The 230,686-nt window shown below is 61.9% G+C and carries 175 protein-coding genes (2 of these 175 running past the window's edge); 74 read left to right on the top strand and 101 right to left on the bottom strand.

What is annotated here, in order from left to right:
* Both DM813_RS21545 and DM813_RS21550 read left to right on the top strand, forming a co-directional pair.
* Positions 1-304, top strand: the final stretch of a protein-coding gene (locus tag DM813_RS21545) for an SDR family NAD(P)-dependent oxidoreductase (RefSeq protein ID WP_128325428.1). 617 nt of this gene lie to the left of the window's left edge; only the last 304 of its 921 coding nucleotides appear in the window; its start codon lies beyond the left edge, outside the window; it ends in the stop codon at positions 302-304.
* 92 nt (positions 305-396) lie between these two features.
* Positions 397-1,959, top strand: coding sequence for an AMP-binding protein (locus DM813_RS21550; protein ID WP_128325429.1), 1,563 nt, complete (start codon positions 397-399; stop codon positions 1,957-1,959).
* 129 nt (positions 1,960-2,088) lie between these two features.
* Here the strand turns inward: DM813_RS21550 and DM813_RS21555 are convergent, their stop codons facing one another.
* The 12 genes from DM813_RS21555 to DM813_RS21610 all read right to left on the bottom strand — a co-directional run bounded on the left by DM813_RS21555 (position 2,089) and on the right by DM813_RS21610 (position 18,988).
* A complete protein-coding gene (locus tag DM813_RS21555) occupies positions 2,089-3,126 on the bottom strand; it encodes a DUF1254 domain-containing protein (RefSeq protein ID WP_128325430.1) in 1,038 nt (345 codons plus the stop codon).
* Positions 3,127-3,155: 29 nt separating this feature from the next.
* Positions 3,156-4,508, bottom strand: coding sequence for a DUF1214 domain-containing protein (locus DM813_RS21560; RefSeq protein ID WP_128325431.1), 1,353 nt, complete (start codon positions 4,506-4,508; stop codon positions 3,156-3,158).
* A 123-nt stretch (positions 4,509-4,631) separates the two neighbouring features.
* Positions 4,632-5,693: an NAD(P)-dependent alcohol dehydrogenase gene (locus tag DM813_RS21565; RefSeq protein WP_128325432.1), complete on the bottom strand. Its 1,062-nt coding sequence runs from the start codon at positions 5,691-5,693 to the stop codon at positions 4,632-4,634.
* Between the two features lie 72 nt (positions 5,694-5,765).
* The gene (locus DM813_RS21570; RefSeq protein WP_128325433.1) at positions 5,766-7,223 is read right to left on the bottom strand and encodes an acyl-CoA reductase; all 1,458 of its coding nucleotides are present in this window, start codon (positions 7,221-7,223) and stop codon (positions 5,766-5,768) included.
* 3 nt (positions 7,224-7,226) lie between these two features.
* On the bottom strand, positions 7,227-8,657 hold the full coding sequence (locus tag DM813_RS21575; RefSeq protein WP_128325434.1) for a hypothetical protein: 1,431 nt from the start codon (positions 8,655-8,657) through the stop codon (positions 7,227-7,229).
* A gap of 180 nt (positions 8,658-8,837) precedes the next feature.
* Positions 8,838-9,551 (bottom strand): TetR/AcrR family transcriptional regulator, encoded by a 714-nt coding sequence (locus tag DM813_RS21580; RefSeq protein ID WP_128325435.1) that lies wholly within the window; start codon positions 9,549-9,551, stop codon positions 8,838-8,840.
* Between the two features lie 3 nt (positions 9,552-9,554).
* Positions 9,555-11,534 carry an alkyl/aryl-sulfatase gene (locus DM813_RS21585; RefSeq protein WP_128325436.1) on the bottom strand — a complete coding sequence of 660 codons (1,980 nt, stop codon included), beginning with the start codon at positions 11,532-11,534 and terminating at the stop codon, positions 9,555-9,557.
* 89 nt (positions 11,535-11,623) lie between these two features.
* Positions 11,624-12,313, bottom strand: coding sequence for an acyl-CoA dehydrogenase family protein (locus tag DM813_RS21590; RefSeq protein WP_128325437.1), 690 nt, complete (start codon positions 12,311-12,313; stop codon positions 11,624-11,626).
* Positions 12,314-12,439: 126 nt separating this feature from the next.
* Positions 12,440-13,588, bottom strand: a complete 1,149-nt coding sequence (locus DM813_RS21595) for an acyl-CoA dehydrogenase family protein (RefSeq protein ID WP_128325438.1) — start codon at positions 13,586-13,588, stop codon at positions 12,440-12,442.
* A gap of 47 nt (positions 13,589-13,635) precedes the next feature.
* A complete protein-coding gene (locus tag DM813_RS21600; RefSeq protein ID WP_206617417.1) occupies positions 13,636-16,107 on the bottom strand; it encodes an efflux RND transporter permease subunit in 2,472 nt (823 codons plus the stop codon).
* Positions 16,107-17,096 (bottom strand): WD40/YVTN/BNR-like repeat-containing protein, encoded by a 990-nt coding sequence (locus DM813_RS21605; protein WP_241653234.1) that lies wholly within the window; start codon positions 17,094-17,096, stop codon positions 16,107-16,109. Before DM813_RS21605 ends, DM813_RS21600 begins: the two co-directional genes overlap by 1 nt.
* A 197-nt stretch (positions 17,097-17,293) precedes the next feature.
* On the bottom strand, positions 17,294-18,988 hold the full coding sequence (locus DM813_RS21610) for a DUF1302 domain-containing protein (protein ID WP_128325440.1): 1,695 nt from the start codon (positions 18,986-18,988) through the stop codon (positions 17,294-17,296).
* A 224-nt stretch (positions 18,989-19,212) separates the two neighbouring features.
* On the opposite strand from DM813_RS21610, the gene DM813_RS21615 reads away from it, so the two are divergent.
* Positions 19,213-20,274 (top strand): MBL fold metallo-hydrolase, encoded by a 1,062-nt coding sequence (locus DM813_RS21615; RefSeq protein ID WP_206617418.1) that lies wholly within the window; start codon positions 19,213-19,215, stop codon positions 20,272-20,274.
* Positions 20,275-20,466: 192 nt separating this feature from the next.
* On the opposite strand, the gene DM813_RS21620 is transcribed toward DM813_RS21615, so the two are convergent.
* A complete protein-coding gene (locus DM813_RS21620) occupies positions 20,467-21,210 on the bottom strand; it encodes an SDR family NAD(P)-dependent oxidoreductase (protein ID WP_128325441.1) in 744 nt (247 codons plus the stop codon).
* Positions 21,211-21,484: 274 nt separating this feature from the next.
* Between DM813_RS21620 and DM813_RS21625 the strand changes: the two genes are divergently transcribed.
* From DM813_RS21625 to DM813_RS21635, 3 genes are all read left to right on the top strand, one after another.
* Complete coding sequence (locus DM813_RS21625; protein WP_241653218.1) at positions 21,485-24,076, top strand: LuxR C-terminal-related transcriptional regulator; 2,592 nt, start codon at positions 21,485-21,487, stop codon at positions 24,074-24,076.
* Between the two features lie 106 nt (positions 24,077-24,182).
* The gene (locus tag DM813_RS21630; RefSeq protein ID WP_128325443.1) at positions 24,183-25,337 is read left to right on the top strand and encodes an iron-containing alcohol dehydrogenase; all 1,155 of its coding nucleotides are present in this window, start codon (positions 24,183-24,185) and stop codon (positions 25,335-25,337) included.
* Positions 25,338-25,537: 200 nt separating this feature from the next.
* Positions 25,538-26,872 (top strand): MFS transporter, encoded by a 1,335-nt coding sequence (locus tag DM813_RS21635; protein WP_128325444.1) that lies wholly within the window; start codon positions 25,538-25,540, stop codon positions 26,870-26,872.
* A gap of 60 nt (positions 26,873-26,932) precedes the next feature.
* Here the strand turns inward: DM813_RS21635 and DM813_RS21640 are convergent, their stop codons facing one another.
* From DM813_RS21640 to DM813_RS21650, 3 genes are read right to left on the bottom strand one after another with little or no spacing between them, the layout of a single operon-like run.
* Positions 26,933-27,874, bottom strand: a complete 942-nt coding sequence (locus tag DM813_RS21640; protein WP_128325445.1) for an electron transfer flavoprotein subunit alpha/FixB family protein — start codon at positions 27,872-27,874, stop codon at positions 26,933-26,935.
* A complete protein-coding gene (locus DM813_RS21645) occupies positions 27,874-28,623 on the bottom strand; it encodes an electron transfer flavoprotein subunit beta/FixA family protein (protein WP_128325446.1) in 750 nt (249 codons plus the stop codon). The genes DM813_RS21640 and DM813_RS21645 overlap by 1 nt, the downstream gene beginning before the upstream one ends.
* Positions 28,624-28,649: 26 nt before the next feature.
* The gene (locus tag DM813_RS21650) at positions 28,650-29,513 is read right to left on the bottom strand and encodes an MBL fold metallo-hydrolase (protein WP_241653219.1); all 864 of its coding nucleotides are present in this window, start codon (positions 29,511-29,513) and stop codon (positions 28,650-28,652) included.
* A 239-nt stretch (positions 29,514-29,752) separates the two neighbouring features.
* Between DM813_RS21650 and DM813_RS21655 the strand changes: the two genes are divergently transcribed.
* From DM813_RS21655 to DM813_RS21695, 9 genes are all read left to right on the top strand, one after another.
* On the top strand, positions 29,753-30,760 hold the full coding sequence (locus tag DM813_RS21655) for a LacI family DNA-binding transcriptional regulator (protein WP_128325447.1): 1,008 nt from the start codon (positions 29,753-29,755) through the stop codon (positions 30,758-30,760).
* Between the two features lie 47 nt (positions 30,761-30,807).
* Positions 30,808-32,112, top strand: a complete 1,305-nt coding sequence (locus DM813_RS21660; protein WP_128325448.1) for an MFS transporter — start codon at positions 30,808-30,810, stop codon at positions 32,110-32,112.
* 34 nt (positions 32,113-32,146) lie between these two features.
* Positions 32,147-33,433, top strand: coding sequence for a histidinol dehydrogenase (gene hisD, locus DM813_RS21665; protein WP_128325449.1), 1,287 nt, complete (start codon positions 32,147-32,149; stop codon positions 33,431-33,433).
* Between the two features lie 4 nt (positions 33,434-33,437).
* Complete coding sequence (locus tag DM813_RS21670; protein WP_128325450.1) at positions 33,438-33,884, top strand: acyl-CoA thioesterase; 447 nt, start codon at positions 33,438-33,440, stop codon at positions 33,882-33,884.
* Between the two features lie 83 nt (positions 33,885-33,967).
* A complete protein-coding gene (locus tag DM813_RS21675; protein ID WP_128325451.1) occupies positions 33,968-35,557 on the top strand; it encodes an arylsulfatase in 1,590 nt (529 codons plus the stop codon).
* Between the two features lie 129 nt (positions 35,558-35,686).
* Positions 35,687-37,483, top strand: coding sequence for an acyl-CoA dehydrogenase (locus tag DM813_RS21680; RefSeq protein ID WP_128325452.1), 1,797 nt, complete (start codon positions 35,687-35,689; stop codon positions 37,481-37,483).
* Between the two features lie 133 nt (positions 37,484-37,616).
* Positions 37,617-39,419: an acyl-CoA dehydrogenase gene (locus DM813_RS21685; RefSeq protein ID WP_128325803.1), complete on the top strand. Its 1,803-nt coding sequence runs from the start codon at positions 37,617-37,619 to the stop codon at positions 39,417-39,419.
* A 34-nt stretch (positions 39,420-39,453) separates the two neighbouring features.
* Positions 39,454-41,565: a 3-hydroxyacyl-CoA dehydrogenase NAD-binding domain-containing protein gene (locus DM813_RS21690; RefSeq protein ID WP_128325453.1), complete on the top strand. Its 2,112-nt coding sequence runs from the start codon at positions 39,454-39,456 to the stop codon at positions 41,563-41,565.
* A gap of 60 nt (positions 41,566-41,625) precedes the next feature.
* Positions 41,626-42,414 (top strand): SDR family NAD(P)-dependent oxidoreductase, encoded by a 789-nt coding sequence (locus DM813_RS21695; RefSeq protein ID WP_128325454.1) that lies wholly within the window; start codon positions 41,626-41,628, stop codon positions 42,412-42,414.
* A 53-nt stretch (positions 42,415-42,467) separates the two neighbouring features.
* Here DM813_RS21695 and DM813_RS21700 read toward each other — a convergent pair whose 3' ends face one another.
* From DM813_RS21700 to DM813_RS21720, 5 genes are all read right to left on the bottom strand, one after another.
* Positions 42,468-43,931 carry a DUF1254 domain-containing protein gene (locus DM813_RS21700; protein ID WP_128325455.1) on the bottom strand — a complete coding sequence of 488 codons (1,464 nt, stop codon included), beginning with the start codon at positions 43,929-43,931 and terminating at the stop codon, positions 42,468-42,470.
* 116 nt (positions 43,932-44,047) lie between these two features.
* Entirely contained in the window at positions 44,048-46,444 is a 2,397-nt protein-coding gene (locus DM813_RS21705; protein WP_128325456.1) for an efflux RND transporter permease subunit, read from the bottom strand.
* 3 nt (positions 46,445-46,447) lie between these two features.
* Positions 46,448-47,398: a YCF48-related protein gene (locus DM813_RS21710; RefSeq protein WP_128325457.1), complete on the bottom strand. Its 951-nt coding sequence runs from the start codon at positions 47,396-47,398 to the stop codon at positions 46,448-46,450.
* A gap of 71 nt (positions 47,399-47,469) precedes the next feature.
* Positions 47,470-48,822, bottom strand: coding sequence for a DUF1329 domain-containing protein (locus tag DM813_RS21715; RefSeq protein ID WP_128325458.1), 1,353 nt, complete (start codon positions 48,820-48,822; stop codon positions 47,470-47,472).
* 23 nt (positions 48,823-48,845) lie between these two features.
* Entirely contained in the window at positions 48,846-50,720 is a 1,875-nt protein-coding gene (locus tag DM813_RS21720; protein WP_128325459.1) for a DUF1302 domain-containing protein, read from the bottom strand.
* Between the two features lie 218 nt (positions 50,721-50,938).
* Here DM813_RS21720 and DM813_RS21725 point away from each other — a divergent pair, with 218 nt between their 5' ends.
* Positions 50,939-51,970 (top strand): AraC family transcriptional regulator, encoded by a 1,032-nt coding sequence (locus DM813_RS21725; protein WP_128325460.1) that lies wholly within the window; start codon positions 50,939-50,941, stop codon positions 51,968-51,970.
* Here the strand turns inward: DM813_RS21725 and DM813_RS21730 are convergent.
* From DM813_RS21730 to DM813_RS28505, 5 genes are all read right to left on the bottom strand, one after another.
* Positions 51,961-53,040: a zinc-binding dehydrogenase gene (locus tag DM813_RS21730; RefSeq protein WP_128325461.1), complete on the bottom strand. Its 1,080-nt coding sequence runs from the start codon at positions 53,038-53,040 to the stop codon at positions 51,961-51,963. The two genes, DM813_RS21725 and DM813_RS21730, sit on opposite strands and share 10 nt — an antisense overlap.
* Positions 53,041-53,092: 52 nt before the next feature.
* Positions 53,093-54,115, bottom strand: coding sequence for an NAD-dependent epimerase/dehydratase family protein (locus tag DM813_RS21735; protein ID WP_206617419.1), 1,023 nt, complete (start codon positions 54,113-54,115; stop codon positions 53,093-53,095).
* A 58-nt stretch (positions 54,116-54,173) separates the two neighbouring features.
* Complete coding sequence (locus DM813_RS21740) at positions 54,174-54,692, bottom strand: 2,4'-dihydroxyacetophenone dioxygenase family protein (protein ID WP_128325462.1); 519 nt, start codon at positions 54,690-54,692, stop codon at positions 54,174-54,176.
* Positions 54,693-54,889: 197 nt separating this feature from the next.
* Entirely contained in the window at positions 54,890-56,449 is a 1,560-nt protein-coding gene (locus DM813_RS21745; RefSeq protein ID WP_128325463.1) for an arylsulfatase, read from the bottom strand.
* A gap of 52 nt (positions 56,450-56,501) precedes the next feature.
* Positions 56,502-56,645 (bottom strand): hypothetical protein, encoded by a 144-nt coding sequence (locus tag DM813_RS28505; RefSeq protein WP_164897279.1) that lies wholly within the window; start codon positions 56,643-56,645, stop codon positions 56,502-56,504.
* Positions 56,646-56,864: 219 nt separating this feature from the next.
* Here DM813_RS28505 and DM813_RS21750 point away from each other — a divergent pair, with 219 nt between their 5' ends.
* Both DM813_RS21750 and DM813_RS21755 read left to right on the top strand, forming a co-directional pair.
* Positions 56,865-58,160 (top strand): DUF1254 domain-containing protein, encoded by a 1,296-nt coding sequence (locus DM813_RS21750; RefSeq protein WP_128325464.1) that lies wholly within the window; start codon positions 56,865-56,867, stop codon positions 58,158-58,160.
* Positions 58,161-58,353: 193 nt separating this feature from the next.
* A complete protein-coding gene (locus tag DM813_RS21755; RefSeq protein ID WP_128325805.1) occupies positions 58,354-59,139 on the top strand; it encodes a transporter in 786 nt (261 codons plus the stop codon).
* 5 nt (positions 59,140-59,144) lie between these two features.
* Here the strand turns inward: DM813_RS21755 and DM813_RS21760 are convergent, their stop codons facing one another.
* The 3 genes from DM813_RS21760 to DM813_RS21770 all read right to left on the bottom strand — a co-directional run bounded on the left by DM813_RS21760 (position 59,145) and on the right by DM813_RS21770 (position 62,100).
* Positions 59,145-60,443, bottom strand: a complete 1,299-nt coding sequence (locus DM813_RS21760; RefSeq protein WP_128325465.1) for an NAD(P)/FAD-dependent oxidoreductase — start codon at positions 60,441-60,443, stop codon at positions 59,145-59,147.
* A gap of 62 nt (positions 60,444-60,505) precedes the next feature.
* Positions 60,506-60,928, bottom strand: coding sequence for a RidA family protein (locus tag DM813_RS21765; protein WP_128325466.1), 423 nt, complete (start codon positions 60,926-60,928; stop codon positions 60,506-60,508).
* Positions 60,929-60,960: 32 nt separating this feature from the next.
* The gene (locus DM813_RS21770; RefSeq protein ID WP_128325806.1) at positions 60,961-62,100 is read right to left on the bottom strand and encodes a tyramine oxidase subunit B; all 1,140 of its coding nucleotides are present in this window, start codon (positions 62,098-62,100) and stop codon (positions 60,961-60,963) included.
* A 214-nt stretch (positions 62,101-62,314) separates the two neighbouring features.
* On the opposite strand from DM813_RS21770, the gene DM813_RS21775 reads away from it, so the two are divergent.
* Entirely contained in the window at positions 62,315-63,154 is an 840-nt protein-coding gene (locus tag DM813_RS21775) for an AraC family transcriptional regulator (RefSeq protein WP_128325467.1), read from the top strand.
* On the opposite strand, the gene DM813_RS21780 is transcribed toward DM813_RS21775, so the two are convergent.
* The 6 genes from DM813_RS21780 to DM813_RS21805 form a co-directional block, all read right to left on the bottom strand.
* Positions 63,151-64,086 (bottom strand): helix-turn-helix domain-containing protein, encoded by a 936-nt coding sequence (locus DM813_RS21780; RefSeq protein WP_241653220.1) that lies wholly within the window; start codon positions 64,084-64,086, stop codon positions 63,151-63,153. The genes DM813_RS21775 and DM813_RS21780 overlap by 4 nt on opposite strands.
* Before the next feature lie 94 nt (positions 64,087-64,180).
* The gene (locus tag DM813_RS21785; RefSeq protein ID WP_128325468.1) at positions 64,181-65,497 is read right to left on the bottom strand and encodes a hypothetical protein; all 1,317 of its coding nucleotides are present in this window, start codon (positions 65,495-65,497) and stop codon (positions 64,181-64,183) included.
* Positions 65,498-65,590: 93 nt separating this feature from the next.
* Complete coding sequence (locus tag DM813_RS21790; protein ID WP_128325469.1) at positions 65,591-67,039, bottom strand: APC family permease; 1,449 nt, start codon at positions 67,037-67,039, stop codon at positions 65,591-65,593.
* Between the two features lie 276 nt (positions 67,040-67,315).
* Positions 67,316-68,803 carry an aldehyde dehydrogenase family protein gene (locus DM813_RS21795; protein ID WP_128325470.1) on the bottom strand — a complete coding sequence of 496 codons (1,488 nt, stop codon included), beginning with the start codon at positions 68,801-68,803 and terminating at the stop codon, positions 67,316-67,318.
* Positions 68,800-69,342, bottom strand: a complete 543-nt coding sequence (locus DM813_RS21800; protein ID WP_128325471.1) for a nuclear transport factor 2 family protein — start codon at positions 69,340-69,342, stop codon at positions 68,800-68,802. The genes DM813_RS21795 and DM813_RS21800 overlap by 4 nt, the downstream gene beginning before the upstream one ends.
* Positions 69,339-70,481, bottom strand: coding sequence for an amidase (locus tag DM813_RS21805; RefSeq protein ID WP_128325472.1), 1,143 nt, complete (start codon positions 70,479-70,481; stop codon positions 69,339-69,341). The genes DM813_RS21800 and DM813_RS21805 overlap by 4 nt, the downstream gene beginning before the upstream one ends.
* 233 nt (positions 70,482-70,714) lie before the next feature.
* On the opposite strand from DM813_RS21805, the gene DM813_RS21810 reads away from it, so the two are divergent.
* Complete coding sequence (locus tag DM813_RS21810) at positions 70,715-71,191, top strand: MarR family winged helix-turn-helix transcriptional regulator (RefSeq protein WP_128325473.1); 477 nt, start codon at positions 70,715-70,717, stop codon at positions 71,189-71,191.
* A gap of 34 nt (positions 71,192-71,225) precedes the next feature.
* On the opposite strand, the gene DM813_RS21815 is transcribed toward DM813_RS21810, so the two are convergent.
* The 7 genes from DM813_RS21815 to iacA all read right to left on the bottom strand — a co-directional run bounded on the left by DM813_RS21815 (position 71,226) and on the right by iacA (position 76,939).
* Positions 71,226-71,723, bottom strand: a complete 498-nt coding sequence (locus DM813_RS21815) for a flavin reductase (protein ID WP_128325474.1) — start codon at positions 71,721-71,723, stop codon at positions 71,226-71,228.
* 11 nt (positions 71,724-71,734) lie between these two features.
* The gene (locus DM813_RS21820) at positions 71,735-72,694 is read right to left on the bottom strand and encodes a PDR/VanB family oxidoreductase (RefSeq protein WP_128325475.1); all 960 of its coding nucleotides are present in this window, start codon (positions 72,692-72,694) and stop codon (positions 71,735-71,737) included.
* A gap of 51 nt (positions 72,695-72,745) precedes the next feature.
* Complete coding sequence (locus DM813_RS21825; RefSeq protein WP_128325476.1) at positions 72,746-73,486, bottom strand: SDR family NAD(P)-dependent oxidoreductase; 741 nt, start codon at positions 73,484-73,486, stop codon at positions 72,746-72,748.
* Positions 73,487-73,498: 12 nt separating this feature from the next.
* Complete coding sequence (locus DM813_RS21830) at positions 73,499-73,975, bottom strand: aromatic-ring-hydroxylating dioxygenase subunit beta (protein ID WP_128325477.1); 477 nt, start codon at positions 73,973-73,975, stop codon at positions 73,499-73,501.
* Between the two features lie 14 nt (positions 73,976-73,989).
* Positions 73,990-75,264: an aromatic ring-hydroxylating oxygenase subunit alpha gene (locus DM813_RS21835; RefSeq protein WP_128325478.1), complete on the bottom strand. Its 1,275-nt coding sequence runs from the start codon at positions 75,262-75,264 to the stop codon at positions 73,990-73,992.
* 123 nt (positions 75,265-75,387) lie between these two features.
* Positions 75,388-75,750 carry an IacB protein gene (locus DM813_RS21840; RefSeq protein ID WP_128325479.1) on the bottom strand — a complete coding sequence of 121 codons (363 nt, stop codon included), beginning with the start codon at positions 75,748-75,750 and terminating at the stop codon, positions 75,388-75,390.
* 16 nt (positions 75,751-75,766) lie between these two features.
* Positions 75,767-76,939 carry an indole-3-acetate monooxygenase gene (gene iacA / locus DM813_RS21845; RefSeq protein ID WP_128325480.1) on the bottom strand — a complete coding sequence of 391 codons (1,173 nt, stop codon included), beginning with the start codon at positions 76,937-76,939 and terminating at the stop codon, positions 75,767-75,769.
* Positions 76,940-77,398: 459 nt separating this feature from the next.
* Here iacA and DM813_RS21850 point away from each other — a divergent pair, with 459 nt between their 5' ends.
* Positions 77,399-78,028 (top strand): NIPSNAP family protein, encoded by a 630-nt coding sequence (locus tag DM813_RS21850; RefSeq protein WP_128325481.1) that lies wholly within the window; start codon positions 77,399-77,401, stop codon positions 78,026-78,028.
* Between the two features lie 58 nt (positions 78,029-78,086).
* Here DM813_RS21850 and DM813_RS21855 read toward each other — a convergent pair whose 3' ends face one another.
* The 4 genes from DM813_RS21855 to DM813_RS21870 form a co-directional block, all read right to left on the bottom strand.
* A complete protein-coding gene (locus DM813_RS21855; RefSeq protein WP_128325482.1) occupies positions 78,087-79,442 on the bottom strand; it encodes a spinster family MFS transporter in 1,356 nt (451 codons plus the stop codon).
* A 206-nt stretch (positions 79,443-79,648) separates the two neighbouring features.
* On the bottom strand, positions 79,649-80,581 hold the full coding sequence (gene catA, locus DM813_RS21860) for a catechol 1,2-dioxygenase (RefSeq protein WP_128325483.1): 933 nt from the start codon (positions 80,579-80,581) through the stop codon (positions 79,649-79,651).
* 33 nt (positions 80,582-80,614) lie between these two features.
* Entirely contained in the window at positions 80,615-80,905 is a 291-nt protein-coding gene (catC, locus tag DM813_RS21865; protein WP_128325484.1) for a muconolactone Delta-isomerase, read from the bottom strand.
* A 14-nt stretch (positions 80,906-80,919) separates the two neighbouring features.
* The gene (locus tag DM813_RS21870) at positions 80,920-82,041 is read right to left on the bottom strand and encodes a muconate cycloisomerase family protein (protein ID WP_128325485.1); all 1,122 of its coding nucleotides are present in this window, start codon (positions 82,039-82,041) and stop codon (positions 80,920-80,922) included.
* Positions 82,042-82,324: 283 nt separating this feature from the next.
* Between DM813_RS21870 and DM813_RS21875 the strand changes: the two genes are divergently transcribed.
* Entirely contained in the window at positions 82,325-83,158 is an 834-nt protein-coding gene (locus DM813_RS21875; RefSeq protein WP_128325486.1) for an alpha/beta fold hydrolase, read from the top strand.
* 56 nt (positions 83,159-83,214) lie between these two features.
* Here the strand turns inward: DM813_RS21875 and DM813_RS21880 are convergent, their stop codons facing one another.
* Genes DM813_RS21880 through DM813_RS21900 form a run of 5 tightly spaced genes read right to left on the bottom strand, consistent with a single transcriptional unit; the run spans position 83,215 to position 87,318 of the window.
* Complete coding sequence (locus tag DM813_RS21880; RefSeq protein ID WP_128325487.1) at positions 83,215-83,973, bottom strand: SDR family NAD(P)-dependent oxidoreductase; 759 nt, start codon at positions 83,971-83,973, stop codon at positions 83,215-83,217.
* Positions 83,970-85,145, bottom strand: a complete 1,176-nt coding sequence (locus tag DM813_RS21885; protein ID WP_128325488.1) for an acyl-CoA dehydrogenase family protein — start codon at positions 85,143-85,145, stop codon at positions 83,970-83,972. Before DM813_RS21885 ends, DM813_RS21880 begins: the two co-directional genes overlap by 4 nt.
* 28 nt (positions 85,146-85,173) lie before the next feature.
* Entirely contained in the window at positions 85,174-85,893 is a 720-nt protein-coding gene (locus DM813_RS21890; RefSeq protein WP_128325489.1) for a histidine phosphatase family protein, read from the bottom strand.
* Positions 85,886-86,260 carry a DUF6285 domain-containing protein gene (locus DM813_RS21895; RefSeq protein ID WP_128325490.1) on the bottom strand — a complete coding sequence of 125 codons (375 nt, stop codon included), beginning with the start codon at positions 86,258-86,260 and terminating at the stop codon, positions 85,886-85,888. The genes DM813_RS21890 and DM813_RS21895 overlap by 8 nt, the downstream gene beginning before the upstream one ends.
* A complete protein-coding gene (locus DM813_RS21900; protein ID WP_128325491.1) occupies positions 86,257-87,318 on the bottom strand; it encodes a phosphotransferase family protein in 1,062 nt (353 codons plus the stop codon). The genes DM813_RS21895 and DM813_RS21900 overlap by 4 nt, the downstream gene beginning before the upstream one ends.
* Before the next feature lie 322 nt (positions 87,319-87,640).
* On the opposite strand from DM813_RS21900, the gene DM813_RS21905 reads away from it, so the two are divergent.
* The 6 genes from DM813_RS21905 to prpR all read left to right on the top strand — a co-directional run bounded on the left by DM813_RS21905 (position 87,641) and on the right by prpR (position 98,329).
* Positions 87,641-90,292 carry a LuxR C-terminal-related transcriptional regulator gene (locus DM813_RS21905; RefSeq protein WP_128325492.1) on the top strand — a complete coding sequence of 884 codons (2,652 nt, stop codon included), beginning with the start codon at positions 87,641-87,643 and terminating at the stop codon, positions 90,290-90,292.
* A 111-nt stretch (positions 90,293-90,403) separates the two neighbouring features.
* The gene (locus tag DM813_RS21910; RefSeq protein ID WP_128325493.1) at positions 90,404-92,191 is read left to right on the top strand and encodes an acyl-CoA dehydrogenase C-terminal domain-containing protein; all 1,788 of its coding nucleotides are present in this window, start codon (positions 90,404-90,406) and stop codon (positions 92,189-92,191) included.
* Between the two features lie 15 nt (positions 92,192-92,206).
* Positions 92,207-94,324 (top strand): 3-hydroxyacyl-CoA dehydrogenase NAD-binding domain-containing protein, encoded by a 2,118-nt coding sequence (locus DM813_RS21915; RefSeq protein ID WP_128325494.1) that lies wholly within the window; start codon positions 92,207-92,209, stop codon positions 94,322-94,324.
* Between the two features lie 15 nt (positions 94,325-94,339).
* A complete protein-coding gene (locus DM813_RS21920) occupies positions 94,340-95,524 on the top strand; it encodes an acetyl-CoA C-acyltransferase (RefSeq protein WP_128325495.1) in 1,185 nt (394 codons plus the stop codon).
* Positions 95,525-95,539: 15 nt separating this feature from the next.
* Positions 95,540-96,313 (top strand): SDR family NAD(P)-dependent oxidoreductase, encoded by a 774-nt coding sequence (locus DM813_RS21925; RefSeq protein ID WP_128325496.1) that lies wholly within the window; start codon positions 95,540-95,542, stop codon positions 96,311-96,313.
* A gap of 72 nt (positions 96,314-96,385) precedes the next feature.
* Positions 96,386-98,329 carry a propionate catabolism operon regulatory protein PrpR gene (gene prpR, locus DM813_RS21930; protein ID WP_128325497.1) on the top strand — a complete coding sequence of 648 codons (1,944 nt, stop codon included), beginning with the start codon at positions 96,386-96,388 and terminating at the stop codon, positions 98,327-98,329.
* 763 nt (positions 98,330-99,092) lie between these two features.
* On the opposite strand, the gene DM813_RS21935 is transcribed toward prpR, so the two are convergent.
* Positions 99,093-100,739 carry a fatty acid--CoA ligase gene (locus tag DM813_RS21935; protein ID WP_128325498.1) on the bottom strand — a complete coding sequence of 549 codons (1,647 nt, stop codon included), beginning with the start codon at positions 100,737-100,739 and terminating at the stop codon, positions 99,093-99,095.
* A gap of 184 nt (positions 100,740-100,923) precedes the next feature.
* Between DM813_RS21935 and DM813_RS21940 the strand changes: the two genes are divergently transcribed.
* The 4 genes from DM813_RS21940 (at position 100,924) to DM813_RS21955 (ending at position 106,085) form a co-directional block, all read left to right on the top strand.
* On the top strand, positions 100,924-101,946 hold the full coding sequence (locus DM813_RS21940) for an AraC family transcriptional regulator (RefSeq protein ID WP_128325499.1): 1,023 nt from the start codon (positions 100,924-100,926) through the stop codon (positions 101,944-101,946).
* Positions 101,947-102,183: 237 nt separating this feature from the next.
* The gene (locus DM813_RS21945; RefSeq protein WP_128325500.1) at positions 102,184-103,488 is read left to right on the top strand and encodes an aromatic ring-hydroxylating dioxygenase subunit alpha; all 1,305 of its coding nucleotides are present in this window, start codon (positions 102,184-102,186) and stop codon (positions 103,486-103,488) included.
* A 146-nt stretch (positions 103,489-103,634) separates the two neighbouring features.
* A complete protein-coding gene (locus tag DM813_RS21950) occupies positions 103,635-104,645 on the top strand; it encodes an ABC transporter substrate-binding protein (RefSeq protein ID WP_128325501.1) in 1,011 nt (336 codons plus the stop codon).
* A 150-nt stretch (positions 104,646-104,795) separates the two neighbouring features.
* The gene (locus DM813_RS21955) at positions 104,796-106,085 is read left to right on the top strand and encodes an OprD family porin (RefSeq protein WP_241653221.1); all 1,290 of its coding nucleotides are present in this window, start codon (positions 104,796-104,798) and stop codon (positions 106,083-106,085) included.
* A 59-nt stretch (positions 106,086-106,144) separates the two neighbouring features.
* Here DM813_RS21955 and ppk2 read toward each other — a convergent pair whose 3' ends face one another.
* On the bottom strand, positions 106,145-106,966 hold the full coding sequence (ppk2, locus tag DM813_RS21960) for a polyphosphate kinase 2 (RefSeq protein ID WP_128325502.1): 822 nt from the start codon (positions 106,964-106,966) through the stop codon (positions 106,145-106,147).
* A gap of 162 nt (positions 106,967-107,128) precedes the next feature.
* Between ppk2 and DM813_RS21965 the strand changes: the two genes are divergently transcribed.
* A complete protein-coding gene (locus DM813_RS21965; RefSeq protein WP_128325503.1) occupies positions 107,129-108,130 on the top strand; it encodes an AraC family transcriptional regulator in 1,002 nt (333 codons plus the stop codon).
* A 3-nt stretch (positions 108,131-108,133) separates the two neighbouring features.
* Here the strand turns inward: DM813_RS21965 and DM813_RS21970 are convergent, their stop codons facing one another.
* The 3 genes from DM813_RS21970 to DM813_RS21980 all read right to left on the bottom strand — a co-directional run bounded on the left by DM813_RS21970 (position 108,134) and on the right by DM813_RS21980 (position 111,356).
* On the bottom strand, positions 108,134-110,044 hold the full coding sequence (locus DM813_RS21970; RefSeq protein ID WP_128325504.1) for a tyrosine-protein phosphatase: 1,911 nt from the start codon (positions 110,042-110,044) through the stop codon (positions 108,134-108,136).
* 143 nt (positions 110,045-110,187) lie between these two features.
* A complete protein-coding gene (locus DM813_RS21975) occupies positions 110,188-111,042 on the bottom strand; it encodes a type 1 glutamine amidotransferase domain-containing protein (protein ID WP_128325505.1) in 855 nt (284 codons plus the stop codon).
* Positions 111,039-111,356, bottom strand: a complete 318-nt coding sequence (locus tag DM813_RS21980; protein ID WP_128325506.1) for a putative quinol monooxygenase — start codon at positions 111,354-111,356, stop codon at positions 111,039-111,041. Before DM813_RS21980 ends, DM813_RS21975 begins: the two co-directional genes overlap by 4 nt.
* A 96-nt stretch (positions 111,357-111,452) precedes the next feature.
* Here DM813_RS21980 and DM813_RS21985 point away from each other — a divergent pair, with 96 nt between their 5' ends.
* On the top strand, positions 111,453-112,370 hold the full coding sequence (locus DM813_RS21985; RefSeq protein ID WP_128325507.1) for a LysR family transcriptional regulator: 918 nt from the start codon (positions 111,453-111,455) through the stop codon (positions 112,368-112,370).
* Positions 112,371-112,379: 9 nt separating this feature from the next.
* Here DM813_RS21985 and DM813_RS21990 read toward each other — a convergent pair whose 3' ends face one another.
* On the bottom strand, positions 112,380-114,353 hold the full coding sequence (locus DM813_RS21990; protein WP_128325508.1) for a BCCT family transporter: 1,974 nt from the start codon (positions 114,351-114,353) through the stop codon (positions 112,380-112,382).
* Between the two features lie 84 nt (positions 114,354-114,437).
* A complete protein-coding gene (locus DM813_RS21995) occupies positions 114,438-115,238 on the bottom strand; it encodes an SDR family NAD(P)-dependent oxidoreductase (RefSeq protein ID WP_128325509.1) in 801 nt (266 codons plus the stop codon).
* A 156-nt stretch (positions 115,239-115,394) separates the two neighbouring features.
* Here DM813_RS21995 and DM813_RS22000 point away from each other — a divergent pair, with 156 nt between their 5' ends.
* Positions 115,395-115,970 (top strand): TetR/AcrR family transcriptional regulator, encoded by a 576-nt coding sequence (locus DM813_RS22000; protein ID WP_128325510.1) that lies wholly within the window; start codon positions 115,395-115,397, stop codon positions 115,968-115,970.
* Between the two features lie 3 nt (positions 115,971-115,973).
* Here the strand turns inward: DM813_RS22000 and DM813_RS22005 are convergent, their stop codons facing one another.
* The 13 genes from DM813_RS22005 to DM813_RS22065 all read right to left on the bottom strand — a co-directional run bounded on the left by DM813_RS22005 (position 115,974) and on the right by DM813_RS22065 (position 134,206).
* On the bottom strand, positions 115,974-118,502 hold the full coding sequence (locus DM813_RS22005) for a fused MFS/spermidine synthase (protein ID WP_128325511.1): 2,529 nt from the start codon (positions 118,500-118,502) through the stop codon (positions 115,974-115,976).
* 82 nt (positions 118,503-118,584) lie between these two features.
* Positions 118,585-120,150 carry an arylsulfatase gene (locus DM813_RS22010; RefSeq protein ID WP_128325512.1) on the bottom strand — a complete coding sequence of 522 codons (1,566 nt, stop codon included), beginning with the start codon at positions 120,148-120,150 and terminating at the stop codon, positions 118,585-118,587.
* Between the two features lie 101 nt (positions 120,151-120,251).
* Positions 120,252-121,253, bottom strand: coding sequence for an HAD family hydrolase (locus DM813_RS22015; RefSeq protein WP_128325513.1), 1,002 nt, complete (start codon positions 121,251-121,253; stop codon positions 120,252-120,254).
* Between the two features lie 27 nt (positions 121,254-121,280).
* Positions 121,281-122,588: a BatD family protein gene (locus DM813_RS22020; protein WP_128325514.1), complete on the bottom strand. Its 1,308-nt coding sequence runs from the start codon at positions 122,586-122,588 to the stop codon at positions 121,281-121,283.
* Positions 122,585-124,186 (bottom strand): VWA domain-containing protein, encoded by a 1,602-nt coding sequence (locus DM813_RS22025; protein WP_128325515.1) that lies wholly within the window; start codon positions 124,184-124,186, stop codon positions 122,585-122,587. The genes DM813_RS22020 and DM813_RS22025 overlap by 4 nt, the downstream gene beginning before the upstream one ends.
* A gap of 1 nt (position 124,187) precedes the next feature.
* Positions 124,188-125,189 carry a vWA domain-containing protein gene (locus DM813_RS22030; RefSeq protein WP_128325516.1) on the bottom strand — a complete coding sequence of 334 codons (1,002 nt, stop codon included), beginning with the start codon at positions 125,187-125,189 and terminating at the stop codon, positions 124,188-124,190.
* Complete coding sequence (locus tag DM813_RS22035) at positions 125,176-125,682, bottom strand: DUF4381 domain-containing protein (RefSeq protein WP_128325517.1); 507 nt, start codon at positions 125,680-125,682, stop codon at positions 125,176-125,178. The genes DM813_RS22030 and DM813_RS22035 overlap by 14 nt, the downstream gene beginning before the upstream one ends.
* Positions 125,679-126,638 (bottom strand): DUF58 domain-containing protein, encoded by a 960-nt coding sequence (locus tag DM813_RS22040; RefSeq protein WP_128325518.1) that lies wholly within the window; start codon positions 126,636-126,638, stop codon positions 125,679-125,681. The genes DM813_RS22035 and DM813_RS22040 overlap by 4 nt, the downstream gene beginning before the upstream one ends.
* A 4-nt stretch (positions 126,639-126,642) precedes the next feature.
* Positions 126,643-127,617 carry an AAA family ATPase gene (locus tag DM813_RS22045; RefSeq protein WP_128325519.1) on the bottom strand — a complete coding sequence of 325 codons (975 nt, stop codon included), beginning with the start codon at positions 127,615-127,617 and terminating at the stop codon, positions 126,643-126,645.
* A 123-nt stretch (positions 127,618-127,740) separates the two neighbouring features.
* Entirely contained in the window at positions 127,741-128,247 is a 507-nt protein-coding gene (locus DM813_RS22050; RefSeq protein ID WP_128325520.1) for a DUF3015 domain-containing protein, read from the bottom strand.
* Positions 128,248-128,386: 139 nt separating this feature from the next.
* Positions 128,387-130,732 (bottom strand): tetratricopeptide repeat protein, encoded by a 2,346-nt coding sequence (locus tag DM813_RS22055; RefSeq protein ID WP_128325521.1) that lies wholly within the window; start codon positions 130,730-130,732, stop codon positions 128,387-128,389.
* Positions 130,733-130,883: 151 nt separating this feature from the next.
* Complete coding sequence (aspT, locus tag DM813_RS22060) at positions 130,884-132,569, bottom strand: aspartate-alanine antiporter (RefSeq protein ID WP_128325522.1); 1,686 nt, start codon at positions 132,567-132,569, stop codon at positions 130,884-130,886.
* Positions 132,566-134,206: a mechanosensitive ion channel family protein gene (locus DM813_RS22065; RefSeq protein ID WP_128325523.1), complete on the bottom strand. Its 1,641-nt coding sequence runs from the start codon at positions 134,204-134,206 to the stop codon at positions 132,566-132,568. The genes aspT and DM813_RS22065 overlap by 4 nt, the downstream gene beginning before the upstream one ends.
* 352 nt (positions 134,207-134,558) lie before the next feature.
* On the opposite strand from DM813_RS22065, the gene DM813_RS22070 reads away from it, so the two are divergent.
* Genes DM813_RS22070 through DM813_RS22090 form a run of 5 tightly spaced genes read left to right on the top strand, consistent with a single transcriptional unit; the run spans position 134,559 to position 151,778 of the window.
* The gene (locus tag DM813_RS22070; protein ID WP_128325524.1) at positions 134,559-146,042 is read left to right on the top strand and encodes a VCBS domain-containing protein; all 11,484 of its coding nucleotides are present in this window, start codon (positions 134,559-134,561) and stop codon (positions 146,040-146,042) included.
* Positions 146,043-146,062: 20 nt separating this feature from the next.
* Positions 146,063-147,595, top strand: coding sequence for a TolC family protein (locus tag DM813_RS22075; protein WP_128325525.1), 1,533 nt, complete (start codon positions 146,063-146,065; stop codon positions 147,593-147,595).
* Positions 147,579-148,346, top strand: coding sequence for an efflux RND transporter periplasmic adaptor subunit (locus tag DM813_RS22080; protein ID WP_128325526.1), 768 nt, complete (start codon positions 147,579-147,581; stop codon positions 148,344-148,346). Before DM813_RS22075 ends, DM813_RS22080 begins: the two co-directional genes overlap by 17 nt.
* Positions 148,339-149,679 (top strand): efflux RND transporter periplasmic adaptor subunit, encoded by a 1,341-nt coding sequence (locus tag DM813_RS22085; RefSeq protein WP_128325527.1) that lies wholly within the window; start codon positions 148,339-148,341, stop codon positions 149,677-149,679. Before DM813_RS22080 ends, DM813_RS22085 begins: the two co-directional genes overlap by 8 nt.
* Positions 149,679-151,778 (top strand): HlyD family efflux transporter periplasmic adaptor subunit, encoded by a 2,100-nt coding sequence (locus DM813_RS22090; protein ID WP_164897286.1) that lies wholly within the window; start codon positions 149,679-149,681, stop codon positions 151,776-151,778. Before DM813_RS22085 ends, DM813_RS22090 begins: the two co-directional genes overlap by 1 nt.
* 28 nt (positions 151,779-151,806) lie before the next feature.
* On the opposite strand, the gene DM813_RS22095 is transcribed toward DM813_RS22090, so the two are convergent.
* On the bottom strand, positions 151,807-153,483 hold the full coding sequence (locus DM813_RS22095) for a LuxR C-terminal-related transcriptional regulator (RefSeq protein WP_128325528.1): 1,677 nt from the start codon (positions 153,481-153,483) through the stop codon (positions 151,807-151,809).
* A 153-nt stretch (positions 153,484-153,636) separates the two neighbouring features.
* On the opposite strand from DM813_RS22095, the gene DM813_RS22100 reads away from it, so the two are divergent.
* The 7 genes from DM813_RS22100 (at position 153,637) to DM813_RS22130 (ending at position 162,405) form a co-directional block, all read left to right on the top strand.
* Positions 153,637-157,818 (top strand): autotransporter outer membrane beta-barrel domain-containing protein, encoded by a 4,182-nt coding sequence (locus DM813_RS22100; protein WP_128325529.1) that lies wholly within the window; start codon positions 153,637-153,639, stop codon positions 157,816-157,818.
* A 155-nt stretch (positions 157,819-157,973) separates the two neighbouring features.
* Positions 157,974-158,168, top strand: coding sequence for a hypothetical protein (locus tag DM813_RS22105; protein WP_128325530.1), 195 nt, complete (start codon positions 157,974-157,976; stop codon positions 158,166-158,168).
* Between the two features lie 171 nt (positions 158,169-158,339).
* Complete coding sequence (gene napE / locus DM813_RS22110; protein ID WP_128325531.1) at positions 158,340-158,507, top strand: periplasmic nitrate reductase, NapE protein; 168 nt, start codon at positions 158,340-158,342, stop codon at positions 158,505-158,507.
* Positions 158,508-158,540: 33 nt separating this feature from the next.
* A complete protein-coding gene (locus tag DM813_RS22115; protein ID WP_128325532.1) occupies positions 158,541-158,801 on the top strand; it encodes a chaperone NapD in 261 nt (86 codons plus the stop codon).
* The gene (gene napA / locus DM813_RS22120) at positions 158,798-161,302 is read left to right on the top strand and encodes a nitrate reductase catalytic subunit NapA (protein ID WP_128325533.1); all 2,505 of its coding nucleotides are present in this window, start codon (positions 158,798-158,800) and stop codon (positions 161,300-161,302) included. The genes DM813_RS22115 and napA overlap by 4 nt, the downstream gene beginning before the upstream one ends.
* A gap of 11 nt (positions 161,303-161,313) precedes the next feature.
* Positions 161,314-161,799, top strand: coding sequence for a nitrate reductase cytochrome c-type subunit (locus DM813_RS22125; protein ID WP_128325534.1), 486 nt, complete (start codon positions 161,314-161,316; stop codon positions 161,797-161,799).
* Positions 161,800-161,808: 9 nt separating this feature from the next.
* Positions 161,809-162,405: a cytochrome c3 family protein gene (locus tag DM813_RS22130; RefSeq protein WP_128325535.1), complete on the top strand. Its 597-nt coding sequence runs from the start codon at positions 161,809-161,811 to the stop codon at positions 162,403-162,405.
* Positions 162,406-162,415: 10 nt separating this feature from the next.
* On the opposite strand, the gene DM813_RS22135 is transcribed toward DM813_RS22130, so the two are convergent.
* Both DM813_RS22135 and DM813_RS22140 read right to left on the bottom strand, forming a co-directional pair.
* Complete coding sequence (locus DM813_RS22135; RefSeq protein ID WP_128325536.1) at positions 162,416-162,868, bottom strand: YMGG-like glycine zipper-containing protein; 453 nt, start codon at positions 162,866-162,868, stop codon at positions 162,416-162,418.
* 118 nt (positions 162,869-162,986) lie between these two features.
* Entirely contained in the window at positions 162,987-163,304 is a 318-nt protein-coding gene (locus DM813_RS22140; protein WP_128325537.1) for a DUF2388 domain-containing protein, read from the bottom strand.
* 160 nt (positions 163,305-163,464) lie between these two features.
* On the opposite strand from DM813_RS22140, the gene potE reads away from it, so the two are divergent.
* Together potE and DM813_RS22150 are read left to right on the top strand one after the other, a co-directional pair.
* Complete coding sequence (gene potE / locus DM813_RS22145) at positions 163,465-164,802, top strand: putrescine-ornithine antiporter (protein ID WP_128325538.1); 1,338 nt, start codon at positions 163,465-163,467, stop codon at positions 164,800-164,802.
* Positions 164,803-164,816: 14 nt separating this feature from the next.
* Positions 164,817-165,707 (top strand): amino acid ABC transporter substrate-binding protein, encoded by an 891-nt coding sequence (locus DM813_RS22150; protein WP_128325539.1) that lies wholly within the window; start codon positions 164,817-164,819, stop codon positions 165,705-165,707.
* 18 nt (positions 165,708-165,725) lie between these two features.
* Here the strand turns inward: DM813_RS22150 and DM813_RS22155 are convergent, their stop codons facing one another.
* The gene (locus tag DM813_RS22155; RefSeq protein ID WP_128325540.1) at positions 165,726-167,018 is read right to left on the bottom strand and encodes an NTP/NDP exchange transporter; all 1,293 of its coding nucleotides are present in this window, start codon (positions 167,016-167,018) and stop codon (positions 165,726-165,728) included.
* A 6-nt stretch (positions 167,019-167,024) separates the two neighbouring features.
* Complete coding sequence (locus DM813_RS22160) at positions 167,025-167,945, bottom strand: aldo/keto reductase (protein WP_128325541.1); 921 nt, start codon at positions 167,943-167,945, stop codon at positions 167,025-167,027.
* A gap of 205 nt (positions 167,946-168,150) precedes the next feature.
* Between DM813_RS22160 and DM813_RS22165 the strand changes: the two genes are divergently transcribed.
* From DM813_RS22165 to DM813_RS22185, 5 genes are read left to right on the top strand one after another with little or no spacing between them, the layout of a single operon-like run.
* Positions 168,151-168,750, top strand: coding sequence for a paraquat-inducible protein A (locus DM813_RS22165; protein ID WP_128325542.1), 600 nt, complete (start codon positions 168,151-168,153; stop codon positions 168,748-168,750).
* Complete coding sequence (locus tag DM813_RS22170; protein WP_128325543.1) at positions 168,747-169,391, top strand: paraquat-inducible protein A; 645 nt, start codon at positions 168,747-168,749, stop codon at positions 169,389-169,391. The genes DM813_RS22165 and DM813_RS22170 overlap by 4 nt, the downstream gene beginning before the upstream one ends.
* Positions 169,372-171,024, top strand: a complete 1,653-nt coding sequence (locus tag DM813_RS22175) for an intermembrane transport protein PqiB (RefSeq protein ID WP_128325544.1) — start codon at positions 169,372-169,374, stop codon at positions 171,022-171,024. The genes DM813_RS22170 and DM813_RS22175 overlap by 20 nt, the downstream gene beginning before the upstream one ends.
* A gap of 17 nt (positions 171,025-171,041) precedes the next feature.
* Positions 171,042-171,593, top strand: a complete 552-nt coding sequence (locus DM813_RS22180; RefSeq protein ID WP_128325545.1) for a PqiC family protein — start codon at positions 171,042-171,044, stop codon at positions 171,591-171,593.
* A gap of 28 nt (positions 171,594-171,621) precedes the next feature.
* Positions 171,622-172,713, top strand: a complete 1,092-nt coding sequence (locus tag DM813_RS22185) for an AI-2E family transporter (RefSeq protein ID WP_128325546.1) — start codon at positions 171,622-171,624, stop codon at positions 172,711-172,713.
* A gap of 50 nt (positions 172,714-172,763) precedes the next feature.
* On the opposite strand, the gene nfuA is transcribed toward DM813_RS22185, so the two are convergent.
* The 3 genes from nfuA to DM813_RS22200 all read right to left on the bottom strand — a co-directional run bounded on the left by nfuA (position 172,764) and on the right by DM813_RS22200 (position 176,851).
* On the bottom strand, positions 172,764-173,348 hold the full coding sequence (nfuA, locus tag DM813_RS22190) for a Fe-S biogenesis protein NfuA (protein WP_028941949.1): 585 nt from the start codon (positions 173,346-173,348) through the stop codon (positions 172,764-172,766).
* A 57-nt stretch (positions 173,349-173,405) separates the two neighbouring features.
* Complete coding sequence (locus DM813_RS22195; protein WP_128325547.1) at positions 173,406-174,440, bottom strand: acyltransferase family protein; 1,035 nt, start codon at positions 174,438-174,440, stop codon at positions 173,406-173,408.
* A gap of 110 nt (positions 174,441-174,550) precedes the next feature.
* The gene (locus DM813_RS22200) at positions 174,551-176,851 is read right to left on the bottom strand and encodes a fatty acid cis/trans isomerase (protein WP_128325548.1); all 2,301 of its coding nucleotides are present in this window, start codon (positions 176,849-176,851) and stop codon (positions 174,551-174,553) included.
* A 156-nt stretch (positions 176,852-177,007) separates the two neighbouring features.
* On the opposite strand from DM813_RS22200, the gene metH reads away from it, so the two are divergent.
* Together metH and DM813_RS22210 are read left to right on the top strand one after the other, a co-directional pair.
* Positions 177,008-180,715 carry a methionine synthase gene (metH, locus tag DM813_RS22205; RefSeq protein WP_128325549.1) on the top strand — a complete coding sequence of 1,236 codons (3,708 nt, stop codon included), beginning with the start codon at positions 177,008-177,010 and terminating at the stop codon, positions 180,713-180,715.
* 98 nt (positions 180,716-180,813) lie between these two features.
* The gene (locus DM813_RS22210) at positions 180,814-181,032 is read left to right on the top strand and encodes a DUF2970 domain-containing protein (protein ID WP_128325550.1); all 219 of its coding nucleotides are present in this window, start codon (positions 180,814-180,816) and stop codon (positions 181,030-181,032) included.
* A gap of 13 nt (positions 181,033-181,045) precedes the next feature.
* On the opposite strand, the gene DM813_RS22215 is transcribed toward DM813_RS22210, so the two are convergent.
* The gene (locus tag DM813_RS22215) at positions 181,046-186,508 is read right to left on the bottom strand and encodes a hypothetical protein (RefSeq protein ID WP_128325551.1); all 5,463 of its coding nucleotides are present in this window, start codon (positions 186,506-186,508) and stop codon (positions 181,046-181,048) included.
* Positions 186,509-186,870: 362 nt separating this feature from the next.
* Positions 186,871-187,953, bottom strand: coding sequence for an ABC transporter substrate-binding protein (locus tag DM813_RS22220; RefSeq protein ID WP_128325552.1), 1,083 nt, complete (start codon positions 187,951-187,953; stop codon positions 186,871-186,873).
* Between the two features lie 218 nt (positions 187,954-188,171).
* Between DM813_RS22220 and DM813_RS22225 the strand changes: the two genes are divergently transcribed.
* Together DM813_RS22225 and DM813_RS22230 are read left to right on the top strand one after the other, a co-directional pair.
* Positions 188,172-189,824: a nitrite/sulfite reductase gene (locus DM813_RS22225; protein WP_128325553.1), complete on the top strand. Its 1,653-nt coding sequence runs from the start codon at positions 188,172-188,174 to the stop codon at positions 189,822-189,824.
* Entirely contained in the window at positions 189,808-190,302 is a 495-nt protein-coding gene (locus DM813_RS22230; RefSeq protein WP_128325554.1) for a DUF934 domain-containing protein, read from the top strand. The genes DM813_RS22225 and DM813_RS22230 overlap by 17 nt, the downstream gene beginning before the upstream one ends.
* Before the next feature lie 44 nt (positions 190,303-190,346).
* On the opposite strand, the gene DM813_RS22235 is transcribed toward DM813_RS22230, so the two are convergent.
* Together DM813_RS22235 and sohB are read right to left on the bottom strand one after the other, a co-directional pair.
* Entirely contained in the window at positions 190,347-195,548 is a 5,202-nt protein-coding gene (locus DM813_RS22235; RefSeq protein ID WP_128325555.1) for a dermonecrotic toxin domain-containing protein, read from the bottom strand.
* Between the two features lie 71 nt (positions 195,549-195,619).
* Positions 195,620-196,636 carry a protease SohB gene (gene sohB, locus DM813_RS22240; protein WP_128325556.1) on the bottom strand — a complete coding sequence of 339 codons (1,017 nt, stop codon included), beginning with the start codon at positions 196,634-196,636 and terminating at the stop codon, positions 195,620-195,622.
* Between the two features lie 197 nt (positions 196,637-196,833).
* On the opposite strand from sohB, the gene DM813_RS22245 reads away from it, so the two are divergent.
* The 4 genes from DM813_RS22245 (at position 196,834) to DM813_RS22260 (ending at position 199,972) form a co-directional block, all read left to right on the top strand.
* Positions 196,834-197,544: a histidine phosphatase family protein gene (locus DM813_RS22245; RefSeq protein ID WP_128325557.1), complete on the top strand. Its 711-nt coding sequence runs from the start codon at positions 196,834-196,836 to the stop codon at positions 197,542-197,544.
* A gap of 56 nt (positions 197,545-197,600) precedes the next feature.
* Positions 197,601-197,918: an SCP2 sterol-binding domain-containing protein gene (locus tag DM813_RS22250; protein WP_128325558.1), complete on the top strand. Its 318-nt coding sequence runs from the start codon at positions 197,601-197,603 to the stop codon at positions 197,916-197,918.
* Between the two features lie 196 nt (positions 197,919-198,114).
* Complete coding sequence (locus DM813_RS22255; RefSeq protein ID WP_128325559.1) at positions 198,115-199,182, top strand: phosphotransferase family protein; 1,068 nt, start codon at positions 198,115-198,117, stop codon at positions 199,180-199,182.
* 22 nt (positions 199,183-199,204) lie between these two features.
* Complete coding sequence (locus DM813_RS22260; protein ID WP_128325560.1) at positions 199,205-199,972, top strand: SDR family oxidoreductase; 768 nt, start codon at positions 199,205-199,207, stop codon at positions 199,970-199,972.
* A 13-nt stretch (positions 199,973-199,985) separates the two neighbouring features.
* On the opposite strand, the gene DM813_RS22265 is transcribed toward DM813_RS22260, so the two are convergent.
* Positions 199,986-200,585 (bottom strand): thioredoxin family protein, encoded by a 600-nt coding sequence (locus tag DM813_RS22265; RefSeq protein ID WP_128325561.1) that lies wholly within the window; start codon positions 200,583-200,585, stop codon positions 199,986-199,988.
* A gap of 24 nt (positions 200,586-200,609) precedes the next feature.
* A complete protein-coding gene (locus tag DM813_RS22270; RefSeq protein WP_128325562.1) occupies positions 200,610-200,876 on the bottom strand; it encodes a DUF2790 domain-containing protein in 267 nt (88 codons plus the stop codon).
* 223 nt (positions 200,877-201,099) lie between these two features.
* On the opposite strand from DM813_RS22270, the gene DM813_RS22275 reads away from it, so the two are divergent.
* Both DM813_RS22275 and DM813_RS22280 read left to right on the top strand, forming a co-directional pair.
* Positions 201,100-201,840, top strand: coding sequence for a response regulator (locus DM813_RS22275; protein ID WP_128325563.1), 741 nt, complete (start codon positions 201,100-201,102; stop codon positions 201,838-201,840).
* Entirely contained in the window at positions 201,837-203,165 is a 1,329-nt protein-coding gene (locus tag DM813_RS22280; protein WP_128325564.1) for a sensor histidine kinase, read from the top strand. Before DM813_RS22275 ends, DM813_RS22280 begins: the two co-directional genes overlap by 4 nt.
* Positions 203,166-203,170: 5 nt before the next feature.
* On the opposite strand, the gene DM813_RS22285 is transcribed toward DM813_RS22280, so the two are convergent.
* The 5 genes from DM813_RS22285 to yghX form a co-directional block, all read right to left on the bottom strand.
* Positions 203,171-203,890, bottom strand: a complete 720-nt coding sequence (locus DM813_RS22285) for an SDR family NAD(P)-dependent oxidoreductase (protein WP_128325565.1) — start codon at positions 203,888-203,890, stop codon at positions 203,171-203,173.
* A 156-nt stretch (positions 203,891-204,046) separates the two neighbouring features.
* Positions 204,047-204,946 (bottom strand): LysR family transcriptional regulator, encoded by a 900-nt coding sequence (locus DM813_RS22290; RefSeq protein WP_128325566.1) that lies wholly within the window; start codon positions 204,944-204,946, stop codon positions 204,047-204,049.
* A gap of 46 nt (positions 204,947-204,992) precedes the next feature.
* Complete coding sequence (locus tag DM813_RS22295) at positions 204,993-207,020, bottom strand: pyridoxamine 5'-phosphate oxidase family protein (protein ID WP_128325567.1); 2,028 nt, start codon at positions 207,018-207,020, stop codon at positions 204,993-204,995.
* 18 nt (positions 207,021-207,038) lie between these two features.
* On the bottom strand, positions 207,039-207,668 hold the full coding sequence (locus DM813_RS22300; protein ID WP_128325568.1) for a glutathione S-transferase family protein: 630 nt from the start codon (positions 207,666-207,668) through the stop codon (positions 207,039-207,041).
* 124 nt (positions 207,669-207,792) lie between these two features.
* Positions 207,793-208,677, bottom strand: a complete 885-nt coding sequence (gene yghX, locus DM813_RS22305; protein ID WP_128325569.1) for a YghX family hydrolase — start codon at positions 208,675-208,677, stop codon at positions 207,793-207,795.
* A gap of 209 nt (positions 208,678-208,886) precedes the next feature.
* Here yghX and mexE point away from each other — a divergent pair, with 209 nt between their 5' ends.
* Genes mexE through DM813_RS22320 form a run of 3 tightly spaced genes read left to right on the top strand, consistent with a single transcriptional unit; the run spans position 208,887 to position 214,744 of the window.
* A complete protein-coding gene (mexE, locus tag DM813_RS22310) occupies positions 208,887-210,128 on the top strand; it encodes a multidrug efflux RND transporter periplasmic adaptor subunit MexE (protein WP_128325570.1) in 1,242 nt (413 codons plus the stop codon).
* A 12-nt stretch (positions 210,129-210,140) separates the two neighbouring features.
* A complete protein-coding gene (locus tag DM813_RS22315; RefSeq protein WP_128325571.1) occupies positions 210,141-213,320 on the top strand; it encodes an efflux RND transporter permease subunit in 3,180 nt (1,059 codons plus the stop codon).
* Complete coding sequence (locus tag DM813_RS22320; RefSeq protein ID WP_128325572.1) at positions 213,317-214,744, top strand: efflux transporter outer membrane subunit; 1,428 nt, start codon at positions 213,317-213,319, stop codon at positions 214,742-214,744. The genes DM813_RS22315 and DM813_RS22320 overlap by 4 nt, the downstream gene beginning before the upstream one ends.
* Before the next feature lie 77 nt (positions 214,745-214,821).
* Here the strand turns inward: DM813_RS22320 and DM813_RS22325 are convergent, their stop codons facing one another.
* Positions 214,822-215,010: a hypothetical protein gene (locus DM813_RS22325; protein ID WP_128325573.1), complete on the bottom strand. Its 189-nt coding sequence runs from the start codon at positions 215,008-215,010 to the stop codon at positions 214,822-214,824.
* 117 nt (positions 215,011-215,127) lie between these two features.
* Between DM813_RS22325 and DM813_RS22330 the strand changes: the two genes are divergently transcribed.
* Entirely contained in the window at positions 215,128-215,994 is an 867-nt protein-coding gene (locus tag DM813_RS22330) for a LysR family transcriptional regulator (protein ID WP_128325574.1), read from the top strand.
* Here DM813_RS22330 and DM813_RS22335 read toward each other — a convergent pair.
* From DM813_RS22335 to DM813_RS22355, 5 genes are all read right to left on the bottom strand, one after another.
* Positions 215,968-217,125: an HPP family protein gene (locus tag DM813_RS22335; RefSeq protein WP_128325575.1), complete on the bottom strand. Its 1,158-nt coding sequence runs from the start codon at positions 217,123-217,125 to the stop codon at positions 215,968-215,970. The two genes, DM813_RS22330 and DM813_RS22335, sit on opposite strands and share 27 nt — an antisense overlap.
* A gap of 218 nt (positions 217,126-217,343) precedes the next feature.
* Complete coding sequence (locus DM813_RS22340) at positions 217,344-217,538, bottom strand: hypothetical protein (protein ID WP_128325576.1); 195 nt, start codon at positions 217,536-217,538, stop codon at positions 217,344-217,346.
* The gene (locus DM813_RS22345; RefSeq protein WP_128325577.1) at positions 217,535-218,344 is read right to left on the bottom strand and encodes a DUF2092 domain-containing protein; all 810 of its coding nucleotides are present in this window, start codon (positions 218,342-218,344) and stop codon (positions 217,535-217,537) included. Before DM813_RS22345 ends, DM813_RS22340 begins: the two co-directional genes overlap by 4 nt.
* 110 nt (positions 218,345-218,454) lie before the next feature.
* A complete protein-coding gene (locus DM813_RS22350; protein WP_128325578.1) occupies positions 218,455-219,048 on the bottom strand; it encodes a hypothetical protein in 594 nt (197 codons plus the stop codon).
* A gap of 118 nt (positions 219,049-219,166) precedes the next feature.
* The gene (locus DM813_RS22355; protein WP_128325579.1) at positions 219,167-219,958 is read right to left on the bottom strand and encodes an aldolase; all 792 of its coding nucleotides are present in this window, start codon (positions 219,956-219,958) and stop codon (positions 219,167-219,169) included.
* Between the two features lie 209 nt (positions 219,959-220,167).
* On the opposite strand from DM813_RS22355, the gene DM813_RS22360 reads away from it, so the two are divergent.
* On the top strand, positions 220,168-221,490 hold the full coding sequence (locus DM813_RS22360) for an aspartate aminotransferase family protein (protein ID WP_128325580.1): 1,323 nt from the start codon (positions 220,168-220,170) through the stop codon (positions 221,488-221,490).
* Positions 221,491-221,561: 71 nt separating this feature from the next.
* Here DM813_RS22360 and DM813_RS22365 read toward each other — a convergent pair whose 3' ends face one another.
* Positions 221,562-223,058, bottom strand: a complete 1,497-nt coding sequence (locus DM813_RS22365) for a PLP-dependent aminotransferase family protein (protein WP_128325581.1) — start codon at positions 223,056-223,058, stop codon at positions 221,562-221,564.
* Between the two features lie 199 nt (positions 223,059-223,257).
* Here DM813_RS22365 and DM813_RS22370 point away from each other — a divergent pair, with 199 nt between their 5' ends.
* The 5 genes from DM813_RS22370 (at position 223,258) to DM813_RS22390 (ending at position 227,152) form a co-directional block, all read left to right on the top strand.
* Positions 223,258-224,151 (top strand): transporter substrate-binding domain-containing protein, encoded by an 894-nt coding sequence (locus DM813_RS22370; protein ID WP_128325582.1) that lies wholly within the window; start codon positions 223,258-223,260, stop codon positions 224,149-224,151.
* A gap of 78 nt (positions 224,152-224,229) precedes the next feature.
* Positions 224,230-224,871, top strand: a complete 642-nt coding sequence (locus DM813_RS22375; protein WP_128325583.1) for an amino acid ABC transporter permease — start codon at positions 224,230-224,232, stop codon at positions 224,869-224,871.
* A 12-nt stretch (positions 224,872-224,883) separates the two neighbouring features.
* A complete protein-coding gene (locus DM813_RS22380) occupies positions 224,884-225,546 on the top strand; it encodes an amino acid ABC transporter permease (RefSeq protein ID WP_128325584.1) in 663 nt (220 codons plus the stop codon).
* A complete protein-coding gene (locus DM813_RS22385) occupies positions 225,539-226,318 on the top strand; it encodes an amino acid ABC transporter ATP-binding protein (RefSeq protein ID WP_128325585.1) in 780 nt (259 codons plus the stop codon). Before DM813_RS22380 ends, DM813_RS22385 begins: the two co-directional genes overlap by 8 nt.
* A 72-nt stretch (positions 226,319-226,390) precedes the next feature.
* Positions 226,391-227,152: an SDR family NAD(P)-dependent oxidoreductase gene (locus tag DM813_RS22390; RefSeq protein ID WP_128325586.1), complete on the top strand. Its 762-nt coding sequence runs from the start codon at positions 226,391-226,393 to the stop codon at positions 227,150-227,152.
* A 62-nt stretch (positions 227,153-227,214) separates the two neighbouring features.
* Here DM813_RS22390 and DM813_RS22395 read toward each other — a convergent pair whose 3' ends face one another.
* The 4 genes from DM813_RS22395 to tssM form a co-directional block, all read right to left on the bottom strand.
* Complete coding sequence (locus DM813_RS22395; RefSeq protein WP_128325587.1) at positions 227,215-227,937, bottom strand: sulfite exporter TauE/SafE family protein; 723 nt, start codon at positions 227,935-227,937, stop codon at positions 227,215-227,217.
* A gap of 97 nt (positions 227,938-228,034) precedes the next feature.
* Entirely contained in the window at positions 228,035-228,406 is a 372-nt protein-coding gene (locus DM813_RS22400) for an NEL-type E3 ubiquitin ligase domain-containing protein (RefSeq protein ID WP_164897281.1), read from the bottom strand.
* A 138-nt stretch (positions 228,407-228,544) separates the two neighbouring features.
* A complete protein-coding gene (locus DM813_RS22405; protein ID WP_128325589.1) occupies positions 228,545-228,970 on the bottom strand; it encodes a hypothetical protein in 426 nt (141 codons plus the stop codon).
* Positions 228,971-229,007: 37 nt separating this feature from the next.
* Positions 229,008-230,686, bottom strand: the final stretch of a protein-coding gene (gene tssM / locus DM813_RS22410; RefSeq protein WP_128325590.1) for a type VI secretion system membrane subunit TssM. Its footprint extends 1,930 nt past the window's final position; 1,679 of the gene's 3,609 nt are visible here — the last part of the coding sequence; its start codon lies beyond the right edge, outside the window — the gene reads right to left on this strand; the stop codon is at positions 229,008-229,010.

Consider the following 230,686-nt stretch of genomic DNA (forward strand, 5'->3'; position numbering starts at 1 on the left):
GCCGGCCGAGTTGCTGGCGGCCAGCCGTCCTGAGCAGGTTACTCCGGGCGCGTTGTTCCTGGTCAGCGAAAATGCGCCAACCAAACTGATCCTGGGCGCTGGCGCCGGGGTGTTCACCGCCCTGCGCGTGGAAGAGACCGCGCCGGTGTACATCGGCAGCGATGAACTGTCACCGGAAGCCATCGAAGCCCATCTGGCGCAGATCACCGACTGGAGCACCGCCGTTACCCGCGACGACGCCAACCAGCAGGTCAAGGTTTTCATCGACACCGCCCTGCAGGCCATCAAGGCTCAACAGGCCTGAGCATTCGCAGGATAGGGCCGGTGATAATCGTGCGATGATGATTGCAACGGGCGTGCAGCGACACGCCCGGACGGAGAATAACGATGACAATAATGAACTTCGCACACACGGTCGGTAACCTGGCCGTGCGTTTCGGCGACCGGGAAGCCCTGGTCAACATCGAGCGCAATCGACGCTACACCTTCAAAGAGCTGCACGCGCTGACCAATCGCATCGTCAACATGCTTCGCGAACGCCTTGAACTGCGCCGCGGCGATGTCTACCTGTGCATTCTGGAAAACGACAACATCGCGCTGTTCCATGCCTGGACAGCGCTCAAGGGCGACGCAGCGGCGGCTTACACCAACTACCGTGACGCCTTCGAGGAACACCGCTGGCAGGTGGAGTTCATTCGCCCGAAAGTGGTGTTCATCGAAAACGCCCTGATCGACCGATACTTCGACCTGCTCCACGATCAGGGCATCACCGTTGTCTGCATGGACCCTCCGGCTACCCCGCGGGAGGGGCTGCTGTATTTCTGGGACCTGCTCGACGGTGTGCCGGATCACAACCCCGGCGTCGACAACGACATGCAACGGGATGCGCTGGTCTACCGCTTCACCGGTGGCACCACCGGCCAGAGCAAGTGCGCCGCCTACACCCTCGACAACTGGATGGCGCTGCGTGACTCGATGTACCTGGAGGCTGAACAGCCTTATCAGCCAGACACCCGCTTCCTGCACATGGCGCCCATCAGCCACGGCTCCGGCCTGGGCCTGTTGCCCACCTTGTTTCGCGGTGGTTGCACCCTGACCCAGAACATTCCGGACCTGGCGCAACTGTGCCGCAACATCGAAGCCGAAAAGGTCACTATGACCTTGCTGGTGCCGACCATGATCTACCGTCTGCTGGAGTTGCCCGAAGCCAGGGACTACGACCTGTCTTCACTGCAGACCATGGCCTACGGCGCCGCTCCCATGAGCCCGGCGAAACTGCGTCAGGCCCAACAGCGCTTCGGCAATATTTTCATGCAGATCTACGGCGCCACCGAAAGCCTGCATGCCGTTGCGCTGTTGAGCAAGGCCGATCACCTCACCGAAAACGAGCAGCAACTGTCGTCGGCCGGGCGCATTGCCGTGGGCGCGGAGATCCTGATTGTCGACGACAACGGCAAGGAGGTACCCCTGGGGACCACCGGCGAGCTGTGGGTGCGCTCGCGCGGCACCATTGCGGGTTACTACAAGAACCCGCAGGGTACGGCCACGGAGTTTCACAACGGCTACTGGAAGTCCGGCGACATGGGCTATATCGACGCGCAGGGCTTTCTGTTCCTGGTCGACCGCAAGAAAGACATGATCATTACCGGTGGCTTCAACGTGTACGCCATTGAGGTGGAAGCGGCGCTCAATGCCCACCCTGCGGTGTCCAACTCGGCGGTGGTTGGCATTCCCCATGAGGAATGGGGCGAGGCGGTGCATGCCGAGGTAGTGCTAAAAGCCGGTGAAAGTCTGTCGGCGCAGGCACTGATCGAACATGTCAAAGGTCGTCTGGGCCGGTTCAAGGTCCCCAAATCCATCGTCTTCGTCGACGCTCTTCCGGTCAGTGTGGTGGGCAAGGTGCTGCGTCGCCAGGTGCGCGAGAAATACTGGAAAGACAAGGCCCGTTGCGTGTCCTGAAGCGTCGCGCATCATCGATACTACCCCTTCGTTTTGTGCCCTGATGTCTCCTTCCGTCCTTGGTCAGGCGGGGGCATCGGGGCTTTTTTTTGGGGTTTGGGTTTGGGCTGGTTACAGCCCATCCCCCGATCAACTGGCAGGCTGCGCCTCAGGCAGCGTCCAACGGCCATCGAGTACCGGCTGCTCCGGCAGATAGAAGCGCACCATATAATTCCAGCCCGGCGTAATCGGCAGGCAATTCACCGTTGCCGCCGTGCAATCGCCAAACTGCACCGAAACCCGCCCACCCTCACCTTTCTTCGCCGTGAGGTTGTTCAGCGTGTAGGCCTCTTGCGGGTTCGGCCGGTAATGGCCATCAGCATCGTAGACACTGATCGACCAGAATCCCTGCACCGGCACTTCACCGATATTCAGCCGATAGGGTGTCACCCCGTCGTTGCGCGCCGGGGTCACGATCTGATAGTAAGCGTCCTGTTGCGGATTGCCGCCCCAGGCCATCGCACTGCCGATCAAATGGCGCACCGGGTCAACCTCACCGGGTTTGCCGAACATCCCCCGCGAATCACTCAGCGACTGCCCCAGGACCGACAACGCACCGCGCATTCTGGCCCTGCTGGTCTCATCCCAGTCTGGTACTTCGAAACGTCCGGGCCCACCGGGCTGGCTGACGGCAATGGCATCCTGCAGTCCGTGCACCTGGCTCAGGTCCGCAGGATCGGCAGGGTCGACCAGAAGCCGCACCCCGAGCATGACGTAGCGTGTACCGATCTGCTCACGGCTGACCGTATGTTCACCGGCACCGTAGTAAACACCGACGACATGATGATCCTCGTTGATCAATGCCAACGACAGGTAACGTTTGCCCGCCTCTGGCAAGGACAGCGTGACCGGCCCGGCATCCAGATCAAAAACGGCAGTGGAATACAGCGTGTCACGGTTTGGCCGCACTACGGTTTTCGCCCCGGCGGGAATCAACGCCCGCCAGTGAAAGAAACGCCCCAGACCGGCCCGTTCGATGGTCAGGGCGAAATAGCGGTCGGTTTCGGCGCGGATGAAGTTGTCGACCGTAACCACTGCCGGTGCGCCTGGCAACGCCTGGCTATGGGCAGTGGGCAAGCAGGCTGCCAGCAAGGCGCCCGCCACCAGCATGACTTTTAATTCGTTCATATCGTTGTCCTCAAGAGGGTTGACGGGGGTTACAGGCGAACCAGTGCAGGCGGAAAGTACTTGCCTTCAGCCACTGGACCTTCAGGCCCGTAGAACCGCAACATCAGACGAAACGACTGGTCCGCCACGGTCGGCAGCCAGTTGCCCTGTGGGGCACCGTGAGGAAGTTTCGGCCCGAAATACAGCGTAAGTGACCCGTCTGCGTTACGTTTCAGGTCCGATTGATTGTTCAGGGTGAAGCGGTCGAGTGCATTGGGCAGCACTTTGAAGGTTTTGCTGTTAACCGCCGTGACCGACCAGAAATAGCGCGCAAAGCCCGAAGGAAGCTGACCACCCGGGAAAGTCAGCGCATAACTTTGCCCGCCTTCCAGCACCTTGCCGTCGACGTCCAGGGCGCTACGGAAGTAATTGACCTCCTGCTGGGTGTTCGCCCAGATTCCCCCGAGATCGACCAGGGTACGGGCAAGATAGTCGCTACCGTAGGCGCCCGAGGCGGCGGGCCGCACCCAGCCATTGCCGATGACGCCACGGCCCAGCGTGGGTGCGGCACGGGCCAGGTCATTGAATGCCTGGGTCTTTATCTGCTGATCGATGCGCGCCCGCTGATCAGGGTGTCTGAGCTGTTCGGCAATCGCCCGTACCTGAGCCTGCTGCGCTTGCATGCCAGGGTTCAGGTCCGGTTCCTGCAGCGCCAGCGAGGCGGCTTCAAACGCTTCCACACCTGGCAGTTTGTTCAATGCGAACACGAGGCCTTTGGGCACAGGCGGCAGTTCGGGTGTGCCCGTGGGACGCAGACTGAATTGAGACTGGAGCTGTTCGGCCTTGTTCCAGTCATCACCGAGCTCGACGCGGGTCAATACCCGGGCCGTACGCACGGGCAGGTCAATGCGCTGGACCGATGCCGGCAGATCGACCTTGGCACCCTGCAGACAGACCGCAAAGTCCCCATCAGGACGTTCCGAGAAGGTGCGCTCATTGATGTTGGCCAGCGTTTCCCCCCAGCCATTGAGAAACTGCACGGTGTAGTAGCGACCGGAAATTTTCGGCACGCTGACTTGCGTGCAACTGCGCTCATCCACCGCCACCCAGGCTTCCGAATAGGCTACATCAAGGTTGGGATTGGGCCAGTCCACCGCACCAGGCTTGCGATGCACTAGCTGGTTCCACTGCATGCCGTCCTGAAAATCCAGTTGCTGCTGGCGCATTACCAGCAGGCGCCCGAGCAGATAGATATAGGCGTCGCTTACCTGCTGGTCGCTGGCAATCGTGGGCGATTCGGCCGTGATCGGGGCTGAGCTGCCACTGGCAGGCTGAATGAGCGCAGCCAGGCAGGCCATAGCAAAGGCGCCTGTACCAAGCGCCCCACGCGATGTTGCTTTCATTGTTGTTCTCCATCGGGGTCCATGTGAACACCCCTTATGCCGTTACCACGCCCATACCGCCCCTCCCGTTTTGGGGTGGCATGGGCTTGCAGGCAACGTAGAGAACATCGCGACGGTGCCACGTCAGGCGATATTGACGTCCTTGAGCGACGCCATGTCGATGACGAAACGGTACTTCACATCGTTTTTGTGCATACGCGCGAACGCCTGGTTGATGTCCTGGATCTGGATCATCTCGCAGCTCGGCAGCACCTGGTGCTCGGCGCAGAAATCCAGCAGTTCCTGAGTCTGTTCCAGGCCACCAATCAAAGACCCGGCAATGGAGCGGTTGTTGACGGCCAGCAAGGCGCCATGGACAGGCTCCAGTGGCTCCAGCGCGCCGACCAGCACCAGTGTGCCGTTGCGGGCCAGCAGCATCAGGTAAGGGTTGACATTGTGTCCGCGCGGGATGGTGTCGAGGACCAGGTCAAAACTGCTGGCGGCCGCCTTCATGGCCTGCGCATCGCTGGACAGCAAGACATGGTGGGCACCCAGCGCACGGGCATCGTCGGCCTTGCCGGGCGAGGTGGTAATCACTGTGACCGTGGCGCCCAGGGCCACGGCCAGTTTCACCGCCATGTGCCCCAACCCACCCAGGCCGATGACCGCCAGGCGCGTACCGGCCCTGACCCCGTGCTCGCGCAGGGGTGTCCACACCGTGATGCCCGCGCACAGCAGCGGCCCGGTAAAACGTGGGTCCAGCGCCTGCGGTACGCGCAGCACGAACTGCTCGCGCACGACGATGTGCTGAGCATAGCCACCGCGGGTCACTTCGCCGCTGATACGGTCCAGGCCGTTGTAGGTCGGGGTCGGACCATGGCTGCAGTGCGGCTCCTGGTGCTGTTCGCAGGCCTCGCAGTGCTGACAGCTGTCGACCAGGCAGCCGACCGCGACCCGATCGCCCGCGCGGTAACTGCTGACGGCGGCACCGACGGCGGTCACCCGGCCGACGATTTCATGGCCAGGGACACAGGGAAAGCGCGTGTTTTTCCAGTCGTTGTGCACGTAGTGCATGTCGGAATGGCAGACGCCACAATAATCAATGTCGATGGCCACATCATCGTCGCGCAGCGCACGGCGATCGAAGCGTACAGGGGCAAGGGGGGCGTTGGCTTCATGGACGCCGTAGCCGATACAAGTGGTCATGAGAACTCTCCGGATTCTGGGTAAGCAAAACCCCGCAGGGCAAACACTGCGGGCTTTTTTCCTTGGCAGGGGTCAGATCGATGGGCGCAGCCAGGGTGCGGCGCTGGTTTCGGGCGCAGCGATCTGGTTGGAGATCCATTTCCCCATGCGACGCATCGGTTCGATGGAGTCCTGTGGAGCGGCAAATTTCATTGCTGCGGCATACCCCAGTGACACGATGCGTTGCGCGCCATACAGCGGCAGCACATCCTTGAGCTGGTCCTTGATGCTTTCCGGATAGACACCGACAGTCTGGGTGTAGGCATCGACCGCATTCATCATCTCGCTCAAGTCGTCGACCGGTACCAGGTTGGCGGTGCGGTCGTCGAGACTGGCGGCGAACGACACCGGCTCAGGCAGTTGCGAACAGATGATCGCGCCCTCGCCGGCCTTGCCGCCGATGACCTTGTACCACTCGTCATCGAGTCGTAGTGCATCGACATGGGCCTTGAGGCCCTGGTCATAGCGCTTGGGCGTGGTACTGAGGGTATTGGGCAAGCCGATCATGGCGTCATAGACGTACTGACCAAAGGTGTTGAGGCGCTCCAGACCTTGCTCATCGGTACCGCTCTGCACGTACACCACCCGTGCGCACACGCAGCCCTTCTGGTTGATCGCACCGATATCGGCCGCCAGGCGCACAGCGGCTTCGCGCATGCTCGCTTCGCTGTCGAAGGTGTCTTTGCCGATGATGCTGGCGCTGCGCTTGGGGTCCAGGGAAATCAGCTCCAGCCCCGGCTGAATGTAGCGCGTTACATGCTTGATCGAGGCAAAACCACCCCAGGCGACGATCTTTTCCAGGTTCTGCGGCTGGTACAGGCGTTGTTCGAACGCTTCGTCGCCGCCCTTCCAGTAAGCGACACTCAGGTGCTTGGTCAGCGGATGGTCCGGGGCCATATCGACCATGGTACGGGCGATGGCCAGCGCGGTGAACGGGTCGTTGGACGGCGCCTTGATGATCGCATCGCTACGCAGGACCATGTTGCGGATGATGGTCCACAACGACAGGGACACCGCATTGCCGGCCACGATGTGCAAGGTCCGCGCGCCAAAGCAACGCACTTCCAGCCGGGTGCCGTCGAGCAGTGTCTGCGGCACCCAGCCCTCCAGGTACTTGATACCGACCGTGGTTTCCGCCATTTCGCGGATGAATTCGCGCGACAGCATGTGCTGCAGGCCCATGTAGGAGCCCTTGACGATGCTCGGGGTGGTCGGTGCGGTCAGGTACGACAGCTCGCAGGCTTCCTGCAGGTAGCGGTTTTTGTCCAGCGCCAGGCGTTCGCCGAGGGCTACGGCATAGTCGAGAATGTCCTCGAAGCTCAAGCTGTACAGGTCCGCCAGGCGGGCCGGGTTGCCCAGGGGCAACTGATCGATGTATTTGTTGGCATCGGGGGTGAGGAAGCTTAGATCGCCACCGCGGCCACCCACTTCAATCAGGTTGTCGGTGATCACTTGACCACGGATGATCATTGGCGCAATTGGGTGGGACATGGCTCAGCCCTCCAGGGTGTTGAGGAAGTCCATCGCCTCGCGATGGGATTGTTCGGAGGCCGCGCAGGTGATCTTGTCGTCGCCGCCGTTCTTTTCGCTGTAGCGCTGGATCGCACCCACCACATAGCGGCTGTGACGTCCGCAGGTGCAAGGCTGATCCCACTCGATGGTGATTTCGTCACCGGTAATGAAACCGCCCCAGTGGATGTCCGCGCCCAGATCAAAAAACGCCGCACGCCCGGTCTGGCGCCCCTGGCGTGGCAACGGCTTGCTGGTTTCAGGATCGAGCAGAAACGGAATCGCGGTGTGCGAGAAGTGGTAGTTGCCCTGCTCGCATTTAAGGTGCGAACCGCTGACCACTTCCGACATCGCATAAGACTCGTGCAGCGTCTTCACCCCGGTAAAGCGCATGACCTCTTCGCGCCAGTTGTCTGGCGGCACCACACCTTTGGCGCCACCGGTGGTGATGATGTAGGAATCGGGATGGAACACTGACTCCAGGCCGCGCTCCAGACCGGCCTTGGCCATGTTGTGCAACAGGTTCCAGGTACCGCCGATGTACACCTGCTTGCCTTTGAGGCGGTTAGCGATGTCATCGAAGAACGTCGCCAGGTGCTGCGGCATCTCTGCTTGCTGCTGGTCGAAGGCCTTTTTCTTGGCCAGCAGCTCCGGGGCCACCACCAGGCGATCCAACGTGCCGTTGTTGTGCGCTGCACGCAGCCTTGCCCCCAGGCGCAGTACGTCGCTGGAGAGCGTCGAGGGATAGGCCGGATGAAAGTGTGATGGGTCGGGCAGCAGCACGCGAGCCAGTGAGCCCATGCCGCGCAGATGACTGAGATAGCCTTTGCTGTAGTACGGGTAGGCCGTGTGCAGGTCCGGGTCCGGGGTGTCTGCGCCGGTCATGTTCCAGGCATACAGCTTGCGCACTTCGGAGGCTTTTTCGAACTCGCGGGTGCTGCAAGGCAGAAACGACAAGGTACCGGAGGTGCCGGAGGTATGACTCAGGCATAGCTCGGGGATTTCCCGGTCGAGGGTTTCGAACCAGTCGTCCAGGCCTTTGCAGGCACTGACGTCGACGGCGGCAATCTGTTCCGCCAGTTCCGGAATCACCAGCTTGCCCAGCCACTTGTTGATCGCCGAATAGTTGTTCTTTTCCAGCAATGAAGGCGGGTATGACTTGAACAGGGTGTGCTCGAACAACAGGGGCACCACGTCGTCCAGCTGTTCGATCTGCTCGATGCCTTCGGCGTCCGCCAGTTTCTTCAGCACCGCAATGCGGTTGCGCATTTCGCCGAAGCGGCGTTTCAGGCCTGCCAGCTGCAATGCATTGATCTGCTCGGCAGGTAATTGCTTCCAGTTCTGCAAGCTATGCTCGACCAGGGCAGCCGGATCGCTCAACAGCAGATCGACCTGTTCTTCTATTGTTTTTTTCAAGGGACAGCCTCCTGGAATTCAGTTGATCTCGCCTTGGCCTTGACGCTGCAACGACCGGTTGGCAGGCCCAGTTTAGGGGGCGCAAAGGCAAAATCATTTCCGGATTCCAGAATCCAGAATACAAACACAAGTAATTGTTTTAATTGGCTTTTTATTGAAAAAACCGCTATCAGAGGGAGATTATTCCGGGTCTTGCGTGGTCAGCAGCGCATGGATCATCCGCGCGAGCATGCGCACCGTAGTGTCCTCGATCAGGTATTCCGGCTTTTCGATCAACAACGCTCGCGGCAAGGCAGTGACGGCCTGGTAGGCAAGAAAGCCGGCCTTCTCACGGTCACGCACCAACACCTGGTCGGAGAAGCGCTTCACCAGCGCCGGAATGACCATCGCGATCCAGAAGCGCTCCGGCTTGACGATTTCCAGGCGCACCAGCTCGCCGTAGTAGGCGGCCTTGATGCTCTGCTCGGAGTCGACCTGCATCCAGCGATGCAAGGCCGAAAGGCCGGTGCGCAAGATGATTTCGATACCGTCATAGAGGGTGGCCGACGCCGGCAACGCCTCAATGCTGGCGATCACTTGTAGGCGGGTATCGGCGCGGTAATCTTCGAATATCGCGCCGATCAGTGACTCAATGGTGGGGAAATACTCGTAGATCGAACTGATGGCCACACCGGAGTAGTCGGAAAGACGGTAGATCGACAGTGCCTCCCGCCCTTCTCCTTCGAGGATCTCACGCCCGGCCGTTTTCAACGCCTCGACCAGCGCGACAGAGCGGGCCTGCTTCGGCCGCTTGCGCGGTTTGGTCGGTACTTCCACGACAATATTGCCATGGCTGCCCTGGCCACGAGCGGCTGCCCCCTCGTGGCTTGGCGAAGCTTCCAGGCGACGCCCCATGGATCAGGGCGTCACGACGTTGAACGTCGGCTGAAAGCTGGCAAGCATGCCGAGCATCGCCTTGAAGCGGTCGACATCGCCCTCGAGCTTGATATCGCCCTGCTTGATCGCCGTCGGGAAATCGAGCTGGCGCAGGCTGATCTGGTCCAGTACGGCTTTAGTCATTTTCACAGTAGCGTCAGCCTGGGCATGGCGTGTGTGCTCGCGATAGGTCAGTACGCCGTTGCGCAAGGTCAGGGCGAAGTGCTGGTCGAGGTCGTCGAAGTCCCAGTTCAGGGTCATATCATGCCCTTGAGCCTTGTCCGAGTCCATGCGTACCGAGAGGATATCCATGAACATCGTCGGTGTCGCCGCGCGCACCAGGTCGGCACTGCCGCGGGCGCCCTGTTGCGGTGCGAGCTGGCGCAGTTCCTGGACTGCGGTCAGGTACATGTTGCGCCAGATCGCCGATTCGCTGCGGTAACCCAGCTGCTCCAGCGCGTCGGCCTGGGCTTCCAGGGCGGCTTTGTTGTCAGGCTCGGCGAAGACCAGGTGATTACCCAGCTGTGCGGCCCAGCGATAGTCGCCCTGTTGCATTGCCGTGCGCATCAGCTCCAGCACCTTTTCGGCGCCGCCCATGGCTTGCACATAGTGCTTGCCGGACTCCACCGGCGGCAACGGATCAAGGTTGGCCGGGTTGCCGTCATAAAAGCCCAGGTAGCGTTGGTACACCGCACGGGTGTTGAAACTCAAGGTGCCGTAGTAGCCCCGGGCATACCATTTATGGTCGAGTTCGCCGGGCAGCTTCTTCACTGCGTCGGCAATCTCCAGCGGTGTCAGGCCCTGGTTGAGCAAGTGCAAGGTACGGTTGTTGATGAAAGCGTACATGTCGCGCTGGTCGGCGAGCATGCTGCGAATGCCCTCGCCGCCCCAGGTCGGCCAGTTGTGCTGGGCAAACATGACCTGGGCCTTGTCGCCATAGCGCACCAGGCTGTCATCGATGAATTTCGACCAGGCCTTGGCGTCACGTACTTCAGCACCACGCGGGGTGAGTACGTTGTGCATCGACATCACCGCGTTTTCGGACATGCTCAGTGCCTTCAGTTGCGGCAAATACACATTCATCTCCGAAGGGGCCTCGGTGCCTGGCGTCAGCTGGAACTCGAACTGCACACCCGCAATGTCATGGCGCTCCAGCGGCTGGACGATCAAATCGGTGGGCGCGATCAGGCTGATGGTGCCGCCTATCGGCGCGCCCTTGCCGATCCCGGTATCGACCTGGCCGCGTTCAGTCCTGGGCACCGCCCCGCCACTCTGGTACATGCCGCGACGAAACATCGCCGTGCCGGCCAGCACGTTCTCCTGGATCGCGTGCTCCATGAAGCCGTCCGGGGCATAGATACGGACCTTGCCGGCTTTGACGTCAGCCTCGTCGACCACGCCGCGCACGCCGCCGAAATGATCGATGTGACTATGGCTGTAGATCACCGCCACCACCGGCTTGCGCGGGCGATGCTGGTAGTACAGGTCGAGACCTGCTTTGGCTGTCTCGGTTACATACAGCGGGTCGATGATGATCAGGCCGTCATCACCTTCGATGATGGTCATGTTCGCCAGATCGATACCGCGAATCTGGTAAACCTTGTCGGTGACCTGGAACAGACCGGCGTTGGCGTTGAGCTGCGCGATACGCCAGAGGCTGGGGTTGACCGTATCCGGTGCTTGCGCTTGCTTGAGAAAATCGTATTGGTGAGTGTCCCACACGGTCTTGCCGTCAGCATTTTTCACCTCGCCCTCAAAGGCGGCGACCAGGCCCTTGCGCGCGGCTTCATAATCAGCGCGATCCTCGAATGGCAACGCCTTGAGCACCGCCTGATTGAGCGCAACCGTAGTCGGGCTGGCAGCCTTGGCCGAATTGCTGGAGGCAACGTCTGCCGCCCAGGAGGGAACAGCGGACAAGGCAATGGCAGTGGCAGTGGCAAGTGCAGCAAGTGAATAGCGCATACGAATTCCTTAAGCGTGGATCGAGTCCACCGTTTTTATTCTGGCTTGCCAGACTGTGGCAGCCTACCTTTAAGCAATACAGCCAACAGTCATCGGCGCTGGGCGCTGATCCCTGCGAGCACGTGAGCAACGGAGCGCTTCTGAGCGTCGCTGAGATCGGCTGACAAGCGCACGTTGCTGAGTGTCATTCGTGGCGGGAATGCAGCGTCGCTCCCTGATACATAGCCATGCTGTTCACGTTCCATCACTACGTAACAGCAGGCACCGTCGTCGGTTGGCAACGGGGTGATGAGGACATCCGCGAACCGACCATTGCAAATCCACTGGTGATTACCGTTGATCACCCAGCCGTCGTCAGTCGGGCAGGCACTGATGCCTTGCGCCTGTTCCACACAGAAACCACCGAAACCGCGCCCCGCCAAAAGGCCCGGCAGGTAGCGCTTGCGCAACGCATCCCGCCCCGGTGGCAAGTGGGCCAGCGCCGATGCGACGAGCAGGTTACCGAGTACACACTCGGCAATCACGCTGGAGACCGCACCGAGTTCTTCAAACAACAGGGCCTCGGTCTCCGCCGACAGTCCCATACCGCCGAGGGCCTGGGCGATACTGGCGCCGGGCAGGCCAAACTCGGCAATGCCCTGGGTGAGTTCGCGCAGTTTTAGCGCAGGCAGGCTACGCCCCTCGAACAGACGGGCAACGGGTGCTACCTCGGACGCGAGAAAAGAACGGAAGCTTTCCACAGCAAGCCGCTGCACATCGGTGGTGATCGGTATCTTCATGGTGCTGGTTCCCTGCCACTCGGCGCGAATCCACCCGAAATTTCAGGTTCGCTATCAACAGCAGGGTATGCCGGTGGAAGTCTGGCTGCCCCCCCTCAATGAGGAGGGGGTAAGCCGAATGTGCCATTAAACCAGAGCGCGGGCGATGATCAGCTTCTGAATATGGCTGGTGCCTTCGTATATCTTCGTGACCCGGACATCCCGGCAGTAACGCTCAACCGGGAAGTCGGTGAGGTAGCCATAGCCACCGTGGATCTGCAGCGCATCGGAACACACCTTTTCCGCCATTTCACTGGCAAAAAGCTTGGCCACCGACGCTTCCTTGGCGCACACCACACCGGCCTCGCACAACCGTGCGGCATGCACCATGTACTGATGGGCAACCTCCACCTGGGCCGCCATATCGGCCAGGTCGAAGGCAACCCCTTGCAGGTTGAGGATCGGCGCCCCATAGGCTTCGCGCTCTTTGGCATAGCCAACAGCAGCATCCAGCGCCGCGCGGGCGGTGCCAGTGGCGACAGCGGCAATCGCCACCCGCCCTTCCGACAGCGAGCCCATGACGTTGCGGTAGCCGGCGCCTTCTTCACCCAGCAGGTTCGATACCGGTACCCGGCATTGATCCAGCTGGATCTGGGCGACATGTGCCGAGCGCTGGCCCATTTTGTGTTCGACACAGGACACCACATAGCCGGGGTTGTCCGTCGGGTCGACCATCAACAGGCTGCTGCCTTTCTTGCCGGCAGCTTTGTCAGTCACCGCCAGCACCAGGCCCAGGCCGGCATGATTGCCGTTGGAGATGAATTGCTTGCTGCCGTTGAGCACGTAGTGGTCGTCTTCGCGGCGCGCCTGGGTACGGAATGCCCCTGTGTCGGAGCCGGCATGCGGTTCGCTGAGCAGAAACGCGCCGATGCGTTTACCACAAGCCAGGTCCGCCAGGTACCTGCGCTTCTGCGCCTCGTCACCCAGGCGGGCCACGGCCATGCCCACCGAGTTGTGCACGTGGATCAGGGTGGCGAAACCGGTATCGGCAGCGGCGAATGCCTCGATGGCCAGGCAATACTCGACGAAACTCAGGCCCGCACCGCCGTACGCTTCGGGTATCAGCATGCCGAGAAAGCCCAGGTCGGCAACGGCCTGCAGTTCGTTGCCGGGCCAGGCGGCACTGCGGTCACGTTCGGCGGCTGTCGGGGCGACTACCTCGGCGGCGACCTTGCGTGCCGAGTCGCGGATCATGATTTCCTGTTCGCTGAGGAAGGTTGCACAGGTGTCGCTCATGGTAATTCCTTATGAATTCAGGGCAAAAAGACAGGTTCAGCTTGGCTTTACACACACTGCACAGTCCGCGCATCAGACTCGCTGGGGGCGCTGTTCTCACCCACCACCGGGGTCATAACCGGCGCACTGCGGGCATGCACGTCTCTGAGCAGGAAATGCGACAGCGCCGGGATTAACGCCAACGCGCCGAGCATGTTCCAGAGGAACATGAAGGTCAGCAGGATGCCCATGTCGGCCTGGAACTTGATGGGCGAGAACGCCCAGGTGATGACCCCGGCAGCCAGCGTCACACCGACCAGCGCCACGACTTTGCCAGTGAAGCGCAAGGCATGCCGGTAGGCGTCAGCCAGGGTGGCGCCGGCACGCTGGCGGGCCAGTTGGATGCTCAGCAGGTACAAGGCGTAGTCGACGCCGATGCCCACACCCAGGGCAATCACCGGCAAGGTCGCGACCTTGACGCCCATGCCCAGCACCACCATCAGCGCTTCGCAGAGAATCGAGGTGATCACCAGCGGTACCACGGCGACCACCACCGCACGCCAGCTGCGGAAGGTGATGAAACACAACACGATCACGGCCGCATACACGTACATGAGCATGGTCAGGTTGGCTTTCTTGACCACGATGTTGGTCGCCGCTTCAATCCCGGCGCTGCCAGCCGCCAGCAGGAACTGCCGCTCCGGCGTACTGTGCGCTGAAGCGAACGCTTCGGCGGCCTGGACGACCTGATCCAGGGTCTGTGCCTTGTGATCGGTCAGGTAAGCAACCACCGGCATCACCGAGCAATCGTTGTTGAACAGCTCCGGGTTACTGGTACTGGCAGTACGCGCGGCGTAGTTCAGCACGTCCTGGTTGGGCGAAATCGACATCCATTTCGGGCTGCCCTCGTAGGACCCGGCAGTGATCTTGCGTACCGCGTCGGCAAGCGACACCGTACTCTGCACGCCCGGCACTTGCTGCAAGGTCCAGCCCAGACGATCGGCATCCACCAGCGTCTGGTATTCAAGACAGCCTTCGGCGCGGGTTTTGACGATGACTGCAAACTGATCGGAAGACAGCGAGTACCTGCTGTTGATGTAGGCATTGTCGAGGTTGTAGCGCGAGTCGGGACGCAACTCCGAGGCCCCGGCGTCAAGGTCACCGATCTGCAGCTGGGTGCTGACGATAAAACCGGCCACCGTGAGCAGCGCCGACACCGTCAGCAGCACCGTTGCCCAACGGCGTTCAGTGAAGCGCTCCAGCAGCAACCAGAGGCCGCTGGCGGGCTTCTGTTCCGCGCGCAGGCTGCGGCCGGCAGCCTTGGCACTGACCCCGGTATAGGAAAGCATGACCGGCAGCAGGATCAGGTTGGTGAATACCAGCAACGCGACGCCGATCGACGCGGTGATGGCCAGGTCCTGGATTACCGGAATATCGATCAGCATCAGTACCCCGAAGCCTACCGCGTCGGCGACCAGCGCCGTGACCCCGGCGAGAAACAGACGGCGAAAGGTGTAACGCGCCGCCACCAGCTTGTGGGTGCCACGGGCCACGTCCTGCATGATGCCGTTCATCTTCTGCGCGCCATGGGAGACGCCGATGGCGAACACCAGAAACGGGACCAGGATCGAATATGGGTCAAGGGCATAACCCAGCCGGGCGATCAGCCCCAGTTGCCAGAGCACTGCGATGCAGGAACAGCCGAGCACCAGCGCGGTACTACGGATACAGCGGGTCCAGGCGAAGATGATCAGCGCCGCGATCAACGCCGCTACTGCGAAGTAGACGACCATTTGCTGCAGGCCATCGAGCAGATCGCCAACCACCTTGGAAAAACCGACGATGCGGATCGCCAGGTCAACACCGCCCTGATCGCCGGAATACTGGCTACGGATAGTTTCCAGACGCTTGGACAGTTCCCAGTAGTCCAGCGGCTCACCGCTATTGCTGTCCTTGTCGAGCAGCGGCAGGAAAATCATGCTCGAGCGAAAATCGGTGCCTACCAGGTTCCCCAGCAGCTGCGCACGGCCGATGTTCTGCCGCAGCGCATCGATACTGGCCTCGGAGCCGGTGTAATTGTCCGGCATCACCGGGCCGCCGGCGAAGCCTTCCTCGGTCACCTCGTTCCAGCGCACCACCGGCATCCATAACGACTTGACGTTGGCGCGGTCAACGCCGGGGGTCAGGAACAACGCGTCATTGATGTGTTTCAGCGCCTGCAGGTAAGCGGGATCGAAAATATCACCGGAGCGATTCTCCACCACCACGCGCACGGCATTGCCCAGGCCCTTGAGTTCATCGCGGTTATCCAGGAAGTTGCGAATGTAGGGCTGGTTTTGCGGAATGGTTTTTTCGAAAGCGGCGTTGAGCGTCAACCGGGTCGAGTCCCAGCCCAGCACTACCGTAGCCACCGCACAGAGGAGGATGACCAGCAAGCGGTTGTTGAAGATCAAGCGCTCCAGGCGGCTGCCAGAGCGATGATTGAAATCTTTCAGGTTGCTGATGGTTTGCAGGGTGTCGCTGGCGTTGTGGGTAGCCATCAGAGCTCTCCGACCTTCTTGTTCTGTTGCAGGCTCTGCACACGCACACCACCAAGCCCGGCCAGGGCGACGGCCCCGTCGGCAACGGCTGCCACTGCAAAGTTGGGTGCCACACTGTCGAGCGCTACGCGGCGGAACGTCGCCCCACGGTCAGTGGAGCGCAGTAACTGACCGCTCTGGCTGGCCAGCAAGAGCGTGCCGTCTGCGGCGACCAGACCGCTGCTGATACCCGCCTCGGTGCCGGTAGTGACCGTGCTCCAGCTGGCACCGCCATCGAGGCTGCGCAAGGCGTTGCCACGCAGGCCGTACACCAGCACCAGCTGGTCATCGCCCAGCACGCCAAACAGGGTGCCCTCATACGGCAACGGCACTTTCACGAACCGCTGGCGGGTCGCATCGAGTTTCAATACCAGGCCCTGCTCGGCCACCATGAACAGCGTCCCGGCAGCCGGATGCAGACCATACAGGTGCATGCTTCGCGGGTTGTCGACACGGTCCTGCCAGGGTGTCCAGCTTTGCCCGCCATCCTCGGTGCGCAAGATCAGATTGAAAGCACCAATGACGAACCCCGTACGCTCGTCGGCGAACCACACGTCCAGCAACGGTTTGTCGGCCCCTTGCTCGGCAAACAGCTCAGCGTCCTGTTTAAGGCGCTGGGCTTGCGGGTCTTCGGGATTGGCAGGGTGGCCGTAGTGCTTGAGCATCAGCGCCGCAATCTGCCGGCCATCGAGCTGCTTGCTCCAGGTTTTACCCGCATCGCTGCTGTGTAAAACCACGCCTTCGTGGCCTACAGCCCAGCCCTGATGGGGAGTGGGAAACATTACGGCAGTGAGGTCGGAACTGACCGGCACCTGGGCTTGGACCCAGGTGGTGCTGTCGTCGGAGTAGAGAATATGACCGCGCTGGCCAGCTGCAATCAGCCGCCCGCCGGCTTGCGCCAAGGCATTGATCGGCGCATGGATCGCTTGGCTACTGGGCACGGCTGGCATGTCCAGGGGCGAGACGAAAACGGGTTGCGCGAGCACGTGGCCCGTCAATAGCACGGCCAGGATCAGCCATGACGGTCGTAAGCGTTGTTTAAACACTGTGTTTACCTCACATCAGTTGCGCACCAGCGCACATTGCACCAACAGTGGTCCCGCCTTGGGACCACCACCGGGAAGCTTGCAGCAGTGGCAAGCGCGACTCAGAGCGTGGTCTTGAAGGTGAAGTACACCGCGCCGCGGTCTTCCAGCATCGCCTGGCTACCGCTCGGGGTCAGGGCCGCGCCGGTGACCGGATTGGTCGAGTAATCGCCGAAATAGTCCACGTACTTGAGGTCGAAGCGGTACCGGCTGTAGACGTCGAGTGCCAGACCGACGGCGTAGCTGCCGGCATCTTCGTTACCGCCGGAGCTGACTGCCGAGTTGCCATTGATACCTTGGGAGAAGCTCAGCGGCATCGACAGGTCGCCACCGGGGAAGACCTGGTACCAGGTCGGCGTGAAGTTGATGGCCAGCCCGTAGGCATCGCGGGTGACCGCGTCAATATTGGTGGGCACGGCTTTGTACGCAGACGATCCCTTGAACAGGTTCAGCGGATCGGAATTGACCGACAGCCAGCGGCTCCAGGTCAGCTCGGCAGACCAGCTGGCGCCGTCGTAGAGCGGCGTCGGGCTGAGCGAGCCAATGGCATTGAGCACACCGTGCAAGGTGTCACCACGGGCACCGAGAATATCGCCGTCATCCGGTAGTTGCGCCGCCGACGTCACCCGTGCCGCCGAGCTGACCAGCGGCATGTTGCGCCGGTAGTTGAGGTCGGCACCGACACTCACGCCGCCGACTTCCTTGGACAGGCTAATGCCGTACATGTCGATCTTGTCGGCATAATTGAGGAAATACTGCGGCCGCGCATTGGCCAGCAACACGACCTGAGGCAGCGTGTCGGAGAACTGGCGCACGTAGAAGCCCAGGGTGCCGTCCAGCCATTGCGGACTCCAGCGCGTCATCACGCCCCAGTCACCGGAATCGCGCGGTTCGATGTCGTCGCCATGCAGGGCACGCAGGCTGGGGCTGAGAATGAACGACTCGCCACCTTGCTGATAGATGTCCGCAAAGCCCAGGTAACTGCCAGACTCCGGCACCCGCGACGGGCGCCATTCGAAAAAGTACTGCGCAGCAAACGACAGTTCGGGATTGACCTGCAACTGGGTCGACAGCTGAGTGCGCGGCAGGTACAGCTCCTTGGCCTCGATCCCCGGTAGTGCCAGGGCCTTGCCCTGGTCCAGCGGTGCCTGGCCATAGGAAATGCCATGAATGGCGCCAGCACCCAGCAACGACTCGCCCCAGTTCACGGTATGCCGACCCAGGCGGGCCTTGAGCGGCATCTCGCCGAGGTTGTATTCGCCAAAGACGAAGGCGTCCATCCATTCGGCAGACGGGCCTTCGTAGTAACGGTTGGTATAGCGGCTCAACCCGGTGGCCGGACGTCCGCCGGAACCCAGGTGGTTGGAAGTGGCAACGTTGTCGTTGTCCAGGTCACCGGCATACGCGGCGTCATACCAGAGTGCCGCACTGACACGTGCGCCGTATTTGCCCTTGTAGATGAGGTCCGACTCGCTGAGGATATCCAGGCGATTGTTGACCAGGCGATGCTTGTCGAAGTTACGGTCGCCGTCATCGTTGTTCGGGTTGGCCAGGATTGCCTTGTCCTGGCCCTCGGTACGCATCCCCAGGTTGTAGCGCAAGGTGTTGTCCCAACGCAGCTGGATATCATCGTTGCCGGTGTCGATCTCGACAGCAACGGCATTGGCGCAGGCCAATGCGCATAACGTCACGACCGTGGCCCGGACTGCAGGGTGATTGGTGGGATGACGTGGACTGGTGTTTTTCTTGTTATTCATCTGGGTGTCTCCTCCCCTGGGTTGAACCTGGACCTCCAGGTTCGCAAGCCGCTCAATCAGTGATCGAGTGCTGCGCAGGGTGCCAGCGTTGTCAGTACGTCCTCCCCCCCCTTTCTGAAAGGGGGGTGTTCCCCCTACCCCCCCTTCGGTAGCGTCTGCACCCATAACGCTGAATTGCGCGCCTGTACCGGCAACATCAGTGGACAATCAGACGGGAGAACACAATGATGGACGGCCTTTCGGTCAGCGCGAATGCACGCCTCACCTACCCCTACGCCCTACCGCCGGTGCCCGGAGTGCCAGCCCAGGTCGTTGCGGGCGTACAGTGGCTCAGGTTGCCCCTGCCGGTTTCGCTGGGGACCATCAACGTGTGGTTGCTCGCTGACGGTGCGGGCACCACGCTGGTCGATACCGGCATCTACGATGAGCAGACCGAGGCGCTTTGGCGTGCCTTGCTGGACGGCGCCTTGCGCGACACGCCACTGACGCGGATCATTGCCACCCACCTGCACCCCGACCATGTCGGCATGGCCGGTTGGCTGAGCCGCCACACCGATTGCCGGTTGTGGATGACACGCCTTGAGTACCTGCACTGTCGGCTGCAAGCCGGCGACAGCAACCGTCCGGCACCCGAAGAGGCACTGGCGTTCTATCGGCGTGCCGGTTGGGACGCGCAGGCGCTGGAGCGTTACCGCACGCGCTTTGGCGGCTTCGGCCGCATGCTCTCGAGCCTGCCTGACAGCTATCGGCGTATCCAGAACGGCGAGCAGCTTGATATCGGCGGGTATGGCTGGGAAGTAGTCGTAGGCGCAGGCCATTCACCGGAGCACGCGTGCCTTTATGATCCGCAGCGAAAGTTGCTGATTTCCGGCGATCAGGTGTTGCCACGGATCTCGTCCAACGTTTCAGTGCATCCCACTGAGCCGGACGCCGATCCGATGAGCGAGTGGCTGGATTCGTTGGCTATGTTGCGACGTCGCGTGCCAGACGATGTACTGGTGCTGCCGTCGCACAACAAGCCCTTCCTTGGTCTGCACACGCGAATCGAGCAACTGCAGGTTGATACCTACAGCGCCCTGACGCGCTTGCGCCAGGGGCTGGAGCAACCCCGTCGTGTGGTCGACCTGTTCGCCCTGCTGTTCAATGCCCCGGTGCGCAGCGACGACAGCTCACGCTTCACCCTGGCGACCGGCGAAGCCCTGGCCTGCCTCAATTATCTGCTACGCCGGGGGGACATTAGCGTGAGCCTGGACGGGCAAGGCGTGGCCTGGTATCAACGCGCCTGACGCGCGCATCGCGGGTAAACCCGCTCCCACAGGGCCTGCAGGGATTTTGAAAACAGTCATGCACCTGTGGGAGCGGGCTTGCCCGCGAAAAGGCCGGTACTGCGGTTGTCCGGACGAGTCCAGGGCTGCTGTGCAGCCCATCGCCGGCGCTGCCGGCTCCCACAATGGTCGCGATATACCCAAGGAGCGGGCTCAGCGGGTCCCGCATTGAATATCAAGTGTCAACGCATTGAGGTAGGCGTTTTCCACCACGTGCTGCACCAATGCCGCAAACTCGTGGCCATAGCCCATACGCCGCGGAAACAGCAACCCGCCGACGATGTTTTCGGATACTTTGGCCGGCATCCCCGCCGACATGCCCGACTCGAACAGCCCCGGCGCCAGGCTCACCACGCGAATACCGTGCTCGGCCAGGTCACGTGCAATGGGCAATGTCATGCCAATCACTGCCGCCTTGCTGGCGCTGTACGCGGCTTGGCCCATCTGCCCTTCACGGGCAGCGCCCGAGGCTGTATTGATAATCACGCCCCGCTCGCCGCTGTCCTCGGGATCGTTGTTCGACATCGCCAGGGCCGCATAACGGATGACATTGAACGTCCCGGTGAGATTCACCGCCAATACCCGGCTCCACAGCTCGGTGGGGAAAACCTGGCCCTTGGACAGCGTCTTGCACGGCCCCAGCACCCCGGCGCAGTTGACCGCCACATGCAGCGCCCCAAACCGCTGTACCACCGCATCGATCCCTCGCTGAACGCTGGCTTCATCAGCAACGTCCACGGCAATACCGGCAATCCCCTCAAGCGCCACATCGAGCCGCTGCTGATCGAGATCGAAACCCACCACCCTTGCCCCCGCCGCAGCCAGTGCCTTGCAGGTAGCCAGGCCCAGCCCCGAGGCCGCGCCCGTGACGATCGCTACTTTATTGTCCAGTTTCATCGTGATTCCTCGGTTAGTCCCCTGACTGGGGATGCGACCGATCTTAAAAAACAACCGGACCAGGTTGTCCCTCCCATTGCGGGCGGTGAGCGGCTGCCCGGTCTAGGCTTGACCTGTCCAGACAGGTTGGCTAGCTTCGCTCCAATCAATAAGAAGCGTGGAAAACACATTGCCGAAAAATCTTGCCCGGCACTTGGTTTCGACCAAGTTCTCGCCTCCGCGCATCGGTACCCGGCATGTCGCCCGGGCCCAGCTGCTGACGCATCTCCAGCGCATGCATCATAGCCTCCTGGCCTTGATCACCGGGGCGGCGGGCTACGGCAAGACAACCCTACTGGCACAGTGGCGCCAGGACCGGCTCAAAGCCGGCGCCGAAGTAGCCTGGGTGTCTCTGGCTGCCGATGACAAGGGTTACAGCGCCTTCTGTACGACCTTCCTGGAAGGTGTGCGGCGCCTGGGCATCGACATCGACATCAATCTGCAGCGTGAAGACAACACCCTATCGGCCATTGATGGCACGGTTGCGATCATTGTCAACGCAGCGGCCATGCTCAACAAAGAGCTGTACCTGATGGTCGATGACTACCACCATGTAGAAGCTCCGCATGCCCACAAGCTGATACAGAAACTGCTGGAGCAAAGCCCCGGCAACCTGCACCTGGTACTTGCCTCGAGGGTTAGCCCGCCGCTGAGCCTGTCACGGCTGCGGATGATGGATCAGGTGGTAGAAATTGAGAGTGCCCAGCTACCATTCGACCTGGCGGAGACCCGTACTTTCGTCGAGGAAAACCTCGGTAGCGACAAGATCAACGCCGATGAGCTCAGCCTGATACATGACCTCACCAGCGGCTGGCCATCCTGCCTGCAGCTGATTGTGATCATGCTGAAGAACCGCAGCGATACCCGTGCGATCCTGGATGATCTGGTGTGGCGCTCCAATGATTTGCAAACCTACCTCAGCGAAGAGGTGGTGGCACACTTACCAGCCGCACTGGTAGAGGTCGCCGAAACACTGTCGCTGTTCCGGCGCTTCAATGCGTCGATGGCAATCACCGTGACCGGCAACCCCGAAGCCGGCGAATTGCTCCAGCGCATGGAAGACGAGAACCTGCTGATTTACCGGGTCGACTCTGATGACCGTGTCATCTGGTACCGCTTTCATCCTTTGTTCGGTGAGTTTCTCAGTACCCGCCTGCAGCGCCGCAATCACGATGTGCGCCCCTTGCACCGCCAGGCTGCCCAGTGGTTTGCCGAGCACAACTGCCTGACCGAAGCGGTGCGCCACGCGAGCCTGGGCGACGACACCGAGTTTGCCATCCAGGTGATTGAACAGACCACGCCAGCGACCTGGAGCCTGGATTATCTGGCACCCACCTTGCGGCTGCTGGAACGTTTACCCGAAGACGTGCTGTTTCGTCATCAGCGCCTGCTGTTTCTGGCGAGCCTCACGGTTTCGCTGACGTCGCGTCCGGGGCGGGCGAAAGCCTGGCTCAATCGCTTGCAGGCGAGCAACCTCGATGCCCACCCCGAACTTGCCAGTGGCCTGCCGCTTATCCATGCCGCGGTAGCCATCCAGGAAGACGACAGCGAACTGACCATCCGCCTGTTGGAGCCGGTGCGCGATGCTCCGATGGACAATCCCTTCCTGCGCTATGTTTTGCTGGCGGCGCTGACGGTCGCTTACGCCACGGCGGGCCGGTACACCGATGCCCGGCGCCTGTTCGACATTCATCCTGTCGCCGCCGAGGATCGCAGCAATGACATGGCACTGGTGGCCGAATCTGCTCGTTTGACCACCTATTTGCTCGCCGGTGACATTGTCGAGGCCGAATCACTGGCTTCCGAGTTGCTGGAGCGCTCGACCCGCGAAGGCGGACAGCGCTCAATCTGCGCCAACCTCTGCGCCAGCCTGCTGGCCGATGCCTTCTATGAGCTGGACCGCATCGATGACGCCCGCGAACTGATCGCCAACCGCTTCGGTTTGCTGCACTCCTCGGTCCCCGATGTCATCGTCCGCACCAACTTGAGCCGTAGCCGCCTTGATCTTTTGCAGAAGGGAGCAGACGCCGCCCTGAGTTTTTTACGTCAGCAAATTGCCCACCTGCGCAGCCTGGGCCAGGTGCGACCGGTCGCCCACCTGTTGGGCGAACAGATTCGCGTATGCCTGCTCAAGGGCCAGCGCAGCCATGCCGTCGAGCTGTTGCAGGCACTGGAAGCACTTGCACGCGAGCATGGCACCGCCTTGGGCGGGCGGGCCGAACTACCGGCCATCGCCGCCCTGGCGCGCGCGCGCGTGCTGGTCAAAGAGGACTCGCACGCCGCCTTGGAGGCACTGGACACAGTCAAGGACTATGCCGAGCGCTTCCATCGCGGGCGCCTGGGCGTGCTGGTCGACCTGTTGTCGGCGGGTGTACTGGAAGACCTCAAACAGCCTGATCAAGCGTTGTTGCGCACTCATCGGGCAGCCGAGGCGGCGCAGCGCCTGGGCCTGGCCCGCACCCTACTGGATGAAGGTGCCCTGAGTGAGAAACTGTTGGGTGCACTTGCCAGCACGGGCTTGCACGACCCGCTGCGCCAGTATGTCGACGACCTTATCGAAAAACTCACCGGCCCCTGTTCAGCCAGCCTGGCAACACCCCGCTCACGCCGCCCCGCTCCACCGGGGCAGCAAGCCCTGCTGACCCCTCGCGAACGCGAGATTCTCAGCCTGGTAGCCCAGGCCATGTCGAGCAAGCGCATTGCCCACACCCTGGATATCACCCTGGAAACCGTGAAATGGAACCTGCGTAACATCTTCGCCAAACTGGGCGTTTCCAGCCGCTACGATGCCATGGTCCAGGCCCGCAACCAGAACCTGATTGACTGACCGCTGTTCGTCTCCCCTCCCGTCTGGAGGGGGGGAAGCGCCGATTGTTGCCCCCTAACCTTGCAGGACGCTGCCGAGCCATCGGCCAATCCACGGGGAAAACCACATGACGCGCCGCCTGCTGTTCAACACCACCCGCTCCATCATTATCGAACGCGGTGCCGCTGCCCGCCTGGCCGAACAAGTCCAGACCATGGGCCATCGTTCGGTACTGCTGGTCACCGATGCCGGCGTTTTGGCCACCGGCCTGCTGTCCCCGGTCGAACGAGGCTTCGCCCAACGTGGTATCGCCCTGCAGGTGTTCAGCAAAGTCCAGGCTGACCCACCGGAGTCGGTGATTCTCGAAGCCGTGCAAGCCGCACGGCAATGCTGCGCCGATTGCATAATCGGTTTTGGCGGCGGCAGCTCCCTGGATGCCGCCAAGCTGACGGCACTGCTGGCGCGCAGCGAAGAGTCGCTGGCCGACATCTACGGCATCGATCGCACCAACGGCCGGCGCTTGCCGCTGATCCTGGTGCCGACAACTGCTGGAACCGGCTCTGAGGTGACCGCCGTGTCGGTGATCACCACCGGAGAGGGCCAGAAAAATGTCGTGATTTCGCCTTCGCTTCTGCCTGACATCGCTGTGCTCGACGCCGACCTCACGCTGGGACTACCCAAGCACGTCAGCGCTGCTACCGGTATCGACTCCATGGTCCACGCCATCGAGTCCTATACCTCCAGGCACCTGAAAAACCCGATTTCCGACTGCCTGGCCCGCGAGGCGCTACGCCTTTTGGGCGACAACCTTGAACGGGTGTGCGACAACGGCGTAGACGCTCAGGCGCGCGAAAACATGCTGCTGGGTGCCTGCCTTGCCGGCATGGCCTTCGCCAATGCCCCGGTGGCCGCCGTACATGCCCTGGCCTATCCGTTGGGCGCACGGTTTCATGTGCCCCACGGGCTGTCCAATGCATTGGTACTGGCGCCGGTGATGCGCTTCAACCTTGAGGCCGCGGCACCCCTTTACGCCGAGCTGGCGGATATTCTGCTGCCGCACAGCCGCGGCGCAATCATTGAGAGGGCCATGGGACTGATCGCCCACCTGCAGGCCTTACCGGCGCGCCTGGGCCTGCCAACCCGGCTACGTGATGTGGGCGTCACCGAGGGCGACCTCGAGGCCTTGGCAAGGGATGCCAGCCAGCAAACGCGCTTGCTGGATAACAACCCACGCGAACTGAGCCTCAAGGACATTCAGGCCATTTACCAGCAAGTGTTCTGAAGCGCGGTATCATCGCCGCGACAAAACGCGGAGCCCGGTTGCGGGCGACCGCGTTACTCAGAATATTTTCTAATTTTTTCAGTCACTTGCCTTAATGTCCAAATCCGGAACATTGCCCTGGCAGCGCCTCCTTATACTCGCCTGAACCGCCCCGTGCGGCGCCACTACAACAATAATCAGGCAACCACAGGAGCGCCTCAATGAGCGACGCCATCCCCTCCTTTCCGGCGACATCTGCCATTTCGGCTGATTTGAAACGCACCTATTCCACAGTGATCTGGCGTCTGATGCCCTATCTGATGCTGGCCTTCATCATCAACGCCATCGATCGCCTGAACCTGTCGTTTGCCAAGTTGCGCATGGCCGACGACATTCTCCTCAGCGATGCAGCGTATGGCATCGGTGCCGGAGTCTTTTACCTGGGGTACATCCTCTTCGAGGTGCCCAGCAACTTGTACATGCAACGTGTCGGCGCGCGTGCAACGCTGACACGAATCATGATCCTCTGGGGCCTGATCACCGTGGCCACGGCCTTTGTTACCAGCCCTACGCAACTGATCGCTGCACGTTTCTTGCTGGGCGTCGCCGAAGCGGGCTTTTTCCCGGGCCTGATCCTTTACCTCACCTTCTGGTTTCCTGCCGCTGTGCGTGGCCGGATCACCGCCTCGTTTTTCATGGCCGGCATGGTTGCCGGGATGATTTGCGGCCCCTTGTCGGGCACCATCATGACCCACCTGCATGGCTGGCTGGGTCTGCGTGACTGGCAGGCTTTGTTTGTCCTGACCGGTCTGCCGGCGGTGCTGCTTGGGGTGATCGGACGCTTCTGGCTGACCGACCGCCCCGAGCAGGCGCGCTGGCTGAACGATGAACAAAAACAGCAGATCCACCAGGCGCTGGCCAATGAATCAGGATCCGGCGCGGCCAGCAGCGGGTTCCTCGGCGCATTGCGCGATCCACTGTTGTATGTGGCGGGATTGGTGTGTTTCTGCATCTACAGCGCCTCCAACACCGTTTCTTACTGGCTGCCGACACTGGTGCAGGGTTTTGGCCTGGAAGACCTGCAGCACATTGGCCTGGCCACCAGCCTGCCGTTCCTGGCGGCCTTGTGCGCCATGTACCTGCTCGGTCGCAGCTCTGACCGCTACATGGAACGCCGCTGGCACCTGAGCCTGACAATGCTGACCGCAGCGGCCAGCTTCTGCTTGCTGGACCTGGCCGCGGGCAACGCGCTGCTGTCGATGACACTGGCCAGCCTGGGGGCGGCGGGCGCCCTGGCGGCGATGCCGTTGTTCTGGACCATTCCGCCTGCGTTGTTAAGCAAAACCGGGGCTGCGGGCGGCATTGCCATCATCAGCAGCCTCGGCAACCTCGCCGGAGTTCTCAGCCAGACCGCCGTCGGTGCGGTAAAAGCCGCCACTGGCAGCCTTTACCTGGCCTTTGACCTGATCGCCGTGCTGCTGGTGCTGGGCACGTTGCTGTTGCTGATCGCCATTCCCGCAAGGCGCCTGGTACCTGCAGGCAACACCCAGGCTTAAGCCTTTACAACGACTAAAAAGCCCGCTCAATGAGCGGGCTTTTGCTTGCCTGGGAGCGTCTCAGAGGTGCTGCTCCAGCTCCGGCACGGCGTCGAACAGGTCGGCCACCAGACCGTAATCGGCCACCTGAAAAATCGGCGCTTCTTCGTCCTTGTTGATCGCAACGATTACTTTCGAGTCTTTCATCCCGGCCAGGTGCTGAATTGCACCGGAGATACCAACAGCAATGTACAGCTGCGGGGCAACAATCTTGCCGGTCTGCCCGACCTGCATGTCGTTGGCGACAAAACCTGCGTCAACGGCTGCCCGTGAGGCGCCGACACCCGCCCCGAGCTTGTCGGCCAGGCTGTACAGGTGCTTGAAGTTGTCACCGTTCTGCATGCCGCGGCCACCGGAAACGACGATCTTCGCCGCGGTCAGTTCCGGGCGGTCAGAGGTGGCCAGTGTTTCGCCAACGAACGCCGACAGGCCCGCGTTAAAGACCGGTCCGACAGCCTCGACAGCAGCCGCCCCGCCCACAGAGGCAACGGCATCGAATCCGGTGGCACGGACAGTGATGACCTTGATTGCGGCATTCGATTGCACCGTAGCAATGGCGTTGCCGGCATAGATCGGACGCTTGAAGGTGTCTGGCGACTCAACCGAGATGATTTCGGAGATCTGGTCGACATCCAGCGCCGCCGCCACCCGTGGCAACAGGTTCTTGCCGTTGGCTGTGGCAGGCGCCAGGACGTGGCTGTAGATCACCGTCTGGTCGATCACCAGACCGGTAACCAATGCAGCGAGATTTTCCGGCAAGTGATGGGCATACGCCGCATTGTCAGCCACCAGCACCTTGGCGACGCCATCGACGCCTCGCGCCGCTGCCACAGCGCCTTCGACACCCAGGCCCGCCACCAGCACATGAATCTCACCACCAATCTGCTGTGCGGCAGCAACAGTGTTGAGGGTCGAACCACCAAGTGCTGCATGAGTGTGTTCCGCAATTACCAGGATAGTCATCAGATTACCTTCGCCTCGTTCTTCAGTTTCTCGACCAGTTCAGCAACCGACTTGACCTTGATACCCGCGCTGCGAGCAGCTGGCGCTTCCACGTTCAGGGTCTTGCTGGTGGAGGCGGTGGAAACGCCCAGCGCGTCTGGAACAACAGTTTCCAGCGGCTTTTTCTTGGCCTTCATGATGTTTGGCAGCGACGCATAGCGTGGCTCGTTCAGACGCAGGTCAGTGGTGACGATCGCTGGCAGGTTCAGCGCTACGGTCTGCAGGCCGCCATCGATTTCACGGGTGACATTGACCTTGTCGCCAGCCACTTCAACCCTGGAGGCGAAAGTGCCCTGGGCGAAGCCGGTCAGCGCGGCCAGCATCTGGCCAGTCTGGTTGTTGTCGCTGTCGATGGCCTGTTTGCCAAGGATCACCAGCTGTGGCTGTTCCTTGTCGACAACAGCCTTGAGCAGCTTGGCCACGGCCAGCGAGCCGAGCTCGTCGGCAGACTCGACCAGAACGGCGCGGTCTGCACCCAGTGCCAGCGCAGTACGCAGTTGTTCCTGGGCGCTGGCCGGACCAACGGTCACCACCACTACTTCAGTGGCTATGCCTTGTTCCTTGAGGCGCACCGCCTCTTCCACGGCTATTTCGCAGAAGGGGTTCAGCGCCATTTTTACGTTGGCGAGGTCGACGCCCGTGCCGTCCGCCTTGACGCGAACCTTGACGTTGTAGTCGACCACGCGCTTTACCGCAGCCATTACTTTCATACAGCACTCCTGTTGAGCGGGTTGATTCAACTGTCCAGCCGATGCAGGACGGCATGGTGGTCGTAGGGTTGATAACGCGATTGCCGGTTGCGGCAGACCTTGATGAGCGCAACCTCAGGATCACGGGGCAGGAACAGCCTGCCACCGCTGGCGACCAGGTGGTCGAGCAGGTGCTCTTTTTCATCGATCAGGCATTCCGGATTCCGGTCAAAGGCGGTGGTCAGGTCGAGGGCGAGCCATTGCATGGCGGGCACCAGGTCACCGGCAAAAATCAGCGGGCCACCGGGCATCTCGATTTCCGGCAACAGCTGTCCCGGGGTGTAGCCGTCGCTGACATGCAACCGCCAGCCTTCACCCAGTACCTCGCTGGCGTTCTCGTCGAGTACCTGCAAACGGCCACTGCTTTGCAGTTGACTGATGATCGGCGCCACGAACAATGCCCGGTCTCGCGGGTGGGGATGGCTGGCCCGTACCCAGTGCTGACGGCCGACCAGATAGCGGGCTGCCGGGAAGAGCAAGCGCGGTGCATCACCTGCGTTGACGGCACGGCGCACCTCCGGCGCGAGCATCGCATGCAGGTGGGTGAGCACCACGGCGTGTATGTCCCCTTCTGCCAGGCCAAGACGCGCCAGGCTGTCGAGCAGGCCAGGGGCCGGCCGCTGACAGCGGCAGGTTGGCGCCAGGGGGGCCAATAAAGCATCGCTACCGGCCATGACCAGTATGTTCTGGCCGTTCTGTTGCACCAGCAGTACGCGCGATGCCAGCTCGACCTGATTGTCGTTGTCCGGGCTCAACCATTCGCTCCAGATGCGCCGCGGTGTCGTGCCGAACAATGTGCCGCCGTCGAGCTTGCGTGCTTTGCCGGTCACTGAAAATAACTTGCGATACACCCCATTTACCTCGCTGAACGCATTTTTGCCCTGTGCTGTTGAGCGCACTGAGAAAGGCCAGCATATGCAAAAGACGGTCAGTGGCACCCCTCCCGTGACGGGTGGTTTGCGCATTTTCGGCAAGGGGTGGGCCATCGTTGCGCAGCCCCCCCTCCATTGGGGAGGGGTTTCTCCGGGGCCGTGCGAATAGGATTGGCGTCACTTGTGCACACGATTGCACTGCCATCGGAGGAACTGCCATGACGCGCGACTGCAGCAGCGGACGGATCACCGCCCGGGACATCGCCCAACGGCTGGGGGTTGCCACCTCGACCGTCACCCGCGCCTTCGATGCCCAGTCGCGCATTTCCGCCACCGTGCGCGCACGCATCCTTGCCATGGCCGAAGAACTGGGCTATCGACCCAATGCCATTGCCCGGTCGCTGAACCGGCGACGCACCGGTATTGTTGCCCTGGTGATGGGCGACATGAGCAATCCGTTCTACCCGGCGGTGCTTGAAGCGTTCTCCCTGCAACTGCGCGAGTCAGGCCGGCAACTGCTGCTGTTCGTAGTTCCCCCCGGAGGCGACGCCGACGCGCTGATGCCGCAACTGCTGCAGTATCAGGTCGATGGCATTGTGGTCACTGCCGCAAAGCTGTCTTCGCACATGTCCGACCTGTGCGCCCGCCAGGGGGTAGCCGTGGTGTTTCTCAACCGCCGCGTCGAAGACCCGACCGTCTGGTCGGTGTGCTGTGACAACCAGCGCATGGCCACCGAAGTTGCCGAGTACCTGGTGGGACAAAATCGCCAGGCTTGCGCTTTCATCGCCGGCGATCCAGACGTCTCCACCACGACAGACCGTCTGCTCGGCTTCGAGCAGGGCCTGGCAGCGTACGGTCAACGTGTGGTTGCACACCTGCACGGCGGATACACCTATGAAGGCGGACGCGCTGCAGCCACCCGCCTGTTCAGCCCCGGGCAGCCGGTCATCGATGCCGTGTTTTGCGCCAACGACGTCATGGCCCTGGGGGTCCTCAGCCATTTGCGCATGAACACCACCCTGCGGGTGCCCGAAGAGGTCGCCGTCATCGGTTTCGATGACATCCGCGCCGCTGCCTATGCAGAACATGGCCTCACCACGGTGCACCAACCGGTTGACCAGATGATTGCGTGTGCCATCCGCTTGCTCGGCGAAGGCCGCCCTGCCAGCGCCACCGCTGCGCTGTACGAAATACCGGGCCATCTGACGATTCGCACCACCGCTTAGCGAAGCGCGACCAAGCCAATAACAACAAAAACCAACAGGAGACAGGCATGACCCTCACCGAGACTCCGGAAGACCGCAGGCTGTATCGAAAAATCAGCTGGCGCATCATGCCGCTGCTGATGGCCGCCTATGTCGTGGCCTTTCTTGACCGTATCAACGTCGGTTATGCGCAGTTGCAAATGAAAGAGACGTTGGCATTCAGCGACGCTGTGTATGCGCTGGGCGCGGGGATCTTCTTCATCGGTTATCTGCTGTTCGAGGTACCCAGCAATCTGATGCTGGAAAAGATCGGTGTGCGCAAGACCCTGCTGCGCATCATGGTCTGCTGGGGCGTGGTCGCCATGGCAATGATGTTCGTACAGACGCCTACTCAGTTCTACGTCCTGCGTTTTCTGCTTGGCGCCTTCGAGGCCGGCTTTGCGCCCGGGGCACTGCTCTACCTGACATTCTGGTACCCGCCTGCGCGGCGCGCGGGAATGATCGCGGTGTTTCTGCTCGGGGCCATTCTTGCCAGCCTGATTGCCGGCCCGTTATCGGGTGCGATCATGAAATTCCTCGACGGTTTCAATGGATGGCACGGTTGGCAGTGGCTGTTTCTGGTACAAGGGCTGCCCGCCCCCCTTCTCGGTCTGGTGGCCTGGCGCGTGCTTGTCGACAGCCCTGAGCAGGCCACATGGCTGAGTGCGGAAGAAAAAGCCCGCCTGCGCCAGCAACTGGATGCCGAGCAACGTTCGGCGCTCAAGGCCCGCCACGGCTCAGTGCGCGATCTTTTCGGGGATACGAAGTTCTGGGCGCTGTCGGTGGTGTACATCCTCATGGTGGCCGGCACCTACGCTATGGCCTTCTGGACACCTACCCTGATTCGCGGTTGGGGGGTCTCCGACCTCCTGGACATCGGTATCTACGCCACCTTGCCGCAGCTGTGCGCGATAGCCGGGGTGCTGTTGCTCAGCCGCAGCTCAGACCGTCACCGCGAGCGCCGCTGGCATTTCTCCAGCGGCGCGCTGGTGGCCGTCTGCGGCCTGGCAATCATGGTGCTGGCCCAAGGACAACTGGGTGCTTCGCTGCTTGGCCTGTGCCTGGCCATGCTGGGCATCGCTTCGGTTCCCCCGGTGTTCTTCGCCCTGGTCTCGGAATACCTGCCGCGCCCTTCGGTCGCCGTTGGCATCGCCCTGGTCAGCAGTATCGGCAATCTGGGGGGCGCGGTCATTCCTTCGCTCACCAGTGCCCTCAATACCGCCAGCGGCGGGACCACCTACAGCCTGTACCTGGTGATGAGCCTGTACCTGCTCGCCAGCGTCATTGTGCTGCGGGTCGCCCGACCGCCGGTTCCGGCCTACCAATCCGCCTGAGGCGGCCATTTCTCACATTCAAAGGAGACTTACCGTGATCCAACACCTCAAGCAGGGTCAACCGCCTCACACCAAAGCCAGCAACCAGGCCCAGGTTCGCGCCACTGTCGAAACCATCCTTGCCGACATCGAGCAGCGCGGCGATGTTGCGGTTCGCGAGTATTCGGAAAAGTTCGACAACTGGACACCGCAGTCCATGCGCCTGAGCCAGGCGCAGATCGATGCCTGCATCGCCAGCCTGCCACGCCAAACCCTCGACGACATCCACTTTGCCCAGGCGCAGATCCGCCGTTTCGCCCAGGTACAGAAAGACTCGATGCACGACGTTGAAGTCGAGACCCTGCCCGGTGTGGTGCTCGGTCACCGCAATATCCCGGTCAACTCGGTGGGTTGCTACATCCCTGGCGGCAAGTACCCGCTGATCGCCAGTGCACACATGAGCGTGCTCACCGCCAAGGTCGCCGGGGTAAAACGTGTGATTGCCTGCGCGCCGCCGTTCGAAGGCCGTCCCTGCCCGGAAATCGTTGCTGCCATGCACCTGGCCGGTGCCGACGAGATCTATTGCCTTGGCGGCGTGCAGGCAGTAGCGGCGATGGCCCTGGGCACCCAGAGCATTGCCGCGGTCGACATGATCGTCGGGCCGGGCAACGCCTATGTTGCCGAAGCCAAGCGCCAGCTCTATGGCCGCGTCGGCATCGACCTGTTTGCCGGCCCCACCGAAACCATGGTGATCTGTGACGATACGGTGGACGCCGAACTGGTGGCCGTCGACCTGCTCGGCCAGGCCGAGCACGGCCCCACCTCCCCGGCCTATTGCGTAACCACCAGCAAAACCATCGCCGAGCAGCTGCCCGCTGCCATCGAGCAGGTGCTCGCACGCCTGGACACCGCGCCGATCGCCAGCGTCGCCTGGCGTGACTTCGGTGAAATCTACCTGTGCGACACCGACGAAGAAGCCCTGGAGGTCGCTGAGCGCCTGTGCTCCGAACATGTGCAGGTGATGACCCGCGACCCGGACTGGTACCACGCGCGCATGACCCGCTACGGCGCGCTGTTCCTCGGCCACCGCACCAATGTCAGCTACGGCGACAAGGTCATCGGCACCAACCACACCCTGCCGACCATGGGCGCCGGCCGCTACACCGGTGGCCTGTGGGTGGGCAAGTTCATCAAGACCCACACCTACCAGCGCGTGCTGACTGACGCCGCCAGCGTGATGATCGGTCAGTACTGTTCACGGCTGTGCAGCTATGAGCATATGTCCGGGCACAAAGAGCAGGCGGATATCCGTGTGCGTCGCCTGCAACACCAGGAGGCCTGAAGCCATGAGCAAACCTGTACCGCAAGAACGCAATGCCTATCCGTACCTGCGCGAGATCACCACGCGCTGGATGGACAACGACGTCTACGGCCACGTCAACAACGTCATCTACTACAGCTGGTTCGACACCGTGGTCAACGGCTGGCTGCTGGACCGACAGCTGCTGGACTTCGAAAGCTGCCCGACCATCGGCCTGGTGGTCGACACCCACTGCAGCTATTTCTCGTCGATCGCCTTCCCTGACCTGGTGCGCGCCGGCCTTCGCGTTGCACACATCGGTACGTCCAGTGTGCGCTATGAGGTGGGGCTGTTCGCCAACGACAGCACCACCGCATCGGCCCAAGGCTACTTCGTGCATGTGTACGTCGACCGTATCAGCCGCAGGCCCGTGCCGCTGCCGCCGGCCTTGCGCGATGCACTGGAGACACTCCAGACAGTGTCACCGACCTGATACATACGCCCTGCCCCCGAGCCCCGGGCGCTTCATGCGTCCAGGGCCGGTTGCCCTGCATAACAATAAAAAGGAGACGGATGATGATCGAACGCCTGAAACGGGCCATGGCCCTCGCCTGCCTGGTGTTTCTCGCCCCCCTTAGCCATGCCCAGACCGCCAGGCCCAATATCCTTGTGATCTGGGGCGACGACATCGGCTGGCAGAATGTCAGCGCCTACGGCATGGGCACCATGGGTTACAGCACGCCGAACATCGACAGCATCGGCATGCAGGGCATCCGCTTTACCGACCACTATGCGCAACCCTCCTGCACTGCAGGCCGGGCTGCGTTCATCACCGGTCAGTACCCGATCCGCTCCGGCATGACCACTGTCGGCCAGCCGGGCGACAAACTCGGCCTGCAAGCCGCTTCGCCAAGCCTTGCCGAGGTGCTCAAAAGCGCCGGCTACAGCACCGGGCAGTTCGGCAAGAACCACCTCGGTGACAACAACCCCAACTTGCCGACGGTGCACGGTTTCGACGAGTTTTTCGGCAACCTGTACCACCTCAACACCGAAGAGCAGCAGGAATACACCGACTACCAGAACTACGCCAAGGACTACCCCGGCGGCCCGCAGGCCTTTGCGAAGAAATTCCAGACCCGCGGCGTGTTGCACACTTACGCGACTGACAAGGACGACACCACGGTCGACCCGCGCTTCGGCCCGGTCGGCAAGCAGACGATTGAAGACACCGGCCCGCTGACGATGAAGCGCATGGAAGACTTCGACGGCGCCGAAGTGATCCCCATGGCCCTGGACTTCATGCGCAAGGCGCACCAGCAGGACAAACCCTTCTTTGTCTGGCTCAACACCAGCCGCATGCACCTCTATACCCACCTCAACGAGCAATGGCGCCACGCCGCCGCGCAATACACCCACGAAGGCGATACCCAGGGCAGCGGCATGCTCCAGCATGACCATGACATCGGCCAGGTGCTGGCCTTCCTCAAGGACCAGGGACTGGATGACAACACCATCGTCTGGTACTCCACCGACAACGGTCCGGAGCACTCGTCGTGGCCGCATGGCGCCACCACGCCGTTTCGAGGCGAGAAAATGACCACTTACGAAGGCGGCGTGCGCGTGCCCTCGATGCTGCGCTGGCCCGGTGTGATCAAGCCGGGGCAGATCCTCAACGGTATCCAGGCGCACCAGGACATGTTCACCGCCCTGGCGGCCGCCGCCGGCGTGCCGGACGTTGCCGAGCGGATGAAAGCAGAAAAGAAACAGTACATCGACGGCATCAACAACCTCGACTACTGGACCGGCAAATCGCCTGCGAGCAAACGCACCAGCATCCTCTACTACATCGAAAGCAAGTTGACCGCCGTGCGCATGGGCCCCTGGAAACTGCACTTCTCGACCAAGGAAGACTACTACGCGCAACTGGTGCCACGCTTTGCACCGCTGATGTTCAACCTGCGCAGCGACCCGTTCGAGAGCTACGACAGCAAGGATTCCTATGGCCAACTGATCCAGAAGTCCTCGTGGATTTCGGCGCCGATGGGCGAACTGATCGGCGCCCACCTCAAGACCCTGGCCGAGTACCCACCCGTGCAGCCGGCCAAGTCGTTCGACCGCTCCAACCTGGTGCAGGACTTTTTGCAGCAGCAGAAGAAAGCCCAGTAACGCGGCCCACCCGACCGGGGTGGGCGTCCGGGCGTGTGCAATCTGTTGAACTCTTGCTCACAGCGTTCCCAGACCAACACCCTTCAGGAGTTTTCATGAGCCACAACAACATCGGGCCAGGATCCAGCCATGAGTGAATACCACGCGCCGCTGCGCGACATGCAGTTCGTGCTCAACGAGTTGGGCCACTTTGATCAGGTCAGGTCACTGCCTGGCTGCACGCACCTGGACGCCGACCTGGTCGACGCCATTCTCGGTGAAGCCGGCAAGTTCGCCCACGGTGTCCTGTCGCCGCTGAACATCCCGGGCGACCGCGAGGGTGCGCGCTGGTGCGACGGCGAAGTGACCACCAGCCCGGGCTGGCGCGAGGCTTACCAGCGTTTTATCGACGGCGGCTGGAATGCGCTGTCCTGCGACCCGGAGTTCGACGGCCAGGGCCTGCCACGGGTGGTCTCGGCACTGGTGGAAGAGATGTGGAACGGCGCCAACCTGGCGTTCGGCCTGTGCCCGATGCTCACCCGCGGTGCCATCGAGGCCATCGAGCTGCGCGGTTCGGCCTATCTCAAAGAAACCTACCTGGCGAAGATGATCAGCGGTCAATGGACCGGCACCATGAACCTCACCGAACCCCAGGCAGGTTCGGACCTGGCCGCGGTGCGCACCCGTGCGGAGCCGGTGGGTGACGGCACTTTCCGTATCAAGGGCCAGAAGATCTTCATCACCTATGGCGAGCATGACCTCACCGAAAACATCGTCCACCTGGTACTGGCCCGCACGCCGGGCGCACCTGCCGGGGTAAAAGGCATCTCGCTGTTCGTCGTGCCGAAGTTCCTGGTGCAGGCCGATGGCAGCCTCGGTACGCGCAACGATGTGCGCTGCGCGTCCATCGAGCACAAGCTGGGCATCCATGGCAGCCCGACGGCGGTGCTGGCCTTTGGTGACCGCGAAGGCGCCGTGGGCTGGTTGGTGGGTGAAGAGAATCGCGGGCTGGAATACATGTTCATCATGATGAACGCCGCCCGTTTCAGCGTCGGCGTTGAAGGCGTGGGGCTGAGCGAGCGCGCCTACCAACGGGCACGCAGCTATGCCCGCGAGCGTATCCAGGGCAGCGAGATCGGCGCAGCAGACCGCAGTAATGTAGCCATCATCCGCCACCCCGATGTGCGGCGCATGCTGCTGTCGATGAAAGCGCGCACCGAGGCCATGCGTGCCCTGGCCTGTGAAGTGGCGGCGGCCATGGACTGTGCCGAGCGCCACCCGGACCCGGCGCAGCGTCAGGCATCACAAGCGCTGGTCGATCTGATGATCCCGGTGGTCAAGGGCTGGAGCACGGAGAACGCCGTGGACATTGCCTCGCTGGGCATCCAGATCCATGGCGGCATGGGCTTTATCGAAGAAACCGGGGCGGCCCAACACCTGCGCGATGCGCGCATCACCACCCTGTACGAAGGCACCACGGGTATCCAGGCCGCGGACCTGATCGGTCGCAAGATTGCCCGTGACGGCGGCGCGGCCATCGGCCAGTTGACCAGGCATATCCACCGGGTGATGGAAGAACTGGCCTGGACCGACGATCCGCAACTGCAGACCAACGCCAGCGCGCTGGCCCAGGCGCTGGTAGCGCTGAACGCCAGCGTCGAATTCATCGTCAGCCAGTTCGCCACGCAACCGGCCCGAGTGGCAGCGGGTGCCGTGCCGTTCCTCGAGTTGCTCGGCATCGTTGCCGGAGGCTGGCAAATGGCCCGCTCGGCACTGGTTGCCCAGCGCCAGCTCAAGGCCGGCAGCAGCGACCAGGACTTCTATCGCGGCAAGTTGCTTACGGCCAGATTCTACGCCGACCAGCTGTTGCCGCAGGTAGAAAGCCTGTCGCGCGTCGTGGTTCAAGGCGCCGATGCCGTGCTGCAAATGGACGACCGGCAGTTCTGACCACCGGGCACGTCCGTCGTGCCTTCTGGCCCCACCCCTAAGGGGTGGCGCGCCAGGCCCGGCAATGGACTCTACTACTGCCGATCACAATCCGCTGGCCACCCGTGCGCCAGACCCTGTGCGAGAGACCACCATGACCGATGCCCTGCTCAATGAACGCGAACTGAGCTTCCAGCTCTATGAACTGCTCGACACCGAAGCGCTGCTGCAACGTCCGCGCTATGCCGAGCACGACCGCGCCGTCTTCGATGCCACCCTGGAAACCGCCCGTGGCATCGCCGCCGAATATTTTGCCCCGCACAACCACAAAGGCGATGCCCAGGAGCCGACCTTCGACGGTGAAAAGGTCAACCTGATCCCCGAGACCAAAGCCGCCTGGGATGCCTTTGCACAAGCCGGCTTCCTCGCCGCGCACCATGATGCCGAGGACGGTGGCCTGCAACTGCCGGAAGTCATCCTGCGTGCCAGCATGGCCTACTTCAATGCCGCCAACATCGCCACGGTGGCCTACTCGTTCCTGACCATCGGCGCCGCCAACCTGGTCAAGAGTTTTGCCAGCGACGCCCTGCGCGAACGCTTTCTACCGCCGATGCTCGATGGCCGTTTCAGCGGCACCATGGCCCTGACCGAGCCCGGCCAGGGCTCGGCCCTGGGCGACCTGCGCACCCTCGCCCGCCCGGCTGACGATGGCAGCTACCGCTTGTTCGGGCAGAAGATGTTCATTTCCGGTGGCGACCATGAACTGACCGACAACATCGTGCACATGGTGCTGGCCCGTATCGAAGGCGCACCTGCCGGTACCCGTGGCATCTCGCTGTTTCTGGTGCCCAAGTTCCTGACTGACAGCGACGGTCGCCGCAGCGCACGCAACGACGTCGCCCTGGCCGGCCTGCTGCACAAGCTCGGCTACCGCAACACCACTTCGACGGTGCTGAACTTCGGTGAGCAGCAAGGCGCTGTCGGCTACCTGGTGGGAGAGGCCAACAAGGGCCTTTCGTACATGTTCCAGATGATGAACGAGGCGCGCATCGGCGTGGCCCTGGGCGCCTCGTCGTTGGCCTACCAGAGTTTCATTCACGCCCTGGACTATGCCCGCGAACGCCCTCAGGGCCGCTTGCCTGGCGCCAAGGACCCGTTGTCGGCGCAAGTGCGCATCGTCGAACACGCCGATGTGCGGCGCATGTTGCTGCAACAGAAAACCTACGCCGAAGGCAGCCTTGCGCTGTGCCTGTATGCCAGCAGCCTCTACGAAGACGCCCATACCGCGCCAGAGCAGCAGGCCCGTACCGATGCCGGCGAACTGCTTGACCTGTTGATCCCGATGGTCAAGTCCTACCCCTCGAAATACGGAGTGATCGCCTCGGACATCGGCGTGCAGGTGCTGGGCGGCTCCGGCTATATCCGCGAATACCCGCTGGAGCAGTATTACCGGGACAACCGCCTGAACCCCATCCATGAGGGTACCGAAGGTATTCACGGCCTGGACCTGCTCGGGCGCAAGCTGCAGCAGAACGGTGGTTCCGGTTACCGTCTGTTCTGCGAGCAGGTGCGCCGCACGCTCAGCCAGGCCGGGCGCGACGACCGCTGCGCCGCCCTGGGCTATCTGCTCGGTGGCGCGCTGGACCGCTTGCAGGATGTCACTGAAAGCCTGCTGGCCCAGGTGGCCGCCGATGCCAACCGCGGCCTGTCCAACGCCACGCCGTACCTGGACCTGTTCGGCCGCGTACTGGTGGGCTGGCTGTGGCTGCGCATGGCACTGGTCGCCAGCCGCGCCCTGAGCAACGGCGCGGCCAACAGCGAGGCCGACTTCTACAACGGCAAGCTGCACGCGGCGCGCTACTACATGGATTGGGAGCTGGCCGGCATCGACGCCCAGGCGCGCCTGCTCGCCAGCGCCAACCGCGCCAGCGCCGACATGCAGGACCAATGGTTCTGAGACCCTCATCATCAGTGCTCTACAAGGAGTCACCATGCATTCCCTGATCACCTATCAGGTGGACGACAGCCTGGCCCTGATTGGCCTCGCCCGCCCACCGGTCAATGCCCTCGGCCAGCCGCTCCGCGCCGCCCTGCTTGAAGCCTGCGAACTCGCCAATGGCGACCCTTCGGTACGTGCCATCGTCATCCATGGCGCCAACGGCCTGTTCTGCGCCGGTGCCGACATCACCGAGTTCGGCAGCCCGGCGTCGTTTGCCGCACCCGACCTGCCCGGCCTGCTGCTACGCCTGACGCGCCTGGACAAGCCGGTGATCGCCGCCATCGGCAAACTGGCGCTGGGCGGTGGCCTGGAACTGGCACTCGCCTGTGGCTACCGCATCGGTGAGACGAACACCCGCGTCGGCCTGCCGGAAATCAACCTCGGTTTGCTCCCTGGTGCCGGCGGCACCCAGCGCCTGCCACGGCTGATCGGTGTGGCCGCTGCCCTGGACATGATGATCAGCGGCGCCCAGGTTGCGGCAGATCGCGCCCTGGCGCTGGGCATTCTCGACCGTCTCGCGGCCAGCCCCGAGCAGTTGCTGGCCAGCGCCTGCGACTATGCCCGCGAGTTGATTGCCAGCGCAGCCCCGGTGCGCCCAGCCGAGCCTTTTGCCGAACCTGCCAAAGACCTGGAAGCCGACTTTTTCGAGCGCTACTGCGTAGAGCAGGAGCCGCGCTGGAAAACCCGCCTGGCGCCACGCCTGGTGTTCTCGGCGGTACAGGCCGCCTGCCTGCTGCCACTGGAGCAAGGCCTGGCCCGCGAGCTGGCGCTGTTCAAGCAGGCGGAAGCCTCGCGCCAGTCCGAAGCCTTGCGCCATGTATTCTTCGCCGAACGTGAAGCCGGCAAGGTGCCCGGTATCGAAGCCAGCACCGCGCTGCGCCCGATCGCCAAGGTCGCCGTCATCGGTGCCGGCACCATGGGTGGCGGTATTGCCATGAACTTTGCCAATGCCGGTATCCCGGTAACCCTGCTGGAGCGCCAGGGCGATGCCCTTGACCGTGGCCTGGTGCACATCCGCCAGACCTACGCCATCAGCGTCAAACGCGGCAAATTGACTGATACCCAGCTGGAACAGCGCATGGCGCTGCTCAGCGGCACCCTCGACTATGCCGACCTGGCCGATGCCGATCTGGTGATCGAAGCGGTGTTCGAGCAGCTGGCGATCAAGCAGGACGTGTTCCGCCAGCTTGACCGGGTGTGCAAGCCGGGCGCGATCCTCGCCACCAACACCTCATCGCTGGATGTCGACCAGATCGCCGCTGTTACCGCGCGCCCGCAGGATGTCATCGGCCTGCACTTCTTCAGCCCGGCCAACGTCATGCGCCTGCTGGAAGTGGTCAACGCCCGGGAAACGGCGCCTGAGGTGTTGGCGACCACACTGAAGATGGGCCGCACCATCGGCAAGATCCCGGTGGTCTCCGGTGTGTGCTTCGGTTTTATCGGCAACCGCATGCTCGAACCCTATGCCCGCGAAGCGCACCGCCTGGTGCTCGAAGGCGCGACTCCGGCACAGGTCGACGACGTGCTCACCGGCCTCGACCTGAACATGGGCGTGTTCACCATGCTCGACCTGGCGGGCGTCGACGTGAACTTCCTCGTACGTGACGCCAACCGCGCCGCCATCGCCCACGATGACAGCTACTGCCGTCTCGGTGACGAGCTGTACAGCCTGGGCCGTTACGGGCAGAAGACCGGCCGCGGCTTCTATCAGTACGAAGGGCGTCAGCGCCATAACGACTATGAAGTCGTTGCCCTGGCCGAGCGCCTGGCCGGCGAGTTGCACATTCCGCGTCGCCCGGTAGACGACAAGGAAATCCACGACCGCTGCCTGTTCATGCTGATCAACGAAGGCATCCAGCTGCTTGATGAAGGCATTGCCCTGCGCGCCAGCGACATCGACCTGGTGTGGATCAACGGCTACGGGTTCCCGGCCCACCTGGGCGGCCCGATGCACTATGCCGAGCAGATTGGCCTGGACCGGGTACTGGCCGGCATCCGCTACTTCCGCCAGACCCTCGGTGACTACGGCCAGATGTGGTTCACCCCGGCGCCGCTGCTCGAGCGCCTGGTGGCCGCGGGCAAGACCACTGTCGAACGTATCTGACGAACCCGGCCTGCAGCGCCCTACAGCGCTGCGGGCCCACTGGACACCAGGAGCAGAACCATGAACACGGCTTCACTTCCTACTTCGCTGTTTTCCCTGAGCGGCCATACCGTGCTGGTCACCGGCGCCTCCAGCGGTATCGGCGCGCACCTGGCCCGCGTGGCCGGCCGCGCCGGTGCCCGGGTGGTGCTGGCAGCACGGCGCGTCGAGCGCCTGCATGATCTGGCCGCAGTCATCCGCAAGGACGGTGGCGAGGCACTGCCGGTGGCGATGGATGTTACCGACCGCGCCAGCGTCGAAGCCGCCTTCGACAGCGCCGAGGCTGCCTTCGGTACGGTCGACGTGGTGCTCAACAATGCCGGCGTGGGCGACAGCCAGCGCGTGCTGGAGCTCAGCGAAGAAGACTGGCGCCACATGATCTCGACCAACCTCGATGGCGTCTGGCGTGTGGCCCAGTGCGCGGCACAACGCCTGGCGCGCGACGAGCGTGGCGGCAGCATCGTCAATATCGCCTCGATGCTCGGCCTGCGCGTGGGCACCGGCTACAGCCATTACTGCGCGGCCAAGGCCGGCGTCGTGCAACTGACCAAATCGCTGGCGCTGGAACTGGCCCGCCACGACATCCGGGTCAATGCCATTGCACCGGGCTACTTCATTACCGAAATGACCGACGGCTATTTCGACAGCGAAAAAGGCCAGGCCTACATCCGCGCGGCCGTCCCGATGCGTCGCCTGGGCAAGCTGGATGAACTTGACGGGCCCTTCCTGTTGCTGGCCAGCGAGGCCGGCGCCTACATGTCCGGCTCGGTGCTCTCGGTCGATGGCGGGCAGTTGGTGGGCAGCCTGTAACCGATACCGGGGCGGCCGCACTGGCCGCCCCGGTATCGCTACGCTTCAGCGCATCAGTTCACCCGTTTGACCGTCGGCGGCAACCACTGGCCGCTGAGGACTTCAGGTTTGGGCCAGTAGGTGCGGATGGTCAGTTCGAAATCGCTGCCGGGGGCTGGCAGCCAGTTGTCCTGCTTGTCCTTGCCAGGGTTGTCATGCTGGACGTACAGGGTCAGCGAACCATCGTCGTTGTAGCGCAGGTGCTTGCTGTTCTTGGTGCCCAGCGAATAGCGGTTCAGGGCGTTGGGTGCGAAGAAATGCAGGGGATCGTACAGGGTCAGCGACCAGAAGCCGTCCACCGGTGGTGTCTGGCCTTTGGCGAAGGTCACCGTGTAGCGGTTTGCGCCATTGAGGCGCCCGCCCTTGTCGTCCACCTCGGCAAAAAAGTAGCGGGTTTCCTCCGGCTGGTTGGTGTACATGTTGGATTTTGCCGTGGCCGTACGCGTCAGGTAGTCATTGCCCCAGCGCGCGACATTGGTCGGGGTGTTCCAGCCGCCAGGCAGGCGTGAGCCATTGGTGCGGAAGGAAAACAGCGGGGCCACCACCTGCGCCTCGGCATCCACCGCCGCCTGGACGATGGCCTTTTTCACCGCCGGGTCCTGGGCAGCCGCCTCCAGCAAGGCCCTGATCATCGCATAGCGACTTTCCTCACCGGCCAGCGGCGGCACCTTGGCGATCACCTGCGGCAACTGGTCGAAGAATTTTTCCGGGTCGACCCAACGGGTCTCGCTGGACGACTTTTGTGCGGCAGGGAAATGCGGGGTTTTGCTCCAGTCCTTGGTGACCGCTTTACCGTTGTACTGGCTCAGCGGGTAGACCACTACCTGGTTGAGGGTCGCCTTGATCGCGTCGCGGTCCTGCTGGCTGTCATCCATGAACACCCGAGGGCCAATAGCGACCAGCTCGGTGGGTGCCTTGATCACCCCGGCAATGCCGTCCGGTACCGTGCCCTTCCAGTTCGGGCCGACGACCAGGTAATTACCCGGTTGCGTACCGTACTGTTTGCCCAATGTGGAGAACTCTTCACTGCGGGCGTCGTACAGCGCGTACACCCAGTAGCGATCGCCGAAATCCGGCACTTGCAGCACTACCGGGTCATCGTCGGTGGCACCGTAGCCGAAGCCGTAGACCACATCCTGATTGGGATGCGCCACCCAGCGCTGTTGCGGCGAGATGTAGTCACTGAGCATGCTGATGTAACCGGTCGGCGCCGCGGGCAGAAAACCGCCCATCAGTCCCGGCTCCGGGGCAGCGGAAAACGCGGTGCGGCGATTGAAAGCGTTGACCAGCGGCCAGCCCCACAGGTAAGTGTCCTGGGCAATTACCCGGGCACTGGACGGCGTGATCACGGTGCCTGCCGGAACGCCAGCCACCTCATTGGCGGGTTTGCTCGCGGAATAACTGGCAGCTTGCACGCCTCCGGCGGTCGCCGCCCCCAGTGCCAGCACCAGCAATGAACGGCAGAATAGTGTGCTCATCGGTATCAAACTCCATGTGTAGTGATCGAGGGCTGCAGAAAAAAAGACCTGGCCCCAGGAAAGGGCCAGGTTGCTCGGCAAAGACTCCGACAAGGTCGATGATCGGTAGCCGATGGTCAGTGCCGCGCGGTTGCCTTGGGCGAACGCAGCAACCACGCCGCCAGCGCCGGCAGCAGCAGGATGGCGCCGAGCAGATTGACCAGGAACATGAAGGCCAGGAGGATGCCCATGTCGGCCTGGAACTTCAGTGAGGAGAAGGCCCAGGTGGCGATCGACAGGGTCATCGTCACTGCGGTGAACACCGATGCCGTACCGCGCTGCTTGAGCGCCTCGACGAAGGCGTCGCGCAGGCTTGAACCGCGTTCATCCATCTCGTGCTTGATCCGCTCGAACAGGTAGATGCCGTAGTCCACCCCTACCCCGACGCCCAGGGCGACGACAGGCAGCGTATTGACCTTCACGCCGATGCCCAGCAGGGCCATCAGGGCGTTGCACAACACCGTGACCAGAGCCAGGGGCAGAATCACGCAGAGGGTGATGCGCAGCGAACGGAACATCCACAGGCACAGCAACGTGACCGAGGCAAACAGTGCACTGTTCACCAGCTTGTCGCCGGCATGCACCACTTCGTTGGTGGCCGCCATCACGCCGACGTTGCCGGAGGCCAGTTCAAAGCTGACCTGATCATTGTCGTAGGCGGCCTTGAACGCCTTGATCTTGTCCATCAGCGTGGTGATGGTGTCCGCCTGGTGGTCGCGGGTGTAAATCGACACCGGGATCGCGTTGCAGGCGCTGTTCATGTACTCGGTGCCCACCCGGGTGGCAAAGCCGACGCCCTGGGCAATCTGTGCCGTGGGTTCGGGCAGCACGCGCCACTTGAGGTCGGTCTCGGCATAGGCCTGGGTGATATTGCCGACAAAACTGGCCAGGCTGCGCACCGACGACACGCCTTCGTCCTGGCGCAGGAACAGCTCCAGTTCGCCAATCGGATCGAGCACCTCACGTTTTACGCAAGGTGTCTCTTCATTACTCTTGGCCCGTGCGATGACCTGCAGCAGATCGACACCAATGGCGAAGTCGCGGGTGATCACCGCCACATCCTGGTTATAGCGTGAGTCGGCGCGCAGTTCGGGTACACCCGCTCCGGTGTCGCCCACATGCAGGTGCCGGGCCTGAAGCAGACCGACGACCAGCAGCACACCGGCAACCCCCAGCACGCCCAGGGCACCACGGCGGGTCGCCAGCACCCCCAGGCGCTCCCAGAGGCCGGCGCCCAGGGTTTCCTTGCCGCGCAGCTTTTGCGCATCGGCCGCACTCAAGCGCATGAACGACAGCAGAATCGGCAACAGCATCTTGTTGGTGACGATCATCACCGACACACCCAAAGTCGCGGTGATGGCGAGCTCGCGGACCATCTCGATGTCCACCAGGGCGATCACCACAAAGCCCAGGGCATTGGCCAGCAACGCAACCGCGCCGGGGATGAACAGCTTCTGGAAGCAGTTGCGCGAGGCGGTTACGCCATCGGCACCGTTGAGGGTTTCAAGCTTCCAGGCGTTGGTCATCTGCACCGCATGGGACACGCCGATCGAGAAGATCAGGAACGGCACCAGAATCGACATCGGGTCCAGGGTCAGCTTCACCAGCGGCAACAGGCCGAGCAACCAGATGACCGGCACCACCGCACAGATCAGCGCCCAGCCGGTGAGCATCAGCGAGCCCGAGTACCAGAACAGCAGCACCGCGGTGATGACAAAAGCGATGATGAAAAACACCAGTACACCGGATGCACCTTCAGCGATGTCGCCAATGGATTTGGCAAAACCGATGATATGGATGCTGATGTCGGCGTTCTGGTTGTCCTGACGGATCTGCTCCAGCTTGCGCGCCACGTCCTGCAGGTCCAGGCGCTGGCCGGTGAGCGGATCGGTTTCCTGCAGGTTGGCCACGACCATGGCTGAAGACAGGTCGCTGGAGACGATCCGCCCGACCCAGTCGGATTTCAGCGTGCGCTCGCGCACCTGGGCGATCTGCTCGGGCGTGCCGGCGTAGCTGGAGTCCACCAGGTTGCCACCGGTAAAGCCGTCCTCAACCACCTCGGTGTAGCGCACATTGGAGGTGAACAGCGACGTCACCGAACTGCGCTCCACGCCACTGATGAAGAACACTTCGTCAGACACCTTGCGCAGTGCCGCCATGGCTTCGGGGGTGAACACCTCGCCCTTGTTGTTTTTCACCGCCACCAACACTTTGTTGGCGCCGCCAAAGTCCTTCTGATACTGCAAGAAGGTTTTCATGTACTCATGGTGCAGCGGGATCATCTTGAAGAACCCCGCCTCCACTTTCAGCTGACTGGCGCTGTAGCCCAGCCCCAGGGTAATCAGGATGAACAACGCCAGCAGCGGTTTGCGCTGGTGGAAAATCCAGTACGACACCCGGCCCACCAGGCCACGGGAAAAATCTTTGCGCGCCAGGTGGTCGTCCTTGTTCAGCAGTTTCTCTTGCATGCTCATGAATCAGTCCTGCCCTGTTGTTGCAAGCGAAGGGAGCGACATCACCCCGTGATCGCCGACCGCCAGCAACTGGCTGTCACCGCGCTCGATGGCCCGCGCCAGGCTGGCGTGCGTCGAAGGCAAGGCAGAGAAGTGCCGACCCTGGTCGTCGCTGGCGAGCATCACGCCACTGTTGCCCAGCAACAGAACGCGGCCTGAACGCAGCTGTATTGCCCCGTTGAAGGCAAACGTGGTGTGGGTGTCGCGCTGTTCCCAGGTCTGTCCGCCATCGGCCGAGTACCAGAGGTTGCCGCGCATGCCGTAGATCAGCAGGCCCCCGTCCTGCAGTTGCAGCGCACCGAACAGGCTCCCGGCATAGGGGCTTTCCAGTGCCTGCCAGGTCTCGCCACGGTCGGCGGAGCTGGCCAGGGTGCCGCTTTCGCCGACCATCAGCCAGCGGCCATCGGCCAGGACAATGATCTGCGCGATATGGCGGTCGAAGTCCTCGTCCAGCACGCTGTGGCGCTGCCAGGTCACGCCGTTGTCCGTCGACAACAGGTACAGGCCAAAGGCCCCCCAGGCGGCCATGCGCCCGTCGGTCAGCGCCGCTACCCCCAACAGCGCATCGTCGTTGGTATCGGCTTCGACCGCTTGCCAGTGGCGCCCACCGTCTGTGGTGCGCAACAGCGTACCGCCGTGGCCGACCGCGACGCCCTGGTTGGCATCGACAAACGCCACACCGGTCAGGGTGCGGGTCGAGGGCGTACGGATGCTTTGCCATTGATCGCCCTGCTTGTCGGCACGCAGGACCACCCCGCGCTCACCGACGGCCACCAGGCTGTCGCCGGGCGCGGTAACATTGAGCAGCAACACCTGCTGCGGTCGAATCGGGTAGTCCAGCGCCGGCGGCTCGGCCTGGACGTGCGTGGCGAGCAGGCACAGGCCTGCAAGCGCCGGGAGATGGCGTAGCAACATGAAGATGACTCCAGCGATCAGATGGACCACCTGCGGTGGTCCATTGCGCAATCAGCGAAGGGGTTGGCGGGTCACTTGCCCATGCGCCGCAGGGCGTCAGGCTGGAAGTCGACAAACCGGCCCTTGGTACCAAAGGTCCACGGCTGCCCCTCTTCGTTGCCAAGGCCTGCGAGGTAGTAGCTGCCGTTGCTCAGGTCATGCCAGATGTTGGCGCGGTACCATGGCACCTGGGCATCGTAGAACTGCACCATCGGGTGCACACCGATACGCCACAAGGTGCCGCGGGTGTCGTAGGCGTCGGTGGCCAGCACGGTCCAGGAGTCTTCGTCGAGGAACATCACGCGTTTGCCATACACGTGCTTGGCGTCTTTGCGCAGCGTCCCTTCGACCACCCAGACGCGGTGCAACTCGTAACGCATGAAATCCGCATTGGGCGTGTTGGCCGTCAGCACGTCCTTGTAAGGGGTTTCCTTCGCGCCAAGTTTGTAGGCGTTGTAGGGCACGTACATTTCCTGCTTGCCGACCAGCTTCCAGTCAAAGCGGTCCGGCGCGCCGTTGTAGCCGTCGAAGTCATCGGTGACGCGCAGGCCTTCGGTGCCGTCGTTGACGTTGTCGTAGGCCAGGTCAGGCGCACGGCGCACGCGGCGCTGGCCGACGTTGTAGATCCATGCCGAACGCACTTCCTTGACCTGGTCGATCGGCTCGTGCACCAGTTGCACCGTACCGGCCAGGGTCGCTGGCGAAATGAAGCGTGCCGAGTAGTTGAGCAGGCGGTTCTCCGACTGCTTGTCCATGTTGGTGTCGAACACCCGGTTTTCCTGGATGCGCACGGTGTAGTAGTCACCGCTGCTGCGCACCGGGAACGATGCGTAGGTACGTTGCAGACCACCGCCCAGATAACGCAGGTTGTGGTTCCAGACCGCTTCCAGGCCGTTGCCCGGGATCGGGAACGGCGTGGTGGTGCCATTCAGGTTGCTGACCCCGAAGCCGTTGAGCTGGGCATTGACTGCCTCCTGGCGAACCTTCTGGGCCACGGCGTCCGGCACGGTCGCGGTACGGTGCGTCGGGTACACCGGCATCTTGAAGTTGGGGTACTTGGCCAACAGCGCCTGCATGCCCGGGGTGACCTTGTCCTTGTACTGGGCAAGGTTCGCTGCGGTGATGGTGAACAACGGCTTTTCGCTGGCGAACGGATCGACATAGCCCTGCGCTGGCGTCCAGCCGGCCGGCGCCTGTTTCAGGCCACCGCTGTACGCGGGGATCGAGCCATCGGCATTGCCGGCCATCTCGCCGCCCAGCGGCGTGAGGTCCTTGCCCAGGCGGGCAGCCTGGTCGGCGGTGATTTGTGCCTGCGCCATGCCGCTCAAGGCAAGCAAGGTGACAGTCAGGCCGGCAACGTGTGCGGCACGGAGGGGCGTTTTCATCGAAGTAACCTCTTGTTGTTCTTTTAGAAGCTGTAGCTGTAGCTGGCGGCGTAGAAATCACGGTCGTGCAGCGGGTCGTACTCGGCGCTGTTGTCGAAACTGACGTAGCTGAAGTCGAGCTTGTGCTGCTTGTTGTAATCGAAGGTCACACCCACGGCCGAGGTGACACGGCCTTCGTTGAACTGGCCATCCATCGACACCCCGTCAACGTCCTGGCCAAGGAAGGCGTAAGGCGATGTGGTCACGCTGGTGCCAAGGAAGTTGTTGTAATCGAGTTGCGCGCGCAGGCGATATCCCCAGGCGAAGTCGGTGACATAGCCATCGTTCTTGCAACCTGCAGGGCTCGAGTTGACCAGGCTGGGCACCGGGCTGCTGCAGGTGTTGCCGCCGGCCGGAATGGTCGATGACGAACCCAGCCCGTAGATGAAGCCACGCCCGTAGCGGCGCTCGCCTTCATCCTGTGGCGTGCTGTTCCACTGAAAGCCGACTTCGGCGACTACCGTCAGGTTGTCGGCCTTGAGCACGTTGGGGAACACATTGACGCCGTTGACCTGCAGTTGGGTCTTCTCGAAGCGATCCCAGCCAGCAGTAAAAGGCGAGCTTTGCAGTCTCACCTGCTGCAGCAGGTTGGCCGCCGGGCCGATGCCGGCCAGTGCGCCGTTGAGCAGGTCGGCGCCGTTGATCTGCGCCGGCTGGTTAGGCGAATAGCTGAGTTCCGAACCGATCGACCAGCCACCAAGCGTCGTGGTAAAGCTCAGGCCGAACAGGCGGATGTCTTCCGGGTACTCCCAGCTCGGGCCGACGAACTGGCCGGCAGCGTTGTGCCCGACCGCGCCCGGCGTGCCGCCGTTGGGGAACTCCGACAAGGCGGCAGAGTCGGTGCTGCGCATGCCCAGGTAAGGGGTGCGCGAGTGGTAGTTCAGGTAGTACAGGCCCAACTCGCCATCCAGCGCATCCACCGGCAAGCGGAAGGCCACGCCCCACTGCCCGCTGTCGTGCGGGTCCTTGCCCTTCACTTCCGGCAGGTACGCACCGGCAGCGATCTTGTCCGGCGACGAGGGGTTGGTGCCGCCCAGGAAGGTGCCCAGCTGGCAATCGCCGAAGTCCTGGCCGATGGCGCTTTCGGTGACCGACCAGTAGTGACCACAGCCTTCGATGGCGGTGCTTTCATACTTGAGCTGGTAGAACGCCTCCATCGAGATGCCCGCTGGCAGGCCGATGTTGAGGTAGCCCATCCACACCGGAATCAGTGCTTCCTTGAGTTCGGTACCGGGCCGGCGCAGCGCTGGCACGTCCAGCGGGTTGATCTGGTTGATGCCCTGGATGAAGATGCTTTCGCCCCAGTTCACCACCTGCCGCCCGAGACGCACCTGAACCGGAGTTTCGTCCATGTAGAAGGTGTTGTAGACATAAGCATCGAGCAGGTAGAGGCCACTGAATTTCTGCAGGTCGGCGTAACCGTCGTCATTGAGCGGTTTTTTCCGGTAGCCGTTGGAGGCGCTGCCGAAATTGACGTCTTCGTCCTTGAGGGCGTAGTCGTACCAGCCCTTGACCCGTACCAGGCCACCCAGGTCGCCATTGCGCAGCGACAGGTCGGTGACGAACTTGCCGATGGTGGAGAAGCGGTCGCCTTTGTCATAGTTGAGGTTGCCCGCGTCGACCGAACCACCGGTCCCGCCCGATTTGCCCAGCAGTGCGCCGTTGGCGCCACTGTAGAGATCATTGTCCTGGCCCTCGGCCCGCCATTGGGAACCGACCGATAGCGTCGTGTTCCACTCGCCTTCCCAACCATTCTCCATCTGGAAAGGCAGCGCGTTGGCTGCCCCGGCGGATGCCAGGGCCATCGCTGCAACCAGGGGTTTGAGGACACAACGAACAGCGTCAGTGTTGTAGTGCATGCACGTCTCCGGCACCGCCCTTGCCACGCAAATCCGGGACTGGTTTGCGGGGTGAGCGTTCTTGTTGGTTTGCGCAAGAATGCCCACAGGCCGCACAGAATCATTTGTCTGCTGCCGTCAGGAATTTGTCATTTGCTGCCAGCTATCGAATTTCCCTGCCAACCTGAGGTAAAACTGCAGGGCGCCATCTGTTGAACAACAATAAAAAAGAATTGCCTATGACTGCCTTGATCAGAACCACGTCGTTAACCGGCTTTCCCGCGTTGGTACGCGACCTGGGCGGCGACCCCGACGCGTTGCTGCGCCAGTTGCAGATCGACCCGAAAACGCTCGACAACAGCGGTGCGGTGATCCCCTACCGGGCGGTGATCAACCTCCTTGAACTGTGCGCCGAGCAATTAAAGTGCGTGGATTTCGGCCTGCGCCTGGCAGAGCGCCAGAGCATCATGATTCTCGGGCCGATTGCGGTGGTTGCGCAGAACGCGCGTGATGTCGGTGAGGCGTTGAACGAGACCGTGCGTTTCCTGCACACCTACAGCCCTGGGGTGCTGGTGTACCTGGACAGCGAGATCGACCCGGGGCGCCACCACCTGATCTATGAGTTGCGCCTGCGCCCTGCCCCTCGCCAGACACAGATCATCGAGCTGTCGCTGGGGGTCATGTTCAAGGTGCTGCAGATGCTCTTCGGGCCGGGCTTTCGCCCGCACTCGGTACATTCGCGCACCGAGGCGCGCTTGCCGCAGGGCCGCTACCAGCGCTTTTTCGGGGCCCGCACCTACTTCGGCCAGGCGCAGAACGCGCTGGTACTGTTGCCCGAACACCTGAGCAAGCCGATCGACCAGCACAACCGGCAACTGCACGACACCATGATGGATTACGTCAGCAGCCTGGACGCGGCGAACGCGATGGGGATTCACAATCAGGTCGAAGACGCCATCCGCCGCCTGCTGCCAACACAGCGCTGCGCCCTGCCGCTGATTGCCGAGCAGTTGGGCATGCGAGAGCGCTCGCTGCAACGGCGCCTGGCTGAACAGGACCAGGTGTATGAGGACATGGTCGAAACGGTGAGGCGCGAACTGGCCGACCTCTACCTGAGCGAAGCGCAGATGCCCATGGCGCAAATCGCCGGCCTGCTCGGTTATGCCGAACAAAGTTCGTTCAACCGTGCCTGCCGGCGCTGGTATGGCACCTCGCCGCGACAGCGACGCAGCCAGTTGCGCGCCGCCGTCGCGATCACCACTCAGGCATAGGTGAGCATGATCTTCGCGTGCTGGTCCGGCTGGGCCAGCGCATCAAAGGCTGCGCTGACCCCGTCCAGGGTTACCCGCCCGGTGATCATCGGCGCGCCATCGAGCGTGCCGTCGGCCAGTGCATACAGGGTTTGCGCGAACTCCTCGCCGGTGTAGCCGAAGGAGAAATGCACGTTCATTTCCTTACCGATGCCGACCATCGGCTCGATACGGTCACTCTCCATGCACACCCCGACCACAATCAACCGTGTGCGCGGTGGCGCACTTTGCAGCACCTGCTGGATCAGCCCCGGTACCCCGACGCACTCGAACACCACACACGGTCGCGGTTGCGGGCCGAGTCCCAGTAGCGCCATCGGCCCATTGATGTCATACCCTTCGGGCGCGGCCACCTGCAGCCACGAGGTGTAAGGTGACTGCTCCGCCGGGTTGACCACCACGTCCGCACCCATTTTCTCGGCCAACGCGCGGCGCCCGGCGCTAAAGTCCGCCGCCACTACCGGGCCGATGCCGCGCGACTTCAGAATGGCGATCATCGCCAGACCGATCGGCCCGCAGCCGATCACCACCGGCACTTCACTGCCATCGAGCCGTGCCCGGTTGACAGCGTGGGCAGCCACGGTCAGTGGCTCGGTCAAGGCTGCGATGTCGGCCGGCAGGTCGCCGGGAACCGGCATCAACATTTGCTCGGCCAGCACCATCTGCTCACCGTAACCGCCGGGGTAACGATTGGAGAAGCCAATGTGGTGGAACTGCTGCGGGGTAATCACAAAAGGCAACGAGCAGACACGGGTGCCGACCTTGAGTTTCTTGTCGCTACCGGGCCCGTGATCGAGGATTTCGGCGCAGTACTCATGACCGAACACCAGGTCCTGGCGGGTATCGAAGGCAATCGGGATGTTGCTGCGTTTGAAGTTGGCCAGCACATGCTCGCAATGGTGAAACATGTGCAGGTCCGAGCCGCAGATACCGCACGCCAGGGTTTTGACCAGCACTTCGCCCTGCCCGGGTTCCGGGCTTGCAATCGAATCAACCTGCAACTGTTGGTCACGCATGACAACGGCTTTCATGGAGTATCTCCGAATTCAAGGGTGGGCCGCCTGAGCCGGCGGCGTGCAACTTTCAGTGCAACTGGCCGACTTCGCGCAGCCAGGCTTCGGAACGGCGCAGCCCTTCCTCCAGGCTGACCTTCGGCGCATAACCCAGCAGGCTGCGCGCCTTCTCGATGGAAATGCCGCCGGTGCGGGAGAACATGTACATGGTGTCCGGCGTGACCTCGTTGGCCCGCCCCAGCTTGCGGTTGAGGTACCAGAGGCCATGAGTAAGCGTGACCGCCAGCCACAACGGCAGGCTGCGCGGCGAACCGGACCGCCCAGCCCAGCGCCAGTGGTTACTGAAAAACTGCTGGCAACTCACCGACTGCGCGGCACTGATGTGGAAGATCTGCCCGCTGGCCTGGGCCAGGCCCGCCGCCAGCATCACACCGTCGAGCAGGTCGTCGATGTACACCGGCGTCCAGCGCCCTTTACCGCCATTGGGCAGAATCAGCGCCCCGGCCTTGGCCATTTTCAGCGGTTCGCTGAGCCAGGCGCGCGAACCGGGACCATAGACATCCCCGGGCCTGACGATGGTGCAGTCGATCTCACCGGCCGCATGCGCTGCCAGCACCATGTGTTCGCTCGCGCCCTTGGCGACGCCATAGCGGTATTGCTCGCCGATCACCACGTCGCAACGCTCGGTGGCCTGCTCCGGGTATTGCCAGCCCAAGGCGGCAATCGAGGAAAACTGCACAAAGCGTTTGGCGCCGCTGCCGATGGCGACATCCAGGCAATTGCGCACGCCACGCACCGACACGTCGCGGTAAAGCTTCCAGGGCGCCGCCAGCGACACCACGGCCGCGGTGTTGATGAACAGCTCACAGCCGCGGGCATGTTCGGCCCACTGTTGTGGCCGGGTGAGGTCGCCGGCAACCACATTGTTGGCCGGGTCGGCGCGCAGGTCCATGCCCCGCACCTCGGCACCCAGCGCGCGGTAGCGGCGCGCCAGGGCCTGGCCAATAAAACCGCTGGCACCGGTAATGAAAACCGAACGCGGCACGTCGGGCGTTTGCCCCTGTGCACCGGTCGGCATAGCGGGATGGCTCATCGAGCACTCTCCAGTCACGGTCATGAAGGACGGGCGCGGTTGCGCCCGTCAACGCAAGTCAGCCGATGGTGTAGCCGGCTTGCCCCGGGCGAATGTAGCGGGCCGGCTCCAGGCCACGCTCTTTCACCAGGCGGTCGATGATCTGGATAATGTCGGTGGCGTCCATGACGTTGACGTAGTTGCCGTCTTGGTCGAAGTTGATGTTCGCGCCGTGAACCACCATGACGGTGTCGGTCGGTTCAGTGTTGTCTGCAGGTACGCTGAAGGTATGGATCGAGCCACCTGGCTCGTACAGGTAGCTACCGGCGGTCTGCGGCTGGTCCGGGTATTCGACGTAGTTCCACTTGCCGGAGAGCGTGAAGAAATGCACCGGGCCGGTGTGGTAGTGGCAAGGCAGGCGCACGCCGGGCTGGAAGATCACCCGCAGGGTCCAGATGCCCAGGTTCGGATCAAGGTACAGCGGCTGCACGTCGACGCCGGGGAAATGCGGCGCCATGGCGTCGCGGTAGATCGGCATCTCGTGGGTGTTGAGGGTCAGCAGTTCTTTATGGTCGAAAACCGGGGTGGGCATAGCCATTATTATTGTCCTCTTACAGGCGGTTTCGGGGTTGTGTGTCAACGCCTCCATACTGCGGTCGGGCTCGCCCGAGAAATTGACATTTGCCGCCACGGCTTTGTCATTTGCCGTCAGCGTATAACAACCACAAAAACGACAACGGCCCGCTGCGGCATAGCCGGCGGGCCGTTTTCAGGTCAAGCGGTCCCTCGCTGGTATCAGCCGCCCTGCTCCTGATAGCGCATGAATTTTTCGAGCATCTGGTCCACGGTAAAACTGGCCGGCCGCTGGCGCGGCGGGAACGCCTTGAACGTGCCGAGGAACTGTTGCACGCGGATCATCGCCGGCAGTGCGACCACTGCCACCTTCTTGTCCCACCAGACGTTGTAACTGTTGGAGTCGGTGTCGGCGCGCTCGTAAGGATCGCGGCGCAGGTTGAACACCTTGGGAATGCGCAGCTGTACGAACGGATCACGCCAGACATCAAAGCGTTGCGCGCGCTGTTCGGCAAACACCACCTTCCAGTCGCCATCGCGCATGCCCAGCAACTGGCCGTCGTCACTGAAGTAGTAGAAATCCTTGCGCGGCCCGCTTGGCGCCTGGCCGGTCAGATACGGCAGGAAGTTGTAGCCGTCCAGGTGCACCTTGAACGACTTGTCACCTGCCTGGTAACCATTGAGCAACCGCTCTTTCACATCAGGTACACCAGCTGCCGCCATCAAGGTAGGTACCCAGTCCTGGCTGGACATGATGTCGTTGGACACCTTCATCGCCTTGAAATGACCGGGCCAGCGCACAATCGCCGGCACGCGGAAGCCGCCTTCCCAGTTGGTGTTCTTCTCACCCCGGAACGGCGTGATGCCGGCGTCCGGCCATTGGTTGAAGTGCACGCCGTTGTCGGTGGTGTACAACACGATCGTGTTGTCAGCGATCCCGAGGTCATCGAGTTGCTTGAGCAGCTGCCCGACATGCCCGTCGTGTTCGACCATGCCGTCGTTGTAGAAGCCCTGCCCGGATTTGCCCACGACCTTGTCACTGAGGTGGGTGTAGTAATGCATGCGGCTCGAGTTGAACCAGACAAAGAACGGCTTGTCGGCCTTGGCCGCCTTGTCGATGAAGTTCATCGAGGCCTGGAGGAACTCTTCATCGATGGTTTCCATGCGCTTGCTGTTCAGTGCACCGAGGTCTTCGATCTTGCCGTCGGCCAGGCTGTGAATAACCCCGCGCGGGCGAATCAGCTTGTCGATGGCCGGGTCACGGGTCCAGTCGGGGTCTTCCGGGCCCTCTTCGGCATTGAGGTGATAGAGGTTGCCGAAGAACTCGTCAAAGCCATGGTTGGTCGGCAGAAACTCGTCGCGATCGCCCAGGTGGTTCTTGCCGAACTGCCCCGTGGCATAGCCCAGCGGCTTGAGCAATTCGGCCAGCGTCGGGTCCTGCTTCTGGATGCCTACCGGGGCACCGGGCACGCCGACCTTGGTCAGGCCGGTACGCACCGGATGCTGGCCGGTGATGAACGCGGCGCGGCCGGCAGTGCAGCTCTGCTCACCGTAGTAGTCGGTGAACATCGTCCCTTCCTGCGCCAGGCGGTCGATGTTGGGGGTCTGGTAGCCCATGATGCCGTGGCTGTAATGACTGATATTGGTGATGCCGATATCGTCACCGAAGATCACCAGGATATTGGGTTTGTCTGCAGCCAGCAGCAGCGTCGGCATGCTGGCCAGGCCCAGTGTCAATGCGGCGGCTGCGCACCTGCGCAGGAGTCGAGTGGCAACGTTCATTATTGTTATTCCTTGATGGACACGAGCGACCTCGGGCATCCGGCGGACGCCCTCAGAAATGCTTGAAGATGTCGCCGTAACTGGCAGGTTTCATCGCCGTGACCAGAGTCGCGCGGGATGCGCCGGACACCGGGACAATGCTGGCGGCGCCCACCAGCATGGCAACGCCCAGCCCGATGATGAGCAGTGCTCGCATGTGAACCTCCCACATTCGGCTAAACGCCGGTTGCAGTGTTGTTATTCGGGTTCACAGTCTTGGCCAGGTACAGCGGAATTTATTGGCTTTTGACGTCATGCTTTTCTCATTTCACGTCAACCGAAAATATGCCTTACCCCTGGCTTTACGGGCCTTTACTTCAAGTGAAATCCGGTGGTAACTAAAAAAAAAGCACTGCGCCTGCCATCAGGAGATTTCATGAAGAAACGTATGTTTGCCTTGTCCTTGCTCACCCTGGCCCTGCCCGCGTTTGCCCAACTGCCCGACACTCTGGCCACCGATGCCTATACCTACGGCTACTCCATCGATGAGGCCTACAAATTCTTCTACGAAACGGCGGTCAAGACCGACACACCGCTCAACCGTTTCCAGAACATCCGTCACCTGGCCGACGACACCTATACCGATCACCCAAGTATCAACAACGACACCCTGCACCTGATGGGCTGGCTCGATGTCGCTGCGGAACCGGTGATCGTCAGTGTGCCGGACATGGACAAGGGCCGTTACTGGATCCTGCACACCATGGACATGGGCCACTACACCACCTCCATGATCGGCTCGCGCACTCGGGGCAACAAAGGCGGGCATTTCATGTTCGCCGCGCAGGACTGGAAAGGTGAAGTACCTGCCAGTGTCGACGAAGTGATCCGCGTCGACTCCAACCTGGTCAAGCTGATGGGTCGGATCATGGCCACCGGGCCTGATGACGAGAAAACTGCGCTGAACTACATGGACGACTGGAACGTGCGCACGCTGTCGGCGTACCTGGGCGTGCCCGGTCCGAAAGCCAGGCAGCGCACCTACCCGGATCCTGCAAAAACCAACTGGCTGCAACGAGTCAACTTCGTCCTGTGTGACGGCAGCATGGGCAAGGCCGACAAGCAATGGCTGGATCAATACACGGCGATGGGCCTGGCGCCGTGCAAACAAGACTTCAGCAAAGACCAGCTCGCCGCTGCGAAAAAAGGCGAAGAGCTGGGCATGAAGCACCTCAAGGAACTGGCACCGACGTTGAAGAATGCCGGCCAGCTGCTCGGTACCCGTGCGCAGCTGGGCGACGGTCCGCGTGATCTGTTCGCCGAAGGAACCTACCTGGGTCAATGGGGCCTGCCACCGGACGAAACCATCTACCTGCAGGCGGTAAAAGGCAGCGATGGCAAAGCCATCAACGGTGCCAACGGCAAGACCTACCGCATGCACTTCAAGGCGCCGGAGGTCAGCGAGTTCTGGTCGTTCACCGTGTACGGCACCGACAACCGCTTCATGGCGCACAACACCCTCAACCGTCACAGCCGCGGTGACCGCACCCTGAAGCCCGATGCCGACGGCAACTACACCATCGAACTGGCCGCCAAAGGCGATGCCAGCAACGCCAACTACCTGCCGATCCCGGAGAAGGACGTGTACATCATCCTGAGGATGTACGGCGCCAGCAAAGACGTGCAGGCCGGTGGTTACGCGTTTCCTGCCGTCGAGGTTGTCTCCCCCTGATGTGCAGCGCAATCCCCTCGCAGGTGCTGCAAAGAGGAACGCCGGCGCGCCGGCCAGTGCACAGGCGACGCAATCTCGTCTGTGCCGCAAACGTCGACTAGTCTTGGTCTGGCTTGAGCGTTGCGCCCGCCCTCATTGTCGCCAAGGAGTCACGCCGTTGAATCTGCACCGACGCCGGCACCCCTTCATCTGGATGGCAACGACAGCCGTTGCCTACAGCAGCATGGCGCCAGCCCAGGACTCAGCGGAACTGGCCAAGCAGGCACTCAACCCGGTGGCGGCCATGTACAGCCTGCCGGTGCAATACAACTGGGACCAGAAAATGGGCCCCAGCCATGAAGGCATGCACAGCGTCACCAATATCCAGCCGGTGCTGCCGTTCACCCTGAATGAAGACTGGAACCTTATTTCCCGCACCATCCTGCCCGTGATCGATCAGCACGGGCTTGCCGCGAGCGGCGCGGCGGACAAGTCCGGTGTCGGTGATATCACCCAGAGTTTCTTCTTTTCGCCACGCAAGCCGACAGACAGCGGCTGGATTCTGGGTGCCGGCCCGGCACTGCTGATACCGACAGGCAGTGATGACCTGCTCAGCAACAAGCAATGGGCCGTGGGCCCGACGATAGTGGCGCTGCAGCAGGAACATGGCTGGACCCACGGCATTCTGGCCAATCACCTGTGGGGCCTGAACGGCAGCCCTCCCGACGACAAGGAGAAAGTCAACCAGACCTTCCTGCAACCCTTTCTGTCGTACACCAACGCCGCCCTTACCACCTATGGCATCAACACTGAAGCCACGTACGACTGGCAGTTAAAGGAGTGGTCGGTTCCGGTCAATCTCACGGTGACTCAGCTGCTCAAGATCAGTGGCCATCCGCTGACCGTGCAGGCGGGCCCGCGCTACTGGCTGGACAGAGCAGCGGACGGGCCACAAGGTTGGGGCTTTCGCGTGGCCGTCACGCTGTTGTTTCCGCGCTGACGCCATCAACCCGCGAAGCGTTCAAACCGGTAAGGTGCCGGATCGATGATCGGCGAGTGACCCGATACCAGGTCGGCCGCCAGTTGCCCGGCCGCAGGCGAGGTACCGAAGCCGTGACCGGAAAAACCGGTGGCAAGGGTAAGCCCCGGCAGTTTCGCGACCGGTCCTATCACTGGAATCGAATCGGGGGTTACGTCGATGGTGCCCGCCCAGGCCTGTTCGATCTGTGCCTGCTCGAATACCGGCCAGGCGGCCTTGAGGTTGGTCATCGCCTCGTTGTTGAGCAAGGCGTTGGCTTGCGGGTCCTGCACCCTCACCCGCTCGAACGGCGACACGTTCGCCGCCTTCCAGCGCCGGGCCAGGGCCAGGTCCTTGAAGAAGGGTTTGCCGAGCGATACCTGGAGAAAATCGCGTTGCGCGCGAAACGCCTGCAGGTACTGGGTGCCCAGCAGCAAATGATCCAGGGTCAGGAAAGCATCGAGCTTGCCGCGCTGGGTGATGATGAAACCGCCATCCTTGTGCTTGCGAAACGAGAAATCCGGCGCGCCGACGGCGATATCGGTTGGCCCCTGCATCGGCTTGGTGCGCAGTACCGAGCACACCAGCGGCAGTGTTGGCAGGGCAATGCCCTGGTTACCGAGAAAACGCCGCGACCACGCGCCACCGGCCAGCAGCACCTGGTCGCAGCGGATCTCGCCTTTTTCGGTGACGACACCGCTGACCTTGCCCGCGGTGGTAACCAGCGTGCGCACGGCGCAGTGTTCAAAAATCAGTGCGCCCTTGGCAATCGCTGCCTTGGCAATGGCACTGGAGGCCAGAGTCGGTTCGGCACGGCCATCGGAAGGCGTGTAGATGCCGCCGGCCCAATCGCCTTTGCCACCGGGCACCAGGCTGTCGATTTCACGCCTGCTGAGCAAGTGCGAATCCAGTGAAAGCGCTTCGACCGATTTCAGCCAGCCTTCATGCATGGCCATCTGTGTTTCGTTACGGCCGACAAACATAATGCCTGCCTGGCGGTAACCGACATCGGCCCCTACCCGCTCCGGCATTTGCGCCCATAGGCGATCAGAAGCCTGCGCCAGAGGAATATCCTCGGCGTGGCGACTGGTTTTACGCACCCAGCCCAGGTTACGCGAAGATTGCTCTCCCGCCAGTCGGCCTTTTTCCAGCACCACCACCGGAATATTGCGCTCAGCCATGGCCAACGCCGCGGTCAAACCAATGATTCCACCGCCTATGATCACAACCGACGTGGACGACGGAAATACGCTTGAAGTTTGCACAGAGGCAATAGTGGGGGCCATGACAAAGACTCGACTTACAAAGTGTTAAAACAGGCGAACGAGAGAGCAGTTCGATCTCGGCGTTACAGTGGCAGGTTGATCTTCACTACATTGGCACGCGAGGCATTGCGGTACGCCGTAACTTCCACTTCGACCTTGTAGATCGTCGAGCCCAATGGCGGACAGGTAATGGTGCTCGCCGGGTCGATGCCGCGAAACTTCTCGCCAATCAGGGTCATGACAGCCGCTACATCGTCCGGATTCTGAATGAATACGCGTGAGCAGATCACGTCGGCGAGGCTGGAATCCACGGCCTTGAGCGCTGCCTCGATGTTGCTGAACACCTGGTGGGTCTGCTCGATGACATCCTCGGAGATCAACTTGGTTTCAGGGTGACGCCCGGCAGTATTGGAGACATAGATCCAGTTATCGACGGCCACCAGACGTGAGTAGCTGCCCATTTCTTCGTACTTGGAACCCGTTTTAAGCTTGATGACTTCGGTCATGTTTTACATTCCTTTATATTAACTAAAACGTATTAGCTGAGTACCGGGGTTTCCCACAGATTGAGCTTCACGCCAATGCCTTTTTCAATTGCATTGCGGTATACGACGGTACCCCAGGCAACATCTTCGACCGGCATCCCACCCACCGACATAATGATGATTTCTTCATCATTTTTACGACCTGGCGCTTCGCCAACAATGATCTTGCCGATGTCTTCAAGTTCGTCTTCGGTCAACTTTCCTTCGGCAAGCATGTCCATGAAACGCACACCGATTACCGGTACGCAGTTATGGGCAGGCTTCGGCAGCTCTTCAAACCAGGCGTGATAAAGACCGGTGTTGTCTAGCACTTTGCGAATGTCGGGTTGTTCCATGCCGTCGTCCAGGCGGCAACTTGCCGGCATTGCCATGAAGGCACCTGGCTTGACCCACTCGCGTTTAACAACCGGATAGGTCAGCGGGTCGCCGGTGGCACCGGAACTGCAGTAAGTGACCAGGTCAGAATCACGTACGACTTCTTCCAGGGTATCGACAACATGAATGTTGACGATTTGCGGGTAGGTTTCTTCCAACCAGGAAATGAAGTCGTCGAGGCTCTTCTGGCCGCGCCCTTTGATCTTGATGGTGTCGATTTGCGGGCACACTGCGACGAACGCGGCAAGGGTGGTTTTACCCATGACGCCTGGGCCCAGAAGGCCTACAACCTTGGAATCCTTGCGCGCCAGGTGACGTGCGCCAACCCCTGGAATGGCGCCAGTGCGGTAGGCGGACAGCAAGTTTGCCGACATGTGGGCAAGCGGTGCACCGGTGTCCGGGTCATTAAGGGTGAACATCAGGATGGAGCGCGGAAGTCCTTTTTCGCGGTTGGCGATGTTCGAGCCATACCATTTAACTCCGGCCGTGCAAAAGTTTCCGCCCAAGTACGCCGGCATGGCCATCAGGCGACGGTCTGCGGTCGGTTTTGGCATCTTTGGAAACGGCGAGCTTTCGGGAAAAGTGACCATCGCGCCATGCGAATCATTATTAGGCCCGGCCATACGGTAGTCGCCTTCGTACAGCAAGCCGAACATCTCTTCCATTGTATCGACACAGCCGGCCATGTCGGTCACGCCGGCACGGATCATGTCTTGCTCAGAAAGGTAGATAAAATCAATTTTTGTATTATTGGACATAATTTTTCTCAGACTGAAATGATACAATCCCGAGAAAGCGCACGGACACGCCCTCCCCTCAGGTTAATCGCCTGGTTGTTCCATCAACATAGGGGTTCAGTATACGGAGCCCACTTTTCGGGTATTGTATATTTCGGACATGAGTGGCCCGCCGATCCAATTTAAGGGTGCGGTCGCTGCCTAATAATAAGAAGTTCAGCGGTAGGTCCAGCTTATGCAAAAAGTGCATAGCAATTCGGCGCTTTTCACCACCTGTGAACAGCCTTGGTTTGTATTGAATTCCTCGCAGTATTCGGTAATAGCATCTGCGCACCCGGCCATTTCGCATTTTTATGCGCTGGATGTTGCGCACACCGCCAATGTCATGTTGGCGATACCCGACGGTTGCGTGGATATTGTCGTCGATTGTGATAGTACGCGACCCACCGCACGGGTATGTGGCACGCCGTTGCAAGCCAGGCAAGTGGAGTTACTGGAGAATCACCATTATTTTGGTGTGCGTTTTACGCCAGGGGTAATTCCTGGGTTTATCAATGCCCTGGCCGAAGAATTGACCGAGCAGGAATTGAATCTGCTTGAAGTGACGCCACTGGCCCAGCAGTTTTTCGACGAGGTCATTAAAACCCCGTTACTCAGTGAGCAGATGAACGTGTTCGAGCGCTGCCTGGTTCCCGACGCCTTGCGTAAAACCACAGACCTGACCGCGTCGGTGATCCGGACCGTGCTTGCACACAAAGGTGATATCCGCATTCAGCAACTGGAAGAACGCAGTGGCTATACCACCCGCACCATTCACCGGCAGTTCACCCAGGATACCGGCATGACACCCAAGGCGTTCTGCCGGATCATCCGCTGCCAGGCGGCGTTGCATTCGATCAACAGTGAACAGGATCTTTCATTTTCGGAGTTGGCGATGGAGCTTGGCTTCACCGATCAATCGCATTTTTTGCGCGATTTCAAAAAGCTTGTGAGTACCACGCCCCACGACTATCAGCAGCGCATCACCCAGGGAGCGTATACACAGCGACTCATGCAATCGCGCGCAGCCGCTTAATGACGGGGCGTTTCCGAGGGGTGCTCACCAAACAGCGCTTTGTAATAACCGGAAAAATGCCCCAGGTGAGTGAAACCGAAGTCACTGGCGATGCGCGCCACGGTGACTTCATTGGCACAGGTCATGCGCAAACGCCTGCGCGCGGCATTGAGCCTGACTGAACGCAGGTATTCCACGGGCCGCAAGCCGGTCACGCTTTGAAAACTGCGTTGCAAGGTGCGCCGGCTGACGTTCAGGCGCTCGCACAATTCCAGTACCGAAATGGGCTCGTCATTATGGGCCAGGGCCAGTTCCTGGCTTTGCTTGACCAGATAGGCACTGACCATGTGGTTGCCTGAACGGCCCTCTTCACCCTCGACCCGGTGATCGAGCAGATCCAGCATGCACTCCAGGGTCAGGTCTTCGAGCAGGTTTTCTGGCATGAACTGGTTTTGCAAAGCGGCGATCACTACATCTTCCAGACGCTTGCGCACGGTGTGCAGTACGTCCTGACGCAATTCCAGACGAGAAACCCGTGCCAGGCGGCGCATTTCGCTGTCTGAAAACTCCCGGGCCGCGAGATTTTCCAGACGGGAGGCTTCTACCGTGATCGCCAGCAGGTCCATGCCCTCTGCCGCTTGCACAAAAAATTCCTGGCCACTGTGAAGAAGCGTGACACTTTCGGTACCCAGACTCTTGCCCTGAAACACTGCCAACTCACCACCACACTTGGGCATTGCCAGGCACAGTCGACCCAAAGGTGCCACGCCGCGCTGGACCACGCGCTTGTTCAGAGACTCTTGAAAAATCTGGAAACGTTCGCCGGTGACGTGTTTCAGCACGGTTTGCACGTGTCCGGTGCTCAATTGATCGTAGGTCTGCTGCCACCCCACGATCGCACCGGCGTGCAAATGTACATCGTCAAAGCTTTTCATCTGGGCAAACATCGCCATCGTTACCACCTGTTATTTACTTGTAACAAGTTGTAAGCAAGCTACAGGCCAAAAGTCCTTCCCCTTACCAACCACTCATCTACTGGGCTGGCGCTCAGAACGGCACCGCTACGGTCAATTGGCTGTACACATTGGTGCCGTTGCCGTTTGACTGATTGCCACCGGTACCCAGCGCACGGTCCGGTTGGTACAGGCCAATCAGCGGCGTGATGATCAGGTTGGGGGAAACCGCCCATTCGGCATACAGGTCAAGTTCGTCGGCGTCCAGGTTCAACTGGCTGCGTGCGCCCAGGGTGTTGAAGTTGAAATACAACACGCCAAGGGTCAGGTTTTCGAGCGGGTTGGCCTTGAGCGCCAGGTGCTTGATTTCGGTGTTGCTGTTGAACGGCCCGGCGTAGTTGGCCGCCACTTCACCCTGGAACCAGGTGCCGTAGCCAGTGCTGTAGCCGGTGAACAGCGGGTCCCAGTTCTGCGAATAGCGGGTGTAGCGCGCGGTAATGCTCGGGGCCCAGACAACATCGGCAAAGCGGTAGCCCGCTTCGGCGTACCAGGCGGTTTCCTGATCGCCCTTGGCGTCTTCCACGGCATATTCGAAGCCAAAGCTGGCGTTTTCGATACCGGCATTGCCCTCACCGCGCAGGCTGTAGACGTCCATGCCGTCGCGGCGCTGCTGAAACTCGCTGGCCCACTGGTCGACCACGTCGATACCGTGGATGTAGGTCAGGCCCAGGGTGCCGACGGGCTGGGTGTACTCCAGGGTACCAACGGCCAGTTCAGTCTCGGCCTGGGCGCGGTTGTCGGACTTGAGCCAGGCCGCACTGCCGTGCAAGCCCTGATCACCGCCCAGGCGAACCACGGCGGTGCGGTCAAAGGCATGCCGTGCCCCCAGATAGTACGCACCGCCACGATTAAGGTCGCCGTCGGCGAGGCCCTTGCCCAGGTTGGGGCCGTCGTCGTTGATCAAAAAGCCCTGGCCGGCCTTGAAAATCTGACGGCCGAACGACAGATCGACACCGTCCTTGCCCAGCGGCGCGAAGGCATCACCGGAGCGCCAGCCAAGGTAGGCATCTTCGATCTTGGTGGTGCGCTCGCTGCCATCGGTGAAGCCTCCCGCGTCGCCGTCACCCCAGGTACCGGAAGACACCATGGCAAAACCACTGTAGGCGGAACCGGCGTTGCCCAGGGCCGTGTCGGCCTTGACCCCGTACTTGATGAAGCCTTCCCGCCAATGCGAACCACCTTCGGTTCCATCGTAGCTTTTGCGGCTGTTGAACAGCCCGTACGCGGCCAACCCCTCGAAACTGACATGCGTATCCGGCGTGTCGACCAGGGGAATTGCCTGGGCGCTTTGAAAAGCACCGGACACAGCAATACTTGCGGCGATGCCGCACAGAGCAAGACGCGAAGACATGGTAAGAAATCCTGACAACGGAATGGTGCGAATAGTGGCTGGCAGTTACTTGAGGCGCGCATCGGTCCACGACGGACCGATGCGCGCGGTGCTTCAGGCGGCGTGATTACCCAGACCGCTGAAACGCAACGGGGCGACACTGCGCAAGCGTGCAGCCAGGACGATGCCCAGCAGTGCGGCCACAGGCACTATCGTGCACAAGGCCAGCGACAAAGTAGTACTCGCCCCTGTCAGTACATCGAAGTGAATGACGGCGGTGATCAACACAGCGAGCAGCGCCACGCCGGAGAGCGCCGGCAGAATGAAGCACTTGAGCCGGCTGTCAGCCAGGTGCGGGTTGGACTTGAAGAAGCCGATGACCGCGAGCGACGTCAGCACCATCAGCAGGATCAGGCACAGGGTAGCCACGTTCGAGAACCAGGAGAACAGTTGCAGTACCGGGTCGGCACCTGCCAGGGCAAATACGGCGAGGATGCTGGCAGCGATCAGCGACTGCAGCCCGGACCCCAGGTGTGGGCTCTGGTGCTTCTGGTGCGTGGTGCCAAGCTTGGCCGGCAGCAGGCCGTCACGGCCAATGGCGAAGAAGTAGCGCGCAGCGGCGTTATGGAACGCCAGCAACCCGGCAAACAGGCTGGCCACGAACAACAGGCGAATGGTATTGGTCAAGCCTGCGCCTACGTATTGGTCAGACAAGGCGTACAGGAAGGTGGTCGGATCTTGCAGCGCCTGCAGTGTGGTGACCAGGTCATCCGCGCCAGCGCCGACGACCATCGCCCACAGCGACAGGGTGTAGAAGCCGCCGATCAGCAGCACCGAAAGGTAGGTGGCCTTGGGAATGGTGCGCTTGGCGTCCTTGGCTTCTTCGCTGTACAGCGTCGAGGCCTCAAAACCGATGAAGGCGGCAAAGCAGAACAGCAGGCCAATGGACGGGTTGCCACTGGTGATGTGCGCCGGCGTGAAGGCATCGGCGTTGATACCGTGCGCGCCCCCACTGCCAAGAATCGCCACGTCCAGCACCAGCACCGCGACGTACTCGGCGATCACGGTGATCGACAACACCCGCGCCGACAGGTCGATGTTGCGGTAACCCAGGCAGGCAATCAGCCCCAGGGCGACGGCGGAACACACCCACCAAGGCAGACTGATGCCGAACACTTCGGCCAGGGTACCGGCGACAATGGCGCCGAACAAACCATACATGCCGGCTTGCAGCACGTTGTAGGCAACCATGGCGAGCATCCCCGCAGCGCCACCGGCCAGGCCGCCCAGGCCACGAGAGATCAGGGCGTAGAAGCCACCGGCATGGGTGATATGGCTGGCCATGCGGGTGTAACCCGCCGCAAAGCACAGCAGCACCACCAGGGTTCCAAGCAGCAAAGCAGGCGTTCCTGCGCCATTACCCAGCATCATGCCAATAGGGAAACCACCCGCCAGTACGCTGAGCGGACTCGCCGCCGACAGCACAAAGAAGATGATCATGGCAACACCAAGGCTGCCACGCCGCAGCTCCGTGGAGGAGCCGTCGCGCAGGAATTCGCTCATGTTTTTATACCTTGTTTTATGAGGCAGTCTTCGCGGGGTTTAAAGCCACTTCGCTCTTGCACACAGAGCGTTGCGGCGAGTTATTGTTATGACCTTCAGGCTAAGTGCGATGCTAGGCTTCGCCCTGCCCTGCGGCTATCCCAAATTGGCCGCATTTGCGCCGTTCGGGGGTGTTTCAGAAGGTGCACGACCAAAGGCAGAGGGCCCGACCGGCGTGGCGTGAGCGGCAATGAGAAGCCTTGCTATCACGCCGCTGCCGGGCGGGTTGAAACGGGATCAGTAACGGATCATCACCGACTTCAATTCGGTGAACGCCTCGATGAAGGCGCTGCCGAATTCACGACCGATCCCGGAAGACTTGCTGCCACCAAACGGCACGGCTGGATCGAGGAAGGTGTGCATGTTGACCCAGACCGTGCCCGATTCGATGCGCGGAATCATCCGCAAGGCCTTGGACAGGTCGTTGGTCCACAGGCTTGCACCCAGGCCATACGGCGTGTCGTTGAGCAGCTCGAGCAACTCTTCGTCGGTGTCGAACGGCATCAGGCAGACGATCGGCCCGAAGGTTTCCTCGGTCAGGAACAGGTCGTCGGGGGTGGTGGTGCGCAGCAAGGTAGGCTGGACGAAATAACCCTTCCCTCCCACCGTTTTCCCGCCCGTCACCACCTGGTTGCCCTCGCCCATGCGCGCGAAGTAACCGACGATCTTGTCGTAATGCGCCTTGTTGGCCAGCGGGCCGAACTGCACGCTTTCATCCAGTGGCGAGCCGATTTTCAGCGAAGCCAGCGCGGCACCGAGCTTTTCCGACAGTTCGTCGATACGCGAACGGTGCACATAGATGCGCTCGGGCGATGCACAAATCTGCCCCTGGTGGGTAAAGGCCGTCATCAGCAAGCCGGGGATGATCTCATCGATATTGACGTCAGCCAGCAGCGCGGCCGGGTTCTTGCCCCCCAGTTCCAGGGTAACGCGGGTCAGCTTGGACTTCATTGCTGCGGCGCCAACGGCAATGCCGGTGGGCACGGAGCCGGTGAACGACACCTTGCGCACCGCCGCGTGCTCGGTCAGTTGCTGGCCCACCTGACCTGCGCCAGTGACGACGTTGATCGCGCCATTGGGCAACCCCACCTCTTTTGCCAGTTCCACCAGCCGCAACAGGCTCAGCGGCGAGAACTCGCTCGGCTTGAGCACAATGGTGCAACCGGTGGCCAGCGCCGAACCCAGTTTCCACACGGCGATCAGCAGCGGGAAGTTCCACGGCACGATACCGGCCACCACGCCCACCGGCTCGCGCCGGGTGAACGCGGTGTAGTGCTCGCCGGCCATTGAGGGCAACGACGGGGTGATGCTTTCGCCATTGATCTTGGTGGTCCAGCCGGCGAAATAACGCAGGAAGATCACCGACTGCGCCACTTCCAGGCCACGAGCGACGTTGATCGCCTTGCCGGAGTTCAAGGCCTCGAGCTGGGCCAGCTCCTCGCCATGGGCTTCGATCGCATCGGCCAGCTTGTTCAGCAACACGCCACGCAGGTACGGCGAAGTTTGCGCCCAGCTGCCCTGAAACGCCCGGGAGGCGGCAGCGACGGCGGCATCGACCTGGCTGGCCGAAGCCTGCTGAACCCGGGCAATCACCTGCTCGGTGGCCGGGTTGATGATGTCGATCGCACCGGCTTGCCCGTCGACAACGGCGGCGCCATCGATAAAGCTGCCCAGCGGTTTGGACAGGAACGTCACCACGCTGTCGAGAAGCGCTACTTCGGTCATTGCAATTCACCTTGTTCTTGTTGAGTCGTTGCAGTGGGCACCGGCAATGGCGCCTCGCTGTTCCAGGCGCTGGTCGGCCGCCCGAACAGGTTTTCGGTCTGGAAATGCGCCATGCGCCACTGGCCCTCTTCGAATGCGAAGCGGACCGTCAAGCGTGCGGCATTGAGGTGTGACGCCTGGTTGGTGAAGGTGCTGGTTTGCAGCATCACCCAGCTGCCGGTTGCCTGCTCGCCTTCCACGTCGATCAGTTCACTGGTCAGGAAGTGCACGTTCAGGGCGAAGTGCGCCGGCGGCTGCATGTAGGTGGCGAACATGGCGCGGATCGCCTCGCGCCCCCGGTAGCCGCCAAAGCTTTTGGCATACTTGGCGCCCTTGCCTTCCCACACCGCATCACGGGTGAACAGCCCCGCCAGTTCGTCCAGCGGCGTGTTGGCATCCAGGGCATCGCACAGCACCATGTAGCGATTCATGCAGGTGCGTACGGCGTGCTCGGACTCAAAGCGCTGCAGGCGTTGTTGCAGTTCCTCAAGGCTGCTCATTGCGCAGCCTCCAGGGGGCGGACCGGGTTTTCTGCGATGCGCTGCAGCAGCAAGGTCGCCGCTGCCAGCAAGGCTTCGTCCGCGCCTTTGGCACCGACCAGCTGCAAACCGACCGGCAGGCCCTGGGCGCTGGTCAACGGCAGGGTCACTGCCGGGTGCCCGGACAGGTTGAACGGCCGCACCAACGACGTCATGCCCAGCACCGCACGGGTGTCGGCGGCGTCTTCGACCCGCAGCGGCACGTCGGGCATGGTCGGCAGCGCGAGGATGTCGCAGTGCTGCAACGCCGCATCGACTTGCGCACTGAAGCGTTGGCGAACGCGCTCGGCGTCGGCCACGGCGGCATCGGTCATGCTGCCGGCCGCCTCCAGGCGCCCGGCGATGTCGGCACCCACATTTCCACCAGCCAGCAAATGGCCGCAGGCGGCATAGGTTTCACGGTTGATAATCACCATGCCTGCACTGTAGGCCGCTTCGAAATCGGCACATTCAACCGTTTCCAGCAGCTGACCGCTGGCGCGCAAGGCAGCCTGTATCGTGGCCTCCACCGCTGCGCTGGCTGGCACCTTGAGCACGCCGATCTTGACGCTGGCCGGGGTGCTGGCCGGGGTGAAGCCCGGGTCGATGATGGTCATCGCGGTGATCAGCATCGGTAGCGTGGCTGCAAACGGGCCTACGCAATCGAGCGTGGTGGCGGCAGGCATGACGCCACGGCGGCTGACCCGTGCGAAGGTCGGCTTGAAGCCGAACACCCCGCAGCAACAGGCCGGTACCCGGACCGAACCACCGGTATCGGTACCCAGGCTGAAATCTGCCAGCCCGGCCGCCACCGCTGCGGCTGAACCGCTGGATGAACCACCGGGAATCAGCGCCGGGAAGCGCGGGTTGACCGGGGTGCCGGTGTAGTGATTGATCCCGGTGGTGCCAAAGGCCAGTTCATGCAGGCTGGTTTTGCCGGTAATCCGGCAGCCGGCATCGAGCAGGCGCTGAACCACGTCGGCGTGCTGCGCGGCGGGCTCGGCCTGCTCCAGGGCACGGCTTGACGCCCGGGTCGGTGATCCGGCGATGTCGATGGTGTCTTTCACCATCACGCTGGGGCCCGCGCCCCCCAAGTTCAACGACTCAACCACGATTGCCATTGCACACCCCTCGTTCGCAGGCGCGCGCAATGCGCGCCAATAGTGCTTAAAGCTGCGTCTGTTTACGTGAATAGTCAACTGAATATTCACGCATTAAATTGACAAGGCATCGACCGAAACACGCACAGCTGCGAGCCAGAGCGATGTGTGCGCTTTGGTCGCAGCCAATTTCGGGGTGCCCTTATTACGGGAAAAGTCTATGATTGGGCACCCCTTACTTCAGTCAGTCATTTATGAGCCCGACCAAGAAGCGCCACAGCCGCTACGACCCCTCCAGCGAAGACTTCCGTAAAGAAGATTTTCCGTTCTACTGGCTCGCCCGCGTACACGGCCAGTACACCCAGAACATGGAGCGGCTGCTCAAGAAGGTGGACCTGGATGTCGCCCGCTGGCGTGTCCTGTGGATCCTCAACCAGAATGGCCAGTCGAGCATTTCCGAGATCTCGACCCACGCCATCGCCAAGCTGTCGACCATCACCAAAATCGTCTACCGGATGAAGGAAGACGGACTGATCGATACCGCCCAGAGCACTGAAGACGGCCGGGTCACCCAGGTGTGCATCACGCCACTGGGGCTGGCGACCATCGAGCGCATGCAAGGGGTTACCAGTGAGCTGTTCAAGCGCAGTTTTGCCGGCCTGACCGAGAGCCAGGTCGAGCGCTTCAACAAGACCCTGGAAACCGTCTTTCACAACCTGGAAAGCTTCTAACCAGTAGGAGCGGATATCCGCTCCTACAGAAGACTCAGCAGGCTTTGGACGCCTGACCCAGCCGATGGTAGGCACGGTTGAAATACACCAGGCCTTCGTCCGCACCACCGTGGCGAATCGCCAGGACTTCGCAGTAGAAAATGCTGTGCGAGCCCACTTCGTGCACCTGGGCGATCCGGCAGTCGAAGTTCACCAGCGCGTCGAGCATCACCGGTGCACCGCTTTCCAGGGTGGTCCAGGAGCTGGTCGCAAAGCGCTCGTTCATGCTCAGCGCCTTGTTGGAAAATGCACCGGAGCGTTCCTGGTGGGTAGCGGCCAGCACGTTCACGCACACCACCGCGTTGGCCTGGAACTGGGCATTGGAAGGTGACGCGCGGTTCATGCACACCAGCAAGGTGGGCGGCGAATCGGTAACGCTGCACACCGCTGACGCCGTGAAACCGAATCGGCCGGCCTCACCGTCGGTGGTAATGACCGAAACGGCACCACCGAGCATCGCCATTGCATTACGAAAGCTGGTCAGGTCTACCATGGTCGTTCTCCTCAAATGTCCAGCACGAGTGTTTTCGACTTGGCGCGCGAGCAGCACACCAGAATCTGGTCGTTGCCGGCTTTTTCTTCGTCGGTCAGGTACACGTCACGGTGATCGGGCTCACCTTCAAGCACATCGCACAGGCAGGTACCGCACACGCCCTGCTCGCAGGATTTTTCAATCTTGATCCCAACCTTGGCCAGGGCATCGAGAATCGACTGGCCCTCGGCAATTTCCACGGTCTTGCCACTGCGCGCAGCAACCACTTCGAAGCTGGCACCACTGGCATCCACTTCGACCTGGAAGTATTCCTTGTGAATGTGGTCCTCGGCATAGCCCTGCGCGCGGGCACCGCCGATCACCCAGTCCATGAAGCCGGACGGGCCGCAGGTGTACATGTGCACACCGGCTGTACCGGCGCCGAGCACCTTGGCCAGGTCGAGTTTCTGCTCGGGTGCTTCGTCATCGAAATGAGTGACCACGTGCTGGGCAAACGGTGCGTCCTGCAGTTCCTGCAAGAAGGCGCTGCTGCGGCGCGAGCGCCCGCAGTAGTGCAGCTCGAACGCTTCGCCGCGTTCATGCAGCGCATAGGCCATGGCGATCATCGGCGTGATGCCGATGCCGCCGCCCAGCAGCACGCTGCGCTGGGCGTTGTCGGCCAGCGGGAACAGGTTGCGGGGCGCACTGATCTGTACTTCACGGCCTTCGACCAGGATGTCATGCACGCTCACCGAACCGCCGCGCGAGGCCGGGTCTTTCAGCACGCCCAGGCGGTAGCAGCTGACATCGCTGGGGTTGCTGCACAACGAGTACTGGCGAACCAGGCCCGGGGCCAGGTGGATATCGACATGGGCGCCGGCCGCAAACGCTGGCAGCAGCGACCCGTCAGCACGGGTCAGGTCGAGAACGACTACGCCGTCCCCTTGCAGTACGCGCTTGCGTACCACGACATTCAAAAGCTCTTCATTCATGGCAATCGCTCCATGTAGTCGGGAGGGCCACCGCAGTGGCCCCGGGTTGGCTCAGCGCATGAACAGGCCGCCGTTCACGTCCCAGGTCGCCCCGGTGGTGAAGTAGGCTTCAGGCCGCGCCAACTGGACAATCAGGTCACCGAGGAAATCCGCATCGCCAAAGCGCTGCACCGGGATGTTGGCGCGCAGTGCGTCGCGCTTGTCGGCCGGCACCGCTGCATGCACCGCAGGCGAATCGATCGGCCCGGGAGCGATGGCGTTGACGGTCACGCCGCGGCTGGCGAATTCCTTGGCAAAAATCTTGGTCAGGGTGAGGATCGCGCCCTTGCTCGCGGCATAGTGCGCACCCGTCGCAGTACCGCCGTTCTGCCCGGCCAGCGACGCCATGTTGATGATCCGCCCGTAACCGGCGTCGGCGAGGTAGGCACCGAGCACCTGGCAGCCGAGGAAAATGCTGCGCAGGTTCAGGCCCACCACCGCATCGAACTCTTCAGGGCTGATCTGCATCAGCGGCGTGGTTTTGGTCACCGCCGCGTTGTTGACCACCACGTGCAGTGCGCCAAAGCGCGCCAGCACCTGGCTCAGCGCCTGCTCGAAATCGGCCTTGCTGCCGACATCCAGCTGCACGGCCAGGGTGCGTTCGCCGGCAGGATCCAGCAGGCGTGCCGACGCTTGCGCGGCGTCCAGGCTGCGGTCGCTGACCACCACCTGGTACCCGGCTTCAAGCAACCGGGCGCAGAACGTCTGGCCCAGGCCCTGGCCGGCGCCGGTCACCAATGCGACTTGGCTCATCGCAGTGCTCCTTTAGAGGATGTAGCCGATACCGGCGAGGGTATCGTCACTGTTGATCAGGCTGATCAGCTTGCGCTGGATCTTGAAACTGCCTTCGTGACGCACCAGTTCATAGGTCAGGTCGGCGGTGTAGTGCTTGAGGCTTTCCTTGCGGAACTCGCGGATGTTCTGCGCGCAACGCACGGTCAGGTTCATGCCGTCATCGATCAGCACGCGAAAACGCGACAGCGAACGCACCGTGCGCGGTTGCGGGCTGGTGGAGATCGACTCGCCGCCGATCAGACGCTGGACCCGCAGCTTGCGCATGTGGTGATCGTCGTATGCGTAGTTCAGGGTGTTCTCGAAATCGGTTTCCTTGGGATTGATCGGGATGATGTACGTCCCCTTGTCAGTCCACAGGTTGAGCCAGGCGTCGTATTCGCCATGGTCGAGCATGTCGCCTTCCTGCCAGATGAAAGCGGTGACTTCTTGCAGCAATTGCAGGTTCATAAGGTTCTCCACTCTCAAGCCGACATCATCTTTTTCCACTGCTGGTAAGCCGCACGCATGCCGGTTTCGGCACTGACGTCGGATACCAGCCCGTCTTCGCTGGGCTTTTCGCCCGGCAGGCCGCGGTTGAGCATGATCCACTGGTCTTCACCGGCGTTGGCGCCCTTCTGCACCCGCTCCCAGGCTTCGGAGTCGTCCGGCGTGCCGAAGCCCATCGGGCCCTGGAAGTGTTCATGCAGGCGCAGGCGGTAGCGGTTGGCCACAGCCGGGCCGCCGTCCATGGTGATCACTGAGTGGTGGATCTCGGTCTCGGTCACCGAGATCGGCTGCAGCACGCGGAAGAACGCCATCGAGCAGGCGACGTTGGGGAACAGGTTGAGGTTGAAGCCCGAACCGCCCACGGCGCGGACGATGCGACGTACCTGCTGCTCTTCGATGCCTTCGTCGCGCAGCTCGGCGGCCAGCGACTCGAAACGCTCGGGGATCGGCTTGTCGAGGTCGGCTTCGAGGTCGACCAGGTCGGGGATCATCACCATCACGCTGTGGCCGTTACCCAGGTCTTCGACGTAGCCCGGGCCTTCGACGAAGTCGAACAGCTCCAGGGTCTGCTCGTCGACCGACGACAGGAAGCTCTTGTGCACCAGCGGGAAGTGGTAGGCATCGGTGGTGTTTTCCAGCTGGATCTTCCAGTTGCCCGGAAAGCGGAAACGGTGCTCGCCCGGCACCTTGATGCCGTAGCCGGCGCCCTGTTTCATGAACAGGTCGATCCATTTCTTCGCCGCGCCGAGGAAGTCGCTCAGCGGCTCGATGTCGTCTTTGAAGGTGGCAAAAATCATCCCGTTGTAGCTTTCCACGCGCAGGCTCACCAGCGGCAGCTCAGCCTTGTCGATGCAGTCGGCGTAGCTTTCCGGGTGCGGAATGCCGCGCAGCGAACCGTCCAGGGCGTAACCCCAGCCGTGGTACGGGCAGACAAAACTGGCAGTCTTGCCCTTCTTGTGTTCGCACACGGTGGCGCCACGGTGACGGCAGCGGTTGAGCAGCACGTTGATGTTCTTCTTGCGGTCGCGCACCACGATCACCGGCTGCTTGCCGACGTAGGTGGTCTTGTAGTTGCCGGCTTCCGGCACTTCGCTTTCGTGGGCGACCCACACCCAGGTGCTGTAGAAGATTTTTTCAAGTTCAGCGTCGAACAGTGCCGGGTCGGTATACAGCGAAGTGTGGACACGGTCAGCCTTTACCAGTTCGGCAGGGTCGACCGCCAGGTTTACGGCGGGAATCAGATTGCTCACGGTATCTCCTTGCCGGACGAATTTCCGGCAACACTTGACCACCTGTTGCAATTAACCATCGCAACAGCGGGACTTTGTTTTTTTAAATGCAGTGGTTCGTAGTTCGCGGCAAGTTGCCGTCAATCACGTACGCTGGATAATCAGCTCACGACCGACACGCGCCTCGACTTTTGCATAGCGCCAGAGTTTGTAAGGGGTCTCGCCCACCGCCGTGGTGCGGAACAGGTTGCACGCGGCGTGCACGGTCTCGATATCCGGGACATCGGCCAGCAGGTACGTGGTCCAGGGGAAGCCGTCAGACGGGCCGACCATGCTTTTGTCGTCATCCATGTTGCCCAGTACTTCAACGCCTGGCAGGTCATGGATACCGTTCCACATTTCACTGAAGGCTGCCCAGACTTGCAGCTGTTCTTCACGCGGGGCGTCGAAGAAGTTCTGGTTGATGCCCATGCAAAACAACACGCGCAATGCTTTTTTATCGCTCATGATCAGTTCTCGGTAATTAGATATAGCCAGGAAGCGGTTGTTTGCCGAAGAAAATCGCTCCGGCATTCTGATAAGTAACGTCGCCCATGAACGCGTGTTGCGTGACCACCTGTGCATCATTGACGCAGCGCGCCAGCGGGCTTTCGTTGTAGACACCGGTCATGCCCGAGAGCATTTGCGCGGTGCGTGCCACCTCGGCCGCAACGCGGGTGGCGTGGGTCGAGGAGAGACGCAGCAAATTGGTCGTCTCGGCCGGCACCGGATTGCCGGCCAGCACGTGCTCCCAGGCCTGCTCGATCGACTCGTAGAAGAATGCGCGTGCCGAGCGCAGGGCGGCTTCGGCCTTGGCAATGTCGACCTGGGCCAGCGGGCGGTCGGCCAGTGCCGGGGCGCCGGTCACCGAGATTCTGCCGCTGGCCATGCCGGCCAGTTCGTCGAGTGCGGCGCGGGCGACGCCCAGGCCCACCACCGACAGCACCTGAGTGGCAAACGACAGCGACGGGTAGCGGAAGAACGGCTCGTCGAGGTTGGCCGCCCCGCCGCGGACAAACGTCCATTCCTCTGGGACGACGACGTCATCGATCACCAGGTCATGGCTGCCAGTACCCAGCAGGCCGACGGTTTCCCAGGTCGGGTCGATGCGCACCTTTGATTGTGGCATCACGGCAATGCGTGGCAGGTCGAACTTGTCGCCGTTTTTCGGCGCGATGCCAACGCCGACGATGTCAGCGCCCATGGAACCGCTGGAGTACTTCCAGCGGCCCTTGACCTGAAAGCCGCCGGGTACCACTTCGGCAGGCTGCGGCGGGAAGATGCCGCCGGCAAACACGACGTCCGGACCGTTGGCATAGACCTGGGCGATGGTCTCCAGCGGCAGCGCCGCGAGGTAGACAGGGCTCATGCCAAAGCTGGCGACCCAGCCGGCAGAACCGTCGGCATGGGAAATGCGTTCGATCATTTCGCAGAATTGCGCCGGCGAGCACTCGTTGCCGCCAAAGCGCCGAGGCACCAGTGCGCGGTACACGCCCTGCGCCTTGAAGGCGTCGATGACATCCCGGGAAATGTGACGCTGGCGATCAAATTCACCCAGCCGGGCACGGGCCCGAACACCGTCAAGCAGCGCTTCAAAGGCAGGACCACTGGATAGCGCAGACACAGGAGCTGCGTCCGGCACGCTAAGCGGATTCATAGGAACACTCCGTCTTCAGTCACGGTTAAGGGCAATGAGCAAGGGGCAAGAGGACGTAAAAGCCCTCGGGGCTGCAGCGTGACTGCACGCCAGTGCTGCGGGTGCCGGCGCCTGTTCACAGGCACCCGGCTGCTTGGGACAAGCGGGATGGGTCGGCATGATCGAGTACCTTTTTTGTTTTGGTGCCGTGGAGCAAATGTGCCTCCATTTACGTGAATAGTCAATGGATTATTCACGCTTATGGCGCAACCAAAAATCGAGGCAAAAATGTAGAAAATGGATGATGAAAATTCTTTATATCTTTGTTTTATATGTTTTTTTAATTTTCAATATTTCAAATTCACATCATTCGAGCGCGAAAAATAATGGAAATTTATTTTATTTTTTTATTGAACCATCTAGTCAGCGACAGGACCTCACGCCATGATGCCTCGCCACTGAAACCCCGAGGAGTTGCACATGAGCCATCAGCTATTCGAGTTGATTCGTCTGACGTTGCGCGTGCGCACCGTCCCCCACGCTCTGCCGCGGTTGCAGGCGGCCCTGTCTGAAGCGCTTGAAGGCGTCGAACTGGTGGGGTGCTGGGTATCCGAGATTGGCCCGCAAAACACCATTGCGGTGATGCGCAGCTTCGCCTCAAGCGAAATCAGGGACGCTGAACGCCAGCGCCTGCTGCTGGCAGCGGATGGCCTGCGCATTGGCGAATACCTGTTGCACCAGCACATCGATGACTACTGCCTGTTCCCGTTTCTACAGCCGCTGCCACCTGGCCCGCACGGCCCCTTTTATGAGCTGCGCGAATACAACCTGGTGCCTTCAGGCCTTGAGCCGACGCTGGAGGGCTGGAAAAAAGCGGTGGGACCGCGTACCGATGAGGCGTACTCGCAGGTTTATGCCGCCTTCTATGCCACCAGCGGGCGGGTGCCGCGCTACCTGCATATCTGGCCCTACGCAAGCCTGGAGCAGCGCCTGGACGTGCGCACGCGTGCGGTAAAGGACGGCGTCTGGCCACCGGAAAACTCAGCACCGCAACTGCAGGAAATGAACTCGGTGGCCTACCTCCCCGCCGCGTTCTCGCCCTTGTCGTAAGACGCGGCCCGGGCAGGCCGTGCTTGGCGCACAGCCTGCCCGGGATCATCCCGGCACGTCAGTGGTTCGCGGACTGTTCGGCCTGCACGCTCTGGCGGAAATGAGTACAGCCTTTGCCCAGCAGGAAGATCGCCAGCAGCGAGGCAACCGCGATGACCAGCGACATCGACATGCCGACGGCTGCAGGCGAGCCGAAATAGCGATCCGTGAGCATCGCCACCAGCGTCGTGCCCAGGCCCAGACCGATCAGGTTACTGACCAGCAGGAACAGCGCCGACACCTGGGCCCGCAGCTGGTTGGGCGCCAGGATCTGCATGGCGGCGGCCGATGTCGGCATCGGGAACGATGCGAAGAACATCGCCGGCACCAGCAAGCCGACCGACAGCAACAAGGTACCGACCTGGGTGAACAGTACCGCCGGCACTACCATGCCGATCGCACCAATCACCCCTGTGCGCATCGCCGCATCCTGGTACCCGCGCTTGGCCAGGTGGTCGGTGAGCCAGCCACCGAAGAACACCCCGGTGGTATTGGCCACCAACAGGACGATACCGAGCATGTAACCGGCGTCCACCGGGCTCATGCCAAAGGTGCGCATGTAATACGCCGGGGTCCAGCTCATCATGCTGTACAGGGCCATGGCGTAGAACGAAAAGCCCACGTAGTGGCAAAAGAAGGTCTGGCGATGGCGGCGCAGAAACCGCAGGCAATCCAGCATCGAGACCCGCGTCGGTGCCCCGTGTTTATCCGCTTTAATGCCCTGGCGCGCCGGGTCGCGCACGGTGAGCCAGATCAGCAAGCCGACCAGCACCCCGGGCAGCCCGACCAGAAAGAACGCCAGCTGCCACGCGCGCATCGCGCCCAGTAACGGCAATTCGATGGCCTGGGTGTTTTTCAGCAGGTCGATGACGTAGCCGCCAACCAGAAAGGCAATGCCCCCGCCCACGAACGAACCAATAGAGTAGATGCCAACCGCACGCCCGAGCTTTTCCTTGGGGAACAGGTCGCTGAACATCGAGTAGGCCGACGGCGACAGCGCCGCCTCCCCCACGCCAACGCCGATGCGCGCGAGAAACATCTGCAGGAAGTTTTTGCTCACGCCGCAGGCGGCCGTGGCGAAACTCCAGAACACCACACCCAGGGCGATGATCTTCGGGCGTGAAAAACGGTCAGCCAGGTAGGCGATGGGCATGCCCATGAACGCGTAGAACAGTGAAAACGCCAGGCCATGCAGCAGGCTGAACTGGGTATCGGTGATCTGCAGGTCGGCTTTGATCGGCTCGATCATCAACGCCAGTATTTGCCGGTCAACAAACGAGAAGATGTACGCGACCATGCACAAGCCGACGACATACCACTCGTACAGGTAGCGTTTCTGTTTAAGCACAACGGGCGTTACGGCTTCTATATTCAAGATCACACTCCCACGGGGTCGATCTGAACGCACGGCCAGGCGCACGCGTGATCAACACCACGCTTTATTGAATTTATTGTTAGGCGTGAGTGCCTGGGGCAGGAGAACAACGAACGTCAAACGGTGCCGGGTGTTTTAGGTGCAGATAAATCCGCGCCTGCCGGTCACCCACCGGCAGGCGCGAATACAACGGCTGCGTTGCAGGCTTACTCCTGCAATGCACGCGGGCGCTGGCTGCGCTCGGTGGCGCCGGCGTCCTTGGCGTCCTGCAACTGGAAGCTGAACTCCAGATCGGCAAACGGCTGGCCTTCCAGGCCGCGCTCGCGGGAGGCCTGGGCATCGCTGTTGAAGTCCAGGCGCCCGACCAGGCCGTCACGCGTGGCGTAGGCGAAGTCGTCCCAGAGGTACTGGTCACCCTCGAAGTTGATTTGCGTGGTCAGGTGACGGTAGCCCGGCGCCGAGATGAAAAAGTGGATGTGCGCCGGGCGCTGGCCATGACGGCCCAGCTGATTGAGGACTTCCTGGGTGGTGCCACTGGGCGGGCAACCGTAGCCGCTCGGCACGATGCTGCGCGCACGGTAGCCGCCCTGCTCGTCGGTGAGGATGCGCCGGCGCAGGTTGTACGGCGACTGGCTGGAGTCGAAGTAGGAGTAGGTGCCCTGGGTGCTGGCGTGCCAGACGTCGACGGTGGCGCCGGCAACCGGGTTGCCCTGGGCATCGAGCACACGGCCCTTGAGGAACATCACCGTACCCGGGTCGGTGCCGTCGTCCATCCGCGCCTCGGTCTGCGACAGCGGCGCACCGGCAACGTACAGGGGCCCTTCGATGGTACGCGGGGTGCCGCCGGTCAGGCCGACCTGGGCATCCTTGGCGTCCTGCAGCAAGTCCAGGAAGTGCTCGATACCCAGCCCGGCGACCAGCAGGCCGGCCTCCTGGTTAGTACCCATGCGGTTGAGGTAGTCCACCGCTTTCCAGAATTCGTCATCGCTGACTTCCAGGTCTTCGATCAGTCGCGCAGCGTCCTGAATGATGCGCAGGACGATCTGCTTGAAGCGCTGGTTACCCTGGTCGTTATTGATACCCGCCACTTCGTTGAAGAAGTTCTGGACGTCGGCAGTCTGAGAAATTTTCACGGTCATGGTTATTACCCGTCTTATTGTTATTGAAGGTGATCAGCGATCGTCAGCATGAATCGAGGACGGATGGCGGCAGAGCCCATCGATCTCGATGTCCATATAAGGGAACAGCGGCAGTTGCATCAGCGTGTCGTGCAGGGCCTCGACGCTGGGCACATCGAACACGCTGTAGTTGGCGTAGTGACCGGCAATGCGCCAGAGGTGACGCCAGGTGCCTTCCTGCTGGAGGCGCTGGGCCAGTTCCTTTTCATCCGCCTTGAGCTTGGCCGCGGCGTCCGGGGCCATATCGGTGGGGAGTTTTACCGTCATCTTTACGTGAAACAGCATGGTGTCTACCTCTATCAACGGCGAACAAAACGTGCCAGGCGCTCTTCGTCCAGCGTCAGTCCCAGGCCTGGAGTACGTGGTACGTGCAGGTGGAAGTCGCGGTATACCGGGGCCTCGGTGACGATCTCTTCGGTCAGCAGCAACGGCCCGAAGAGCTCGGTGCCCCAGGTCAACTGATTCAGGGTGATGAAGGCATGGGCCGAGGCCAGGGTGCCGACGCTGCCTTCGAGCATGGTGCCGCCGTACAGCGCAATGCCTGCCGCCTCGGCAATCTGCGCGGTGCGCAGCACGGCACGTGGCCCGCCATTCTTGGCGATCTTCAGGGCAAAGATGCTGGCAGCGCCGTCGATGGCCAGGCACAGGGCATCCTCGACGCTTTCGATCGATTCATCAGCCATGATCGGCGCCGGGCTGACCTGGTGCAGGTGCACTTGCCCTGCCCGGTTGTTGCGCGAAATCGGTTGCTCGATCAGGTCGATGCCGTTGTCGCCCAGTACCCGGCAGGCCCGCAGGGCCTGGGAAATGTTCCAGTACTGATTGACGTCCACGCGCACGCTGGCCCGGTCACCCAGGGCCTTCTTGATCGCGATGACATGGGCAAGATCCTGGTCGACAGGGTTGGCGCCGATCTTCAACTTGAAAATGCGATGGCGGCGCAGCTCGAGCATCTGCTCGGCCTCGGCGATATCACGGGCGGTGTCGCCGGAGGCCAGGGTCCAGGCCACTTCCAGGCTGTCGCGCACACGGCCGCCGAGCAGTTCGCTGACCGGCAACCCCAGGCGCTTGCCCTGGGCATCGAGGAGTGCCGACTCAAGACCGGACTTGGCGAAGGTATTGCCCTTGGCGATCTTGTCCAGCTTGAGCATCGCCGCGTTGATATTGCCCGCGTCCATGCCGATCAAGGCCGGCGCCAGGTGTGCGTCGATGTTCTGCTTGATGCTTTCCGGGCTTTCGTAGCCATAGGCCAGGCCACCGATGGTGGTGGACTCACCGATGCCTTCGATGCCGTCGGCACAGCGCAGCCTGATGATCACCAGGGTCTGCGATTGCATGGTGTGCATGGCCAGCTTGTGCGGCCTGATGGTCGGCAGGTCGACAATGAGGGTTTCGATGCGTTCGATCACGGCATGGGTCATTGCAAGCTTCCAGAGGCTGGGCGTCCGGACGTCTACTGACGCGTTGGACTGTTGTTTTTATGAGCTTTGCCCAGCTTTGCACATCGCCGTAATTACGTCCAATATCAATTGAATATTCCACTATACTCAGCGGGTATGGTAACCACTTGACTGGTAGGGTCGGCACACCCGGCTACACTCTTACGCGGCTCAAAATGACGGCCCGCAGTCAATTCGCGCGGCCGCTTCGTGCCACCCCCAACCCTTCAGCCACAGCGATCCAGGCGAGCACAGGAGTTAGGCCATGAGTACCTTTACTACCCAAGACGGCACCGAGATCTACTACAAGGACTGGGGCGACAAAGAGGCCCAGCCGATCATGTTCCACCACGGCTGGCCGCTGAGTGCCGACGACTGGGACAGCCAGATGATGTTCTTCCTCGGCAAAGGCTTTCGCGTCATTGCCCATGACCGCCGCGGCCACGGGCGCTCATCGCAGACCTGGCAAGGCAACGAAATGGACACCTATGCCGACGACGTGATTCAGCTCACCGACAAACTGGACCTCATTGGTGCAGTGCATGTCGGGCATTCGACCGGTGGTGGCGAAGTGGCTCGCTATACGGCGCGAGCGAAACCTGGGCGGGTATCCAAGGCAGTGCTGATCGGTGCAGTGCCACCGATCATGGTCAAGTCGGAGAAAAACCCCGGTGGCCTGCCGATCGAAGTGTTCGACGGCTTTCGCGAGGCCTTGCTGGCCAACCGCGCGCAGTTTTTCCTCGATGTGCCGGCGGGCCCGTTCTATGGCTTCAATCGCCCGGGCGCGAAGGTGTCGCAAGGCATCATCGAGAACTGGTGGCGTCAGGGCATGATGGGCGCCACCAAGGCGCACTACGATTGCATCAAGGCGTTTTCCGAAACCGACTTTACCGAAGACCTGAAGCAGATCCAGGTGCCGACCCTGGTGATGCACGGTGAGGACGACCAGATCGTGCCCATCGACGATTCTGCCCGTCTGGCCATCAAGCTGCTCAAGCACGGCTCGCTGAAAACCTATCCGGGGTTGCCTCACGGCATGCCGACTACCCACGCGGACCAGATAAACGCCGATCTGCTGGCCTTTATCCGCGACGAATAATTACCTGGCAGCGGTAAACAAGCCCGCGCTCTGTCGCGGGCTTGTTTCAGGGTCGCTCAATACGCCGACAAACCACCATCCACGGCAATTGCCTGCCCGGTCATGTAACCGTTCTCGCGGGCACAAAGCATCAGCATGACGGCGACCACCTCGTCAGGTTCGGCAAAGCGCTTCATCGGCGAGCCCTGGGCGAGGAAGTCCTGCTTCTCGCCCACTTCGCTGTCGGTCACCATCGGCGTCGCGCTGTAGAACGGGCACACGGCGTTGATGCGGATGTTCTGCCGAGCGTATTCAACCGCCGCCCCTTTGGTCAGCCCGACCACGGCATGCTTGGCAGCGCAATAGGCCGCCAGTTTAGGCGCACCACCAAGCCCGGCAATCGAGGCAACATTGAGGATCACCCCGCTGCCCTGGCTGAGCATCTGGCGGATCTGGTACTTCATGCCGAAGAACACGCCTTTGCCGTTGACTGCAAAGCTCTGGTCCAGCTCGGCCTCGGTGGTGTCGATGAAGGCTTTCATCGGCGTGAGGATACCGGCGTTGTTGACCCCAATATCCAGACGCCCGAAATGCTCCACCGCGGCATCGACCAAAGCGCTGACCTCGCTTTCGCGGCTTACATCACAGGCCTGGGCGACGACACTGGCACCTGCCTCGCGCAACTGCGCGGCAACCCGGGCCAGCCCGGTTTCGTTGCGGTCACCCAGCACCAGCCGCGCGCCCAGGCCTGCCAGACGCCGCGCCAGCAGTTCACCAAAACCACTGGCTGCGCCGGTGATCATCACCACCTGATCCTGAAACGTATCCGGGCTCATTGCTTGCCCTCGGTAAAGCGCGACAGCACTTTTTTCGCCAGGCTCATGCGGTGCACTTCATTAGGGCCGTCATAGATGCGGAAACTGCGGGCATCGCGGAAGATCCGCTCGACAATCGTCTCGCCGGTAACCCCCTGCCCGCCCAGCACCTGCACGCAGCGGTCGATGACCCGCCAGATGCCCTCGGAGCTGATCACCTTGGCCATGCTCGACTCGACGTTGCCGCGCTCGCCCTGGTCCAGCACCCAGGCACAGTGCCAGATGGTCAGCCGGGTGCTGTGCAGGTCCATCTCGTTGTCGGCAAGCATGAAGCCTACCCCCTGATGTTCGCCCAGCGTCTTGCCAAACGACTGGCGACGGCTGGCGTAGCTGCAGGCTACCTCGTGGGCACGTCGGGCCTGGCCGAGCCAGCGCATGCAATGGGTCAGGCGCGCGGGTGCCAGGCGCAGTTGGGCATAGCGAAAGCCCTTGCCGATTTCGCCCAGCACGTCAGCGGCCGGCACCCGCAGGTTGTCTAGGCGCAGCACCGCATGGCCGCCGGCGAAGCAGCTGTCGAGCGAGTCCATCATGCGCTCCAGAATGAACCCCGGGCGGTCGGTGTCGGTGAGAAACATGGTGGCCGTGCCGTCTTCCATGCGCGCCATGATGATCGCGACGCTGGCCCCTTCTGCACCGGTAATGAACCACTTCTGGCCGTTGATGAGGTAGTCGTCACCATCACGGACCGCCGTGGTGGTCATCATCGAAGGGTCGGAACCGGCCCCCGGGCTCGGTTCGGTCATCGCAAAGCAGGAGCGGATGTGGCCCTGCACCATGGGCAGCAACCAGCGCTGCTTCTGAGCAGGCGTTGCGACCAGCTCCAGCAGGTGGATATTGCCTTCGTCGGGCGCATGAATGTTCAGGGCGATCGGCCCCAGCGGCGAATAGGCGGCTTCTTCGAAGATCACCGCCTTTTCCATATGGCTCAGGCCCAGACCACCCATTTCTCTGGACGCATGCGGCGTCAACAGGCCATGGGCCCGAGCCTTTTCAACCAGCGCCTGGCGCAATTCGGCGTTCGGACCGTGGGCGGTCTGGCGCGGGTCGCGCTCCATCGGCACGATTTCTTCGGCGATAAAGCGGCGGACCTTGGCCTGCAAGGCCAGCAGCTCGGCAGGGAGTGCAAAATTCATGGTTATGTTCCTTGGCGTCGAAGTGAAATCAGGCGTGCAGCACGCGCGGGTCAATGGTGCTGTACAGGTGTTCCATGACGGTGTGCCCGATGCCGACCTTGGCCGGGTCATAGGGGGTGAAGTTCTGCGTGCGCACCAGCGCACGCACGACGCGGGGGCCGTCCATGTCGATATCCAGCACATTCAGGCAGGCATGGTCCTGCTCGAAGGCGGCCAAGCCTTGCAAACCTGCGCCCGTGGCCCAGGCCAGAAGGATGCGGTTGACCGCGTCATGGCTGACGACCAGCGCGCTGTGCCAGTCAGGGTCTGCCAGCAGCCGGTTGAACTGCGACAGGATCCGCGCCTGGAACGCGGCCCAGCCTTCGCCTCGCAGAAAACTCCCGCCTTCACAGGCGGCGCGCTGGTAGGCCCCGGCCACCTCGCTGTGCAGCAAATGCGCGGGAATGTCACGCAGGCGCCCGGCGCGAATTTCGCGCAGGCCGCTCAGTTCCTCGACCGCAAGCGTGCGGCCGGTTATCAGCTGATCCAGTGTCTGCCTGGCGCGGGGGTAATCCGAGCACAGCGCACGGTCGAACGGCACATCGCACAGCACATTCCCCAGCGCTTGCGCCTGCTCAAGGCCTTTGGCCGACAACGGTACGCTGCGCGGATCGAGGGGTTTGCCCGCGTCATCGAAATAGTTCACGTGGCCGTGGCGCACCAGATAACAACGGCGACGACGCATCGCGCCTGCTGCAAGGTCATTCATCAGCCAGCACCTTGGGGTTGTTGATGTTCAGCTGTTCACGGTTACTGCGCCGCAAGGCATCCAGCAGGCAGCGCCGGGCATCATCGTCGGCGTCGAAGGCCCCCAGGCGGATGTGCTCGCTGAGCACGGTTTGCGCCTGCTCCAGCGGCAACGGCGGCAGCCCCAGCAGCGCTAGCACCGCGTTCAGAGCACGCGATTCGGCATCGCGGCAGGCGGGCAACTGGTCCACTTCGCGGCCGGCAATTGCCAAGGCGTTGGCAATCATCCGCGCCTCGTAGTGCAACGGAGAGGGCAATGCCGGCAGCAGCTGGCTGAGCAGCAGCTCTCGGGTGCATGCCAGCAAATCGCTCACAGTGCGTTGGCTCATGGCTGCATGCCTCCGGTCAGGGCGAGGATTTCGTGTTCAAGGGTGGGCACCAGACGGCCCGTGAGCAGCAACTCCAGCGAGCGCTGCTGCCCGGACAGATGGCGCTGCTGTTGCTGCAAGGCAATCACCGCCCAGCGCAGGTGGGCCATGACCTGCCAGAACTGCAAGTCCTCGCCCGTCAGGTCCAGGTTGCGAATGCTGCGGTAACCGGCGAGAAAGTCGTTTAACTCGCCTATGCCGCCTGCCGCCAGGTCCGCGCGGGCGAAGCGCCAGCAGCGTGCCGTGAACCAGCCGAGGTCCTCACGCGGATCGCCCCAGCCGGCAAACTCCCAATCCAGCACGCCGGTCAGCACGCCGTTGTCCAGCAGGTAGTTACCGGTGCGGTAATCACGGTGGATCAGGCACGGCGCCAGTGGCGCGGGCTTGTTGAGTTCACACCAGCGCAGGCCCCACTCCAGCGCCGGGTGGCGCTCGGGCAAGGTGTCGAGAAAATGCCGGTAACGGTCGACGCTGTCTTGCACCGGGTCGCTGACCGGCGAGCCGAGAAAGCCGAGACCGGCCTGCGGCGGGGTAACCTGATGCAGCCGCGCCAGGCAGGCGCCGAGCTGGATGCAGATAGCTCGGCGTTGTTCATCGCTGAATGCAGTGGTGGTCAAGCCGAAACCACTGGCATTGCCGGCCAGCGCCTGCATGACGAAAAACACCCGGCCGATCACCTGCAGGTCGTGACAGAGCCACAGGGGTTCGGGCACGTTGACGCCGGCCTGGTAAACCGTGCGCAGTACGGCAAACTCTTGCTCACGGCTCATGCTGGCGGCCACCGCAGAAGCGGCATCGGTGCGCAGCACCCAGCGCTGGCGCAGTGGCCCCTTGGCCTCATGCACCACGGCCTCGATCAGCCAGTTTTCCTGGATGGCGCCCCCCGACAGGCGCTCGCTTCGTTCAATGACCACCGGCCTGCCATCGAGCTGCTCGCTCAGGTAGGCCGCCAACGCTTCATGGGCTTGCGGGATATCTGTCTGGGCGTTGTCACGCCGCAATGGATTACTGCTTGGCATAGTTGCTCGATCTCGCAATTTGAAAGCTGCCCTGCTCGGGAGCAAGATCGATGCCACGCGTAAAAATAGAAATATTTAATGCTCATTAATCAATTATTTGAACGATGTATTTAAATTATTTATCAAGTTTAGGACATCGAACCGATTGCAGAATTGAACACCGCACTTGCATCAGTGAATCCGGGTTTCAAAAGCGCAACGCCGGTCAACCGCCTGCACACAGGCACTCCCACCCTGCTGCCACTCTCGGCTAGGATGGGCGCGCCACCCTATCGTGCGCCGCGGCGCTGAATACGCTTTGCCTGCAAGGAAATACGCCCTGATGCTCCTTCCCGTGCTCAAGCCCAACCAGCTACGTCTTCCGGCCGAGCCGCGCCGCGCGCTCCCCCGTGGGCGCCTGCTCGATCGGCTGGAGCAGGCCGTTGACGCCGGTTGTTTCACCTTGCTGCAGGCGCCGCTGGGCTACGGCAAAAGCACCCTGCTCGGCCAGTTCGCCCGCCGCCACAGCGCCACCTGCGCGTGGCTGCGCCTGAGCGCTGCCGACAACCAGCCCTTGAGCCTGCTGGTCCACCTGCAGGCCGCACTGAATGTACCAGCGAGCGCCCCGGCTGGTGATCCGCAGCGCCTGTGGAGTGACATTCAGCAGCACCTGGAGCGCAGGGACGAACCGCTTACCTTGCTGCTCGACGACCTGCACCTGCTGCATGCCCCTCAGGCTTACCAGTACCTCGACCAGCTGCTGCAGTTCCCGTTGCCCAACCTGCGCCTGCTGGCGGCCAGCGAAGGCCCGCCGCGGCTACCGTTGGCCCATCTGCGCCGCGACGCGCGGCTGACCCTGCTCACCGCCCAGGACCTGGCCCTGGACAGCGAAGAGACCCGGCAACTTGCCGCCCTGCGCAACGTACAGCTCAGTGCCGACGCCATCTACCTACTGCGCGCCGGCAGCGAAGGCTGGATCAGTGGCGTGTTGTTCTGGCTCGAGGCATACGAGCAGGCGGGTTCGAACGGGCCAGGGGCCAGCGACTTGCGCGCAATCAGCCGCCAGGCCTACGCCCATGCCCGCCAGTTCCTGGAGGAAGAACGCCTGCGCCAGCTCAAACCCGAGTTGTTGAGCCTGCTCGAGCGGACCTCGGTGGTGCAGGTCTTTGACCTGCAACTTGCCGGTCAGCTCAACGCCAGCAGCAACGTGCGCGAGCAACTGCGCCAGTTGCAACGCCAGGATCTGTTCATCGAGACCCGCCCGGACGAACTCAACGAGTACCGCTACCACCCGGTGATGCGCAACAGCCTCTACCAGCGCCTTGAGCAGCGTGATCCCCGGCAGTTGCGCCAGCTGCATCAGCAGGCGGCGCAGTGGCTGCTGGACCAGCGCCACTTTACCGAAGCGCTGCACCAGTTCGTGCGCGCCGGGGATGTCGAGGCGGTGCTGTCCATCGTCGACCGCCATGCCTTCGAACTGCTGCGCGAGGGCAAGATCAACACCCTGGTCGACTTCCTCGCCCAGCTGGCCGGGCAAACCGGCGGCGACAGTTTCACCCTGGCCACCACCGAGGCCTCGATCGTCATCGTCACCAATGACGTGGTGCACGCCTGCCAGTGCCTGCGGCGCCTGCAAGGGCTGCTCCGCCAGCAGGCCCCGCACCGCCATCCGCAACGGGTCCAGCAAACCCTGGCGTTTTTGCGCACCCGCCTGGCTTTTCTCGGCGGCAACCTGATGCACAGCCTGCGTATCGCCGACCGCACCTTGCAGCAGCTTCCCCAGCCCAACGCAGCCAGCTCGGTGTTGCACTTCGACCGTGCCAGTTGCCTGTTCGCGCTGGGCAACCTGGATGAGGCCAAGGCTGAAGCCGAACGCGCCCTCAACGAGCTGCAAGCCTTCGGCCTGAGCGGGTACACCAACCTCATGCAGTTGCTGCTCGGCCAGATCGAACTGGCTCAGGGCAAGGGCGAACAGGCCTGGCAGCGCTTCCTGGGGCTGGCCAACCCCAATGGCACCAGTAGTTCGGGCATTTTCTATGCCCTGTTCCACCATTTGGGCAAGGGCCTGGTGCTGCTGCAGGGCAACCAGCTGGAGCCTGCGCGCCAGTGCCTGATCCAGGCGGAAACGCTGGCGCTGGACTTCCCGCATTGCGCTGCGCTGGCGTGGATCTTCCACCATCAGGCCTGCCTGTACTGGGCGCTGGGTGAAACCCGCCAGGCCAAGGCGCGCTGGGACGAAGTGCGGCGCATGGCGCGCCAGTACCAGCTGTTTCTGCTGTACCGGCAAGCCGGCGCCTGGCGTGCCCGGCTGGCCGTGCGCGAGGATGACCAGGCGTTTCTGCTGGGGTGGCTGGATGAGTGGCATGGGTGTTTCCGTCGCTATGGCGAACACCTGCTGCCGGAGGAATGGCTGGCCTATGCCTGGGTGCAGCGCCACCTGGGGCAGCACCGCAAGGCCTGGCAGATTCATGCCGAACTCAAGGACCAGGCGCAGGCGCAGTCGAACCAGCGCCTGCTGCTCGACGTGCTGCTGCTTGAAACGGCCCTGGAGCAGGACCGCAGTGCCCGCGATGCGGCGCTGCGTTGCCTAGAGCAGGCCCTGCAACTGGCCAGCAGCCATGGCTTCGGGCAACTGTTGCAATACGAAGGGCAAGACCAGCTGGAATCGTTGCAGCACCTGCTGGCCCCGCAGATCCGCGAGCAGCTGGCGCTGACCGCGCCGGCGCCATCGCGCGAGCGCCTCAACCCGCTGTTCGCCCGTCTGTTGGCAGGCAGGGAACAGCCCCACCAGGGGTTGATCGTGCCGCTGTCGCGGCGCGAACTGGCAGTGCTCCAGCGCTTGTCACGCGGGCAGACCAACCAGCAGATTGCCGAAGCCCTGTTCATCAGCCTGAGCACGGTCAAGACCCACATCAACAACCTGTTCCGCAAGCTCGATGTCGCCGATCGCGACAGCGCCCGGCAAATGGCCCAGGGGCTCGGCCTGCTGGACTGACCTCCACCTCCACTCAGTGCACTTTCCACCCCTCAATCAACCCGGGGGTGGACGCTGCGCGCCGCGCGTATTGGTACAACGGGGCATCGCCAATCCATCTCGGAGCGCTGCATGCCCACCTACCAGGCCCCTCTACGCGATATCGCCTTCGTCGCCCATGAGCTGCTCGACCTTGCCGGCCACTATCAACAGCTGGTCGATTGCGAAGCCCTCGACCCGACCACCTTCGATGCCATCGTCGAGGAAGGCGCCAAGTTCGCTGCCCATCAACTATCGCCCTTGAACGCCATCGGCGATGAACACGGCTGCCGGTTGCACGAGGGCAAGGTCACCACGCCGCCGGGCTTTGCCGCTGCCTTCCACCAGTTTGCCGGCAACGGCTGGCTGGGCCTGGACAAAGACCCCACCTATGGCGGCCAGGGCCTGCCGCCAACGCTGGGTTTTGTCATTCATGAAATGCTGTGCAGCGCCAACCATGCCTGGACCATGTACGCCAACCTCACCGGCGGTGCGATTAGCACCCTCAGTGCCCATGCCGACCCGGTGATCAAGCAGCGCTACCTGCCGGCGCTGATCGCCGGGCGCTGGACCGGCACCATGTGCCTGACCGAAGCACATTGCGGCTCCGACCTGGGCTTGCTGCGTACCCGCGCCGTGCCTCAGGACGACGGCAGCTACCGGATCAGCGGCAGCAAGATGTTCATTTCGGCCGGTGAACACGACCTCGCCGAGAACATCGTGCACCTGGTGCTGGCCCGTATCGAAGGTGCCCCTGCCGGTATCAAGGGCATCTCGCTGTTCGTGGTTGCCAAGCACCAGGTCAATGCCAACGGGCAAGTGGGCGAGCTCAACGGCGTCAGTTGCGGTGCCATCGAAGAAAAAATGGGCATTCACGGCAATGCCACCTGCGTGCTCAATTTCGACGGCGCCTGCGGTCACCTGTTGGGTGAAGCGAACCGCGGCATCAACGCCATGTTCACCTTCATCAACGAGTCGCGCCTGGCGGTCGCCCAGCAGGCCCAGGCCCACGCCGAGTCAGCCTTTCAAGGCGCCCTGGGGTACGCCCGCGAACGCCTGCAGATGCGCGCCAGCCCGCGCCTGAACCCCGAGCAGCCAGCCGACCCGATCATTGGCCATGCCGATGTACGGCGCATGCTCCTGACCCAGAAGGCCTTCGCCGAAGGCGGGCGCATGCTCGCCTATGCCTGCGCCCAGGATGTCGACCGCCTGCATCACGCAGGCGAACCAGCGCTGCGCGATGCCGCCGCGCGCCGCCTGGCCCTGCTCACACCCATCGCCAAGGGCTTTCTCAGCGAAGCGGGCAATGAAGCCGCGCAACTGGGTATCCAGGTGTTCGGCGGGCATGGTTTTATCCGCGAATCGGGCATGGAACAGATTGCCCGTGATGTACGCATCACCACGATCTATGAAGGGACCAACGCCATTCAGGGCATCGACCTGCTGACCCGCAAGGTGTTTGCCGACAATGGCCAGGCCCTGGGCGAGTTGCTTGCCGAGATCGAGGTTTTCGCCCGTGCACCCGCCGTTCCGGCCGAACTGGCACAGCCGCTGCTCAATCAGGTAGCTGCCTGGCGCGAAGTGAGTGCGGCCCTGCAAGCGCTCCATCACAACGATGCCAACCTGGTCGGTGCCAGCGCCTTCGACTACCTGATGCAAAGTGGCTACACCCTGCTCGGTTACTACTGGCTGCGGGCCGCTTGCCTCGCCGACCAGGCGCTGGCTGCCGGCAGCGACGAACAGGCGTTCTACCAGGGCAAGCGTGAAACCGCACGCTTCTACCTGCAGCGCCTGCTGCCCCGCGCCACGCTTCACCGCACGCTGATCGAAAGCGGCAGTTCAAACCTGATGACCATTACCGACAGCGCCTTTGGCCGCTGAGGAGACGAGGAACCCATGTCCCAGTTGATTGACTATCGCCGCGACCAGGAACTGGCCCTGATCGGCCTGTGCAGCGCCCCCGTGAATGCACTCGGCCACGCCCTGCGCGAAGCCTTGGCCGACGCCTGCACGATCGCCGCCAACGACCCGCAGGTGCGCGCCATTGTCCTCTATGGCCAGCAGTTGCCGTTCAGTGCCGGTGCCGACATCGGCGAGTTCGGCGGCCCTCTGACCTGGCAGGCGCCTGCCCTGCCCGACCTGCTGCCCGCCCTCGCCCGGCTTGGCAAACCGCTGATTGCCGCCATTGACGGCGTGGCCCTGGGCGGTGGGCTGGAACTGGCGTTGATCTGCAGCCACCGCGTGGCAGTGGCCTCGGCGCGCCTGGGCCTGCCCGAGGTGACCCTGGGAGTGATTCCGGGTGCCGGCGGCACGCAGCGTCTGCCGCGACTGATCGGCGTAGAGGCAGCGCTGGAGATGATGCTCGGCGGCCAGCCGATCTCGGCCCGCCGAGGCCATGAGCTGGGCCTGATCGACTGCCTGGTCGAACACAGCGACGACCTGCTCGCCCAGGCCTGCACCTATACCCGTCAACTGCTGGCCGACAGCATCGGCAACGATGCGCCTGCTCGCACCCATCGCCCCGCACCGATTAGCCCCCCCACCGCGACGTTTTTCGATGAGCAGAACGCGCAGCTGGCGGCGCGCAAAACTGGACAACACGCGCCCCAGGCGGTACTCGACGCCGTGCGTGCCGCCTGCGAGCTTGAACTGACACAGGGGCTGGCACATGAACAGGCCCTGTTCCGTGAGGCCCTTGAACACCCGCAGGCCAAGGCGCTGCGTTATCAGTTCTTCGCCAGGAACGAAGCGCTGAAAATCCCCGGTATCGACCGCTCCACCCCCTTGCGCGACATCAACCAGGTGGCGGTAATCGGCGCCGGCACCATGGGCGGCGGCATCGCCATGAACTTCATCAATGCCGGCATCGCCGTGACCGTGCTGGAACTGTCGTCACAAGCGCTGGACCGGGGCCTGGCGCAGATCCGCCAGAACTACGAGACCAGCCGCAAGCGCGGCAAGATCAGCCAGGTGCAACTCGAACAGCGCATGGCCCTGCTCACCGGCACCCTGGAGTATGCCGACCTGGCCGACGCCGACCTGGTCATCGAGGCGGTGTTCGAGAACCTCGGCGTCAAGCAGAACGTATTCCGCACCCTCGATGAAGTGTGCAAACCCGGCGCCATCCTCGCCAGCAACACCTCGACCCTGGATGTCGACCAGATCGCCGCCGTCACCCGCCGCCCCCAGGATGTGGTCGGTCTGCATTTCTTCAGCCCGGCCAATGTCATGCGCCTGCTGGAAGTGGTGCGCGGCAAGGCCACCGCTCCCGACGTGCTGGCGACCACCCTGAAGGTGGCCAGGCGCATCGACAAGCTGCCGGTGGTGTCCGGGGTGTGCTTCGGTTTTATCGGCAACCGCATGCTCGAACCCTATGCCCGCGAAGCCCATCGCCTGGTGCTGGAAGGCGCCACCCCGGGGCAGGTCGACGCGGTATTGACCGGCCTCGGCCTGGCCATGGGCGTGTTCGCCATGTACGACCTGGCCGGCATCGATATCGGCTACCAGGTGCGTCAGGCCCGGCGCGACGAACTGGCCCACGACCCCAGTTACTTCCGCCTCGCCGACGAACTCTGCACCCTTGGCCGTCACGGCCAGAAGACCGGCCGCGGCTTTTACCACTACCAAGGCCGCGAGCGCCTGGAAGACCCGGAGGTGGTCGAGATCGCCGAGCACCTCGCCGCCGAGCTGGGCATCGAGAGGCGCACCATCAGCGACAAGGAAATCCACGACCGTTGCCTGTTCATGCTGATCAATGAAGGCGTGCAGTTGCTTGACGAGGGTATTGCCCTGCGTAGCGGCGACATCGACCTGGTGTGGACCAATGGCTACGGCTTCCCGGCCTGGCGCGGTGGCCCGCTGCACTACGCCGAGCAGCTGGGGCTGGACACCGTGCTGCACGGCATCGCGCACTACCGTCAGGCGCTCGGCGCTTACGGCCAGCAATGGTTGCAGCCGGCGCCGTTGCTTGAACACCTGGTTGCCCACCACCACACCCACATTGCGCAACGCTGATAACAGGAAACGGTCATGAAAGAAGCTGTCATCCTCTCCACCGCCCGCACCCCGATCGGCAAAGCCTTTCGCGGTGCCTTCAACGCCCTCAAGTCACCGAGCATGGCCAGCCATGCCATCCGTGCTGCGGTGATACGCGCCGGTATCGAAACCGATGAAATCGACGACCTGGTCATGGGCACCGCCATGCCCGCCGGCACCGCCGGCTGGAACCTGGGGCGCATGGCTGCGCTGGCCAGCGGCCTGCCCTACAGCGTCAGCGGCCAGACCCTGGATCGCCAATGTGCCTCGGGCCTGATGGCGATCGCCACGGCCGCCAAGCAGATCATGGTCGACGGCATGCAGGTGACCATTGGCGCCGGCCAGGAGCACATCAGCCTGGTCCAGGCGCGCAACATGCAATGGGCCATGGACGAACGCGACACCCAGGTGGAACTCAACGCTGCGCACGCTTACATGCCCATGCTGCAAACCGCCGAAATCGTCGCCCGCCGTTACGCCATCAGCCGCGAAGCACAGGACGCCTACGCGCTGACCTCGCAGCAGCGCACCGCCGCCGCCCAGCAGGCGGGCCTGTTCGCCGACGAGATCGTGCCGGTTACGACGAGCAAAAAAGTGATCGACAAGGCCACCGGCGACGAGCGTTTCGAGCAGGTCACCCTGACTCAGGACGAGGGCAACCGCCCGCTGACCGTGCTCCAGGACCTCACCGGGCTCAAGCCTGTGATCGACGGCGGCTGCGTCACCGCCGGCAATGCCAGCCAGTTGTCCGACGGTGCCAGTGCCTGCGTGCTGATGGACGCGCGCCTGGCCGAGCAACGCAACCTGGCGCCGCTGGGCCTGTACCGCGGCATTGCCGTAGCTGGCCTGGCCCCGGAGGAAATGGGCATCGGCCCGGTGCTGGCGGTGCCGAAACTGCTCAGGCAACACGGCCTGAAGGTCGACGACATCGGCCTGTGGGAGCTCAACGAAGCCTTTGCCTGCCAGGTGCTGTACTGCCAGCAGGCGCTGGGCATCGACCCCGAACGCCTCAACGTCAACGGCGGCGCCATTGCCATTGGTCACCCGTACGGCATGAGCGGCGCGCGCATGGTCGGCCACGCCTTGCTCGAAGGCAAACGTCGCGGTGTGAAATACGTGGTCGTGACCATGTGCGTGGGCGGTGGCATGGGTGCTGCCGGTCTTTTTGAAGTGCTCTGAGAACAAGGAACAACCATGCTCGACACCCCGTTTTCCCTGACCGGCAAGACCGTGCTGGTCACCGGCGCGTCCAGTGGCCTGGGCGCTCATTTCGCCCGCGTGGCCCAGCGTGCCGGTGCCAACCTGGTGGTCGCTGCGCGCCGCGTCGAACGCCTTGAACAGCTGGCCGGCGAACTGCAACAGAACGGCGGCGATGCGCTTGCCGTGAGCCTTGACGTGACACGCCGCGACAGCGTCGAAGAGGCCTTCGATACCGCCCAGGCACGGTTCGGCCACATTGATGTAGTGATCAACAATGCCGGTATCGGCGATCCCGGACGCTTTACCGAACTGAGCGAAGAGCAGTGGCACAGCATGCTGTCGACCAACCTGGATGGCGTGTTCCGCGTCGCCCAATGTGCCAGCCAGCGTCTGATCAAGGCCGGGCGCGGCGGCAGCATCATCAACATTGCCTCGATCCTCGGCTTGCGCGTGGGCACGGGCCTGAGCCACTACTGCACCGCCAAGGCCGGTGTCGTGCAGCTGACCAAGGCGATGGCCCTGGAGTTGGCGCGTCATGGCATCCGCGTCAACGCCATCGCCCCCGGCTACTTCAAAACCGAGATGAACAGCGACTACTTCGACAGTGAGGCCGGTGAAGGCTATATCCGCGAGCGGGTGCCCATGCGCCGCCTCGGCCAGCTTCAGGAGCTCGATGGCCCGTTGCTGCTGCTGGCCAGCGAAGCCAGTGCGTTTATGACCGGCAGCATCATTGCGGTGGACGGCGGGCACCTGGTCAACCCGCTGTAGTGCCACCCGGGCGCCATCGCAACGACGGCGCCCGCCTACTCCTGCACTGCCACACGCACCTGTGGAGCCCCCATGCCTGAAGCCCTTTACCTGCCAAAGATCATCGCCCTGCTCACCCACCGACGCCCTGCCAATGGCCCCAGCCCCATGGCGTGCCTCATCGAGCAAGCGGCCGGCGACTATCATCGACGCGCGCACATCGAGATCGTCGACACGCCGTTGGCCCAGTTGCTGGAGACCGCACGTACGCTCGAAGCCGAACAATGCGTCGACATGATCGTCTGTTCCGGGGCCACCGCCGAGTACCTGCGCCAGCACATTTCCATTCCAGTGATGGCTATCCATATGGGTGAATTCGATTTGGTGCGTGCCCTGGACCTGGCCAGGTCACGCGCCACCCGCGTCGGCATCCTGAGCTTTCGCCATACCCACCCGGAGCTGGCAGCGATGCAGTCGCTGTTCACCGTGGCGCTGCGCGAGGCCACCTACAGCAACTTCGAAGAGGCCCGCCAACAGGTGCAGCAGCTGGTCGATGAGGGCTTTGCGGTGATCGTCGGTTCCTCGACCATCGTTGAGCTGGCCCAGGCCTCGGGCGTGCAAGGGGTGCTGGCACTCAACGCCGATAGCATCCGCCGCACCCTGAACAATGCCCTGTCGCTCTGCCACAGCCGTGCGCAGAGCCTGCGCCAGCACCAGCGCCTGAATGCCGTGTTGCGTAACCTCAGCGATGGCGTGATCGCGGTCGACGCCGAGGGGCGCGTGCAATCGATCAACCCGAAGATGGCGGTCCTGCTTCAGGTCACGGCGCAATGGGCGCAGGGCCGTTGTGTCCACGAGCTGCTGCCGACCCTCGATACTGCGGCCTTGCAGGAAGAAAACCAGTTGATCCGCGTTGGCGAGCAGACCCTGGCGGCCACCCTCACCCCGATCATCGAAGCGGGTCAGCCCGACGGCATGGTCATCACCTGCCAGGAAACCCGCGCCATCCAGCGAGCCGAGCGGCGCATCCGTATCCAGGCGCGGCCACGACAGTTCACTGCCCGTTACCGTTTCGAGCAGATCCTCGGCCAGGCGCCAGCGTTTCGCGCCACCCTGCAGCTGGCAAAGCGTTATGCGCAATCCGATTCGACGGTGCTGATCACCGGCGAAAGCGGCACAGGTAAAGAGCTGCTCGCACAAAGCCTGCACAACGCCAGTGCGCGTCAACCTGCACCGTTTGTGGCGATCAACTGCGCGGCCTTTGCCGAGTCGTTGCTGGAAAGCGAACTGTTTGGTTATGAAGAAGGCGCGTTTACCGGGACACGCAAGGGTGGCCGGGTCGGCCTGATCGAAAGCGCGCATACCGGTACGTTGTTTCTCGATGAAATTGGTGACATGCCAGTGTCGTTGCAAACCCGCCTGTTGCGGGTACTGCAGGAGCGTGAAGTGCTTCGCCTGGGCGCCAGCGAGCCGACGCCAGTGGATATCCGGGTTGTCGCGGCAACCCATTGCGACCTGCGCGCGCACATCGCCGACGGGCGCTTTCGTGAAGACCTGTACTATCGCCTGAACATCCTGCGCCTGGCGGTTCCGCCGCTGCGTGAGCGCCCCGAGGACATTGCGCTGCTGGCCAATGCACTGCTCGAACGTCAGCCAGGTACCGCTCCGGCTGATCATGAGGTGCTGCAAACGTTGACGCCCCATCTGTTGCGCCATCACTGGCCGGGCAACATTCGGGAACTGGAAAACATTGTCGAGCGGGCGGCGGTGTGTGCTCAGGCGTTACGCGGTGATGCTCCGGACTTGAGCTTGAGTGCGCTGTTTCCCGAGCTGTTCGAGCAGGCGCCTGTGTCATTGCTCGAGGTTCAGCCCACTACGGTTCTGGATGACCTGCGCTATCACGGCAAGACGGCCGAACGCGCGCACGCCCGGCAGGTGGTCAATGCCTGCCAGGGGAACATGGACGAAGCCGCGCGCCGGCTTGGGGTCAGCCGTACCACGCTGTGGCGGCGGTTGCGTGAGAGCACGGGGCGCTAATCAGCCGGGAATTGATTTTCGCGGATTCGCGGGGATGTCATTCTTGGGTTGGGTTGGGTTGGGTTGGGTTGGGTTGCTGTGAGCTTATCCATTCTTTGTGGCGCGGCTACCGGCCCCTTCCGCCCTTACGGCGGCCTACTTTTTTCTTGGAAAAAGTAGGCAAAACCGCTCGCTCCTGCATACGGCCCTACGCTGCGCTACGGGTCCCTTCCCTCCGGCACCTTCCGGGGCCACGCGGCCTACGACTTGCTTCGCCAAGTCTACATCTCGCGTCTTCGGCTTCGCCGAAGGTGCTGCGCACTGCCCCTACAGGCACCTCCACTCAGCCTCCTGAAGTCGCAGTTCGTGGCGCCTGAACCGACGTGCATGAAGATCAAGATCAAGATCAAGATCAACAGCGCCTCCATGTTTTGATTTCGAAGATGCGCACTTGTTGGCGCCGCCCGTAACTTTGCGACTTCAGGAGGCTGAGTGGAGGTGTCTGGAGGGGGCTGGTGCGCAGCACCCTTCGGCCGAAGCCGAAGCTCGCAAGTCGTAGGCCGCGATGCCCCTGGAAGACGCCGGAGGGAAGGGACCCGGAGCGCAGCGTAGGGCCGTATGCAGGAGCAGGCGGTTTTGGTTCCTTTTGCCAAGACAAAAGGGACCCGCCGTAAGGGCGAAAGGGGCCGGCAGCTGCGCTACATCAAATGGATAAGCTCGCCGTCTAAATGCCCCAGGATTCCATTCCCCTCAAAAAAAAGGCCTCAGAGAGGCCAAGAGAGGATTACAACGACAACTCGTTTTCCCGGATCAGCTTCTTGTTGATCTTGCCAACACTGGTTTTCGGGATGTCAGCCACAAAGCGGATCTCCTTGGGGATCGCCCATTTGTTGATCCGCCCGCTTTCAACATACTGATTCAGATGTGTCTTCAGGGCGTTGGCATCCACCTGCTCATTGGCCGCGCAGATCACCAGCGCTACCGGACGCTCCCCCCACTGCGGGTCAGGAATACCAACCACCGCCACCGAGGCTACCGCCGGGTGTTCGCTGATCAGGGTTTCCAGCTCCAGCGAGCTGATCCATTCCCCGCCGGTCTTGATCACGTCCTTGATACGGTCCTTGATCTCTACCACGCCCAGGGCATCGACCGAGGCAATGTCACCGGTATGCAGCCAGCCGTCTTCCCACAACTGTGCGCCCTGCTCCGGCTCTTTCAGGTAGCCCTGGGTCAACCAGGGTGCGCGCACCACGATCTCGCCTTGCGCAGTGCCATCGTGCGGCAGTGCCTTGCCGTTGGCGTCGATGATCTTCAAGTCCACCAGCGCACCAGGGACACCGGTCTTGATCCGCGCCGCCACTTGCTCATGCGCCGGCAGTGCATAGTCGGCCTCACGCAGGTAAGTGGTGCAGAGAATCGGGCAGGTCTCGGACATGCCGTAACCGCAATGGATGGCCATGCCGCGCCCGGTTGCCTGGGCGGCCACGCCATGGGTCAAGGCGCTGCCGCCAAGGAGCATTTTCCAGCCGGTCAGGTCCGTCGTGGCCGCTTCAGCGCTGTCGAGAATCATCTGCAGAATGGTCGGCACACAATGCGAGAAGCTGACCTTTTCTTCGCGGTACAGGCGCACCAGGTTGTTGGGCTCGTAACGCCCCGGGTACACCTGCTTGATCCCCATCAGCGTGGCGACGTAAGGCACGCCCCAGGCGTGCACATGGAACATCGGCGTGATGGGCATGTAGACATCGTCCGAACGCAGCAGCGGCAGGCCCTTGTACGCGCCGAGCGTGCCAACCGCACTCAGGGTATGCAGCACCAGCTGGCGGTGCGAAAAGTAAACTCCCTTGGGGTTGCCGGTGGTCCCGGAGGTATAGAACAGGGTGGCAATCGAATCTTCTTCGAAGTCGGGAAAGTCGTAAACGCTATCAGCCTCGGCCAGCAGGGTTTCGTAATCGCCCAGCACCGGCAGCCCGGTGGCGGCTGCACCCGTGTCGCTGAGCTGGATGTAGCCTTTGACCGTGGTCAGTTGATCGGCAATCGGCTCGAGCATGGGCAAGAAATCGTCGTGCACCAGCACCAGGTCGTCTTCGGCGTGGTTCATGGTGTAGATGATCTGCTCCGGCGACAGGCGAATGTTCACCGTGTGCAGTACGGCGCCGATCATGGGCACGGCAAAGAAACACTCCAGGTACCGATGGCTGTCCCAGTCCATCACCGCCACGGTGTCACCCGGCTTTACCCCGGCGTTGGTCAGCGCGTTGGCCAGCTGGCGGATACGCGTGTTGAGCGTACGGTAGTTGTAGCGCAGCGTATGGCCCGAGACGATTTCCTGCTCCGGGGCATGGCGCACGCCGGACAGCAACAGGCTTTTGATCAACAACGGGTAGTTGTAGGCGTTGTGAGCAGGTGGAATTTTTTTTGTTTTCACCACGGAACGACTTCCTGCGTCTGTTATGTGCTTGCACAGTAATTTTCGACCACGCACAGCGCTTCACTTTTCGCGTCAGCTTTTTGTCTTTTGATGACGACCTGTACAGATCAGCAGGTTAACCGTCTATAACAATGCGTCTTGTGCGCCGGATGTCAGATGTCAGCAAAGGGAGGTGAAAGACACCATGACTTTATTAGCCCGTACCGCCGTGCTGAGCAATTACCTGGAGGTCACGCGCCATCTGCAGTTTGACGGCGACGCCCTGCTGCGTGAGGCGGGTTTCTGCCCAGTCGTTGTCGCCGACAGCAAGCAACACATTCCCGCCCAGGCAGCGGTCGAGTTACTGGAGCGCACCGCGCAGCTCACCCGCTGCGAAACCTTGGGCCTGCGCATGGCCGAACTGCGCAACCTGGCGGACTTTGGCGAAGTCAGCCTGTTACTCAGCCATCAGCACACCCTGCGCGATGCGTTGAATGTGATCGTGCAGTACCGCCACCTGCTCAACGACTCCCTGGCGATTTTCATCGAAGAAAGCGGCAAGACGGTGATCATCCGCCAGGAGCTCATCACCGAAACCGGCACCCTTAACCGCCAGTCGATCGAATTGGCCATCGCTATCCTGTACCGCTTTTGTGCCGCGTTGCTGGGCGTGCACTGGCAGCCGCTGTACGTCTGCTTTACCCACGAGGCACCGGCTGACCTGGCGGTACACCGCCGTGTCTTCGGCTGCAAACTGGAGTTCGGCTGCGAGTTCAATGGCATCGCCTGCCCCGCCGCCAACCTCGACACCGCCAACCCGTTGGGCAACCAGGCCCTGGCCCGACATGCCGAGCGCTACCTGAACTCGCTGCGGGGCAAGAACGACCACAGCCTGGCCTTCGAGGTGCGCAAGTCGATCTACCTGCTGCTACCGATGGGCAAAGCCACGCCCGAGCAGGTGGCGCTGACCCAGGGCCTGAATGTGCGCACCCTGCAGCGACGCCTGGAGGCCGACGGTACGAGTTTCAGTGACTTGCTCAACAGCGTGCGCCGCGACCTGGTGGTCCGTTACCTGAACAACCCGGGCTATTCGCTGGGCCGCATCTCCGACATGCTCGGGTACTCGATGCCCAGCTCCTTCACCCGCTGGTTCACAGCCCAGTTCAGCAAGGCTCCTGCCGTCTGGCGCCGCGAACACAGCGCCGGAACGCACCGCTCTGTTACATAAAGTATCCCGCCTGCGCCGCAATGAGTCAGCCTTCCGTCACCCCGCACCTTGCCTGTTTCACCGGTGATACATCCTTCGGCGTTTCCTGGATGAAACGCCTAATCCTTTGTTTTATTTAAATAAATATTTTCACGGATCTATTTATAGTACCTGGCATTTTTCATGCTTGGTTCCAATACAAAAACAATGATTCGTTAGTAAAACAATGCCTGATAACGAACACACAAGGAGACCGTGATGCTGAGTGAGGAAAAAAACCGGCTGCTGACCCAGGTCGGGCCCGAAACGGAAATGGGCGCCTACTTGCGCCGCTACTGGCACCCGATTGCCGGCCAGAGCGAGTTCGACGACAAGTCGATCCGTCCGATCCGCATCCTGGGTGAAGACCTGGTGCTGTACAAAGACCTGAGCGGCAACTTTGGCCTGGTCGATCGCCAGTGCCCGCACCGCAACGCCGACATGTCGTATGGCTATGTCGAGCAGACCGGTATCCGCTGCAGTTATCACGGCTGGCAGTTTGCCGCCGACGGCCAATGCATCCAGCAACCCTTCGAGCAAGCCTGCGATCCGTCTGCCCGCATGTGCAAGAACACCCGCATCAAGGCCTACCGGGTACAGGCCAAGGCCGGTCTGTTGTGGGCCTACATGGGGCCAGAGCCGGTACCCCAACTGCCCGACTGGGAACTGTTCAACTACCCCAACGGCTTCGCCCAGGCGGTATTCGCCGAGTTGCCCTGCAACTGGTTCCAGTGCCAGGAAAACTCCATCGACCCGGTGCATTTCGAATGGACCCACAATAACTGGACGATTCGCCAGTCCGGTGAAACCGGCCCCTATGTGCAGCCGCACCAGAAGCTGGCCTTCGACGAATTCGACTACGGCTTCACCTACCGCCGACTGCGCGAGGGCGAAGACGAAAACAACGTGATGTGGACCACCGGCCGGGTGACCTTGTGGCCGAACGGCTTTTACCTGGGCCACCACTTCGAATGGCGGGTACCGATCGATGATTACAACACCCTGAGCGTGCTGTGGGTGTTCAGCCGTGTACCCAGCGAGCAGGAACCCTACCGCCAGGAGAAAATCCCGTCGTGGTACGGCCCGATCAAAGACCCCAAAACCGGCCGCTGGATTACCTCCCACGTGGCCAACCAGGACTTTGTGGTCTGGGTCGGCCAGGGCGCGATCACCGACCGCACCCGTGAAAAGCTGGGGCAAAGCGACAAGGGCGTGGTGATGATGCGCCGGCGCTTCTTCGAAGAACTTGATGCCCTGCGCGAAGATGCCGGTCATGTGCCCAAAGGCCTGATCTTCGACCCCGCACTGAACCAGAACGTGTATTTGCCTTCGGCCTGCCGCGACGAGCTGCTCAACGGCCTGCCCCGGGCACAGCTGGCCGAGCACCCGCTGCTGGGCCCTTACCTGAAGGACTTCTTCGGCCAGGCAGGTCAGCCTGACGATGTACGCGAAGCCTATGAGGAAGCGGTCGGGCAAAAAATGCAGGGCGCCAAGCTGTTTGTCGTGCACGGCGCACGCAAGTAAACCCGCTGTCTGAGTAATGCCAGGCCCCGGCCGGGGCCGAAAATTCAACGCCATGCCCGCCATGGCGTTGAAGGATTCACATAACAAGAACTGCACGCTGACGATAAAAAAAACACTGCCGTCAATAAGTGAACAGGAATCCTTGCATGAAACTGATACCGTCGTGCGTCCGAACCCTGGGTTCGGTCGTTGCCTTGCTGTGCGCTGCGGCCGTTCAGGCCGCGCCTCAACCCGTCACGCTGTTGATGCCCGCACCACCGAACCTGCCCGGGTTTGCCCCTTGGGTCATCGCCAAGGAAAAAGGCTACTACCAGCGGTTCGGTTATGACGTGAACCTGGTCGCGGCCAAGGGGGGTGCCGATGTCGCCAAGCAGGTCGGCTCAGGCAACGCGCTGTTCGGTGTGGGCAATGGCGATACCCCGATCATCGTGCGCGCCAATGGCGTACCGGTGAAAGCCGTGGTGCTGCTCGGCCAATACCCGCACACCCTGCTCGCCCTGGACCCGGCCAAACAGATTCATTCGGTGCAGGACCTCAGGGGTAAAACCATCACGGTGATGTCGTACTCCGACTCGATGTACTACACCTTGCTCGCCACCTTGCGCGCCGCCGGCATGGACCGCAAGGACGTGAATATCCAGGCAGCCGGCCCGGCGGGCGTCTGGCAACTGTTCGCCGATGGCAAGGCCGACGCCATGGCCGGTTCGGCAGACTGGGTGGTGAACATCCAGGACAGCGGCCGCCCGCTGGAGCTGCTGCCGCGTGAACAGTTGTTCGATGCCATGTCGCAGGCGGTGATCGCCTCGGACCAGGCCATTGCCGAGCAGCCACAGGCAGTACAGGCCATTGTCAACGGTACCTTGCTGGCCCTGCATGACATCCTCACCGACCCGGCCGAGGCCGCCCGGGTGTTCGCCAAAGCCGTGCCCGCCTACGCCGGCAAGGAAGACAAGGTTGAGCGCACCTTCGCCCTGTACATCGAGCGCATTTACGGCAAACAGGCACACCTGGGCGGATTCGATGCCCAGCGTGTGGCTCGCTCGCGGGACTTCTACACCGCCGAAGGCATCGTGCGCCAGGCCGAGCCACCGGAGGTGTATTACACCAACCAGTTCGTCGACCGCGCCAACGCCAGCCTGCCGCTAGGCATGCCTTGACACGTTAGCGACGGCGCAAGCAACCCCGACCTTTTCAGCGACAGCGCTCCCCCGCCTTCCGGACTTCTGGAAGGTGCGGTGAGGCTCGCCTTGAAAAAACCTCATCAAACGTCACTGCCCGCTGCAGTGGCTCCATGACTGGCGAACGACATGTTACTGATGACAAATCGCTTCTTTACGCCTGCCCTGCTGGCTTGCACGCTGGCTGCCGGCACATTGCCCATCGGCGTTCAGGCGGCAGGGTTCATTGAAGACTCCAAAGCAAGCCTGATGCTGCGTAACCAGTACTACAACCGTGATTACAAGGACGACGGCAGCAAGTCGCAGATCCGCGAATGGGCGCAGGGCTTCATCGCCCAATATGCTTCAGGCTACACCCAGGGCACCCTGGGTTTTGGCCTCGACGCCCAGGCGTTTCTGGGCATCAAGCTGGACTCCTCGCCGGATCGCACCGGCTCCAATCTGCTCCCGGTGCACGACGACGGGCGTGCCGCCGATGACTTCTCGGAGCTGGGGCTGACCGGGCGCATGCGCCTGTCGAAAACCGAACTGCTGCTGGGCACCCAGTACCCCCAGTTGCCCATTGCGCTGACGCCCTCTACGCGCCTGTACCCCGAAACCTTCCGCGGGGCGTCGTTGCGCTCACAGGACATCGACAACCTCAACCTGCAGGTGGGCCGCTTCGACCGGGTCAACCTGCGCGACTCCAGCAACAACGAAACCATCGGTGTGGCCGCGCCCAACGCGCGCTTTGACCGTAACGCACGCTCCAACGACTTCAGCTACATCGGCGGTTACTACCAATGGTCGCCGACGTTGCAGTTGCGCTATTTCCACGCCCGCCTTGAGGACATCTACCGCCAGGACTACGCCGGTTTCAGCCACCGCCTGCCGCTGGGGCCCGGGGCGCTGCGCAGCCAGCTGCGCTATTTTGATTCACGCGAAGACGGCGAGGCACGTGCGGGACAGGTAGACAACCGCAACACCACCTTCAACCTGACCTACGACATCGCGGGCCACAGCATCGGCGCCGGCTTTCAGCACATGAGCGGCGACACGGCGATGCCTTACATCATGGGCGCCGACCCGGATGGGCTGAGTGAGTTTCTGTACAGCTCCGACTTCGTCAACCCGCGCGAGACGGCCTGGCAGATCCGCCACGACTATGACTTTGCAGCACTGGGCATCCCCGGGCTGAGCAGCTGGGCGCGCTGGGTGCACGGTTACGACATCGAGCTGCCGGACCGTTTGGGTGGCAAGGACCGCACCGAGACCGAAAAACAGATACAACTGGCCTATGTGATCCAGAGTGGCCCGGCACGCGGATTGGCCTTGCGCGTGCGACACTCCTGGTACACCAACGACTTCAGCAACACCGCCAACTTTCGTGACGACCGCGAGTTGCGCATTCTCATCGACTACAAGCTGGACCTGCTTTAGGTCACTGCCGGCCACACCTGAAAAAAAGCCTGCGTCTACGCAGGCTTTTTGTGTCGCTTTCAGTACTGCTCGGCCACCCGTTTGTACTGGTAATTGGGATCGCGATAATTACCAGGCTTCTGCCGTTTAGGCAGTTTGACCTTCTCGCGCGGAATCTCTTTGTAAGGAATATGGCTGAGGATGTCGGCGATGATATTCAGCCGGGCGCGGCGCTTGTCGTTCGAGTCAGCCACATACCACGGCGCATGCCCGGTGTCGGTAGCCTTGAACATGTCATCGCGAGCACGTGAGTAGTCGTACCAGCGGCTGTATGACTTCAGGTCCATGGGTGACAGTTTCCAGATTTTCCGGCCGTCCTCGATCCGTGCTTCAAGGCGGCGGGTCTGTTCCTCTTCGCTGACTTCCAGCCAGTACTTGAGCAGGATCACACCCGAGTCGATGATTGCACGCTCCACTGCCGGTACGGCGTTGAGGAAACCCTCAGCCTGTTCTTGCGTGCAAAAACCCATCACCCGCTCGACACCGGCGCGGTTGTACCAGCTGCGGTCAAAGATCACCACCTCACCGGCGGCAGGCAGGTGCGGCAGGTAGCGCTGCAGATACATCTGGCTTTTTTCACGGTCGTTGGGCGCCGGCAACGCCATCACGCGAAACACGCGGGGGCTCACCCGCTCGGTCAGGGCCTTGATCGTCCCGCCCTTGCCGGCACCATCGCGGCCTTCAAACAGGATGCAAACCTTGATGCCTTTTTCCTTTACCCATTCCTGCATCTTGACCAGCTCGATATGCAGCAAGCGCAGCTGCTCGAGGTAGTCCTTGTTCTTCAACTTGGTATCTTTTGAGGGCTTGCGCTTATCAGCACCTTTCTTGTCTTTTGCCATGAACAAAGCCTCGTGTCCGTTAATGCCTTGAATCCAGCGTGTGAGTCTAGTCGAAGGTTTTCGCTGCAGCCTGAGCCAAGTCATACTTCTGTCATCAGGCCCTGCTAGCGTCGCTGCGCATTCCCGCGCCTGCCCGCGCTCCTGTTCAAGGCGACACTGACGGTGTATTCCAGCCCAACCCGCAAGCCCATCATCCTTCGCGCTGACGTGATGAACAGCGATGTATTCGAGGCGATGTTCGCCCAGCTGTTCGGCAACCTCTATGCCGATACCCCGCCGCTGCCCAACGACATCGTCATCGGTGGCGTCTATGGCCGCTATGAAGGTGTCAGCTTCCGGCACATGCACTATCAGGGCGACTTCACCATCACGCTCCCCAGCCCCGCAGACGAAATCACTTTCGTGCTGCCCATTGCCGGCAAGATCATCGTTAACCAGGCCAGCGATAGCGTGGGCTCGAGCCACGTCGGCCTGGCCATCGACAAACGTGAGATGCACTCGATGCGCGTGGTCGACGGTCATTCCCAGCATGGCCTTTCGATTCGCCGTTCGCTGCTGACCGAACGATTGTCGCTGTTGCTGGGCAAGCCGATCGTGCAAGCGCTGCGCTTTGAGCCACGGGTGAACCTTGACGTACCGGCGTTGCAGGGCATCCGGGCGCTGGTGCAACTGGCCACTGGCAACGACTTCGACCTGCTGATCAACACGGGCTCATTGATGCCGGTACGCCTGCAGGAAATGCTCATTGATGCAGTGCTGGAAGCCTGGCCACACAATTTCACCGAGGCGTTGCGCCGCCCAGCGCCCCGGATTGCGCCGCGCCATGTGAAGGTGGCCATGGATTACATCCACAGCCATCCGCAGCAACGGGTCGGCAGCAGTGAACTGGCGCAGTTGAGCAATACCAGCCTGCGAGCGCTGCAGGACGGCTTTCAGCGCTTTGCCGGCACCTCGATTGTTGCCTACCAACGCCAGGTACGCCTGGAGCAGGCCTACACGGCATTGGCCAGCGACGGCGCGCCGTCGGTCTCCGAGGTGGCCTTGCAACATGGTTTCAGCAACGTCGGCAGGTTCTGCCAGTATTTCCAGGGCGCTTACGGCGTAAGCCCCGCCGATGTGCGAAAGCGCCCGACGCTCTGCATCGGCAGCAGATCGCCGGGCTGAGGGTCAGAACAGGTAACTGGCCTTGAGGCTGCCACTGGCACCGTGGCTGTCGCCGCCACCACTGGCACCCACCTCAGCACCGACACTCAAGGCGCCCAAGGTCGCCATCAGGTTGACCCCGGCGCTGAACTGGTCGCGGTTATCAAAGGCAGCGCGCTGTTCAACATCCAGGCCGAGCAAGTGCCCCTGGCTGTCGAGGGTGTTATCGCCCAGTACGTGCTCATAGCCGACGTCGATGCCCGGCACCCATTGCCAGGCGCCGACGTCAAAGGCGCTGAATGATGCATTGAGGTTGACGAAGGCGCTGGTACGGGTCTCGCTGATGCCGTCTACCGCCAGCGCCAGTTCGCTGCCTTTTTCCGTAAAGTCGGAGATATCCAGATGGCTGGCGCGCACACCGAGAGTCGGCTCAAGCACCATGCCGTTCACCGGCGTGCGATAACCCAAGGCCAGGCTGGCGCCCGTGAGGGTGCCGTGGCTGTCGCCTTTGGCCGTGCCCAGGCCACCGCCCAGGTCACGTTTGCTGTCGTAGTCCAGCCAGCCGGCGCTGGCATCGGCGTCGACGAACACCCCGTGTTCCAGGCCATCGGGCGCAAAGCGTGCGCCGGCGCGGATGAAGCTGAGGTCGGTATCCACCTCGCCGCCTGCCCCGCCCACCGAGCCGTTGCTGTAGCCAATACCGGCATAGGCACTGAGCTGCTCCGAGAAGCGTTGGGTCAGGCCGACCATCATGCCCTGGCTGTGTTCATTGCTGCTGGCGGCGTGGTTCGAGCCGTCGGTACCCAGGTAGCTGGCCAGCGCGGTAGTCCACAGGCGGTACTGCCCGACCTTGAGCTCGGTACCCCGGGTGTAGGGCGTCGCCGCCTGGTCGATCAGCGCATCCTGGCGCAGCAGGTAGCTGGCCGCATCGGCATGCACCTGGCCGCCAACCGTCGACTCGACGCCGCCAAGGGTGCCGGCATCAATGGCCGATTGCAGGTAGAAGTTATAGGCCGTGTCGGCGCCGGACAGGCTGCTGTTCTGCAGCTGTTGCAATAAAACGGCACCCGCCGCCGCATTGCCGAGCAACCCGGCCTGGCCCGGCAGGCTGTTGTATTCGACCAGTTTGGCGCGCAGCACGTAGAGCGTCTCTTGCGACAGGCCCAGGCCGGTCTTGAGGTAGTTGTCCATGCTGCCGTACTGGCTGATCACTTCGTCCAGCCCGGCTTGCAGGAAGCTTGCGTCGACGGTGAGCATCGGGCCATAGATGGCGGCCATGCTCGCCGGCATCGCGGCCAGGGTTTTGGCCACGCGCGCTGCGGTGTAGTCATTGGTCGCCAGGTAGTCCGCCATGATCGTGGCGTTATCGACACCCGCCAGGCTCAACAGCACTGCCGAAGTCCAGCCGGTGCGGTCCTTGCCGGCCGTACAGTGAAACAACGCCGCGCCGTCGACATCGGCCAGCGCCGTGAACAGCGCCCCGAACTGGTTGCGCATGCCGGCATCGCTGACAAAGCTGCGGTTGGCGTCCTGCATCATGGCCATGGCCTGGTCTGCACTGCTGATCGAGACGGTGGTGATATTGGCCCCGGAAGTCCCGCTGCCAATAATGTCGATGTTGCGGTAGGTCGCCCCGGTGAGCAGGGTGTCGGGGGTGGCGGCGATCTCACTGGGTGTGCGCAGGTCGTAGATGGCGCGGATGCCCAGACCGTTGAGGGTAGCCAGGTCAGCGGCCGATGGCGTCAGGGCGTTGGAGCGGTAGAACACCCCGGCGCGCATCGTGCCATCATTGCGCGTGGTGTAGGCGCTGGTGGTACCGGCGACATCGCGAAAGTTGTCGATACTCGCCAGGCGCGGCGTATCGAGGGTGGCGGCCTGGGCAGCGGCGATGGACAGGCTCAGGACAGACAGCGAACACAAAAGACGTTGAAACACGGTGCAGCCTCATAGATGACAGCGTTGGGCTGGCCACTATTGAGGGCACACATGAAACTAAATGTTACAGAGCAGTGGCTACCGCAAATCGCTGCGCGATCTGTCCTCAGACCGCGCGATCTGTCCGTACGGGGGTGCAGGGGTCAATCTTTCTGTCGGGCGTCGAGTTTTTCTACCAGCGCTTTGGCCAATGCGTGATCCGAGAACGGGTTTTGCCCGGTGATCAGCTCGCGATCCACCACCACATTGGGCATCCACGCTTGCGCATAGCTCATGTTGCCACCCGCACCGGCCATGGCCTTGGCCGGGTAGAACAGCAGGCGCTCACCCTTGAGCGAACCTTCGAACACCTGTTCTTCCGGGTCCGAGAAGATGGTCATGCGGTAGCCCTGATAGATCCAGTTGCTGGCCGCGGGTGTCTCGCCGCGGCTGAGCGCCGCCTGGTAAGCGGCCGGATCCTGCTGTGCTGAAAGCAACGCGATCGGGCCATGGCAAATGGCGGCCGTGGGCTTGCCGGCCTGATGGAAATGGCGCAGCAAGGCGCCGACCTGCGGGTTGTTGGCCAGGTCAATCAGCGGTGCATGGCCCCCAGGAATCAGCAACCCGGCGTAACGGTCCAGGTCCCCGGAAAGTACCTCGCTGAGTGACAAGCTATCGTTGATGCCGGGCAGGCCGTCAACGACTGACTGGATGCGCTGCATTTGCGCGGTGTCTTTGCCGAAATACGAGGGGTCGATCGAGGTTTTATCGACACGTGGCGCGTTACCCTTCGGGGTCACCAGCACCAGCGTGTAACCGGCCTTGATCAGTTCATTGGCCGGTACACCGAACTCGTTGAGGTAATAACCGGTGGTGTACTGCTTGCCACCCTGCAAGGGCAGCTGGTGTTCGCTGGACAGCAACACCAGCACCTCGCCTTTGGACGCGGCCGCCGCCGTGCCGGCCAGCAAGGTACCGGCCAAGGCAAGGGCCACTTTATTGATAGTGTTCCGGGTCATGCGCCTGCTCCATTGAACGGTGCCAGATCCAGCGCACGGCCCAGACGAACCTCGACCGGGGCCGCTACCCACTCGCCCGTGGCGGCCCGATAGGCCTGGTAGTGCGCACTCTGGCGGTGTGCTTCAACCGCCGCGGCGTCGATGTAGAGTTCGAACAGGTCGAAGGCCAGTTCGCCACCTTCGCGCACGAACAGGTCGTAACGCAGGTTGCCCGGCTCGGCACGGGAACGCTCGACCATCACCCGCAGTGCTTGCTCCACGGCTTCACGGTGCTCGGGTTTGGGGCGGATTGTGGCAAAGATGCTGATGGTCATGGGGTCTCCTGAGGGTCAGCGATGTCAGTAGCCACTATCCTAGACAAGTCGCTAAGATTCGAAAATTCGAAAGCTTTAATTTCTGGCATTCAAAATATGAATATCAACAAGAAGGACCTGAACCTGCTGCTGGTGTTCCATGTGCTCTACCAGGAGCGCAATGCCTCGTTGGCCGCCACGCGCATGGCCCTCAGCCAGCCGGCGCTCAGCCACAAGCTGAACAAGCTGCGCCAGCAACTGGGCGATCCGTTGTTCGTTCGCGCACCGCGTGGCCTGTCGCCAACACCCCGTGCGCACGAGCTGGCTCCGCAGGTGCAGCGCCTGGTGGGGGAACTGGAGGCCTTCTACGAGCACTGCGACGGCAGCGACTTTCTGGCCCGCGCCGAACGCATCCACCTCTACAGCACCGACTACGTCGAGCAAACCTTGCTGCCCGGGCTGCTGCCGATACTGCGCAGCCAGGCGCCCAATCTGGTGTTGATCACCCACAACACCCGCGGTCAGTTGCCGCGTGAGGCGCTGGAAAAAGGCACCTGCGACGTCGCCATCGCCGGTTTCTATACCGACCTGCCGGATACCTTTCACCAGCAACGCCTGCTCAGCGAAGACTTTGTGGTGCTCGCCTCCAAGGGCAATACGCGACTGGGCAAGGGCCTGGACCTGGATGCCTTCCTGGCCTGCGAGCACCTGCTGACCACCCTCACCGGCGATCTGGACGGTGTGGTGGACAAAGCCTTGCAGGCCAAGGGGCTGAATCGGCGGATCGCCGCAGGGTTATCGAGCTTCATCGCCCCGAGCCGGCTGATCCGCGGCACCGACATGCTGCTGACCTGCCTGCGCTCACTGGCGGTCGAGGCGGTGGAACATGATGCCGACCTGCGCCTGCACCCGCTGCCGTTGACACTGCCACGGGTCGAGGTGATGCAGATCTGGCACGCCCGCACCGACGCCGACCCGTTGCGGCGCTGGCTGCGCCAGCAGGTGCACGCCGTGGCCCAGGGGCTTGGGGGCTAAGAGACGCGGTCAACGTACCATGTGCAGGTAGTGCAAGTGCCGCTCGTACTGATCGAGGATGTCGCCGATCACATCTTCACGGCTCCAACCCATGATGTCGTAATCCTGCCCACCTTCGCGCAAGTGCACTTCAGCGCGAAAGTACTTGCGTGCCTCGTTGCCCTCATCATTTTCCTGCAGCACGAAGCTGGGCATCACGAAAGCGCGCGGGCGCACCTCGTAGAGAAAGCGCCCTTCGCCGGCATGGTCCAGCTCCAGGGTAATGCGCCCATCGTCCTGCTCGTCGACGGCCACGTCGTACCCTTGCTTGCGCAACTCTTCCGCCACTTCGTCGCAGGCCGGTTTGACCACTTCGGCGATAAACCGGGTGACGTGCGCGCGCCGCGGCATCATGGCGATGTTGCGCAGCCGTCGCTGCCAACCACCGAACGAATGCGCGGCATGCCGTGGCGACGGCAGCGCCTGGTAGCGCAAGCCCTGGCGGGTCGCGTCGAGGTTGAGTGCACGGAACAAGCCCCAGATCGAGGCCAGCAGGATCAGCGAGAACGGCAACGCACTGGCAATGGTTGCCGTTTGCAGGGCCTTAAGGCCGTTAGCCAGCAGCAACGCGATTGCCACCACACCGATGCTCACCGACCAGAAGATGCGCTGCCACAGCGGTGAATGGTCATGCCCGGAAGACGCCAACATGTCCACGACCAAGGCACCGGAGTCGGCGGAGGTGACAAAGAACACCACCACCATCAGCACCGCGAGCATCGAGATCAGCGACGAAAACGGGAAATGCTCAAGGAAGGCGAACAACGCAAGGGAGCTGTCCTGGTCGACCACTGCCGCCAGGTCGGTGATGCCCTCGTTGAGGATCATGTGCAGCGCCGAATCACCGAACACCGTCATCCACAACAGGGTGAAACCGGCCGGTACAAACAATACCCCGCAAATGAACTCACGGATGGTCCGCCCACGGGAGATGCGGGCAATGAACAGGCCAACGAACGGTGACCACGACAGCCACCAGCCCCAGTACAGCAAGGTCCAGCCGCCAATCCAGTCGGTCGGCTCGTAGGCATACAGGTTGAAGGTTTTGTTGACGATGTCGGACAGGTAAGCCCCGGTGTTTTGCACATACGCCTGCAGCAGGAACACCGTGGGCCCCAGCAACAGCACGAAGCACATCAGCACCACCGCCAATGCCAGGTTGAGCTCCGAAAGGATGCGGATGCCCTTGTCCAGCCCGCTTGCCACCGACAATGTCGCCAACCCGCAGGTCACTGCAATCAGGATGATCTGCACCGTAGTGTTCACCGGCACCCCGAACAGGTGGTGAAAGCCGCTGTTGATCTGCAATACGCCGTAGCCCAGTGAGGTGGCGACGCCAAACACAGTACCGAGGATGGCGAACACGTCTACGGCATGACCAATGGGACCGTAGATACGCTCGCCAATCAGCGGATAAAGCGCCGAACGAAGCGTCAGCGGCAGGCCTTTGCGAAAGCTGAAATACGCCAGAATGAGCCCGACGATGGCATAGATCGCCCAGGCGTGCAGGCCCCAATGAAAGAAGGTGATTTTCATCGCCTCGCGGGCCGCCTGCACCGTACCCGCCTCGCCCACCGGCGGGCTGGTGAAATGCATGACCGGCTCGGCCACGCCGAAAAACATCAGGCCGATGCCCATGCCGGCGGAAAACAGCATGGCAAACCAGCTTCTACTGCGGTACTCCGGCTCACTGTGGTCGGGGCCCAGCTTGATGTCGCCATAACGGCTGATGGCCAGGAACACCGCGCTGATCAGGATCAGCGCGACGGCGAGGATGTAGAACCAGCTGGCGTTGGTAAAGATCCACTGCTGGACATGGTTGAACTGGCTTTGTGCCTGTTCCTGGAACACCACGGCATACAGCACCAGCAGGAATATCAGCACGGCACTGGTGTAGAACACCGGCGGGTTGAGGGTGCTGCGGGGCTTGACCGGCGTTTGCATCGTCAGGGCGTCTCCGTGACTGCTTGCGGTTAGCAGACAACCGGCCGCAGTTACCGGACGATCGCGCGCCTGATCAAGCGTAGCTCACCGTGCCGGTTCAGCCGCAAGCAGGTAACGCGCCGCCACCTGATCCTGTTTGATGTTGCCCAGCAACGCCTGCCGGGCTGCCTGCATGGCCTCCCAATGGGCCCCGTCCTGCAACGGCGGAATGGTCACCGGTTCACGGCGATCAAAACCGGCCAGCGCGGCGTCGACCAGCGCGGCGACCTCCATCACCGCCTCCAGGCTGTTGATGTCCACCCCCGAACGCTCCCAGATTTCCGTACGGGTCGCGGCCGGCAATACCGCCTGCACATAAACACCCTGTGGCGCGAGTTCCAGGCTCAGGCCTTGCGACAGGAACAACACGAATGCCTTGGTGGCGCCGTACACCGTCATGGCGAACTCCGGCGCCAGGCCGACCACCGAGCCGATGTTGACGATGGCGCCCTCACCGGCCTGGGCCAGACGCGGCGCGATGGCGTTTGCGAGCTGCACCAGCGCCAGGGTGTTGAGCGTCACGATGCCGGTAATGCTCTCACTCGACTGATCGATGAAGCGCCCCGAACGGGCAGCGCCCGCGTTGTTGATCAGCACGCCGATACGCGTGTCATCACGCAAGCGGGCGGCAACGGCGGCCAGTTCATCTGCCTGGGTAAGGTCTGCTGCGAGGACATCCACCGCCACCTGGTAACGGTCGCGAAGCCGTGCCGCGAGTGCCTCAAGGCGCGAACGATCACGGGCAACCAGCACCAGATCATGGCCACGCTGGGCAAAGCGGTCTGCGTAGGTAGCGCCAATGCCAGAAGAAGCGCCGGTAATGAGGACGGAGGGAAGCGAGTTCATAACGTAGCTCTCATGTGCTGAAGTCGAGGGGTACTGCTCGGGCAACGAACGTTATGATGATGATCATAATCTTAACCGTCAACTGTTTTGATGATGAATGACATCTATGTATACTGGCCACTCATCCTGACCACGAACATGCAGAGGTCTTCCATCATGAAAGTCAGCAAGGCGCAGGCGCAGGCCAACCGCGCGCATATCGTCGAGACGGCATCACAGCTGTTTCGCGAGCGTGGCTACGATGGCGTGGGTGTGGCGGACCTGATGGCCGCAGCCGGCTTTACCCATGGCGGGTTCTACAAGCACTTCGGCTCCAAGGCCGACCTGATGGCTGAAGCGGCCGCCTGCGGGTTGGCGCAAAGCAGTGGCAGTACCGCTGACCTGGACGGCACCGCATTCATCGACCGTTACCTGTCACGTGAACACCGGGATGCACGCGGTTCCGGCTGCACCCTGGCAGCCCTGGGCGCCGATGCTGCACGCCAGTCACCGGCAATCAAAGCCACTTTCGCAGAGGGTATTGAACGCATGCTTGCCGAGGCCTTGGCACGCTCGGGCCAGACGCCAGACGAGAGCGATCAGCACACCGTACGGGCAGCGAAGATCAACGCCATCGCCCAGGCGGTCGGCGCGCTGATGTTGTCACGCGCCTGCCCGGACGATTCGCCGTTGGCCGACGAGGTACTTGAAACCTGTCGACGCGATCTCCACGCCAGGTCATCGAAGCCTTGACCCTCACTGCCCCGCGCCCATGAACCAGCGGAAATACGGGTTGCGCCCCTCTCCTTGCATCAGCAACCGTGCCTCGCGCGCCCAGCCCTCGCGGTTGCCGTTGTAAGCCAGCAAGGTCAGGCCATAAAAGCGCCGCAGTACCTGCCACTGATCCTCAACCGCCGCTCGCTGGCCAACATCGGCATTGAGTAGCGGCGGCGCCTTGCGCAACGCCAACAGTTGCGGCAAAACGCGGGTGATCTCCTTGGCGCGTACCCATGGCGCGTACTCGATTCGCGGCCGGTCATCGGTCACCGCCAGTGCCTGACCGGCAAAGCGCTCCAGCCCTTCGCGGTCGGTCACCCAGGTGGCCAGCAAGGCATTGACGGAATCCACCCCGACTTCAGCCAGAGCCTTGGCCACTGGCGGTTCGGCAAAACGCTGGCTGATTCGCGTGTAATCCAGCTCCTGTGGCGTCAGCGAGCCAACCAGGAGCATCTCGTGAAACTCCGTAGTCCACAGCGAGGCATGCGGGAAGACATCCAGAAAGCTGCGTACCAGCGAACGGCTGTCGTCTTCGTTCTGGGTCGGCAACGGTAACCATTGGGCGACGATGCCGTCGGCTTCGAGGCGCTCGGCGGCCAGTTGATAGAAGTCCCTTGAATAGAGGTTGACCACGCCGGCCGCTGAAGGCGGTGGTGGCTCCAGGGTAATCAGGTCGTAGCGCTCGGCACTGCGCAACAGCTCCCGGCGGCCATCGCGCAGGCGGATGTCCAGGCGCGGGTCGCTGATCGCGTTGAAATTGCCGGAAAACAGCGGCGCTGCGGCCAGTACCTCCGGCAGCAGCTCCGCCACCACCGGGCGTTGCAGCCCCTGATAGCGCAACATGGCCCCGGCGGTAATACCGGTACCAAAGCCGATGACCATGGCCGAACGTGGCTCGCCGTGGTGAATCAACAACGGCAACAATGCCTGCAGGCGCATGTAGCGCAGCGACGGCATGGCATCACCGGTATTGGAAACGCCCTGGATGTACAGGCGGCTGAATGTGCGTGCCCCGCGTTCCTGGGACACCACGGCCACCGTGCCGCCTCGCCCTTCCTGATAAAACGTGATCTGACCGCCGCGTGCGCCCGGCAGCAACTGCGCCAGGCGCTGGGGCGGCGTCAAGACACCGATGACCAGCGAGGCCAGGGTCACGCCGAGGATCGCCGCGCGCATCCCCGGGCGCACCGCAACGCCCCGCCAGATGACCACGCAGCCGACTGCTGCCGCCAGCAAGGCAAGCACCACCAGCGTGCGTACCAGCCCCAGCTGTGGCACCAGCACGAAACCGGTGAGCATGACCCCGGCGATACCCCCCAGGGTGTTCAGCCCCACCACTGTACCGACATCCCGGCCCGCCTGGGCGCTGTCGGCGCACAATCTCAGGGCCAGGGGAAAGGCCGCACCGAGCAGCGTGGTGGGCAGGAACACCACGCACAAGGCGGCGGTGGCAAAGCGTGCGCACATGCCGGCCAGCTCATTGCCGGTCACCTGCAGGACCACGGCCTCCACTTGCGTCTGGGCAATGATCAACCAGCGGCCAAGCCCGGCGATCTGCACCAGTGCCAGCAACCCGGCCAGGGCGATCAGCAACCCGAACAACCCCCACGGATCACTGATCCGGTCGGCACGCCGAGCGTAGATCGCACTGCCCAGCACCAGGCCGGCGAGGTACGTTGCCAGCACTACGGCAAAGGCGAACGCGCGGGTACTCATGAACTGGACAATGGACTGCGTCCACACCACCTCATAGCCCAGCGCCACGCCCCCGGCCAGGCAATACAGGGCGATCGCCAGGGTAGCGCTGGGGCTGCGCGGCGAGGCGGCGGCAGGCGGTGCGGGTACCAGCGGTGGGGCTGCACGGCACGACAGCCAGGCCCCGGCGGCGGCCAGCAGGTTCAGGCTGGCAGCCACCAGAGCGCTGCCGGTGACGCCAAGCTGAGGCAGCAAGACAAAGGCTGCGAGCAAGGTGCCAAGAATGGCCCCGGCGGTGTTGGCCGCGTACAGGCGACCGCCCGCCTCAGCCATTTGCCCTTGGGCGGGCGTCAGCGCCCTCACCAGCACAGGCAGCGTGCCACCCATCAAAAAAGCAGGGACGCCCACCAGCAAAAACGGCAGCAGCCAGGCCAGCAAGCCAACACTGGCTTCCAGCCGGGCAAACAGTCCGGCGGCATTGGCCAGCGCCAGCGTACTGAGCACGCCCAGCACCGCCACGGCCAATTCCAGGCTGGCATACAGCCTGACCGGGCGCTGCAGGCGATCGGCCCAACGCCCGAACACCAGGCCGCCCAAGGCCAGCCCGGCAAAAAATGCGCTGATGCCGGTGGTGATGGCGTACACCTCCACCCCCACCACCAGCGACAGTTGTTTGACCCACAGCACCTGGTACACCAGCGCGGCGGCACCGGAAATGCAGAGCAAAATGGCAGGAATCAGCAGCTGCAGCGACAGGCGTTTGCCCGCTTCTTGTGCAGCGGCGCTACGGGTGGAGTTGACGGCTGAGCGCATCAATTGGCCTTATCGGATCAGCAGCTATCCGAAATACAAGTCGTAAGAAAGCGCCCGTCGGTTGACGGGCGCTGGCACGGCCTTACTTCTTCATCTTCTCTTCGATTTTCTTGTCTACGTCAGCACGGATCTGGTCGATGCTGAAGCTCGCCGGGCGTTGGCTCGGCGGATAGTCTACAAAGGTTTGCAGGAAGGCAGCAGCCTTACGTGTACCTTGGAAAATCAGGTAGTCGTTCTTGGCCAACCAATCGTAGTACTGGTCCGAAACGACGTCCGCCCTCTCATACGGGTCCATGCGCAGGTTGAACAGCTTCGGTACCCGCAAGCAGGTGAAGGGCTCACTCCATACTGCGAAGCCACCAGGTGCGCGCTGCTCACAGAACACCAGCTTCCAGTCACCGAACCGCATGGAGACCAGCTCACCGTCATCGTTGAAGTAGTAAAACTCATCACGGGCGCTCTTGTCGGCTTTACCGGTCAGGTAATCCAATTGGTTGAAGCCGTCCAAGTGCACCTTGAAGTTCTTACCACTGACGTCAGCACCTTTGAGCAAACGCTCCTTGATATTGGTATCACCCGCTGCTGCCAGCAGTGTGGGGAACCAGTCGAGCCCCGAGAACAACTGGGTGGAGACAGTGTCGGCCTTGATCTTGCCAGGCCAGCGTACAATTGCAGGCACCCGATAAGCGCCTTCCCAGTTGGAGTTTTTCTCGTTACGGAATGGCGTGGTCGCCGCATCTGGCCAGGACCACTGGTTCGGGCCGTTATCGGTGGTATAAACGACGATGGTGTTGTCGGTGATTTTCAGGTCATCGAGCTTCTTCAGTAGTTTGCCGACGTCGCCGTCGTGCTCAAGCATGCCGTCGGCGTACTCGTTACCTGGCATACCGCTCTGCCCTTGCATGGCCTCGCGCACATGGGTAAAGGCATGCATGCGCGTAGTGTTCATCCAGACAAAGAACGGTTTGTCAGCCTTGGCTTGTTTGTCGATGAAATCCATCGCTGCCTGGGTGGTTTCGTCATCGATGGTTTCCATGCGCTTCTTGTTCAGCGCCCCGGTGTCTTCGATCTTGCCGTCGGCACTGGACTTGATCACACCGCGGGGAGAAGCAGCCTTGACGAACTCCTGATCGTCTTTGGGCCAGTACGGACGCTCAGGCTCTTCCTCGGCATTGAGGTGGTAGAGGTTGCCGAAGAACTCGTCGAAGCCGTGGTTGGTCGGCAGGTACTCGTCCTTGTCCCCCAGGTGGTTCTTGCCGAATTGACCGGTGGCATAGCCCTGGGCCTTGAGCGCCTGGGCGATGGTCACGTCACGCGCCTGCAGGCCGACCGGCACCCCGGGCATGCCCACCTTGGAAAGGCCTGTGCGCAAGGCCGCCTGACCGGTGATGAAGGTTGAACGGCCTGCGGTGCAGCTGTTCTCCGCGTAATAGTCAGTGAACAGCATGCCTTCCTTGGCAATCCGGTCGATGTTGGGCGTTTGGTACCCCACCACACCCTTGCCATAGGCACTGATGTTGGTCTGCCCGATGTCATCGCCAAAAATCACCAGAATGTTGGGCTTATCCGCCGCATGCACCGCCCCCGCGCCTAACGCCACCGAGGCGGCGAGTGTCATTGTTGTAAGCCACCTACTTCTGAGTTTCATAAGGCCATTTCTCCGTTTCACGTTACTGGCTAATGCCACGACTTCGTGCACCACAGGGTTCGACTGCTGAACGAAATCCCTGTGCACCTGTGGTGTATTGATTACTGCTCTTGAATGCTTTCGAACGGGTAGACACGGCGCCATTCCCGCGCCATGTCCACCACCACCCAATTGCTGTTGCGTGCCGCTTCCAGTGCCTTGTCCAGGCGCCCGACCTTGCTGTCACGGTCGTACGCCCACTCGCGTTTGCTGTCGGTATGGTGGACCAACCCGGCAAAGCGTTTGCCGGGGCCGGCCATGGTCCACTGGAGCATCTGCAGGTCGCCGTCGGAGTTGCCAAAGGCCAGGATCGGGCGGCGGCCGATGATGGAATCGATGCTGACCGGTTTGCCCGGTCCATCATCGTTGTGCACCAGTTTTGGCAAGCGCTGGATAGTCAGCTCGCCATTTTTGTCCTGGAAGCGGGCGTCGAGGGTGGTGCCGATGACCTGCTCGGGCGGAATGCCGTAGACCTCCTCGGCAAACGCGCGCATAAAGGCCACTTCACCACCGGAGACGATGTAGGTCCTGAAGCCGTTTTCACGCAGGTACTGGAGCAACTCCAGCATGGGTGCAAAGACCATTTCGGTATAGGGCTTGCCGGTTTTGGGGTGGACTTTTTTCGCCAGCCAGCTGCGGGTCTGGGCAATGAACGCTTCGGTACTCACCCCGGCATGGGTGGCGGCGACGATTTTCAGCATACCGTCCATGCCACTGGCCGCCAGCGCCTTCTGGTCGCCTTCAAGCACCGCCTTGAACGGCTGCTGGGTTTTCCACTCGGGGTGTTGCGGGGCCAGGCGCTTGACTTCGTCCAGGGCAAACAGCACTTCGAAGTACAGCGGCTGCTCGCTCCACAACGTGCCGTCGTTGTCGAACACGGCAATGCGCTCTGCCGGTGCCACGTAGTCCTTGCCACCTTGCTCGGTGACCGCGCCGACAAACTGCTCGATGGCCTCGCGCGAGGCGCCGTTGTACCACGATGGCAACGGGTCCGCGGCCTGACTGAGCAGCGGCACCAGCAACAGCAGCATCACAATCCAGCGCATCGCAATCGTCTGAGGCATATGACGTCCTTGAGCAGTTCCCACGAGTCAGGGGTTCAACGATTTCAATCCATGGCGCGCCGTGCTGGCCTTGACCGGGGTCAGCTGCGGTTGCAACGCCTCGAGCGCCTGAATCAACGGCGCCGCCTCGTCCTCAGTCGAGACGGCAGTGCCATAGCGAATCTTGAGCAAGTCTAGTGAAGGATTTACGTTGTTGTCGGGCGACTGTGCACAAATTTGTGCGAGGGTTCGCAGCCCGGTGCTGCGCCGCACCCACAGGTACAACGCGCCCAGTTGCGGCGGGCGGGCGCTCAACTGTTCACGGGCCAGTTGCCGGGCGAACTCTGGCGATGCCAGCCAGGCGCTGTGCCGCTCGGCTCGCCAGCGCCGGAACCACTCGCGTGCCGCCTGGGCCCAGGGGCGGCCGAAGTAGATCAGACCTGCCGCCAGCATCACCACAGTCAGTGCCAGGAGCCAGTGCCCGGCAAGTCGAACGTGAGCCTTCTGGCCAAGGTCGCGCAGGTCCTGGGTGATGGAAAACGGTGCGGTGTAAGTCCCTTCGGCAGCGTCGAAGGTCAGCTTGTCGACCGACGCACTGTGCGCCTCACCGGTACTGGCATCCCACCAGTCGAGGGTGATCGCAGGCAGGTTGTAGGCGCCGGCTTTAGCGACCACATAAGTCACGCTGTCTTCACGCCTGCCGCCCCGGGTACCGCCACGGCCATCACTGAGCGGCGTAACCTTGGGGGGTTGCACGTAGCGTTTCAGGCCATCGATCTCGGCAAACGCCAGAGGTGGAATCAGCATGGCCTGGGCGCCTTCGGCCTCAACGGTGACGGTACGGGTAATGCTGTCGCCGACCCGCAGCGGGTCATGGGAATGCTGCACCTGCTGGCTGAGAGTCACTTTGCGGGCGACCAGTGGGTGCTTATCACCTGCCTTGGCACCGGCAAGCGCCTTGGCGACAAAACTCAAGGGCTGACTGCTCACCGTCACCGGACCGTCGCCCTGCCCCGGCTGCACCTGAAACTGCAGCGCCGGAATATCGAACTGCTGCGCTGCTTGCGGGGTGATCTGGTAGGTGTAGCGCAAACCGTAGAACGCCTTGCCATCAAGCTTTTCGTTCAGGTGCTGGGCTTCGCCGCTGGGGGGCGTCACCACACTACCCGGCAGGTTCAGCGGTGCCAGCACGGGCGCGGCGGTGAACCAGGTATCGACCAGCAGGTCGACCTCCATCGTCAGGGTGGCGCCGACCATGACGCCGGTGTCTGGCACCAGGCGGTTTTGCACCCGCACATCGGGGGCTGCCCACGCCAACAACGGCAACAACAGCACGCCACACAACAGCCGTCTCATGGTGCGCCCTCCCCGGTCTGTTGCCGCGCCGCGTCCTGGAGCCTGAACTTGCGTTTGAGGAACTGCGCCGGCGAGGTCGTCAGGTTGTTCAACCATAGCTGGTCGGAGGCCGCTTGCGGTGTGGTTTGCTGCTGCTCCTTGCCGCCGGTGCTCGGCGTCTGGTCCTCGACTACCTTGTCGGCTTTCTCATCCGGCGTACCGGCCTCTTGCTGGTCTTCATAGTCTTTCAACAACGCCTGGGCCAAGGCGAGATTGGCCGTCGCCTGGGGAAAATCGGGCTGCTTTTTCAATGCTTGCTGATAGGCCGCAATGGCCTGGGTGAACTTGAATCGATGGACGTAGATGTTGCCCAGGTAGAAGAACGCCGGCGCCGAATCCAGGCGGGCGAAGCTTGCCAGCGCGGCGTCGTAGTCTGCCGCGTTGTAGGCAGCCAGGCCTTTCCAGTACGGGTCGCTGAAGTGCGCGGCGGCCTGCGGGTAGTGGCCGTGTTCGAACGCCCAGCGGCCCTGTTGGTCCGGGGTGAAAAAGGCGTCGGCCAGCGCCCCGGCCCGCGCAGAGTCGGGGCTGGCGCTCAACAATACCGCCACCAGCAGGCCGCCAAGCCAATGCACTCGCCACCCACGGCGTACACAACACAAGGCAATCAGCGCCAACGGCCAGCACAGCCAGTAGCCGGCGTCTTTCCAGTACACCTGCTGCGTATCGCCCTGCACTTGCTGGAAATGCTGCTGGGCGTGCAGTTCGATCCAGTCCAGGTCGTCATCATTGAGGGTCAGGCTGCCCAACGGTGCATCCGCGGCGCTGGCCAGTTGCTTGAGGCCCTGGGCATCAAAGCGGGCAACCAGTGGCTGCCCATCGTTACCAATACGAGGTTGCCCGTGGGCATCGCGCAGCAAACCACCATCCTGAGCACCTACTGCCAGCACCAGCACCTGCAGATCGGTGCCTGACAGCAGTTTGGGTATGGCTGCGAACTGCTCGGGCGCTGCGCCATCGGTCACCAGCAACAGGGTACCGGGCATTTTTTCTGCATCCAGAAGTTTTTTGGCTTGCCCGATCACGCCGGCAACGTCCTTGCCGATGTTGTCCATGAGGTCGGTCGACAAGGCCTGCACGAAGGTGTTGAGCAGCTCCGGGTCTTCGGTGGCGGGCAGGACCAGGTGGGCACTGCCGGCATAGGCGATCAGCGCAGTACGCGCCCCGGCGCGGCGCTGGATCAGATCTTGCAGTTTGTGCTTGGCAGCAGCGAGGCGCGATGGCGGAACGTCATCCGCGTCCATCGACGGCGACAGGTCGACAGCGATAATCAGCGGTGCACGGTTGTCGAGAAAGTCCGGTATGTCCTGTTGCCAGGTCGGCCCGGCAGCGGCCACGCCTCCCAGTGCAAGCAGCGCAGCCAGCAAATAGACGGGGCGCAACTGTTGGTGGTCGACCGGGGTGATCAGCAGATGCTCGAGCAAATGCGGGGCAATCAGGCCGTTGAGTTGGCGTTTGAGATCATGCCGGCGCAGCCACAGCCACGGCAGGAGTGCTGCGGGTATGAGCAGTAGCAACCAGAGCGGGCGCAGGAAGTGAAAGGCACTGAAGTCCAGTTCCATATCAGTGCTCCGCATGCAACAGGCGGCTGCGACCGCGCGCGAACCGGCCAAACAGTGCAGCCAACAGATGACTGACCAGCAGCAGTAACAAGGCGCCCCCCAACGGCAGCCAGAACAGGTCGCGCTTGGGCTGGTGACTGAAGGTTTTCACCTTGTGCGGGGTGATCTGGTCGAGGGTGGCGTAGACCGCCTGCAGCGCGTTGCGGTCATCGGCGCGGAAAAAGCGACCGCCGGTGGTTTGCGCAATGGCCTGCAGCGTTTGCAGGTCAACCTTGCCCTCCCCCGTGGCTTGCGGGTCGCCGATGCCGATGGTGTGCACGACAATTCCGCGCTGCCTGGCCATCTGCGCCGCATGGTCAGGGGTGATTGCACTGCCGGTATCATTACCGTCGGTGAGCAGGATCAGCACCTTTTCCTGTTCGTCGGCTTTGTCCAGCAGCTTGATCGTCAGGCCGATGGCATCGCCCAACGCAGTGTTCGGGCCGGCCATGCCGATGCCGACTTCATCGAGCAGTACACCGAGGCTGGCGTGATCGAGGGTCAGCGGCGCCTGGGGATAGGCACCGGTGCCGAACACGATCAGGCCGATGCGGTCGTCCTTGCGTTGCGCAATGAAGTCGCGCACCACGCCTTTGACTGCGGTCAAACGGTCGCTCTGCTGGCCGCTGGCGTCGGTGTAATCGGTAGTCTGCATCGATTGCGAGATGTCGATGGCCAGCATCATGTCGCGAATCGGTTGCTCATGTTCAATGGCCTTTTCCACCCATACCGGGCGTGCACAGGCTGCCAGCAACAGTGCCCATACCAGGCAATTGAGCGGCAGCTGCCAGCGCCCGCCAGTGGCAGCAGCGGTGCCCGGTGTCTGCCCCGCAGCCCGGCTCATAGCGGCAAAGAACGGTACCCGCAACGCGCTGCGCGCTTCGCGATAGTCACTCAGGTAGCGATAGGCCAGCCAAGGCAACGGCAGCAGGAACAGCATCCAGGGGTAATCAAACTGCCACATGATGGGCCTCGATCCATTGCTTACTGAGCGCAAACAGCGCCGTCACTTCCTGTTCTGCAATCCCTGCCAATGCCGTGTCCGGGGCATAGGCCAAGGTAAACAGCTGCCCGGCAAAGTTTTCTGGCAAGGGTGTTTTCGCTCGCTGATTGAGAAACGCCTGCCACTGGTCACCGCTCAGGCTTTGCACCGCCGGTGCATCGACCATCGACAACGCCACCCGCTTGAGTAACGCCGGCAACGCACGCAGTGCACCCAGACGCTGGCCGGAATCACTCAACGACTGCTGCAAGTATCCCAGTTGCTCCAGTGCTTCGCGGCGATAGCGATCCTGTTGCCAGCGTCGCCAGCGGCGAATACCCCACAGCGCCGAGATGAACACCACGACCAGCAACAGCACCAGCCAGCCCCAGGTCTGCGGCACATAACTGAACGGCGGTACCGGCGTCGGCAGCACCTGAAGCTGATCGATGCTCGGTACGACGGGGGCGGTCACCGTGCCACCCCGGACAGTCGCCCCAATTCACGGCGCAGCTGTTCAAGCGGGTCCTGGCCGGTGTCGATCATCATCAGCGGCACCTGGCTGCGCCGCAGCATGTCTGCCACCTCGCGCAGCCGCCCGGAGAGAAACTCGCTCAAGGGCCGATACACCTGGCGGCGCTCGACATCCAGTTCAACCTGCAACTCACCCTGGGTCACGGTCACCCGGCCGGATGCCGGTATGTTCAAGGCCAGGGGGTCATACACCTGCAAGGCAATGACATCGTTATGCGCATTCAACTGTCGCAGCAGTTGCAGCGTCTGTGCCGTGGCGCCGGCAAAATCACTGATGATGCATACCAGGCAATCATGCCCGGCGGCGCTGATGCAATTGCGCAACACGGTATCCAGTTGGCCGTCGCCTTCGCTGTCCGGATTGGTAGCCGACAGCTTCTGGTTGCTGCGTACAACCGCTGCGCACAGGGCTTCGACCCGTGACCGGCTGCGCAGCGGGCGAATGTGCTGCACGTGGTGATCATCGAAGACCAGACCACCGACGCGGTCGCCGGCATGAAAGGCAATCCACGCGCACACTGCCGCAAGCTCGGCGGCGACCACCGACTTGAAGCTGCGCCGCGAGCCAAAGAACATGCTCATGCGCTGGTCTACCAGCAGCAAGGTAGGCCGGTCGCGCTCTTCGGTGAAAGTACGTACAAAAGGTTTGCCGTAGCGCAGCGAGGCGCGCCAGTCGAGGTGACGCAAGTCGTCACCGGGGATGTACCGGCGTAACTCGTCGAAGCTCAGACCACGCCCACGCAAACGCGAGGCATGGTTGCCGGACAGAATGCTCGACAGCGGCTGACGGGCGAGAAAACTCAAGCCGCGCACGCGGTGCTCCAGGGCCATCAGTTGCCCGAGCGAGGCATGCACGAAGCCATCGGCAGGCGGGTTATCCAGCGTTGAAGTCGTCATGGTCTCAAGCCGGAATGGCGACACGGTCGAGCAGACGGTCGAGCACCTGGTCGGCACCTACCCCGTCGGCGATGGCGTCATACGACAGCTGCAGGCGATGGCGCAGTACCGGATGCACCACGGCCCGCACGTCGTCGGGCGACACGAAGTCGTTACCGGCCAACCAGGCATGCGCCCGCGCCACACGGTCCAGGCTGATGCCGCCCCGGGGGCTGGCGCCGATCTTGATCCAGCGGGCCAGGTCCGGGTCATAGTCGGCCGGGTGCCGCGTGGCGTTGATCAGGTCGATCATGTAGCGATCGATCGCATCGCTGACGTGCAACCCGGCGACTTCGCCGCGTGCGGCAAAGACCACCTCCTGAGGCAGTTGCGTCGGCGCCTTGCGGGCCACATTGCCTTGCTGCTCCTCGGCACGTACCAGTTGCAGCACGAGGATCTCATCCTCGACTTTGGGGTAGTCCAGTTGCAACTTCATCAGAAATCGGTCCATCTGCGCTTCGGGCAACGGGTACGTGCCTTCTTGCTCGATGGGGTTCTGGGTCGCCATGACCATGAACAGGCCCGGCATCGGGTAGCTTTGCCCGGCCACTGTGATCTGGCGCTCTTCCATGGCTTCGAGCAAGGCAGCCTGTACCTTGGCCGGGGCGCGGTTGATTTCGTCGGCCAGAATCACGTTGCCGAACAGCGGGCCAGGCTGAAATTTGATCTGGTTACCTTCAGCCGTTTGCTGCAGGATCTCCCCGCCGGTGATGTCCGACGGCAGCAGATCGGGGGTGAACTGAATGCGGCGCATTGTCGCGTCCAGATGGGTGGACAGCGCCTTGACGGTGCGGGTCTTGGCCAGGCCCGGCAAACTCTCGAGCAGCACGTGACCGTTGGCCAGCAAGCCGAGAATCACGTGCCGAATGGTGTCGGCCTGCCCCAGTACCTGTTGGGCTACGGTGGTTTCAAGTGCGGCTACCTGTTCTCGTATGGTCACCGGTTCTATCCTTGAGTCGATCATGGTGGGGTAAATCCAGCAGTGAAGCAGGCGAATGCGACAAGACCCTGGCTGCGCAGAAAAAGCCCTCCAGGGAGGGCTTGATCACCAAGCGCCAGGTGATTAGCCCGGTTCCTGCACGTAGCGCGCCAGGCGTGAGTCGCGACTCATCACCGCCTGGGTATTGCTGTAGACCTGCTGGGCAGTGACGTTCTGGTTGGCGAAAATCTCGTCGAAATGCTGTTGTGTGATGCTGGCAAAGTGTTGGCGATCATCGTTGGGCACCCCCAACAAAGTGGCGTAGGCATTCAATGACTCACCGCCGCCCTTGGCCATATCTTCGGAAATGCCTTCCAGCATGTTGTTCATTGCCAGCCACGAACGGCCGCCATAACCCAGTTTTACTTTCGAATCGCAACCGTTGGTACCTGAGGTCAGGCCAAAGGTGGCGTTGCCCGAAGTGCCGTTGGTGGTGGTCGCCAACAGGTGCGGCGCCAGGCCGCTTTGGCCATCGAACAGCATGTTGCCCCAACCGCAGCCTCCCCCACCGGCCTGGCCTGCCTGCGCGGAAATCGCGGCGGTACTGAGGAGCCCAAGTAACACTGCCTTGCCGATCAGCTTGTTTGTCATGCTCGTACTCTCTTGGTCGATTTACGCCACAGACACGTGAAAGCCCTCACTACCCTGCGTTGAACACGCGCCCTCGCTAGAGGGTTTAGGCGATCCGCCCGACAAGTTCAAATTTGCCGGGCAAAATAAATCGCCTGCCTCATGGTTTCTGCCAGTAGGGCTCGATGGCCTGCAGGCGCGGGTCGTCCGGCGCGACCTTGCGCATGCGTTGCACGTACTCGTAGGCGTCGCTGCGCTCCCCCGCCAGGGCGTGCAGATAGATCAGCGAATAAAGCAGGTCGGTGTCCTCCGGCGCCTGGGCAAGCCCTTGCTGCAGGGCCTTGATCGCTTCATCGCGGCGATTGAGTCGCGACAGCAGCAGCCCCTGGTTGTAGCGGATGCGGGTGTTCTGCGGCAACGCCTGCGCTGCGGTTTCCATCCACTGCGGCGCCTGGTCGAGCTTGCCTTGCTCGACCAGCAGCAAGGCCAGCATGTAGGCCAGGTTACCGTGGTCGGTGGCAGGCATTTTTTCCAGCGCCAGCCCTTCGCGCAGTAGGCGCTCGGCTTCATCCAGCTGCTGCGCGCCGCTGGCCAGGGTCACCAGGTTGACCCGTGCCGGGACGAAGTACGGGTCCAGTTTCAGCGCCTGGTGATACTCCTCCATCGCTTCGCTGTTACGGCCCTGGCGGCTCAACAGCACCGCCAGGTTAAGGCGTCCGCCGGGCAGTTCGGCATTGCCGCGCAGGCGTTTCTCGTAGTCGGCAAGCATGCTGGTGAAGGTTTCGCGCGACTCGGCAGGCAATTGCTGCGCCGGGACATCGGCCAATACCCGCAGGGTTTCGTCACGTACGGCCAGAGTCGGGTCCTTGAGCAGCGGCAGCAACGGTTGCAGGCGCTGCTCCGGCGGCACACTGGAAAAACCGGAAACGGCATAGGCACGCACCAACGCACTCTTGTCCTTCAAGGCCCAGCCCAGGCTGATCACCGACTGCTGGCCGAGGTCGGCCATTTGCTGGGCCGCTGTGGCACGCACAATGGCCGGCTTGCCTTTGTCGGCGAGCAGTGCATTGAGCTCGCTCAAGGCCACCCCCTGGCCGCTGCGCACCGCGTGGAAGTTCTCACCATAGTGCGGGGGACGTTGCGGTGTACCGAACCAGCCCTCGATAGCCGTGGCGGCCCATTGCGGTTTCTGATCGGTGTGGCAGCTGGTGCAGGCATCAGGGCTGGCGTCTTTGCTGGACAGGTCCGGGCGAGGAATGCGCAAGCTGTGGTCACGGCGCGGGTCGACCACCATGTAGGTCTTGGTCGGCATGTGGCAGTTCACACATTGAGCGCCCGGAGTACCCGGCTCGTGGTGGTGGTGGGCCTGGCTGTCATAGTCCTTGGCTTGCAGGCTGGGAAAGCGCGCCAGGGGTGGCTGGCTATTGTGGCACTGCAGGCAGAGCCCGTTACCTTCGATCTTGACCTTGTTGGTGTGCGGGTTGTGACAATCGGTGCACCCTACTCCTGCGGCGTACATCTTGCTCTGGGTGAAAGAGCCATATTCGTAGACTTCGCCGTCGATCTGGCCGTCGGCGTGATACAGCCCCGTGCGCAGCGTCGCCGGCAAGCTCTGGTCCAGTTGCGGATGGCCCGGCAGTTGACCGACTCCGAGGGTTTGCCGGCGGCTGTGGCAGAAGGCGCATTGCTCAACCAGCCCCTGGCTGCCCAGCGCCTTGTAATCGACGGTCAGCCCTGTGTCGGTCGCCGAGCTGTAGTTTTTCTCACCGGGTTTGGCGGTTTTTGCCCAGTTGACGTGGGCCTTGCCCGGGCCGTGGCAGCTCTGGCAGCCGACGTTCTGTTCCTGCCAGGTAGAGGCAAAGCTGTCGTCACTGTCGTTGTAGTTTTTCAGCAGCCGGGTCGAGTGGCAGTCAGCGCACATGCCGTTCCAGTTCTGGTACCGACCGGTCCAGTGCAAGGGGTCGTTGGGTGCAAAACGCTGGCCCGGGTACAGCGAAAACCAGCGCTGGCCACCCTGTTCCTTGGCCCGGCTGTCCCAGGCGATCGTCAGGGCCTGCAGCCGTCCGCGCGGCAGCGACACCAGGTACTGCTGCAGCGGGTAGTGACCGAAGGTGTAGCGAATCTCGAAGTCGGCGGGTTTACCGTCTTCACCTTCGGTGTTGACGAAAAAGCGCTCGCCCTTGCGGAAAAACCTGGCCTTGACTCCGGCTTCGTCGAAGTGTCCACCTTTGAAATTGCCCAGCACGTTGCTGCCAGTGGCTTCACGCATGGCCCAGCCATGATCGGAATCTTTCCACTGCGCGGCCTCTTCAGCATGGCAACCGAGACAGGTGGCTGCGGCCACATAGCCTTCTGCCGGTGCTGCCTGTGCAGCCTCGCGTGCCGTGCTGACGGTTTCTTCTGCCCAGGCCGGATACAGGCTGCAGAGCCCGGTCAGCAATACACCAATCCGTGCCCACTGCCGAAGTTGCAACAGCACACGCTTGCCTGACGTCTCACGCCCCATTCCCTGCTCCACGGTCGATTCAACTTGCCCTTTGCCGGGCTTTTTTTAGTTCGTATTGCTACCGGCTGCGCAGTGCAGCCTAGTGCATGTTTTTGCCGCAGACTCGGCAGACATGCAAAAAAGAAATAATCCTTATCGCCAACTGTACAGTTCAACTGGCGATGTACACGATGATTGGCCCGCAAACGGCCAGTAACACATTGGAAATGGCATAACAGACCGTAAAACCAATCACTGGCGTGTTGCTCCCGGACTGCTCGATGATCTTGTTCATAGACGCCGCCTCGGTCTGCGCGCCGGCCAAGGCACCGAACAGCACCATCGGGTGCAACCGCAGCACATAACGACCGAAATACAGCGACACCAACGGCGGCAGCAAGGTCACCACCACCCCCGATATCAGCAACGCCACCCCCTCGTTCTGCATCGCGGCAATCGCCGGCGGCCCGGCCAGCAAGCCGACAACCGCGCCAAACGCAGTCAGGCCGAACTCGGAAAACGCCCACTGGGCCGCTGGCGGCAAGGCGCCGAACTCCGGGTGCCGGGAGTTGTACCAACCGATCAGCAGGGCCACCAGCAACACGCCGCCACCGACCCCGAGTTCAATGGGGATCATGCCGATGTGGGCCGAAACCATGCCCAGCAACGCGCCGAGCACCATGCCCAGGCTGTGCACGGCAATGTCGCTTTTGTAGCTGCGCTCGCGCACTCGCCCGAGTTGGGCCGCCAGCATCGTCACGCTGCTGGTGCGCCCGGTGATGGCAATCACATCACCTTTGTGCAACACGGTATTGGGCAGCAGCGGCAGCGCCAGGCCTTGGCGGGTAATGCTGTCGATAAAGCACCCCAGGCGCGAACTGCCCACCAACGCCGCCCGGATGTCATGCACGGTCTTGCCGGCAAAGGCCGTATTGGTCAGCACTATGTCGGCCGAACGGGTAGGAAACGACAGCGCCTCGGGATGATCGATCTCGGCACCCAGCCATTGACCGAGCTGGCCGACATCTTCGCGCAAGGCATAGACCCCGACGATGTCGCCCTGTTTGAGCAGCATCCCCGGGTCGCGCTCATGCACCGTTGCGTCACGCACGACCCGCTCAATGGTGATGCTGGGGTGCAGGTGCTCCAGCGCGCTGACCGTCATGCCCTGCGCCGCGCTGTCACTGAGCAGGTGAGCACGCACCACAATGCGCGTGTAGGGAATGCTGGTCATCTCTTCCTGGCTGGCAATACCCAGCTCCAGTTCCAGCTCCCTGGCCGAGGTGCGCAAGTCCACGCCAAGCAGCTTGGGGGCAATGGTGCCGACAAACACGACCAGGCCCACGGTGCCGAATACATAGGTGATGGCATAGGCAACCGCCATGTGGCTGTAGAGCTGATTCTTGGCCGCGTCGTCAAGGCCCAGCTGGGCAATGGCACTGCTGGCCGTGCCCATGATTGCAGTGTCGGTCAGCGCTCCGGCCCCCAGACCCGCCGTGAATCCTGCATCGAAATGATAAATCGCGTTCATCAGTAAAATCGCGCCCAGCGCCGTGGCGCAGAGCACCACGGAAAACAGCACCAGTTTCAGGCTGCCGCGGTTCAGGCAGCCAAAAAACTCAGGCCCGCTCTTGAAGCCGACCGCATAGATGAACAACACGAAGAACACCGATTTGAGTTCGTGAGGGACCTCCAGGCCGACCTGGCCGATGATCAACCCCATCAGCAACGCCCCGGCCACCGACCCCAGGTGAAAGCTGCCGATCTGTATGCGCCCGACCAGTACCCCCAGGCCGATGGCCAGGAATACGGCGATCTCCGGGTCGGCGCGCAGGGCATGGACGAAGAAATCGATCATGGCTCACCCCTTGTGTGCTCAGGCGCCTGTGCAGGTGCGGCGTACCATTGATCCTGAGGCACACGTTTTTCCTGCTCGGGATCGCCCAGATAGTGCGGCGACATGATCTGCACGCCGTATTCGTTGAACACATCCTGGATATTGGCATGCAGCAGGCTCAGCAGCTCGGCGCGGGGGCGCGGCTCACTTGGCACGGCCTGGGCCACCAGCCGGTATTCGGGGTAAAAGTCCGAGAGCGCGGTCTGGAACACCTGGGGCCGGGGCTTTTCCAGAATGCCGGCGGTGCGTCGGGCCGCCTCCAGCAACATCGCCTCAACCTGGCGCCAGGGCGTGTCGTAGCCGATGGTGACCACGGTATCGACCACATACCCTGCCCCCTGCACCACTCGCGAGTAATTCTTCGTCACCGCCCCGGTAATCATCGAATTGGGAATGGTCAGTACTTCTCCCAGCCCCGTGCGGATACTGGTGGTGAACATGCCCAGTTCGGTCACGGTGCCTTCATGCTCGCCAATGCGCACGAACTCGCCTGGGCGCAGCGTCCGGGTGTAGGTCAGAATCAGCCCCGCCGCTGCCTGCCCGACCACGCTCGAGGCGCCCAGCGAGATCATCAGGCCGATCAGTACCGACAAGCCCTTGAACGCTTCGGTACCCGCTCCTGGCAGGTAGGGATAGGCCATCGCCAGGGCAAATAGCCAGATCGCCAGAGAGGTTAACCGGGTGGTGGGTTGCAGCGTTTCGTCGTTGAGCCAGCTGATGGTGCCGGGCCGGGCCAGGCGATCCAGCACCCGCTTGCTGAAGGCGCTGATGCCACGGGCAATGAAAAATATCATCAAGGCAATCGCCAGCCCCGGAATGGCGCTGACGATCGCATCGAGCAGGTAGCTCACCAGGTTGAGCAGGTAATGATCGAGGCTTTCGCCCCACGGCCGGGTGTAGGGAAAGCGTTGCAGCACGAACGTCAGCCATTCGTAGGTCAGCAGCGCCACCACCGACCAGTACAGCAATGCCAGCAGACGGCGGATCAAGGGGTACAGGTTGCTCGTGTCGAGCAAGGGGGTCTCGCCGACCTTGAGTACATCATGATGGCGGCGGATCTTCTTCGGCAGCCACGACAGCAGCTTGCGATGCACGTAGGCAGCCAGTCGAAGCAAGCCCAGATACAGCAAGGTCGCGACCAGGCTGAAGCCACCGGCAATCAGCAAAAAACGTACGCTGCGCGCCTGTTGCGACTCCTCTACCACTTGCTCGAGGCGTTTTGCCGCCTGTACAGCGGTCTCGGCAACGCTCACGTCCGGATCGGTGTCCTGGGGGGTGACAATGAATGCGCGCCGCCCGCCCAGCAGCACCAGGTAGGTGTTCTGGATCGTGTCGAGGTGCACCTTGAGCTCTTCGGTTCCCGCGAGCATCTCGTTGATCACCGTTCGCGCCCGTTGCACCCGTGCCTCGGGGGCTTCACCCAGCCAGGTAGCACGAAAGGTCATGATGCTGCGGTTGGCGACTTTCAATTCGACCGCCGGGCCCGTCACTACCGCTCCGTCATGCGGGTCTGCTTGCGCCGCGACGGCAGGGATGTAAACAACCGACCATAACAGCGCAAACACACCCAGACACCCGCGTTGTACCCAACTCCCCATAGCCTTTGCTCCAGCCAGATTCCTTTGCCACCCGGATGAACGGCATGGTCAGGATAGTCGTCGTTTTGTCCTTGTACCTGTCTGGTTGGCAATCACTTCAACCCACTCAAATGGATGACTGCCAAATAGGCAACGCGCCCTTGTAGTACGCGTCTGTCAGCCGATTCATACGAAGTAAAAAAAACCGTCTAGGCTCTCTATGTTGCGAATGATTCGACAGTGCGGATTCCCATATCTGGCCGCTGTCAAGAGACAGGAATACCAGGCCAGGGAACAAGCAGCCGTCGCTATTACAGAACGGTTACAGGGCTCAAAGCGGTCCTTCAATGGAGCTTTGTGCGATGAGGTGGACATGACGACCCGGATCCAACTAGCAGTTCCAGCAGCGTTCAGGCCCCAACGTCAGGCGTTGGCGCTGGAACCACGCATTCTGTTTGACGGCGCAGCGGCTACGGCTGCGGCAGATCAGCAGCATCAGGACAACGGCGATGCCGGTAAAGCCGACACCGCCCATGCCACGCCGACCGATGCCCGCAGCGAACCGGGCCAGCAGCCATCAGCGGCGCGCCACCTGCTGGTGCTCGACAGCCGTATTGAGGGCCGCGAACAGCTCACCGCCAACTTGCCCGACAATGTCGACGTGCTGGTGGTGGAAGCCAACCAGGATGGCCTGGCGGCGATTTCCAGCGCCTTGGCCAAACTGGGCCAGGTCGACTCGATTCAAATCCTGTCCCACGGTGCCTCCGGCGAGTTCACCCTCGGCAAGACCACCCTGACCTCCGGCAATATCGACCAATACGCCCAGCCCCTGAGCCAGTGGAGCCAGTCGTTAAGCGAAGGTGCGGATATTCAGCTGTATGGCTGCAAAGTCGGCGAAGGCAAGGACGGCCGCACCCTGGTCGACGAACTGGCACGCTGGACCGGTGCCGATGTCGGCGCCTCCGATGACAATACCGGCAGCACCCGCGCCGGGGGCGACTGGAACCTGGAGGTCAGCAATGGCCTGATGGACAAAGCCATTGTCCTGTCCAGCACCGCAATGGCCGGCTACGACCGCCTGCTGGCCGCCGGCCCCACCACCGACCTGAGCGGTGGTGCCGATGTGCTGCTGGGCAACACCTTTACCTTCACCGTGACCTTCACCAACAACACCAGCGATGCTGGCTATGCGCCATTTATCGACCTGTTCTTCCCGGCCACCGGCAAGGACGGCGCAGGCGCCGAGATCGATGACGGGATTACCTTCGTTTCAGCCACCTACCTGGGCCAGTCGCTGGTCACCCATGTGCTGACCTTCGACGCCAATGGCCAGGCCAGCCACCCGCTGGCGGTGGGCACCGATGGCAAGCCGCTGATCATCAATGCCGCCGATTTCGGCATGCGCGCGGGCGACCAGATGGTGGTCGTCGAGCTGCCGTTTGCCAGCGTCAGCCAGGGCCAGCCGGCAATCCCGGTACAAGTGACTGCGACCCTGAGCAACCTGGCCGATACCGATTTCTCGTTCACCGGCTCGACGCCGGACCTGACCGTCCGTGCCCGCAGCGGCTTCCAGTACGGCAACGACTCGCTGAACAACCCGGCCACCGACCCGAGCATCCTCGAGCCTGCCGCCAACGCCGACAGCTATGTCGTGCACCCGACAGTGATCATCCTTGATCAGGTGGTCACCACACCGGAAGGCGAGACGGCCACCGGGCCCAACTTCGAGCGCAACCTGACCTCCACCATTACCCCGGCCAATGGCCAGACCCTGACCAACGTCACCGTTACCCAGCCGGTGCCTGACGACGTCATCGTCAAGTCCATTACCCCGGGTGCGGGCGGCACCCTGAGTTCGATTACCCTTTACGACGGCCGCACCTTTACCGACCCGGCGCTGATCCAGGCGATCCTGGCCCTGAACAACGATGGCGACCTGACCAACGATGTGTACGTCGAGTCGTTCAGCGTCCTTTACCCGACACTCAATGCGGCGACCAGCACCAGCGTGCAGTTTTTCGTGCCAGACGACGACGCCAATGGTGTCCCGATACTCAACCCGGTGACCGGCGATGATGTCACCATCACCTTCGACGCGCCGACTGCATCCGGCTCCTGGGTACCGCTGGACCCCCGCGATGCCACCAGCGGCCAGATCAATTTCACCGGCCAGGGTGACGATGTCAGCTTTATCGCCAAGTCCATTACCCTGGAAAAACAGGTCGTCGTCAGCGTTGATGTCGGCACCGCCGGAATCAGCCCCGGCGATACCCTCACCTACAACCTGAACATCGCCATTTCCGACTATTTCGCCTTCGGCCGGACTTTTTTCGGCCAAGGCAGTTTCGTGATTGCCGACCAACTGAGCGATGGCCAGAAACTGGTGCCCGGCACTGCCACTTTGACCCTGCAGATCAATGGCATTTCCGAAACCATCACCCTGGTTACCACCACAGTGGTCAATGCCGATGGCAGCACCTCGATGGTCTTCGACATTGCCCAGTCGTTGAATGATGCCTTCCTGTTTACCCAGTGGCTCAACGGTGACCTGGCCTTCGACAGTACGCTGCAGGGCGCCACCCTGGCGGTGATCAGTTATCAGGCGCAGATCGGCCAGAGCTACACCCCGCCCGCCGGCAATCCGCACAGCGAGATCAACGAAGGCGACCCGCTGGGCAACAACGCCACAGTGACCGCCACGGTACTGCTCGATGCCCTCAACCTGAGCGGCGACAACCAGAGCGACGGTTCCACGACCACCACCGTCATCCCGACCAGCCAGGTGCAGATCGACCTCGCCGACCTCAACGGTGGCGGTGCCCCGGCACCGGGCACCGAGCTGCGTCCTGGTGACCGCGTCACCTTCCGCTTGAGCTATGACCTGGTGACCGGTGACTACGAAAACTTCAAGCTCACCGCCTACCTGCCGTTGCCGCTGTTCGACCTTACCGGTATCAACCTCAACAGCATCTGGCGCCTGGCTACCGACAACACCAACCCCAATAGCCCGACCTCGGTGACCCTGGGCCCCGGCAACTCGATCATCTTCACCTTTGCCGACTACGTGAACCCCGGGCTCAACGGCAGTCGCGTGTCCATCGACTTCACCCTCACCGTCAGCGACCAGCCGTTTGCCGACCAGCGCGCCTTCAACGTGCTGGGTGAGTCCAGCCAGACCCGCACGCTGGACAAGAGCGTGTTGCTCACCACCGATGACGTGACCCTGATTGCATCGGTCGCCGAGCCGGTGCTGAACATCACCCACGGTGTCGTCTCCACCAACCATGGCACGGTGACCGGCACCACCGGCACCTGGGCCCTGCCCGGCACCACCGGTGTGCCTTTCAGCGGCAGTGTCACCAACATCGCGGCCGTGAACGGCGATGTCAGCGGGATCGACGCCAATGACCGCTTGCGCCTGGCCACCGCCATTGAAAACAGCGGCGGTGGCAACGCCTACGACGTCAGCACGCGCATCACCTTGCCGCCGGGACTGTCGTTCGTCGGTGGCACACTGTCTGCCGCCAACCTGCAGATTTACCGCGGTGATGGCACGCTGCTGGTCGCGGGCACCCACTACACCGTGAACAACGCCACCAATACCATCACCTTCATTGACGGGCCCGGTGTCGGCGCCCTGCTGGCCGGTCGCCCGGGCAGTGCGGCAGACAACAGTGGCGCCAACGTGGTGGTGATTACCTATGAGGTAAACGTCAACGCCACCATCGCCGCCAGCTCTACCCTGCAAACCACAGGGCAGTTGCTCGGCTACGCCAGTGTCGAAGGCGGACAGAACTTCCTCGGCGCGACACCGTTGAGCGACATCGCCGGCCAGCAGGTAGCCGCGCCGACCATCAGCAAGAATTACGCTGGCGGCAGCCTCGACGAAAGCGACTCGAGTGCCAGCCATACCACCGGCTCGAACCTGGTCGTGGGCGAAAGCATGCTCTACGACATCGTCGTCACCCTGCCTGAGGGCACTACGCAGAACCTGCGCATCGACGACCTGATTCCACCCGGCATGCGCCTGGACCTCAGTTTCAATGGCCAGGGCTACCAGCTGATCACCACGGCGGGCGGTTTGTTGGCGCAAAACTTTGGCGGCACCGTTACCGTTGGCAGCCTCAGCGGCTCGGGCGGTACTTTGGGCGCCGATGGCGTCGATGCGCGGTTCGTTTTTTCCGTAGCTAACACCACAGGCGACAACAACACCGCCAACAACAGCTTTGTAATCCGCCTGCGCCTGGTGGCCAGCAACGTCATTGGCAACCAGAGCGGTGGTGTGCGCCAGAACGACGCCACGCTCAACTACCGCGACCCCGACGGCAACACCCCGAACGGTGCCACTCCGATTGACCGCGACGTTGCCATGACCGGCAGCAAGCCAACCATCACCATCCAGGAGCCGACCCTGCAACTGGATCAGCAACTGGTCACTCCGCCGGGTATCGGTTTCGACCAGGGCGACCCGCTCGAATACACCATCACCATACGCAACGGCAACAGTACCAGCGACTACGACGCCTTCGACATCAACTTCAACAGCGTGCTGCCGCCCGAACTGGACCAGTTGACCCTGGTCAGCGCGATCTACACCGTCAACGGCGTCTCCACCGATATCACCGCCCGTTTCAGCCTCGATGCCAACGGCCGCACGCTGGTCAACGTCGCTGACGTCGATATCGCCAAGGGTGGCACCCTGGTGCTGCGCATTACCGGCACGGTCAATGCCAGCGGTGCCTCGGTGGCCGCCTTCGACAACCTGGCCGAAGTGCGCTGGACCAGCCTCAATGGCACCAGCAACACCACGGCCGACCCGGCGGGTGAACGTACCGGCCAGCAAGGGTTGCTCAACAGCGGTGTCGTCGACGACTACCGCCGCGACAGCATCCTGATCATCCCGGTGGCCCAGGGTATCAAGCTCTCGCGGGTGGGCGGGCTGTCCGACACCACTGCGCCCAATCCGACCAACGCCCTGCAAGAGACCGTTGCAGTGGGCGAAGTGATTCGCTATCGCGCCGTAGTGTTGGTGCCTGAGGGCAACAACCCCAATTACCAACTGGTCATCACCCTTGGGCGCGGCTTGACGCTGGCTGATCTGACCAGCCTGCGCATTGGTTTCATTTCCGATGGTGGCCTGGTCACCGACCTGACCGACCTGATCACCGGTGGCACCTTGCAGATACTGGGCAATGAAAACAGCCCCGAGGCGCAGTTTATCAACGCCGATCTGTCTGGCGCCGGGCCGACCGGTGTGCTCAATTCGAAGTATGTATCGATCACCACCGATGGCAATGGCAACCAGGTGGTCACCCTCAACCTCGGCAATCTGGTCAACGGCGCCCATGGCACGGGCGACGACGGCAACGACGACGACCTCGAAGGCGTGGTACTGGAATTTGGTGCGCGGGTGGCCAACACCCTCGAGAATCAGGCCGGCGTGGTGCTCGGCGCCACTGTCCAGGATGTGGTCAACAACAACCTGCGGGCAACCAGCCTTACCTTGACCGAACGCATCGTCGAAGCCGGCTTTACCGGTTTGAACAAGCAGGTCACCGATTTCATTCCCAACCCCGGTACCGCCCTGGGCAACGCCACCGTCTCGGTCAGCTTCACCGCCAGCGGCGGTCTGCCGGCGTATGACGTCCACCTGACGGATGGCTTTCCCACCGGCAGCAACTACAACCTGGTCAGCATCACCATCGGCGGTACCACCTTCGGTCCGGGCAACCTGCCTGCCGGGGTGACCTTCAGCACCACCGGCGGGCTGACCGTCGACATCACCCGTATCGACATCGGTACCCGCGTGAGTGTGGTGTATACCGTCGATGTGCCTAATGGCACGGCTATCGCCAACAGTGACGCCAACCTGAGCTGGAGCAGCCTGCCGGAAACCTTCACCACCTGGGGCGGCTCAGCAGTTGGCGCCGACGGCACCGCAGCCGGCGAGCGTACCGGCGCCGACGGCCCCGGCCCGGACGCCACGGTGCTCAACAACTATGTGCTGCGCGAAGGCGCCGGCCTGGGCATCATCAGCGGTACCTTGTGGAACGACACCGGCACTGCAGCGGCCTTGCCCAACGATGCCAACCCGGATGCCGACCCGGTCCCCGGCACCCCGGCCTACGAACTGGCAATTCCCAACCAGACCATCAACCTGATCTGGGCCGGCCTGGATGGTGTACTGGGCAACGGTGACGACAAGACCTTCACCACCACCACCGACAGCAATGGCCGCTTCACCTTTGGCGTGCTGCCTTCGGGCCTGTACCGCCTCGATGCTCCGACCACGGTCAACAGCATTGTCCAGTTCGGCGAGCTGCGCATGCGCATCGACACCGATGGCGGCACGCTGGGCCAGGTCCAGGTGACCCTCGGCGAAGGCAGCACCGCGCAGGCCAACTCCGGCTATGTCGAACTCAACGACGCCCCGGTCAACAGCCTGCCGGGCTTCCAGAGCGGGCTTGAGGACACTCCCCTGGCCATTGGCGGCATCAGCGTCAGTGATGTCGATGCTGAACGTAACCCCAACGTCAACGGCCGTGCCATCCAGGTCACCCTGACAGTCACCCACGGCGTTCTGTCGCTGACCGGTTCGACCACCGGGGTCACGGTGACCGGTGCCGGCACCACCACCCTGGTGCTGGTCGGCCGCCTTGCCGACATCAACGCAACCCTGGCCGGCCTGAGCTACCTGGGCAACCTGAACTTCAACGGCAACGACTTCCTTGAAGTGGTGACCTCGGACCTGGGCAACTACGGCGATTTCGATGGCAACGGCATCCCCGGTCAACTGAGCGACGCGCGCACCGACCGCGACTTCCTGGTGATCAACCTCGCCCCGGTCAACGATGCACCGGTAGCCGTCAACGACAACGCCTCGGCGACCGAGGCCGGGGGTACCAACAACCGTGTGCCGGGCGTGGACCCGCGCGGCAACCTGCTGGACAACGACACCGATGTCGACATCGCTACCAACGGTGATGTGCTCAATGTCATTTCAGTCACCTCTCCACTGGGTCAAACACTGTCGCTGCCCAACATCGGGGCGATAGAGATCGCCGGCCGCTATGGCAAGCTGGTGCTCTCCGCCAACGGCGCCTATCAGTACATCATCGACAACAACAATGCCGAGGTTCAGGCCCTGCGCCTGGCCGGTGACCAGTTGACCGAAGTCTTCAGCTACAGGATCTCCGACATTGGCCTGGGGGGCGCACCCCTGCAGTCCGGTGCCACGTTGACCGTGGTCATCCACGGTGCCAACGACGCCCCGGTCGGGGTGAATGACGTGGGCACAGCCATTGAAAAAGGTGGCGTCAACAACACGGGTGTCGGCAAACCCAACGACACGCCGCCGCCAGGTTTCCCGGTCGCTGGCAGCAATGCCACGGGCAACGTGCTGAGCAACGACAACGACGTCGACGGTGGCGTCGGCGACCCGATCAACTACGGCGAAACCATGTCGGTGACCGGTGTGCGGCCGTTGCGCGAAGCGGTGCCGGGCGCCCTGACCAACGTGCCGGCGGGCGGTAGCGTGAGTATCAACGGCACTTACGGTGTGCTGACCATCGGCGCCAACGGCGCCTACACCTACGTCATCAATGAAAACAATACGGCCGTGCAGCGCCTGGGCCCCAATGACACCCTGACCGAGTTTTTCAGCTACCAGGTCACCGATGCCCTGGGCCTCAATGACCTGGCCGAACTGCGCATCACCATTGTCGGCAACTACGACAACCCGGTGGCTAGCGACGATCAGGCCACCGCACAAGCGGGCATCAACAACAATACCGGCGAAAGTAACCCGGTCGGCAACGTCATCCTGTTCCCCAGCCGGCCAGGCACCATCGACCAACCCGGTGGCAATGGCGTCGACCTGGACGTCGACCGCGCCGACCGGCCGAGCACCGTGCTGCAGGTCAACGGCATCCGCAACGGCCCGGAACTCGCGGGCGGCGCACTGACGGCGGTGGCCGGTGGTGCGGTAACCATCGCCGCGACCTTCGCCCAGACCGACGCCGGTGTCCCTGTGACCAGCGTCCAGGACTTCGGCACCCTGACCATCAACCCCGACGGCTCCTTCAGCTTTGACGTCAACAGCGTGAACGACGCCATCATTGCCCTGCCCCGTGGTGCGTCGTTCAATGTGATCTTTACCTACCAGATCGTCGACTCGGCAGGGCTGACCGATACGGCGCAACTGGTCATCGTGATCCGTGGCGCCAACAATCCGCCCCACGCCCAGGACAGCGTTTCACTGGCCACCGAAGCAGGCGGTGTCGCCAACCAGACGCCCGGCCTCGATCCCGGCGTCCCCCCGGCACCAGGACGTCAGGTAGTCTTTGTCGACCCCGATGGCGACCCGGTCAGCGTTACCGCAGTGCGCACCGGCCCGGAAGGCGGTACCGGTACCGCAGGCGTGGTGGGCACAGCGCTCAATGGCCAATATGGCGCATTGACCATCAACGCCGATGGCACCTTCAGCTACCGGGTCGACAACAACAACCTGGAAGTGCAAGCCCTGCGCGGCATTGATGACCTGCTGATCGAAGTCTTCACCTACACCGTCACCGACAGCGATGGCGAGTCGGACACTGCCCAGGTGGTCATCATCATTCGCGGCCAGAACGACAACCCGATCGGTGTCAATGACACTGCAACCGCGGTGGAAGCCGGCGGCGTGAACAACAACAGCGGCGGCCTCAACCCCCGGGGTAACGTGCTGACCAATGATACCGATGTGGATGGCGGGGTCGGCGACCCGATCGACTATGGCGAAACCAAGGCCGTTGCGTCGGTACGCACCGGCGCGACCGAGGGTGCCGGTACCGCCGGTACCCTGGGCAGCGAGCTGCGCGGTACCTATGGCTGGCTGACGCTGAATGCCGATGGCAGCTACAGCTACCGCCTGGACAACAGCATGGCAGACGTACAGGCCCTGCGTCCGGGCAACACCCTGGTCGAGACGTTCAACTACAGCGTGATCGACGCCGCCGGTGCCACCGACATCGCCCTGCTGACCATCACCATCCAGGGCACCAACGACGCCCCGGTAGCCGTCAACGACAACGCCCTCGCGGTAGAGGCCGGTGGTTTGAACAACACCAGCCCCGGTTTCAACCCCAGCGGCAACGTGCTGAGCAACGACATCGACGTCGACCGCTTTGGCGAAACCCTGACCGTGGTGGCCGTCCGTCAAGGGCCGAGTGCCGGCACCGTCGGCAGCAGCTTTGCCGGCCAGTACGGCAGCCTGATCCTCAACGCCGACGGCAGTTACACCTACCTGGTCGACAACAACAACCCGCTGGTACAAGCCCTGCGCACAGCGACCAATACCCTCAGCGAGTCCTTCACCTACACCATACGCGACCTCTCCGGCGCACTCAGCGCGGCCAACCTGACCATCACCATCCAGGGGCGCAATGACAACCCGCTGGCGGTGGACGATACCGCGACAGCGGTGGAAGCTGGCGGCACCAACAACGGCACCCCTGGGGTCGACCCCACAGGTAACCTGGTGGCCAATGACCGCGATGTCGATGCCGGTGACGGGAAATTCGTCAACGGTATCCGTACCGGCAGCGAGGCGGCGGGTGGCGCTTTCACCACCGTCGGCATCAGCCAGGCAATCCAGGGCACCTATGGCACCCTGACCGTATTTGCCAACGGCGACTACCGCTACCAGGTCGACAACACCCTGGCCGCCGTGCAGGCGCTCAAGCCCGGCGATACCTTGCAGGAGGTGTTCAGCTACCGCATGCGCGACATTGCAGGCGCCGAGGACGTCGCCCAGCTGACCGTGACCATTCAGGGTGCCTGGGACGCACCGGTGGCCCGTGACAACATCAACATCGCCGTGGCCGACAACGGCGATGGCCTGACCCTCAACCCCAGCGGCAACGTGCTGCCCAACGACAGCGACATCGACCAGGGCGACCGCCTCACCGTCACCGGTATTCGTACCGGCCCTGAAGCGGGTACTGGCGTTGCCGGTACCATCGGTAACGTGCTGATCGGTCAGTACGGCACCCTGGTGATCAATGCCGATGGCAGCTACACCTACACCGTCGACAGCACCAACCCGGACGTCGAAGCCCTGGCCTTGCTGCAAACGCTGGTGGACCACTTCACTTACGAAGTCACCGACCTCGGCGGGCTGACTGACCTGGCGCAACTGTCGATCATCGTCATCGGCCGCAACGATCCGCCTGATGGCATCGATGATGCCGCCACGGCCATTGAGGCCGGCGGCCTGAACAACGGCACTCCAGGCTTCAACCCCAGTGGCAATGTGCTGGGCAACGACACTGATTTCGAAAGTGATCCGCTGACGGTGACGACGATCCGCACGGGCAGCGAAACCGGCACCGGCACAGCTGGCACACTGGGCACTACCCTGCGTGGTCTGTATGGCGACCTGGTGATGAACGCCGACGGCAGCTGGACCTATACCGTCGACAACAGCCTGGCCGCGGTTCAGGCCCTGCGCACCAGCGGCCAGGTCCTGGTGGACGTCTTTACCTACACGGTGATGGACGTGCACCTGGCCGACGACACCGCCCAACTGACCATCACCATCGACGGTCGCAACGACACGCCGATTGCCGTGGATGACGACACCATAGCCATCGAAGCCGGTGGCGTGGGCAACAACCAACCGGGCCTGGACCCGACCGGCAACGTACTGGACAACGACACCGACGTTGACAGCCCGGCCCTGGGCGAAACCCGTCAGGTGCTGTCGGTCACCAGCGAAACCGGCAATGCCGCACTCGCCGGGCAGGTGCTGGCGGGCCGGTATGGCCAACTGATCCTTAATGCCGACGGCAGTTACCAGTACCTGCTCGACAATAGCAACCCGACGGTGCAGGCCTTGCGCACCGCAGGCGAGACCCTGCGCGAGGTGTTCACGTACCGCATGCGCGACACCGCCGGGGCGGAATCCGAAGCGCGGCTCAATGTGCTCATTCAAGGTGCCAACGACAGTCCGGTTGCGCGTGACGACAGCAACGTTGCCAGCGATCAGGTGACCGCGCCTCAGGCCTCCGGCAATGTGCTGCCCAACGACAGCGATGTCGACGGTGGCGAACAGTTGATTGTCAGCGGCATCCGCATCGGTGCGGAAAGCGGCAGCGGCACCAGCGGTGTCATCGGCCAGCCGCTGGCCGGACGCTACGGCACCCTTGTGATCAATGCCGATGGCAGCTACACCTACAGCATCGACCTGACCAATCCCGAGGTGCTGGCCGCTGCAGGTCTGGGACAAGTCCTCAAGGACGTGTTCACCTACACCCTCAGCGACCGCCTCGGCGCCACGGACCTTGCCCAGTTGACCATCACCCTGGACATCACCGCCCCCTTCATCCCTGCCCCGGCCGGCCCGTTCTTCGACCGCGATGCGATCGATCCGTTTCGCAACCTGCCGCTGCCTGATGTCCAGCCGGTGGTGTTCGTCGGGCCGGTGGTCGAACGCCAGGAGCGTTTGCTGGAGCTGTCCGGCTGGACGGCCGACGGCAGCAACCTGAGCTACGGTCGGGTGCCGGAGATCCTCAGTGAAACCCTGAACGAGCGGCTTGGCCTGATACCCGGCCAGTTTGTCGCCGGCGCGGTGCGTGTCAGCCGCCAGGCCAGCGAAAACGACCTGGCGTGGATTCTCGGGCGCCAGTCACGCATCAACCTCAGCGCCGACGGCTTGTTGCCCGACCCGTCGGTGTTTGCCACCGACGCCGAGCACATGACCCAGGGCGATGCCCAGTTACCACCGCCTTCCGAGGCACGCACCGCACCCGGTTTCCGCGCGCAATTGCGTGAAGCGGCCGAGCGCCTGCGGGCCATGGACACCCGTACAAGAGAATAAGCCAGGAACAAGGACAGACCATGCCAAGACTGCCACACACGTTATTGAGTACAGCCATCGCTTCCACTTTATTGCTGGCCGCCTGCTCTGCGACCAAACCGGTCGAGTACACCGAGGAAGAAGCCCGGCAGCGGATTCTTCGCGACCAGGCGCAGATGTATGAAAACCAAGAGCCCGTGACCACGCCCATCACCTTCTATGAAGCCGCTGCACGGGCCCTGAAATACAACCTGGATTACCGCCTGAAATTGATGGAAAGCGCGCTGGCCAGCGACCTGCGTGACGTCTCCAGCCATGAGATGCTGCCGCGTCTGGTGGCTTCGGCCGGGTATGCCGGGCGCAACAACGACTCCGGTGGCACCTCGATCGGTATCGAAGACCGCGAGCAAAGCTTGCGCGCGTCGACCTCCGAAGAGCGTTATCGTCAACTCTATGGACTGGGGCTGAGCTGGAGCCTGCTGGATTTCGGCGTGGCCTATTACCGCACCCAGCAGAAAAGCGACCAGATCCTGATGGCCGAGGAGCGTCGGCGCAAAGTGGCGCAGAACGTCCTGCAGGACGTACGCAATGCCTATTGGCGCGCCCTCAGCGCACAGCGCCTGATGCCTCAGGTCGACCGCTTGCTGGTGCGCACCAACCAGGCCTTGCTCTCGGCGCGCCAGGCCGAAACCCAGGGCCTGCTGCCGCGTCAGGAAGTACTGGCGTATCAGCGCGCCCTGCTCGACTCCATTTACCTGCTGACCGTACGCCGCCAGGACCTTGAGTTCGCCCGGGCCGAACTGTCGGCGCTGATGTCGTTGCCGCCGGGCTCACGCCTGATCCTCGCCGACCAGGTGGAGCCGACGCTGCCGTCGATGTCCCAGGACATCGACAAGCTTGAACAGTTGTCGCTGCAGAACCGTCCGGAAATCATGGAAGAGTGGTACCGCAAGCGCGTCAACGAAAACGACCTGAAGATCGCCAAGGCGCAACTGTGGCCCAACGTGATCCTCGACTTTGGCTACAAGTACGACTCCAACAAGTACCTCTACAACAACGACTGGACCGAAACCGGCGTGCAAGTGTCGATGAACCTCTTGCGCCTGCTGCAGTTGCCGTCGATCAACAGCGCTGCCGAGTCGCAAACCAAGACCGATGACATGCGCCGGGTGGCGCTGTCGATGGCCATCCTTACCCAGGTACGGGTCGGCACCCTGCGCTACCAACTGGCCCGCCAGGAAGTGGAGTTCGCCGATCAGAGCCTGCAGGTCGATCAGAGCCTGCTCAGCTACGCTGAAAAAGCCCGTAGTACCTCCTATGGCTCCGAGCTTGAGGTGATCCGCGCCGAAGGCCGTTACCTGCTTTCGCGTTACCAGCGCGAAGCCGCCTACTCCAGTGCCCAGGCGGCCTGGGGACGGTTGTACAACTCGGTGGGCCTGGATACGTTGCCCAAGGAAATCGAAAAACACGACATCAAGACATTAGCCCGAGAAATCCAGCGGACCCTGGATGATCAAGAACGCGCCAATCTTCTCGTTAGCACGCAAGGAACGCCGAATGTCATACAGCCCTGAGCGCAGTTTGCTCGCAGTGATACTGTCCCTGATCCTCACCCCGGCGCTGGCCGATGATACCCAGCCAGCCCTGGCTACCACCGAACCCAGCACGATTCGCGTGCTGTTGGTGGCCAGCCTGGAAACCACGTTGTCCAGCCAGATGGCGGGCACCCTTGGCGAGTTCAAGGCGGCGCTCGGCCAGACGGTGGCCAAGGACGCCGTGCTGGCGCGCTTCGATTGTGCCGAGGCCCAGGCTCGTGCCCGGGTCGCGGCAGCCGAACTGACCATGGCGCGGCAGAACCTGGATGCCAAGCGCAACTTGCGCAAACTCGATGCTGTCGGTGACCTGGAAGTTTCGGTGGCCAACACCGAAGTGCAGAAGGCCGACGGCGCACGCGCCCTGGCACAGGCCCAGAGCGGTTACTGCGTGGTACAGGCGCCCTTTGCCGGGCGCGTTGCCAAGGTGCATGCCAAACCCTTCCAGACGGTACCGGCTGGCACCCCGCTGTTCGATCTGGTCAGTGACGGTGCGTTGAAGGTCCGCCTCAATGTGCCGTCCAGCCTGCTGCCCAAGCTCAAAAAGGATCAGGCCCTGGAAGTCGAGATCCTCGAGACCGGCAAGGCGTACCCGGCCCACGTCAGTGCGATAAACGCGCGGGTCGACGCTGTGGCGCAGACCGTAGAGCTGGAGGCGCGCCTGGACGCGGCGCATCCGGAGCTGATCGCCGGCATGAGCGGTACCGCACGGTTCCCTGACAACAATGAGTGAGCCATTACCGCACCCGCAGTTGCTGTTGGCCATTGCAGCCCTGCGCGACCGAGCCCTGGCCGCCGATTCACTCAATGCGTTGGGTTTCTCCATCGCCAACGACCCCTACCCCTTGCTGCAGTATCACCAGGCGCTGGTGTTCCAGCAGCAAGGCCAACACCTGGATCTGCTCTGCGTGTCAGGCCTTGCCCGCCCCAGCGAGGACTCACCTTATCTGGTCTGGCTGCAGCGCGCCGTGCGCTGGATTGCCAGTCAGCTGGAAGACGATAAGCCGCGCTGGCTGGGACGCGATGCCGTAACCCCGCCCGCGGACATCGAAGAAGGCTGGGCCGAATGGTGGCCCAAAGGCTTGTGGTGCATCCCCCTGCATGACCGTGAAGGGCAGCGCCTGGGCATGGTTGTGTTCCTGCTCGATACACCGCCGGCAGCGGCACTTGAACCGTTGTTCGACGGCCTGTGGCGCACCTGGGCGCACTGCTGGGCAGGCTTCACCCGCCAACGCCGCTTGCTGCGCTGGCGGCCCAGCAAACGCCAGTTGCTGATCGCCTTGGCGGTGGCAGTCGCCTTGCTGCTGGTGCCGGTCCGGCAGACGGCACTGGCCCCGGCCGAAATCGTCTCGCGCGAAGCGATGATCATCAGTTCGCCCATTGATGGCGTGATCGAGCGCATGCAGGTACGCCCCAACCAGCCGGTGGACAAAGACACGCTGTTGTTCAGCCTCGACGAAACCACGCTCAGAAGCCGTGCCGAAGTGCTGGGCAAAGAAGTAGCCGTCGCCGATGCAGAACTGGCCGCCGCCAGCCAGCGTGCCTTCGACAACCCGCAAAGCAAAAGCGAACTGACCCTGCTCAATGGCCGGGTGCAGCAACGTCGCGCGGAGCTTGCAGCAGTCAAGGCCCAGCTTCAGCGCACCCAGGTGCGTTCGCCACGGGCCGGTGTCGCGGTGTACAGCGACCCCAATGACTGGTTGGGCAAACCGGTATCCACCGGCGAGCGGATTCTGCTCATTGCCGAGCCACAGCAACCGGCGATGCTGATCCAGTTGCCGGTCGCCGATGCCATCGCCCTGGAACCGGGGGCCGAAGTCACCCTGTTTCTCACCGCTTACCCACTGACGCCGCTGACAGGCAAAGTGCTGGAAACCAGTTACCAGGCACGCACCAACGAAGAAGGCGTCGTGGCGTACCGCTTGCTCGCCAGCATCGAAGGGCAACCCGAGCACGCCCGCCTGGGCCTTCACGGCACCGCCCGTCTGTATGGCGAACGCGTAGTACTGGGCTATTACCTGCTGCGTCGACCGTTCGCCGCACTGCGGGCCTGGAGCGGGTTGTGATTGGCGCTAATCCGGCAGAGGTGGCATCGCAACCGCTGCGCGACGACCTGCGCCTGCTGGAAACGGCGCCCGACCGCAGCGGCGAGCCGGCCTGGGTGATTCACGACACCGTGCTCAACCGCTTTTACCGTATCGGCTGGCTGGAGTTCGAATGTTTGCTGCGCTGGGAGCGCACCCCGAACGCCATTTGCCAGGCCATTCATAGCGAAACAGCGCTACGCCCGGATGTGGAGCAAATTGTGGAGTTTCGTCAGTTTCTGGAAAACCACCAACTGTTGCGCCCTGGCCGTGAGGCCTTGGCACGCATGGCCTCGCGTAGCGAAGGCAACGCCTGGCTGAGCTGGCGCTGGTGGCTGCATCACTACCTGTTTTTTCGCGTGCCACTGCTGCGTCCGCAACAACACCTGCAAACGCTGGCGAAAAAGCTCGATTGGCTGTTCCAGCCGTTGACCGGTGTGATCGTGCTGCTGCTGGGGCTTACCGGGGTGCTGTTGGTCCTGCAGCAGTGGGATACCTTCACCACCGCCGTGGTGGAGTCGTTCTCGGCCTCGGGCCTGGTCAGCTTTGCCATCGCCCTGGCGCTGGCCAAGACCCTGCATGAGCTGGGCCATGCCCTGGTCGCCACCCGCCTGGGGCTGCGCGTGGGCCACATGGGCATTGCCTTCGTGGTGATGTGGCCGATGCTTTACACCGACACCGGCGAAAGCTGGAAGCTGCGCAGCGCCAGGCAGCGATTGGCAATTGCCTCGGCCGGTATCATCACCGAACTGGGACTGGCCGGCTTGGCTACCCTGGGCTGGGCATTGTCCGATCCGGGTCCGTTGCGTAACGCCCTGCTGTACCTGGCCACCACCAGCTGGGTACTGTCGCTGGCGCTCAATGCCAGCCCGTTCATGCGTTTTGACGGCTACTTCATCCTCTCCGACCTGCTGGACTTTCCCAACCTGCACGAACGCTCCTCTGCCCTCGCCCGGGTGACCTTGCGCCGGGTGTTGCTGGGGCTCGACGAGGACTGGCCCGAGGCGTTTCCACCGGGTAAGCGCCGGGCCCTTGTAGCGTTCGCCATGGTCACCTGGGTGTATCGCCTGGTGCTGTTCCTGGGCATTGCCGTGGCGGTGTACCTGCTGTTCTTCAAGCTGCTTGGCATCGTGCTGTTTGCCGTGGAGGTGGCCTGGTTCATCGTCATGCCGGTGTGGCGCGAGCTCAAGCACTGGTGGAAACACCGCGAAGGCATCAAGACCCGCCACCGCCATGCCTGGTGGGTCGTCGGGGCGTTGATCCTGTTGCTGCTGGCCGTGCCCTGGCGTACCCAGGTGCATGCCCTGGGTGTGGCCCGCGCCGAGCACCAGTTGCGGGTTTTCGCGCCTTATCCGTCACGTTTGCAGGCCTTGCACCCCGCTGGCCGCATCACAGCCGGGGCAGCGCTGGTCACCCTCGATGAGCCGGACATTGCCTCGCGGCTGACCAGCAGCGAAGCCAGCGTCAAAAGCTACCAGGCGCGCCTGGGCGGCTTGATGGCCGATCCCACCGGTGCCGACCAGGCCATCGCCACGCGCCAGCGCCTGGACGTTCAATTCGAGGAGGCCCGCGCAGCCCGTTCGGAGATCGCCCGCTTGACGCTGCAGGCACCCTTCGACGGGCTGTGGCTAGACCTGGACCCCGACTGGCAACCCGGTCAGTGGATCGGCAGCCGCGAGCCCATCGGTATCCTGATCGACCCCGATCACTGGCAAGTGGATGCCTATGTTGACCAGGACGAAGTACAACGCCTGGTGCTGGGTGGTGCGGTGCGCTTCTACCCCGAGGGGCAGCCGACGCCCATCAACGGTAAGGTGCTGGCCATCGGCAGCACCCGGGTCAGCCAGTTGCATCACGCCATGCTCGCCTCGCGCTTCGGTGGGCCGTTGACTGTGGCCAGTCGTGGCAAGGAGCTGCTGCCGACGCCGCCGCTGTTTCATGTACTGGTGCAACTTGAAGGCGCGCCACCTGCCCTGCGCGAAACCCGGGGCCGGTTGCAGATTGCCGGTGAACGCCGCAGTTTGCTGGGTGAGGGTTTGACCCATGTGGCGGCGGTGCTGCTGCGTGAGAGCGGGTTCTGAGGATTGCCACGGCCTTGTGAACGCAGCTTCACAAGGCCGCGGCAGACTCGAGCCCGATCAGGAACGCCGTTTCACCGTTCTCATGCACCACCCGGAAACTGCCGTCCATTGACTGGGTCAGGTTGCGGCACAGCTGCAAGGCGATACCCCGACGATGTTCGAGCGGCCGACAGAGGGTGATTGCCAGGTTCAGGCTGACTGCACCGTTCAGTTGCAGCCGTGTTGCCAGGTTGATTCGCAACGGCGCCATGGGCGCTGCTTCACTCAGGTGTTCCAGCAGACAGTCGAACAATGCGCCCAGCCGCTCACCATCGATCCAGAGCTGCCTGGCGGTGACCTCCTTGATTTCCAGCGTCGGCGCGACAAAGCCCTTGCTCAGCTGAGCGCTGAACGTGGCCAGCCGTGCCTCCAGCCACCGGGTGATATCCAGCTGCGCCGGCACCAGCGGCGGACGTTGCTGATCAAGGTTGAGCAGCCGCTGTAGCTGCGCCAGGCGCTGGGTGATGGTGCGTAGGGCGTGCTGGCCTGGCAACGGCACTTCGACTGCCGCCAAGCTGGTTTGCAGGCGCTGTAGCGGTTCAAGCAGGTCATCATGCACCACGTGGGCAAAGCCGGTCACCTCCCGGTACCTGGCCTGAGCGTGTTCGTGTGCATCACGCAGTTGACCCAGCAGAATCTGTCGATCGGTCAGGTCTTCGAAACTGCCGACCATGCCCTGTACATTGCCTTCGGCATCCCGCCAGGGCTCAATCCAGAACCGCATGAAATGCGGCTCGCCCAGGAACTCGATGTCGAGCTGGTTGGTGAATGCCTGGCCTTTTTCGAGCAACTCATCATAACGGGCCTGGTACCGTTGGCCCTCCTCGGCGGTGAACCAGAATGCATCCGTGAGACGCCCACCGAGCACACGCTCGACAGACGCGTGGTGCCACGCCAGAAAAGGCTGGTTGCACAACAGCAGGCGCCCCTCCCGATCACGCACGAACATCGGGTTGGGTGAGGCCTCGAGCATTGCCCGCATCAGGGCCTGCTGCGTCGGGTCTTGCAGGTGTTCGGCCTTCGACTCGGACTCAGCCAGCGTCGCCACGCCCGAAGAGCCAATGCCATTGCGCTGGGCAATGGTCGCCAAGGCCAGGCGCGAATCGACCTGAAGCTTTTCCTGCAAGCGGGTCTTGTAGGTACTGACGGTCTTGTAGCTGATCGACAGCTGCTCGGCGATGGCCTGATTGGAGCGCCCCTCACTGATCAACTCCAGTACGGTCAGCTCCCGAGCAGAGAGCGTATCCAGCTCTTTGCCGCCCACCGGCGTCGGCGCACGCCTGGATTCCCGGGGGAAATACTGGCGCCCGTGCACCACGGCCTGCAAGCCACGCTCAAGCTCGAGTGGTTCGTCGTGCTTGTTGACGAAGCCATCAGCCCCGGCCTGTACACACAAACGAGCGAAATGACTGCTGCTTTGCCCCGTATACACCAGCAACTGCAGTGCCGGATCGCGCAGTTTCAAGCGCCGGATCAGGTCCAGACCTCCCAGGCCTTCGATGGCCAGTTCTAGCACTACCAGTTCAGGACCATCACTGCGTGCGTGTACCAGCGCCTCCTGGCCATTCTCGACCTCAGCGACCACCTCATGCCCCAGCCGCTGCATAACCTGGGCAATAGCCTGACGCATCAACGGCAGTGGCTCGACAATCATCACCCGACTCATCACACCGCTCCTTTCGGGCCGACACGGTCCTGAACAGCAAGCCTAGACCAGCACAGCCTTCAGCAAAGCTCCTACATGCGGCTAAGGCGACTCCTACAGAGCAATTCACTGCCTAGGCAGACACTTCCAAGCATACATTTGTTGGAGGTTGCCATGAAACACATCACCGAGCGTGCACTGCCTCTGGACCACCTGGTACATAACCACCTGGCCCTGGCAATCAGCCTGATTCTGGGCACCCTGTGCTACCTGCCGATCCACGGTGCACAGGCCGAAGACGCAGCAATCACCGAGCGCCAGGACGAGTTTGTGCCTGCGCTGGTCAGTTTGAACATCGGCCATCCGTCGTTGATGGGATTACTCGGCGTTCCTGCGCCGGTCATCGTCACCGTGGCCAACGGCGTGGGCATTACCAGCGGCGCCGTGGACAGCTCCAGCGTCAGCCTGCGCGCCGCCAACAGCACCGGGGTAAAAGCCGGCACTGGCGTGCAGATCAGCTTCCAGCAAGGCAGCGTTGCCAACGGCGCGGTCACCGCGGCCACGGCCAATGGCCAGAAAGGCCTGGTGGCCGAGGATGGCGGCACCCTCAGCGGCACTGGCGTGCGCGTCGAGATGCTCCCGAAAACGGCACTGGGGGTTGCCTTCAACACCAACAACATGACCGGTGTCATTGCTCAGAATGGCGGGGTGGTCACACTCGACAACAGCCAGGTGAGTATGGGCGGCGTCTCTGGTAGCAACAATGTGGGGATTCTGGCAAGTGGCAGCGGCAGCACCATCGACTTCAGCGGTGGCGCGATCAGTACCCTGGCCAAGGGTTCCGTCGGCGTACTGGCCAAGGATGGCGGTAGCATTGCATTGAGCAAAGGCACCACCGTCACCACCACTGGTACCGTCAGCGGCGCCAACATCAGCCATGGCCTCAAGGCTGAAAATGGCAGCCACATCAGCGCCAGTGACGTGACGGTCAATACCAGCGGTGCCGCCGCCAGTGGTGCCCGTGCCGAGGGCGGCAGCACCATCGCCCTCACCGACAGCACCTTCAATTCCACCAATGCCGCCACCAGCACCACGACTACCGCGGTATTGCATGCGCTGGACGGATCCACGATCACTGGCAAGGGCCTGGCGGTGACGACCAGCGGCAATTACGTCGGCGGCGTCCGCGCCGAGGCCAGTACCATTTCCCTCAGCAACAGCCGCGTCAACGTCACTGGCGCCGGTGTCGTCACCAACCCTGCAGCCGCCGCCAGGGCGATGGCCGGCGGCAGCCTGGTCATCGACAAAAGCGTCCTGGCCGCGCAAGGCATGTACGGTCACGGCATCTCGGTCGAAGGTGCCGGCAGCCAGGCGCAGGTGTCCAACAGCGAAATCTCGGTGCTCGGCGCACGCTCGATCGGCCTCAACGTGGTCGGCGGCGCCCAGGCTCAGGTCAGCAAAAGCCAGATCGCCGTCGATGCCCTCAACGCCACCGGCCCATGGGCGCCCGGCGTGCTGGTGGAAGGCGCAGGTTCGACCCTGGTGCTCGATGACAGCCAGGTGCGCACCTCGCAAAAGTCCAGTTACGGCATCAACGCAGGTGACGGCGCCCACATCGCCATCCGCAATGGCAGCGTCAGCACTCAAGGCAATTATTCGGCCGGGATCAGTGCTGGCAATGCCACCGTCACCGCCGACAACGTCAACGTCTATACCTCCGGTAACGACAACGCCATGGGCGTGGTCGCCAACCTGAACGCCACGGTAATTCTCAATGGCGGCACCGTTACCACCAGCGGTAACGGCTCTCCCGTGCAGTCCAACCTGACCTTCCCGCATGCCCTGGCGTCGCGCAACGAAGGTGCGCTGCTGATTGCCAACGGCACCCACTTGCTGACCACCGGCCAGCAAGCTTATGGCGTAGCTGTAGATGATGGCGGCAGTATGCAGCTCAATGGTGTGTCGGTAAAAACCGAAGGCGATCGCTCCATTGGTCTCTACGCCGGCATCGGCGGGCCCAAACCCGGCAGCGTGGTGCTCGACGCCAACAGCGTGACCGTCGAAACCCTGGGCGCCAACGCCGCCGGTGCCCGGGTCAGCCGTAACTTCAAAGACGCACAGACCGCCGTGCTGAACCTCAAGGACTCGAGCATCCGCACCCACGGTGACAACTCGGCCGGCCTGCAGGCTGAACGCGGAGGCGAACTGCATGCCGACAACAGCGTTGCCAGCACCAGCGGCGCCGGTTCCCACGGTGTATTGGTCAGCGGCATCCCCAGCTCGGCCACCCTGGGTCAGGCGAGCGTGATTACCCAAGGTGATGGCTCGCACGGCATGCTGGTCAAGGACGGCGGCCAACTGCGCGCCGACCAGTCGACGGTCAGTGCCGCCGGTGACAACGCCTCGGCCCTGTCCCTGCAAGGCACCGCCGCCGGCATCAGCGAGGCCGACCTGAGCAGCACCGTGCTACACAACCTGCACGGCGCCACCGTGGCCGTCGAGGGGCTGGCCGACATTACGTTCGAGGATGTCATTGCCGGCGGCAGCGGCCAGTGGCTGCATGTCGATGCCGGCACCCTTGACCCAGGCCTGGCAACTATCAGCCTTGCCAGCTCCCAGGTAAACGGCGCCGCGACTACCGCTGCGGGCAGTACCTCGAACCTGACCCTGAGCGACACCAGCCTGTGGAAACTCACCGGCAACTCGAACCTCAGTTTTCTGCGCAATGACAACAGCCTGATCGACTTCAGCGCACCCACTGGTGGCAGCTACAAAACCCTCACCGTCAACCAGTACCAGGGTGAAAACGGTACCATCGCCCTCAATACCTACCTGTATGACGACCAATCTCCGTCCGACAAACTGGTCATCGATGGCGGCCAGGCAACCGGCAGCAGCAACCTGCAGATCAAGAACGCCGGCGGCCCGGGCGCCCTGACCACGGGCAACGGCATTCAGGTGGTGGACGCCGTCAACGGTGGTACCACCCAGGACCAGGCGTTCAGATTGCTCAGCCGGGTCAAGGCCGGCCCGTATGAATACACGTTGCACCGGGCGAGTCTGGACGACAGCAATGGTCAAGCCTGGTACCTGCGCTCGACCCAGGATGCCACACCTGTTGACCCGACTCCTGTTGATCCAACACCTGTTGACCCAACACCTGTTGACCCGACTCCTGTTGACCCGACTCCTGTTGACCCGAATCCTGTTGACCCAACGCCGGTTGATCCGACTCCTGTTGACCCAACACCTGTTGATCCAGCGCCTGTTAACCCGATTCCTGTCGACCCAGCGCCTGTTGATCCAGCACCTGTCGATCCGGCACAGGTCAACCCGGCACCAAAACCCACTCCCGCTCAGGTACCCAACTACCGCCCGGAAACATCGCTGTACAGCGCCATCCCCGGCATGACCCTGCGCTACAGCCGCATGCTGGTCGATACCCTGCACGAACGGATGGGCGAAGAAGTGCGCAACGCCTTCGACCCACTGCCGGCCGAAGCACAAAGCGACTACGGTCCGTCCCTGGGCTGGGGTCGTCTGATTTATGGCCAGGGCGACCAGAGCCTGAGCAACGGCAGTGCCTATGACTACACCCAGCAGGCCTTCCAGGTCGGTGTTGACCTGTACCACGGCGAGGACACCGATGGCAGTACCGACCAGGCGGGGATTTCCCTGTCGGCCGGCAAGATCGCCGGTGACATCGACCATACCGACGGTAGCGCCGCTGGTGATGCCAAGGTGCGCTCTGTTGGCCTGGGTGCCTACTGGACCCACTTCGGCCCGGCCGGCTGGTACCTGGACGGTGTACTGCAGTTCAATCACTTCGACATTGAAGCCCGTCCGCAGGACATGCCGCGCTTCAAAACCAAGGGCAAAGGCATCACTGCCTCGCTCGAAGCCGGTTACCCGTTCAAACTGAACAAGGACGAGTCACTGAAGATCGAACCCCAAGCCCAGGTGATCGTCACCCGGATCAAGCTCAATGACAGCCACGACGAGGCCTCCGACGTACGCTTCGAGGACGTTGATTCACTGACCGGACGCCTCGGGGTGCGGATCGACAAGGACCTGTTCCGCGAAGACGACAAGGGCAAGCTGCACCGTACCAACATCTGGGTACGCCCAAGTGTCTGGCACGAGTTCAAGAGCCAACCGAAAACCGAGTTCTCCTCCAACGATGGTTTTGTCCCCTTCACCACCAACCTGGGGGGTACCTGGACCGAGGTGAACCTGGGCGTGGACTATCAAGTGAGCGAGAAAACCACCATCCACGTCTCGGCCGGCTACGAAAAAGGCCTGGATAACGACAGCCACGGCTATGAAGGAATACTGGGGCTCAAGGTCAAATTCTGAACCTTCCCGCTTGCGCACCTTCCGGGGCCCGACACGTTCGGGCCTTGTGCATGTGGAGGATAAAATGACGGGCGGTTCGTTCGCCGGGCTAGCGCAATCGGGCAACACTCAGTTACTGTATATACATACAGCAACCCATCGAGTGAGTGAAGACCATGACCCCTCATGACGAAGACTTCGGCGAGATCGCCTCCCCCATCCTGGTCGAGATGTGGAAGCACCAGGTGGTGCTGATGACCAACGAAACCGAGTACCTGAACCAGGAACTGGTCAAGGCACGGCAAAACATTGCCAAACTGGTCGAGATCAACGAAGCACTGCAGAACCAACTACGGGGTATCCCACAGTAGTCATTTCGCAACTCGCATTAATTATCACTCTATTTAGCATTACCACTAGACACCAACTTGCTGTACTCCTTGATCTGAAGCAATAGTTCCGCCGGTCTGATTAAGTGGCTTTGATTTACCTTGCAACATGTGTGGTCTACGCTCAATCCAGACCTGCCTGGAGTGCGTTCAATGCCAACGGCTGAAGAACAAAAACCTGTGCGTCGCAAAGAGGCCTTGTTGTTCGTCTTCCTCGTCGCCTGCCTGTTTCCCCTGCTGTCGGTGGCGATTGTCGGCGGCTACGGGTTCATCATCTGGTTTTTGCAAATGCTCTATGGCCCGCCTGGGCCTCCGAGCTGATAGGCACCCGATTGTGTCTGTTGGAGTCAGCATATGGACAACACGCTGCACATCGCCAGCCTTGTAGTACATGCCCGCCCGGAACTGTTCGATGCAGTTAAAGCCAACTTGCGCCTGCTCGATGGCCTGGAACTGCATCAGGAAAGTGCCGCCGGAAAGTTGGTGGTGGTACTTGAAGCCGATCACGAAAATCAAATACTGCAACGCATCGACCAGATCAACAATTTGCCGGGCGTTCTCAATGCGGCGTTGATCTATCACGAACTCCTCGACCCCGCCGGAGAGATCGAATGAGCATGACCCGCCGTGAGTTCGCCAAGGCCCAGGCTGCCGCCATTGCTGCTGCTGCGGCCGGCCTGCCGATCTATACCACTGCCAGCAACCTGATTACCGAAGCGGACATGGTCACGCTTGACTGGAACAAGGCGCCCTGTCGTTTCTGTGGTACCGGTTGCAGCGTCATGGTCGCGACCCGTGACAACCGGGTGGTGGCTACCCACGGTGACGTCAAGGCCGAAGTCAACCGGGGCCTGAACTGCGTCAAAGGCTACTTCCTGTCGAAGATCATGTACGGCACTGACCGCCTGACCCAGCCACTGCTGCGCATGAAGAACGGCCAGTACGACAAACAGGGCGAGTTCCAGCCGGTCAGTTGGGAAAAAGCCTTCGACATTATGGAAAGCAAGTTCAAGGAAGCCTTGAAAAACAAAGGCCCCAGTGCAGTCGGCATGTTCGGTTCCGGGCAATGGACGGTGTGGGAAGGTTACGCGGCCAACAAACTGATGAAGGCTGGTTTTCGCAGCAACAACATCGATCCTAACGCGCGCCACTGCATGGCCTCGGCGGTGATGGGCTTCATGCGCACCTTCGGCATGGACGAACCGATGGGCTGCTACGACGACATCGAAGCGACCGATGCCTTTGTGCTTTGGGGCTCGAACATGGCCGAAATGCACCCGATCCTCTGGAGCCGGGTCACCGACCGCCGCCTGAGCCAGCCGACCGTCAAGGTCGCGGTGCTGTCGACGTTCGAACACCGCAGCTTCGAACTGGCCGACATCCCGATGGTGTTCAAGCCCCAGACCGATCTGCTGATCCTCAACTACATCGCCAATCACATCATTGAAAGCGGCGCGGTAAACAAGGACTTCATCAGCAAGCACACGCGCTTCGCCAAGGGCGCCGACGACATCGGCTACGGCCTGCGTCCGGACAACCCGCTGGAGACCAAGGCCAAGAACGCCGACAAGGCCAACACCTGGAGCGACATCGACTTCGAGCAGTTCGCCGCTTTCGTTCGCCCCTATACCCTGGAGCGCACCGCGAAAGAGTCCGGCGTGCCCGCCGAACGCCTCAAGGCGCTGGCGGAGCTGTATGCCGACCCCAAGCGCAAGGTCGTGTCGTTCTGGACCATGGGCTTCAACCAGCACACTCGCGGCGTATGGGCCAATAACCTGATCTACAACATCCATTTGCTCACCGGCAAGATCAGTGAACCCGGCAACAGCCCCTTCTCGCTCACCGGGCAACCTTCCGCCTGCGGCACCGCGCGTGAAGTCGGAACCTTTTCCCACCGTTTGCCCGCTGACCTGGTGGTGACAAATCCCAAGCACCGTGCCACTGCTGAAAAGATCTGGAAGCTGCCTGAAGGCACCATTGAGGAAAAGGTCGGTTTCCATGCCGTGCAGCAAAGCCGCATGCTCAAGGATGGTGTGCTCAATGTCTACTGGACCCAGGCCAGCAACAACATGCATGCCGGGCCGAACATCATGCAGGAAGTGCTGCCAGGTTGGCGCAAGCCGGAAAACTTCGTGATCGTCTCCGATGTGTACCCCACCGTCTCGGCCCAGGCCGCTGACCTGATCCTGCCCAGCGCCATGTGGGTAGAAAAGGAAGGCGCCTACGGCAACGCCGAGCGCCGCACCCAGTTCTGGCACCAGCTGGTCAGTGCACCAGGCGATGCCAAGTCGGACTTGTGGCAACTGGTGGAGTTCTCCAAACGCTTTACCACTGATGAAACCTGGCCGGCCGAGCTGCTGGCAAAAGCCCCGCAATACAAAGGCAAAACGTTGTACGAGGTACTGTTCAAGAACGGCCAGGTCGACCAGTTCCCGGTTGAACAGCTGGAGGCTGGTTACAAGAACGACGAAGCCAAGGCCTTTGGATTTTACCTGCAAAAAGGCCTGTTTGAGGAATATGCCCAGTTTGGCCGGGGCCACGGTCATGACCTGGCGCCCTTCGACCAGTACCACAGCGAGCGTGGATTGCGCTGGCCGGTGGTCGATGGCAAAGAAACGCGCTGGCGCTACCGCGAAGGGCTCGATCCTTATGTCGAAGCCGGCAGCGGTGTGCAGTTCTATGGCTACCCGGACAAGAAGGCAATCATCTTCGCCCTGCCCTACGAGCCACCGGCTGAGGCCCCGGATGACGAGTTTCCCTTCTGGCTCAGCACCGGCCGGGTGCTTGAACACTGGCACACCGGCACCATGACGCAACGGGTCGAGGAGCTCTACAAGGCGGTGCCCGACGCACTGGTGTACATGCACCCTGATGACGCCAAAGCCATGAACGCGCGGCGCGGCAGCGAAGTGAAGCTGATCAGCCGCCGCGGAGAAATTCGTGCACGCATCGAAACCCGAGGCCGCAACAAGCCACCGCGTGGCCTGGTGTTTGTGCCGTTCTTCGATGCCAACAAATTGATCAACAAAGTCACGCTGGATGCCACCGACCCTATTTCCAAGCAGACCGACTACAAGAAATGCGCCATACGCATCGAGCTGATCAGCGTGGCCTGAGGAGATCCATCATGCCTTTTCGAATCGTGCCGTTGCTGTTGCTTGCTGTGGTTGGCCTGGCCATCGCCGCCGACGTCGACTACCCGCTCGATGCCCCCGGGCCCGACGGCCGCCGCCCGGGCGGCACGCTGACCCAGAGCATGCCGGCCCCGCCGCTGGCCAATGATGAGAACAATGACCTCAAGCGCGAGCGCAACTACCCGGACCAGCCGCCGACCATTCCCCACAGCATCCGTGGCTACCAGATCGACAAGAACGGCAACAAATGCCTTTCGTGCCACAGCCGCGCCAACAGTGCCCGCAGCCAGGCGACGATGATCAGCATCACCCACTACATGGACCGCGATGGCCAGGCCCTGGCCGCAGTGTCACCACGTCGCTACTTCTGCAACCAGTGCCACGTGCCGCAAAAAGAGGTGAAGCCATTGGTGGGCAATACCTTCGAAACCATCGACAAAATCCTGCAAGACGACGCCAACGCTGCGAACAAACCTTGAGGAGGCGCCATGAAAGCTCTGTTCGCCCTGCTTAAGGAGTACTGGGGCATCCTCTGTCGACCGAGCGTCTATTTCAGCCTGGGGTTCCTGACCCTGGGCGGTTTCATTGCCGGGATCATATTCTGGGGCGGTTTCAACACCGCACTGGAAATGACCAACACCGAGAAATTCTGCGTGTCGTGCCATGAAATGCGCGACAACGTCTTCGTCGAACTCAAGGACACCATCCACTACAGCAACCGTTCCGGTGTGCGCGCCAGCTGCCCGGACTGCCACGTCCCCCATGAGTGGACCCACAAGATTGCCCGCAAGATGCAGGCTTCCAAGGAAGTCTGGGGCAAGATCTTCGGCACCATCGACACCCGCGACAAATTCGTCAACCTGCGCCGCGAACTGGCCGAGCACGAATGGGCGCGGCTCAAGGCCAACGACTCGCGAGAATGCCGCAACTGCCACAACTTCGAGTTCATGGACTTCACCCGCCAGAGCAAGCGTGCAGCGGCCATGCACTCGACGTCATTGGCCAGCGGCCAGGCCACCTGCATCGACTGCCACAAAGGCATCGCCCACAAACTGCCCGACATGCACGGGGTAAAAGGCTGGTAGCCCTGCGCTGTCAGGGCGTTACCTGATAACCCTTGCCCTGCAGGCAACTGGTGTACGCCGTGGCGCTGTTGGTTTCGTTGGTCCTGCGCTGCTCGCGGCGCTCCTGGCGCTGGCGCGAACCACCAACGACCATGCCCGCAGCGGCGGTCTCCTTGGCGCGATTCTGCCGGTAATCCTGTTTCACGTCGTCATCGACGCGATCGTAGACTTCATCATGCTGATTGCCCCTTACCTGGGCACCTGCCGCACCGGCTGCGGCACCTACCGCTGCGCCTTTGATGCGCCCACCGGAAGGTGTCGAGGCGCTGCTCGACGCGCTGTTGGCAATGTTCTGGCATTCGCTGATGTCGGCCTGGGTTTGCTGCTGACTCTGGCCCTTGGTCGGCACAACGGTTTGCGCAGTGGCCTGAAAGCTGCACAACGACAACGCAACACACAGGCTGAGTGACGATGACCTGAACATGATGACCTCCTGAACCCTGAGCAGCCTTTGACAATCAAGCTGCCAGGATCAGTGTAATGCTCAAGAGAGCGCATCAACCTGAATGCCGCTCGGCGGTGCAACCGTCAGCGCATGCACTTCAACGTTCACCACCCAACGTATCCTGGGCCAGAATCGCCCGGGCAATGTCTTCGTCCGAGGCTTTGAGCCCCGGGTGCTCCTGACGGACGCGCTGCATCATCGACTCCAGGTAAACCCCGCGTATGGCGCCGTTACTGGCGATGAACGAAGACGCATCGTCACGCGCCGGGATGATGCGCTTGTCATCTTTGAAGGTGGAATACAACGAGGCGGACACGCCAGCCGAAGTGGCAACATCGCCAGCGTCGACATCGGCCAGGGCCGAGCCGATGGGCAGGCAGACTACGAGCGAAGAAACAAGCAGTAAACGACGCATAACGGTGCCTCCAGAAAGAGAGTCCCTACACCCCATAGGATGTCGGCCAACCGTCAGGAGTTCCCCGGTGAAAAAACCGCCCTTCCCCCCTGCGTGCCCTCCTGCCGTCACGCAAATGGCCTATACCCAATAAGCCACGCATCACACATCAGGGGCGACTATGGCCGGTTCTGGAAAAAAAATGACCCTCGTCGGGCTCACCACGCTGGTGACCGTCAACATGATGGGCTCGGGAATCATCATGCTGCCCACCAGCATGGCGCAGCTGGGGGCGGTCTCATTGCTGTCCTGGGTGGTCACCGCCATCGGTTCAATGGCCATCGCCTACAGCTTTACCCAGTGCGGGGTGTTTTGCAGCCGCTCCGGCGGACTGTCCGCCTACACCGAGGAGGCCCATGCCAAATCGGGGTTCTTTCTGTGCTCCTACCTGTATTTCCTCTCCCTGGCCATTGCCAACGTCGCCGTGGCGATCTCGGCGGTGGGCTACATGACTGCGTTCTTCCCCTGGCTGGGCAGTGGCGCGATCGCTCTATGCGTCGGGACGGTCGGGCTGATCTGGCTGACCATCCTGGCCAATTTCGGCGGCCCGAACATCACCGGCAGAATCGGCGCGATCACCGTCTGGGGGGTGATCATTCCCGTGGCCGGGCTGAGTGTGATTGGCTGGCTCTGGTTCGACAGCGCCGTGTTCACCCAGGCGTGGAACCCCAATGAACTCCCCATCTGGGAAGCCATCGGCAAGACCATCCCGCTGACCCTCTGGGCGTTTCTGGGCATGGAGTCCGCAGCCCAGGCCTTCGATGCCGTAGAGAACCCCAAGCGCAACGTGCCCCTGGCTTGCCTGTTCGGCACCCTGGGAGCGGCGGTGGTCTATGTGCTGTCGACCACGGTGATCCAGGGCATCGTGCCCAACCTGGAACTGGCCAACGCCTCAGCGCCGTTTGCCCTGGTCTACGCGAAAATGTTCAACCCGCTGGTGGGTAACATCATCATGGTACTGGCGGTAATGGCCTGCGTCGGTTCATTGCTGGGCTGGCAGTTCACCCTGGCGCAAACGGCGAAAATGACCGCCGACCAGGGGTTGTTTCCCAAACTGTTTTCCCGGGTCAGCGCACGCAATGCGCCGATCCTCGGCATGCTGGTGTGTGGTGTGCTGCAAACGGCGATGGCGCTGTCGACCATCTCGCCCAATGCCAGCGCCCAGTTCGGCAAGCTGGTGAGCCTGGCCGCAGTGACCAACCTGATCCCCTACGTCACCGCCCTGACCGGCCTGCTGCCGATCATGCACAAGGCCAGGGTCAGCCCGGCTGTGTACAGCCGCAATACCCTGGTGCTGCTGGTGGCGGTGGGTTACTCCCTGTACGCCCTGTACGCCTGCGGGATGGAGGCGGTACTCGGGGGGGCGCTGGTGCTGGCCTTCGGGTATTTGCTGTATGGCTTCCTGGCCAAGCGCTTTATCGTTCAGCAGGCGGCCGTCGAACGTGCCGAATTACCGTGAAGGGAGTACAGGGTATGACGCCCCGCCTTAACCGATTGGCCTGTCTGCTTGCCCTGCTGCCGGTCCTGGCCCAGGCAAGCACACTTGAACACATACGCGCGCACAACACCCTGACCCTGGGCTACCTGGCCGACTTCGCCCCGTTCAGCACAGAGGACGGCGACCAGCCCCGTGGCTATGCCATCGAGCTGTGCCAGAAGGTGGCCGAGCAGGTGAAAACCACATTGACGTTGCCCGCCCTGCAGGTACGGTACCAGGCCGTCACCCTGGCGGACGAGATCGAGGCCGTGCGCGCCGGGCATGTCGATCTGCTCTGCACCCCCACCGTGCAAAGCCTTGAACGGCGCAAGGCTGTCAGTTTCTCCATTCCGGTCTACACCGCAGGCGTTACGGCAGTTGTGCGCAAGGATGCCCCTGCCCCTTTACTCAACGTGCTCAACGGCAAGCCGGCCAACGACGGCCCGACCTGGCGCGCGACGGTCAACCGTGGCCTGACCAACCAGACCTTTGCGGTAGTTGCCGGCGGCGTCACCGAGCAATGGGTCCGCCAGCAGTTGCAAACGCTCGGGGTGATAGCCAGGGTGATTACCGTGCCCGACAACGAGGCCGGGCTGGGCGCCATTGCCCAAGGCAAAGCCGATGCGTTTTTCTCCGAGCGCATGCTGCTCAAGAACCTGTTGGCCCGGCATGCCGAGCTGGATTCCCTGATGCTGGTCGAACGCATTTATGAATCCGCACCGGTGTCGATGGTGCTGCCCCGGGGCGATGAGGACTTTCGCCTGCTGGTCGATACCGTGATCAGTCAGGCGTACCGTTCGGGTGAGATCGAGCAGGCCTATGGCTCATACCTGGGCGGCACCACTAAAGCGATCAAGCGCACGTTCAAGGTGTATGCCCTGCCTTGACCAGGCGGCGCGGTGGGGTTAGCGGTCACTTGGAGCGCCTTGCTGACCCGCACCTTCGCGATTGCGCTGCTCGCGCCCCAACCATAGCCCGGTCAGCGCCCATACCAGTGCGATGACAGCCCCCATCAACATCGCCAGGGCCGGGTGGTCCGCCACCAGGTCCAGCCCACGCTTGACCCACCCGCTCAGCGCATCGCCACCTCGGTAAACCACGGTGTCGGTGAAGTTCTTGGCTTTGTATTTCTGCTCCGGTGCCACCACGGTGTAGAGCATTTCCCGACCGGGTCGTACCAGGGCGTATTCGCCTACCCGGCGCACCACCATCACCAGTACAAACAAGGCAAACACCGGTGCCACCGCCAGCCCGACAAAGCCCACCACCATCACCAGCGGTACCGCCACCAGCAATACGCCAACCCCGAGCTTGCGCGCCAGATGGCCGGTGATGAACACCTGGGTGAGGATCGACAGAAACTGCACCAGGCTGTCGATCAGGCCGAACACCTGGGTCTGTTCGGTCCGGCTGGTGAAATGCACAGCCACCAGCCGTGCCTGCTCGAAATACAGGAACGTGCTGACACTGGCCAGCAGTACCACGAACACGGCAATGGCCAGCAGATAGGGCGAGCGGAACACCTCGCTGGCACCGGCAAAGGGATTGCCGCCCAGCGGCCGCGACCGCGGCAATTCAACATCCGCCGGCAGTGGATGGCGATCCCGGAAACGTTGCAGGTACACCCCTGCGGCGATGCTGCCGGTGAGGCAGGCAGTGGCCAGCAGCACCAGCCCGCCATGGCCGATCACCCCGACCAGTGCAGTCCCCAGCAGCGGCCCGACCAACCCGCCGAAACTGGCGCCGCCAGCCAGCAGGCCGAACAGGCGTTTGGCTTGCTCGCTGGACAACACATCGGCGAGCACGCTCCAGGCCAGGGAAATGGTCAGCAAATTGAACATCGACAACCAGATATAGAACGCCCGCGCACTCCACAGGTTCTCGGGTTGCAGGGTAAACAGCGCGGCAAACACCAGCAGGTTGCTGGCCAGAAACCCGTAAGTCCACGGCAGGATGCGCCGACGTTGTACCTTGGATGCCAGCCAGCCGAACAACGGCAACGCAATCAGGGTCAGTACGAAGGTGCCCGTGAACAGCCACTGCAGGTTCTCGACCCCGCCCGCCACGCCCATGGTTTCGCGTACCGGACGTAGCATGAAGTAACCAGTGAACAGCAAAAAGAACAGGGTCAGCCCCGCAACGACAATCGGCGCTTCACCGTCTCGGACGTTGAGCAACCGCGCACCGGGGCTGGCCATGACGGCTCAAGCGAACTGTTTGATCAGCTGATCGCGCTGGGCATCGCTCAGCAACGGCCCGCTACCAGCCTTGAGTTGGTCGAGCTGGCGGTCGGGCCGGCTGGTGGCCGGGATCACCGCCGTAACCGCCGGATGACTGATGGCGAACTTGAGGAACAATTGCGCCCAGCTGCCGATACCCGCTTCACCCGCCCAGGCCGGCAGGGCCTGGCCCTTGACCCTGGCAAACAACCTGCCGTCATCAAAGGCGCGATTGATCAGCACGGCCACGCCCTTGTCCTGGGCCAACGGCAGGACGGTTCGCGCCGCAGCAGGCGAATTGACCGAGTAGTGAATCTGAATGAAATCCAGTGCCTCGTTGCGCAGGATGCGCTCCAGTTCATCCAGGCCGCTGTCGACATAATGAGTCACGCCGACATAGCGGGTCAGGCCCTGGGCCTTGAGCTCGCGGGCGTAGGGCAACTGACGCTGCCAGTCGCGCAGGTTGTGGATCTGCAGCAGGTCGACCTTGTCGGTGCGCAGGCTGCGCAAGGTGCCAGCCCATTGCGCTTCGGCAGCGGCGCGGCTGTCGGCGGCAATCTTGGTCGCCAGGAAGGTGCTGGCGCGCCATCCACCCTCTTCCAGCAACCGGCCAAGAATGGCGTCAGCGCCGCCATAGTTGGGCGAGGTATCGATCACTTGACCGCCGCCGTCGAAAAACACCTTGAGGACCTGCTTGAGCTGCTGGTACTGCGCAGAATCCGCTTCGACTTCAAAGCTGCCCGAAGTGCCAGCGCCAACCACCGTCACTGACTCACCACTAGCGGGAATCTTGCGTTTCAACAGGTTACTGCTGTTCTGGGCAAATGCCGTGCCCGGCAGGTTAAGGCAACCCAGTCCGGCAACCAGGGTGGCACTGGCAGCGAGAAAGCTGCGACGGGTAGGCATGGCGGTACTCCTCCGAAAGTGAGTGGGCCAAAGAAAAAGATTAGCCCTGGTACCTTGTGACCGCTCCAGCAATCGTATCGGCATGTGTAATGACCGCAAAGAGTACATTTGTACTCCAACCATCACACACTACGGAAAAATCCGTGAACTTGCCCAAGCGCCGTCTATATTGAGCTTGTCCCCGCCCGCAGTTAGAGCGCGCCCTATGCTGGATACCGACCAGTTGATCATTTGCGAACATTGCGACTGCGTGTATCACAAGGTCCCACTGAAAAAACACCAGAAAGCACTGTGCCAGCGCTGCGGCGCGGTACTGCAGCGTTATAACGGCATGACCCTGCAGCAACGCCTGGCCCTGAGCATCACCGCCGGGGTGCTGTGGCTGATGGCCAACTTCTACCCGGTGATGAGCATCAGCCTCAAGGGCCTGTCCAATAGCGCCACGCTCTGGGACTCGGTGCTGGCGCTGGCAGACGGCCCCATCACATTCATTGCCCTGGTAGCAGCCATTTCGATCATCATCGCGCCGATGTTCCAGCTGGCGATTCTTATCTGGGTGCTGGGGTTTGCCCTGGCCAGCAAACGCTCACCGGGATTTATCACCTTCATGCGCTGGCTGGAGTCGCTGCGCCCCTGGAGCATGCTGGAAGTCTGCCTGCTGGGCGCCATGGTTGCGGTGTTCAAGCTGGCCGGCCTGCTCGATGTACTGCCGGGGATTGGTCTGTTCGCCCTGGCGATCCTGAGCCTGTTGATGATCCGTATTGCCGGGCGCGATATCCGCGAACTCTGGGATGCCTTGCCATGACCGACCTGGTAGAAGCGTCACAACTCAACCTGGTGCTCTGCCATACCTGTGGCAAAGCCTGCGACGCCACCCGGGCGCTGCACGAATGCGACCGCTGCGGCGCCCCGCTGCATGAGCGCAAGCCCAATTCGCTGGCCCGCACCTGGGCCTACCTGATCGCGGCCCTGGTGTTCTACATACCCGCCAACCTGCTGCCGGTGATGAACACCCAGATGCTTGGCGAAGGCGAAGACAGCACGATCATGAGCGGGGTGATCGAATTCGCTTCCCACGGCGCCTGGGATATCGCCGTGATCATCTTCATCGCCAGTATTGCCGTGCCCGCGACCAAGTTTGTCGCCTTGGGCCTGTTACTCGTGACGGTACAACGTGGCAGCACCTGGGCGCAGAAAGAGCGCTCAACGCTCTATCGTTTTGTCGAACTGATCGGCTACTGGTCGATGCTCGATGTGCTGGTGGTGGCGCTGGTCGCCGCGCTGGTCAAGTTTCAGGCTTTGGGCGATATCGAACCGCGCCCGGGCATTCTGTTTTTCGGTCTGGTGGTGGTGTTCACCATGCTCGCCGCGATGAGTTTTGATCCCCGAATGATCTGGGAAACCCGCCCACCCAAGGAGCACACGGATGAAGTCAGCAGTCACTGAGGAGCCGCCAGTGCCAGCGCCGAAAACGGTTAAAACCCGGCGTTTCAGCATTTCGATGGTCTGGATCGTACCGATCGTGGCCGTGCTTGTGGGCATATCGCTGGTCGTGCACAACTGGTTGCAGCAAGGCCCGACCATCCAGATCACCTTCAAGACCGGCCAGGGCCTGACTGCCAATAAAACCGAGGTCAAGTACCGCAACGTGGTCATTGGCCACGTGACCACGGTGGACCTGAGCCCGGACCAGAAAAGCGTGACCGCGACCGTGAAACTGTCCAAACAAGCAGAGAACTTTGCCGCCGAGGACTCCTCCTTCTGGGTGGTCAGTGCACGCATCGGTGCAGGCGGCATTTCCGGTATCGATACCCTGCTCTCCGGCGACTTCATTGGTGCCGACGCCGGTCAGTCGAAAAAGCGGGCGAAAGTGTTTACCGGGCTGGAGACGCCGCCACCCATCACCTATGGCGAACCCGGCCGGCGCTTCACCCTGCACACCACCGACCTGGGTTCGCTGGGGGTTGGTTCGTCAGTGTCCTATCGCAAGATTTCGGTCGGCCAGGTGGTGTCTTACCAGTTGGCAAAAGACGGCAAAAGTGTGGATATCGAAATCTTCGTCCACGCGCCCTACGATGCCTTCATCACCGACAACACACGCTTCTGGAATGCCAGCGGCGTCGACATCGAGGCCGGTGCCAACGGCTTTGCCGTGCGCACCGAGTCGTTGTCTTCACTGCTGGTAGGTGGCATTGCCTTCCGCGCCCCGCAGTACAACCCGAATGACCAGGCGGCCGCTGAAGACAAAGTGTTCGAGCTGTTCGATGACGAGCAATCTGCCCTCGCCCCGCCCAAAGGCCGGGCCCAGTACCTGGTGCTGCGCTTCGAACAAGCCCTGCGGGGCCTGAAAACGGGCGCACCGGTTGAGTTCCTCGGTGTAGAGATCGGCCAGGTGGTGTCGGTCAACCTGGACTTCGATGCAGCCACACGCAGCTTCCCGGTGAATGTCGGCATCGTCATTTACCCGCAACGCCTGGGCCAGGCACATACCAAAATGCTCAAGGAACTCAGGCACGATCCGGACGACGAGCGAAATGCCGCCGAACTGCTCGGGACCTTCATCGACCACGGCCTGCGCGCCCAGGCCCGCAGTGGCAACCTGCTCACCGGACAGTTGTACATCGCCCTGGACTTCGATCCGAAAGCACCGAAAGTGGTCTTCGACCCCACCGCGCGGCCGATCACCATCCCGACCATTCCGGGCAGCCTCGAGCAGTTGCAGGAGCAGTTCCAGGCCATGGTCGAGAAGATCAACCGCTTGCCCATCGAGCGCATCGCCAACAACCTCGACGCCAACCTGGTGGAGTTGCACAGCAGCCTGAAACAGTTCAACAAAAACACCTTGCCTGGCGTACAGGGCACCCTGCTGGAGGTCAGCAAGACCCTGCAGAGCGCCAACTCGACCCTGGCCGACGATTCACCGCAACGCGAACAGCTGACCCAGACCCTGGACGAACTTGGGCGCATGTCGCGTTCGCTGCGCGAGCTGGCTGACTACCTGGGCCGCAACCCTGAATCCCTGTTGCGTGGCAGGCCCAAGGATGCACCGGCCGACGCATTGAAACCTTCGCGCAATTGACCGCAGGAGCACACACCATGGCGCATGCCTCGAAATTCGCACTGTTGGGCCTGGCGTTGCTGCTGGCGGCCTGCCGTAGCGACCCGATCCATTACCACACGCTGATCCCGCAGCAGCCCGCCCCTGCCAACGGTGTCGATATCCAGCTCGAACAGGTCACTGTTCCACCGCAGGTTGACCGCGCCCAGGTGGTGGTGCGCCAGGGCAACAGCGGCCTGGCGATCCTGGAGACCGAATGGTGGGGGGCAACCCTGGCCGACGAGTTGCAGAACGCGTTGAGCAACCAGTTCACCGGCACCAGCAAACACGCGCGCCTGGGCCTGCGCGTGGATGTGCAGCGCTTTGACTCGGTGCCGGGGCAATACGCCCTGCTCGATGCCCGCTGGCGCCTGCGTGGCAGCAACGGCAGCGACGCGACCCTGCTGACTTGCCAGAGCGTGATCCAGACACCGGCCGGGGCATCGGTCGATGAGCTGGTCCTGGCGCACCAGCAAAACCTCAAGCGCTTCACCGATCAGGTTGCCCAGGCCGCTCGTAGCGGTGCCAGCACCTGCCCGGCCACGCGTTGAACAACTCCAGGAACGAGGGCTCGTCGTCATGAACGAACACAGACCCATTCAACTGGGTGGCACCCGCGAATTGCTCGATGTGCTGATCCGCGCCGGACTCATTGCGGTGCTGGTGATGTTCTGCTTTGAGGTCTTTCGGCCCTTTCTCAGCCTGATGCTCTGGGCAGTGATCCTGGCAATCACCCTGTACCCGTTGAACCAGCGCCTGGGTGGCTGGCTCGGTGGCCGCCCGGGACTGGCTGCGGTAATCCTGGTGTTGCTGGGCCTGGCGTGCCTGATCGGACCGTTGAGCCTGCTCGGTGCCTCGGTGGCCGACTCGGTCAAGCTGGGGATTCATACCTTCGAGAACCAGGCGATCGAGATTCCACCACCGCCGGCCGCCGTACAGGACTGGCCACTGATCGGCGGCCCGTTGTATGGCATCTGGTCACACGCCAGTACCGACCTGAGCTGGGCATTTTCCCAGGTTGCACCGCACTTGCAGGGGGTCAGCAAAACCTTGCTGACTCAGCTGGCGGGCATTGGTACCGGCATTCTGGTGTTTATCCTGGCGTTGATTATCGGCGGGCTCATCATGGCCAAGGGCGAGATCGGCCATCGCACGGGCGTGGCCATTGCCTCGCGCATTTCCGGCCCCGAGCGCGGTCCGCAACTGGCGGAGCTGTGCACCGCGACCATCCGTGCCGTGGCCCAGGGCGTGGTCGGCATCGCCTTCATCCAGATGCTGCTGGTGGGCATTGGCCTGGTGGTCATGGGAGTGCCCGGCGCCGGCATTCTCGCCCTGCTGGTATTGCTGCTGGGGATCACCCAACTGCCCATATTGCTGCTGACATTGCCAGTGGTGATCTATGTGTTTGCCACGGACGGTGTAAGTGCGAGCACGATTATTTTCGCCGTCTGGACGATGCTGGCCGGGCTTTCGGACAACGTGCTCAAGCCGTTGCTGCTTGGCCGTGGCGTGTCGGTGCCGATGCCGGTGATTTTGATAGGTGCCTTGGGCGGCATGTTGACCAACGGCATCATCGGCCTGTTCATCGGGCCGGTGCTGCTGGCTGTGGGCTATAAACTGTTCATGTCCTGGGTTGCACAACCACTGGCAGACGACAAAACGCCGCGATAATCGCGGCGTCTGTTTGCAACTACAGCTAGCCCGGCACGCCGGGTTAGACGTTAGTAGTAGGCGTTCTCTTTCTGACTGTGGTCAGTCACATCACGTACGCCCTTGAGCTCCGGAATGCGCTCGAGCAAGGTCCGCTCGATGCCTTCTTTCAAGGTGACGTCAGCCTGGCCGCAGCCCTGGCAACCACCGCCGAACTGCAGTACGGCAATACCGTCTTCAACCACTTCGATCAGGCTCACCTGACCGCCGTGGCTGGCCAGCCCCGGGTTGATCTCGGTTTGCAGGTAGTAGTTGATACGCTCGTTGATCGGGCTGTCTTCATTGACCATCGGCACCTTGGCGTTCGGTGCCTTGATGGTCAGCTGGCCGCCCATGCGGTCAGTGGCGTAGTCAACCACCGCATCCTCAAGGAACGGTACGCTGACCGCGTCGAGGTAGGCGGTAAAGCTGGCCAGCCCTACGGCGGTGTCTTCCGGCTTCTCTTCGCCTGGCTTGCAGTAGGCAATGCAAGTCTCGGCGTAGGTGGTGCCCGGTTGGGTAATGAAAATGCGAATGCCAATACCCGGGGTGTTCTGCTTGGACAGCAGATCAGCCAGGTAATCATGCGCGGCGTCGGTAATAGTTATGGCGCTCATGGAAGTTCCTCACAGACTTGCCGGCAGTTTACGCCAACCTGGCCGCCGAACAAAGTCCTAGTAATTCTGTCGGGAAAGAGGAACGACTACCGGCGTGCTTGCCGGCGCTGACAACCAGCCACTCAAGCGGCGGTACAGCCGTTTTTCCAGCAACAGGTAGCTGACCCAGGATAATGCCGCAATCAACGGAATGCAGCCGGCAAACACCGCGTACGGGCTCAGGTGAAAGCGCTCGCTGGCGAACCAGCCGCCATACAGCACCAATACATGCACCAGGTACACCGAATACGAGCAGTCCCCCAGCGCCTTGAGCACACGGTTGCCGCTGAAATAGCGCTCCAGCGACACACAGGCCAGCACAATCAGCGCACTGGGAACGCCCCAGTGCAGCAAGCGCCGGGAAGCATCCAGGTAAAGGATCGCCAGTGCAGCCGTCACCAGCATCGCAACGGGCAGCCACAGGCCCTGAGCGACCCAGCCACGGCGATAGAGCACGCCAATGCCGATGCCAAGGAGAAATTCGTAGACGATGTTGTTGCGATAGAAGTGATCAAGCAAGCCGGCGCGGGTAAACACCTCGCTGACGATCAGCAACAAACCGGTCACCACCAACACCTGACGTTGCTGGCGTACCAGGAACACCAGGGAAAACAGCAGGTAGAAAAACATCTCGTAGTTCAGGGTCCAGCCGACATTGAGTGTCGGATACTGCCCATAACCACCGGGATTTTCGGCCGGGATGAACAGCAGCGACAGCAGAAAATGTTCCAGCTCGATCGCCTGGTGCGGCATCCACTGGCGGGCCGTCAGCAGCAACAACCCCATCAGCGCGGTGTAGAACCAATAGGCGGGAACGATGCGCAAGGCGCGGTTGAGCAGAAAACGGCGCGGAGCAATGTCCTTGTCGCGGGTCGACAGGTAGATCACCAGCCCGCTGATGACAAAGAACACATCAACCCCCACTGCCCCCCGTTCAACGAGAAAACGGCCGACCGGGCCACTGGCGTGAAAATCGAAGAAAATCTGCATGAAGTGGTGACAAACTACCACCCAGGCGGCCAGCGCCCGTAGTGCCTGAAGCGAATACAACATCCGGATACCTGCTGTTCAATCCCACTCAAGCCCCGGCCGGAACCGGGGCCGCTCGTGGATCGGACCGCAGGATGCCGGGAAAGGTCAGATGACCTTCCCGGCGGTCGTGGTCAGAGGTTTTCGTAGCGGTTCATGTCGAGTACGCCGGCCTCTACCGCATCGGTTTCCTTGATGTAGCTGTTCAGGTCATGGAAGTACTGCCAGAACTGTGGATGGCTGCGGCGCACGCCCCAGCGCATGACCACACGCTCGAACCTGGCGGTGTCGTCGCGGGCCGCTTCCAAGTCCTCTACGAACTCGGGCACATCTTTGGCCGGCACATTGAACATGAAGTTCGGGTAGCTGCTCAGCACCCCTGGCACCAGGGTCAGGGTGTCCAGGCCCGGCTGGTAGCGATAGGCCTCGCCCAGCATGAACGCCACGTTGCTGTGCGCCCGGTTGCGCAGCAGGCTGTAGACCTGACGCTGACCACCCTGCCCTTCAATGCGCAGCATGGTTGCTTCAGGTAGCTGGTTGATCACTTTCAAGCCGGCAGCCGGACGCGACACCAGGCGGCTCAGCGTCTGTTCGACGTCACGGAACTCTTCGTTCATTTCCGGGCGCGAGCAGTAGGCGTTCTGGCAGCGGTTGATCGGATCGGGCGCCGCATTGAGGCTGCCGGTACGCTGGATCAGCTTGAGGCCGAAATCACGCTTGGGGTCGGCAGGGTCGAGCTTGAGTGCGCTCGGCGTGTCGGTGTCGATCTTCTCGTAGTCCAGCCACATCTTCACTTTGCCGCTGTTCTGGTACCAGTTGCTGAGGATCGCGCCCCGCGCATCAGCTGGCATCAGGCGCAGGAAGTTGACCTCGGCACCGTTGCGGATCAGGTCGAAGTACAGGCGCGTCTGGGCCTGGTGCGAAACGTTGCCGTAGACGTCGAAGTTGACCGCCAGCTGGTAGTAGGTGCGCTCGAACAGCGGATAGTCGAACAGCCACATCGTCAGTGGCACATCACCGATCAGGCCCTTGGTCACCGAGGCGCTGTCGAAGTGGCGGAAGATCGTCAGCAGCGCATTGTCGTTACCCGCCCACAGGGTCGACCAGCTCGGTGGCGGCATGTCGGCATAGGTATCACGGCGCAGCTTTTCATAATCGTTGCGCTTGTCACGGTAGGCATGCCATAGGGTCAGGATGCTGCCGACATCGTCGATTTGCCCCGGCATCGCCAGCAACGGCGTGGCCTGGCCGCGGTATTCGGCATCGGTGACGTAGCGGTCGTGGGCCGGTTCCTGGAACAGCGCCCAGAAGTTGTCGCGGATTACGTCGGTGGCAATCTGACCACGGCACACCGGGCCGCGAATGAAGGTGCGGACGAAGTACTCGGCGTTGTCGAGCATGAACTGGTAGCGGGCCACGGCCGGGATCGCTTCGAAGGTTTCGAAGGGGTTGGCGCGGTGGCGTGGACCATAGCCCGGCAAGGCGTTGGCATGCCAGTCGCCGCTGTAGAACAGTTGCTTGACGCGCTTGAGCTTGTTCGGCCCCATCGGGTAGGTGATGTGGGTTTTATGCACGATCACGCCCTGTACCGGCATCAAGCGGTAGTAGAAGTCGGTGCCGGGAGGATCATTGGGGCGACGCGTGGCGATCAGGTCGATCGGCTGGCCGCTGGGCGTGCGCGAGCGTACCCACTGGAAGAAATGCCCCGGCTCGCCGCCGACAAAATGAATGTGGGCCAGGAACAGGTGCTCGTAGAGCCAGCGACCCACCAGCGCTTCGGTAGAGCCTGGGCGGTTGAGCAGCGCTTCCCAGTCGGCAATCTGTGCCGCCTCGTTGGCACTCGGCGCGATGGCGTCGTGTTCAACCGGTGCACCCGCTGCGAGCCAGCGTTGCAGGGTCTGGTACTGGGCATCGGTGAGGCCGGTGACGGCCAGCGGCATGCCTTCCTTGGGGTGCGCACCGGCATAGGCGTCGAATTCGCCCGGCAGCGGGCACATGTTGTTGCGGTTCAGGCCCAGGACGATCTCTTCAGGCAATTTGGCGTTGGGCGTCAACGGAGTCTTGTGGCCCAGTTCCAGCATGCGCGCCATCAGCGCCGCCTGGCTGCCCTGGTTGTCGAGCACCGAGTAAAAGCCCTTGCGTTGCCAGGCCTCGGTACTTTGCGCGTCGTAGAACAAGCGGGTCGGCGCCACCGCCGTGCTGCGGTCCCCTTGGTACACCGGCACCTTGGAGGCCCCTCGCGAGGCGCCCTCGGCGCTGCCCAGGTTCAGCTGGCAGGCCGCGTCGTTGCAGGCGTGGCAGGCCACGCACTTCTCGGTGAAGATCGGTTGGATGTCCCGGGTATAGGAAATAGCCGGGCTGGTTTGAGGAGCTTGCCCGAACGCCACGCTGCTGATGAGCAGAGCGAATGCGCTGGCAAGTAAGCGATGCACCATGTGCCTGTTGTCCTGGGTATTGAAAGCTTCACGATTCTACCGGTGCTGGCGGTGCTCCAACATGAATGAAATTCATGTAAATGCATGACACGTCTAAAAACCGCGCAGCTTTGTTATTATTCCGCACCTTTTGTTTTCGCCCGACCAGGTAGTCCTATGTCTGACCGCAGCGCTCGTTTCCAAGCACTTCAGCAAGCACTCAAAGAGCGCATCCTGATTCTCGATGGCGGCATGGGTACTATGATCCAAAGCTACCGCCTTGAGGAACACGACTATCGTGGCACGCGCTTCGCCGATTGGCCAAGCGACGTCAAAGGCAACAACGATCTGTTGCTGCTCTCGCGCCCGGATGTCATCGCCGCCATCGAGAAGGCCTACCTGGATGCAGGGGCCGACATTCTTGAAACCAACACCTTCAACGCCACCCAGATTTCCCAGGCCGACTACGGCATGGAATCGCTGGTGTATGAACTGAACGTCGAAGGTGCGCGCATCGCCCGCCAGGTAGCCGACGCCAAGACCCTCGAGACCCCGGAAAAACCCCGTTTCGTTGCCGGCGTGCTCGGCCCTACCAGCCGCACCTGCTCGATTTCGCCGGACGTCAACGACCCGGGCTACCGCAACGTCACCTTCGACCTGCTGGTAGAGAACTACATCGAAGCGACCCGCGGCCTGATCGAAGGTGGCGCCGACCTGATCCTGATCGAAACCATCTTCGATACCCTCAACGCCAAGGCGGCGATCTTCGCCGTGCAGCAGGTGTTCGAAGAAGACGGCCTCGAGCTGCCGATCATGATCTCGGGCACCATTACCGACGCCTCCGGCCGCACCCTGTCCGGGCAAACCACCGAAGCGTTCTGGAACTCGGTACGTCACGCCAACCCGATTTCGGTAGGCCTCAACTGCGCCCTTGGCGCGAAAGACCTGCGCCCGTACCTGGAAGAGCTGTCGACCAAGGCCGGCACCCATGTGTCGGCGCACCCGAACGCCGGCTTGCCGAACGCCTTTGGTGAATACGATGAAACCCCGGCCGAGATGGCTGTGGTGGTTGAAGAATTCGCCGCCAGCGGCTTTCTGAACATCATCGGCGGTTGCTGCGGTACCACCCCGGGGCACATTCAGGCGATTGCCGAAGCGGTCGGCAAATACGCGCCGCGGCCAATCCCTGACATTCCCAAGGCATGCCGCCTGTCGGGCCTCGAGCCGTTCACCATCGATCGCAACTCGTTGTTCGTCAACGTCGGCGAGCGCACCAACATCACCGGCTCCGCCAAGTTCGCCCGGCTGATCCGCGAAGAGAACTACACCGAAGCCCTGGAGGTCGCCCTGCAGCAGGTCGAAGCCGGCGCCCAGGTGATCGACATCAACATGGACGAAGGGATGCTCGACTCCCAGGCAGCCATGGTCAAGTTCCTCAACCTGATCGCCGGTGAACCCGACATTTCCCGCGTACCGATCATGATCGACTCCTCCAAGTGGGAAGTGATCGAAGCAGGTCTGAAGTGCATCCAGGGCAAGGGCATCGTCAACTCGATCTCGATGAAGGAAGGCGTAGACGCCTTCAAGCATCACGCCAAACTGTGCAAGCGTTACGGCGCTGCGGTAGTGGTGATGGCCTTCGACGAAGTCGGCCAGGCCGATACCGCCGCGCGCAAACGTGAAATCTGCCAGCGCAGCTATGACATCCTGGTCAATGAAGTGGGCTTCCCGCCGGAAGACATCATCTTCGACCCGAACATCTTCGCCGTCGCCACCGGCATCGAAGAGCACAACAACTACGCCGTCGACTTCATCGAAGCCTGCGCCTACATCCGCGATCACCTGCCCTACGCGCTGAGCTCGGGTGGGGTTTCGAACGTGTCGTTCTCGTTCCGTGGCAACAACCCGGTGCGCGAGGCGATCCACTCGGTATTCCTCTACCACGCGATCCAGAATGGCCTGACCATGGGTATCGTCAACGCCGGCCAGCTGGAGATCTACGATGAGATCCCGCCGGCGCTGCGCGAGCGGGTCGAGGACGTGGTGCTAAACCGCACCCCGGAAGGCACCGATGCCCTGCTGGCGATTGCCGACGACTACAAAGGCGGCGGCGCGGTCAAGGAAGTCGAAAACGAAGAATGGCGTTCGCTGCCGGTCGGCAAGCGCCTGGAGCACGCCCTGGTCAAGGGCATAACGGCCTTTATCGTCGAAGACACCGAAGAGTGCCGCCAGCAATGTGCGCGCCCGATTGAGGTCATCGAAGGCCCGCTGATGAGCGGCATGAACGTGGTCGGCGACCTGTTCGGCGCCGGCAAGATGTTCCTCCCGCAAGTGGTGAAGTCGGCCCGAGTAATGAAACAGGCCGTAGCGCACCTGATCCCCTTCATCGAAGCGGAAAAAGGCGACAAGCCGCAAGCCAAGGGCAAGATCCTCATGGCCACTGTCAAAGGTGACGTGCACGACATCGGCAAGAACATTGTCGGCGTGGTGCTTGGCTGTAACGGTTACGACATCGTCGACCTCGGCGTTATGGTCCCGGCCGAGAAGATCCTGCAGACCGCCCGCGAGCAAAAGTGCGACATCATCGGCCTGTCCGGCCTGATCACCCCGTCGCTGGACGAGATGGTCCATGTCGCGCGTGAAATGCAGCGCCAGGACTTCCACCTGCCGCTGATGATTGGCGGTGCGACCACTTCCAAGGCGCACACCGCGGTGAAGATCGAGCCCAAGTACAGCAACGATGCCGTGATCTACGTCACTGATGCCTCGCGCGCTGTCGGCGTGGCTACGCAGCTGTTGTCCAAGGAACTCAAACCTGGATTTGTCGAGAAAACCCGCCTGGACTACGTCGAAGTCCGCGAGCGCACCGCCAACCGCAGCGCGCGCACCGAGCGCCTGAGCTACGAGCAGTCGATTGCGGCCAAGCCAAAATATGACTGGGCCGGTTACCAGCCTGCTGTACCGACCTTCACCGGGGTCAAGGTGCTGGAGAACATCGACCTCAAGGTGCTGGCCGAATACATCGACTGGACGCCGTTCTTCATTTCCTGGGACCTGGCCGGCAAGTACCCGCGCATCCTCACCGACGAAGTGGTTGGCGAAGCCGCTACTGCGCTGTTCAAGGATGCCCAGGACATGCTCGCCAAGCTGATCGACGAGAAGCTGATCAGCGCACGCGCAGTGTTTGGCTTCTGGCCAGCCAACCAGGTCAACCATGACGACATCGAAGTCTATGGCGAAGATGGCCAGCCATTGGCGCAGCTGCATCACCTGCGCCAGCAGACCATCAAGCCGGACAGCAAGCCGAACTTCTCCCTGGCCGACTTCGTCGCGCCGAAGGACACCGGTATCACCGACTACGTGGGAGGCTTCATCACCACCGCCGGCATCGGTGCCGAAGAAGTGGCCAAGGCCTACCAGGACAAGGGCGACGACTACAACTCGATCATGGTCAAGGCCCTGGCCGACCGCCTGGCCGAGGCCTGCGCCGAGTGGCTGCACGAACAGGTGCGTAAAGACTACTGGGGTTACGCCAAGGACGAGCACCTGGACAACGAGGCGCTGATCAAGGAGCAGTATTCGGGTATCCGCCCTGCCCCGGGCTACCCGGCGTGCCCGGACCATACCGAGAAGGAAACCCTGTTCCGCCTGCTCGATGGCACGGCCATTGGCGAAACCGGCCCGAGCGGCGTGTTCCTCACCGAGCACTTCGCCATGTTCCCTGCAGCGGCCGTCAGCGGCTGGTACTTCGCGCACCCACAGGCGCAGTACTTTGCCGTAGGCAAGATCGACAAGGACCAGGTGCAGAGCTACACCGCGCGCAAAGGCCAGGACCTGGCCGTCAGCGAGCGTTGGCTCGCGCCTAACCTGGGTTACGACAACTAAGCCCGTAAACCGGCTCCTACGCCCGTAGGAGCCGGCTTGCCGGCGATCAAACCAACACGGTCTACACTATTGGGGATACCTGCACCCAGGAGCCCCTCATGGACGAACCCACCCAGGGCAAACCGCCCACCTTCTGGCAGATGCTGCAAAGCATTCTGGCCGCCGCATTTGGCGTGCAAACCGGCAAGAACCGCGCGCGCGACTTCACCCATGGCAAGGCCAGTCACTTCATTGCCCTGGGCACCGTGTTCACCCTGGTCTTCATCCTGGTGCTGATCGGCCTGGTGCAGTTGGCAATGCACCTGACCGCCCGGTAGGTAGCCTTATCGTTCAGTTAACCGCCAGCCCCACATCTGTCACCACCTGCGTGTTGACGGCCAGCAGGTAGCCTGTCGATGGAGTCCTGATCTCAAACACCTGAAAACCTAACTCGGAAAATGCCTCGGCTTTGTAGAGGCTATGGGTGTTGATGATGACCACCCTGCCACCTTGGTTGACGAACGGCACGACATGATTCGTGACCTTTTCCATGAACTGGGCCTCGGTGAGGTAGTTATCACTGAAATGTCCGCTGACGATAGCGAGGTCACCGTCTTTGGTCGTGCCGTCAATCGGGTCGAACATCTCCCAGCCGTTGTAATTTGTAAACACCGAGCTCTCACCCTGAGCGGTATGGAGGTGACTCAAGTAGTTCAAGTGGTCGATGTTGGCGATTCCGTTGTACAACAGAGACACGAACTGTCTGTCACGCACAACAGATGACATCGGCAGGTCAATCCGGCCCAGGCTGTTAATGCGAACCGCAGCATGGCGTGCCGAATTGTATTGCATCAGGTAGAAGGCGGCCGCCAGAAAGGCCCGGGCCTCATTTTCAGGGAGTGTCGAGCGGACACCGATACCAGCAGGCGTCATTACAAAGTGAGTATCGATTAGCCGGTAAAAATAGTTTTTCATGTCCTCACGTATCCGGCTTGCTGCTTCAGAAGTCATAAAGACTTCCGCCTCCGCACGTGTCGCGAATTGCTTTTTCAAGTCAATACTGTCGAACCGCATCCCAGTGCCTTCATACGCAAGTGCCGCCAGGTTGGCCTTGATGCTCTCGATGTAGTGCTTGACCTGATCGGGTTGCTCGACGATCTCGCGCTGCGTCAAATAGACCAGTGGGTTCACATCATTGACTTGCATCGCGCCGGTAAAACCGACCGCTCTGGCATAGTTGGAATAGAATCCAGAACCCGCCATCGGTTCAAGAATACGCCGCACCACAGGCTGACCCGCCACCCGTTTGCCTATGAGATCGGCTATCAGCGCCCCGTTTACAAGCCGCACTTCTGTTGAGATTTTTCCTGGCATATCGAAAAACGGCAACGACGTGATGTCCAGAGGCATCCCCCACTGATTGGAAAACACCTCGACCTTCGTGGCGATATTGGCCGTGGAGCTTCTATGACTCAATATGGCATCACTGTTGCTCAAGCGGCTGTTGTAAACGTCCTGTTGCCCCCGCGGGCAAACGAACGGATAAAAGCGATTTTGCGCCTTGTGGCTACCCGCCCCGATTCTGAAGCGTGCCGCGTAATTGGAGTCTTGCAGGCCAAACCCGGTGGGGATAGGCCGAGGAGCAAGCGCGCCCTGCGGCCGCCACAAAACGACTTGCTCTTCGTCGGGCATTCCACCGAGCAGTGTTCGCGCAGCCTCCCAGACGCCACTTGGCCCCTGACGGACCCAGACACCACCGCCACTGCCATCCGCCCGGACCACTTCCAGTTCGGCCGCACCAGCCTCGGCCGTGCGCACGCGATAGTACGCTGCGTTGCTGCCTCTGAACGCGATGTAACTTCCCCCCTCTACGCTATCGTCAGCCCAAACGTGATAGACCCGCGCCGATGGCTCCCGGATCTGCATCTGGTTGAGTTTGGCCAGCAGCGGCGCGTCCTGGACTGAGGCGCCGCCGAGTGTTTCGAGCGTGGCGATCGGCTCTTGCAGAATCCGCCACTCGCCGTAGCTACGCAGCATCAATGGACCTGCTCCGCCTGCAGCCGACAACACGCGCCATGCCTCACCTTCCGCCCGCACTTCCAGCGCACCATGGCCCCATTCCAACCAGACCTTTGCCTCATGACGCGCCAAACCGTCCGCCTCCGGACTCACGGTGAGCGTAACGGTTTGCACGTAGGTGGCGAGTCCCGCCTGCGGTGTTACGTCGAACCCTCTCAAGCCGCCCTGGGTAGGAGAAAGTGCCCGGACACTCAATACCCGATCCATGACTCTCCTGGTCAGCACATGGGGCTCGGTGATATTGATGGCCAGTGTGTCGCGGGCGGTATCGCTCATGAGCCGCAGCAACAGCTCGCTCAACGGGTTCGCGCTTTGCGCCGCAGGGGACACGCTATCGCGAGCATCCAGCCTGCCCAGGTAGTCATGCGCATCGACTACCCCGCGACGTTCAAGGACCAACACCTGTGATGCACCTTCATTACCCCACACGGCAACACTTCTGCCAGCTGTGACTACCCGAACGGCGACATCCATACCCGGTGTCCCGTTGAACAGGTCCAGCAGACCCGACAGGTAAAGCGACTCCGCGCTCTGTGTCAGCGCCGGTGAAGCAGACAGCCCGAATCCGCCATTGAGCAACGCTAGGTCATGTTGCAACCTGGCCTTGTTGAAGTTTTCGATACTGTTGGCATCGGGCACCCGGCGCTCGCTTTCGGCGCTGATCCAGCGCGTCGCCCCGCCAGTGAGTCGGCCTGGATCGACCGTGTCTTTTCCCTCTACCGATACCGCAAGAAGCATTCCGTCCGTGGCTTGCACACTTGCACGCGGCCGTGCGCCGTGGTGGATGGCGCGGGCAAAGGCGTGCTCGATTTCAGGGACGAGCAGTAACTCGGCGACGGTCTCCCTCAGACGATCCGTCTGTGCTACCCGATCACCTGGACGAGCCCCCGCTGGAGCAGGCTGAACATAGTAGAAGAGCGAGTTGGAAATTGCCCCGTTGCGGTTTTCACTGCCTTCGCTGAAGTGCCAGTTTCCGTATCGTGTCAACACCATTTCAGGCTTGCCCGCAGCACTTCCTGGCATCAACGATCCGCTTGCGGGTTCAAAACGCCTCAAGGACATGCCATCCGGGCCCTGCACCGTGATGCAGATGTCCAGATGCTGGCTAAGCAGCCCTACAATTGGCCATTCCACAGTGCTGGGCAGTTCACGATAGCGTGGTGTGCCCAGCGTCAGGGTCGCCTGCGCTCGCAGCACGCGGTTCATGGCCAGGGAAGCCTCAACAGCCAGCTCCATGCGCATAGGGGCCTGTGCAGTCCTCATTGCGCTCAGTTCAGCGGCGCTCACCGCTGACTGCCGCAGTATCTCTGACAAGTCAGCATCCTTCAGTACTTGAAGTGCCGGCGGCAACATGCCGCGTAACATCAGGGCCGGCTCGGTCAACGGGATGTCCGTTGAGTGCCCGGTATCGCCGTGTCGGTCCGGCAGCAGTGCCCGGTTCAATTTATCGAGACGCGACCGAGCCAGCGTCCCGGCCTTGCGGGTCGCTCCCATTTCCAGCACGGTTTCGAAAAAGTCGACCAATGCTTCCCCGGCTTCGTCCCATTTCGACTTCACGACACTGGTGGGGAGATCGATGGCCAGCTGTTTGAGGAGCATCGCCTTGAACAACAGTGCCCTTCCTGGAAACTTCACCTTGCCGGGTACCGCGATCAACAAAACATCCAGTACGAATGAAACGTACTCGGACCCGATTCGCAGCGCATGCGTCAAGCTGCTTTGTTGATTAGGGGTGAAATGCTCTTTGACCTGGCTGGCGATAAATGCCCGTCGGCTGTGCGCCAGCATCGAGATGAATGGAGGCCTCCAGGTCGGCCGGGCGACTTCAAGTGCATGGATAGCGGTCGACTGCCGGATAGCGTAAGGCACGGTCAGATTCACTTCGCTGGCCTTGCGATCATAATCTGCCTTGCTTGCATACACGCCCTGTGCCGTCCAATGGGCCGTAGCAGGACGATTCTTAGCAGGCTGATCAGGCAACGGCTGCGGTAATTTAGCCATCACCGCCTGCTGCGCCGCCGGCCCCAGAAGTGACCAAGACCAGCCATCGCGCCGCTGCCGGGTGAGCCACAGGTCTCCGCGAAACGCCTCCATAAATACGTCTACCGCGCTGATGTTCTTATCAAGGTCAGCAATGAAAAGGCGGCCTTCAGGTTCAGTGGCCGCGTAGATGTAATTGGCCTTGCGCGTACGCAGGCCAAATACCGGTAGCTCATGTGCTTCGATGCGCAGGTGCTGATTGCCATAAGGCATAGGATTACCGTCGGTGTATCCAGGCACTGACACCCCGGCGCTGGCCAGCAACTGCCCATACTGCCCGGTACTGATACGGTCCGATTTCAGCGCGTTGAGCAAGGTAATTTCAAAATTTGCCTGGGCTTCTTGAGCTATCCCCTCGGCAACATCATCTTCGCGCGCCCACTGCTCGCACTTGTCAGCGATCACTTGGCCAATATCCAGATCCCGGCCAATGCGGACGATCTCGTTGACCGTTACGGTGCTACCGTCGGCCTTGGTGAACGGTGCACCATTGAGCGTCGTCCAGCTGTTCATGACAAAATCATAAGCGTCCCGATTCAACTGCGGCGGTGCCAACGACCGTGGCGTGCCGTGGGAAAGCCAGGCCCACAGTCGACCACTGACTGCCGTTTTACCGGTTCGCGCCGTATGAATCTCGAGCGAATCGACCTCCACGGTGTACCCGGCAAGCGCTGTCAATGCAGCATTGAGCTGTAGTTTGGTGTCGTCGACAATCCTGGCCAACCCCTGGGTGCTCAACCGGGGGGTAGCATAGAGCGTGCTCAAGCGCTCCCTGAGTGGCAATTCAAGGGCTCCGAAGAAGGACGCCATCACCTCCAGCGCCTTGCCCACCAGTGCGCCAGCCTGCTGCTCATCTGCTGTCAGCAAAACAGGCTCATCCCCGCGGGGGTACAGCGCAACCGTGTCATCGCCCGGAGAAACCGGATCATCGGCTTGCGGCCCTGCCCAGTCATCCGCTTTGAAAGGCATAGGGATAAGCGCGTAAGCCAGCAACGAATTGAGCGCATTGTGGGCGGCCATCAGGAACACCAGCGCATCAATGCCCGGCGGGTCTGTCTCCATGCAAGCAGTGATATCGACATCGATTCGGCGCTGCAACTCACGTACAAAATCTTCTGCGTGCACAATCTCGTTCAGCGCCAGCTGCCCGGCAACCGCTTCGGCTGCCTGCTGCAGGTTGGGCATGCGATCGGGCAAGACCTCGTCACAAATAAAAACACCTGCCTTGACCAGGCCCTGGGCAAACGTGCCCTTCGCTGCCGCCTGGATCAGCTCACCGCGCAGGGAGACCAAGGGCAGCGGGTTACTGCCGTGGGGCTCCTCTGACGCACTCACAGGCACTTCTGTCGTGGCACCGAGCAACGCGTTGTGCGCGGCCATCAGGCAAAAATGCCAGGCTGCATCGGGGATTTCCGCCTCAAAACTGAGATCGATCTCAAGGTCGACCCGGCCTTGTAACGCAAGAAGAAAATCCCAGGTGTCGGTGTGCTCTTGCTCGATCTGTACCTGCGCCACGGACATGGCCAACGTCTGCAACCGCTCCAGCAACACAGCATCGCCGTTATCCCACAGGAACACACCCGCTGAAACCTGCATCAGGTCGAAGCTGTCGGTAAGGGTTGGCGGGAGAAAACCAGCGGCAATCGTGATCGCTGGCAGATCCGGCATCGGATCGGGTGCGAAAGAAATGGTCATGACAGGCTCCATTACAAATGAGGGAGCCGTCATCAGACCAGTGAACACAAGCATCACTGCGCTACATGTATCTATACGCGGATCAAGTCACCTGTGCTTGGCCGCATGCGCCTGCGGAAGTTCCTCCGCAGGCGCTCGGGTTGCATCACGGTCTTGAATGGAAGGTTACTGGTGGCTGACCCAATACACCGCGGTCACAACAACCAGCACAATCAAACAGAGTATCGCCCAGGCATCGACATGGCTGTCGTTCTTCACTTTGGTCGAGTTTCCCATTGCATCGCCTCTTGTAGTGGTTATGGGAATGCACGTCACCCGTAGCAGTTAAGTCCAGCAATGTCCTTTGCTCAAGTAAGGAATTATCAATAGTCAATCGGCGCCTGAAGGAACGGATAGCGGTAGCTTGCTGCACGCCCCTGCGCACTGAAGCGATTGAAGTCCAGGCCATAGTCGGCCTGATCCTGCAGCTTCAGCCAGCGCCGCGCGCGTGCCGGGTCAATCAGTTGCAGAACCGGCACCTGGTGGTTGCGCTGCCCGTCACGGTCGATTGGCAGATTCAGCGCATCATCGTGCAACAACACCATGGCCCATCCGCCGAGGGAGAAGTGGCCGCCCATCAACACGCTGATCCGGCCGTCGATGCGGTCCTGCAGCGCTTGCGGGGAGCTGTTGACAGCGCTGAACAGGACATCCCGGCCCGGGGTGCGACCGGCTTCGACAAAGGCCTGCATGACGCCAAAAGCCATCTCGTCATTGGCCGACCAGACCAGTTCGATGCGCGGGTAGCGCTTCAGCAACTGCTGAGCCTGCTGGTACGCCCGCTCCTGCTCCCACCCGCCATGCACCAGCTGGCGCAAGCGTACTTCCGGGTGCTCGGCCAGGGCCCGGCGCATGCCTTTCTCGCGCAGTTGCGCCGCCGGCGTGGTCTTGATCCCGGAAAACGCCAGCAACTCGATGGGGCGGGTTATTCCGGGTCGGGAACGCAGGGCGACAAGTTCCTTGAGCATCTGATAGCCGGCCTGCTCGTCGTTGTTGACCAGCGTACCGAGCACCGGCGCGTACTTTTCCGGCGCCTTCTCGATCAATTCGGCCTGACTTGGGGTCAGGCCGTTATTGACCAGAAACAGCTTGACCCCGCTGTCATGTGACAGGCGGATGATTTCCGGGGCCACATACTGCTCATTGACCAGCACCAGATAATCCGGGCGGTCCGCACTGGCGAGTACTTTGCGCGCCTCGATCAACGCGTGCTCCGGACGCCGCTCCATGTACTCGACCCGTAGCTCCATCCCCAGGTCCTGGGCGGCTGCCTGCATGAAGCGCGAATAACTGACCCAGAAGGTCTCGTTGGAATAGCCAGGATTCAGAAACACCACCGACGCGGCCTGTGCGCTGGCTGCCAGCGGCAGACTCAGGCATAGGCTTTGGCACAAGGCCTTGAGCATGCGGATTCGCTCCTGCTATTCAAACCATTGATTATAAACACCGCAGAGCCTCAAACAGCCAAATGCCAGTCAGTCTCACTTAGTCCAAATGGTTCTTTTCATATGCAAAAACATCACTTTTGCGCATAAACGCAAACTGCTATCTTTCTTCCGCTCCGCTTTGGGAGTGCGCGGCCGTGCGCGCGATTAGCTGCAAGCAGCTTGAGAACAGGACCCCTATGTACGTATACGACGAGTACGATCAGCGGATCATCGAGGACCGCGTCAAGCAGTTCCGAGATCAGACCCGACGCTATCTGGCCGGTGAGCTGAGCGAAGAAGAGTTCCGCCCCCTGCGCCTGCAAAATGGCCTCTATATCCAACGTTTTGCCCCGATGTTGCGGGTCGCTGTGCCGTATGGCCAGCTGACGTCGCGCCAGACTCGGATGCTGGCGAAGATCGCGCGCGACTACGACAAGGGCTATGCCCACATCAGCACCCGGCAAAACGTGCAATACAACTGGCCCGCCCTGGAAGACATCCCGGAGATCCTGGCCGAACTGGCGACCGTGCAGATGCACGCGATCCAGACCAGCGGCAACTGCCTGCGCAACGTCACCACCGACCAGTTCGCCGGTGTCGCTGCCGATGAAGTGATCGACCCGCGCCCTTGGTGCGAGATCGTTCGCCAGTGGACCACGTTCCACCCAGAATTCGCCTACCTGCCGCGCAAGTTCAAAATTGCCATCAATGGCTCGAGCAGCGACCGCGCCGCCATTGAAGTCCACGATATCGGCCTCGAGCCGGTGTACAACGCAACCGGCGAGCTGGGCTTCCGCGTACTGGTGGGTGGCGGCCTGGGCCGTACCCCGGTGGTCGGCGCCTTCATCAATGAATTCCTGCCGTGGCAAGACCTGCTGAGCTACCTGGACGCGATCCTGCGGGTTTACAACCGCTACGGCCGTCGCGATAACAAGTACAAGGCACGGATCAAGATCCTGGTCAAAGCCCTGACCCCGGAAGTCTTTGCCGAGAAGGTCGAGGCCGAAATGGCCCATCTGCGCGGTGGCAGCACCACGCTGACCGAAGCCGAAGTACAGCGTGTAGCCAAGCACTTCGTTGATCCGGACTACAAGGCGCTGGACAACCTCGACTTCAGCGAGCTGGAACAACAGCACCCGGGCTTCGCCCGCTGGCGCACCCGTAACGTCCTGGCGCACAAGAAGCCGGGCTACGTGGCCGTGACCCTGTCGCTCAAGCCTACCGGCGTTGCACCGGGCGACCTGACCGACAAACAGCTCGATGCCGTCGCTGATCTTGCCGAACGCTACAGCTTCGGCCAGCTACGTACCTCCCACGAGCAGAACATCATCCTCGCAGACGTCGAGCAGAGCCAACTGCACACGCTGTGGCTGGAACTGCGTGAAAACGGTTTCGCTACGCCGAACATCGGCCTGCTGACCGACATCATCTGCTGCCCTGGTGGTGACTTCTGCTCCCTGGCCAACGCCAAGTCGATCCCGATTGCCGAATCCATCCAGCGCCGTTTCGACGACCTGGACTACCTGTTCGACATCGGCGAACTGGACCTGAACATCTCCGGCTGCATGAACGCCTGTGGTCACCACCACGTCGGCCACATCGGCATTCTCGGGGTGGACAAGAAAGGTGAAGAGTTCTACCAGGTCTCCCTTGGTGGCAGCGCCAGCCGTGACGCCAGCCTGGGCAAGATCCTCGGCCCTTCGTTCGCCCAGGACGCCATGCCGGATGTCATCTCGAAGCTGATCGACGTCTACGTTGAAAAACGTACCGAAGACGAGCGCTTCATCGACACCTACCAGCGTATTGGCATCGACCCTTTCAAGGAACGCGTCTATGCAGCGAATCATTAAGAACAACGAAATCGTCGACGAAACCTGGCACCTGCTGCCCAAGGACTTCAACATCGACGAAGTGACCAACTGCGACGACTACATCGTTCCGCTGCAGTTGTGGCGTGAACACGGCCATATGCTCAAGGCCCGCGACGGCGGCCTGGGTGTCTGGCTGGATGCCGACGAAGAAGCCGAAGAGATCGGCCACGTCGCCAACGAGTTCCAGGTCATTGCCCTGAACTTCCCGGCTTTCACCGACGGGCGCAATTACTCCAATGCGCGCCTGCTGCGTGACCGCTACAAGTTCACCGGCGAACTGCGGGCCATTGGCGACGTGCTGCGTGATCAGCTGTTCTACCTCAAGCGCTGCGGTTTTGACGCCTTCGCCCTGCGAGCCGACAAAGACCCGGTGGAAGCACTGGAAAGCCTCAAAGACTTCTCGGTGACCTACCAGGCCGCCACCGACGAACCGCAACCGCTGTTCCGTCGTCGCTGAATAAAAAAGGCCCCGCATGCGGGGCCTTTTTTTGCCTGTCGTAATTACGGCGAGAGCTCTTCAACTTGCGTCAACCGGGTCATCAAGGCAGCCTCTGCTTCTTCGCGACCTCTGATCAGGTCGGCGGCTCCCTTTAAATAACCGTTATCGTCGATATCAAATTTGCGTAACGTACCGTCTGCATGGAAGAGCGTTTTACCCAGCGTATTGCGCAACGCGCTCACCACGTCGCCATCGAGCTTGGCTGGCACCTCGTCAGACGTTCCCCTGCAATAATCCAGGTAGTCCAGGCCCTCTGTCCAGGTAGTCAGAATGGCTTCGAACTGACCTGCGTATCGTTCTTTCAGGTAACGCTGCCAGCTGCTTTCACCCACCATCCAGGCCTGGCGGTTGGCGACCGTATCACGCCCTTTCACCGCGCCTGCAACCCGATCGAACGTTTCCTTCGAGAGATTGGCCGTAGCCTCGAAGAGCATGTCACTGGAAGGCTCCGGGTAGTCAAGCACGCCCGCTAACTTCTGGCGCAAGGCCAGCCGGATCTCGATATCATCGACGCTCTCACTCGCAAGTCGGGCATCGCTGATGTCATCCAGCGGGTCCAGTGGTGTCAGCTCGCCGTCAGCCATCAAGGCGGCACGCCGACTCATGCGGGCCAAAGACAACGTATCGGCCATTCGTTGCACTTCATGGCGACGAAACAACTGCTTGTACAACGCCACCAGATCAGCGCTGCGTCCACTGCTACCGGCCTCTGAGCTGCGTTGAAACACCAACACGGCGGTTTCCAGGGCACTGAATGCGTCAGCACCGGCATCGCCACAGGTCACTGGAAAATCGCCAGCAATCGCCACCAGATCCTCCCGGAGCTGCGTATGCTGTGAAGCCAGTTCAAGCATTGACCACACCCGCTTGCGTACATACGCCGCATTGGCCCGAAACTCACTCGACAAGGCAAGTCGATCAAACGCATCGTGCAGAGCGCGGTTCTGTCGATTCTGGAACAGCTCCTGCCAGAGGTCGCGTTGAACCTGACCTGCCCCCTCCAACCAGACATCGTCAGGCTGTACCGGTTCCTGGATATGTATCCCCAGATCACGTTCATAGGCAGCCCCGACAATGCTCATTCGGGCAATGCTGTCAGCATTCAACGGGTTAGAAAATAAATTCAGGTCAAGGTCGGGATCTGTGCGCAGTGCGGCACCGAAGCGTGTTTCAGCCAGCGCCGGAAGTGTCGTGATCCGGTTGCTACTCAGATCAATGGACTCCAGCTGGAGGGGCTCCAGGTTCATCAAGGTCGTCAATCCTTCAGGCCATTCGCTCAACCCACAGGCTTTAAGGTCAAGCTGCTCCAGTTGCGTCAGGTCGCCAAGCTCGGGGGCCCGCCCAAGGTCTAAATTGAATGCCAGATTCAGTCGCTTCAATTGACCAAACCTGGAAAACACCTGCGCGGCGGTTTCATCCAACACCAAGTCAGTATTGCTTAAATTCAGCTCTTGCAGAGGCAACCGGGTCAGGACTTCCAGCCCTTCGGCGGTCAATCTCACGCTGCTGTAACGAAAGTTCAGCCGGGTCAGCACCGGCAGTGATGCCAACGCTTCCAGCGCCGAATTGGAAAGGCCAGTCAGTGGATTCTTTTGCAAGTTGAGTGTCTGCAGGCTGACCAACGGTTCGAGCACATCAAAGAGGGAGTCGCTGTTAATCAGGCCGTTTTCACTTACATTTAGATGAACCAGGCCCGTCAGCGCGCCGACATCAGCTGGGATCTCGCTTAACCGGTTGCCCTCCAGTGACAGGCGTTTGAGCCGTGGGAAGCAGCGCAGAAAACCAGAGGGCAATGCCTCTTGCTGCATTCCTGCCAGGCTCAGGTCGTGAATATGCTCGAACCGTGCGGTCAACACGGGCAGCGCTCCGGCGTTCGACCTGTGAAGTGCCAGCTTCGCTCTGACGCCCCCGCCTGGTCGACGCCAGGTGTTGAGCAGTGTCTGGCGGACATGTTGTCGATCGCCCCGTTGATAGACGTTTGTGCTGTCCGTCACCCACCGATCAAGCGTTTCCTCGAGCGTTTTGTATTCAGCCTCCAGTTTGAACACGGCATCACCCAGATGCTGATTCTCAAGTAACAGGCGTGCTTTCATCGCTTCAAGCGCCTCCCTGTTCAGCCTCGGGAACAGGGCGTTCAATCTACCATCAACAGCCTGGCTCCCCACCGTCCCTCCCAGGGGATAGCCGGTCCGACCGTCAGCCAATCGAAAGGGCGAGCGAAACCACGGTTTGATCGGCTGCTGGCCAAGCAGAGTCGACACCCGAGCCCGATCTGCCGAGGCAAGCGCATACAATGTGCTGCGCAACAGCTGCCATGACTGAATATCAAAGCCCAATGCCTGCCGTTCACTGTCGGGCAACGCCTTGAGCAACGAGGCAAACAGCGGCTCACCGCCGCTCAACTCAAGGTCTTGAGCGTCATAGACGCGGTAACCGTTGCTGTTGCGCACCACCGTTTTGAGCGCGCCCTCAGGCTGACCGGCGCTGGCCAGCAGACGTCCAGTCCGCGAGTTCTCGCGCAGTTCAAGACGAACATTACCACTCCACCCCGGCAGATCAGCCATCAACCCCACCGCCAGTCGATCGCTGTCAAGGTTTGCCAGCGTTACCTCATGCAGCCCCTGAATGGCCCGCGACACAGCGATCTGTCGCTGATACACCCGTGCTTCTTCAGCCAGACGCATCGGCACACGCCCATCACTGGCTTGCAACTGCGTCCGCTCGACGGAATCAGCGGCGTCGATGATCTCCAGCGCAGCCTCGTCGGTCAGCAGCGGAAAGGCCTTGATCAGCCGCGCCTGTTCAACACTCGGCTCTGCTCGTCCATGCTCGTGCAGGAGCTCGAAGATTGCAGCGCGCGCCTTGGTGGCACGCTCGGCAATCAGTTGACGGAGTACCTCCAAGCGCTTGTGCGTCTCAACGCTTGACCCGAACAGATCACTGGCTTCTTCTTCACTCAAGTCCTCCAATACCTTGCCGGCCAAGGTGTTGGCATAGAGCTCCCTTATCGAAATCCTGATGACACGTCCACCAGGCCAGCGCTTCGCGCCGTACCGAACTGGCTCGCTGTCCGCACTCGCCGCTTCGTCATAGACCTCAATCACACGTTCTGGCCAGCGGGGCAATTCCTGACTCAAGCTCGGCCCATACCCCAAGCCATCCACGCCAGCGGCACCATTACTCAAGGCTTTGATCAAACGGTCCATCCGGCGGTCAGTCTGATAGCGCTGCAGCGTGTCCTTGAGCAAAGGTGGCATCATCAACTGGTCCACATACATGCGACGCAGCACATCGTCGTCAACACCGCTGATCTTCACAGCCTGCTCAACCACTTCATCGGACAAGCCGTGCGCAAGATGACCAAAACGCTTCAACAGGCGCTCATGGTCCCACTGCAAGGGCTGCTCGCCTGCGGCCTGCCAAGTGCCTTCGCCATTGTGTCGCAGTACAGGTTGATAGGCGTGCGGATCGTCGGGATGTGTGATTGTCCAGGTTGCGTCGGCATCCTGAGTCACCTCAAATACCTGCGTTTCAATACGGATGTAGGATTTACCATCCACAGGGTAAACCCCCGCCGCGTCAGGTGTAACATCAGCCAGCTCAACCGTGCGCGCATAGGGTGCCAGGTCAGGCTTCCACAAACGCTCCTCGCCACTGGGCAGGCTGACGCGCAACAAGCCATCAACCTGTTCGCTCGCCTGAATCGGCGCCGCTAAATGGCCTGCGGCACCCATGCCAACGGCCATGACGACATTCACTGCCACCGACTCGAAATGGGCCACGGCCTCGTCAAGATCACCCGCCTCCCAGGCATGGGCGCCGTCGATAATCTCGTCTACCAGCTGCACGCCAGCCACTGCAGCCATGACCACACCCAGTGCCGGCACAAAGAAAGCCGCTGCATTGAGTACATTGAGGCCGATGCTTTCCCAGTATGCCAGTCGTGTTTTTTTTGCCTCCTCATCTACCTTGGCACTGGGCACTACCAACACGGCGGCATTTTCCTTGAGCCTGATCAGGTGCTGATCTTGCCTGTAGCCGAACAGGTCGGTACCGATTGCCATATCACGAAGGTGCAGGTTGGCATGAGGGTCAAGCTCGCCATCATTGAGGTACAACGCCTCGTCAAGGCGCTTGAAGAAGTGTGCCTGCTCCTGCTGGCGGACATAGCGATGAAACAGCCGCAGATAAGCCGGTTGCAACAGGTTAACCCGCAAGTCCTGTTTGAAAGCGGCCACAGACGGGTACTCTTTGAGCGGGTACAAAGGCGCGCCTGGCAGGTAAACGACTACTGGCTCAACCTCGCTACTGATGCGATCAGCACTGAACACCACAACGCCCTCAAGCGCAGTGCCAAACATCGTCAACCCTTGAAGGATCACGGGCTTGCCGTGGAGCTGCGGTGCCTGCTGGTCATCGATCAGCTGGTGGAACATCGAACGCGCCGACGCCGAGATCTCGCCTTTCATGAACGCCTCTTGGGCAGCCTGGTGCAAGCGGTCTTTATCCGCCTTGATTGACAGCCTGCGCACAGTGTCCTGAGTTGCCGGGAGCTCATACACATCGCGCACATGTGCCTGGTACTGCTCGCCCAGATCCAGCGCGTGACACAACGCTGCAAAACGCTCGGGCTTGATCTCGAGTTTTTGGCTGTAACGGTATTGAAAACGCGGGTAAGCGCCCGGGTCACCGGGCTTGAGCTCAAGGGTAAACGCTCCCTTGGGCGCCAATGCGCTGCCGGTCTCGAATTGAGTATCGGCGGCATAGTTCTGCATTGCCGCCTGCATCAGGGTTTGCTGGCGAGGCTTTAGCTGCTGCATTGACCCCAGCAAAACCGACTCGTAATGAATTTCCACCATTTCGGTGGTATTGACGTCGTATTCAACGCCCAAGGTTTTTTTCAGCTCAGCTTTCAGCAGGGGTTCGGCAAACGCTGCTGGCTCTTTCAGGTCTTTCAGCGCCTTGGCCAACGCACGTGTCGAGGTCTGACTGCGCTTTTGCACATCGTGCAGCGTCTGGCGTTCGGCCTCGTCAGCCATCAAGTACCAGGCAGCAAGGCCCTTGGACGTCAACTGCGCCGGGCGCAGTACAGTACGCCAGCGCTTGAGATCGGCAGCGGTTGCATGCTTGAACAGACCAGACAGGCGCTTGCCGAGGAATCGGCCGTGCAGGCCGGGGATAGGGGGGACGTTAGAGGTGGACATTAGTACTCTCCTGTGAGCGTTGGGGCTCACAGGAGAGTCGAATAGCGCAATACGCTGGTGTTACATAATGCTCAGCGCCATTTACCCAGCTTGCTCCACAGCCCGAGCACGGTGCTTTCGATCGAACTGCTGGCTGCCAGCCCGACCCGCTCCTGCAGGCTCTTGCGCTGGGCAAAATGCAGGTGATAGAGGTTCGACTCGCGGGCGCGATCGCCCAGGTACTCGTCGCTGGTCTTGAGTTCATCCACCAGTTGTTTGTTCAGCGCGGCAACGCCAAGCCACACTTCACCGGTTGCCACGTCGTCGATATGCAACTGCGGGCGATAGCGTGAAACAAAGTCTTTGAACAGCTGGTGAGTCACATCCAGGTCTTCCTGGAACTTCTCCCGGCCCTTCTCGGTGTTCTCGCCGAACACGGTTACGGTGCGTTTGTATTCACCGGCCGTGAACACTTCAAAATCGACATCGTGCTTTTTCAACAGCCGGTTGACGTTGGGCAACTGCGCCACCACGCCAATCGAACCGAGAATGGCAAACGGCGCACTGACAATCTTGTCGCCGATGCAGGCCATCATGTAGCCGCCGCTGGCAGCGACCTTGTCGATGCAGATGGTCAGCGGGATACCGGCCTGACGGATCCGGGCCAGTTGCGACGAAGCCAGCCCGTAGCTGTGCACCATGCCGCCGCCGCTCTCCAGGCGCAACACCACTTCGTCGCGGGGCGTGGCCAGGCTCAGCACGGCGGTAATCTCGTGGCGCAGGCTCTCGGTGGCCGAGGCCTTGATGTCGCCATCAAAATCGAGCACGAACACCCGCGGCTTGTCTTCAGGTGTTTTCTTCTGCTGCTTTTCTGCCTTCGCCTGCTGCTTGCGCAGGGCCTTGAGCTGGGCCTTGTCGAGCAGGCTGCTTTCCAGGCGCTCGCGCAAGTCCTTGTAGAACTCGTTGAGCTTGTTGACCTGCAACTGCCCGCCAGCCTTGCGCCGACCTTTGCCACGTAACCCGGCAATCGCCGAAAGAACCACCAGAATCGCGATCACCAGGGTCGCGGTCTTGGCGAGAAAGCTTGCGTACTCTGCAAGAAACTCCACAGTAACTCCTTAACATGCTGGCGCCCGAACGGCGCAAACCGATAGTCAAGCATACCGACGCCGCCCTGCCCCTGCCAGCGTAGGAAATGTTCGGCAATGCAGTTCAAACGCTCTTTTCAAACGCTTGTATGTTTTTTCGTTGACAGCCCGCTGGAGGCACCCTAACCTCGGCCTCATTCTTACCGCAGGCGCACAACGTGGGCAGCATCTACCTGATTCGACATGGCCAGGCCTCATTCGGTGCAGACGACTACGACGTCCTCTCGCCCGTGGGCATCCGCCAGAGTGAAGCGCTCGGTGAACACCTGGCGCACGTGGGTGTACACCTGGACCGTTGCGTCGCCGGCGACCTGCGCCGCCAACAGGACACTGCCCGCCTGGCCCTGGCCGCCATGCAGCGCACAGGCTGCACCGTGCCGCCGGTGGACACCGACATCGCCTTCAACGAGCTCGACGCCGATGCAGTAATCCGCACCCTGTTGCCCGGCCTGCTGGCGGACGAACCTGAAGCCCGGCACATCCTGCGCAACGGCGCGCAGCATCGCAGCGAGTTTCAACGCCTGTTCGCGCTGATGATCCAGCGCTGGCATGACGGCGAATACGACTGTGACGATATCGAGTCCTGGGCTACCTTTGTCGAACGTGTCGACGGCGGGCTGCAGCGCGTGCTCGCACAGGCCTCCAGCGGCGAAAACGTCGCCATCTTTACCTCGGGCGGGACCATCACCGCCCTGCTCCACCTGGTCACCCGTATCACTGCCAGCCAGGCGTTCGCGCTGAACTGGCAGATCATCAACACCTCGCTCAGCCAGCTGAAGTACCGTGGCCGCGAGGTGACCCTGGCTTCCTTCAACAGTCAGGCCCATGTGCAACTGTTGAGGGCGCCGGAGCTCATCACCTACCGATGAGCATCGGCTCGTTGTGACCGTGCAGGTCACGCCAATCACTTAATAAGGAACACACCATGAGCGATGTAGCAAAAGCCGTCGAAGCGATGAAGTCCAAGTTCAACCCTGCCGCTGCTGCCGGTCTGGATCTGGTGTTCGGTTTCAACATCACCGACGAAGACAAGCACTACGCCCTGATCGTCAAGGATGGCACCTGTGAAATCCAGGAAGGCGAAAACGCCGACGCCAACTGCACCCTGGTGCTGGACAGCGAAACCCTCAAGGGTATCGTCAGCGGCGAAACCGACGGCATGCAGGCCTTCATGGGCGGCAAGCTGCGCGTTGAAGGCGACATGATGCTGTCGATGAAGCTGAGCGAGCTGTTCCCGGCCTGAGCCCTGCGCTGATGCCAAGCAAAACCGAAGCCCGCAACGGCTTCGGTTTTTTTTCGCCCCGCGGTTTTACAGGCGCCATCAGGGACGTTGATCGACCGGCAACACGCTAGCCTATAAAGCGGTTTGTGGCTTGTCCGGCGCCACTACCAGAATTAGATTAGCCAATAATCTCTGGCTTCAAAAATAAGGGAAAAGCATGACGCTCACCGATCAGTCCACCCAGGTCCGCCCCGGCGAAGAGCTCGATGCCGCTGTCATCGACCCTTATCTGAAGGCGCATATTGCCGGCCTGACCGGCCTGCCGCGCATCAGTCAGTTCCCCGGTGGCGCCTCCAACCTGACCTACCTGGTGCAGTACCCGGAACACGAATTTGTGTTGCGCCGCCCTCCCTTCGGCCACAAGGCCAAGTCGGCCCATGACATGGGCCGCGAATTTCGCATCCTCAACCAGCTCAACAGTGGCTTCCCCTACTGCCCCAAGGCCTACGTGCATTGCACCGACGAAGCACTGATTGGCGGCGAGTTCTACGTCATGGACCGGGTCAAAGGCATCATCCTGCGCTCCGACCTGCCGCCGGAGCTCAGGCTGGATGCCGCACGCACCGAAGCGCTGTGCAAAAGCTTCATCGATCGCATGGTCGAACTGCACCAGGTGGATTACAACGCCTGCGGCCTGGGCGACCTGGGCAAGCCTGAAGGGTACGTGCAGCGCCAGATCGAAGGCTGGAGCAGCCGCTATGAAAAGGCCCTGACTCCGGATGCACCGCGCTGGGAAAAAGTCATCGCCTGGCTGCGCGAAAAAATGCCTGCCGATCATCCCAAGCCAGCCATCGTCCACAACGACTACCGCTTCGACAACGTCATCCTCGACGCCGACAACCCGATGCGCATCATCGGTGTGCTCGACTGGGAGATGACCACGATCGGCGACCCGCTGATGGACCTGGGCAACACCCTGGCCTACTGGATAGAAGCCAACGACCCGGCACCAGTGCAGTTGATGCGGCGCCAGCCAAGCAACGCGCCGGGCATGCTCACCCGCCAGCAGTTCGTTGACTACTACGCCGAGCGCGCAGGCATCACCATTGATAACTACGACTTCTACTACACCTACGGCCTGTTCCGTCTGGCCGGCATCGTTCAGCAGATCTACTACCGCTTCTTCCATGGCCAGACCCAGGACAAGCGTTTCGCACAGTTCATTCACATGAACACACTGCTGGAGCACATGAGCCTGCAGGTCATTGCCAAGTCCAGCCTCTGACGACTACAACAAGGAAAAGACGATGTCCAAGACCCAACTGTTCGACCTCGATGGCAAGATCGCGTTTGTTTCCGGCGCCAGCCGCGGCATCGGCGAGGCCATTGCCCACCTGCTGGCCCAGCAAGGCGCGCATGTGATTGTCTCGAGCCGCAAACTTGAAGGCTGCCAGCAAGTCGCCGACGCCATCGTCGCAGCCGGTGGCAAAGCCACCGCCATCGCCTGCCATATCGGTGAAATGGAGCAGATCAACACAGCGTTCGCCGCCATACGCGAACAGTTTGGTCGCCTGGACATCCTGGTCAACAACGCGGCCACCAACCCACAGTTCTGTAACGTCCTGGACACCGACCTCGGCGCATTTCAAAAGACCGTCGACGTAAACATCCGCGGGTATTTCTTCATGTCGGTTGAAGCCGGCAAACTGATGCGCGAGAACGGCGGTGGCAGCATCATCAACGTCGCTTCGATCAATGGTGTTTCACCCGGGGTGTTTCAGGGCATCTACTCGGTGACCAAGGCAGCGGTCATCAATATGACCAAAGTCTTCGCCAAGGAGTGCGCACCGTTCGGCATTCGCTGCAACGCCCTGCTGCCAGGCCTGACCGACACCAAGTTCGCTTCGGCACTGGTCAAGAACGACGCCATCCTCAACACCGCACTGCAACAGATCCCGCTCAAGCGTGTCGCCGACCCGAAAGAAATGGCCGGTGCGGTGCTGTATCTGGCCAGTGACGCGTCGAGCTACACCACCGGTGTGGCCCTGAACGTGGACGGTGGCTTCCTGTCCTGATAACGCGACGGCATCAAGGAGCAAGCCCGCGCCGCTCAGCCAACAGCTGCCGGATCACTTGCTCCTGGGTGTCGTAGGCGCCCTCGCCGAAATGCACGGCTCGCACCTGGCCCTGAGCGTCGACAAAGTAATGCGCCGGCCAGAACTGATTGCCAAAGGCGTTCCAGATGGCATATCGGTTGTCGACGGCCACCGGGTACTGGATACCCAGCCTGGCAACCTGCTCACGTACATTGCCGATATCGTTCTCGTAGTCATACTCCGGCGTGTGCACGCCAATCACTACCAGGCCCTGGTCGGCATAACGCTTCGACCAGGAATTGACGTACGGCAGGCTACGCTGGCAATTGACGCAGTCGTAGGTCCAGAAGTCCACCAGCACCACCTTGCCCTTGAGCGCTTCGCGGTTCAGCGGGGGTGAATTAAGCCACTGCACCGCACCGCTCAGCTCGGGCATTGGCCCCAACTTCTCCAGCTGCGAAGACCCGGCGAACAGACGGCTACCCAGGCTCAGAGCGCCCAGCGCAGCAGCCAGCACAGCGGCAACACCCAGCCTGCGTGGCGTCGGATCGAGGCGGCGCAACGCGCCGCCAAAAAATGTGAACACTGCCATCAGACACACCCTCCTTGAGTGAACTCAACCGCCATCATGGCAGGCACCGGTGGCGTAGTTTTCGTACTGCACGCTATGGGGTTGCCCCTTGGAGTCCAGGTAGTCCATTTCAGCCACCACCACCCCGCAGGCGGTGGCGTTGTGGTCATGAATGGCCACGACTTTCTTCACATCCAGATGCTGCCCGTAATGGTAATCCTGTATCGGTGCGATGCTGTCGGCATAGGCGCCCAGGGTGCCAAGGCCGAAGATCGCGACCAGGCCGATGCGGGCCAGGGTCTTGAAGGTCATAACAGTCTCCCGGGTGAAGGCTTCACCCTCTGTCGGTGAGGAAGGGCCCTCGCCGTTGAGACCTATTTGAGGCGTGCCAGGTATCGACGATGTGTCTGGAACTCGCCGGTTTATCTCAGCACGTATCAATTGCCACAGCAGATACACTGCAATACAAACCCCGGAGCGCGAGCGCTACCGGGCTCTGTACACTTCGGGCCAAGCACTGGAACAGGAGCCGGGCATGGATCATGTCGACCACGTATTGATTGTCGATGACGACCGCGAAATCAGAGAACTGGTAGGCAACTACCTGAAGAAGAATGGCCTGCGCACCTCGATCGTCGCCGATGGCCGGCAGATGCGCGCGTTTCTGGAGAGCAACGCGGTCGACCTGATCGTGCTCGACATCATGATGCCCGGCGACGACGGCCTGCTGTTGTGTCGCGAACTGCGCGCCGGCAAGCACAAGGCGACGCCCGTGCTGATGCTGACCGCCCGCAATGACGAAACCGACCGCATCATCGGTCTCGAAATGGGCGCCGACGACTACCTGAGCAAGCCCTTTTCCGCCCGCGAACTGCTGGCCCGCATCAACGCCGTGCTGCGCCGAACGCGGATGCTGCCGCCCAACCTCAACATCAGCGAAAGCAGCCGCCTGATCGGCTTTGGCCATTGGCGCCTGGACACCACCGCGCGCCACCTGCTCGATGCCGACAATACCCTTGTCGCCCTGAGTGGCGCCGAATACCGCTTGCTGCGGGTGTTTCTCGACCATCCCCAACGGGTACTGAGCCGCGAGCAGCTGCTCAACCTGACCCAGGGCCGAGAGGCGGACATCTTTGACCGCTCGATCGACCTGCTGGTCAGCCGCCTGCGCCAGCGCCTGCAGGATGACGCCCGGGAACCTGCCTACATCAAGACCGTGCGCAGTGAAGGCTATGTGTTCTCGCTAGCGGTTCAGCTGGTCGAGCCCTCGTCATGAAGCTGCAGCTACGCTGGCCGCACACCCTGGCGGCACGTCTGGCACTGATCTTCTTCACTGGCCTGGTGCTGGCTTACGGGCTGTCGTTCAGCTTTCAGTTTTATGAACGCTATGTCAGTTCGCGTTCGATGATGCTGGTCAACCTGCAGCAGGACGTATCGACGACGGTCGCCATCCTCAATCGCTTGCCCGCTGACGAACGTGCCGCCTGGCTGCCGCGCCTGGAACGTCGCACCCACCGCTACCGGCTTGATGAAGGGACAGCGGGTCAGCCGCTGACGTTGAGCCAAGCGCCGATGGCGGCACAGGCTATCTACACTGCCATCGGCCATCAGTATCCATTGAGTTTCCAGAACATTCCCGGGCCAAACCCGCACTTTCAGGTGCACCTGCGCCTGAGCGACGGCAAACCGCTGACCGTGGATGTCACGCCGGCGCCCATACCGCTGTCGGCCTGGTTGCCAGCGGTATTGCTCGTGCAATTGGCACTGTTGCTGCTGTGTACCTGGCTGGCAGTCAAGACTGCCATCGGCCCGCTGACGCGCCTGGCCCGTGCCGTCGACAGCCTGGACCCGAATGTACCCGGCCCACGGCTGGAGGAAAGCGGCCCGCGAGAAGTGCTGTACGCCGCCTTGGCGTTCAACTCACTGCAGGCACGCATTGCCGCCTACCTCAAAGAGCGCATGCAGCTGCTGGCGGCCATCTCCCACGACCTGCAGACACCGATCACGCGCATGAAGCTGCGGGTTGAAGTGATGGACAGCTCTCACGAGAAAGACAAGCTCTGGAGCGACCTGGAGGCCATGGAGCACCTGGTGCGCGAGGGCGTTGCCTATGCCCGAAGCATCGACGGCAGCACCGAAGCCAGCTGCCGGATCAACCTCGATGCGTTTCTCGACAGCCTGGTGCTCGACTACCAGGACAGCGGCCAACAGGTGACGCTTGGCAGCACCTGCGGCGCGTTGCTCAACACCCGCCCACATGCCTTGCGCCGGGTGTTGGTGAACCTGATCGACAACGCGCTCAAGTTCGCCGACAGCGCCCAGCTGGAGGTTGCTTCGGGCAACAACCGCAGCACATTGATCCGGGTCATGGACAACGGCCCCGGCATTCCTGACACCGAGCTCACTGAAGTCCTCAAGCCGTATTACCGGGTGGAAGGCTCGCGCAACCGCAGCACTGGCGGTACTGGCCTGGGCCTGGCAATCGCCCATCAGCTGACCCAGGCCATCGGCGGTACCTTGACACTGAGCAATCGTGACAGCGGAGGCTTGTGCGCGCTTATTGAACTGCCTGCACAACTGAATGCAACGCAGAGCGCCTGAGGACGTCAGAAACGCTCATCGCCTATCGCTGGCAAGGTCAGCTCGCTGACGAAGCTGGCCGACGACAGGCTCAATGCCATGCGCACCACCTGGACTACGTCATGCACCGGAATCAACTGCCCTTCACCGTGCTGTTCGGCAATGTCTCGCGGTGTGGACAGCAGATCGTCGGTGTTCAGGTAGCCCAGGTTCAGGCAGGTCACCCCCAGGTTCTGTTGTCGATAGCCTTCGCGCAGGGCATCGGCAATACCCCGCAGGGCGAACTTGGAAGCACCGAAGGTCACTTCCGGCCGGCCACTTCGGGGCAGGCCCGAGGTCGATCCGGTGAGGATGATCCGCGGCCGCTCGCTCTTGAGTAACAACGGCAGCAGGCGTTTGATCAGCAACAAGGGGGCACTGACATTGCAACTGACCATGGCCTGGATGTGGGCATCATCGTCGCCGAGAAAGTCATAGGCCGAGGTGAAGGCCTGGGGCTCCCAGATGCCCAGGTTGTAAATCAACGTATCCAGCCCTTGGCCGTCCAGGGCGCGATGCAGGTGTGGTACAGCTTCCTCGGGGTTGGTCAGGTCAGCTTCGATCCATTGAAGCGCTACACCCGTTTGCGCCACAAGCCCTTGGGGCTGGCTGCGCGATACCCCGATCAGGGTATCGCCCGCCTCGCCCAGTCCCTCGATCAACGCCCTGCCCAGCCCTTTGCTGGCACCCACCACCATGGTTTTCATCGCCTGTCTCCTGACGTGGCTCGCTATGAAGCGCCTATGCCAGCAGAACGATGAAGCCTTGGCAAAAGGCGACTGTATCCGAATGTGTTTTGACTCACCGGCCAATCGCCGTGCTGCCGGCTCCCACAGGTCTGCGGTTTACCCGAGAAATGTGGGTCAGGCCAGATGCGTCTGCCCGCGCAAGTGCTCCGCCAGCATGTCGATGAACGTACGCACCTTGGTCGAACCATATTTGCTCTCCCGATGCAGGATGTGGATCGGCCACGGCGCTTCCTCGTACTCGGCCAGAATCACCTGCAACTGCCCGGCCGCCAGCTCGTCAGCCACTTGGTAGGACAGCAGCCGAGCGATCCCGAGCCCGGCACTGGCTGCGGCGATGGCCGCGTCGTTGCCGGTCACGGTCAGGCGCGGTTTCATTCGGACCTGGGTCGGGGCATCGATGGCGCCAAAACGCCAATCAGTGCGCGGTGACAGCGTCCCGGTAGCGATGACCTGGTGGCGCTGCAGCTCGCCGGGATGGCGCGGTGTGCCATAGTGCTCGAGGTACTCGGGCGAGGCACACAGCAGCCGGCGCATGCGGCCCACGCGCAACGCCTTGAGGCCGGAATCGGGCAACTCACCGATGCGCACGGCGACATCCATGCCCTCCTCCACCAGATTGACCACGCGGTCGAGGAAGTACGCTGCCACGTCGACCTCGGGGTACTCCTGCAGATAGCGGACGATGCAAGGCATGACAAACTTCTTGCCGAACAGGATCGGCGCGGTCACTGCCAGGTCGCCCTTGGGCGCAGCATTGATACCGGCGGCGGCTTCGTTGGCCTCGATGATGCTGGCAAGGATGTGCCGGGTGTCTTCAAGGTAGCGGCCACCCGCTTCGGTCAGGCGCACATTACGTGTGGTACGCAACAACAGCTTGACCCCGAGCTGCTCCTCCAGGGCGCTGACAGCACGGGTCACCGCCGCCGGCGATATACCCAGGCGGCGCGCGGCGGCGGCAAAGCTTTCCAGCTCGCCGACGGCCACGAACACTTTCATCAGGTGAATCTGGTCCATGTCGCGCCCCACGCGTTGTCGTCGGGCGATTATTCCAGTGCTGGTGCTAGAGCTCCAGCACCAATGGCTGCGCTCCCTCTTGCGCCTGGGCCGGTACGGCGCAGCAGATCAGCACGCTGCCCGGCTCTGGCAGCTCGGCGGGCGGGTTCGGGTAGTGGACCTGACCGCTGACCAGCCTGGTTTTGCAAGTACCGCAGGAACCGCCACGGCAGCTGAAATCCGGCGACAAACCACGACTCTCCGCAAGGTCCAGCAGCGTGCCACTGTCGGGTGTCCAGCGCGACTCTTTGGCGGAGCTGGCGAAGTACACCGGCACTGCCTCAGTGGCGGCCGGGGGTTGCTGCAGCGTTGGCTGGTTGTCATCAGTGTGACGGCGCAGGGTCGAGGGGCCAAACGCTTCGGCATGGATACGTGCGTCGGGCACGTGCACGCCGCGCAACCCCTCGTAGATATCCTGAGTGAAGCTGCCCGGGCCACAGAGGTAGAAGTCATAGTCGTCCAGCGCCAACGTGGCTTTGATCTGGGCGATGCCAAGGCGACCGGCGAACTCATAATCGCGCCCGTGAACAGCCTGCGCCTCGGGTTGACTGAGCGCGCGGTGCAGGCGCAGGCGGCCAGCAGCTTGCTCGCAAAGCGCGGCGAGTTCCTGCTGGAACGGCAGGTCGGCCAGCGTACGCCCGCCGTGGAACAGCTCGATACGCCTTGCCTGCCCACTGGCCAGCTGCTCGCGCAGCATGGCGATCAGCGGCGTAATGCCAACGCCTGCTCCGATCAGAACAAGGGGCCGCTCGCTGTGTTGATCGAGGGTGAAGTTGCCCATGGGCAAGCGCACCTGCAGCCGTTCACCGACCTGTACAGTCGCGTGAAGATGCCGCGAGGCGGGCCCTTGTGCTTTGACGCTGATGCGCAGATAACCGTCGGATGGCGCGCTGGAAAGGCTGTAGGTACGGATCAGCGGCGCCTTGCCGTCCAGTTGCACTTGCACAGGAATGTGCTGGCCCGGGGCGAACCTCACGGCCGTGTCATGCTCAGGCTGCAGGTAGAACGAACGGATATCACGGCTCTCCTGCTCGATGCGCACCACCCGCCAATCCAGCCACTGCCGCTGCCTTTCACGTTGTTGCAGGCGCTGTTCAGCTTCGGCCCAGGTACCGGTCATCAGGCTGGTCGGTGCGAACTCATGAAAGGCCCAGCGCAGCGATACGGCAGCCGGGCGCACTACCACCTGCTCGACCTCAAGCGTCCAGATCCGCTCCGCACCCTCAAAGGCCGTGATCAACGGGCTATCAAGGATCACCTCGGCCCTGCCGCACAGTTGCAGCACGTTGCCGGTGATGAAGTCGACGAACAGCAGCCCGGCAACCGGGTTGACCAGCAGGTTGCCAAGGGTGTTGAAATGCAGGTTGCCGGCATAGTCGGGAATGGTCAGGCGGTTACCTTCAACCCTGACGAAGCCCGGTCGCCCGCCGCGATGGGAGACGTCCACCGAGCGCTGGCCGTTTTCATGCTCGGCGTAACTGGCGACGAAAAAAGTATCGGCCTGTTCGATCATGGCGATAGTGCCGGCATCGAGCACCGTTGAATCGCGTCGGCCGCCCGACGGCTCATCGACCCGGGTGTACTCGCGCAACTGAATATACTGCGGGCAATTGCCAAACGACTGTTCTACCGCCACCTCCAGCTGGCCCGCCGTGGCCTGGCGGATTACGCCATTGAGGCGGTTGCGCCGCCGGGTGTGCAACTCGATCCCGAGCAAGCCGATGGCGCCACCGCTGGTGAAACCCGGTTTGGCCGGGTCGTCACCGTTGAGGTCGGTGCTAATCAGCAACTGCTGCGGATCGGGCGAGCTGACGAAGCCTTCCGGGCCTTCGAGCAGCGTCGCCCAGGGTTTACCTTGCGCGTCGACGGCACCGGCGACGATAAACGGCAACTGCTGGTAAAACGCGCGATGCTGGTCAGGCATATAGTCGCGGATCACTTTACGGCCGAACACCTCCATGCGTTCAGCAACACCGACCTGCTCCTGCAGCCGTACTTCACCTGCGTGCCAGGGGGATCCCGTGTGTTCGTGCATGGCGGCATTCCTCGAGAGTCAGGCAGTGGTTTGCAGGCCGATAACCGTGCGCGGCATCGGAACAAAGCCAGGCAGCGCCTCGATCCGGGCAAGCCAGGCACGCACGTTGGGGTATGGTTCCAGCGATACATTGCCCTCGGGGGCGTGGGCAATGTAGGAGTAATTGGCGATATCAGCGATGGTCGCCTCGTTGCCGGTCAGAAACGGCACCTTGGCCAGCTCGGCGTCAACTACCTGCAACAAGGCGTGAGCGCGGCCGATCACCTCATCGGTGTTGAACGAGGCACCGAACACCGTCACCAACCGTGCTGCGGCCGGGCCGAAAGCCAGGGGGCCGGCGGCCACCGACAGCCAGCGTTGTACGCGAGCGGCACCCAGCGGATCCTCTGGCAGCCAGCGCTCACCACCGTAGGCCTTGGCCAGATAGACCAGGATGGCGTTGGAATCGGCGATAACGGTACCGTTGTCATCGATCACCGGCACCTGGCCGAAGGGATTGATGGCAAGGAATTCAGGCTGTTTGTGCTCGCCTTTGGCCAGGTCGACGAAGACCAGTTCGGTCGGCAGGTCGAGCAACGCCAGCATCAGTTCGATGCGATGGGCATGGCCGGATTTGGGAAAGTTGTAGAGTTTGATCGGGCTTGGCATGTTCTGAACTCCGGGTCAGCGCCGGGAGTGGCGCTGCTGGATACCATGCTGCACGGGATCGGCTGGCAGCAGAATGGGTGCCGGACGCAATCCATAATTTCGCCAGCCGAAATAATCCAAGGACCTATAGGTACTTTCGAAACCACGCCAGCGTCCGCTCCCACGCCAGGTTCGCCGCTGCTTCGTCATATCGCGGTGTCGAATCGTTGTGAAAGCCATGGTTGGCACCGGGATAGAAATACACCTCGTAGACCTTCCCTGCCGCCTTCAACGCCTGTTCATAGGCGGGCCATCCCTCGTTGATGCGGGTATCCAGTTCACCGTAATGCAGCAACAGCGGCGCCTTGATCTTCGGTACATCCCTGGCCTCGGGCTGACGGCCATAAAACGGCACTGCCGCGCCCAGTTCCGGGTAGGCCACCGCCGCCGCATTGGCCACCCCGCCGCCATAGCAAAACCCGGTAATACCGACCTTGCCGGTGCAGGCATCGTGGTGCATCAGCCATTCGATGGCGGCGAAAAAATCGTTCATCAGCTTGGTCGGGTCGACGGTTGCCTGCAATTCGCGGCCCTTGTCGTCGTTACCCGGATAGCCGCCCACCGAACTCAGACCGTCGGGCGCAAAAGCAACAAAGCCGGCCTTGGCCAGGCGCCGGGCGACGTCTTCGATGTAGGGATTCAAGCCACGGTTCTCATGCACTACCACAACGCCTGGTGCCTTGCCCTTGACCGTTGCCGGCCGTACCAGGTAACCACGCACCTGGCCGTGGCCCTTGGGCGACGGGTAAGTGACGTACTCGGCGCTAATGTCCGGGTCGGTAAACGCTACTTGCTCCGCCAGGGCATAGTTCGGGCTCAGCGAGGCCAGCAAGGCGCTGGCGGTCATGCCGGCGAAGGTGAATGCCGCCGCGCGGTCGAGAAACTCGCGCCGGTTGATCCGGCCGTGGGCATAGTAGTCGTACAGTTCCAGCAACTCGGGGGCAAAGTCTTTGGCGGTGAGGCGGGTCATGGGCGCGTTCTCCGTGGGGTTCGGTCAGGACAAACGAAGCTCAGATTGATTAAAGCAGGCTTGTCGGACCCTGCTGCAGGCCTTGGGCTAGAGCGCGTTTGATTGGCTTATATCATTCCCGGTGATAGTTACCTTCGCCTCGTTCGATTCGTCGTTAATAGTTACAAATCGCAGAATCCGCCCACTATCAACAAATTGGCGGACTCCCCATGGAACAGTCACTCAAACCTTTGCGTTACCCCTTGGCTCTACTTGCAATACTGGTGATGAGTGCCTGCGGTCGTACCCCGGAGGCCGTGCAGGCACCGGCGGCGGCCAAGGTCAGCGTGGCCAAGGTACTGGAACAACCGATCAACGAATGGGACGAGTTCACCGGCCGGCTGGAAGCCCCGGAAACCGTTGAAGTGCGGCCACGGGTGTCGGGTCAGATCGACCTGGTGGCCTTCGCCGAAGGCGCGCAGGTGAAAAAAGGCGATCTGTTGTTCCAGATCGATCCGCGCCCGTTCCAGGCTGAGGTCCGCCGCCTCGAAGCCCAGCTGCAACAAGCGCGCGCTACCGCCGTGCGTAGCGAGAACGAGGCCCAGCGTGGCGAACGCTTGCGCAGCAGTAACGCCATCTCTGCAGAACTGGCCGAATCGCGCACCAGCGCAGCTGCTGAAGCCCGAGCCGGTGTCGCCGCCATTCAGGCGCAACTGGACCTGGCCAAACTGAACCTGAGCTTCACCCGGGTTACTGCGCCCATCAGCGGCCAGGTCAGCCGGGCGCAGTTCACCGCCGGCAACATCGTCACCGCCGACGTCACCCCGCTGACCAGCGTGGTCTCGACCGACAAGGTGTATGCCTACTTCGACGCCGATGAACGCGTGTACCTCAAATACACCCAGCTTGCCCGCCAGGGTCAGCGTGGCCAGACCACCCCGGTGTACCTGGGTCTGTCCAATGAAACCGGCAACCCGCACCTGGGCCAGATGAACTTCGTCGACAACCAGGTCAACCCCAAGACCGGCACCATCCGTGGCCGCGCAGTGTTCGACAACAGCGATGGCCAGTTCACGCCGGGCTTGTATGCACGGCTGAAACTGGTCGGCAGCGCTACCTATTCGGCGGTGCTGATCAACGACGAAGCCGTCGGCACCGACCTTGGCAAAAAGTTCGTCCTGGTCATGGACAAGGACAACACTGCGGCCTACCGCGCCGTTGAACTGGGGCCCAAGCTCGAAGGCCTGCGCATTGTCCGCAGCGGCCTGAACAAGGACGACCGCATCGTGGTCAAGGGCCTGCAACGCGTGCGTCCGGGATCGCCAGTCACGCCACAGGACACACCAATGGCCAGTGAAGCGACCCTCGCCGCCCTCGCCCAACAACGTCAGGCACTCGAAGCCAGCATTCAGGGCAAAGTAGTGGCCACCCCCAGCGTAAAACTTGCCAGTGCCCAGGCACCACGCGGTTAAGGGATCAGTCCGATGAATTTTTCCAAGTTTTTTATCACCCGGCCGATTTTCGCCGCCGTGCTGTCGCTGCTGATCCTGATTGCCGGCAGCATCTCGCTGTTCCAGCTGCCGATCAGCGAATACCCGGAAGTGGTACCACCGACCGTCGTGGTCCGCGCCAACTTCCCCGGGGCCAACCCCAAGGTCATTGGTGAAACCGTTGCCGCACCTCTGGAGCAGGCCATCACCGGCGTCGAGAACATGCTCTACATGTCCTCGCAGTCGACCGCTGACGGCAAGCTGACCCTGACAATCACCTTCGCCCTGGGGACCGACCTGGACAATGCCCAGGTGCAGGTGCAGAACCGCGTTACCCGCACCCAGCCCAAGCTGCCCGAAGAAGTGACCCGTATCGGTATCACCGTCGACAAGGCTTCGCCCGACCTGACCATGGTCGTGCACCTGACCTCGCCGGATAACCGCTACGACATGCTCTACCTGTCCAACTACGCCATCCTCAATATCAAGGATGAGCTGGCACGCCTGGGCGGCGTCGGTGACGTGCAGCTGTTCGGCATGGGCGACTATTCGTTGCGGGTCTGGCTGGACCCGAACAAGACCGCTTCACGCAACCTCACCGCCAGCGATGTGGTCGCCGCCATTCGCGAGCAGAACCGCCAGGTCGCCGCCGGCCAGCTGGGAGCACCGCCCGCCCCAGGTAGCACCAGCTTCCAGCTGTCGGTCAACACCCAGGGCCGCCTGGTCAACGAGGAAGAGTTCGAGAACATCATCATCCGCTCCGGCGCCGACGGCGAGATTACCCGTCTCAAGGACATTGCCCGGGTTGAGCTGGGTTCCAGCCAGTACGCCCTGCGCTCGTTGCTGAACAACCAGCCCGCCGTGGCCATCCCGATTTTCCAGCGCCCAGGCTCGAACGCCATCGAGATCTCCGATGAAGTGCGCTCGAAGATGGCCGAACTGAAGAAAGACTTCCCCGAAGGCATGGACTACAGCATTGTCTATGACCCGACGGTGTTCGTCCGTGGCTCGATCGAAGCGGTCGTTCACACGCTGTTCGAAGCCCTGGTGCTGGTGGTCCTGGTGGTCATCCTGTTCCTGCAGACCTGGCGCGCCTCGATCATTCCGCTGGTAGCCGTACCGGTGTCGCTGATCGGTACCTTTGCGGTGATGCACCTGTTCGGTTTCTCGCTCAACGCGTTGTCGTTGTTCGGCCTGGTGCTGGCCATCGGTATCGTCGTCGACGACGCCATCGTTGTGGTGGAAAACGTCGAACGTAACATCGGCCTGGGCCTCAAGCCCCTGGAGGCCACCCAAAAAGCCATGGGCGAAGTGACCGGCCCGATCATCGCCACGGCCTTGGTGCTGTGCGCCGTGTTCGTACCGGCAGCGTTCATCTCCGGCCTCACCGGGCAGTTCTACAAGCAGTTCGCCCTGACCATCGCCATCTCGACCGTGATCTCGGCGTTCAACTCCCTGACCCTGTCGCCAGCACTGGCTGCGGTACTGCTCAAAGAGCACCATGCGCCCAAGGACCGCTTCTCGCGCATGCTCGAGCGCTTGCTCGGCGGCTGGTTGTTCGGCCCGTTCAACCGCTTCTTTGACCGCGCCAGCCACAGCTATGTCGGTGCGGTCGGCCGGGTCATCCGCAGCAGCGGCATTGCCCTGTTCGTCTACGGCGGCCTGATCGTCATGACCTGGCTGGGCTTCTCATCAACGCCAACCGGTTTCGTCCCGGCGCAAGACAAACAGTACCTGGTAGCGTTCGCCCAGCTGCCGGATGCCGCCAGCCTTGACCGCACTGAAGCGGTGATCAAAAAAATGAGCGAGATCGCCCTCAAGCAACCGGGCGTGGCGGACTCCGTGGCCTTCCCCGGCCTGTCGATCAACGGCTTCACCAACAGCCCGAACAGCGGCATCGTCTTCACTCCGCTCAAGCCGTTTGATGAGCGTAAAGACCCGAGCCAGTCGGCTGCTGCCATTGCCGCTGCACTGAACGCGCAGTTCGCCGATATCGAAGACGCCTACATCGCGATCTTCCCGCCACCGCCAGTGCAGGGGCTGGGTACGATTGGCGGTTTCCGCCTGCAGATAGAGGACCGTGGCAACCTGGGTTATGAAGCGCTGTACAAGGAAACCCAGAACATCATCGCCAAGAGCCACAATGTGCCGGAGCTGGCCGGGCTGTTCACCAGCTATCAGGTCAACGTGCCGCAGGTCGATGCCGCTATTGACCGGGAAAAAGCCAAGACCCATGGCGTGGCCATCAGCGATATCTTCGACACCCTGCAGATTTACCTGGGCTCGTTGTATGCCAACGACTTCAACCGCTTTGGCCGTACCTACCAGGTCAACGTCCAGGCTGAACAGCAGTTCCGCCTTGAAGCCGAGCAGATTGGCCAGCTGAAAGTGCGCAACAACCAGGGCGAGATGATCCCGCTGGCGACCTTCATCAAGGTCAGCGACACCTCGGGGCCGGACCGTGTCATGCATTACAACGGCTTTATCACCGCCGAGATCAACGGTGCCGCCGCCCCTGGCTACAGCTCCGGGCAAGCGGAAAAAGCCATCGAGAAACTGCTCAAGGAAGAACTGCCCAACGGCATGACTTTCGAATGGACCGAGCTGACCTACCAGCAGATTCTTTCGGGCAATACCGCGTTGTTCGTTTTCCCACTCTGCGTACTGCTGGCCTTCCTGGTGCTGGCTGCACAGTACGAAAGCTGGAGCCTGCCGCTGGCGGTGATCCTGATCGTACCGATGACCCTGCTCTCGGCAATCACCGGGGTGATCCTGTCGGGCGGTGACAACAACATCTTCACCCAGATCGGCTTGATCGTACTGGTGGGGCTGGCGTGCAAGAACGCCATCCTGATCGTCGAGTTTGCCAAGGACAAACAGGCCGAAGGCCTCGACCCGCTGGCAGCGGTATTGGAAGCCTGCCGCCTGCGTCTGCGGCCGATCCTGATGACCTCGATTGCCTTCATCATGGGTGTGGTACCGCTGGTGTTCTCCTCCGGTGCCGGTGCGGAAATGCGTCATGCCATGGGTGTGGCGGTGTTCTCCGGGATGATCGGGGTGACCTTCTTCGGCCTGCTGCTGACGCCTGTGTTCTTTGTTCTGATCCGCCGTTATGTCGAACGCAGCCAGGCCCGCAAGGCGGCCCATGCGCTGAAGCTGGAGACTCATGCATGAACAGCCGTGTGAAACTTTTTATGCCGAGCCTGCTGGTCCTGGCCCTGGCCGCCTGTGCGGTGGGCCCGGACTACAAGACGCCGGACACTGCTGCGGCGCAACTGAGCGCCGCCAACGACCCTGCAGCCAAGGCCGAGTTTGACCGCAGCCGCTTCGAAAGCATCTGGTGGAAGCAGTTTGACGACCCGGTGCTCAACCAGTTGGTCAGCCAGTCGCTGCAGGGCAACCGCGAGTTGCGCATCGCCTTTGCCCGCCTCAAGGCGGCCCGGGCGATTCGCGACGATGTCAGCAATGACGCCCTGCCGACCGTGACCAGCCGGGCCAGCAGTGACCTCGGCAAAGGCCAGATCCCGGGCCAGACCGACGACCGGGTCAACAGTGAGCGCTACGACCTGGGCCTGGACATGGCCTGGGAACTGGACCTGTTCGGCCGTATCCAGCGTCAACTGGAAGCCAGCGAAGCCCAGCAGGACGCCGCCCAGGCCGACTTGCAACAGTTGCAGGTCAGTTTGATCGCCGAGCTGGTCGACGCCTACGGCCAGCTGCGCGGTGCACAATTGCGCGAGAAAATTGCCCTGGCCAACCTCAAGACCCAGCAGGACTCTCGCGGCATAACCGAAACCCTGCGCGACGCTGGCGTCGGCAATGACCTGGACGTGGTGCGCGCCGATGCACGGCTGGCGGAAGTCGAGGCCACCGTGCCACAGCTTCAGGCCGAACAGGTTCGCGCACGCAACCGCATCGCCACCTTGCTGGGGCAGCGCCCGGATGCATTGAGTATCGATCTGGCGCCGGCCCAGTTGCCAGCCATTGCCAAGGCACTGCCGGTGGGCGATCCAGGTGAACTGCTCAAACGCCGCCCGGACATTCGCAGCGCCGAGCGTCAGCTGGCCGCGGCCACCGCCAACATCGGCGTGGCCACTGCCGACCTGTTCCCACGGGTCAGCCTTAGCGGCTTTCTCGGTTTTACCGCCGCTCGCGGCTCGCAATTGGGCTCGTCGGCGGCCAATGCCTGGGCGCTAGGCCCAAGCATTACCTGGGCAGCGTTTGACCTGGGCAGCGTGCGGGCGCGGCTGCGCGGCGCCAATGCCGACGCCGAAGGCGCGCTGGCCAACTACGAGCAGCAGGTCTTGCTGGCATTGGAAGAATCGGAAAATGCCTTCAGTGACTACAGCAAGCGCCAGCAACGCTTGCTTGCCCTGCTGCGCCAGAGCGAAGCAAGCCGCAAGGCGGCAGACCTGGCCTCGATCCGTTACCGCGAAGGCACTGTGGACTACCTGGTGTTGCTTGACGCCGAACGTGAGCGCCTCAGCGCCGAAGACGCCCAGGCCCAGGGCGAAGTCGACCTGTACCGCGGCATCGTTGCCATCTACAAGGCTCTGGGCGGTGGCTGGCAGGTTGAAAGCGTGGCCGCCGCGAACTGAATCAACGACTCCTTTGGTTGGTTTCTGACCGGCCTTTTGCCCCGCCTGCTGACGCTCGCGGGGCTTTTTTATCGCCGCTACTCCTCCGTTTCCGGAAAGTTGCGACAACTCTTGCGCTCGGCCAGCTCCTTGTCACTGGGACGCTGGTCAACGAACACCGCGTGGCCGTCCTTGTAGATTTCCAGAAATCCCCAGTGCAAGTCCTGCTCGCGTTGGCCGGGCTTGGGCGGTTCACGCCACCAGGGTTCACGACTGATCAACTGCATGGTCAGGCTCCGATTACAGCAACCTGTTGACTATAGTTGAGTGGTCGATGAGCGCTTTGCCGCCCTAAAACAGTGCAAACCCACTAGAATGGGCCACCTTTTTCCTCGGCACTTTCCATGGATATCGAGCTGGCCCGTACCTTTCTTGAAATCGTCCGCAGTGGCAGCCTGGTTTCCGCCGCCGAACGCCTGCATGTCACCCAGACGGCGATTACCGCACGGGTGCAAAAGCTCGAGCAGCACCTGGCCTGCCAGCTGTTCATCCGCAGTCGTAGCGGCGCCACCCTCACCGCCGATGGCGAAGCCTTCGTGGTGTACGCCAACCAGCTGGTACAAACCTGGGAGTCGGCCCGTCGCGACTTGCCGCTGCCCGAAGGCTGCCACCAGGTACTGCATATCGGCGGTGAAGTCAGCCTGGGCAACCCGATGGTGCTCGACTGGGTCAGTGCGTTGCATCACGCCATGCCCAGCCACGCTATCCGCAATGAAGTCAGTGATGGCGAATCGTTGCTGCGCAAACTGGAAATGGGCACGCTCGACGCTGTGCTGGTGTACCAACCGACTTATGGGCCGGGTATACAGGTCGAGCAACTGATGGAAGAAAAGCTCATCCGCATACGTCGAAAAGACAAGCCTGAGCCCTACATCTACATTGACTGGGGCGAGGATTTTCGGCGCCAGCACGACGCCGCACTGCCCGAACTCACCCGTCCGATGCTCAGTTTCAACCTCGGTCCACTGGCGCTGCAGTTCATCCTCAACCAGGGCGGCAGCGGCTACTTCCGTACCCGCGTGGTGCAAAGCTATCTGGACAGTGGCATCTTCGAACGCGTGCCGCAGGCACCGGAGTTCACCTACCCCACGTACCTGGTGCACGCCCGCGAGCGAGACAGTGAAGCCCTGCAGCAGGCCTTCAACGTGCTGCGCAAACTGGTCGCCGACGGCGACAGCGACTGGTCACAGCGCTGGGACCCGGTGATCTGAAGGCGCGCCGGTCGTCAGCAGATGCCGTTTGAGCCCGGCAATCAGGTCGGTCTGGGTGATGACACCGACCAGTTGCTGGCCCACCAGCACCGGCAGGCAATGCAAGCCTCGGTCGCTCAGCAGCGGAATCAGCGTCACCACCGGCTCTTCGCTATTCACCGTAATAACCGGCCGGCTCATGATCTGCGCCACCCGCACCTGACGACGGCGCAACAACGTGCGCCAGCTGAATTGCGGCTGGGCCATGGCCGCGCCGGCCAGGTCGCTGAGCGTGACGATCCCCACAAGCTGCTGCGCCTCATCAAGCACCGGCAAGGCCTTGAGGTGATGGCTGGATAACTGCTTCCAGGCCTCTGGCAAGGTTGTACGCGGCGTCACTTGCTGCACATCGCGGGACATCACCGAGGCGGCAGTGATCCCGCCCAGGCTACGTTTCAGCGCGTGCTGCTCGGTGGTCAGAATGATACGTTCGAGCTCGTCACGCGTGATGTCGACGAACTCGCCCAGTGCTTCAAGCGTCTGGTCCAGGTCCTCGCCACTTACTCCAACCCGCTCACCGGGCGAGGCATCGGCGGTGTGATGCAGATCGATGCGTGGCGCGGCGGTCTTCGGGTAGCGCACCCCGGTCAAGCGGTTATAGATCACCGCCACGGCGACCAGCACCAGGGCGTTGAGCATGATCGGCTCGAACACCCTGTCACCCAATGCTGCAAGCGATGAGTCTGCCAACACCACGCTGACCGCTACCCCACCGCCAGGTGGATGCAGGCAGCGCAGCAGGCACATCACCAGCAACGCCACCCCTAGCGCCAGCGCCGCCACCCAGAGGCCGCTGCCGAACCAGTGATGCAACACCAGGCCCACTACCGTCGCACAGGCATAGCTGCCGACAAACGGCCAGGGCTGCGCCAGGGCGCCAGAGTGCACCGCGAACAGCAGCACTGCCGAGGCGGCCAACGGCCCGAGCAGGTGCAGTGCCACGGCGCTGCCAAATACCTGGCTGCAGGCAAGGCCGGCGAGCAGTAAACCGAGCAATGCACCAACGCCTGCGCGCAGCCATTCTTTCGGGGGGATGTTCAAGGGGGCCGGCAGCAGCCGGGTAAACCAGTTGTTCAAGCGGCGGGAAGGCATAGGTAAATCAACGACCTGGCAGTAAAAAAAGCCCGGCCGACAAGGGCTGGGCTGAGCATTGCGCGAAGCAATACCTAATGGGCTCCGTCCATGGAGATGGAATTTTTGAGTGTTGCAAATTATTGCGTGCAGGGGATTCTGACCGCGAAGCGCGCGCGGGTGTTAATTCAAAAAAGTGAAGGCTGGCTGCAAATATTTTGAAGTCTTGCGCGCTGTCCTCAGTTATTACGCCGGGCCGTGCGCCGCGCCACACCCGCGACGCTTACCGGGGTAAGCGGGCGGCCCACCACCGCCTGGGCGTCGGGAATCAGACTGTGCACGCCCGGGATCGACAAGGTTTCGCCCAACTCAAGGGCAGCGGTCAGGGCAAAGCCTGCCAATAAAAAGCCACCCGACTTCATCAACAGGTTCATTTGGCTTTCGCTCCTACAAAGTTGCTCGGCAGGCCCTCTGCATTCGGCAGGTCTTTAAGCTCGATCTTTTTCGCGTTGGTGGCGTTGTTGAACGCAAACTCTTCCGGCGCGACCTGCACCCCGCTTTTCCAGTCGCTCAACTGGATGCTGTATTGCGGTCCACCGGTTATTTTTTTAGAGGTGATCACATAACGGCAGGGGTATGGCTGATCGCCCTGGGCAATCCAGATCTGCCAGTCGACTTCTTTCTTGCGAAAGGCCAGGTGATCACATTCAACCCCTCCGATGACACCACTGCCCAGGTCCTTGATGTCGGTAACACCCGCCATCAATTGGTCCTGGGGGTTGGACATGAACAGGTCGGCGCCTGGCAGCGGCCTGTTGTACTTGTCCCGCAGTTCGTCCAGCAGGTGGTCCAGCGTGCCGGGTATTTCGATCTGTGCGTAGATGTTCTTTTTCTTGCCGAGCAAGGTCAGCATCTTGCCGTCAAAGAGCATTTCGATGTCGGTAAAGCCACTCGAACGCGTACTTCGGATTTTGTCAGGCCGGCTGATCAGCACCGTGCCGGAACCGGCCAGTGTCAGCCGTTGCTGATCTTCGCTGACAACATCAAGCGTGGTGTCGTAGCTGAATGACAGGGTTTTCTGCGCGGTCATGTAGTCGGACATGCTTTTGAGCAGGCGCTTGGCATCGGCTTCATCGGCCTGCGCCGGGATCGAGGCGGCAAAACCGGCGATCAGGGCAAGCCCTGTAGCCAGTGCACGTGTTGATAAGGAACGGGTTGACCTTCGGACGCTGATATTCATGGGAGTTTACCGCCATGAGTGTGCCGAACTGGCATCGCGGACCCATAACGATAGCCCCGACCCCCGCCGCGCGTGGGTCATTTGCCGACCACTCATCAGACCAGCTTGGCTCAGTTTTTCTTCAGCCAGGGTCCCACCAACCCCAATGCACCCCGACCACCGCGGCGCAGGCTTGCCAGCAATGGCAACCAGGTCACCTCGGTAATCACCACTTCCGACGCCGGCATCAAGCGCACCTCGCCCGCCGTGCCCCCGGCCGGGCCGCCATCGGGCATGTAGATGGTCACCCAGTCATCGACGGCATCCAGTACCAGGCACAAACGCCAGCCTTCACCCTCTGCAATCATGCCGACCTTGGTGTCTGTCTCTTCTTCGAGGCCCGCCAGGCGGGTGCTGAAGTCCTTGAACAGCTGATAGCCGGGCAGGTTACCCAGCACCTTGTCCTCTACCGCTGCCAGGGCGTTGGCGGCCGCAGCGGTCCTGGCCAGCAGACCGGCCGCAAAGCAGATCAGGATCAGACCGACCACGGCTGCCAGGCTGATCAAGGTGACGCCGGCGACATGGTAGCCGGCAAACATTGGCACCACGGCCTGCACAGGACCGTGCAGCAAGTGGATGGCCTTTTCTATCAGGACCACGATCAGCACCAACGGGAGGATGAACAACACGCCGCCAATCACCGTGGTCTTGATGAACTTGAACATGACAATCCCCTGTACGCTGCCCTGTGTACGGCAATCGCTTGAAGGCTAGTTCAACACCGCCGCTTTGGGACCATATTGATTGCAGAGCATTTGCGACCGCTACGCACTCGTTCGCAGGCTACGCCGCAAACTCGGGCTCGGAGCGCGCCAACTGGCGCTTCACACTCTCCAGATGCAGGCGCGCACCTTCGGCATTGCCAACCTGCATCTGCCGACAGGCCGCGCTGGCGACCTCATGAGGAACACACTTTAACGGCCTGCCGCTGGCCATCGCCTTCAACTGCACCTCGGCCGCCCTTTCCAGGTAATAGAGATCATCCCAGGCCTCGGCGACAGAGGGCCCCAATACCAGTGGCCCATGGTTTTTCAACATCACGATGTCCGCCGAACCCGCTGCCCGGGCGATGCGTTCGCCTTCAGCTGCATCCAGGGCCAGCCCGTTGTAATCCTCGTCCACCGTCAAACGCTCATAGAACTTCAACGCTGTCTGCCCAGCCCAGACAAAAGGGGCACCCTCCAGCATGCACAAGGCCGTGGCGTGGGGCATATGGGTGTGAAACGCCGTCGTCGCCCCGGGGTTCAAACGGTGCAACTGCGCATGTATGAAAAACGCCGTGGCCTCGGGCTGGCCCTCACCTGCCACTACGCGACCGTTAAAATCACAGATCAGCAACGACGAGGCGGTCACTTCGGCAAACGCCAGGCCGAACGGGTTGACCAGGAACAGATCCCTATGGCCCGGCAGCACAAAAGAGAAATGGTTGCAGATGCCTTCACCCATCCCCAGCCTGGCCGCCATGCGAAAGCAGGCCGCCAGGTCGACACGGGCCTGGCGAATCGCCGGGCTGTCCAGATTACTGGTCGGAGGGTGCGCACCCGGCGCGCGGTTTACTTCAAAAGCATGGGCCATGGTCAATCGTCCTGAGTCGACAAAGCGTGCCTGCAAGACTAGCCAGAATGCGCAATACGCCAAGGGACAGTTGCACGGATTGCCTGTGTCAGTCGCCTGACCCGGCCGTTCCCTGCATCTGGCCCTACAGACGTCCCGGCGATTATTCCTATCTTGACCCCGAACACCGTGAACCCACGGCCACACCCGTATCAGTCGAGAGGTCGAACATGAGCAAGCCGGTTTCCAATGAATACGTCCACGCCCTGGATCGCCAATACGTCTTCCACTCCTGGTCGACCCAAAGCACCCTCAACCCGCTGGTGATCGCTGGTGGCGAAGGCTGCACCTTGTGGGACTACGAAGGTCGTGAGTACCTCGATTTCACCAGCCAGCTGGTCAACACCAACATCGGCCATCAGCACCCCAAGGTCATTGCCGCCATTCAGGCACAAGCCGCCACGCTGGTAACAGTCGCCCCGGCAATCGCCAACCTGATGCGCGGCGAGGCGGCCAAACGCATTCTCTCCCATGCGCCTGCCAGTTTCAGCAAGGTGTTCTTCACCAACGCCGGGGCGGACGCCAATGAAAACGCCATGCGCATGGCGCGGCTGTTCACCGGCCGCGACAAGATTCTCTCGGCCTACCGCTCCTATCACGGCAGCACGGGGGCGGCGATTGTCGCCACTGGCGACCCGCGGCGAGTGCCCAATGAATACGCCCGCGGGCACGTGCACTTCTTCAACCCCTACCTGTACCGCAGTGAATTCAACGCCAGCTGCGAAGAAGAAGAATGCCAGCGCGCCTTGCAACACCTGCGCCGCGTGATCGAATGCGAGGGTCCCAACGCCATCGCTGCGATTCTGCTGGAAACGGTGCCGGGCACCGCCGGTGTGCTGGTGCCGCCTGCCGGTTACCTGCAAGGTGTGCGCGCCCTGGCCGATGAGTTCGGCATACTGTTGATCCTTGACGAGGTCATGGCCGGGTTCGGGCGTACAGGCAGCTGGCTGGCCCTGGATCATTTTGCCGTGGTGCCCGACCTGATCTGCTTTGCCAAGGGGGTCAATTCAGGCTATGTGCCCGCTGGCGGCGTGATGATTTCGCAAGCGATCAGCGACTACTTCGATCATCATTTTTTCCCGGGCGGCCTGACCTACTCCGGACACCCGTTGGCCATGGCGGCCATCGTTGCCACCCTCGATGTCATGGCTGAACAAGGCCTGGTCGACAACGCCCGTCATGTCGGCCAGGAGCTGTTGGGCCCCGGCCTGCTCGCCCTGGCCGCCAAGTACCCGCTGATCGGCGAGGCCCGCGGTATCGGCTTGTTCTGGGCACTGGAGTTTGTCAGCGACGAGAAACTCAAAACGCCGCTGCCCGCCCCGGTCATGGCCCAGATGAAGGCCGCGTTCCAAACGCGCGGCCTGCTCACCTTCATTGTCGAAAACCGCGTGCACGTGGTACCGCCGTGTATCGTCAACCCGGCCCAGATTGCCCAGGCGCTGGCTATTTTCGATGAAGTGATTGGCGAGTTCTCGGCCAAATACGCGCACTGATCGCCCTTATGCCCCCGGCTCATTGCCCTTGAGCAAACAGCCGGGACGCAACAAAGCGCCGAATCGACTATTCAGAACTCCTCAAGTACCTGCGCCAGCTGACAGATGCCTGGACGAATGTGCGCAACATCAATGGCGTGAAAGCCCAGACGCATGAAGTTCACAGGCGGCGCCTGATCAAAGAAAAACTGCGCACCCGACTCGATCAGCACACTGCGCCGGGCAGCGGCCCAGGCCAGCTTCTGGGTATCGACATGTGCAGGCGCCGCCAGCCAGAACGCACTGGCGCCTTCGCTGCCAACAGGCCTGCAACTGCCGAGGGTCTTGCTGAGCGCGTCGCTCAGTGTCTCGCGTCGGCGCGCATGTTCTTCACGAAAACGCCGCAAGTGCGCATCGTAATGGCCTTGCGCCAGAAACTGCGCGAGCATGCGCTGGTTGTTCAGGGGCGGATGGCGGTACATCAGGCGGCGCAAGGCACGCAGCTCATCGATCAGTTCCGCGTCGGCGACCATGTAACCGATACGCAAGCCCGGTGAAAAGGCCTTGGACAAGCTGCTCAGGTAAATCACCCGGCCGCTGCTGTCACTGGCCTTGAGGGCTGGTTGCGGATGGTTGTCGAGGTTCAGTTCGGCATCATAGTCATCCTCGATCAGGACCTGATCGTGGCGGCGTATGTGGCGCAACAACTCCCCCCTGCGCTGCGCACTCATGGAGATACCGGTCGGCACCTGATGGCCGGGCGTGACATACAGGTACTCGCATTCATCCAGACGCGCATCCACCACCAGCCCCTGTTCATCGATGGGCTGCAACTGCACCTGCGCGCCCTGCAAATCGAAAATGCTCTGCGCATCGCGAAAGCCGGGGTTTTCGATGGCGACCTTGACGCCGTTGCTCATCAACAAGGTCGCCAGCAAGTACAAGGCGTTTTGCGAGCCGAGGGTCACGAGAATTTCGTCGGGCCGGGCCCAGATACCCCGCTTGGGCAGTACCCGTGTGCGCAACTGCTCGATCAGCATTTCATCGTCACGGTCGAAGCGGTCGCGCATCCAGCCCTGGTCGCGCTCGCTGCGCAAGGTATTGCGCGACACTTCGCGCCAGCGCTCCAGCGGGAACAGGTCCTGGATCGGCTGCCCGTAGATGAAGGGGTAGGTAAAACTCGACCAGTTACTGGGCCTGAGCACGCCGTGCTTCAAACTGGGGAGCAGCTTGAAACGATCGCTCCAATCCGGGGCGCGATCACTGCCGCCATCATCGCAATAGCCCGGTTTTCGCACCGGGTTGAAGCGCAGCAAGGATTCGTCGAACGCGGCACCGCAGTAGTCCGGGTGCAGGTAGTAGCCGCTGCGCGGGCGGCTGACCAGGTAGCCGTTATCCAGCAGGCTTTCGTACACCAGCGCCACGGTATTGCGCGAAATCGACAACTGTTGGGACAGCTTGCGACAGGACGGCAAGGGTTCGTCTGCAGGGAACCCGCCGCCCAGAATCGTTGAAACCAGCGACTCCCTGAGCTGCTCCTGCAGACCGCGCTGCTGGTCAAAATCCAGGTGAAACAGATGATCGATCATAGCCTTTCCATTCGCTTGCCGACCTCTGGTCAAAGCAAATAGCGCGCCATGCTTTTTTACCTGTCGACTGGCCAGTCGAATGCCCTGAACTGCCCCTATCGCTGCGTCGGAGCGCCTCACTATGGTTGAGCCCAGGCCAGCGCAAGCCCCCGGCGAAAGCGGTCAGACACACCCCCTTCCGACAAGTGGAGCAGCACACATGAAGCACTCAAGCAAGGCATCGATGCCCGCCAGAACCCTGGGCCTGTTGCGCAAATTGACCCTCGCCACCCTGGTAGTGTCCGCTTCCTTCGGCGCCCAGGCTGACCTTGGCGAAGTGAAAAGCAAAGGGGTTCTGAGTGTCGCCACCGAAGACGATTACGCGCCGTTCAACTTCATCGTCGATGGCACACCGGAAGGTTTCCACAAAGACCTGCTCGAAGACCTGAAAGCGTATGCCAGTGCTCAGAAGTTCGACGTCAAACAGGACATCCTGCCGTGGACCGGCCTGCTCGCGTCGGTGTCGTCGGGTCAGTACGACCTGGCCTTTACCGGTGCCTTGGTGACAGACGAGCGCCTGCGGGTATTCAACTTCGCACCGCCCTTCGCCTCTGCCCAGCACTTTTATGTCAAACGCGCGGGTGATACCCGGCTCACCGATATCGCCAGCCTGTGTGGCAAAACCGTCGGGCTGCAAGCCGGCAGTGCCTTGCTGGCACGCTTGCCGGAGCTGAAGAAAATGATGCAGGCCCAGGGCTGCGAGATCGGCAAGGTGGTGGAGTACCCGTCCTATCCGGAGGTTTACGCCGACCTTGCCAACGGACGCCTGGACTACGCGATCAACGCACTGATTTCCGTAAACGATCTGGTCAAGGCGCGCGGAGACACCTTCGCCAAGGGCATCGCCGTCTCCGGCGCCGGTTTCGCTGCCTGGCCGGTGCCCAAAGGCAGCCCGGAGCTGCTCAAGTTCCTCACCGGCTTCATGGACCACATCCGCGCCAACGGCCGTCTGGCTGAGCTGCAAGCCAAATGGTTCGGCGAAGCCTTCGCCGATATGCCCAAGGAGCCGATCACCGAGGTGGCGCAGTTCCATACCCTCGCCGGCATGCAGTAAGCCGCCCCGGCACGCCCGGTCATCCGTGATCGGGCGCTGCACTGCCCTTCCCTTTCGTGTAACTCAAGGACCTGCGGTATGAACGGACAAGCCTGGTTATTGCTGTTCGAAGGCGCCTGGACGACCCTCTGGATATCCGCCACGGCGATTGCCATCGGCGTTGTGCTCGGTCTCGCCATCGCCTTGGTACGCATGGCAAAAGTCCCCTTTGTCGATCAACTGCTGGTGCTCTACATCAGCCTGGCCCGCGCCACCCCGTTGGTGACGTTTGTACTGTTTCTGTTTCTCTCGGCGCCGACTTTCGGCATCAACATGAACCGCAACACCGCAGCCATCGTCGCCATGACCCTGAATACCGCCGCCTTCAACGCCGAGATCTGGCGTGCGGCCTTCCTGAGTTTTTCCCGCGAACAGAAGGAAGCCGCACTGGCGTGCGGTATGACCAGCGGGGTGTTCTTCCGGCGCATCATGCTGCCGCAGATGATTACCACCAGCCTCCCTGGCCTGGTCAACGAAATGTCGTTCCTGATCAAGGGCAGCCCGGCCATTGCCGTAATCGGCATTGTCGACCTGACCCGTGTGACCAACCGCATCGCCGCGGTGACGTACGACCCCCTCCCGCCGATTCTCGCCGCTGCACTGCTGTACATGCTGATCATCAGTGCCCTGCTCAAGCTGCAGGCAATGGCGGAAAAGAAAGCCAATCGACTGGCGATGTAAGGAGCCCACACCATGACTGAATGGAGCATTCTCTGGGACGCGCGCGAGGTCTTCAGCAACGGCTTGATCGCCACCGTGCAATTGTTCGTCCTCTCGACCCTTTGCGCCTTTGTGCTGGGCTGCGCGCTGGTCTACCAACTGGAACACGGCAACCGCCTGTCCAGGGCGTTGCGCCTGTTGATCAACCTGATGCGCACACTGCCCTTCCTGATCCTCGCCTACCTGTTGTACTACGGGCTACCACCACTGGGCCTGCGCCTGAGTGCCTGGTCGGCGGGGCTGCTGGCACTGATCGTGTACCACGCGGCGTACTTCGCCGAGATTTTGCGGGGCAGCCGCCTGGTCATGCCCGAAGGCTACGTGGAAGCCGCCAAGGCCCACGGTTTCACACCGCTGCGCCTGTACCTGCGGATCATCCTGCCGACCTTGGTGATCAAGACGCGTCCGCTGCTGGGCAATCAACTGATCATCGCCCTCAAAGACACCGCGTTCCTGACCATCATCACCGTGCAGGAACTGACGGCCGCGGCCAACTCGGTGCAATCGACCTATTTCATTCCCACCCAGGCGTTCGTCGTGGTGATCGTGCTGTATTGGCTGATCAGCATCTGCCTGGAACTGGCACTCAAACGCGCTGCCCGGTTCGGCGCAAAACGAGGGTTCGACTATGTCTGAGCACACACACGCAAGCGATGTACCTGCGGTCAGTATCAAGAAAATGTCCAAGAGCTTTGGTGATATCGAGGTATTGCGCGATATCGACCTGGTGGTCAACAAAGGTGAGGTCGTCAGTGTGCTGGGCTCATCCGGCTCAGGAAAGTCGACCATGTTGCGTTGCATCAACTGGCTGGAAGAGCCCGACCGCGGCACCATTCATATCGCCGGCCAGCGGATCGGCGTGAATGAACACGCCGGGCGCAAGATGACCGGCAAGGAGCTGGCAACCGTGCGGGCAAAAACCGGCATGGTGTTCCAGGGGTTCAATCTATGGCCACACCTGAGCGTGATCCAGAACGTCATGGAGGCCCCGATCTACGTCAAGGGCATGCCCAAGGAGCAGGCCCGGGCCATTGCCATCGAACTGCTGGAAAAAGTCGGCCTGGCCGACAAGCACAACGCCTTCCCCTTCACCTTGTCCGGCGGGCAGAAGCAGCGCGTGGCGATTGCCCGTGCACTGGCCATGAGCCCGGAAGTGATCCTGTTCGATGAGCCGACTTCGGCTCTGGACCCCGAGCGGGTCGGTGAGGTGTTGACCGTGATGAAGAACCTCTCCGCCGAGGGCTACACCATGATCGTGGTCACCCACGAAATGGAGTTTGCCCGCGCAGTGTCCGATCAGGTGGTGTTCCTCGAAAAGGGCCTGATCATCGAAAAGGCACCACCGGCGCAATTTTTCACCAACCCGAAGACCGAACGGGTGCGCAAGTTCCTCGAGATTTCCGCCTGACACCCCTTCTTTCTGCGCCCAGGTCGCCGCCGGCCCCGTGCGCACTCACGACTCACACCAACGAGGTAACACATGAACAAGGTCGCATTCATCACCGGTGCAACATCGGGCTTCGGCCGCGCCACGGCAAGGCGCTTCGCCGACGCCGGCTGGTCCCTCGTGCTCAGTGGCCGGCGTCTGGAACGCCTTCAGGCACTGCAACAGGAACTGGGCGACAAGGTGCCCGTGCATATTGCTGCCCTGGATGTGCGTGATGCCCCGGCGGTGCAGCAACTGGTCGACACCTTGCCAGAGGGGTTTGCCTGCATCCACGCGCTGATCAACAACGCCGGCCTCGCCCTGGCGCCAGACCCCGCGCAAAACGTGGCACTGGAAGACTGGCACACGATGATCGACACCAATATTACCGGGCTGGTCAACGTCACCCATGCGCTGCTGCCGCGGTTACTGGAAACCGGCAAGGGCGCGAGCATCATCAACATCGGTTCGGTGGCCGGCGAATGGCCTTATCCGGGCGGTCACGTCTATGGCGCCAGCAAGGCGTTCGTCAAACAGTTCAGTTACAACCTGCGTTGCGACCTGATCGCCACCGGCATCCGGGTTACCGACATCGCCCCGGGAATGGCTGAAACCGAGTTCACCCTGGTGAGGACCAAGGGCAACCAGGCTGCCTCGGACGCCTTGTATGGCAGCACTACGCCGTTGACTGCCGAGGATATTGCCGAGCAGATCTACTACGTCTGTAACCTGCCCGAGCACATCAACATCAACCGTCTGGAGATCATGCCGAGCCGCCAGGCCTGGTCGCCGTTTGCGATTGATCGTGATCGGTAAGGGAATACATCCGGCTTTCTCAATACAACGCACCGCAGGCTTTGAAGCCCCGGTGCGTTTTTTTATGGGCTGACAAGGGCATCGATCAAGGTCGCGCCAGACAACACCACCAGGAGCACACCGATCACCGTTTGCAACGACATAGGTTTGCGCCGGAACAGCCACTGCCCCAGCACGTTCCCTGCCAGCGCCGGTAGCAACAGCGACATGGCAAAGTCCACTTGCGCACGGTTCAGCGCTTGCAGTAGCCACAAACTGACCAACGCGCTGGCACTGCTGACGGCGAAAAAGACAATCGCCGTACCCCGCACACTGGCCATCGACAGGCCGCTGCGCAACAGATAGACCACCAGCGGTGGGCCGCCTGCAGAAGCCATTGCCGTGGCCAACCCCGAAACCAGACCGGCCGGCAAGGCCCAACGCCTGCCCAGCACCGTTGGCGCGCGACCCGCAGCAGGCTTGATCAGAACCAGTACGCCACCGAGCAGGCACAGCCCGGCAGTCACGGGTGCCATCCAGTGCCCAGGAAGCCTGGCCAGGGCCAGGGCTCCCAGTGGCACCGCCAGTAACATTCCAACGATCAGGCGCATTCCCACCTGGGCATGAAATGTCGCCAAGGCACTGGGCCACAGGCTCACACTGCACAGCAGATCGAGCATCAACACCACCGGAATCACCTGGGCCGGCGCCAGGCTGGCGAGCAAGCCCAAGGTCAGGACCATGGCGAAGCCAAAGCCACTGTAACCGCGTACCACACCGGCGGCGAACGCCAGAAACATGAACATAGTACCGACCCCTTGAGTTTCCATTGGCAGGACTCTAAGGGGACGATCCGGTACTCGACAGGGCCAGTTGCAACGGGTGAACGGGCCAACGTTGATGCTAACCGGGGTTGCTGGCCAACGCCTCACGTGTCAGCTGCAACAGCAAGGCCTGGCACGCGACCTGACGTTCGTCGTTGATCACGTTGACACGAGCCAGGTACTCGGCTTCCGGTACTGTTTCCGCTTCTTCCAGCAGTGTGTTCAAGCGCTGATGAAAGGGGGCATCAGCGACCTCAAGTCGCGCCTGTTCGGTGCGTTCCAGATGCTCTTGCCAAAACTCCCGCTGTACCTGCCAGGTTGCCAGCTGTTCGGTTGTTTCAGCGTCCAGCACCCGCTTGTGTGCCCGCTCGATACGTGCGGCATCTACACCCGCGACCTGCGCGAACAGCATGCCGCCTGACTGTGCCGGCAGGTCCGGCGATTCACGCACCCCCACCCGTTGTCAGAACAGTAGTACAGAAATACAGCAGGAAAAAAGGACCCAAAGGTCCTTCTACCTTCTTAAACACAACATCAGGCTAGTCACCCAATGCCACGGAAAGCTGAAATTTTCCAAACGGATTCAACATCAGGTTTTCAGAGCCTGTTCACAGGCCTCCTGCTCGAGCCTCAGCAGCCGTTCATTTCTTGCAGCCGCACGAATCTCGTCATAAAGCTTCCTGGGGAGCAATCGCCTGGCATGACGCATGAACAACGCCTGCTCGGACACATAACTGTCCAGCTCTCGCCGACGCCGCTCCTCCTTGATGCGGTTCTGTTCGGCACAGCGCGTGACGCGCAGCCCCGCGAGTTCCCTCTTGCGCATGATGATTGCGTAATTGACCTTTCTGAGCCACTGCGGATCGAGGTCATTGCGCCCTGACCAGGCATCCTGACGCGCGACCTTGATCTGTGCGCGCATGGCGGTGATTTCAGCCACCAGGGTGGCCTCCCGGTTCTGCATCGCGATTACGTTCTGGCTTGCATCCTGCAAATCACGGCTATTGATCAACACACGGGCCTCCTCATGCACAGGCTCTGATGGCTACGCTTCACGGGGCCGCAAATCCGGCCTGCACTACCTTCAATGCAGGTTGCTCAAGCAAGCCACGGGGCAACCGAAAGCCTTCAAACGGCTGCTGGGTAATGGGATTGAAGGCCTTTTCGGCATTCAGCCGATAGCGCATCACTCCGTCTCCCGTCCTGAAGCTCAGATCTACACTGGTGGCGGTACGGCCGTTGAGCGATCCACGGCTGAGCAGACGGAACATCGACCAGGGGCCGCGGTACTCAAGACTGCTGCTGTTGCCATTGAGCTTGAGCAAGGTAAGGTTGCTGCGCACCTGCTGCCCCTGGGTGTTGGGCCAGATCACCCCGGTGATCTGCCGTGGGCCATGGGTGTAGGAAATCAGCTGGCCATCCAGATCCAGCAGGCTGGTGCGCTGATTCGCGCTAAGCCCCAATGGTTCGATACTGAACTGCACGCTAAGATTGCCGCGCTGATCAAAGAAGGTTTCGCGGATACGGTCAGCGGTTTGCAGCTGCGCGATGACGTCACTACGGATCAACGAACCGCCCTGTGCGTCGGTGTTCAATGCGTCGAGGTTGTCTTCAAGGAAGACCTTCAGGTACTGGTTCTGGAACTGCTGCAGCCGCCCCTTGGGCCCGAAGAACGCCTCAAAGTCTTCAAGCGATGCATCGGGTGCCCGTGCCACGAAGGGATAGCGCCCAGCCAAACGCTGCTGGAAGAAGCTGTAGACGTCGGCATCCCAGCGCCGTTCCAACTCCCGCAACGCCTCGACATTCAGTACCCGTGCGGTCTGGTCTGCCACCTTCCTTACCTGTTGCCTGACGGGCTCGGGCAGGCCTGTAGCAACACGCTGCAAGGTACCGATGGGGTCGGGGCCGTCCATCGCGAAGCGCTGGAGTACAACCTGCAACGCGGACTTGCCCCGGTCCGAACTGTCCTGCACTGCTTTGGCGTAGTCATACACCGCCCCGATTGCGCTGAGCGTTTCATCGTAGTAACTCGGCTGCTCGCCTTTGGGCTCGAGCAAGGAATTCAGGCCCGAGAAAGTCCGGCGTATGCCTGCGGCCTGCTGTGTCTCCACGCTATCTGCATTAGCAAGAACTGCAGCTGGGACCTGTTCTTTCTGCACAGCTGGCAGCACGTGTATGGCGGTGTTATCCCGCACCGTTTCCAGCAGCCGCAACAGCGGGGCCGCAGGTCCCGTCATGTGCTCCAGTACCGAGACACCATGGTTCAGGTCACGGAAGTCGGTCACGGTAAATGCGTTCAATGCCCGTCGCCAGCTGTCGATGTAATCGGCGCTGTACAGATTGCGAACACGCTCGGTCAACGCGTCGCGATCAGCGTGCGAGTAGTCCAACTGGCTGCGTTCGCCCAAGGCCCACTGATCGATCATGGCCATGTCGGCGATCTGCTGGCTTCGCGGTTCGAAATACTCGGTGAAGCCCTTGGCCGTCACCAGCGGCGCCAGCAGGAGGTTAACGGCTTCGGCGCTTGGCCGGTACACGATATCGAACACAGGGCCAACCTGATTTCGCAAGTCGAGCCCCGTATGCAATTGCTCCTGGGCCTGTTGCTTGAGTGCGGCATAGACCCGCTGCGGCAACGGCACCTTGCGCAGTGCCTGCTGAACCTCAGCGACCTGCTCGCGATACTGTGGCAAGTCTGCGTCTGCGTAGGCCAAGGCGTACTGCAGGTGAA

It is taken from the genome of Pseudomonas alkylphenolica (assembly GCF_004025535.1).
GTDB lineage: Bacteria > Pseudomonadota > Gammaproteobacteria > Pseudomonadales > Pseudomonadaceae > Aquipseudomonas > Aquipseudomonas alkylphenolica_A.

What these genes read in the sequence shown, in the direction of transcription:
- DM813_RS21550 (WP_128325429.1), top strand. Translation starts at nt 397, where the DNA reads ATGAACTTCGCACACACGGTCGGTAACCTGGCCGTGCGTTTCGGCGAC.
- DM813_RS21555 (WP_128325430.1), bottom strand. Translation starts at nt 3,126, where the DNA reads ATGAACGAATTAAAAGTCATGCTGGTGGCGGGCGCCTTGCTGGCAGCC.
- DM813_RS21560 (WP_128325431.1), bottom strand. Translation starts at nt 4,508, where the DNA reads ATGAAAGCAACATCGCGTGGGGCGCTTGGTACAGGCGCCTTTGCTATG.
- DM813_RS21565 (WP_128325432.1), bottom strand. Translation starts at nt 5,693, where the DNA reads ATGACCACTTGTATCGGCTACGGCGTCCATGAAGCCAACGCCCCCCTT.
- DM813_RS21570 (WP_128325433.1), bottom strand. Translation starts at nt 7,223, where the DNA reads ATGTCCCACCCAATTGCGCCAATGATCATCCGTGGTCAAGTGATCACC.
- DM813_RS21580 (WP_128325435.1), bottom strand. Translation starts at nt 9,551, where the DNA reads ATGGGGCGTCGCCTGGAAGCTTCGCCAAGCCACGAGGGGGCAGCCGCT.
- DM813_RS21585 (WP_128325436.1), bottom strand. Translation starts at nt 11,534, where the DNA reads ATGCGCTATTCACTTGCTGCACTTGCCACTGCCACTGCCATTGCCTTG.
- DM813_RS21590 (WP_128325437.1), bottom strand. Translation starts at nt 12,313, where the DNA reads ATGAAGATACCGATCACCACCGATGTGCAGCGGCTTGCTGTGGAAAGC.
- DM813_RS21595 (WP_128325438.1), bottom strand. Translation starts at nt 13,588, where the DNA reads ATGAGCGACACCTGTGCAACCTTCCTCAGCGAACAGGAAATCATGATC.
- DM813_RS21600 (WP_206617417.1), bottom strand. Translation starts at nt 16,107, where the DNA reads ATGGCTACCCACAACGCCAGCGACACCCTGCAAACCATCAGCAACCTG.
- DM813_RS21605 (WP_241653234.1), bottom strand. Translation starts at nt 17,096, where the DNA reads ATGCCAGCCGTGCCCAGTAGCCAAGCGATCCATGCGCCGATCAATGCC.
- DM813_RS21610 (WP_128325440.1), bottom strand. Translation starts at nt 18,988, where the DNA reads ATGAATAACAAGAAAAACACCAGTCCACGTCATCCCACCAATCACCCT.
- DM813_RS21615 (WP_206617418.1), top strand. Translation starts at nt 19,213, where the DNA reads ATGATGGACGGCCTTTCGGTCAGCGCGAATGCACGCCTCACCTACCCC.
- DM813_RS21620 (WP_128325441.1), bottom strand. Translation starts at nt 21,210, where the DNA reads ATGAAACTGGACAATAAAGTAGCGATCGTCACGGGCGCGGCCTCGGGG.
- DM813_RS21625 (WP_241653218.1), top strand. Translation starts at nt 21,485, where the DNA reads ATGCATCATAGCCTCCTGGCCTTGATCACCGGGGCGGCGGGCTACGGC.
- DM813_RS21630 (WP_128325443.1), top strand. Translation starts at nt 24,183, where the DNA reads ATGACGCGCCGCCTGCTGTTCAACACCACCCGCTCCATCATTATCGAA.
- DM813_RS21635 (WP_128325444.1), top strand. Translation starts at nt 25,538, where the DNA reads ATGAGCGACGCCATCCCCTCCTTTCCGGCGACATCTGCCATTTCGGCT.
- DM813_RS21640 (WP_128325445.1), bottom strand. Translation starts at nt 27,874, where the DNA reads ATGACTATCCTGGTAATTGCGGAACACACTCATGCAGCACTTGGTGGT.
- DM813_RS21645 (WP_128325446.1), bottom strand. Translation starts at nt 28,623, where the DNA reads ATGAAAGTAATGGCTGCGGTAAAGCGCGTGGTCGACTACAACGTCAAG.
- DM813_RS21655 (WP_128325447.1), top strand. Translation starts at nt 29,753, where the DNA reads ATGACGCGCGACTGCAGCAGCGGACGGATCACCGCCCGGGACATCGCC.
- DM813_RS21660 (WP_128325448.1), top strand. Translation starts at nt 30,808, where the DNA reads ATGACCCTCACCGAGACTCCGGAAGACCGCAGGCTGTATCGAAAAATC.
- DM813_RS21670 (WP_128325450.1), top strand. Translation starts at nt 33,438, where the DNA reads ATGAGCAAACCTGTACCGCAAGAACGCAATGCCTATCCGTACCTGCGC.
- DM813_RS21675 (WP_128325451.1), top strand. Translation starts at nt 33,968, where the DNA reads ATGATCGAACGCCTGAAACGGGCCATGGCCCTCGCCTGCCTGGTGTTT.
- DM813_RS21680 (WP_128325452.1), top strand. Translation starts at nt 35,687, where the DNA reads ATGAGTGAATACCACGCGCCGCTGCGCGACATGCAGTTCGTGCTCAAC.
- DM813_RS21685 (WP_128325803.1), top strand. Translation starts at nt 37,617, where the DNA reads ATGACCGATGCCCTGCTCAATGAACGCGAACTGAGCTTCCAGCTCTAT.
- DM813_RS21690 (WP_128325453.1), top strand. Translation starts at nt 39,454, where the DNA reads ATGCATTCCCTGATCACCTATCAGGTGGACGACAGCCTGGCCCTGATT.
- DM813_RS21695 (WP_128325454.1), top strand. Translation starts at nt 41,626, where the DNA reads ATGAACACGGCTTCACTTCCTACTTCGCTGTTTTCCCTGAGCGGCCAT.
- DM813_RS21700 (WP_128325455.1), bottom strand. Translation starts at nt 43,931, where the DNA reads ATGAGCACACTATTCTGCCGTTCATTGCTGGTGCTGGCACTGGGGGCG.
- DM813_RS21705 (WP_128325456.1), bottom strand. Translation starts at nt 46,444, where the DNA reads ATGAGCATGCAAGAGAAACTGCTGAACAAGGACGACCACCTGGCGCGC.
- DM813_RS21710 (WP_128325457.1), bottom strand. Translation starts at nt 47,398, where the DNA reads ATGTTGCTACGCCATCTCCCGGCGCTTGCAGGCCTGTGCCTGCTCGCC.
- DM813_RS21715 (WP_128325458.1), bottom strand. Translation starts at nt 48,822, where the DNA reads ATGAAAACGCCCCTCCGTGCCGCACACGTTGCCGGCCTGACTGTCACC.
- DM813_RS21720 (WP_128325459.1), bottom strand. Translation starts at nt 50,720, where the DNA reads ATGCACTACAACACTGACGCTGTTCGTTGTGTCCTCAAACCCCTGGTT.
- DM813_RS21725 (WP_128325460.1), top strand. Translation starts at nt 50,939, where the DNA reads ATGACTGCCTTGATCAGAACCACGTCGTTAACCGGCTTTCCCGCGTTG.
- DM813_RS21730 (WP_128325461.1), bottom strand. Translation starts at nt 53,040, where the DNA reads ATGAAAGCCGTTGTCATGCGTGACCAACAGTTGCAGGTTGATTCGATT.
- DM813_RS21735 (WP_206617419.1), bottom strand. Translation starts at nt 54,115, where the DNA reads ATGAGCCATCCCGCTATGCCGACCGGTGCACAGGGGCAAACGCCCGAC.
- DM813_RS21740 (WP_128325462.1), bottom strand. Translation starts at nt 54,692, where the DNA reads ATGGCTATGCCCACCCCGGTTTTCGACCATAAAGAACTGCTGACCCTC.
- DM813_RS21745 (WP_128325463.1), bottom strand. Translation starts at nt 56,449, where the DNA reads ATGAACGTTGCCACTCGACTCCTGCGCAGGTGCGCAGCCGCCGCATTG.
- DM813_RS28505 (WP_164897279.1), bottom strand. Translation starts at nt 56,645, where the DNA reads ATGCGAGCACTGCTCATCATCGGGCTGGGCGTTGCCATGCTGGTGGGC.
- DM813_RS21750 (WP_128325464.1), top strand. Translation starts at nt 56,865, where the DNA reads ATGAAGAAACGTATGTTTGCCTTGTCCTTGCTCACCCTGGCCCTGCCC.
- DM813_RS21755 (WP_128325805.1), top strand. Translation starts at nt 58,354, where the DNA reads ATGGCAACGACAGCCGTTGCCTACAGCAGCATGGCGCCAGCCCAGGAC.
- DM813_RS21760 (WP_128325465.1), bottom strand. Translation starts at nt 60,443, where the DNA reads ATGGCCCCCACTATTGCCTCTGTGCAAACTTCAAGCGTATTTCCGTCG.
- DM813_RS21765 (WP_128325466.1), bottom strand. Translation starts at nt 60,928, where the DNA reads ATGACCGAAGTCATCAAGCTTAAAACGGGTTCCAAGTACGAAGAAATG.
- DM813_RS21770 (WP_128325806.1), bottom strand. Translation starts at nt 62,100, where the DNA reads ATGTCCAATAATACAAAAATTGATTTTATCTACCTTTCTGAGCAAGAC.
- DM813_RS21775 (WP_128325467.1), top strand. Translation starts at nt 62,315, where the DNA reads ATGCAAAAAGTGCATAGCAATTCGGCGCTTTTCACCACCTGTGAACAG.
- DM813_RS21780 (WP_241653220.1), bottom strand. Translation starts at nt 64,086, where the DNA reads ATGGCGATGTTTGCCCAGATGAAAAGCTTTGACGATGTACATTTGCAC.
- DM813_RS21785 (WP_128325468.1), bottom strand. Translation starts at nt 65,497, where the DNA reads ATGTCTTCGCGTCTTGCTCTGTGCGGCATCGCCGCAAGTATTGCTGTG.
- DM813_RS21790 (WP_128325469.1), bottom strand. Translation starts at nt 67,039, where the DNA reads ATGAGCGAATTCCTGCGCGACGGCTCCTCCACGGAGCTGCGGCGTGGC.
- DM813_RS21795 (WP_128325470.1), bottom strand. Translation starts at nt 68,803, where the DNA reads ATGACCGAAGTAGCGCTTCTCGACAGCGTGGTGACGTTCCTGTCCAAA.
- DM813_RS21800 (WP_128325471.1), bottom strand. Translation starts at nt 69,342, where the DNA reads ATGAGCAGCCTTGAGGAACTGCAACAACGCCTGCAGCGCTTTGAGTCC.
- DM813_RS21805 (WP_128325472.1), bottom strand. Translation starts at nt 70,481, where the DNA reads ATGGCAATCGTGGTTGAGTCGTTGAACTTGGGGGGCGCGGGCCCCAGC.
- DM813_RS21810 (WP_128325473.1), top strand. Translation starts at nt 70,715, where the DNA reads ATGAGCCCGACCAAGAAGCGCCACAGCCGCTACGACCCCTCCAGCGAA.
- DM813_RS21815 (WP_128325474.1), bottom strand. Translation starts at nt 71,723, where the DNA reads ATGGTAGACCTGACCAGCTTTCGTAATGCAATGGCGATGCTCGGTGGT.
- DM813_RS21820 (WP_128325475.1), bottom strand. Translation starts at nt 72,694, where the DNA reads ATGAATGAAGAGCTTTTGAATGTCGTGGTACGCAAGCGCGTACTGCAA.
- DM813_RS21825 (WP_128325476.1), bottom strand. Translation starts at nt 73,486, where the DNA reads ATGAGCCAAGTCGCATTGGTGACCGGCGCCGGCCAGGGCCTGGGCCAG.
- DM813_RS21830 (WP_128325477.1), bottom strand. Translation starts at nt 73,975, where the DNA reads ATGAACCTGCAATTGCTGCAAGAAGTCACCGCTTTCATCTGGCAGGAA.
- DM813_RS21840 (WP_128325479.1), bottom strand. Translation starts at nt 75,750, where the DNA reads ATGAGCGATAAAAAAGCATTGCGCGTGTTGTTTTGCATGGGCATCAAC.
- iacA (WP_128325480.1), bottom strand. Translation starts at nt 76,939, where the DNA reads ATGAATCCGCTTAGCGTGCCGGACGCAGCTCCTGTGTCTGCGCTATCC.
- DM813_RS21850 (WP_128325481.1), top strand. Translation starts at nt 77,399, where the DNA reads ATGAGCCATCAGCTATTCGAGTTGATTCGTCTGACGTTGCGCGTGCGC.
- catA (WP_128325483.1), bottom strand. Translation starts at nt 80,581, where the DNA reads ATGACCGTGAAAATTTCTCAGACTGCCGACGTCCAGAACTTCTTCAAC.
- catC (WP_128325484.1), bottom strand. Translation starts at nt 80,905, where the DNA reads ATGCTGTTTCACGTAAAGATGACGGTAAAACTCCCCACCGATATGGCC.
- DM813_RS21870 (WP_128325485.1), bottom strand. Translation starts at nt 82,041, where the DNA reads ATGACCCATGCCGTGATCGAACGCATCGAAACCCTCATTGTCGACCTG.
- DM813_RS21875 (WP_128325486.1), top strand. Translation starts at nt 82,325, where the DNA reads ATGAGTACCTTTACTACCCAAGACGGCACCGAGATCTACTACAAGGAC.
- DM813_RS21880 (WP_128325487.1), bottom strand. Translation starts at nt 83,973, where the DNA reads ATGAGCCCGGATACGTTTCAGGATCAGGTGGTGATGATCACCGGCGCA.
- DM813_RS21885 (WP_128325488.1), bottom strand. Translation starts at nt 85,145, where the DNA reads ATGAATTTTGCACTCCCTGCCGAGCTGCTGGCCTTGCAGGCCAAGGTC.
- DM813_RS21890 (WP_128325489.1), bottom strand. Translation starts at nt 85,893, where the DNA reads ATGAATGACCTTGCAGCAGGCGCGATGCGTCGTCGCCGTTGTTATCTG.
- DM813_RS21895 (WP_128325490.1), bottom strand. Translation starts at nt 86,260, where the DNA reads ATGAGCCAACGCACTGTGAGCGATTTGCTGGCATGCACCCGAGAGCTG.
- DM813_RS21900 (WP_128325491.1), bottom strand. Translation starts at nt 87,318, where the DNA reads ATGCCAAGCAGTAATCCATTGCGGCGTGACAACGCCCAGACAGATATC.
- DM813_RS21905 (WP_128325492.1), top strand. Translation starts at nt 87,641, where the DNA reads ATGCTCCTTCCCGTGCTCAAGCCCAACCAGCTACGTCTTCCGGCCGAG.
- DM813_RS21910 (WP_128325493.1), top strand. Translation starts at nt 90,404, where the DNA reads ATGCCCACCTACCAGGCCCCTCTACGCGATATCGCCTTCGTCGCCCAT.
- DM813_RS21915 (WP_128325494.1), top strand. Translation starts at nt 92,207, where the DNA reads ATGTCCCAGTTGATTGACTATCGCCGCGACCAGGAACTGGCCCTGATC.
- DM813_RS21920 (WP_128325495.1), top strand. Translation starts at nt 94,340, where the DNA reads ATGAAAGAAGCTGTCATCCTCTCCACCGCCCGCACCCCGATCGGCAAA.
- DM813_RS21925 (WP_128325496.1), top strand. Translation starts at nt 95,540, where the DNA reads ATGCTCGACACCCCGTTTTCCCTGACCGGCAAGACCGTGCTGGTCACC.
- prpR (WP_128325497.1), top strand. Translation starts at nt 96,386, where the DNA reads ATGCCTGAAGCCCTTTACCTGCCAAAGATCATCGCCCTGCTCACCCAC.
- DM813_RS21940 (WP_128325499.1), top strand. Translation starts at nt 100,924, where the DNA reads ATGACTTTATTAGCCCGTACCGCCGTGCTGAGCAATTACCTGGAGGTC.
- DM813_RS21945 (WP_128325500.1), top strand. Translation starts at nt 102,184, where the DNA reads ATGCTGAGTGAGGAAAAAAACCGGCTGCTGACCCAGGTCGGGCCCGAA.
- DM813_RS21950 (WP_128325501.1), top strand. Translation starts at nt 103,635, where the DNA reads ATGAAACTGATACCGTCGTGCGTCCGAACCCTGGGTTCGGTCGTTGCC.
- DM813_RS21955 (WP_241653221.1), top strand. Translation starts at nt 104,796, where the DNA reads ATGTTACTGATGACAAATCGCTTCTTTACGCCTGCCCTGCTGGCTTGC.
- ppk2 (WP_128325502.1), bottom strand. Translation starts at nt 106,966, where the DNA reads ATGGCAAAAGACAAGAAAGGTGCTGATAAGCGCAAGCCCTCAAAAGAT.
- DM813_RS21975 (WP_128325505.1), bottom strand. Translation starts at nt 111,042, where the DNA reads ATGACCCGGAACACTATCAATAAAGTGGCCCTTGCCTTGGCCGGTACC.
- DM813_RS21980 (WP_128325506.1), bottom strand. Translation starts at nt 111,356, where the DNA reads ATGACCATCAGCATCTTTGCCACAATCCGCCCCAAACCCGAGCACCGT.
- DM813_RS21985 (WP_128325507.1), top strand. Translation starts at nt 111,453, where the DNA reads ATGAATATCAACAAGAAGGACCTGAACCTGCTGCTGGTGTTCCATGTG.
- DM813_RS21990 (WP_128325508.1), bottom strand. Translation starts at nt 114,353, where the DNA reads ATGCAAACGCCGGTCAAGCCCCGCAGCACCCTCAACCCGCCGGTGTTC.
- DM813_RS21995 (WP_128325509.1), bottom strand. Translation starts at nt 115,238, where the DNA reads ATGAACTCGCTTCCCTCCGTCCTCATTACCGGCGCTTCTTCTGGCATT.
- DM813_RS22000 (WP_128325510.1), top strand. Translation starts at nt 115,395, where the DNA reads ATGAAAGTCAGCAAGGCGCAGGCGCAGGCCAACCGCGCGCATATCGTC.
- DM813_RS22005 (WP_128325511.1), bottom strand. Translation starts at nt 118,502, where the DNA reads ATGCGCTCAGCCGTCAACTCCACCCGTAGCGCCGCTGCACAAGAAGCG.
- DM813_RS22010 (WP_128325512.1), bottom strand. Translation starts at nt 120,150, where the DNA reads ATGAAACTCAGAAGTAGGTGGCTTACAACAATGACACTCGCCGCCTCG.
- DM813_RS22015 (WP_128325513.1), bottom strand. Translation starts at nt 121,253, where the DNA reads ATGCCTCAGACGATTGCGATGCGCTGGATTGTGATGCTGCTGTTGCTG.
- DM813_RS22020 (WP_128325514.1), bottom strand. Translation starts at nt 122,588, where the DNA reads ATGAGACGGCTGTTGTGTGGCGTGCTGTTGTTGCCGTTGTTGGCGTGG.
- DM813_RS22025 (WP_128325515.1), bottom strand. Translation starts at nt 124,186, where the DNA reads ATGGAACTGGACTTCAGTGCCTTTCACTTCCTGCGCCCGCTCTGGTTG.
- DM813_RS22030 (WP_128325516.1), bottom strand. Translation starts at nt 125,189, where the DNA reads ATGTGGCAGTTTGATTACCCCTGGATGCTGTTCCTGCTGCCGTTGCCT.
- DM813_RS22040 (WP_128325518.1), bottom strand. Translation starts at nt 126,638, where the DNA reads ATGACGACTTCAACGCTGGATAACCCGCCTGCCGATGGCTTCGTGCAT.
- DM813_RS22050 (WP_128325520.1), bottom strand. Translation starts at nt 128,247, where the DNA reads ATGACAAACAAGCTGATCGGCAAGGCAGTGTTACTTGGGCTCCTCAGT.
- DM813_RS22055 (WP_128325521.1), bottom strand. Translation starts at nt 130,732, where the DNA reads ATGGGGCGTGAGACGTCAGGCAAGCGTGTGCTGTTGCAACTTCGGCAG.
- aspT (WP_128325522.1), bottom strand. Translation starts at nt 132,569, where the DNA reads ATGATCGATTTCTTCGTCCATGCCCTGCGCGCCGACCCGGAGATCGCC.
- DM813_RS22065 (WP_128325523.1), bottom strand. Translation starts at nt 134,206, where the DNA reads ATGGGGAGTTGGGTACAACGCGGGTGTCTGGGTGTGTTTGCGCTGTTA.
- DM813_RS22070 (WP_128325524.1), top strand. Translation starts at nt 134,559, where the DNA reads ATGACGACCCGGATCCAACTAGCAGTTCCAGCAGCGTTCAGGCCCCAA.
- DM813_RS22075 (WP_128325525.1), top strand. Translation starts at nt 146,063, where the DNA reads ATGCCAAGACTGCCACACACGTTATTGAGTACAGCCATCGCTTCCACT.
- DM813_RS22080 (WP_128325526.1), top strand. Translation starts at nt 147,579, where the DNA reads ATGTCATACAGCCCTGAGCGCAGTTTGCTCGCAGTGATACTGTCCCTG.
- DM813_RS22085 (WP_128325527.1), top strand. Translation starts at nt 148,339, where the DNA reads ATGAGTGAGCCATTACCGCACCCGCAGTTGCTGTTGGCCATTGCAGCC.
- DM813_RS22095 (WP_128325528.1), bottom strand. Translation starts at nt 153,483, where the DNA reads ATGAGTCGGGTGATGATTGTCGAGCCACTGCCGTTGATGCGTCAGGCT.
- DM813_RS22100 (WP_128325529.1), top strand. Translation starts at nt 153,637, where the DNA reads ATGAAACACATCACCGAGCGTGCACTGCCTCTGGACCACCTGGTACAT.
- DM813_RS22105 (WP_128325530.1), top strand. Translation starts at nt 157,974, where the DNA reads ATGACCCCTCATGACGAAGACTTCGGCGAGATCGCCTCCCCCATCCTG.
- napE (WP_128325531.1), top strand. Translation starts at nt 158,340, where the DNA reads ATGCCAACGGCTGAAGAACAAAAACCTGTGCGTCGCAAAGAGGCCTTG.
- DM813_RS22115 (WP_128325532.1), top strand. Translation starts at nt 158,541, where the DNA reads ATGGACAACACGCTGCACATCGCCAGCCTTGTAGTACATGCCCGCCCG.
- napA (WP_128325533.1), top strand. Translation starts at nt 158,798, where the DNA reads ATGAGCATGACCCGCCGTGAGTTCGCCAAGGCCCAGGCTGCCGCCATT.
- DM813_RS22125 (WP_128325534.1), top strand. Translation starts at nt 161,314, where the DNA reads ATGCCTTTTCGAATCGTGCCGTTGCTGTTGCTTGCTGTGGTTGGCCTG.
- DM813_RS22130 (WP_128325535.1), top strand. Translation starts at nt 161,809, where the DNA reads ATGAAAGCTCTGTTCGCCCTGCTTAAGGAGTACTGGGGCATCCTCTGT.
- DM813_RS22135 (WP_128325536.1), bottom strand. Translation starts at nt 162,868, where the DNA reads ATGTTCAGGTCATCGTCACTCAGCCTGTGTGTTGCGTTGTCGTTGTGC.
- DM813_RS22140 (WP_128325537.1), bottom strand. Translation starts at nt 163,304, where the DNA reads ATGCGTCGTTTACTGCTTGTTTCTTCGCTCGTAGTCTGCCTGCCCATC.
- potE (WP_128325538.1), top strand. Translation starts at nt 163,465, where the DNA reads ATGGCCGGTTCTGGAAAAAAAATGACCCTCGTCGGGCTCACCACGCTG.
- DM813_RS22150 (WP_128325539.1), top strand. Translation starts at nt 164,817, where the DNA reads ATGACGCCCCGCCTTAACCGATTGGCCTGTCTGCTTGCCCTGCTGCCG.
- DM813_RS22155 (WP_128325540.1), bottom strand. Translation starts at nt 167,018, where the DNA reads ATGGCCAGCCCCGGTGCGCGGTTGCTCAACGTCCGAGACGGTGAAGCG.
- DM813_RS22160 (WP_128325541.1), bottom strand. Translation starts at nt 167,945, where the DNA reads ATGCCTACCCGTCGCAGCTTTCTCGCTGCCAGTGCCACCCTGGTTGCC.
- DM813_RS22165 (WP_128325542.1), top strand. Translation starts at nt 168,151, where the DNA reads ATGCTGGATACCGACCAGTTGATCATTTGCGAACATTGCGACTGCGTG.
- DM813_RS22170 (WP_128325543.1), top strand. Translation starts at nt 168,747, where the DNA reads ATGACCGACCTGGTAGAAGCGTCACAACTCAACCTGGTGCTCTGCCAT.
- DM813_RS22175 (WP_128325544.1), top strand. Translation starts at nt 169,372, where the DNA reads ATGAAGTCAGCAGTCACTGAGGAGCCGCCAGTGCCAGCGCCGAAAACG.
- DM813_RS22180 (WP_128325545.1), top strand. Translation starts at nt 171,042, where the DNA reads ATGGCGCATGCCTCGAAATTCGCACTGTTGGGCCTGGCGTTGCTGCTG.
- DM813_RS22185 (WP_128325546.1), top strand. Translation starts at nt 171,622, where the DNA reads ATGAACGAACACAGACCCATTCAACTGGGTGGCACCCGCGAATTGCTC.
- nfuA (WP_028941949.1), bottom strand. Translation starts at nt 173,348, where the DNA reads ATGAGCGCCATAACTATTACCGACGCCGCGCATGATTACCTGGCTGAT.
- DM813_RS22195 (WP_128325547.1), bottom strand. Translation starts at nt 174,440, where the DNA reads ATGTTGTATTCGCTTCAGGCACTACGGGCGCTGGCCGCCTGGGTGGTA.
- DM813_RS22200 (WP_128325548.1), bottom strand. Translation starts at nt 176,851, where the DNA reads ATGGTGCATCGCTTACTTGCCAGCGCATTCGCTCTGCTCATCAGCAGC.
- metH (WP_128325549.1), top strand. Translation starts at nt 177,008, where the DNA reads ATGTCTGACCGCAGCGCTCGTTTCCAAGCACTTCAGCAAGCACTCAAA.
- DM813_RS22210 (WP_128325550.1), top strand. Translation starts at nt 180,814, where the DNA reads ATGGACGAACCCACCCAGGGCAAACCGCCCACCTTCTGGCAGATGCTG.
- DM813_RS22215 (WP_128325551.1), bottom strand. Translation starts at nt 186,508, where the DNA reads ATGACCATTTCTTTCGCACCCGATCCGATGCCGGATCTGCCAGCGATC.
- DM813_RS22220 (WP_128325552.1), bottom strand. Translation starts at nt 187,953, where the DNA reads ATGCTCAAGGCCTTGTGCCAAAGCCTATGCCTGAGTCTGCCGCTGGCA.
- DM813_RS22225 (WP_128325553.1), top strand. Translation starts at nt 188,172, where the DNA reads ATGTACGTATACGACGAGTACGATCAGCGGATCATCGAGGACCGCGTC.
- DM813_RS22230 (WP_128325554.1), top strand. Translation starts at nt 189,808, where the DNA reads ATGCAGCGAATCATTAAGAACAACGAAATCGTCGACGAAACCTGGCAC.
- DM813_RS22235 (WP_128325555.1), bottom strand. Translation starts at nt 195,548, where the DNA reads ATGTCCACCTCTAACGTCCCCCCTATCCCCGGCCTGCACGGCCGATTC.
- DM813_RS22250 (WP_128325558.1), top strand. Translation starts at nt 197,601, where the DNA reads ATGAGCGATGTAGCAAAAGCCGTCGAAGCGATGAAGTCCAAGTTCAAC.
- DM813_RS22255 (WP_128325559.1), top strand. Translation starts at nt 198,115, where the DNA reads ATGACGCTCACCGATCAGTCCACCCAGGTCCGCCCCGGCGAAGAGCTC.
- DM813_RS22260 (WP_128325560.1), top strand. Translation starts at nt 199,205, where the DNA reads ATGTCCAAGACCCAACTGTTCGACCTCGATGGCAAGATCGCGTTTGTT.
- DM813_RS22265 (WP_128325561.1), bottom strand. Translation starts at nt 200,585, where the DNA reads ATGGCAGTGTTCACATTTTTTGGCGGCGCGTTGCGCCGCCTCGATCCG.
- DM813_RS22270 (WP_128325562.1), bottom strand. Translation starts at nt 200,876, where the DNA reads ATGACCTTCAAGACCCTGGCCCGCATCGGCCTGGTCGCGATCTTCGGC.
- DM813_RS22275 (WP_128325563.1), top strand. Translation starts at nt 201,100, where the DNA reads ATGGATCATGTCGACCACGTATTGATTGTCGATGACGACCGCGAAATC.
- DM813_RS22280 (WP_128325564.1), top strand. Translation starts at nt 201,837, where the DNA reads ATGAAGCTGCAGCTACGCTGGCCGCACACCCTGGCGGCACGTCTGGCA.
- DM813_RS22285 (WP_128325565.1), bottom strand. Translation starts at nt 203,890, where the DNA reads ATGAAAACCATGGTGGTGGGTGCCAGCAAAGGGCTGGGCAGGGCGTTG.
- DM813_RS22290 (WP_128325566.1), bottom strand. Translation starts at nt 204,946, where the DNA reads ATGGACCAGATTCACCTGATGAAAGTGTTCGTGGCCGTCGGCGAGCTG.
- DM813_RS22295 (WP_128325567.1), bottom strand. Translation starts at nt 207,020, where the DNA reads ATGCACGAACACACGGGATCCCCCTGGCACGCAGGTGAAGTACGGCTG.
- DM813_RS22300 (WP_128325568.1), bottom strand. Translation starts at nt 207,668, where the DNA reads ATGCCAAGCCCGATCAAACTCTACAACTTTCCCAAATCCGGCCATGCC.
- yghX (WP_128325569.1), bottom strand. Translation starts at nt 208,677, where the DNA reads ATGACCCGCCTCACCGCCAAAGACTTTGCCCCCGAGTTGCTGGAACTG.
- mexE (WP_128325570.1), top strand. Translation starts at nt 208,887, where the DNA reads ATGGAACAGTCACTCAAACCTTTGCGTTACCCCTTGGCTCTACTTGCA.
- DM813_RS22315 (WP_128325571.1), top strand. Translation starts at nt 210,141, where the DNA reads ATGAATTTTTCCAAGTTTTTTATCACCCGGCCGATTTTCGCCGCCGTG.
- DM813_RS22320 (WP_128325572.1), top strand. Translation starts at nt 213,317, where the DNA reads ATGAACAGCCGTGTGAAACTTTTTATGCCGAGCCTGCTGGTCCTGGCC.
- DM813_RS22325 (WP_128325573.1), bottom strand. Translation starts at nt 215,010, where the DNA reads ATGCAGTTGATCAGTCGTGAACCCTGGTGGCGTGAACCGCCCAAGCCC.
- DM813_RS22330 (WP_128325574.1), top strand. Translation starts at nt 215,128, where the DNA reads ATGGATATCGAGCTGGCCCGTACCTTTCTTGAAATCGTCCGCAGTGGC.
- DM813_RS22335 (WP_128325575.1), bottom strand. Translation starts at nt 217,125, where the DNA reads ATGCCTTCCCGCCGCTTGAACAACTGGTTTACCCGGCTGCTGCCGGCC.
- DM813_RS22340 (WP_128325576.1), bottom strand. Translation starts at nt 217,538, where the DNA reads ATGAACCTGTTGATGAAGTCGGGTGGCTTTTTATTGGCAGGCTTTGCC.
- DM813_RS22345 (WP_128325577.1), bottom strand. Translation starts at nt 218,344, where the DNA reads ATGAATATCAGCGTCCGAAGGTCAACCCGTTCCTTATCAACACGTGCA.
- DM813_RS22350 (WP_128325578.1), bottom strand. Translation starts at nt 219,048, where the DNA reads ATGTTCAAGTTCATCAAGACCACGGTGATTGGCGGCGTGTTGTTCATC.
- DM813_RS22355 (WP_128325579.1), bottom strand. Translation starts at nt 219,958, where the DNA reads ATGGCCCATGCTTTTGAAGTAAACCGCGCGCCGGGTGCGCACCCTCCG.
- DM813_RS22360 (WP_128325580.1), top strand. Translation starts at nt 220,168, where the DNA reads ATGAGCAAGCCGGTTTCCAATGAATACGTCCACGCCCTGGATCGCCAA.
- DM813_RS22365 (WP_128325581.1), bottom strand. Translation starts at nt 223,058, where the DNA reads ATGATCGATCATCTGTTTCACCTGGATTTTGACCAGCAGCGCGGTCTG.
- DM813_RS22370 (WP_128325582.1), top strand. Translation starts at nt 223,258, where the DNA reads ATGAAGCACTCAAGCAAGGCATCGATGCCCGCCAGAACCCTGGGCCTG.
- DM813_RS22375 (WP_128325583.1), top strand. Translation starts at nt 224,230, where the DNA reads ATGAACGGACAAGCCTGGTTATTGCTGTTCGAAGGCGCCTGGACGACC.
- DM813_RS22380 (WP_128325584.1), top strand. Translation starts at nt 224,884, where the DNA reads ATGACTGAATGGAGCATTCTCTGGGACGCGCGCGAGGTCTTCAGCAAC.
- DM813_RS22385 (WP_128325585.1), top strand. Translation starts at nt 225,539, where the DNA reads ATGTCTGAGCACACACACGCAAGCGATGTACCTGCGGTCAGTATCAAG.
- DM813_RS22390 (WP_128325586.1), top strand. Translation starts at nt 226,391, where the DNA reads ATGAACAAGGTCGCATTCATCACCGGTGCAACATCGGGCTTCGGCCGC.
- DM813_RS22395 (WP_128325587.1), bottom strand. Translation starts at nt 227,937, where the DNA reads ATGTTCATGTTTCTGGCGTTCGCCGCCGGTGTGGTACGCGGTTACAGT.